Here is a 224,228-nt window from a genome sequence, read left to right as displayed (position 1 = left end):
CGGCCCACTCCACACGACGAACCGCAAGGTCAAGATCGTGTGGGACTGGCGCATCGCCGACGTCCGCGCCACCCTCGCCCGCCACCATTGCCCGCTGCCCCCGGAGTACGAGTGGTTCGGCCGCAGCTTCGACGGCCTCGACTACCGGTTCCTCAAACCGATCATGGACAACGCGCCACGCGACTACGCCCGAGTCCTGGAGTGGTTCCCGCTCGCCGACCTGGAGGTGTTCCGCCGTGACCTCACCCGCTGAGCCTGCCGACCCGAACGGCGACCTACTCGCCCAACTCCAGGCCAGCGCAGCCATCGGCGGACCCACCTCCCAAGAAGACCTTCTCGCCCAGCTCAACGCCGAACCCGAACCCGACCCACTCGCCGACGTCGACTACACCGGCGACCTGGAGACCGACTCCACGGCCGAACTGGACGCTTTGGCCAAAGGATTCCGCGAGCGCACCAAACGCGAGGACGACCGGTTCCGCCTGGCCACCGACTCCGAGTACTGGTTCGCCGTGTGCTTCAAGACCCGCGAGGACAAGGAAGCGTTCCTCCGCGCCGCGCGCCTGATGGCGGTCGGAGACAAATACCTCGACGGCTACGCCGTCGCCCGCACCCTCGCCATCGAGATGCCCACCGATGAACCCGACACCGACAGGAAGGAGTAACCGATCATGCGTCGAGCCTTCGCCCGCGCCGCAGCGGGCGTCCGCCGCGTCTTCTCCCGCCGCGCCGCCAGCCCCAGCGGCGGTCGCAGCTCCGGTACGTGACTCCCGACCGGGCGGGTCACCACGAGCTGATCCCGTGGTGACCCGCCCGCACTCATTGCGCGCTGCCGGACTTGATCACAATCGGTCCGATTGCCACCTGCACGTCAAACAGCCGCGCGCAGGCGGCCGTGACCACGATGAGCACGACGAGCACCGATGCGGCACGCGCAGTGGCTCGCCAACTGTGGCCGAGTAGGACTGTCATTGATCCAACCGAGAACCGACGTGACAAGCCAACCCTGGATCGGGCTGGCGCAAGTCGGGTTGTTCGTCGTATCTTTGTCAGCGCAATATCTCCTTTGTCAACTCTCGACCAGATGACGCGAATCTGCTTGGCAAGGCCGTCGCGACATCAGGACCCGGGCAGAGGAGCCCGAACGGCTCTCCCATTCTGGGGGAGCCGTTCCTATTTCACCGCGTGGAAACCCGTTCGTCGCGAGCAAGATCTTTCAGCGGCAAATCGGCCTACACCTCGACCGAACCCGCGCGGCTCGTCACCGCCCAGCGCTCCCCTTGGGCGCAAAGGGTTTGGGTCATCCCCCTGCCAGCGAACGCTACGGCAGCAAATTGGCACGAAAACGTGCTCATCGTGTCAACCTCTGTGTGGGCAACAAAAGCTGAGCCTTGCTAGGTATATCGTTCCGTTATAAACGCTGCCGCTTACCGCACGATACATACCGCTTATCGTGCAACTGATGCATTCTCACCTTTTGGAGTCACCCATGGGCAAAAGAGGCCCTCCGGCGAAGCCGACGCCACTGCGAGTGCTTCACGGCGACCGCAAGGACCGCATCAACGCTGCGGAACCGACTCCTCCTGAGCTGGAGATCATCTGCCCGGACTGGGCATCCGACGCCGCCCGCGCCATCTGGGAGCGGCTAGCCCCAGGTCTGACCGACCGCGGCGTCCTGACCGTGTGGGACACCGACGCGTTCCTGGTGCTGTGTGAGGCGCTGGCCCGCTACCGGTCGGCGACGCAGCTCGTGAATGGGTCGGCGTTGCTGGTGCAGGGTGGGGCGGGGTTGATGAAGAACCCGGCGCTGCAGGTCCAGGCAGACGCCGAGCGCGTGTTCCTCCAGTTCGCCGCCCGCTTCGGCCTCACCCCGTCTGATCGGCAGGCGATCAAGGTCGAGGTGGCCCATGACGCCACCGGCCAAGGCGCCAACCGCCTCCTCAGCTAACCCCCGCCGCCCCGCCCGGGGCGGCACCACCGCGAAGGCCCGGCCGCGCACTGGCACCGCTACGCCCCAACCACACACGACGACCAACCGTGGGGCGCGGTTGCCGGTGTGCGGCCGGACCTTCGACGGCCGCACCTGCCGCAAGCGCGGCGACCATTTCTGCAAGCCGCGGGCCGATCACGCGCAGGCGTTCGCCGAGGAGATCTGCGTCCACACCAAGGACCGGTGGGCGCGCACCCCGTTCATCCTCGCGGAGTGGCAGCGCGAGGACATCGTGCGCCCGCTGTTCGGCGAGGTCCGCTGGGACGAGGAAGCCTCCTGCTACGTGCGGCGGTTCCGCATCGCGTGGGTCGAGATCGCCCGCAAGAACGGCAAGTCCGAACTTCTCGCCTTCGTCGCCCTCTACATGCTGTGCGGGGACGGCGTCGAGTCCGCCGAGGTCTACGGCTGCGCACGCGACACCGACCAAGCGAAGCTCGTGTTCAACGTCGCCGCCCGCATGGTCGCCCTCTCCCCAGTCCTGTCCCGCCGCCTGCGGGTGATCGAGCACTCGGCGCGGATCGTGGACGAGAAGACCAACAGCGTCTACGTCGTCGTCCCCGCCGACGCACTTGGCAACCTCGGCTCCAACCCCTCGTGCGTGATCTTCGACGAGGTCCTGACCCAGCCCAACGGCGACTTCTGGACCGCGATGCGCACCGGCATGGGCACCCGCCTCGAACCACTGCTCATCGCCGCCACCACCGCGGGCAACGACCCGACATCCTTCGCGAAAGCCGAGCACGACGAGTGCGTCAAGATCGCCGACGCCCCAGCAAGGGCGCCGCACCGGTTCGTGTACCTACGGAACCTGCCCGAGGACGCCGACCCGTGGGACGAGACGAACTGGCACTACGCCAACCCCGCCCTCGGCGACTTCCTCTCCCTCGCCGCCCTCCGCGAAGAGGCCCTGGAGGCACGCAACGACCCGGCGCGGGAGAACGCGTTCCGGCAGTTCCGGCTCAATCAGTGGGTCGCCCAGGCGTCCCGCTGGATGCCGATGCACCTCTACACCGCGTGCGTCGGCACACCCGCGTCCGACCCGGAGCGGCTGCGCGACCAGTTGGCGAAGCGCCCGGCATGGGGCGGGCTCGACCTCGCGTCCAAGCTCGACCTGACCGCGTGGTGTCTGATCGTCCCAGACGGCATCGACGGGCACCCGTCCGCATTGTGGCGGTTCTGGCTGCCCGAAGCTGCGGTGACCTTCCTCGATGAGCGCACCGACCGGCGCGTGTCCCAGTGGGTCGACGCCGGGTGGATCACCACGACCGAGGGCGAAGTCATCGACTACGACGTCATCGAGGCCGACATCGTCGGCGACACCGGCCTGCTCCGCGTCGCGGACATCTCCTACGACGAGTGGTCAGGCGAACCCGTCCGCCAGCGGTTGGAACGGCGCACGGGTGTGCCGATGTACCCGGTGCCGCAGACCTACAAGGGCATGACCCACGGGATGACCGAACTGATGGCCCTGACCAAGTCGCGTGGCTGGTCGCACCACGGCAACCCGGTCGCGGCGTTCTGCTTCGACTCCGTCGAGGTCCGCCACCCGGCCGGGGAGCCAGACCTGATCCGGCCGGACAAGCCCGAGCGCGGCAAGACCGGCAAACGCATCGACGCCGTCCCCACGGCCGCGATGGCGGTGTCGGGGTGGCGGCTGCGCGGGCAGAAGGTCCGCAAGTCGTCGCGGATGGTGGTGATGGGATGACCGCCCCCACCGGGCCGTGGGCGAGCACCGCGGCCACCGGGCCACGACCGGGTGCGCCGCTCACCCCGTATACGGGGCTGCCGCAGATCCCGCCCGGCCGCTACGAACGCGTCCTGTTCCCCGCGGTGACGCTCCCGGTTTTCTACCAGTCCGGCGCCGACGACCTCGCCCTCGTGGACTGCGAGTTCGGGTCCGGGACCGTGCTCGGCGGCGACCGGCTGACGATGACCCACACCAGGGTCGCGGGCGGGCTGTCCCTGTCGGGTGTGGACAATGCCGTGCTCGATCACGTCGACCTGCACACCTCGGCGTCGGACCTGCTGCACATCACCTCCGACACCGGCCCATGCCGCCGCATCACCATCGTGGACTCGACACTGCGCAACCCCGTGCCGAGGGCCGACGCGCACGCCGACGGCATCCAGGTACGCGGGATCGACGGACTCACGCTGCGCCGCTGCACGGTCGATCTCGGCCCGTGGGCACAGGTCAACGGGACCGATGTCCTGCACGCCGCCCTGTTCCTGGAGAACACCCAGGGCGGCAACCGCGACATCGTCGTGCGGGACTGCCTGCTCAACGGCGGCGGCACCACGATCGTCGCCGGGGCCGTGACCGGCGGGTTCGTCCTCACCGGCAACCGATGGGGCTCCGACGACCACTACGCCCCCGTCAACCTCGCCACCACACCGACGCTGGCCCTGGACAACACCCGCCTCACCGGGGGCGCGGTGATCGCCGACACCCCCGGCGCCCGTGACCTGACGCTGCACTGGGGACCGATGGGCGTCGCGTGGACACTGATCGCCGCGGAGGTTCCCGTGCGACTGCACCAAAGCGCGGGCGAGCGCTTCTTCCTCGCCGTCACCATCACCAACACCCGGCCCGGCCCGCTGCCCGCGCTCGACGTGTGGTTCGCCACCACCCCCGCCGCCGCCCACACCCCCACCACCACCGACTGGCGGCCGGGCGTCTGGGAAGCCCCCGCCGCCTTGATCCTCGTCGGCTCCGGGGCACTGGAACTCCCGGCCGGGCCACGCGCGATCTGGTGCAAAGCCAGCAACGGCATCGAAACCCTCGTCCACCGCATCGGGTTCCTCGACGTGCACTGACCACGAGGGGGTGGGCCTGTGGCGACCGACCTCGACCTCCCCGCCGGCACGTGGATCACCCGGCTGGCCACCCAGCACAACGGGCAGATACCCGACCTGGAACGGCACGACGCCTACTACGAGGGCGAGCAGTCGCTGTCGTACATGCACCCGGAGTTGCTGCGCCGCCTCGACGGCCGCGTCCGCCAAGTGGTGGTGAACTGGCCCGAGTTGGTCGTGGACTCGTTGGATGAGCGGTTGGACGTGACCGGGTTCCGGCTCGGCGGCCGCGACGCCGCCGACCGGGATCTGTGGCGGATCTGGCAGGCCAACCGGCTGGACCTGCACGCCCAACAGGCGCACATCGACGCGTTGGTGACCGGGCGGGCGTTCGCGATCGTCGGCACCAACGAGGACGACGAGCAGACGCCATTGGTGACGGTGGAGTCGCCGTTGGAGGTGCACGCCGAACTCGACCCGCGCACCCGCCGCGTCCGCGCGGCGTTGAAACGCTGGTCCGACGACGAGGCCGCCCCGGGCACCTCCTCCCAGGTCGCCTCGCACGCCACCCTGTACCTGCCGGACACCACGATCTGGTTCACCTCCGCCGATGGCGGCAAGGCGTGGACCGAGACCGACCGCGACGACCACAACCTCGGCGTCGTCCCTGTGGTGCCGTTGGTGAACCGGCCGCGCACCAGCCGCCGCCGAGGCAAGCCGGTCACACTCGGCCGGTCGGAGCTGGCCAGCGTGATCCCGCTGTCGGACGCCGCGTGCAAGATCGCCACCGACATGATGGTGTCCGCGGAATTCCACGCGATGCCACGCCGGTACGCGCTCGGGTTCGATCAAGACGATTTCGTTGACGCACAAGGCAATCCGCTCACGCCGTGGCAGGCGGTGGCCGGGGTGCTGTGGGCCTCGCCCAAGAGCCCCAAGGAAGACGGGGTCGCGGTCGGCCAGTTCCCCGAGGCCGATTTATCCAACTTCCACAACACGTTGAACGCACTGGCGCGGCTCGTGGCGTCGCTATCGGGGTTGCCGCCGCACTTCCTCGGCTACGCCACCGAGAACCCCGCCTCCGCCGACGGCATCCGCTCCTCGGAAGGACGACACATCAAGCGCGCGGAGCGGCGGCAACGCTCGTTCGGCGACGGGTGGGAGCAGGTCATGCGCCTGGTCCTGCTCGTCCGCGACGGTGTGGTGCCGCCGGAGGCGTTGCGGATGGAGACCATGTGGGTCGACGCCGCCACCCCGACCTTCGCCGCCCAAGCCGACGCGGTCACCAAGCTCTACGCCGCCGACAAGCTGCTCCCGCGCCGCGCCTCCCGCCGCGCCCTGGGCTACTCGGACGCGCAGATCCTCGACATGGAAGCCGAGGACCGCGACGCCTACACCCGCGTCGTCGGCGGCGACCAGGCCGCCGAGTTCGGCCCCAAACCCACCCGCGACACCGACCCCGACGCGCCCGCCGACCCGGTCGACGTCTCGGCGCGGCCGAGCCCGCCGACGTTCCAGGCACCGCTTGGGAGGTGACAACCGTGACCGCCCCGACCATCCCCGACGATCAGCTCTACGAGGACCAGCAACGGGTGGTGCGCGACGCGGTCGACACCGTTCAGGACGCCTGGCAACGGCTGCGCCCCGACGATCTCATCGGTTCGTGGGAGACCGACGTCCGGCCGCGCGCGGTGATCGCAATCGAGGAAGCCCAAGTCCAGACCGCCGCCCCCGCCGCAGCCTACGTCGCCGCCGCCCTCCTGGCCGCCAACGCCGTCTCCGCCCCGGTCGGGAAGCTGGTCGCGGGGGCGTTCGCCGGGTGCGCAGCGAACGGACTCACCCTCACAAGGCTGCTTGACCACGTCATCGGCTACCTGCGTCGCGCACTCGGCATGGGCATGGCCCCCAGCCACGTCCGCGAGATCAGCCTGCAACGGCTGCTCACCTACACCGCCACAGAGATCACCGACACCAGCCGCGTCGCCGTCCACACCGCGATGCTCACCGAACCCGCGGTCGCGGGATACGAGCGGGTCGTGCGGCTCCCCGCGTGCGGGCGGTGCCTCATCCTCGCCGGACGCCTCTACCCACTCAGCGACGGATTCGCCCGGCACCCACGCTGCGACTGCCAGATGCGCCCCGTCACCCGCGACCAGTGGCAGACCAACGACCCCGGCAACACCCCGACCGCGCTGTTCGCCGCGATGACCCGCGCCGAGCAGGACAAGGCGTTCGGCGTCAAGGACGCCGAAGCGATCCGGGCCGGGGCCGACATCGCCGGGGTGGTCAATGCCCGCCGCGCCGGGGCCGTCTACGTCGCCGGACACCGCAAGTACTCCACCACGCGCGGCGCTGCCGACGGGCTCGGCAACACCAGCGGCAGCGGCGGGCAGTACCGCCGCCGCGACATAGCCCGCCCAACCGCCGCTCAAATATTCGCCGATGGTGGTGACCGTGAGCATCTGCTGATCAGGCTTCGCCGATACGGGTACATCACTAGTTGACCTTTCCGGCGAGAAGACCCCGATAGATCAAGATCAGCGCGTCGATCTCCTTCTGGGTTAGCAGGGTTTGACGTTGAAGTGCCTCCTCGACGTCGTCGTTTGCGATGAAGGCAGCCTTTAGCGCGTGGCCCAAGGCGTCAAGCTCCATCTCCAACGCATCAGCAAGTGCCCGCAGGTCGGACGGTTGCGCAACTCCGCGCTCCCACTCCGAGACCGTCACCTGCGCACGGCCAACCCGTGCAGCGAGTTGGGCCTGCGTAAGCCCCAACTTCTCACGCTGCCTGCGGATGAACTGTCCAAACGAAACCAGGTTCTTAGTCATATCGCCAGTATCAGCAGTACTGGCACGTCTTGTCAAGGAGACATGTGGACAACCAGCCCAACGACATCGGCACGACCGCGACTGACCTCGTGCCCACTCCGCCCGCCGACGGACCGGACTTCAAGTCCCTTTATGAGCAGGCGCAGGCCAAGCTGACCCGTGCCGAGCAGACCGCGCGCGACCACAGCGCGAAGGCAAACCGCCTGGATGAGCTAGAGGCCGCGCAGCAGACCGAGGCGGAGAAGGCGACCGCGCGCGCCGAGCAGGCCGAGGCCGCCGCCGTCGCGTTGCGGCGGCGGGCGGTGGACGCGGAGATCCGCGCCGCCGCCACCGGGTGGGCCGACCCGTCCGACGCGCCCCGCTACCTCGATGACCGCGACCGCTACGTCAGCGCCGACGGGGAGATCGACACCGCCGCGATCGGCACCGACCTGGCCGCGGTGCTCACCGCCCGCCCGCACCTGACCCGCGCCGAGGGGCCGCGCCGTCCCGCCCCGGACCTATCGCAGGGGCCTCGCCCCGGTGGCCCGGCCGGCGGGGTGGACGCGCAGATCACGGCCGCCGAGCAGGCCGGGGACTGGGCGACCGCGATCACCTTGAAGAACCAGCGTTTGGCCGAGATGGCCCGCAAGCAGCCCTGACCGGCCACGCCCGGTTCCGTTACCACGTAAGGAGAAACCATGCCTGGTGTGGCCGCTATCGCCAACACCTTCAACGCCCCCAACTTCGTGGGCGAACTGTTCGCCCTGACCCCCGCCGACACCCCATTCCTGTCCGCCATCGGCGGCCTGACCGGTGGCAAGCGCGCCAACGGGATCGTCCACACCTGGTCCGTGTACGACCTGCGCCCGCCGGACCCCAACCGGCAGCGGGTGGAAGGCGCCGACGCCCCGGCCGCCGAGACCAGGGTGCGCGGGCAGGACCGCAACGTCCTGGAGATCCACCAGGAAACCGTCGGCGTCACCTACACCCGGCAGGCCACGCAGAACATGTTCGCCGCCACCGGCTCCGCCCACCCCAACGCCGCCGCGATCGGCGGCACCAACGCCGTGTCGACCGAGATGGACTGGCAGACCCGCATCGCCCTGGTCCAGATCGCCCGCGACGTCGAAGCCAGCTTCGTCACCGGCACCTTCCAGGAACCCTCGACCAACAGCACCGCCCGCAAGACCCGCGGCATCCTCGCCGCCACCGTCACCAACGTCATCACCAACGCCGCCCCCACCGCGCTGACCGAGAAGATGGTCCTCGACCTCTTGCAGAAGGTGTGGGAGAACGGCGGCATCCAGGTCTCCGAGACCGCCGCGCTCATGTGCAACGCCTGGCAGAAACGCAAGCTCACCGACGAGTTCATCACCAAGAAGAACTACCGCGAGGAAACCCGCAACGTCGCAGGCGTCGCCGTCACCACCATCGAAACCGACTTCGGGCGGCTCGCGGTGATGCTCAACCGGCACATGCCCTCCGACACCGTCTCAGCCGTGTCCCTGGACCAGTGCGCCCCGATCTTCCTGGAAACGCCCGGCAAGGGCTTCCTGTTCTCCGAACCACTGGCAAAGACCGGCGCCAAGGACACCGCCCAGATCTACGGCGAGATCGGCCTGGAGTACGGACCCGAGATCGCCCACGGCAAGATCACCGGACTCGCCACCAGCTAAGGAGAAACTCCGTGAAGTTCACCAGCGACACCTACCCCGAACTCGTCGTCCACGACCTCGACGTCACCTTCCACAAGGGACTCGCCGACGTCACCGACAAGAACACCACCGAAGCCCTGCGCGGCCTGCCCACCGAACTCGGGGTGCGCGCGGTCGGCGGACGACCTGCCAAGGAGGCTGCGGGCATGTGAGTGCTGGTCTCAGCTCAATGCCATGTCGGTGAACATCTGCGAGGTCGGAAAGCCCTCCACAAGCGCCCGCAAGAGTCCCCGGCGGGCGAAGTCACGAGCGAGATCGTGGATCTTCACGATCTCGCCCTTGACAGGGTATTTGCCGCCGTGCACTAGTCGGCTTCGCGTCTCATAGATGCCCTTCAACTGCTTCCAGACGTCTCGCCGTTCGGCTGGGTCCTCTGCCAGATAGTGAGCACCGTGCACCCGAAACCGGTAGCCAAGGTCCCCATGCCGCGCGTTCTCATCGTAGGGAAGTAGGAGCGCCTCCAACGCGATCGTGAAGTCGACCACCCCGTCGGCGTGACTCTCACGTGCCAGCCCTGCCGCGAAACGATGCAGGGCCAAGTCTTGGGCCGACGCTGGCTCACTCACATGGTGGCGCTCAAGCAACTTGGCCGTCTTGACAATCGCCTCAAGATCATTCGCTGAGAACTCCGCATCGGCGTCTGCGGGCCACGACCGTCGTGGCAAGCCCGACGGGAAATGTCCCTGACCGTCGCGTACCCACGGCGGATCGGAGCGTTCGATCGCGAACCGACCTGAAATTTCGTAGCCGTGCAATTGGAATGCGGTCGTCAACGCCGGTATGCGATCGCACACGGTCAGGTGTTGCTCGGTGCGGGGTCCCGAGACGCGCAACTCCAGCGCGGAGTATGGCACTTCCCCAAAGTCAAGCATCAGTGACGTGAATCGGGCGCGTTGCTGGAAGATTGCGCCCTGCTCAACGGACGATAAGGAGCGGACAGTGACGTCCCCGACGGTGATCGGGTCCGATTCGCCCATGTAGATGCCACTGAACGGCAATGTGACAAGGTAACGGAGGTCGGTCGCGGTCACGACCGCGAGGACGTCCTCAGCGAATGCTCGCGCGGTTGCGTCATCGGCTTGATCGACACGGGGAAGTAGCGCCAGGTGGTGATAGAGGGCAGGCGCAACAATCATCCGTGCAACCCATCCGGATGCGTCCTCCGCGTACTGTGGAACGCCAACACCGGGACCGAGCAGCGGTCCAACCGGGGCGGGAAACGGTGCCCAGTACGGAAGGGACGCAGCAGCGTGTTCGGCGAGCTTCGCCGAACACGCTCGCACCGCGACCATCTCCTGATCGCCGAGCCAGGGTCCTTCCGGCATCAGCGATGGAGGTGCCGTGAGGACATTTTCGGAACTTGACTCGTATCTGGCGGCCGACTGGGTTGAACTCAACCGCTGGAAGACAGCACGTTCGGCATCAATCGTCTGCGGAACACCGGCGCGTTCGAGACGATGGAGAACTGCCCTCGCCGTATCCACGTACACCGTTGACAGGGTGGATTTAAGCTCGCCGATGATGGACGCCACACCCACCTCCTGAGGTCGAAGCAGTCCCTTGCGTGCATCCGGAGTCTAAGCGTTCGTTGTCCGGGAGTGATCGCATGCCGTCGCATCCTCCCTTGGCCACAGTGGTCGATGTCCAGGCTCGCACCGACGTCGCGTTTACCCCGGAGCAACAGTCTCGGGTCGCGGTTCTGATCGCCGACGCCACCGCCCTCGTCCACGCGCGAGTGCCGGGCCTGTCGTCCCCCGCCCCGCCCACGGCGGTCGGGGTGATCTCTACGGCCGTGCTGCGGGCGTTGGCGACTCCGCCGGACGGCAATGCCTCGGAGACGATCGGTGCCTACACGCGCACGGCCGCGCACGCCGGGGGCGGGCTCTATCTCACCGAGGACGAACTGGATCTGCTGCGCCCGCCCGCTTCCAGCGCGGGTGGGGCGTTCTCGATCTGGACCGCTTGACCACGGCCGGGGGTGTGTCGTGATGCAACTGCCGCACCGGCTCACCGTGGTCAACCCGGTCGAAGTCATGGACGCCTACGGCAACCCGGTCCCGGAGTTGCACTACGGGTCGGCGGCGTCGCTGCGCACCGTCTACGCCCACATGCAACCGCTGGCCTCCACCGAGCACGCCGAGCCCGGCCGGGCCGCGGTGGTGTCGCGGTGGCGGGTGTGGGCGATCGAGCCGATCGGCCCTCAGGAGCGGGTGGAGTGGCGCGGCATGGTCTTCGAGGTCGACGGGGAGCCGCTGGTGTTCACGCCGCGGTTCGGGCACACGCACTTCGAGATCGTCTTGCGCCGGGTTGAGGGGTGATGCCCTGATGGCCGCGTTCGACGGGTTTGAGATCGACCATGCCGGGGTCGCCGAGATCCTGCGCTCGACGGAGATGGCCGCCGCCGTGCGCGCCGTCGCTGAACAGGTCGGGGCCGCCGCCCGCGCCCAGGGGCATCGGGTCACCAGTGGTGAGCCGGTGCCGGTCGAGGTCTTCGACGATCCCGCCCGCGACCGCACCGCGGCCACGGTCGCGGTCCGGCATCCGGCCGGGGTCGGCATGGAGGCCCGCCACGGGCTGCTCAAACGAGCCGCCGCGTCGGTGGGCGTCGATGTGGAGGGCCTGCACGAATGACCGCTGCCATCCCGGTGCCGGTCGACGTGCTGGAACTGGTGGTGCGCGAGCTACGGCCCGCGCTGGCCGCCCGCCTCGAACCGGTCGCGGCCGGGGTGAAGGTGTCCACCGTCGTGTCCACCTCGGCCGCCCACGACGCGGGGCCGCCGTCGCTTCCCTGGGTGCTCGTCGCGGTCGACGGGCACACCTGGGGTTGGCCCGCCGTGCAGCGCGCCGTCATCCGCCTCACCACCTGGCACACCAGCGCCCACACCGCGGCCGCCCTGTGCGGGCTCGTCGTGGGGCTGTTGTGCGCGACCCGCTCACCCGGCGCGCTGCTCGCCGTCGAACCGGTCGCGGCGCCGGTCGCCGGGATCGACCCCTACACCGCCGCGCCGCTGGCCACCGCCGCTGTCGCGGTGCGTGCCCGAACCCCCCGCCCTTGAATGAAGGAGTCCTCGTGACGATCAACTCAGCGCTCGTGCGCGTCCCCGGAACCGGGGAACTGTCCCTCGCCCCGCCCGGCACCGCCGAACCCCCCGACGCCACCACCCCGCTCGCCACCGCGTGGCGCGGTCTCGGACTGTCCACACCGGACGGTGTGACGTTGGCGCGGAAGGTGGAGAAGGAAGGCACCGAGCACTGGCAGCAGCTCACCCCGGCGCGCTACATCTACAAGTCCCAGGAACTCTCGGTGAAGTCGGCGTTCCAGGAAACCAAAGCCGACGTCCTCTCCGCCTACTTCGGCGGGCTCACCTTCGTTGAGGTCGCCCCCGTCGGGTCGAAGAAGTACCGCGCCGAGATCTCCACCATCCCCAAGGGCGACGTCCGCGCGCTGTGCGTGGACTGGACCGACCGCATCAGCGACACCGAGGTCTACCACCACCGCCTGTTCATCCCCCGCGCCGAGGTGTCCGAGACCGATGACGCCCAGTGGTCGCGCACCCAGGAAGCCCGCTGGGGCATGACCTTCGCCGCGCTGGCCCCCGCCGGAGCCTCCACCGTTCTCGCGGTCTGGCTGACCAACGACCCCGCCGTCATCGCGGCAGGCGGCGCCGGACTTGCCGCACTCACCACCACCGACATCAAGGGAGACTGACCATGAGCGCCAAGCAGCGCGCCGAGGCCACCGGCAAGCCCACGACCACCGAGGCCGGGCCGGTGATCACGTGGCGCGCCACCCGGTTCCGACTCCCTCGCACCGAGGACTTCCCGCTGGAGGCGCTGGAGGCCGAGGAGGACGGCAAGCACCTGACAGCGCTGCGGCTGATCCTGGGCGAACTCCAGTACACGACCTGGCGGTCCCTGGCCACCACCGCGGCCGACGCCGAGGAGTTCTCCGTCGCGGTCATGAAGGAGCTGGGCGCGGGAAACCCCTGACCGTCGCCCGCCTCCTCGCGGACGACACCACCGCAACCGCACTCGAAACTGATCTCCTGCGCGGCGGGGTCGACTTGCTCGACCTCTACCGCGGCCGCCTCACCTACCGCCGCGTCTGCGCCCTTGTGCAGCACCTGCCCCCGGATGCCGCGCTGTGGCGGGCACTCGACCCGGACCACATGACCCGGCACGAGGTGCTGCTCGCGACGGTCGAGCGGCGCGTCACCGTCCTGTGGGCCACGGTCGCCGCGGCTCTCGGCCACCAGGTGCCCGACGACCAGCTCATCGGTCCGCTCGACACCGCCCGTGCTGCCAGGGCGGCCGATGGCGAGGCCGAACCGGAGACGCGGACGTTGCGCGACATTGCACAGTGGATGCGCACATAACGAACGGCCCCTCAAGGCGCTGGGGGTCCGCCGAGGAGCCGTTCGTTCACAGTATAGCTGTGAACAGCGCGAACGTTACACAGGTGCCTGTGGATAACTCCGCGCATTGTGGATGACCGTTCGATCACCCCGGGGGCGTGATGCCCCATGGCGACGGTCGGCCACGGCTATCTGAAGATCCTGCCCAGCCTCCAGGGGTTGGGGCAGCACGTGCGGGACCAGGTTCGCGCCGCTCAGGCCGGGGCGCCCGCGATCTCCCTGACCGCGCAAGTGCAGACCGCGCTGCTGCGCGAGCAGCTGCGCGTCGCTGCGCGCGAGGGTGATCAGACCGCGATCCGGCTGCTGGCCGAGTTGGACGCGCTCCCGGCCGAAACCCGGTTTCAGGCGTTGCTGCGCCGGTTGTCGGGTCGGGAGATCACGGTGCGGGCGGTGGCGGACCGGTCGTTGGGGTCGGCTGTGCGCGGCATGCTCGCGCTCGGCCGGGCCAGCGATCAGGCCACGGGGTCGATGGTGCGTGCGACTGCGGTCACCGGGGCGGCGACGCTGCGCTACGCCGCCATGGCCGCCGCCGTGGGCACCGCAATGGGCGTGGTCGGTGGGCTCGGTGGAGCTGCGGCGACGTCGGCGCAGTCCCTCCTGTTGATCCCGGCCGCCGCACTCGGCGCGGTCGCGGTGATCCAGACACTCAAGCTCGGCGTCGAGGGCTTCACCGACGCCCTGTCCGAATCGGACCCGGCGAAGTTCGCCGAAGCGATCAACAAGATGCCCCCGGCGATGCGTGCCACCGCGGAAGCGGTGCGCGGGCTGCGCCCGGAGTTCACCGCGCTCCAGCTCCACGTCCAGGAACGACTGTTCGGCGGGCTCGCCCGCGAGGTCACCACCCTGGGAGGCCGGTATCTCCCGGTCCTCGACGCCGGGATGACCGGGGTCGCCGGGGCCTTGAACCAGGGCGCGCGCGGCGTCGCGGCGTTCCTGGGGCAGGCGCGCACGGTTGCCGATGTCCGGTCGATCTTCGCCGACACCGCGCTCACCGTGGGTCGACTGGGGCAAGGACTGCCGTTCCTGCTGGCCGGTTTGCGCGACATCGCAACCGTGGGCGCGCAGTTCCTGCCAGCCCTGGCGGGCGGGTTCACCGAGGGCGCGCAGCGGTTCGCCGAATTCATCGGCCATGCCCGCGAGACCGGGCAGTTGAAGACCTGGATCTCGCAGGGCCTCTCCGCGCTGGGCGAGCTGTTCACCCTGGTGGGCAACGTCGGCGGGATCATCGCCGCGGTCTTCCGCGCGGCGAACACCTCCGGCGCCTCGTTCCTGACCACACTCACCCAGGTCACCGGGTCGGTGCTGGCGTTCCTGCGTTCCGCTGACGGGCAGACCGCGCTGGCGCAGGTGTTCGGCGGGATCGCCGCCGTCGCCAAGGGCCTGGACCCGATCCTGGTGGCTCTCGGCCACACGCTGGTGGACTCGATCGCCCCCGTGATCGCCGCGCTCGGCCCGCAGCTCGGCACTGCGCTGGCGTCCATCGCGCCTGCGATCGGCCCGCTCGGTCAAGTGTTCGCGGCGCTGGCCCCGGTGCTGGGGGCGGCGGCGCAGGCGTTCGCGGACATGCTCGTCCCCGCGGCCCAGGCCCTTGCGCCGATCGTGGCCGCGCTCGCCCCCGCCCTGGCCGAGGTCGCCACACTGATGGGTGGCGCGGTCGGCGAGTCGATCCGCTCAATCACCCCCGCCCTGCTGGAGCTCGCCCGCGTCCTGGCCCCGTTGATCACCCAATTCGGTGGGCTGCTCGCCGAGTCACTGCGCACCCTCGCCCCGATGCTCGCGGCCCTGCTGCGCCAGCTCACACCGATCATCTCGGCAGTCGGCGGCGCGTTCCTGCAAGCTCTGGCGGCGGTGCTGCCGCTGCTCGGCCAGGTCGCGATGGTCTTCGGCGAGGTGCTGCTCGCCGGGTTGCGCGCGGTGCAGCCGGTGCTGCCGGTCATCGTCGGGCTGATCGAACAGGTCGCCGCCATGGTGTCCGGGGCGCTCGCCGACGCGGCCCCGACGTTGGTCCAGATAGGACAGACCCTCGGCGAGGTCATGGTGACCGCGGTGTCGGCGTTGGCGCCGATCCTGCCGCCACTCGCGAAAGCATTCCTGACGGTGGTGCAGGCGGTACTGCCGCTGGTGCCGCCGCTGCTGGAACTGGTGCAGGCGCTCATCCCGCCGCTCACCGGGTTGGTCACCGCGCTGGTGCCGGTGATCGTGCAGGCCGCGGATACCTTCGCCACCCTCGTTCGCGCGGTCGCACCGCTGATCGACATCCTGGCCCGCGTCCTGATGCCGATCCTGGACACGCTGCTCGGCGTCGTGCGCAGCGTGTTCGACACGATCGGGTCGATCATCGGCGGCGCAATGCGCTACATCCAAGGCATCATCGACACCGTCATGGGCCTGATCACCGGCGACTGGTCCCGCGCCTGGAACGGCCTGAAGAACGCCTTCGGCGGCATCTGGGACATGATCCGCGGCGCCGTGGGCGGCGCGCTCGACGGGCTGGTGCGGTTCTTCATCGACCTGCCCGGCCGCATCCTCGGTGCGCTCGGCGACCTCGGCGGGCTGCTCGTGGAAGCCGGGAAGAACATCATCCGTGGCCTCATCCGTGGTCTGGAAGCCGCGTGGCAGTGGATCAAGGACAAGCTGAAGTCGCTGACCAACCTGCTGCCCGACTGGAAAGGACCGCCCGCCCGCGACCGCGTCCTCCTGGTCGATAACGGCCGCCTGATCATGCGCGGTCTGCTCACCGGCCTGCAAGCCGGGACACCGGCCGTGCGGTCCTACCTGGACTCGCTGACCACCACGCTGCCACTGAACATGGACGCCACCCTCACCGCGACCGGACGCACTGCCGCGCCGGGCGGGGCGTCGCCGATGGGCGCCGACACCTCCGCGATCACCGCGGCCGTCGCCGCCGGTGTCCTCGCCGCACTCGACGGGGCGCGGCTGCACGTGGACGGGGCCGGCGTCGCGCGGCTGGTCAACACCGCCAACGCACAAAACGCCCGCCGCTGAGCCATAACCGATTCGACCGAGCAAGGCCGGTCGCGGTGCCTCAGCGCGAGTGGTCGATGACGTTGCCGTTGCTCAAATTGTTGAGGTTGTTACCGACCCACTTGCCGAGGACCGGCACGACGGCCATCTCCTGAAGGCCCGTAGCGGCAGGGGTGAAGTTCCCGATGTTGGCCGCGTCGAGGACGCCACCGATGTTCGGGGCCGGGGTGTCGGCCAGGGCCGGTGCCGCGGTCACCAACGGCGCACCGACCGCGACAAGGAACGCACCGACCGCGCGGGACACCGACACCATGAGGACTCCTTCGTGGGGTTGAGACGAGCGGGGTCGACATTAGGGGCGGTGTCGGCATAGCGGCCGACGCAACGCAGGCATGATCACCCGATCGAGGTCGCACCCCTGTCGTGCCACGGGCGATTTGGGTGGTGATGCCTCGTGGCGTTCACACTCGGCCCGGTCGGCGGGCTCCGCGCACTGCCCTCCCCATCCCTGAGCGGCGCACCGGACGCGACGGCCGCCCGGATCGGCGCGGTTCACCGCTCCCTCACCGGGCGGGTCACCGTCGACCGGGTCGCGGTCAAACGGGTCTGGGTGCTGTCCTGGCCCTACCTCGACCCCGGCACGGCCGCGTTCCTCGACGCGATCCACCTCGGGATGGTGGCCGGACCACTGTGGCTGCTCGACGGTGAACGGCCCAACCGGCTCACGCCGCACGTCGCGGCAACCGGGTCCGCCGAGCGGACCACGACCGGATTCACCGCCAGCGCCGGTGCCCTCACATGGACCACCGGCGTCCCCGCCTCGACCCTGCCGCTCGCGGGTGGCCTCTCCTGGGCGGCAACGGCCGCAGGCGGACAGGTCTACCTCGACCCGATCCCGGTCGTGCCCGGGGAGCCGCTGACCATGTCGGCCTGGGCAGCGTCGGCCGCGGTGGCGCTGCGCTGGACCGCCGCCCTCTACGACAAGACCGACACCTACCTGTCGTTCACCGAGTCCATCCCGACCACCCCTGGCGCGGCCGGGCAGCGCCTGACCCACACGTTCACCCCGACCGGCAACGCCGCCCTCGTGCGGGTCGCGCTCACCGCCTCGCCCACCCCCTCTGGTGGCACGGCCACCACGACGGCATGGCAGCTCGAACCCGGTCCGGCCGCCACCGCGTGGGCGCCCGGTGGCGGTGCCGCGGTGGTCGCCGTTGACGCGCTCACCACCGCCTACGCCGTGCCGGGGTCGCGGGCGATGGCCCTCATGCTCCTGGAGGTCTGACCGATGCAAGCACCTGACGATCCCGCCCTGGCAGCCGCTGTCACCGCCGCCGACCGCGTACCGCTGGCACGGTTGCTCGTGGACTGGGCGCGCGACGCCCGCTTCGCCCACACACTCTCCGATCTGTCCACTGTGGTCGACACGGTGACAGTCGAGCGGGCAATCACCGGGGATCTCCCAGCCGAGTGCACGCTGGTGGAGGGGTTTAGCGCCGCCAGTCTGACCGCCACCCTCACCGGCACCCGTGCCCAGGATCCGCACGACATCGCCCGCATGTTCTCCCCCTACGGGACCGGCGCCACCCTGCTCGCCGATGACCAAGTGGACGCGCCGCTCACCCTCGACCTCGGGTTGACCACCAGGGCCGGGCCGCGGCTGCTCCGCCAGTTCACTGGCACCACCCGCACCGTGCGAGTCAACGCCCGCAACCGGACGGTCACCGTCGAGGCCCTGGACCCGGCCGAACGGCTACGCGGCGCCGTCACCCTGCCGGTCGGCGCGGCGGAGGAACGCACCTACCGAAACACCGCGTTCTGGATCTACCGCGACCGGGTCAACACCCAGTGGGTCGTGGACTTCGTGTTGCGCCGCAACGGCATCTACATGTCCCCACCGCCCCGGCCCGGCTGTATCTGGGCGATGACCTGTCACGGCGGGCTCTACCCCGACATCGGGTTCAATCGCAGCGTCATCTCCGGGGACAAGACCACCTCGGCGGTCCCGGAGTTCGTGGCAGGCCGCTACGGGCTCGCGGCCAACGGCGGCCCCGAGATCCGATCCCTGATCGGCTCCCGCACGGCGGGCGTGGGGTTCAACTTCGGCACCCGCGGGGTCGGGCACGTCTTCGACTTCCACATCAAGGCCGGGGCCTCGAACGCCTTCCACCCCTACAGCGACGGCACCATCGTGCAGGCGTCCACCTCGCGGGTCACCCGCGAAGGCGCCACCGTCGAGATCCTGATCTCCACCAACGGGCAACTATCCGCCCGCGTGCTCTACAACCCCACCACCAACAGCAACCCCGTCGTCGCCGCCACCATCCCCGGCCCGACGATCACCGGGGCCGCCGACTGGCACTCGGTGGGGTTCTGGATCACCTACGACATCGACAACCTGCGCGTGTTCACCCGCTGGCACCTCGACGGCGTGCAGACCGCCACCGTCACCACGCCGGCCAACGTGCAAAGCCTCGTCGGCCAGACGCGCGGGCACGTGTACCTCAACACGTGTCTGCCCGTGCAGTGCGTGCAGATCGCCGAGGCCGCCGCCCCACCGGCCGGGTGGGGCGTGCCGCATGTGTCGCAGGCCGACCTCGACACCGGGTTGAACTGGATGACCGGGCTTCCGGACATCGTGGGCGCGGACTCCTGGACCGTGATCAAGGCGGCCGTGGCCGCCGAGTACGGGCTGGTCGCCTTCACTGAGCATGGCCGGTTCCGGTTCACCGCCCGCGCCAAGGCCCCTCCGGCCCCGGTGAAGACCATCAGCGCCAACGTCGATCTCGCCGACCTGGACCTGTCCACGTCGCTGGACGGGGTCCGCAACGAGATCACATTCCGGCACGCGCCCCGGCTCGAACGCGTAAGCGCCGTCGTCTACACCGCGCGCACCATCGACGAACTCGACACCGGGGCGCTCAACACCAGGTTCCTCACCCTCCCGCTGGACAAACGCGCCCGGCTGAGCACCACGCTGCTCCGCTACACCAAAGCCGAGTGGCCCACCGCTGCCTCCGGCGGCTACGTCGTCGTCAACGCCAACACCGGCGCCGAAGTCACCAGCAGCGTCACCGTCACCCTCGGCCTGGTCGACGGCGACGCCGCTGCGGCCGTCGTCATCAGCAACGCCAACACCTTCCCCATCCGCTTCGCCAACGGCAGCGAACCCGCGTTCAAGATCCGTGGCTTCCCCGTCACCGACGACCCGCCCCTGCCCACCACCCTCACCGACACCGCATCAGCGGCCCGCTTTGGGCGCCGCGTGCTCGACCTGCCCGACAGCGGATTCCGGCACCACCCGGCCGCCGCCGCCGACGTCGCCGCATCCGTGCTGGCCGACCTCGCTCGACCCACCCCCGTCCTCGCCGACATCCCCGTCGTCGGCGACCCGCGCGTGCAACTCGGCGACGTCGTCACCCTCACCGACCCCACCGGACTCGGCGGCCCCATCACCGGCTCGGTGATCGCACTACGCCGCTCCCACTCCACCAGCGAGGGCCTGACCGACCGGCTCACCCTGCGCACCCGCCCACCCGCCTAGCCCCTTTCGTTCCACCCCAACCGGCCCACCCCTGGGCCTCGACCCAATCGAGCCCCAGGAGGTGGGCTCACCCATGTCCGACAACCCCAACACCACCGACCCGAACGAACCGGTCGTCACCGAAAGCGCCTACCCGCTCGGTGGCGCCGTGTTCGCCGAGGACTACGTCTCCGACCCATCCGAGATCTCCGGGTTCGCCGCGGCCGAGGACGACAACCCCGAGGCGCACATGAGCGCCGATGAAGCCATGTGGGTGGTCGCATGACCTACCGCCTCGCCCACGCCCTCGAAGTTCTCCGCGCCGAGATCAACGCCCGGTGGCCCGGCCGCGACAAGACCAGCGACGGCTGGATCGGCGACGCCGCCCACGCCACCCGCCAGTCCGACCACAACCCCTGGATCAAAGACAACCGCGGCATCGGGGTCGTGCGCGCCTTCGACGCCGACGCCGGAATCGGCGGCGACACCGGCATCGGCCTCACCATCGCCGAACACGTCCGCCACCTCGGCGCCACCGGCCACCCCGCCCTCGGCGCCGGGGCCTACGTCATCTCCGCCCGCCGCATCGCCTCACCGACCTCCGGCTGGGCCTGGCGCACCTACACCGGCACCAACCCCCACATCAGCCACACCCACATCTCGGTCTCCCTCGCACAGGGCGGCTACGACAGCGGACAGCCGTGGGGACTGGCGGGCAGCAAGCCGCCGCCCCCCACGCCGGGTGCGCGGCCGACCGTGCGCAAGGGCAGCACCGGGGCGGCCGTCGCCGAACTCCAGCGGGTGCTCAACGCCTGGTACCCGACCCTGCCCCGACTCACCGTCGACGCCCAGTTCGGGCCGAAGACCGAAGCCCGCGTCCGCTACCTCCAGCAACGCGCCGGACTCGCCGCCGACGGCATCTGCGGGCCACGCACCTGGGCCGTCCTCCTCGGACGATGACCGCCCTACTGCTCGCCGCGGCCGTGCTGCTCATCCGGCACGCCTGGCGGCGGCTCGCCGCGGCCGACCGCACTGTGCGCGACGCCCTCGAAGACCTCGAACACAAAGACTGAACGGAGACAACACCATGACCATGCCCGACACCACCGGCCGCCCCCGCCCCCTCCGCATCGCCGGAGCCGTCATCGGCGGCCTGCTCGCCCTCGTCAACGGACTCGTCGGCGCCGGACTCTTCACCACCGCACAAGGCGACGCCACCACCGCCACCATCAACGCCATCGTCACCCTGCTCGCGGTGTTCGGCTGCGTCGCCGTCGCAGAGCGCCACGTCACCCCGCTCGACGACCCGCGCGACTACGACGGCACCCCGCTGGTCACGGTCCAGCCGACCACCGAACACCCGGATGAGGTGGACCGCTGAGGACCGAGTCCCTGGAAAGTCGGAGCGTGCTCCGACCGGAAGACATCGAAGCGGCTCGCGCGATCGGCCGAGCGGTCCGCCTGAGCCCTGCTCAGAAGGATCGTCTTCGTGAGATCTTCCGACCGTCCCTGACCAAGCTGAACACGCCGTAGGCGACCTCAGGTCGTGGGGCGCCCGAACCGTAACCGGGTCCGGGCGCCTCCAACCACGATCGGGCTACGCGCCGCCCTCTGACAGGGTAAGGAAGTTCGGCTTCACGCCGATCGCGTTGCGCATGTGCCCACCTTTGCCAACCCTTGCGATGCGTGGGCGCATGACCGCTCGAATCACTGACCGCCGTTGAGTCAGCTCCAGGTCGGCCCAGACACTGCGCGCCTGTGCCCCCACGAGATCCGCGATCACCGGGGGCAGAGAGGCGCGCTGAGCCTTCCGCTCTGCGGCTGCGATCGACGGCAACAGCTCCGCTTCGATCTCAGCCAGACCCGCAGGCGAGAGACCTCCACGCGCCGCCTGCTTGTAGAAGTCGTTCAGCCGCAAGCGAAGAGTCCGAGCTTCGTCAATTGCCTTCGCCGTTACGTCGGACTGCTCGACCTTGAAAACGTCCACCGCATCGGGCGTCTCCAGGGATGCAAGCAGGGCTTCCACCACGAACGCGTCTACCCGCGCTTTGTGGCGCACGACGTGACGGCTCTGTCGGCAGGCATAGGACTCGAACCCGGCAGCCGTGATCCGGCCAACCGGCGAATCGCACACGTCGCACACCGCGATTCCCGACAGCAGGTGCTTGACGCGAGTGCCGTCCTTGTTGGACCGACGTGAGGGATCTCCAAGAAGCTGAGCCAGCGCCGCCTGCTCCCCAGCGGTAATCAATGCGGGCCACTGGCCATCGCCGATGACCAATCCATGGTGGGTCCGTTTGCCCGCCACGGCCGGATTCAACGCCAGGTGACGCACCTTGCTCGATCCCCACTGCCCACTCCGAGGACACGGAACGCCCCGGCCGTTCAACTCCTTCACAACCGAGTTGACGGAATGACCCGCCAGAAGGCGATCTACGATCTCGCGAACGATCGCGCCGGTCGCCGGGTCAACCACCTGACGAATCACTTCGCCGGTATCCTTGTCATATTCGCGCCGATACCCATACTGCAATGGGCCGTGCCAGAGTCCACTCTTCGCGCGTTTCCTTACACCTCGCGACACCCTGCCTGAGATGTTGTCGGATTCCGCCTCCGAGTTCACTGCGTCCTGGGCCGTCGCCTTCCTATCAGCCGGGTCACGCATGTCATAGACGCTGCCACCGTAAGCCCACAGCACGTCGAACTCTTCGCACATCTCGCGGAGGTTGACGTAGACCTTCAACTCGCGCTGCGCGCGACTGTTCTCCCAGGTAACCAAGATGTCGATGGAACCCGCGCGCATCAGCCGCAACACGCGTGCGAACTTCGGACGATCCTTGGTGGCGTATCGAGACGCACTCCGGTCGTTTTCACGGAGGATCTCTACGACCTCAAAACCTTCGTCTTCACAGAACTCGACACACTCGTCGGCTTGATCCTCGACCGACTTCGCCTTGTCTGCTGATGCTCGGGCGTAGATCACAGCCCGGAGCGGCTTCCCCTCAGTGATTGCCCGTGCCATTCGGGCCCTAGCCAATCGCCCCATACTGCACAACCTATCTTGTCGTAGGCCCCACCTCCACGCAAACTCACAAGGAAGGGGAATGTGCAGCTGAACCTAAGTCAGCAGAAGAGATTGCCGTCGTGCTCGGCGTAGTGCTGTTCGGCGGTCCCGCGGTCGACGTTCTTCAGCTCGAGCGCCGACAGGGTCAGGCCCTTGCGTTCGATTCGGGAGATGACCTCGCCGACCAGGCCACGGCTCACACCGTCGGGCTTGACCAGAACCAGGGTGCGCTCACTCACGGCTTTCCCTACTCCTTCATGGGGATTTTCGATCGCACGACACGTGCGTGTGAGGAGGGTAACCCGGTCCGGTGGCACCACTTGCCGTGCGCCCCGGTGTGGGGTCACGGTGGGCATCCCTACGGAACGGAGAGTGCAGTGTCCGTCACTAGACGTGTCTTCTCGGTGCTCGCCCTGCTGGCCGCCCTGGTCTCCACCACCGCCGCGCCCGCGTCGGCCGAGCCGAACGATCTGTCCTACCACTATCGCTACGACCTGTTCGTCGAGCGGGTCGGCAGCTCCGAGGAGCTGGCGGCGACCGTGGCGAACCGCCTGACCGTGTACTTCCCCTTCGACTCCGACTGCCGCTACCTGCCCCATGTCGGAGGCCGGTGCGAGCTGTACTCGGTGCCGGGACTGGGCTTGTTCGGCACGACGAACCCGGTCCTCGTGGTCGACCGGACGCCGACCAGCTGGACGTTCCGCTCGCTGCCAGGACATGTCGAGGGCGCGGGCCGCTACATCACCTTCACGTTCGTGCGGGCGCCGTACGGCTATGAGCTGGACGTTCGGGCGTGGGGTCCGTGGTCGCTGTCGGCGTCGCTGACGGTCTCCAGTGGCGCGGCGCGCGAGGTGTGGCAGCGGTTCGCCGACAACGTATCCATGTTCCTCTAGACGACAGGCGGCGGGCGCGGCCCGAGGGCCGCGCCCGCCTCAGCTCACCAGGTGCTGTTGGTGATCCCGGTGCCCAGGTAGACCTGGTCGAACAGGTTGCCGTCGTTGTCGTCGGTGTAGGCCATGACGATCTGGCCCCACGGGTCCACGGTCAGCGCGGGCTCGTCCTGCCGCCCGGTCACCGTGGCGTTGACCCGGGTGCGCGGGTGCCTGCCCGTGGTGGTGCCGTCGACGTTGAGACCTTGGACGAGGATGTCCTGGGCCTCAGCCCAGCCGACCGCCGCGGCGCGCTGGTCGTCGATGCCGACCTGCGGGTCGGCGCCAGGCACCAGCGTCTCCGGGCCCGCCACGCCGGTCGCTGAGAACGAGCGGATACCGATCTGGGCGACGCCGGTGTGGTCGGTCTCCCAGCCCACGACGAAGTCGCCGTTGAAGTTGGCCGCCACCGATGCCCGCCGCTGCTGGCCGCCCGCGTTGACGTTGGCCACCGCCTGGGCCAGCTTGACCGCGCCCGCCGAGGTGAAGCTCTTGCGGGCGACGTTGAACGAGCCGTTGGCGTCGCCGTCCTCGTCCCAGACGACGATCGCGTTCTGGGCCGCGCCTATGGCCACGTCCGGGCGCTGGTGGGTGCCGCCCGCGGCGTGGACCTGGACCTCGTAGGACTTGGACGTGATCGACGCGTAGCCCGACAGCCGGACCGTCGACGGGGTGGTGCTCTGCTTGTCCTCGAAGGCGATCGCGAAGCCGGTGCCGTCGGGGTCGGCGGCGACCGACGGCACGGTCTGCTGCCCGGCCGAGTTGGCGTTCGCCGTGGCCGACCCGGTGACGGTGCCCGCGGTGTTCACCTCGCGCACGGCGATCTGGAAGACACCGTTGCCGTCGGGGTCCTCGGCCCAGGTGACGACCGCGACGCCGCTCTCGTGCAGCGACACGTCCGGCTGGACGTGGCGCCAGTTGCCGGTGCCGCCCGCGGACAGCTTCTTCTCGTACAGCGAGACGCCGTCCTGGTAGAGGCGCAGCCAGATGTCGCTGCGCAGGTTGTCGGCCGGGTTGGTGGTGTCGCGGTCGTCCTCCCACACCACGGCCGTGTAGCCGGTGCGGACGGACGCGACGGCGGAGTTGTCCTGGTCGCCGGTGGCGGTGGTGTTGGCGGTCGTCCACGTCATCGTGCCGTCCGCGACCGCCGTGCCCACGAACGCCACGGATCCAGCGGCGACGAGAGCCGCTGTGGTCAGGAGTTTGCGCATGCTCAGTCCGTTCACGGGGTCTGCAGGCCGGGGTTGCCCGCCTGGATCACGTAGCTCTGGGCGGTCTTGATCGGGTAGTCGCGCACGGTCACCTTGTCCAGGACCCGGAAGTCCACGGTCATCTCGGTCGGGGTGGCGACGGTGCGGACGTAGCCGCGCTGGTTCTTGTAGAACTTCACATGCGGGTTGAGGCTCGACAGGCCGGTGTCGGCGGCGTTGCCGTCCCCGCCCGAGGTGATCGACGTGGTGACCAGCTCGGTGCCGATGATCCGGTTCTGCGTCGTGTAGTTCTGCATGAGGTTGCTTGCCCAAGACCGGTGCACGTCACCGGTGAGCACGACGGTGTTCTTGAGCCCCTGCGCGTCCCAGCCGTTCTGGACGCGGCCGCGGTTGGCGGTGTAGCCGTCCCAGCTGTCCATGCTCTTGGAGCCGTCGGCCGCGGCGAGCTTCTGGGCGAAGAACACCTGCTGGCCGATCAGGTCCCACGTGCCCAGCTTCTGCGCCATTCCGTTGAGCAGCCACGACTCCTGGGCGGCGCCGGTCAGCGTGCGGGCCGGGTCGTCGGCGGCCGGGCAGAGCTTGGTGCCGTCGCCGCAGGCCTGGTCGTCGCGGTACTGGCGGGTGTCGATCATGTGCAGCGTGGCGAGGCTGCCCCAGCGCAGGCGGCGGTAGAGCTGCAGGTTCTGCGCGACCGGGAGCTGCGGGGACCGCAGCGGCATGTGCTCGTAGTACGCCTTGTAGGCCGCCGCGCGGCGGGCGGTGAAGTCGCCCGCGGGCGTGGAGTTCTCGCGGATCATGGCGGCGTAGTTGTTCTCGACCTCGTGGTCGTCCCACACCACGGCCCACGGCGCGGCGGCGTGCGCGGCCTGCAGGTCGACGTCGCGCTTGTAGAGCGCGTGCCGGACGCGGTAGTTGGCCAGGCTGGTGATCTCGCCGGAGGGTTGGTGGGTGCGCACGCCCGAACCGCCCGCGCCGCCCTCGTAGATGTAGTCGCCCAGGTGCAGGATCAGGTCCGGGTTCTCCTCGGCCATCCTGCGGTAGGCGGTGAAGTAGCCCGCCTCGTAGTGCGAACAGGACGCGAACAGCATCTTCAGCGAACTCCCGGTACCGACGGCGGGCGCGGTCTTGCTGTGCCCGACCTGCGAGATGTGGCCGAGGGCGCGGAAGCGGTACCAGTAGTCGCGGCCCGGCTGCAGGCCGGTGACCTCGACGTGGACGCTGTGCGCCCATGCCTGCGTGGCGGTGAAGGTGCCGGACGCGGCCAGGCTGGTGAAGTACTGGTCGGTGGAGATCTGCCACTCGACGGCGACGTTGGCGCTGGACATGCCGCCGAGCCCGTCGGCGTTGAGCGGGTTCGGGGCGAGGCGGGTCCAGATCACGAAGCCGTCGGCCACGGGTTCGCCGGAGGCGACGCCGAGGGTGAAGGGGTAGGCGATGGCGGATGCGGTGCTCGCCGTGAGCATGGTGGCGCCGGCGCTCGCTAGACCGCCGATGAGGAAGGTCCGTCGTTGCAGTCGGGTCATGGTGTCGTTCATAACGAGCCTCTCGACCACCGATCCAGCCCCCTACGAAGTGTTCACCGAATGTCTGTCCCGGGCAGGCGAGCCCCTATCGGGCTTGACTCGAGCCGCGCTGGTGACGTCGTGTGAACCTGTCCCTACGGCCTGGGATGGGCGCCCTCTACCAGCTACTCTCTCCCGAACAAGGGCGAAAGGACCGGGCGTGGCGAGTGGGGGGCGGGTTCCGGCGCGCGGCAAGCGCACCGCGATCACCCTTGTCTGCGCCCTCGCCGCGGGCGCCGTCGGGCACGTCGTCGCGGGCGGCGCCTGGTCCGGCCCCGGGATCACCACCGCCGCGGCGTTGCTCTTGCTGCCCAGTTGGCTGATGACGGTCCGCGAGCGCCGGTTCCCCGCGATCGCCGCGCTGCTGGCGGCCGGGCAGCTGAGCACCCACGTGACGCTCACCCTGATGTCGGGCGCCGCGCACCCTGGTCACGGCTCGTCCAGCGCCGTGACCCCAGGCCCGGCCATGCTGCTGGCGCACGCCGCGGCCACCGTCGGGCTCGCGTGGTGGATCCGCCGCGGCGAACGCCAGGTGTTCGCCGGGCTGCGGCGACTGTGGCGGACGCTGTGTCTGGTCGGTGTCGAACCGGATGATCGTCCGGTCGCGCGTCCGGCCTTCGTGGACGCGTCCGCGCTGGCCCGCGTCGCCTTGCTGCGCCACGCCGTTGTGTTGCGCGGTCCGCCTTTCTCCACTGTCTGAACTCTCTCCCAGCCGCGTGCCCCGCACTCCGGTGCCGTTGCCGCGCGCCCTTTCCCATCAGACTTTGGAGTTGCCATGACCACGATCGATACCGACGTCGCCCCACCGAAATCGGACCCCCCGCGCCCGAAGAGTCCACTGTGGGCATTGGCCCGCCGCGTGCACTTCCTGGCCGGGCTCATGATCGCGCCGTTCCTCGCGGTGCTGGCCTTCACCGGCCTGCTCTACGCCTTCACGCCCGAGATCAACGACCTGCTCTACGGCGACAAGCTCTATGTCGAGTCCGCGAGCGGACCGGTGCGTCCGCTGGAGGAGCAGGTGAACGCCGCCCTGGCGAGCCAACCTGAGGGCAAGGTCAAGTCGGTGATCGTGCCCAGCGACCCGGAGCGGACCACGCAGGTCGTGCTCGACGCGCCCGGTTTAGCCCACGGCGCCGACCACTTCAGCACCGAGACGCTGACCGTCTACGTCGACCCGTACACCGCGAAGGTCAGCGGCGACCTGGTCACGGTGAACAACCGCCCGCCCGCACAGGTGTGGCTGCGTGAGCTGCACGGAAATCTGCACCTGGGCGACATCGGCAGGCTGTACGCGGAGTTCGTGGCGAGCTGGCTGCCGTTCGTGGTGCTCGGCGGCCTCGTGCTGTGGATCGGCAGGCGGCGCAAGCGGACCGCGAAGGCGCTGCTGCTGCCTGCCACGACCGGGTCACCTCAGGCGAAGACTCGGTCGCGGCACGGCGTGCTCGGGCTGTGGCTGGCGATCGGGCTGCTCGGGATCAGCGCCACCGGCCTGACCTGGTCGAACTACGCGGGCGCCCGGTTCGACTCGGCCATCGCGGCGCTGGACGCCAAGTCACCGAGCCTGAAGGCGCCGAGCGTGGAGGCAGCAGGCGAGGCGATCGGGCTGGACCGGGCGCTGACGGTGGCCAGGTCAGAGGGCCTGACCGGGCAGCTGACGATCACCACCGCCCCCGCGGCCACCAAGCCGCTCAAGATCGCGGAGACCGAGGAAGGACTGCCGATCCGCAAGACCACGATCGCGGTCGACCCGTACACCGCCGAGGTCACCGCCCGCCAGGGCTGGGACGACTTCCCGCTGCTGGCCAAGCTGACGACCCTGGGCGTGCAGGCCCACAGCGGCACCCTGTTCGGCCCCGTCAACCGGCTCGCCTTGGCCCTACTGGCGATCGGCGCGCTGGCGCTGCTGGTCCTGGGCTACCGGATGTGGTGGCGCAGGCGGCCGACCGGCGGCGGGCTCCCGGCCGCCCCGGAACCGATGTGGCGGCAGGTGCCGGTCCCGGTGCTGGTCGCGGCGGTCGTCGTGGTCGGCGCGATCGGCTGGGCGCTGCCGGTCCTCGGTGTCACGCTGGTCGCGTTCGTGCTGGTCGACGCCCTGCGAGCCAGGTTCCGGACCTCGGTGTAGCTCTGTGTCGCCGGGCGGGTTTCGGCCCGCCCGGCTACAGCGCCGAGGTGAAGAACTCGCTGGCGGAGGAAGTTGCGCGACATCGGCGCTACCGTCAGGCTTCGGGTCAGGGTTGGTTCGGGATGCAGTGGTCGGTGAGCACGAACCGGCGGTTGAGTGGATAGGGATCCCGTGCGTCGTCGGCTCCGTGGCGGATGAAGCGCGCCAGTTCAGGATTGGTGACGGTCACTGGTTCTGTCATGACCGCCCAGCTCACGCGTTCCCCGTAATCCGGAGTGGTCAGCGAGCCTTCGTATCGATAGAAGGACCGCTTGTCTGGTGTGGGCAGAAGTTCGGTCAGGTCGAACGAAACCGGCGGGTTGGGTTCTTCGGGTGCGTATCCATCGTTGTCGTCGATGTTCAGCAGAACACCGATGGCGCACCGGCGGATGCCGTCCTCGGCGCGGACGTGGACCGCGTGCAGTTCGGCCTGGAACTTGTGATCGTTCACCCAGTGCTCGCTCGGGCGATGGAAGTGCACCTCCGTGAGCCGATACTCGTTCGCGCCGAGCCAGACCGAATGGTGTTGTTCGTTGTCCTTGAGGTCCTGACTGGGCGCAAACCGGTAGCCGTAGGCCTTCTTCTTCACAACAAACCGCTGGTCTCTCGGCTGCCAGTTGATTGCGAGCTGTTCGCCCGGCCTGGCGATCGGGATCGAATGGCGGATGTTGATCGGAGACTGCTGTTGCCCCGTCATTCGGCGACCTTCCATGGTTGGCGTCGCTGTGATGGTCCAGTCAACGGAACGTGCGGGCAAGTCGGGCATCCCGATCAGGTGACCTGACATACGAGCGCTGTCCACTCATTGGTCAAGTGCCGTGTCTATGTGGTGATGGTCAACGGGGGTGGGCGGTGAGGTGGCTGGGGCATTTCACCAGGGAAATGGCTATAGCGATTTTCCCGCCGTGTAGCGGAGCATCACGACCCCGTTCCCGAAGGTCCGGCTCTCGACGAGCCGGAGGTCTGCCTTGTGCACCGACTCTGGGAACAGCGGTTTACCGCGTCCGATGAGCACTGGGTGCACGTAGATCCGGTACTCATCGATCAGCCCGAGCCGCGCGAACTCCGCCGCGAGATCCGCGCCGCTCACAACAAGGTCTGCCCCGGGTTCGGCCTTGAGGGATTCGACCTCGGCGACCACCACGTCCCGCTTCACGGTCGTGTTCCAGTCGGCTCGGTCGAGAGTTCGCGAGTAGACGATCTTCGGCATGTCCAGCCAGATCCCGGCGAACTCGACCATCTGCGGCGTGCTCTCCGGATCGGCGTCGGCGGTCGGCCAGAAGTCGGCCATCAGCTCGTGGGTGACGCGGCCGGAGAGGAAGGCACCCAGAGCCTGTCACGATTTCTGTGTAAGCCAGAGGTGAAATGCTTACATCTGTAGGTTATCAGAAAAGTATGCGACCTGGGAAGAGGTTGATCAAGGTGTTGAGCGCCACTTTCCAGCCGTGCGTCCCGGTTCCTGAATCGCCTCCTCGTTGGCTGGAGATGTTACGGAGTCCGAGGTAGAGCAGCTTCATCGCGGCTTCTTTGTCGGGGAAGTGGCCGCGATTCTTGGTGATTTTGCGGAGTTGGAAGTTGATGGACTCGATCGCATTCGTGGTGTACACGATCTTCCGGAGCTCGGGCGGGTAGTCGAGGAATGGAATGAACTCGGCCCAGGCGTTCCGCCACACGTCGACCGCGCCCGGGTACTGCGCGCCGAACTGTGTGTCGAATGCGGCCAGGCCGAGTTCGGCGGCCTCCAGGGTGGGCGCGGTGTAGATCTCCTTCATCGCCTTGACGATCTTCTTTCGGTCGCCGTAGGACACGAACCGCATCGCGTTGCGGATGACGTGGACCACGCACGTTTGCACCACGGTGTCGGGGAAGATCGCGTGAATCGCATCGGGCAGCCCGGTCAAACCATCGCAGCAGACGATGAGGATGTCCTTGACGCCGCGATTCCGCAGGTCCGCGAGGACCTTCTGCCAGAACTTCGCGCCCTCGGTGTCCTGGATCCAGCAGCCCAGGGCGTGCTTGCGGCCGTCCACGTCGACGCCGATCGCCAGGTAGGCGACCTTGGTCGTCACCACGCCGTTGTCCTTGACCCGGATCCGGATACCGTCGACATAGAGAATCGGATACACCTCGTCCAGCGGGCGCGATTGCCATGCCTTGATCTCGTCGACCACCACATCGGTGATGTTCGAGATCAATTCCCGGGACGCGTTCACCCCGTACACTTCCCGCAGGTGTGCCTCGATATCGCGGGTCGTCATGCCCCGCGAATACAACGACAGGATCATGTCGTCGATGTTGCCGATCCGCCGCGCCCGTTTCGGCACGATCGTCGGCTCGAACGAACCATTCCGGTCCCGCGGTACCTCGATATCGACCGGGCCGTTCCGGGTCGACACCGTCTTGGTCGACCGGCCATTGCGCGAATTACCGGTCCCACGACCGGCCGGATCGCCAGCGTCATACCCCAGATGGTCGGTCATCTCCGCCTGCAAGGCACGCTCCAGCACGGCCTTCGTCATCTGATTCAGCAAGCCATCCACACCATCGATCGGCGTTCCCGACGATTTCGCGTCTTTCAACAATGCGTCGATAGCATCGGACGAGAATGCCTCGGCAAGTCGCCGTGCCGCCGCCGTGTCATCCTGACGCGACGATGTGTCCTGAGTCACTCGGTGTCCCTTCCGACCGCCAAACTGGCGAGTCGATCTTGGTACACCTCCGGCTTACACGGTTGTCATGACACGCCCGGCACCCACGTCGCGGAGCCAGTCGTTGAAGTGCTGGTGCAGTTCCGCGTCGACCCGGTGCCAGGAGATGTCGCGGTCGGGTCCCTCGATGTAGCCGTCAAGGGACACCCCCATGGACAGAATGACTTTCCTCATCAGAGCACCGTAGTACCGACGCTCCTCAGCCGCTTCCGCGCGCGACACCGGCTTCCAGGAACTGTTGCGCCTTGCGCATTCTGCCCGCGCTGGACTCCGGCATCGCACTTCTGAGTGCGCACTTCAATGAGTCCCCTTCCGCAACCGTCCAGCCAGCCACGAGCGGTTGCCCGCCACCGTCACACCATCCTCCAAGGCCGCCAGCAGAACCGGTTCGTCCGGACCCCGGGAATCAATCTCATCGACCGTGAACTCCAATGGCCGCACGTCGTTGCCAAGCCATCGCGCCATTTCGACCACCAACGTGCTCACCTGCGCGTCCCACTCGCCTTCATCGGCATCGTCTGGCCGGACCAGGAGAAGATCCACGTCGCTGTCCGGGCTCATCGAACCGCGCGCCGCCGAGCCGAAGATCGCGGCGTACTGCGGTGGGATCTCCCATTCCGCCAACCGGTTTTCGAGTCGGGAGAACAGAGTCTCCGCGAGCCGGGCGAGTCCGACGATGTGCTCCGCGGCGAGATGATCCCGGTTCAGTCGGTAGGCGAAAGCGTTGCCCACCCGATCCGAGGTCACCACACCTTGCTTGACCAACCGACGCAGCGTCTTTCGGATGCCTTCTTCTGAGTGGCGGCCGAGGACACGGTGCAGTTGACCGGTGGTGAAAGTCGCGTCGTTCCGAGCCAGGACACAGAGGACGTCACCGTCCAGCGTCGGAGTGATCGTGGACAACGGCCTGCCGAACTCCATCGGCCAACTATAGTACGGATATCCCAACTATAGTACGTCTATTCGCCCGGTTGGGCGATCCGGCCTTCGGCCATGCGCTTGGCGACGTCGTTGCGGGCCCAGAGCATCCACGCCCAGGCCAGCCCGAACAGGATTCCGATGACACCCAGGGCGGGCAGGACGAAGAAGCAGAGGATCATGACGCCCTGCAGGCCCAAGGCCACCCAGATTCCCCACGGGCGGCCGACGACCCCGCAGGCCAGGATCATCAGCACCGCCAGCGTGCCGACCAGCCAGCCCTGCCAACTCGCCACGCCGCTGTCCGATTTGGCGACGACGAGCAAGGCCAGCATGACGACGATGGCCTCGAGGATCAGCACCGCGGACATCACGCCGCGGAAGCCCTTCATCGGGTCTGGGGCACTCACGCTGGGTCCTTCCCGAACAGCGCGCGGGTCTCGCCCGCGGTGACCACCGAGCCGGTGACGACCACGCCGCCGCCCGCGATGGGTTCGCGGGGGTCGTCGACTTCCTCGGCCAGGGTGACGGCGGTGTCGATCGCGTTGTCGAGGCGCTGTTCGACGTGGACGCGGTCGGGGCCGAAGATCTCGATCGCGACCTCGCCCAGCAGGTCCGGGGACATCGCGCGGGGGGACGAGTTCGCCGTGACGACCAGTTCGGCGAACACCGGTTCCAGCGCGGTCAGGATGCCCGCGACGTCCTTGTCGCCCATCACGCCGACGACGCCGACGAGTTTGCGGAAGCCGAACTCGTCGTCGAGGGCCGCGGCAAGGGCTGCGGCGCCGTGGGGGTTGTGGGCGGCGTCGACGAAGACGCTCGGGGACATGCGGACGCGTTCCAGTCTGCCCGGGACCTGGATGGTGGCGAACGCCGCGCGAACGGCGTCGACGTCGAGTTGCCGTTCGGTGCCCGCGCCGAAGAACGCCTCGACGGCGGCCAGCGCGAGAGCGGCGTTGGCGGCCTGGTGGGCGCCGTGCAGGGGCAGGAAGATGTCGTCGTAGGTCCCGCCTAGGCCCTGGAGTTCGAGCACCTGGCCGCCGATTGCGACGTGCCGGTTCAGAACGCCGAACTCCGAGCCCTGACGGGCGACGGTGGCGTCGACCTCGGTGCAGCGGCGCAGCAGTTCGGTCAAGACGTCGGGGTTCTGCTCGGCGAGGACGGCGATCGAGCCGGGCTTGATGATCCCGGCCTTCTCGCGGGCGATGCCGAGGATGTCCGGGCCCAGGTAGTCGACGTGATCGATGCCGATCGGACACACCACGGCGATCCGCGCGTCGACGACGTTGGTCGCGTCCCAGCTGCCGCCGAGGCCGACCTCCAGCACCGCCGCGTCGACCGGGGCGTCGGCGAAGGCGGCGAAGGCCATGGCGGTGAGGACCTCGAACTTGCTCATCCGCACGTCGGACTTGCCGTCGATCATGGCGATGTAGGGCTCGAGGTCGCGGAAGACCTCGACGTAGCGCTCGGGACTGATCGGCTCGTTGTCCAGGCTGATGCGCTCGGTCACCAACTGCAGGTGCGGGCTGGTGAACCGCCCGGTCCGCAGACCGAGCCGGGTGAGCAGCGCGTCGATCATCCGTGTCGTGGAACTCTTGCCGTTGGTCCCCGCGACCTGGACGACCGGATAGGCCCGGTGCGGCTCGGCGAGCACGTCGACCAGCGCGGCGATCCGCGACAGCGACGGCGCGATCTTGGTCTCCGGCCAGCGGGTGTCCAACTCGGACTCGACCTGGTGCAGTTCCTCCAGTGCCCCGGGGTCCACCTTCGGCACGCGCGCATCTCCTCGACCCGACAACCTGACCCGGCGAGTCTACTCGCGCGGAAATCGAGGCAACAAAGCCAGCGGCCCCGCTGAGCACGTGCCGGGGGTGACGGGTGTTCGTGGTGTCGCCGCCGCATCCTGGGACGCGGCGGCGACGTGGGGTGTCAGCTCGCGGGGAGGGCCGCGATCCGGGCGGTGATGCGGTCGATCTCCGCGGCCGCCACATCCCGGCGGGCCTGGATCTTGGCCACGACGTCCGCCGGGGCCTTGTCGGTGAACTTCGGGTTGCCGAGCTTGGCCTCGCATTGCGCGAGCTCCTTCTCCGCCACCGCGAGATCCTTGGTCAGCCGCTTGCGTTCGGCCGCGACATCGACCGTGCCCGACAGGTCCAGTTCCACCGTCACCGTGCCGTCCGCCAGGGGGACCTCCACCGACGCGCTCGGCATGAAGTCGGCGCCCGCGGCCTCCAGGCGGGCGAGCGCCGTCACCGCGTCCAGATGGGCGGACAGGCCCGCTGCGTCGACGCCGGAGAGGCGGGCGGCGACCTTCTGGCCTGGCCTCAGGCCCTGGTCGGCGCGGAACCTGCGGATCTCGGTGACCAGCTTCTGCAGGCCATCGACCCGTCGTGAAGCGCCCGCGTCGGCGGTGGTGCCCGTGGCGGTCGGCCAGTCGGTGACGACGATGGACTCCTTGCCCGTCAACGACTTCCACAGGACCTCGGTGACGAACGGGATCACCGGGTGCAGCAGCCGCAGGACCACGTCGAGCACGTGGCCGAGCACCGCCCTGGTCGAGTCCGCGCGTTCCCCCCCGGCGGCGATCTGGACCTTGGCGAGTTCCAGGTACCAGTCGCAGTAGAGGTCCCAGGTGAAGTGGTAGAGGGCGTCGCAGAGTTTGGCGAACTGGAAGGCGTCGAACATGCCGTCCACTTCGGACACCAGGGCGTCGGCCTGGTCGAGGATCCAGCGGTCGGCGTCGGTCAGGGAGTCCCGGTCGGGGACCGGGACCGCGGTGGTGGCGCCGTTCATCAGGGCGAAGCGGCTGGCGTTCCACAGCTTCGTGCAGAAGTTGCGGGAGCCCGCCGCCCACTCCTCGGCCAGGGCCATGTCGCTGCCGGGGTTGGCGCCGCGGGCCAGGGTGAAGCGGGTGGCGTCGGCGCCGAAGCGGTCGAGCCAGTCGAGGGGGTCGATGACGTTGCCGCGCGACTTCGACATCTTCTTGCCCTGGGCGTCGCGGATGAGGCCGTGCAGGTAGACGTGGTCGAAGGGCTGGACGCCGTCCATCGCGTAGAGCCCGAACATCATCATCCGGGCGACCCAGAAGAAGAGGATGTCGTAGCCGGTCGACAGGACGCTGGTCGGGTAGAACTTGGCCAGGTCGGAGGTCTGGGTCGGCCAGCCGAGGGTCGAGATCGGCCACAGTCCCGACGAGAACCACGTGTCGAGGACGTCCGGGTCCTGCGTCCACTCGTCACCGGTGGGCGGCTCCTCGTCGGGGCCGACGCACACGACCTTGTCGTTGGGTCCGTACCAGACCGGGATCCGGTGGCCCCACCACAGCTGGCGCGAGATCGTCCAGTCGTGCATGTTGTCGACCCAGTCGAAGTAGCGCTTGGCCAGTTCCGGCGGGTGGATCTTGGTCCGGCCGTCGCGCACGGCGTCGCCCGCGGCCAGGGCCAGCGGCTGGACGTTGACCCACCACTGCATCGACAGCCGCGGCTCGACCACGGTGTCGCAGCGCGAGCAATGGCCGACCGAGTGCTGGTAGGGCCGCTTCTCCGCGACGATCCGGCCTTCGGCGCGCAGGGCCGCGACCACGGCGGGGCGGGCCTCGAAGCGGTCGAGACCGAGGAACGGGCCGTGCGCGGTGATCACCGCCGACTCGTCCATGATCGTGATCGACGGCAGGCCGTGCCGCTGGCCGATCTCGAAGTCGTTGGGGTCGTGCGCCGGGGTCACCTTGACCGCGCCCGTGCCGAACTCCGGGTCGACGTGCTCGTCGCCGACGATCGGGATCTCACGGCCGGTGAGCGGGAGCACGACGTAGGTCCCGATCAGGTGCTTGTAGCGCTCGTCTTCCGGGTGAACGGCCACTGCGGTGTCACCGAGCATCGTCTCGGCGCGGGTCGTGGCCACCACGATCGCGTTGGCGCCATCGCCGTAGCGGATCGAGACGAGTTCGCCGTCGTCGTCGGAGTGGTCGACCTCGATGTCCGACAGCGCGGTGCGGCAACGCGGGCACCAGTTGATGATCCGCTCGGCCCGGTAGATCAGGCCGTCCTCGAACAGCTGCTTGAAGATCGTCTGGACGGCCCGCGACAGGCCCTCGTCCATGGTGAACCGCTCGCGCGTCCAGTCGATGCCGTCGCCGAGCCTGCGCATCTGGTCGAGGATCTTGCCGCCGTACTCGGCCTTCCACTCCCACACCCGCTCGATGAACTTCTCGCGGCCGAGGTCGTGTCGGGACAGTCCCTCGTTGGCGAGCCTGCGCTCCACGACGTTCTGCGTGGCGATACCCGCGTGGTCCATGCCGGGCAGCCACAGCACCTCGAAGCCCTGCATCCGCTTGCGGCGGGTCAGCGCGTCCATGACGGTGTGGTTGAGGGCGTGGCCCATGTGGAGGGAGCCGGTCACGTTCGGCGGCGGGAGCACGATGCTGAACGGCGGCTTGTCACTGGCGCTGTCCGCGGTGAAGTAACCGGCGTCTACCCAGCCCTGGTACAGCTCCGCCTCTACCGCGGCGGGCTCCCAGGCCTGCGGAAGGTCGATGGACGGCGATGCTGAGGTCTGAGTCACGGCTGAGGAGTCTACCGAGCCGTCGGAAATCGAATTCCTCCGCACAAGCCGGACGCGGCCAAGTGAACACCGCAACACCCGCACGTCATCCGGCCTGAACGTTCGGGTCACCACCCGGCCGGGGGATCTCCTTATCGTTTTGGAACATGCGAAGGGTTCCGATCGGCGCGGTGGTCCTCGTGGTGGCCATGATCGGTTTGTTCGTCGTGACCAACTGGGGCGCGTGGTTCGGCGGGAACACACCGACCAAGGTCATCGCCATCGACGCCGACGACCCCTTCGCCGCCACCCCCGCCGACGACTGGGCCGACGGCGAGGCCGGGGTCGTCATCCCGCCGGTCGAGCCCGTCGGCACACACCCGGCGACCGAGGTCACCGACGCCTACCAGCGGGCGCGTGCGGTCGTGCTCGCCGCGATGCTCGACCCGGCGGTGATCATGGGCGGGGACAACGAGCCCTACCTGCGCCTGTTCGCTCCCGGTGACCAGGCCGACCTGCGCGCCGCGCTCGCCGACCCGGCGCGCGTCGACCGATTCCTGGTCCGGTTCGGGCCGGGCACCACCCTGCTGCCGCGGCCGCCGAAGGTGCGCGGCCGGATGTGGGCGGAGTCGGCGGGCGCGGGAAAGCTGCTCGTGCGCACCCGGTTCGTGGTCGCATACCCTCTGCTCACCGACGACGGCCCGCGGGTCGAGGTGGCCCGGATCGACATCGACCTCACCATCGTCGGACCCGGCAGGCCCGCAGCAGACCGCGGCGTCTGGCTCAGTCGGACGGAGGGCTCACGATCCTCCACGGAGTGTGACGGCGACCACTCGCGCGCGGCTCTGAGAGGGTCAGGGGAAGGGGTTCTTCCGGACGCGCTGTTCGACCCCGATCGGCCTATCGAGTCGGCGTTCTCCTGCGAAGGCTGACCGCTGATCGGGTTTCGACCACCGTTCACCGCAGCGTCTGTGACCTGGCCGATGGGGTTGTTAACACGGTCCCGGGACATATCGATGAGCTGAACACCAGGCAGTCACCTCGAGCCAGGCCGGACACGGTGCTGGAGCGCCCATGGGGGGCCGGTGGATCAACGTGAGTTCGGCGATCAAGCGGCGTTGCGGGACGCCGAGTGGCGTAACCGCGTGCGGGCCGCGGCCCGCGCCGACGTGCGGGCGATGATGCGCTCCGCGCGGCGGCGCCGGGTCGAGCGGTGGCTCGTCACGTCCATGGTGCTCATCGCCGTCATCGCCGTGTTGATGCTGATGGTCCGGGTCGGCCTGTTCGACAAGGTCCTGACCGGCTCCGGCGACACCACTTCGGCGGGCGACCCCACGGTGTCGGCCTCCTACACCTTCGACGCGGGCAAGCCTTTCGCCCAGACCCCGGCCGCGGGGTGGGCCGACGGCGCCGCGGGCATCACCGTCCCGCCCGCGATGCAGATCGGTGAGTTCACCGCCGAGCAGGTCGCCGACATCACCGGCAAGGTCCGCGACGCGCTTGTGGCCAGCAGGCTCGACCGGACCCTGCTCGTCGGCCACGACCCGAGCCGGTACCTGGCGATGCTCGCCCCGGACATCCGCAAGGAACTCCAGCCCCTGTTCGGCACCGGCGGTGAGCCGCGAGCCCAGGCCCTGGTCAGCCTGATCGCCGACGGCAACCCGTTGCTGCCGGTCGAGCCCAAGGTCAGCGGCAAGATGACCGCGGAGGCCGGTGGGCCGGGCGAGCTGGTCGTGCGCACGAACTACGTCTTCGCCTACGCCTTCGAGGCGCCGACGGTCAACGACCCGATGGACGCGATCGTGGTGGTCCGCGCCGAGGTCGACTACGTCTGGCGGTCCAGCGGTTGGCGGTGGACCGAGTCCAGCCAGGGCCTCTGGTACGCGGGCGTGGGCGGATACGGCTACGCGATCTCGTGTGAGGCGTACAAGAAGGGCTTCCTGGCCCCGTCGTTCCGCGATGGGAAGGTCGTCCACCAGAAACCAGGCCGCGACCGCGACACGTATTTCGATCCGTCCGCGGACCTACCTGCCGAAAGCGGCTGCCCTAACTAGGCAAGATCACCGACTGCACGTGGTCGAAGCCCAGCGCGGTTTTGAGGTTGCCCGCGAGGAAGTCGCGCTCCGGGACGGCGACAGTCACCCCGGCGGTCGGCTCGAAGACCAGCAGCGTTCCCCGCTCGTGGCCCAGTGCGAGCACATAGTGCCGGGGCACGATCCCGCCGACCAGGATCGGCACGGGGACGCCCTGATCCACCGCCGCGACCACGTCCCGCAGGGTCGCGGAGATGGCCCTGGCGTCGGTGTCGTCCACCAGCCGCCACTCGTAGGGGACGCCGATGTGGCGGGTCAGGTAGGCGGCGACCCCTTTCGGCGAGGTGCCCGCGGCCTGCGGGTAGACCACGTTCGTCTCGTCGTGGACCGCGCCGCGTTCGGCGGTGAAGGCGGTCTGGAAGTCGCCGCTGGTCAGGGACAGGGCGTAGCGCGGGTCGTGTTCGGCGCGGGCGACGATCAGGGTGGTCGTGCCGCACGTGGTGGCCTCGTACTGGCGGACCGCGACGCCCATCCGGACCTGCGCGGCCTCGCCGCCGCGGTCGACCAGGGACAGGTGGGTGTTGAGCCACTGCTCGTCGCGCCCGCGGATCCGCCGGGCGAACTCGCCCAGTTCGGTCGGGCCGTGTCCCGCGGCGGCGGCGCGCAGGAGCCAGGCCCGTTCGAGGTCGGATCCGACCGCGGCCAGGAGGACGTCGAGAACCGCGCGGTCCAGGCCGGAGAGGGCGCCGAGGCGGGCCAGCTGGGTGAGCCCCAGACCGTCCTCGTAGTGCGCTGCCAGGGCACCGACCTTCTTCTCGGCGATGACCACCGCGTCTGCCGGGGGCAAACCCGCCGCGACCCCGGCGGCGGCGCGGGCTGACCCCCGCAGGTCGGTGAAGCGGCTGGCGGCGCGGTCGGCTGCGGCGAGGCTGTCGGTGTAGACCTCGACGCAGCCGGTGATCAGGTCGCCGACGACGCCGACGAGCCGGGCGATCCCGACCGGATCGGGCATCGGGACCGACCCGACGTGGGTCGCGTCGTGCGCGGCGGCGTCGAGGGCCCGGTGGAGTTCGGCGTGTCGGCGCTGGTGGTCGCGGACGGCGGCGGCCAGTTCCGCGAGGGTGTCGGCGGTGGCGGTGAAGGCGACCGGGATCCAGTCGACGCGGTGCGCGGTGGCCCGGACGACGGCCGAGTCGTCGAGCGCGGCGACCTCGCGGGCGATGGGGGTGAACGAGGCGGCCGCGACCCGGTAGGCCGCGGCGAGGGTGTCGAGGGCGTCCGGATCGCCCGGCGGCGGGGTCTTGATCTCGCGGACGACGTCGCCGACCACGGTGATCAGCCGGGCCGGGTTGACCAGCGAGGCCAGGTCGCCGAGCTTGCGCACCACGGAGGTGAGCTGGACGGGCTCGGTCATCGCTGCTCCAGCGTCCTGCGCCGGAAATCCGGCGTCTATATCGGTGGTCCAGGTTTCCGCTGGGCGTGCGGACGGAAGGTCTGCGTACTGGTTGTACGTGGGCCTTTCGGCCGTGCGGCCAGCGGGAAGCTGGGCCGCCGAGATAGATGTCGGATTTCCGGCGCAGGACGCTAGGGTGACGCACACGCCGATCTCGGCGGCCAGCGCCTCGCGCAACGCGACGTAGGCGGCGACCGCGGTCTGATCACCGCACGCCTGCTCGGCGCCCGCGGTCGCGTCCTCCCAGGCGGTGCGCGCGTCGGCCAGCGCCGTGGCGAGTTCCATGTCGCCTCCTTCACAGATGTCGCAGGGGCACCGTATGGCATCCGTACTCCCGAGGGCAGAGGATGGGCGCATGCGCAAGCCGCCCGACAAGGATGTCGCCGAGTCCGACCTGACCGTGACCACCCCGAAGGAATGGGCCGCGGGGATACCCGGTGTCGCGGTCGCGCTCAAGCGCGGCGTCGAGCAGATGGGCGTGGTGCGCACGGCGAAGACGCTGCGGCTGCTCAACCAGCGTGAGGGCTTCGACTGCCCGGGCTGCGCGTGGCCCGAACCTCGGGGCAACCGCCACGTCGCCGAGTTCTGTGAGAACGGCGCCAAGGCCGTCGCCGAGGAGGCGACCAAGCGCCGGGTCGGGCCGGAGTTCTTCGCCGCGCACGCGGTGGCCGACCTCGCCGAGCGCACCGACTATTGGCTGGGCGCGCAGGGCAGGCTCACCGACCCGATGGTGCTGCGCGCAGGCGCCACGCACTACGAGCCGATCAGCTGGGACGACGCGTTCACCCTGATCGCCGACCAGCTCCGCGCACTGTCCACTCCGGACGAAGCGGTGTTCTACACCTCGGGCCGCACCAGCAACGAGGCCGCCTTCCTCTATCAGCTGTTCGCGCGCTCCTTCGGCACCAACAACCTGCCGGACTGCTCGAACATGTGCCACGAGTCCTCCGGCGCGGCGCTGAACGAGACCATCGGCGTCGGCAAGGGCTCGGTGTCGCTGGCCGACTTCGAGCAGGCGGCGCTGATCCTGGTGGTCGGCCAGAACCCCGGCACCAACCACCCGCGGATGCTGTCGGCGCTGGAAGCGGCGAAGCGGGCGGGCGCCAAGATCATCGCGGTGAACCCGCTGCCGGAGGCGGGATTGCTGCGGTTCAAGAACCCGCAGAAGCCCGGTGGCCTGCTCGGCAAGGGCACCGAGCTGGCCGACGAGTTCTGCCAGATCCGCCTCGGCGGCGACCAGGCCCTGTTCCAGGCCATCGGGCACCTGCTGCTCCAGTGGGACGCGCTCGACCACGAGTTCATCGAGGCGAGCACGCACGGTTTCGCCGAGTACGCCGCTTCGCTGCGAGACCTCGACTGGGACAGCGTGCTGACGGCGACCGGGCTGCCCCAGGAACAGATCGAGAGGGTCGCGCGGATGGTCGCCGACTCGCCGCGGACGATCACCTGCTGGGCGATGGGACTCACCCAGCACAAGCACTCCGTGCCGTCGATCCGCGAGATCACCAACGTGTCCCTGCTGCGCGGGATGGTCGGCAAGCCGGGCGCCGGGCTGTGCCCGGTGCGTGGCCACTCCAACGTGCAGGGCGACCGCACGATGGGCATCTGGGAGAAGATGCCGGAGCGGTTCATGGCCGCGCTGGAGGCCGAGTTCGGCATCACCGTCCCGCGCGAGCACGGCCACGACACCGTCGCCGCGATCCGCGCGATGCGCGACGGCAAGGCGCGGGTGTTCATGGCCGTGGGCGGCAACTTCGCCGCGGCCACCCCGGACACGGCGGTGACCGAGGCGGCGCTGCGGTCGTGCGACCTGACGGTGCAGGTGTCGACCAAGCTCAACCGCTCGCACATCGCCCACGGGCGGGTCGCGCTGATCCTGCCCGCGCGTGGGCGGACCGAGCGGGACCCGCAGGCCGGGGGCGACCAGTTCGTCACCGTCGAGGACTCGATGTCGGTCGTGCACCGGTCGCAGGGGCGGCTGGAGCCCGCGAGCGCGGCGCTGCGGTCCGAAGTGGACATCATCTGCGGGCTGGCCCAGACGTTGTTCGGCACGCATCAGGTGCCGTGGGGAGAGTTCTCCGCCGACTACGACCTGGTGCGCGACCGAATCTCGCGCGTGGTGCCGGGCTGCGACTCCTACAACACGAAGGTGCGCGAGCCCGACGGGTTCGTCCTGCCCCACCCGCCGCGCGACTCGCGCGAGTTCCCTGGGACGAGCACGGGCAAGGCGAACTTCACCGCGAACCAGCTGACGGTGATCCACGTGCCCGAGGGCAGGCTGCTGCTGCAGACCCTGCGCAGCCACGACCAGTACAACACCACGATCTACGGCCTGGACGACCGCTACCGCGGCATCAAGGACGCCCGGCGGGTGGTGCTGGTGAACCCGGACGACCTGGCCACACTGGGCCTGAGCGACGGGTCGACGGTCGACCTGGTGAGCGAGTGGACCGACGGCGACCGACGCGCCCCGTCCTTCCGGATCGTGTCGTACCCGACCGCCCGCGGCTGCGCGGCGGCGTACTTCCCGGAGGCGAACTCGCTGGTCCCGCTGGACTCCACGGCCGAGACGTCCGGCACGCCGACGTCGAAGTCGATCGTGGTCCGCCTGGAGGCTCAGGGGTAGACGTCTTCGAGCGTGCGGATGTGACCATCAGCGCACTGGAATAAGGCATCTTCGGGCCCCCGGCGGTGTTGACTCTGACGACACCACCGCCGGAAAGGACGCCACGCGATGTCGGCACCCACCACCCTCACCATGTACTCGACCACCTGGTGCGGCTACTGCCGCAGGCTCAAGACCCTGCTGAAGGCCGACGGCATCGAGTTCGTCGAGGTCGACATCGAGGAGACCCCGAACGCGGCGGAGTTCGTGATGAGCGTCAACGGCGGCAACCAGACGGTGCCCACGCTGCACTTCCCCAGCGGTGCCGCGCTGACCAACCCGAGCCTGGCCGAGGTCAAGGAGTTGCTCGCCGCGTAGCGATGAAGTCGGTTGGTGGGCGATCCGTCGTTCGCCACCGACCCGAGTCAGCCTGGTGACAGCACGGCCATCGCCGCGTTGTGGCCGCCGATGCCGCTCACGCCGCCGCCCCGGCGCGCGCCTGCCCCGCAGATGAGCAGGTTCGCCACGTCGGTCTCCACGCCCCAGCCGCCCTCGTCGGCGTACGGCCATGACAGGTCGCCGTGGAAGATGTTGCCGGCGGGCATGTTCAGTTCGGCCTCCAGGTCCAGTGGCGTGCGCACCTCGACGCACGGGTGGCCGTCGGCGTCGCGGGCTACGCAGTCGGCGATGGGGTCGACCAGGTAGCGGTCGAGTCCGGCCAGGTAGCTGCCCGCCAGGTCCTCGGTGGTGGGGAACAGCGACGTCGGCAGGTGCAGGCCGAACAGGGTCAAGGTCTGGGCTCCCCGCCCGGCCAGCGCCGGGTCCAAAATGGACGGATCGGTCAGCGTGTGGCAGTACATCTCACCGGGCAGAAACTCCGGCAGCTTGCCCGAAACCGTTGCCTGGTAGGCGTTCTCCAGCTCCGAATAGGACTCGTCGAGGTGGAAGGTGCCCGCGAACGCCTGCCGCGGATCGACGCCCGACTTGAGTCGGGGCAGCCGGTCGAGCAGCACGTTGATCTTCAGCTGGGCGCCCACCGGCGACGCCGATTCCCGACCGCGCAGGCGGTCGAGGACAGCGGGTGCGACCCCGGACAACACGAAGTCGGCGCCGACTACCCGCTCCCCCACGGTGACCTCGGCCGACCGGCCGTCCGCCTCGATCTTGGTGACCTCAGCGCCGGTGACCACCTCCGCGCCCGCCGCGAGTGCCGCGCGCAGCAGTTCCGCCGTCACCGCGCCCATGCCGCCGACCGGGACGCGCCACTCGCCGGTGGCGTTGCCGATCAGGTGGTAGAGGAAACACCTGTTGGCCAACAGGCTCTCACTCGACAGCGACGTGTAGGTGCCGATCAGGCCGTCGGTGGCGACCACGCCGCGCACCAGGTCGTCGGCGAAGGTCTCCTCGATCGACGCCCCGAGCGGCTGGTCGAACACCTGTCGCCAGACCCGCTCCCCCGCCGCGCCGACCACCAGTGACCGGGCCGCGTCCCGGGTGGGCAACGGCTCCAGCAGCGTGGGCGCCAAGACCTCGGCGAGCCGCGCGAGGTCGCCGTAGAACTCCTGCCAGGCCGCGTATTCCTTGTCCCCGCCGGTCAGCGCGCGGAACGACTCCGCCGTCGCCTGGCCGGGCGCGCGCTCCACGAGCAGGCCGGTCGCGGCGCCGTCGCGGAAAGCTGGTGTGTAAGACGAGACCGACCGCGAGCGTAGGTCCAGGCGCAGTCCCAGGTCCGCGACGATCCGGTCCGGCAGCAGGCTGACCAGGTAGGAGTACCGCGAGAGCCGCACGCCAGGGAACGGGCTCGCGCTCACCGCGGCCCCTCCGGTATGACCCAGCCGCTCCAAGACCACCACCGAGCGACCCGCCTTGGCCAGGTAGGCGGCGGCGACCAGGGCGTTGTGCCCGCCGCCGACGATCACCACGTCATACCGGTCCGTCATCACGCCATGACCCTACGGTATGACCTGATTGGTATGTACCAATTAGGGCAGCGGCGGTCTTAGCTCGACATGTCCCACTCACCCTGCATAGGAGATGCGGATGAACCGCAAGATCACCGCCGCCGCCCTGGCGGCCTTGAGCGTCGCGGGCCTGGCCACCGCGCTCGCCATCACACCCTCGGCCGCCGCGAAACCGGTGTCGGACCTGGAAGCGGCCCTCGCCCGCGACCTGAACCTGACCCCGGAGCAAGCCCAGCAGCGACTAGGCAAGGAACGCGCCGCCGCGAGCGCCGAGGCCACCCTGCGCGGCGAGCTCGGTCCGGCGTTCGCGGGCGCCTGGCTCAACGCCGACAGCATCCTCACCGTCGCGGTCACCGACGCGACCAAGGCCGACAAGATCCGGGCCAGGGGTGCCGTCCCGCAGACGGTCGCACGCAGCCAGGGGCAACTCGACGCGCTCAAGGACAAGCTCGACGGCAACGCCAAGGCCGCGCCCAAGAGCGTCCCCGGCTGGTTCGTCGACGCCCAGAGCAACACCGTCGTCGTGCTGTCGCACGCGGGCGGCGAGTCCGCGGCGCGGGCGTGGGCCCAGGCCAGCGGTGTCGACGGGGTGCGGGTGACGGCCTCGACCGAGTCGCCCAAGCCGCTGATCGACATCATCGGGGGCAACGCGTACTCCTTCGGCAGCGGACGCTGCTCGATCGGTTTCGCCGTCGAGGGTGGCTTCGTCACCGCCGGGCACTGCGGCCGGGCGGGCACCGCCACCACCAACCCGACCGGCTCGGTCGTGGCGTCCAGCTTCCCCGGCAACGACTACGCCTGGGTCCGCGCGGCGGCGGGCAACACCCCGCGCGCGCTGGTCAACCGCTACCCCGGCACCGTGCCGGTCGCGGGCGCCACGGAGTCCCCGGTCGGCGCCTCGGTCTGCCGGTCGGGCTCCACCACCGGCTGGCGCTGCGGCACGATCCAGCAGAAGAACGCGTCCGTCACCTACCCCGAGGGCACCATCACGGGTCTGACCAGGACGAACGCGTGCGCCGAGCCGGGTGACTCCGGCGGCTCGTGGATCACCGGCGACCAGGCCCAGGGCGTGACCTCGGGCGGCTCTGGCAACTGCACCTCGGGCGGCACGATCTACTTCCAGCCGCTCGGCGAGATCCTGTCGGCCTACGGCCTGCGCCTGGTGACCACCGGGACCCCGCCGACCAGCACGACCCCGCCTACCAGCACCACGCAACCGACCAGCACCACCCAGCCCCCCGGCGGTACCTGGGCGCCGTACGTCGCCTACGCGGCGGGCGCCCAGGTCACCTACGGAGGGTCCCGATACGCGGCCTGGCAGGGACACACCTCCCAGCCGGGCTGGGAACCGCCGAACGTTCCGGCGTTGTGGCGACGCCTGTGAACTAGCGCGGTTCATGGACTACCCCCGGCGAACGCAGGCGCCGGGGGTAGTCCCTTCTCCGTCCTGCCTAGGCTGGACCCCATGGGACGAGTGACAGTGCGCAGACCGGTCGTGCGGCTGACCGAAGACGGCAGGCGCACCCGCCCGGACGCGCTGGCCGCCGAGGAGCCGCTGGAGATCCGGGTCGGCGGGAAGCCGCTCGCGGTCACCATGCGCACCCCCGGCAGCGACGTCGAGCTGGCCCACGGGTTCCTGCTGACCGAAGGCGTGATCGGCGACCGGTCCGACGTCTCGGTCGCCCGCTACTGCGACGGCGCCGACGAGGACGGCCGCAATACCTACAACGTCCTCGACGTGACCCTTGCCGACGGCGTGCCCGCGCCGGACCCGGGCGTCGAGCGCAACTTCTACACGACGTCCTCGTGCGGCGTGTGCGGCAAGGCAGCGCTGGACGCGGTACGGCTGCGGACCCGCCACTCCCCCGCCACCGACCCGGTGACGGTGTCCGCGTCGGCGCTGCGGTCCCTGCCGGACCAGCTGCGGGAACAGCAGAAGGTGTTCGCCACGACCGGCGGCCTGCACGCGGCCGGACTGTTCACCGCGGCCGGTGAGCCGCTGGTGGTCCGGGAGGACGTCGGCAGGCACAACGCGGTCGACAAGGTGGTCGGCTGGGCCGTGCTGGAGCGGCGAGTGCCGCTGGCGGGCACGGTGCTGCTGGTGTCCGGACGGGCCTCGTTCGAGCTGGTGCAGAAGGCGGCGATGGCCGGGATCCCGGTGCTCGCCGCGGTGTCGGCGCCGTCGTCGCTGGCCGTTGACCTGGCCGAGGAGCAGGGGATCACGCTGGTCGGGTTCCTGCGCGGGGACGGCATGAACGTGTACGCGGGCCTCGGGCGGATCGGGTGAAGCCGCTCGACGGGATGGTCGTGGTCAGCCTGGAACAGGCGGTCGCGGTGCCGTACGCGACCCGGCTGCTGGCCGACCTGGGCGCCCGCGTGATCAAGATCGAGCGGCCGGGCAAAGGCGACTTCGCCCGCGACTACGACACCTCGTGCGGGACGGTGTCGAGCTACTTCGCGTGGACCAACGTCGGCAAGGAGTCGGTGGTCGTCGACCTCAAGCACGCCTCGGGCGCCGCGATCGTGGCCAACCTGATCGCACGGGCCGACGTGGTGATGTGCAACCTGTCGCCGGGCGCGGCGCGGCGGCTGGGCCTGGACGCCGACTCGGTGCGGGCGGCGCATCCCCGGCTGGTCGTGGCGAAGCTGTCGTCCTACGGCGAAGGCGGCCCATACAGCGAGCGCAAGGCGTTCGACGCGCTGATCCAGTCCGAGACCGGACTCGTCGCGACCACCGGGTCGGGTCCGTGGATGGCGCGCGCGGGTATCTCGGTTGCCGACATCGCCGCCGGGGTCCAGCTGCACGCGGCGGTGCTGGCCGCGCTGGTCCGGCGGGGCCGCACCGGCGAGGGCGCGACGCTGCGGCTGACGCTGATGGAGGCGCTGGCCGAGTGGATGCACCAGCCCGCCCTCTATGCCAACGGGACCGGCACCGCACCCGCCAGGCACGGCGCCCACCACCCGACCATCGCGCCGTACGGACCGTTCCTGTGCGGGGATGATGAGTCGGTGCACCTGGCGGTCCAGAACGACGGCCAGTGGCGCAGGCTGTGCGGCCTGGCCGCGCTGCCTGGGCTGGCCGACGACCCGCGGTTCGCGACGGTCACCGCCCGAGTGGCCAACCGGGACGAACTCCACGCCGAACTCCAGCCGTTCTTCACCTCGACGACCGCCGACGCCCTGCTGTCCGCTTTGGACACCTCCGACGTCCCTGCCGCCCGGACCAGGGAGGTCGGGGAGCTGACGGCGCATCCCCAGCTGACGGCCCGTGAACGGTGGTCGAAGGTGTCGGTTCCGGGTGGAACGGTGCCGATGCTGCGTCCCCCGGTCGACACCGACGGGTGGGAGTGGTCGGCTGCCGCGGTGCCCGACCTGGGCGCGCACACCGACGAGGTCCTGTCCTGGCTGGACTACCCCGCCTCCCGGATCGCCGAACTGCGCGAGCAAGGCGCCATCGGCTAGTAGACCGTCGTCTCTCGTAGTGACGACGGTCTACTAGATCGACTCAACCGATTCCCGAGTTCGAACGTCTTAGGTGTGGGGCAACCTGAGTCACTTTCGACTGAATCGAGAAACACACCAGGGGGCAGGACCGATGGTGTGGTCGGACAGGCCGACTTCGGCGTGCCTTGGTACGTGTTGTGGACCGGGAGGGGGAACCGTGGCCGCACTGCTCACCAGACGATCTCTGCTGGTCGCGGGCGCCGCCGGGCTGGCGACCACCGGGGTGCTCACCGGTTCCTTCCCGTGGATGAACGCCATCACCAGCGCCGCCGCGCCCGACCCCGTCACCCGGGTCGACCGAGTGTTCTCGGCCGCGCGCGGCAAGGACGTCGATCTGGTCACGATCCTGCCCGCGGAGCTGCCGACCAAGAACCTGCCCATGTGCGTGCTCTTGCACGGCCTGCACGGCGACGCCCGCGGCGCGGCCCCGACCGGCCTGGCCCGAGTCCTGGCCGCGGGCGTGTCGGCGGGGACGCTGCCGCCGTTCGGGTTCGTCGCGGTCGACGGCGGCAACAACTACTGGCACGAGAACCACGTCGGCGACAACGTCATGGGGATGCTGCTCGAAGAGGTCCCCCACTGGTTGCGCGAACGCGGCCTGGGTGCGCCCTTCGCCGCCGCGGGCGTGTCCATGGGCGGCTTCGGCGCCCTGCTCTACGCCCGCCGCCGCAACGAACTTGGCCGCCCGCTGTCCGCGGTCGCCGCCATCTCCCCCGGCCTCCTGATGTCCTGGCGCGAGATGAGCACCCGACGAGCGTTCAAGAACACCCAGGAATGGGCGTCGCTGGACCCACTACGCAACGTCGACAAGCTGGGCTCGGTACCGGTCGGCATCTGGTGTGGGACTGAGGACCACTTCATCGAGGGCACCCGCAAGTTCATCCGCCTCGCGTCGCCGGAGATCGGCTTCACCGGCCCCGGCACCCACGGCGACTCGTTCTACCGGACCGTCGTCCCCGACGTGCTGGGCTTCCTCGGCCGCCACATCGCCTGACTCTGTCGACCGGGACCACTGGCAGCCTGGTGCCGATTGGTCCGCACCATCGGGTGAAGGTGGGCGATCACGCTTTGCCCGGGGCCCCTACGACGGCCCCTGTGGGGAAAAAGCGGTGGCGGATAAGGCACCCCACACGCCAAGCAGCTTAGGGGCCGCCGTCCCCCCAGACAAAGCATGATCGCCCACCTTCACCCGATGCTGCTTGGGCACGGACGGCTCGACCGTCGCACCTGCCTCGACGAGTTCGTGGGCAAGTCAGCCGCGCCCTGCCCCCGGTCAGCCGTGCAGGGGCAGGACGTACGGCCACTCCGTCGGGGCTACGCCGACTTCTCGCGCCGCTCGCGGCGGGAAGGTTGGCGGGAGACGATGGTCGGGTTCACGTTCTCGCGGACCGTCTGCTCGGTGATGACCACCTTGGCGACGTCCGTGCGGCTCGGGATGTCGTACATCACCGACTGCAGGACCTCTTCCATGATGGCGCGCAGGCCACGGGCGCCGGTGCCGCGCAGGATCGCCTGGTCGGCGACGGCCTCCAGGGCGGTGGCGGTGAACTCCAGCTCGACGCCGTCCATCTCGAACAGCTTCTGGTACTGCTTGACCAGCGCGTTGCGCGGCGCGGTCAAGATCTGGACCAGGGACTCCTTGTCCAGATTCGTCACGCTGGCCAGGACCGGCAAACGGCCGATGAACTCGGGGATCAAGCCGAACTTGATCAGGTCCTCCGGCATGGTGTCGGAGAAGAAGTCGGCGTTGTCGATGTCGGCCTTCGACCGGATCTCGGCGCCGAAACCGAGGCCGCGCTTGCCGACCCGGTCCTGGATGATCTTCTCCAGGCCCGCGAACGCGCCCGCCACGATGAACAGCACGTTCGTCGTGTCGATCTGGATGAACTCCTGGTGGGGGTGCTTGCGGCCGCCCTGCGGGGGCACGCTGGCGGTGGTGCCCTCCAGGATCTTGAGCAGCGCCTGCTGCACACCCTCGCCGGAGACGTCGCGGGTGATCGACGGGTTCTCGCTCTTGCGGGCGATCTTGTCGACCTCGTCGATGTAGATGATCCCGGTCTCGGCCCGCTTGACGTCGTAGTCCGCGGCCTGGATCAGCTTGAGCAGGATGTTCTCGACGTCCTCGCCGACGTAGCCCGCCTCCGTCAGCGCGGTGGCGTCGGCGATGGCGAACGGGACGTTGAGCAGCTTGGCCAGCGTCTGCGCGAGGTATGTCTTGCCGCAACCCGTGGGGCCGAGCATGAGGATGTTCGACTTCGACAGCTCGACGGTCTCTTCGCGATCCCGGCCCTCACGGCCCTCAGGACGGGCACGGTCGCCGGCCTGGATGCGCTTGTAGTGGTTGTAGACCGCCACGGCCAGCGAGCGCTTGGCGTCGTCCTGGCCGATCACGTAGCTGTCGAGGAACTCGTGGATCTCGACCGGCTTGGGCAACTCGTCGAGTTTGACGTCGCCCGCCTCGGCGAGCTCCTCCTCGATGATCTCGTTGCACAAGTCGATGCACTCGTCACAGATGTACACGCCGGGACCGGCGATGAGCTTTTTCACCTGCTTCTGACTCTTTCCGCAGAAAGAGCATTTGAGCAGGTCTCCGCCGTCACCGATTCGCGCCATGACGTCTGACCTCTGTCCCCTCCGGCGCTCTCCGGGAAGCGCGCCTGGCTGTGTTGCCTTCGACGGTACCTGCCAACACCCGTTGTGCGGGAGAACCCGCACCCGGCGCGGCCGATTTCAATCGAAAGCCCTAGCTGACTACGGTAAGCCCAGAGGGCCCCGCGTGTCGGTCACTTTCGTGCTGAATTCGTCCGCGCCGGGCGTTAAGGGCTAGCCCTTGGCCGAGAGCTTGCGGTACGGCAGCACCTCGTCGATGATGCCGTACTCCTTGGCCTCGGCCGCGGTGAGGATCTTGTCGCGCTCGATGTCCTTGCGCACGGTTTCCTCGTCCTTGCCGGTGTGCCTGGCCAGCGTCGACTCCAGCAGACGCCGCACGCGCTGGATCTCCGCGGCCTGGATCTCCAGGTCGGAGACCTGACCGTAGACACCCTCGGTCGACGGCTGGTGGATGAGCACTCGGGCGTTGGGCAGCGCGAACCGCTTGCCGGGCGAGCCCGCCGAGAGGATCACCGCCGCCGCCGAGGCGGCCTGGCCGAGGCAGAACGTCTGGATGTCGGGCCGGACGTACTGCATCGTGTCGTAGATGGCCATCAGCGAGGTGAACGAACCACCCGGGGAGTTGATGTACATCGTGATGTCGCGGTCGGGGTCGACCGACTCCAGGTAGATCAGCTGGGCCATCACGTCGTTGGCCGAGGCGTCGTCGATCTGCACGCCGAGGAAGATGACGCGCTCCTCGAACAGCTTGTTGTACGGGTTGGACTCCTTGACCCCGTAGCTCGTGCGCTCGACGAACGAGGGCAGCACGTAGCGGGACTGGGGAAGCTGCATTCCACTCATGGCGGTACTCCTCTCGTCGTCAGTTGTTGGTCTGGGTGGCGCGGGACACCACGTGGTCGACGAAGCCGTATTCCTTGGCTTCCTCGGCGGTGAACCATGCGTCGCGGTCGGCGTCGGCGGTGACCTTCTCGACCGTCTGCCCGGTCTGCTCGGCGGTGATGAGCGCCATCTCGTGCTTCCACTTCGCGTACACCTGCGCGCGAATGGCGATGTCGGAGGCCGTGCCGCCGACACCGGCCGATGGCTGGTGCATCATGATCCGCGCGTGCGGCAGGGCGTAGCGCTTGCCCGGGGTGCCCGAGGCCAGCAGGAACTGGCCCATGGACGCGGCTAGGCCCATGCCCCAGGTCGCCACGTCGGGCTCGATGAGCTGCATGGTGTCGTAGATGGCCATGCCCGCGGTGACCGAGCCGCCCGGGGAGTTGATGTAGAAGGTGATGTCCTTCTCCGGGTCCTCGGCGGCCAGCAGCAGCAGCTGCGCGGTGATCCGGTTGGCGATGTCGTCGTCGACCTCGGAGCCGAGGAAGACGATGCGCTCACGGAGCAGCCGCTCGTACACCGAGTCGTTCAGGTTGAGCCCCGCGGTGGCGGACCGCATGTGGGGCGAGAGGTGCTGCGTCACGTCTGCCTGCCTTCTCCAGTCTGACTAGATCAGTCCAACGAACCAGTGATCTCGTAACCGACCCTAACGAAAGCGGGCGGCGCCGACTTCCCGACACCGCCCTATTTCGCTCAGAGCGTCAATTGCGATCCTCGCGGCCCTGGGGGACCGCGCTAACAGTCGTCACTCAGCAGACACGGTCTCGGCAGCAGGCGCCTCTTCGACCTTGCCGAACAGCTCCTCCAGGTCGACCTTGTTGCCGGAGGAGTCGGTCACGGCGGCCTGGCGCACGACCGACGCGAGCGCCTTGCCGCGGCGCACGTCGGCGAAGATCGCGCCGAGCTGGCCGGACTGCTGGGCGCGCTGGACGTACTCGTCCGGGCTCACGCCGAAGCGCTGCGCCTGGTAGATGATCCGCTCGGTCAGCTCGCCGTCGTTGACCTGGACCTGCTCGTTCTCGGCGATCGAGTCGAGGATGAGCTGGGTCTTGACCGCCTTCTCGGCGTCGGCGCGGACCTCGGCGTCGAAGTCCTCGCGGGTCTGGTCCTGGGTGGCCAGGAACTCGTTGAGCTTGTCCTGGTCGTGGTCGAACGAGTGCACCGCGTCGTGCTGGCGGGACTCGACCTCGGCCTCGACGACCTTCTCCGGTAGCGGGACCTCGACGGTCTCCAGCAGCGCCTCAAGGACCTTGTCACGGGCCTGGACGCCCTGCTGCATCTTCTTGACCCTGGTCAGCCGCTCGCGCAGGTCGGCGCGCAGTTCCTCGATCGTGTCGAACTCGCTGGCCAGCTGGGCGAAGTCGTCGTCGGCCTCGGGCAGCTCGCGCACCTTCACCGACTGCACGGTGACCGCGACGTCGGCTTCCTTGCCCGCGTACTCGCCCGCGACCAGGGTGGTGGGGAAGTTCTTGGTCTCACCGGCGGAGGCACCGATCAGGGCCTCGTCGATGCCCTCGATCAGCTCGCCGGAGCCGACCTCGTAGGACAGGCCGCTGGTCTTGGCCTCCTCGACGTCCTCGCCGTCGACGGTCGCGGCGAGGTCGATGGAGACGAAGTCGCCGTTCTCGACCGGGCGCTCGGCGCCGGTCAGCGTGCCGAACCGGGCGCGCAGCTCGTCGAGCTGCTCGTCGACCTCGGCGTCGGCGAGCTCGAGGTCGTCGACGGTGACGGCGAACTCGCCGTAGGCCGGGATGGTGATGTCGGGGCGGACGTCGACCTCGGCGGTGAAGGCGAGGTGGTCGCCGTCCTCGAGCTTGGTGACCTCGATGTCGGGCTGGCCCAGCGCCTTGATCTCACTGGCGGTGAGGGCTTCCATGTACTTGGCCGGGATGGCCTCGTTGATGACCTCGTCGAGGATCGGCGCGCGACCCACGCGCGACTCGATGACCCTGGCGGGGGCCTTGCCGGGGCGGAACCCCGGGATGCGGACCTGGCTGGCGAGCTTGCGGTATGCGCGGTCGAAGTTCGGCTTGAGCTCGTCGAACGGCACCTCGACGTTGATCCGTACCCGCGTCGGGCTCAGGTGCTCGACGGTGCTCTTCAACGTGATCTCCTAGGACGACTGACAGACGGCTGTGTGCTGGACGCGCCCCGAGCACGAAAGTGGCCGGGGTCGATCCACGAGTCTAGGCGAGCTTGCCCAGGTCGGGACCGGGCGGGGTGCGCAGGGCGGGCAGCACGTGCGCGCCGAGCGCGTCGACGGTGCGCAGGGTGCGACCGGGGTCACCGGTCACGTCCACCATCGCGATGATCCGACTGACGCCGGACCGGCGCACGCTCTTCCGTAGGGCGCGCAGGCAGTAGTCCGCGTGGCCCACCGGATGCAGGTCGCAGAGCAGCCGGGCGTAGGCGTGCGGGTCGCGGGTCGGGCCGGGCCTGCCGTCGACTGGGCGGTGCGCGGCCAGGCCGTCGCGCAGCCAGCCGGGGAGCGCGGCCATGACTTCGGTCACGGCCTGCTCGCGGCTGTCCCCGACATGGGCGATGACGGCGGAGACGTGCTGGGCGTCCGGTGGACCGCCTTGTCGGCGGTAACGGGTGATGAGCGCGCGCTTGTCGTCGTCTCCGATGTGCATTCCGAGCAGCATCGGGAGCCCCCGCCGGGCGGCCAGGTCGACGGTGGCGTCGGAGGTGCACGCCACCACGACCGGCGGCGGATCCTGGGCAGGCGCGGGGACGACCGGGACCTCGCGGAACGGGAACCAGGCGTCGCCGCTGGTCACCGGGCCGCGGAGGGTCTTGAGGAGAAGGTCGAGCCCGTCGGCGAAGCCGTGTTCGTAGCGGGGCAGGCCGCCGCCGAAGACCTCCAGGTCGACCCACGGCCCGCCCCTGCCGACACCGAGGGTCAACCGGCCGCGGGCCAGGCCGTCGAGCAGCAGCGCCCGCTCCCCCAGCGCGACCGGGTGCACGGTGCTCAGCACGCTCACCGCCGTGCCGACAGCCATGCGCCTGGTCGCGCCGAGGGCGAACGCGGCGAAGGTCAACGCGTCCGGGCAGACGCCGTAGGGCATGAAGTGGTGCTCGGCGAACCAAACGTCGTCAAGCCCCGCGTCTTCCGCCGCTGCCACCGTCGAGAGCGCCCTTTCGAGCGCGTGATGGTCTCCCTGCCCAGGGAATCGACCCGCCAGAACGAAGACCCCGAGCCGAATCAGCAGTCCCGGAGCTCGGGCGACTGATTGAGGAGCTGGCCGCGCGGGGAGATGAAGGCGCGGTAGCGGTCGCCGTCGACGGCGCCTGGGGCGAACGCGCCGACGCGGTGGCAGTTCTGGAAGGCGAGCTTGACGCCGAAGTGGCGTTCCAAGCCGCCGCGGATGGCGTCGGAGGCGAGGGCTCGGAGGAGCTGGCCGCGTTCGGCCTCACTGGGCGGGGGGATCTCATGGTCAGCGAACCCACTGGCGTCGACGGAGGTCGCGACGCCGGAGATCACTTCCCAGGCGTAGGGCAGTGAGGTGCGCACGCAGTCGATGAACTCGGCGTCCGATACGGGTCCGCGCTCGGCGGCGGCCAGCAGGTCGGGGGAAACATCGAGAGACATGAAACCTCCAGGGGAGTCCGTGGTTTCTGCCTACCGGGGGTGTTGAACAGCGGACAAGGCCGGCTGATCGACTCCACCTCTTTGGCCCAACCGATTCGCTGTGTTGACAACCATGGAACACTTTGTATCAGGCAGCTGATACAAAATGGGGGCGGTATGGAGCGGCTCATCACACCGTTGACGTACGCGGCCGTCGGTCTGGCGATCTTGCTCGTGCTGTGGCCGACCGTGTCCACGGGACAGCGGTTCCTCTGCCGATGGGGCGTTCCTGACCCGGACGAGCAGCAGGCCGTGCACGCGGTGGCTTACCTGCGAAACCGGCGATTGCTCTATCCCCCGCTGTTTCTGCTCGCCCCGGTCTTGATCGCACCCGCCTCCGGCGACTCGAGCCCACTCACCTTCCTCGCCCCACTTATTGCGGGGCTGCTCGTGGCCGAGGCAATCGCGTCCTTACGCCCGCCGCGCGGGCCCCGGGTCGCCACGCTGGTCCGGCGCCACTGGCGTGACGTGGTGCCGAGATGGGCGATGGCCACGCTGCTGGCCCTCGCTTCGGCGGCAGTCGCGTTGGCCGTGGCGGGTCTGATCGCCCAAACCTGGGCAGACCGGGTCTCGGCACTGCTCCCCGCCGACGGCGTGTGGAGATCAGCGGACGGCAGTAGCACGTGGAGCTTCTCCGGCGGCTACGCCACCGACATCGGCAGGCCTACATCCTTGTTCGCGCTCGTGGGGATCGCCGTCGGCGTGGCGGCCGTCCTCGGCTTGGTGCGACTCGCGGTTCGGCGCGGACCCGTCGGCGACCCCCGGGTCGACGCGGCGCTACGGACCCGCACGGCCCGCGTCGCGGTCGGCATCGGCATCGCCTGGATGGCGGCGATGGTCATGGGCGCCAGCAACCGGCTCCAATTCCTGCGCCACTTCATGGTGCCGCCTGGGTTCCCGCAGGCACCCGGATGGCTCGCGCACACGTCCGCGACCGACTTGACCGGCGTTGTGGTGCTGTTCGTCGCGGCGGCGGGCTGGATCTGGGCTGCCAACCCGCCCCGCCGCCTGCCGTATGTCCGGGCCGCGGCGTGACCGCCCGGATTCTGGTCGACCCCGACGGCGGCGTCGCGCCGTGGCGGCAGGTCCGCGATCAGCTAGTCCAGCTGATCCGCGATGGCGAACTGCCGATCGGCAGCCGATTACCGAGCATCCGGCAACTCGCCCGGGATCTCGGCTTGTCGGCGGGCACGGTTGCCCGCGTGTACCGCGAACTCGAGACGGCGGGTGCCCTGCATACCGCGCGGCGCAACGGAACCGTCGTCGCTGCGATCCCCCGCACCCACACCAACGCTGGCACCGCGCTCGCGAAGGCCGCCGCGGACTACGTCGCGCGGGTCAAAGCGATCGGCCTCACCGAAGCGGAGGGTCTGGCCGCGGTGCTGCACGCCTTCGCGAACAGCGAAAGCCCCGTAGCCAGCGGCGACGGGGCTTTGTCGGGATGACAGGATTTGAACCTGCGACCCTCCGCTCCCAAAGCGGATGCGCTACCAAGCTGCGCCACATCCCGGGGTCGTGCGCGATCAGCGTAGCGTGACCCGCTAGGCTGGTTTACGTGCCCAGGGTTAACGCCCGGCGCACATGCGGGCGTAGCTCAATGGTAGAGCCCTAGTCTTCCAAACTAGCTACGCGGGTTCGATTCCCGTCGCCCGCTCGTTCATCCGGCGGCGGTAAGGTCCAGTGGATCTTGCCGCCGCTTCCTTATTCGATGGTTCCCTTCCAACGAACTGCTTGCGTTGTCGGCGAATCACCTTCCGACGTGGCGTGGGACACAGCCAGTCGGGTGGATTCGGCCGCACTTCCGTGTGATCGCACGGTTGGCCATGGTGTGCGGGTTTCGGACTCGCTAAGCAGTAGCCATGTCGCAGTCTGACTATCTCCTCAAGCCCCAAACCCGTCCCTACTACCGCAACGCGGTCGCGACGAGCACTGTCGTCGTCGATGACGCTGGGTTGCTGCTGATGGTGCGGCGGCCGGACTCGGACAGTTATCACCTGCCGGTCGGGCCGCCGTGTTCCGGTGAGACCGTGTCGGTGGCGGCCTGTCGCGTCGCCGCTGAGAGCACCGGGGTCGACGTCGAGATCACCGGGTTGGTGGGGATCTTCGACCAGCCCGACGACGCTTTCGCGGTGTGTTTCCGCGGGCGGCCGATCGGCGGAACGCTCGCGGGCTGCCCTGGCGGCGAGGCCGTGTGGGTCGAGCCGGAGCGGCTCGACGAGCTCAATGTGCCCATAGCCGTGCGCCAGTGCATCGAGCACGGCCTCGACGCGCGCGAGCCGTTCTTCGCCTGAAAACCAGTGGCACGATCGGGCGGTGTCGCGTAGACACCGAGGCGTGGCCACCGACGACTACACCTTGCGCACGCTCACCGCGGACGACCTCGACGAGTACGCGGGCGTTGTCGCCACGGCGTTCCTCTCCGAGGGCGATCTCGCGAACGTCATCGACGCGGAGCGCACCGTCTTCGAGCCGGATCGCACCGTGGCGGTCCTCGAGGGCGGGCGGTTCGCGGGCGTTGGCGGGATCCTCACCCGGTCGCTGACGCTGCCGGGCGGGCGGGCCCGCCCGGTGGCCGGGGTGACGTCGATCGCCGTGCGTCCCGACCAGCGCCGCCGCGGGGTGCTCTCCCGGATCATGCGGGCCCAACTGGACGGCCTGCACGAGTCCGGCGCGGAGCCGATCGCGGCGCTGTGGGCCAGTGAGGCGGCGATCTACGGGCGGTTCGGGTATGGCCTGGCCACCGACTACATCCACTACGAGATCACCGCGAAGACCCCGTTCCGGCCGGGCGTCGACCTCGGCGCCGACCGGGTGCGGGAAGTGGCGCGCGCGGACGCGATCGAGGCCATCAAGCCGATCTACGAGCGCCACGCGGCGACCACCGTGGGCGCGCTCAGCAGGCCGGGAGCGTACTGGGAGTACCACCTGCTCGACACCGAGCGCAGGCGCGCGGGCGCCTCGCCGCTGCGGTTCGCGGTGCATCCCGACGGGTACGCGGTGTACCGGGTCAAGGGCGAGTGGTCCGAGCGGGCGCCCGACGGCCGCCTGATGGTTCGCGAACTCGTGGCCACCACGCCGCGGGCCTACGCCGCCCTGGTGCGCTACCTGCTCGACGTCGACCTCATCGGCATGGTCGAGCTCGACGGCGCGGTCGACGAGCCGCTGACGCTGCTGCTGCAGACCCCGAGGGCGGCGCTGCGCAAGCGGTTCGACGGGCTGTTCATCCGGCTGGTCGACCTCGACCGCGCACTCGTGGCCAGGGACTACGCCGCCGACGTGGACGTCGTCATCGAGGTCGCCGACGAGTGGTGCCCCTGGAACGCGGGCCGCTGGCGGTTCACCGCCAAGGACGCCCAGGCCACCGTCGAGCGCACGACGGCCGACGCGGACCTGTCCACCAGCTCCACGGAACTGGGCGCCGCCTTCCTCGGCGGAACGCGGCTGACGATGCTGGCCGCGGCGGGCCGGGTACACGAGCACACGCCTGGCGCGGTGGCGCGGCTGTCGGCGGCCTTCCTCGGCGAACGGGAACCCGCCTGCGTCGAGGTCTTCTGACCGGGCGCCTCGGGAACCACGGCGGTACCTTCCGGCGTTGACCCCTTAGACGAGGTGTTCAGCGGGAGGTCGCTATGAGTGGTACGACCGTAGTCATCTTGATCGTCTTGGCGTTGGTCGCGCTCGCGGTGATCTCCGCCCGCGGTCGGGCCGCGAACCGACAGAAGGACCTCGACGACGCCAAGGCCGACGCGCGGCGGTGGGTCGAGCGGCTGGGCGGGCAGGTGATGAACCTGACCGGCACCGACCTCGCGTCCCAGCAGGCCATCGCCGACGCCGCCGAGCGCTACACCGCCGCCGGGTCGCAGATGGAGCAGGCCACGACGACCGAGCAGTGCAGGCTGGTCACCAAGACCGCGCTGGAAGGCCTCTACTACATCCGCGCCGCGCGCACGGCCATGGGCATCGACCCCGGCCCCGAACTGCCGGTCGACCACGAGGCGCAGCGCGCGGGCAAGGTCACCGAGGACCGCAGGGTCAGCGTCGAGGGCCACGACTACGAGGCGTCCCCCGTCCCCGGTCAGCGCACCCCGCACTACTACCCCGGCGGGCGGGTCGCGGGCAGGCCGGTGCCGCAGGGCTGGTACAGCGAGCCGTGGTGGAAGCCCGCGCTGGTCGCGGGCGCGTGGGGCGTCGGGTCGGTGCTGCTGTTCAGCATGATGTTCTCCGGCATGGCGGGCATCGCGGGCGCGGCGGCCTGGGAGTCCGGCTACGACGCGGGCCAGGAGGACGCCATTGGCGACCAGGGTGACGCGGGCGGGGACTACGGCGGCGACTCAGGCGGCGGCGATTACGGCGGCGGCGACTGGGGCGGCGGCGACATCGGCGGCGGGTTCGACTTCTAGGCCTGGCAGGTGGGGCACCAAAAGAGGTTGCGGGCCGCTAGGACCTGGCCCGCGACCTCGGTTCCACAAACATGGCAGGGCATTCCGGCGCGCCGGTAGACGTAGACCTCGCCGCCGTGGCGGTCCACCCGGGGTGCGCGGCCGGTGGCCTTGGGCAGATGCTCGTCGCGGACGGTGTCGATGCGGCCGCGGCGCACACCCAGTCGCATGAGGTCGATCAGGTCCGTCCACATGTCCGTCCACAGTGTCCGGTCGAGCACCGTGCCGGGGGTGAGCGGGTGGACGCCGTGGCGGAACAGCAGTTCGGCGCGGAACACGTTGCCCACGCCCGCGATCACGGCCTGGTCCATCAAGGACACCGCCAGCGGCGTGCGGGACCTGGAGATCCGCGTCCACGCGCGGTCCGGGTCGGCGTCGCGGCGCAGCGGGTCCGGGCCAAGCCGGTCGCGGACGGCCTTGGCCTCGGCGCGGGTCAGCACCTCACAGGCCGTCGGCCCGCGCAGGTCGGCCCAGTGGGTCGGGCCGACCAGGCGCATGCGGACCTGGCCGACGGGCGCGAGCGCGGGCAGGGGTGTCTCATCGAACGTGCCGTAGAGACCGAGGTGGACGTGCACGATGGTCTCGGGGCCGTAGACGTGGAACAGGTGCTTGCCGTGCGCCTCGGCCCGGCGGAGCACCTGTCCGTCCACAAGGGACGCTCCGGCGGCGAAGCGTCCCTGTGGGCTGGAGACCTCGACGGCGGTGCCGCCGAAGCGTTTCTGGTGCGACCGGGCGAGCCGGTGCAGGGTGTGGCCTTCTGGCATTTCGGGAAACTAAGGCAGGTACGGCGGCTCGCCGGTGCGCTCGTACTCGTCGAGCAGGCCGATCCGGCGCCCGTGCCGCTCGTCGGTGGAGAACGGGGTGGCGAGGAAGGCATCGACGATCGCGGTGGCCTCCTCGGCGCTGTGCATCCGCGCGCCGAGGCCGATGACCTGGGCGTTGTTGTGCTCGCGGCACAGCTTGGCGATCTCGACGCTCCAGGCCAGCGCGGCCCGGCAGCCCTTGACCTTGTTGGCCGCGATCTGCTCGCCGTTGCCGGACCCGCCCAGGACGATGCCCAGGCTGCCCTCGTCGGCCACCACGCGGCGCGCGGTCTCGATGCAGAACGGCGGGTAGTCGTCGAGGGCGTCGTACTCGTGCGGACCGACGTCGGTGACGTCGTGGCCCGCGGCGGTGAGGTGGTCGATGAGGTGGGTCTTCAGCTCGAAGCCCGCATGGTCGGATCCCAGGTAGACACGCACGGGGCGAAGTGTGCCATCCCGTAATCCGGTTGGCAGCCGATGGGAGGGTTGGCGGGTGATCGATCCCTCATTCGTGCAGTCCGGCTTCGACGTCCGGGTGGAATGGGGCCTCGACGGCGTCGCCGCGCTGGCCGGCTCCTGCGGCGCGCTGGTGATCGTCGACGTGCTGTCGTTCAGCACGTCGGTGGACATCGCGGTGTCGCGCGGCGGCCGGGTCCTGCCGCTCCGCTACCGCGACGCCCGCGGCGAGTCCGAAGCACGCGCGGCGGGCGCCGCGCTCCCCGGCGACGGCCCGTGGACCCTGCGGCCGTCGTCGCTGGTCGACCTGCCCGCGGGCACCTTTCTGGCCCTCCCCTCCCCCAACGGCGCCACCCTGAGCGCCGCCGCGGCCGAGACCGGGGTGCCGGTGTTCGCGGGCTGCCTGCGCAACGCCCCCGCCATCGCCGCGGCGGTGCGCCATTCGGGCCCGGTCGGCATCGTCGCGGCAAGCGAGCGCTGGGGCCACGTCGGCGCACTGCGCCCCTGCGTGGAGGACCAGTTGGGCGCGGGCGCCATCGCCCACGCCCTCGGCGGCGCGCTGTCCCCGGAGGCGCGGGTGGCCGAGGCCGCGTTCCTCGCCTTCGCCGACGACCTCCACGGCGTGCTCCGCGACTGTTCCTCGGGCCGCGAACTGGACGCGGGCGGCAACGCCGGTGACGTCGAGTTGGCGGCCCGCCACGCGGCGAGCACGACCGCGCCGAGGCTGGTGGACGGGGTCTACGAATAGCTCGACTCCGGTCGGGCCGTGATGGAGTCTGGGGGACGTGCGCTCGATGACCCGTCCCGTCCTGGCCGTGGCGCTGACGACGGTGGCCTTCGCGGTCACCACGGCCATCCCGCCCGCCGCGATCTGCCAGCCCAAGGCCGCGGCCCCGGTGGTGCGGTTTACGCCGCCGCCGACCGCGACGCCGGTTGCCGAGGTCGACCTCGCGGGCGCGGTGGCGGCCGGGGTGGGCGCGGCGGGCGGGCGGATCACGCTCGGGCTGTCGGTGCTCGACCTCACCACGGGCAGGCTGGCCGGGAACGGCGGCGACCGACCGTTCTTCTCCGCGTCGATCAGCAAGATGATCGTGGCGGTCGACGTGCTGTCGCGGGAGGTGTCGGCCGCCGACCGGGACCGGGTGTGGCGGGCGCTGTCGGCCAGCGACGACACGGCGATGAACGCGCTGTGGTCGCTGCACGACGGGAACGGCGCGATCGGGCGAGTGGCGAGGCTGGCGGGTCTGACCGGCACCTCGGCGCCGAAGGATCCGGCCGAGTGGGGCGAGACGACGGTGACGTCCGACGACGCCGTCCGCCTGCAGGCCTATATCCAGTCCTCGCCCGCCCGCGACTTCATCCACGCCGCGCTGGCCGCGGCGCCCGACACCGCCGCCGACGGGTTCGACCAGGACTTCGGGCTGAACGGGCCCGGGCTGGACGCGTTCGGGAAACAGGCCTGGATGTTCTACCGGCCCAACGCGGTCTACCTGCACTCGGCGGGCGTGCTGAGCGGCCGGTACGCGATCGCCCTGCTGTCGATCCAGCGCGGCCGGTCGGCGGCGGGCGCCAAGGAGCAGGTCAACGCGATCGCGGGCGCGGTGGCCGCCGCCCTTGGCTGATTGGGGCCGGATGACCCGTCGAATAGGCCGGGTTCGCGGCCCATGATGGACACACCGACGAGGAGGAGGCGGTCATGAAGGTTCTCCGGCGTGCTCTGCCGCTGGCGGCGACGCTCATCGTGGCGGCGGTGGTCCCGGTGTCCGCGGCACCCGCGAACGCGGTGATCGTGCTGCCGGGGGCGACGTCGGCCGAAGGGGTCGCGACCGGGCGCGGGGCCACGTTCTACGCCGGTGACCTGTTCGGCGGCGACATCTTCCGTGGCGATCTCCAGCGTGGGACCGCCGAGCTGCTCATCGACGCGCCCGCCGGGCGGATGGCGCTGGGCCTGAAGTACGACCAGCGCACCGACCTGCTGTTCGTCGCGGGCGGGTTCGGCGGTCAAGCCCACGTCTACGACGCCGCGACCGGCGCCGACGTGGCCACCTACCAACTCGGCGGCGTGATCAACGACGTCGTGGTCGTCAACGGCGGCGCGTGGTTCACCGACTCCGTACAGCCGCACCTGTACTTCGTGCCGGTGAGCCCGACGGGCACCCCAGGCCCAGCCCAGACCCTCACATTGACGGGCCCCGCGGGCCAGATCACCGGCGCCTTCAACCTCAACGGCATCGAGGCCACCGCCGACGGCAAGACCCTGCTCGTGGCCCACTCGGCCAACCAGGCCATCTACACCGTGGACCCGGCGACGGGTGCCAGCGCGGTCGTGGCGGGGGTCAACGTGGCCAACGCCGACGGGATCGTGCTCAACGGGCCAGACCTGTGGGTGGTGCAGAACTTCCTCAACAAGGTGACCCGGTGGCGCCTGAGCCCAGACCTGTCCTCGGGCACCCTGACCAAGACGATCACCCACCCGCTGTTCCAGGTCCCGACCACCGCGGCCCTGCATGGCGGCAGGCTCGCCGTGGTCAACGCGAAGTTCGACACCGGGCTGCCGCCGACCGCGACCCAGTTCGAGGTGATCCTGGTCGACCGCTGACGGTGTCGCGCACCCTGTGGACGGGAGTCGTGGTGATGCCGAAGTCCGCGGAACTGGTGGTGTAGACCTGATCCATGAGGTGGATCGAGCTGGCCGACGGCGTCTACGCGCGCCGGTACCCGGAGTTGGACCAGACGCTGGGCCTGGTGGTGGGCGCCGGGCGCTGCCTGGTGATCGACACTGGGACCGACGAGGCGCACGGCGCCGAGTGGGCGGCGGCGGTCCGCGCGGTGACGCCGCTGCCGTGGGACGTCGTGATCACCCACTCGCACTGGGACCATTTCCTTGGCACGCAGGCGTTCCTCCCCGCCCGCGTGTGGGCGCACGCCCGCTGCGCGAAGGCCATCGCCGCCGACGCGCGGGCGCAGGTGGAGTCGTGGGCGGCGAAGTACCGGGCGGTGGACAAGCCCGAACTGGCCGAACGGCTCGAACTCGCGCGGGTCGTGCTGCCCGATCACGAAACGGGCGACAGCACGACCCTCGAACTCGGCGGGCGCACGGTCGAGCTGATCCACTTCGGTTTGGGGCACACCGACAACGACGTGGTCGTCCACGTGCCGGACGCGGGCGTCGTCTTCGCGGGAGACACCGTCGAACAGGGCGCGCCGCTGTCGATCGGACCGGACAGCCACCAGGACCGATGGCCCGCTCTGCTCGACGGGATTCTCGCGCTGCGCCCAGCGATCGTCGTCCCCGGCCATGGTGAACCGGTGGACGCCGACTTCGTCCGAGCGCAGCGTGACGCCTTATCTCTGGATTGACTTGACCTCGGTGAACTCATCGATGCCGTAGCGGCCGAGTTCGCGGCCGTTGCCGGACTGCTTGTAGCCGCCGAAGGGCGCCACGGCGTTGAACGCGCCGCCGTTGACGTCGACCTGGCCGGTGCGCAGCCGCTTGGCCACCGCCATCGCGCGGTCCTGGTCGGCGGAGAACACCGCGCCCGCGAGTCCATAGATCGTCGCGTTGGCGATCGAGACGGCCTCGTCCTCGTCGGCGTACGGGAGGATCGACAGCACCGGGCCGAAGATCTCCTCCTGCGCGATACGCATGTCCGGCCGAACGTTCGCGAACACCGTCGGCGGCACATACGCGCCGCGCTCGGGCAGGTCGGTGGCGCGGAAGGCCAGGGACGCGCCCTCGGCGACGCCCACCTCGATGTAGTCCAGGACGCGGTCGCGTTGGGCGAGGGAGGACATCGGGCCGATCCGGGTGGACTCGTCGGTCGGGTCGCCCACGGCGTACTTCGCCGCGGCGGCCGCGGCGAGTTCGACGGCCTGGTCGTGCAGCGCGGCCGGGACGAGCATGCGCGTCCACGCGGTGCAGGTCTGGCCGCCGTTGATGTAGGTGTTGGCGACGCCGATCTTCACGGCCTTGGCCAGGTCGGCGTCGTCGAGGATCACGTTGGCGGACTTGCCGCCCAGCTCCAGCGCGACCTTCTTGACCGTCTCGGCCGCGGCGACCGACACCAGCTTGCCCGCGGCGGTCGACCCGGTGAACGACACCATGTCGACGCCGGGGTGCGCGGAGATCGCCGCACCCACCACGGCGCCCGTGCCGTGCACCAGGTTCACCACGCCGTCGGGGATCCCGGCCTCGGCGAGGATCTCCAGGAACAGGTTGGCGTTGAGCGGGGCGACCTCGCTCGGCTTGAGCACCACGGTGTTCCCGGCGGCCAGCGCGGGGGCGACCTTGGCGACGATCTGGTGCAGCGGGTAGTTCCACGGCGTGATCGCGCCGACCACGCCGACCGGCTCGCGCAGCACCAGCGAGTTCCCGACCTCTTCGGCGAAGGCGTAGCCGTTGTCGATCAGGTCGGCGATGGCCTTCGACGTCGCGGCGGGCAGCGAGGCCTGGACCTTGGTGGCGAAGGTGATCGGCGAGCCCATCTCCGCGGTGATCGTCGCGGCCAACTCGTCGCGGCGCGCGGCGATGCCGTCGGACACCCGGCGCACGGCGGCGGCGCGCTCGGCCGGGCTGGTCGCCGACCAGGCCGCCAGCGCGGCGGTAGCGGCGCCGACGGCCGCGTCGACATCGGCCGCGGTGCCCGCCGGGACCGAGGCGATGACCTCCTCGGTGGCCGGGTTGACCACGTCGATCCGCTCGCTCCCGGCGTCGATCAGCTGACCGCCGATCACGTGGCCGGTGCGGGTGGTGACGGGTGCGGCCATGGCTCCTCCATAACGCGGGTATGACACTCAGGGCACCGCCCAGCGTGTCATACCCGCCCGGAGGTGCATCAGGTGAAGTTCAGGTCGCCGGTTCGGGTGCGCTTGAGCTCGAAGAAGTCCGGGTAGCCCGCGAGCAGCCGCGCGCCGTCGAAGACCTTGACCGCGTCCTCGCCGCGCGGGATCGAGGTGAGGACGGGGCCGAAGAACGCGACCCCGTCGATGTGGATGGTCGGGGTACCCACGTCCGAGCCGACCGGGTCCATGCCGCGGTGGTGGCTGGCCTTGAGCGCCTCGTCGAACTCGGTGCTGGTGGCGGCGTCGGCGAGCTCGGCTGGCAGGCCGACCTCGGCCAGCGCCTCCTTGATCACCACGGCGTAGTCGGAGTTGCCCTCGTTGTGGATCCGGGTACCCAGCGCGGTGTAGAGGTCGCGCAGGACCTCGTCGCCATGGGCCTGCGCGGCGGCGATGGCGACGCGGACCGGACCCCACGCGCGGTCCAGGAGTTCGCGGTAGTCGTCAGGAAGATCACGTCCGGTGTTGAGCACCGACAGGCTCATCACGCGGAAGTCGAGGTCCAGCTCGCGGTGCTTCTCCACTTCGAGGATCCAGCGCGAGGTGATCCAGGCGAACGGGCAGGCCGGGTCGAAGTAGAAGTCGACCTTGGTCGCAGTCATGAATGTTTTCCCCACGTCGGGTGTCGTCACCTGTTCGGCGGAGGCCTATGCCCCTTTCCACCCCAACCGCGACCCACCCCGAAACCTTCCCGTGGACTCTTCGACACCTTCGGGGCCCCCGGCGTGATTGGATGCGATTGTCAGTTCCGAAGTCGGGCTGCAAGAGAGACGTCCAGAAGTTCCTACCAACGAGCCCACCGAGGTGTTCCGTGGCCGCGCCCAACCTGACCCGAGACCAAGCCCAACAGCGCGCCGCGCTGCTGGAGGTGGAGTCGTACGCCATCGAGCTCGACCTCACCGATGGCATCGGCCAGCCCGGCGAGTCGACATTCTCCTCCCGCTCCACGGTCCGGTTCACCGCCAGGGAGAGCGGTGCTCACACGTTCATCGACCTGGTCGGCCGGGTCGAGTCCGCCGAGCTCAACGGCAGGGCGCTGGACGTGTCCGGGTTCACCGAGGACGAAGGTCTGGCACTGACCGACCTGGCCGAGGCCAACGAGCTGACTGTCGTGGCCACGTGTGACTACACCAACACCGGCGAGGGCCTGCACCGCTTCGTCGACCCGGTGGACAAAGGCGTCTACCTCTACACCCAGTTCGAGACCGCCGACGCCAAGCGCATGTTCGCCTGCTTCGACCAGCCCGACCTCAAGGCCGCGTACCACGTCACAGTGACCGCGCCGAAGGGCTGGAAGGTGATCTCCAACGCGGCGGCCGCGTCAGTCACGGATATCGAGGGTGGCGCCAACGGCGCGGCGCGGCATGTGTTCACCACCACCGAGCGCATGTCGACCTACCTTGTCGCGCTCGTCGCGGGTCCGTACGCGGAGTGGCGCGACGAGTATCGCGACGACACCTCCACGATCCCGCTGGGCATCTACTGCCGCGCCTCGCTGGCCGAGCACATGGACGCCGAGCGCCTGTTCACCGAGACCAAGCAGGGCTTCGACTTCTTCCACCGCAACTTCGGTGTGCCGTACCCGTTCGGCAAGTACGACCAGGCCTTCGTGCCGGAGTTCAACGCGGGCGCGATGGAGAACGCGGGCTGCGTGACGTTCCTGGAGGATTACGTCTTCCGCAGCCGCGTCACCCGCTACGCCTACGAGCGCCGCTGCGAGACCGTGCTGCACGAGATGGCGCACATGTGGTTCGGCGACCTGGTCACCATGCGCTGGTGGGACGACCTGTGGCTCAACGAGTCCTTCGCCACCTGGGCGTCGGTGCTCGCGCAGGCCGAGGCGACCGAGTACGTGCACGCGTGGACCAGCTTCGCCAACATCGAGAAGTCGTGGGCCTACCGGCAGGACCAGCTCCCGTCGACCCACCCGGTCGCCGCGGACATCCCGGACGTGCAGGCCGTCGAGGTCAACTTCGACGGCATCACCTACGCCAAGGGCGCCAGCGTCCTCAAGCAGCTGGTGGCCTACGTGGGCTTGGACAACTTCCTGTCCGGGCTGCGGGTGTACTTCGACAAGCACGCGTGGGGCAACGCCACCCTGGCCGACCTGCTGGGCGCGCTGGAGGAGGCGTCGGGCCGCGACCTGTCGTGGTGGAGCGCGCAATGGCTGGAGACGACGGGTCTGAACTCGCTGCGCCCCCGCTTCGAGGTCGACGCGGACGGCAAGTTCACCGAGTTCGCCGTGGTGCAGGGCGGGGCGAAGCCCGGCAAGGGCGAGCTGCGCACGCACCGCATCGCCATCGGCGTCTATGACGACCAGGACGGCATGCTCCTGCGCACCCACCGCGTCGAGATCGACGTCGAGGGCGAGCGGACGGTCGTCGACGAGCTCGTCGGCGTGCCGCAGGGCAAGCTCGTGCTGGTCAACGACGACGACCTGACCTACTGCACGATGCGTCTGGACGCGGGCTCGCTGACCACCCTGATCGACCGGATCGGCGACATCACCGAGCCGCTGCCGCGCACCCTGTGCTGGTCGGCGGCCTGGGAGATGACCCGCGAGGCCGAGTTGAAGGCCCGCGACTTCGTCACCCTGGTCTGCCACGGCCTCGCCGCCGAGAGCGAGGTCGGCGTCGTGCAGCGGCTGCTGCTGCAGGCCCAGACCGCCATCGGCTCCTACGCCGACCCGACCTGGGTGCCGCGCGGCTGGCAGGAGTTCACCGACCGGATCATGGAACTGGCCACCGCGGCCGAGCCGGGCTCCGACCACCAGCTCGCGTTCGTCAACTCGCTCGCGGGATCGGTGCTGTCCAAGGAGAAGCTGGCCACTCTGCGCGGCTGGCTGGACGGCTCGGCGCCGCTGGCGGGTCTCGTGGTCGACACCGACCTGCGTTGGCGCCTCCTGCACGCCCTGGTCGCCCACGGCGCGGCGGGCGAGACGGAAATCGACGCGGAACTGAAGACCGACTCGACGGCCACCGGCCAGCGCCAGGCCGAGCGGGCGCGCGCCCTGACCCCCACCGACGAGGCCAAGTCCGAGGCCTGGCGGCGGGCGGTACACGACGACGAGCTGCCCAACGCGATCAACGAGGCCATCATCAGCGGCTTCTCCCACCCGGCCCAGCGCGCCCTGCTGGCCACCTACGCCGACCGCTACTTCGCCGACGTGGCCGACGTGTGGGCCCGCCGGTCGAGCGAACGCGCCCAGTCGGTCGCGCTGGGCCTGTACCCGGCGTGGTCGGTCGCGCAGTCGACGGTGGCGGCCTCGGACAAGTGGCTGGAGGGCGAAAACCCGCCCGCTTTGCGCCGGTTGGTCTCTGAGGGCCGCGCGGGCATCGTGCGCGCCTTGGCGGCCCGGGAGTTCGACGGGTCCTGATTTTGGTTTGATCGACGGGGAGCCACCGCGGTGGCTCCCCGTTTCTCTTGGGGGAAAGATGCGCAAGTCCACCATCATCGGGCTGACGCTGCTGCTGTCCGGCTGCACGAACGCCGTGCAATCCCGTCGAACAGGCTGGGCTCCTGTGCCCATCAACTCGACGCGGGCATGGTCGAGTTCGGGGACCTGATCATGATGTCGGAAAACCACTTCACCCAATTCAGCAGACCGGGATGCCATGGCGATCGACTCCGCTTCCGGCGCGCGGCTGGGCTGGTTCGACCGGGGGAGCCTGCTCGACGATCCGACGATCAACTGCGGGCAAGTATCGCAAGGAAAACGCCGAGGGCGGCCGGCGTCTGCCTCCGTTTCATCAGCGGTGAGACGTGCAGATCTCGGTCTCGGATCACTAGATCGCCTGCGTGGTCGCCGAAGTCACAGCCCGGATCCAACCCCCACGCCGTCATTGCGGCGGATCGACCGGTGCTGGACGGTTGCGGTGCTGTTCCGCGCTGGGAAACGCCTGTGTTTGCGCCGGTTGTCTATGAAAGCCGCGCTGGCATCGTGTGCGCCCTGGCGACCCGGGAGTTCAACGGGTACTGATGCGGATTGTCTACTGTGGAGTCATCGCGGTGGCTCCCGTTCTTCTTGGGGGAACGATGCGCAAGGCCGCGATCATCGGCCTGATCTTGCTGCTGTCCGGCTGCACGATCAATGGCTTCAGCTCGCCGACGGCGTGACGTTCCGCATCGCCGTGACACCGGGCGGACCCAGGGCGTGCGAGATCGCGGCGGGCACCGCGCGGGCGATAGCCGTCAGGATAGGGAAACCGGTCCCACGAGCGTTTCAGGGCGAACGGTCGCTGCGCGGAATCGATCCCTGCTCGATGTTCACCCCCGCCGTGATCGCCATGTCATCCGGCCCGGGGAAGACCCCGTGGCCCTCACCTTCCCGGCACAGTTGCGCGGTGGGAAACGACCTGCGAGTGCTGTTCGCCACCGGGCCCGCGCTCACGTCCGCGAGCGCCAAGCCGAATGAACTGACCGTCGCGGGCAGGCTGTCGGTGATCGACCGAACCGATTCCGGCTGCGCGATTGTGACCCAGCACGTGTCCATGGGCCGTGCGGTGATCGGCGGCTATGAGCAGGCGCGAGTGATCGTCGAGAGCAACGACCAGGCGTGCGCCAAGGCGAAGGCCGTCGCCGAGTTGGTGTGGCCTCGACTGCCACCGGCATGACGAAGGCCCGGACCGCCGTGGTCCGGGCCTTCCAAGTCAGCTCAGCGCTTGTGGGCGAAGCCCGCCTGGTCGCTCAGCATGCGCAGGGCGCTCACCAGGCCGCCGATCAGGTCGCCCTCCTTGAACGAGGCGACCATGCTCATGATGGCCAGGTTGCAGCCGCGGTCGGCCACGCGGCGGGCGGCCTCCTCGCCCGTGACGATCTCCACACGACGCTCGCCGGGGGACACCGCGATCAGGATGGACTCGCTGGAGCCCGCGTCGATCGAGGTGTGCAACTCCTCCGCGCGCTCGCGCGGGTCGGCGCCGAGGTCGCCGAGGTAGACGCTGAAGCCAAGGCCCGTGGCGCGGGCCGACAGGGTCAGCGCTTCGTCGAGGCGGGTCAGCTGGACCGGGGTGAAGGGCAGGCCGGGGCCTTCCTCCTCCTTGGCACGGGCGATCGAGATCCGGCCGCTGTTGGTCACCACGGCGCCGTAGCCGTGTTCGACGTCCTCCGCGAGTTCGCCCACCTCGTGGTGGACGGTGCTACCAGCTCCCACGGGCACCTCCCTTGGCCGTGCGCCGAGGCGCCGAGTCGTCGGCGTGGGCCGTGATCGCGGCGTGGCCCGCGTCCAGACCTGCCGGGTTTGCCGTCCACCAGACCGCCGGGTGCTCCCAGTCCTGACCGGGGCGGTACCGCGGCGTCTTGGCGAAGTTTTCGCGCAGCGTCAACAGGGCGATCAGGCCGTAAATGGCCAACGGGATCACCGCGAAGACGAGAATGGTCTCGACGAGCGTCACAAGCGATACGGTAACCGACGACGGCTCGGGGCCGCGTCGAGGCTCCCACCAGGATGGACGGTCATCCCACCGGCTCAAGATCGCTGCGCGTGAGCGGTTGGTGCTCTCCTGGTAACGCCCTTCACCCGAGTGACGTCCGCCCGCATACCTCGTTGGGCCTATCGGCGAGGAGCGAATGGCCTCAACTGGGGAAATGTGACCGCATACAGCGGGTTGACGTCTTGTCGGTTACGCAGCAGGGTCATAGCTTTCACCTGTACGGCTCTTGCGCAGTCGATCGACCATCGTTCTGTAGTGCGACCGCCCCAGGAGGACACTCCATGTACACGACTTCTTCCGACGCCACCGCCATTGTTGTCACCCGAATGGACGAGTCTGTACTGGTGCTGAGCCAAGGAACCCGCGTCACCAGGGGCACCCGGGTCACCGCGGGTACCCGCGTGACGAGGGGGACGCGGGTGACGAGGGGGACGCGCGTCACGGCGGTCGAGCCCGGCACCCGCGTGACGTGCGGCACAAGGGTCACTAGGGGTACCCGGGTCACCAGCGAGGACCGCGGCACCCGCGTCACGCGGGGTACCCGCGTCACGGCGGAGGACCGCGGCACCCGGGTCACCAGGGGCACGCGCGTCACGGCGCAGGAGCGGGGCACCCGCGTCACGCGGGGCACCAGGGTCACGGCGGGCACGCGCGTCACCCGGGGCACCCGCGTCACCGCTTAGGCGGCGGGCTCCCCGAGGTAGGGCAGCCAGAGCGGATCGGCGTCGGTCACCCCGGCCAGCAACCGCCAGTGCGGCCCACGCGGCGCGTTGGGCACCACCCGTAAGCGCCAGCCCAGCTCGGTGAGCAGCTTGTCGGCCTTGCGGTGGTTGCACCTGGCGCAGCACGCCACGCAGTTCTGCCACGTGTGCTGGCCGCCGCGGCTGCGCGGGATCACGTGATCGATCGTCTCGGCCCGGCCCCCGCAGTAGGCGCAGCGGTAGCGGTCGCGGTGCATCAGCCCGGCGCGGGTGAGCGGTACCCGGCCCCGGTAGGGCACGCGGACGTAGTTGCTCAAGCGGATGACCGACGGCACCAGCACGCTCGACGTCGCCGAATGCACCACCAGGCCCGCCGGGTCACCGTGCACGACCTCGGCCTTGCCGCACACCACCAGCACCACCGCGCGGCGCAGCGGAAGCGCCGTAAGCGGTTCGAAGGTCGTGTTGAGCAGCAGGACCCGACGCCTTCCCCACGACGGCAGCGGTCCCGGAAGCGGTGTGGGCGCGCGAGCTGAGCTCAGAACGGCGCCCGGATTCGAGCACAACGTCGTCCTCGGCGCGTGCCCGAAGGGCGCGCCGAGAGAGGTCGGTTGTCGGTCTGGCACTCGACCACCTCCACGGTGCTGACGTAAGTCGACCACAGATCCACCCCGAAACGCACGTGTGTTATGTGACGTGTCCCTCATGTCGACGCGAAAAGATGATGAACACCCCCTTCGACGGCCGCGCCGGACGTGGCTATCGTCGGCGCCGATGAACCAGATCCCGTTCGCACTCGAACCCCCGAAATGCACCGACGCCTGGTGCACCCAGGTCTACAACCTGACCGGGAACAACTGGCTGGCCGCGTCCGCGAACTGGCTGGTCGCCAAGCCGCTGAAGATCGTCATGATCTTGGTGATCGCGTTCCTGATCCGGCTGCTGGTGCACCGCCTGATCGACCGGCTGACCTCGGGCAAGGGCAAGATGCCCGCGCTGCTGCGGCCGTTGCGCGAACGCGCGCCGCAAGCCCTTGGCGCGCTGCTGTCCGACCGGCGGGCCCAACGCGCCAAGACGATCGGCTCGGTGCTCAAGTCCGTCGTCAGCTTCGTCGTCTACGGTTTGGCCTTCATCCTCGCCCTCGGCGAGCTGGGCGTGAACCTGGCGCCGATCATCGCCTCGGCGGGCATCGTCGGCGTGGCGCTCGGCTTCGGCGCGCAGAACCTCGTCAAGGACTTCCTGTCCGGCATCTTCATGATGCTGGAGGACCAGTACGGCGTCGGCGACGTCGTCGACCTCGGCGAGGCCAAGGGCACCATCGAGGCCGTCGGCCTGCGGATCACCACGCTGCGCGACATCAACGGCACCGTCTGGTACGTCCGCAACGGCGAGATCCTCCGCGTCGGCAACTCCAGCCAGGGCTTCGCGGTGGCCACGCTCGACCTGGCCGTCGGCTACGGCGCCGACGTCGACCAGGTCACCGAGATCCTCACCAGGGTCGCGGGCGAGGTCGTCGCCGACGAGCAGTTCAAGGACTCGGTGATCGAGCCGCCCGAGGTGCTCGGTGTCGAGAAGGTCACCCCGGAGAGCATCACGATCCGGATGACGGTGAAGGTGCGGCCGGGCAAGCAGTTCGCCGTCCAGCGCGCGCTTCGGGCCAAGGCGATGGCCGCGGTAGAGGAGGGGGGCGTGCCCGCGCCGCTCAACCGACTGTTGCCCCCTCCCCCCGTCTAGGTGGGCGTGCGGGAGGATGGGTGACGTGGGCACCCCCGAGAACTTCTACGACGCGATCGGCGGCGAGGAAACCTTCCGCCGGATCGTGCACCGGTTCTATGTCGAGGTCGCCAAGGACGAGGTCCTGCTCCCGCTCTACCCGGAGAAGGACCTTGGCCCGGCGGAGGACCGGCTGCGGCTGTTCCTGATGCAGTACTGGGGTGGCCCGCACACGTACTCCGAAGAGCGTGGGCATCCTCGGCTGCGGATGCGTCACCAGCCCTTCACCATCGGGCCGCTGGAGCGGGATGCTTGGCTGAAGTGCATGCGCATCGCGGTGGACGAGGCCGGGCTGGCCCCGCAGCACCGCGAACAGCTGTGGCAGTACCTGGAGATGGCCGCCAACAGCATGCTCAACAGCTGGGTCTGATCTTGTGAGGAATTGATCATTTCTCGGACTTCGGGGAGTCCGACACCGGCGAATGGCAGGATTGACGATCGTGCGACGAACCGGGGACTCGATGGACGAAGGCGCGCTGCCGTGGTGGCAGAACGCGGTGTTCTACCAGATCTACGTGCGTTCCTTCGCCGACAGCGACGGCGACGGCGTCGGTGACCTGGAGGGCATCCGCTCGCGGCTGGGCTATCTGGAGCTGCTCGGCGTCGACGCGCTGTGGCTCACGCCGTTCTTCCGCTCCCCCATGGCCGACCACGGCTACGACGTGGCCGACCCCCGAGACGTCGACCCGCTCTTCGGCGACCTCGCCGCCTTCGACGCGCTCGTCGCCGACGCGCACGGCCACGGGCTCAAGGTCACCATCGACCTGGTCCCCAACCACACCAGCGACCAGCACGTGTGGTTCCAGCAGGCGCTGCGGTCCGCCCCGGGCAGCCGCGAGCGCGGCCGGTACCTCTTCCGCGACGGCCAGGGCCATGGCGGCTCGCTGCCGCCGAACAACTGGACCAGTGTCTTCGGCGGGCCCGCGTGGACGCGGGTGCCCGACGGGCAGTGGTATCTGCACCTGTTCGCCCCGCAGCAGCCGGACCTGAACTGGGACGACTCCGAGGTCCGCGCGGACCTCGTGCAGACGCTGCGCTTCTGGCTCGACCGCGGCGTCGACGGCTTCCGCATCGACGTCGCGCACGGCATGGCCAAGCCCGCCGGGCTGCCCGACATGGACCCGAACGCGGTCGCGATCATGGCGGGCACGCAGTCGCACGACGTGGTCGACCCGCGGTTCGACAACGACGGCGTGCACGACATCCACCGGCTGATCCGCAAGGTCCTCGACGGGTACCCGGGCACGATGGCCGTCGGCGAGATCTGGGTGGAGCGCGACGACCGGTTCGCCTTCTACGTCCGACCCGACGAGCTGCACCTTGGCTTCAACTTCAAGCTCGTCGAGGCCGACTTCGACGCCGACTCCGTGCGCCGGGCCATCGACCGCTCGCTGACCGCGGTGCAGGCCACCGGCGCGGCACCGACCTGGACCCTGTCCAACCACGACGTCGTCCGCCACGTCACCCGCTACGGCGGCGGCGACCTCGGCACCCGGCGCGCGCGGGCCATGGCCCTGGTCGAGCTGGCACTGCCGGGCGTCACCTTCATCTACAACGGCGAGGAACTGGGCCTGCCCAACGTCGACCTGCCGGACTGGGCCCTGCAGGACCCGGTGTGGGAGCGCTCCGGCCACACCGAACGCGGCCGCGACGGCTGCCGGGTGCCGTTGCCATGGGAGGGCGAGATCCCGTCGTTCGGCTTCTCCCGCGCCGGGGCGGCATGGCTGCCCATGCCGACGCACTGGGCGGGCCTGACGGTCGAGGCGCAGCTGGAGGACCCGGAGTCGATGCTGTCGCTCTACCGGCACGCGCTGGAGATCCGCAAGACCTCGGGAGCCTTCGGCGGTGAGGAGCTGGAGTGGTACGGGGCGCCCCCCGGCTGCTTCGCCTTCCGCCGCAAGGGGGGCGGGTTGATCTGCGCGCTGAACACCTCGGCGGCGCCGGTTCCGCTGCCGCCCGGGGAGATCCTGCTGGCCAGCGGCCCGATGGAGGGCAACCAGCTGCCGCCGGAGACCTCGGTCTGGCTGGTCTGAGAAACGCGGTTGGATGGCGTTGCCGGTTCTCGGCTGGGCTTGCACCGAGCCCGCGGTCAATATCGCGATCGCGAGCAGGATGACCGCGATCATTCCCGTGCGCATTGTTGGTCCCCCTGTCGGAAGTTGTTTGGTAGTACCGATTCTTTCGATGTCGACCTGAGCGGAACACCCTCTGGAGGATGAGGTGGATCCCTCTGCGGAGTGAGATTTGGTCTCCCTCCGCAGAGGGAGGCGTCCCGCCGCTCGCCGCGCTGTTCCAGCAGATTCGGCACGGCCACTGCCCAGACAGGGCGACGATCAAGCAACCGGATTGTCCGGCGACACGATCCCGTGGTCGAAGGCGTAGACGATGGCCGCCGCGCGGTCGCGCAGCCCGAGTTTGGCGAAGATCCGGCCGATGTGGCTCTTCACCGTGACCTCGGAGATGAACAGGGCCTCGGCGATCTCGCCGTTGGTGAGCCCGCGCCCGATCGCCCGCAGGACGTCGCGCTCGCGCGGGGTCAGCTGGTCGGCGGGGCCGTGGTTGGTGGGCGCCACGGCCTTGCGGTACGTGGTGAGGACCCGGGAGGTGACGGTCGGATCGAGCCAGCTCTCCCCCGCCGCGACCGTGCGCACGGCGCGGATCAGGTCCTCGGCCGGGGAGTCCTTGAGGATGAACCCCGCGGCGCCCGCCCGCAGCACGCCCGACAGCAGGTCGTCGTCATCGAAGGTCGTCAGCGCCAGGACCGGCGGATCCGACTCGCCGAGGCGCCGGGTCGCCTCGATGCCGTCGATGTTCTTCATGCGCAGGTCCATCACTATCACGTCGATGTCGTGCGCGGCCACCGCGGCGGGCACGCCGTCGCCGTCGCCGCACTCGGCGACGATGGCGAAACCCGCGCGGCGGCGCAGGATTCGGCGCAGGCCGGAGCGGACCAGCTCCTGGTCGTCGACGAGCAGGACCCGTACGAGGTCGTCGGTCACGGGGCGACCTGCCGCAGCGGGCAGGACGGCGACGGAGCGGGATCGGACACGGTCACCTCGACGATCCAACACCCTTCCCGCGGCCCCGCGTGCAGCACCGCGCCGAGCTGCTCCGCTCGGGTCCGCATGCCGCTGAGTCCGGCACCGCGCGAAGTGCGCGGCACGGCGGTCGGGAGGGTGTTGCGAATAGTCAGTCGGGTCTGGTCCGGCCCAGTGGCGAGGTGCACCGAAGCCGACGCGGACGGGGCGTGCTTGGCGATGTTGGCAAGGGATTCCTGCGCGATCCGGTAGAGCCCGGCGCCGCGCGTGGCGTCCACTGTGGACAGATCGCCGGACTCGTGGTAGCGCACGTCCACCCCCGCCGCGCGGGTGCTGTCGACCAGGTCGGCGATCCGGTCGGCGCCCGGCAGCGGCGCGGTGCCGAACCGGTCGGCGCCGAGCAATCCGACCGACTGGCGGATGTCGCGCATGGCGGCCCGGCCGACCTGTTCGGCCTCGGTCAGCGCCTCCACCGCCTCGGCGATGTCGCAGTCGTGCTGCAGCGCGTGCCGGGCGCCGGTCACGTGCAGCAGGGTGATGCTCAGCGAGTGGCCGACGACGTCGTGCACCTCGCGGGCGATGCGCTGGCGCTCGGCGGCCACCGCCTGATCCTGCTCGGCGGCGTGGTTGAGCCGCTCGGCGTCCAGTGCCCGCATCTGCCAGCGCAGGCTGACCCCGACGTAGAGGCCGAGCGCGACGATCACGATGTAGAGCGGTACCGCGTCCAGGCTGCCGCGGATGCCTGCGACTACCAACAGCGCAACCCCTGGCCCGGACACCGCCACGGCGGTGGTCAGCCGGTACATGGCGGCCATCTCGGCGGCCAGGACCGGCATCAGCAGCGGCGCGAAGTCGGCCTCGACGGGCTGGAGCAGCAGGACGCCGACCGCCAGGGTGGTGAGGACCGACTCGGCCATCGGCGGGACCAGCCGTCCCCCGACCGACCACATCAGCAGCGGGCTGATCGCCAGCAGACCGGCCACTGCGAGCCAGGTCGGCGGCAGCAGCGCGTCACGCTGGACCAGGGCACCGAGGGTGATCAGGGCGACCGACACCGTCGAGAACAGCGGGATCCACCACGGGTACGGCACGCCCGCCCGCGCGCAGCCCTCCTCGATCCGGGCCTTGGTTCGCTCCAGCAGCACCAGCATGAAGCCAGGATAGGTACGCCCCGGGATGGCGCCATCCGTCGACGGGCGGGGGTCGGTCTCCGCCCACGGAAGGAGGCCGCGGCGGGTCCCACGGACCGACGCGCTCGACCCGGTCCGGCGCCTACCGTTTTGACAAGAACGGCAGGACCCAGCCAAGGCGGTGCCCCATGACCTGGAGCGAGACCAACAGCTACTACTCGACACTGCGGTCGGTGGCCGCCGACCTGGAGCGCACCCGCGACGGCGTGGTGCCGTGGCGGCCGGGGTTCGCCGAGATCTTCGGCGACCGGGAGGGTCTCCTGCTGGCCTTGCGCCGCCGGTGGGTGGTCATGGTGCAGGCCCAGGTCGAGTGGCCGGTCGACCGGAATGGCCGCCCGAGTGCCGAACTGCGCGCGCTCGCCGCCCAACACCCGGGCCTGCTGGCGACCTTGGGCGGCGTGGTCCACCTGCCGGTGGGCGCCTGAAACGACAACGGAGGGGCAGCGCATGAACTGGAACCCGTCGCGTCCGGCACGGTCGGCCCTGGTCTGGGGCATCCGCTACGGACTACCCGGCGCCGCCATCCGCTACGCCGCCCGGCGCGGGGACCCCGTGGCGAAGGTGATCGCGGACCCCGAGGTGCTGGCGGACCCGTTCGCCGCCTACGACCGGCTCCGCGCCCGAGGTCCGGTCGTGGCGAACCGGATGGTCAGCGCGACCGCCAGCCACGCCGTGGTGAACTCCGTGCTGCGCGACGAGCATTTCCTCGCGGGCCCGACCCCGGCGCCGACGAACTGGCTGAGCCGGGTGGCGGCGGCCGCGGTCGACCCGGCGGCTCTCGGCCCCGGCGAACCGCCGTCGCTACTGGCCATCCACCCGCCCCAGCACACCCGCCTGCGCGGCCTGGTCTCCCGCGCCTTCACCCCGCGCGCGGTGGCGGCGTACTCCGAGCGGATCCGCGAGATCGCCGACGAACTGCTCGACGACATAGCGCGCGGACCGGCGACATTCGACCTGATCGACACCTACGCGGCGCTGCTGCCGGTCACCGTGATCGCGGAGATCATCGGCGTCCCGGTCACCAACCGCGCTCAGTTCCTCGACTGGGGCGCCAAAGCCGCGATGTCCCTCGACCCAGGCATGACCTGGCGTGAGTACCGCGTCGCCGACCGCGCGATCCGCGACATCCACACGTGGCTAGGCACCCACATCGCCGACCTGCGCCGCGACCCTGGCCCGGACATGCTCAGCAGGCTGGTGCGGCTGGACGAGCTGACCGACGTCGAACTGAAGTCCACGGCCCAGTTGCTGCTGGGCGCGGGCTTCGAGACCACGGTCAAGCTGATCGGCAACGCGGTGGCGTTGCTGCTTCGCCACCCGGATCAACTCGGCGCGCTGCTGGCCGACGCGTCGGGCTGGGACAAAGCGGTGGAGGAGGTCCTGCGGTTCGACACCCCGGTCCAGATGACGCTGCGGACAGCTCACACGGACACAGAACACGTCCCGGCAGGCCAGTCCTTGATCGTCCTACTCGGCGGCGCCAACCGGGACCCGGCGGTATTCGACGACCCGCACCGATTCGACATCACCAGGGCCAACGCGCGCGAACACCTGGCGTTCTCAGCCGGAGTGCACTACTGCCTCGGCGCCCAACTCGCGCGCATGGAAACAGTGATCGCGCTGCGCGCCCTGTTCGAACGATTCCCGAACCTGGCCGCGGCGGGCACGCCGGTCCGTGGCGGCACCCGAGTCCTGCGCGGCTACCGACACCTGCCCCTACGGACGGGGAAGGTCGGGCTGCGGGCGGTGGAACAGGATCAGCTGGCTGGGTAGGGCGGGGAAGGTGAGGATGCCCCCGGCGGGATGCTTGGAGTCACGGACGGCGATCATGTCGGGGAACCGCGCGAGCTCGACGCAATCCTCACCCCCGCTGAAGGTGGACTTCCTCCATCGGGCTTGGCCAAGCTCCATCTTGTTTCACTCCTTGCCAAAAGTTGAAACGAAGCGGCGGAGGAACTTCACCGATTCGGCTGAACAAAGGGCCGCAGCCATCAGCTTATCCGTGGTCTCGCGGTATGGCCGGATCTCGTGTTCGGCATCCCGGAACATTGATGACTGCGTCAGCTCGAGGTAGACGATAGGCGGGTTCTTGGCGAACTCCATCCAGGTATAGCTCCCGTCGAGACCAGCATGTGTTCCGCACTCGAACGGGATGACTCGGATCTCCACGTGGGGAAGCTCGGCCATGTCGGCCATGTGCTGACACTGGGCAGCCATCAGCGCCCGACTGCCAGTCGGCCTGCGAAGTACGGCTTCATCGATGAACGTAAGGTATCGCGGCGGATTCGGCCCCAGAAGTACCTTCTGCCGCTCCAGTCGGGCAGCTACCACCTCCGCGCGCTTCTGTGCCGGGAAGCCGAGCGCGGTCAGGGTGGTACGGATGTAGTCCGCTGTTTGCAGCAGGCCAGGTATGCGCAGCATCGCCGCGTGCACGATGAGGGTGGCCTCAGCCTCGAAACCGGTCAGGGCGCCCAGATGTAGGGGCAGGCCCTCGCCATCGGTTTCGTGCCACCCTGAGAGGTTGACCTCCTTTGCCAGGACAAGGATTCTCGCGCGTACAGGGCCGATGACCTCATAGGTCGCGAGCAGGGCGGACGCGGTCACCGCCGTGATCGGGCGCAGCCCACTCTCCATGCGGCTGAGACTCGCGATGGAGATCCCCACTTTCCGCTCGACCTGCCGAAGGGTGAGGCCCGCGTCCTTGCGGAGGTTCTTCAGTTCCGCCGCTAGTCCGCGGTTGCGGGCGTTGCCGTATTTCGTCATGCGGTGATTGGACCAGCACCCACCGTCACCAGCGACCGGTCCTTTTCCCCGGGTGGGAACACACCCGCTAGACCAGCAGCGGCAACAGAGCGTGTCGGCGGCGGACGACGGCGCCGTAGCGGGCGTCCAGGCGCATCCAGGAGTCCGTCGCCGTGACGCGGATGTTCTCGTCGTCGCCGTCGGTCAGGAAACCCATACCGGACAAGGCGAACAGGCACCGCAGCGGCACCTTGATCTCCAGTCCGTCGCCGGTCACCGTCAAGACCGACTGGTCCAGCAGCGACGCGGGCGGATTCCCTTGCGGGCCGACGTTCTCCCGCGCGACCGCCAAACCCTTGTCCGTCAGCTCGGACACCGCGCGGGCCGGGATCGAGTCGACCATCTGCCAGTGCTGCGTCGGCGGCAGGGCCGAGCGCCACTGCATGTCGCGGGAGGGGCCGGGATCGAATCTTTCGCTGCGGACCACGGCCAGGCCCGCCAGCAGTTCGTTGCCGAAGACCGTGATGTCGTTGGGCTCGACCGATCCGCGCGCGGTGCGGGTCGCGAGCACGTCGAACGGGGTGGCGACCCACGCGTCGATCAGGCCGCCCTCTCGGCCGCGCAGGCGGACCACGGCCTGCTGGTCCAACCGGACCGCGCGGGCGACGAACGCGCCGAGGTCGTCGCGCTCGGAGGGGTCGGCGAAAGTCAGTTCAGGCACGGAGGACACCGCCGTTCCCGCCGTTGTGCCAGGCGGCCAGGAAGTCCCGTTCCGAGTCGGTGATCCGGCGGGGCTTGCTGTTGACCAAGTCGTACGGCGCCAGGGTGGTCGTCGCGGTGACGGCGACAGGGTCGGATTCCTTGGTGCCGTTGTGAACCGTGTAGTCCAGGATGAAGTAGGCGCCGCGGATCTCGCGGACCGACACCGCGATGCGGACCGCGCCGCCGGTGGCGAACAGGGGTAAGTGGTATTCCACCGAGAGCTTCGCGATGACCACGCCCTGGGCCAGGTCGATGACGCCGCGCAGCTTGGCCTCATTGAAGAGCAGGTCGACCCGGGCCTCTTCGAGCAGCGTCACCGTGTTCGCATGGTTGACGTGCCCGTACGCGTCCATGTCCGACCAGCGTGGCCGCACCTCGGAAACGAAAACACCCACAGACTCACCCTCCGCCCAGCGTTCCGTCCCCAAACCCTACCCGCCCCTCCCAGCACGCCGACCGTGCTGGGAGGGAGGCAGCGAACTATCGGACCATGCTGCGGATCTGGCGGGCCGCCACCGACAGCGTGGCCAGGTCGAACACTCCCGAGCCGTGGATCTCGGCGAGGGACGACCGGGCCCGGTTGAGCCGGGAGGCGTTGTGGCTCTCCCACGCGGCGATCTTCTCGTCGGCCGAGTCGCCCGGGTCGGTCTGGCGCAGGACGTCCACGGTGATCGCGCGCAGCGAGCCGTAGAAGTCGTCGCGCAGCGCCAGACGGGCCAGCGCGTGCCAGCGGTTGCCGCGCTCCAGGGCACTGACCGCCGTCAGCATCTGATCGACATTGAGGTGGTCGGCCAGGGCGAAGTACAGCTCGGCGGCCTCGACCGCGCTGCGGTCGTCGTAGCCCTCGTCGCGCTCGGCCAGCTCGGCGACCTCGATGATGTCGAGCAGGCAGTACCAGTCGAGCATCGCCGAGATCCGGTTGGCCAGGTCGGCGGGGGCTCCCCCGGCGATCATCTGTGCGGCCTCGGTCTCGGCCTCCTCGCGGGCGCTGCCCCGCAGCATCCCTCTGACCGTCGGCGCCAGCGTCCGCACGGCGTCGCGGAAACGGCTGATCTCCGCGCCCACCGCCAGCGGCTGCGGGCGGTTGGTGAGCAGCCAGCGCGACGCCCGGTCGAGCAGGCGGCGGGTGGCGAGCACCATCTGGTCGGCGATGTCGGTCGGGATCACGTTGTCCAGCGCGGCGATCTCGGCCCACACCGACGGCAGGTCGTAGACCCTGGTCGCCACGGCGAAGGCGCGCACGGCGTCGGTCGCCGTCGCGCTGATCTCCTCGGCCAGGCGGAAGGCGAACGAGATGCCCGCGCCGTCGACGACCTCGTTGACCAGCAGCGTCGTGGTGATCTGCCGGTGCAGCGGGTGCTCGGGGATGGCCTTGGCGAAGCGCTCGCGCAGCTGGCTCGGGAAGTACTCCGGGAGCCTGCGGGCGAACACGTCCTGGTCGGGCAGCTCGCTGGCGAGCACCGTCTCCTTGAGCGAGAGCTTCACGTGCGCGAGCAGCGTGGCCAGCTCCGGCGAGGACAGCGCGTCGCCCGCCTTGTCCATGGCCGCGAACTGCGACTTGGTCGGCAGCGCCTCCAGCTTGCGGTCCATACCGTTGCGCTCCAGCGCCTCGACCAGCCGCGCGTGCACCGACAGCATCGGCGCGGCGTGCGCCCGGCTGACCCCCAGGACGGCGTTCTGCCGGTAGTTGTCGGCCAGGACCAGCTCACCGACCTCGTCGGTCATCTCGGCCAGGACGGCGTTGCGGCCTTCCTCGTCGAGTTCACCCCGGCGGCACAGCTCGTCCAGCAGGATCTTGATGTTGACCTCGTGGTCGGAGCAGTCCACGCCCGCCGAGTTGTCCAGCGCGTCGGTGTTGATCTTGCCGCCGGTGCTGTCCGGGCCGCCGACGCGGGCGAACTCGATGCGACCGCGCTGGGTCAGGCCCAGGTTGCCGCCCTCACCGACGACCTTGACCCGCAGCGCGGCACCGTCGACCCGGACCGCGTCGTTGGCCTTGTCGCCGACGTCGACGTGGTTCTCGGTGGTGGCCTTGACGTAGGTGCCGATGCCGCCGTTCCAGAGCAGGTCGACCCGCGCGAGCAGGATCGCGTTCATCAGCTCCTGGGGGGACAGCTTGTCGACGCCCTCGGGCAGGCTCAGCGCGCGCGCCGCCTGCGGGCTGATCGGGATCGCCTTGAGGGTGCGCGGCCACACGCCGCCGCCCTCGCTGATCAGGTCGCGGTTGTAGTCGTCCCACGATGAGCGGGGCAGCTCGAAGAGCCGCTTGCGCTCGGCGAAGGTCGTGGCCGCGACCGGGTCCGGGTCGATGAAGATGTGCCGGTGGTCGAACGCGGCGACCAGGCGGATGTGCTCGGAGAGCAGCATGCCGTTGCCGAACACGTCGCCGGACATGTCGCCGACGCCGACCACGGTGAAGTCCTGGGTCTGGGTGTCGACGCCCAACTCGCGGAAGTGCCGCTTGACGCTCTCCCACGCGCCCTTGGCGGTGATGCCCATCGCCTTGTGGTCGTAGCCGACCGAGCCGCCGGAGGCGAACGCGTCGCCCAGCCAGAAGCCGTAGCTCTTGGCGACCGCGTTGGCGATGTCGGAGAACGTCGCGGTGCCCTTGTCGGCGGCGACGACCAGGTAGGTGTCGTCGGCGTCGTAGCGGACCACGTCCTTGGCCGGGATGACCTCGCCAGCCTGCAGGTTGTCGGTCAGGTCGAGCAGGCCGCTGATGAACATGCGATAGCACGCGATGCCCTCGGCCATGAACGCCTCGCGGTCCAGCGCCGGGTCGCCGGTCGGGGTGGCGGGCTTCTTGACGAAGAACCCGCCCTTCGCCCCGACCGGGACGATCACCGCGTTCTTCACCGCCTGCGCCTTGACCAGGCCCAGCACCTCGGTGCGGAAGTCCTCCCGCCGGTCGGACCAGCGCAGGCCGCCGCGCGCCACCGAACCGAACCGCAGGTGCACGCCCTCGACCCGCGGCGAGCACACGAAGATCTCGAACCGCGGCCGCGGCTCCGGCAGATCCGGCACCGCGCGTGGCTCCAGCTTGACCGCCAGGTAGGAGCGCGGGTTGCCCGCCTCGTCGCGGACGAAGTAGTTCGTGCGCAGCGTCGCCCGGATGAGGGTGAGCAGGCTGCGCAGGATGCGGTCCTCGTCGAGGCTGGTGACGCCGTCGATCATGGTGGTGATCTCGGCGATGCGGGCCTGGGCCTGGGCGCGGCGCTCGACCTCCGGGGAGGCCGGGTTGAAGCACGCCTCGAACAGCTCGACCAGCGCCGTGGCGATGGCGGTGTGGGCGAGGACGGCGTCCTCGATGTACTCCTGGCTGTACGGGGTGCCCGCCTGGCGCAGGTAGCGCGAGTAGGCCCGCAGCACCGACGCCTGGCGCCAGGTCAGGCCGCCGCGCAGGACCAGCGCGTTGAAGTTGTCGGACTCCGCGTCGCCCTTCCAGGCCGCGGCGAACGCCTCCTGGAAGCAGACCCTGACCGCGTCGATCCGCTCGGGGTCGATGTGGTCGAGCACGACCGGGTCGATGCGCAGGCCGAAGTCGTAGATCCACCAGGTGGTGCCGTCGTCGCGGAGCAGCTCGTACGGGCGCTCGTCGACGACCTCGACGCCCATCTGCTGCAGCACCGGCAGGATCTTCGACAGGGTGACGCCCTCGCCCGCCAGGTAGAGCTTGAAGCGGCGCTCGCCGGGCGCGGCGTCCTCGGGCATGTAGAACGACATGTCCAGGTCGTCGTCGGCTCGCAGGCCCTGGAGTTTGCGCAGGTCGGCCAGGGCGTCGGCGGCGGAGAAGTCTTCCTTGTACGCCTCGGGGAACACGCTGGCGAAGCGCTGGCCCTGTTCGGTGGGCGACTCGCCGGTCTCTTCGCGGCCCTCGCCGATGACCGCCTCGACCATGCGGTCGTCCCAGGAGCGGACGGCCTCGGTGAGGCGTTCCTGGATCCGGCTGACGTCGGGCTCGATGTCGCTGCCCGGGTCGGTGTGGACGATGAAATAGACCTGGGCCAGCGGGGTCTCCCCGACCCGGGTGCTGAACTCCAGGTTGGTGCCCGCCAGCTCGTCGAGCAGGACTTCCTGCATCGCGATGCGGGTCGTGGTGGTGTAGCGGTCGCGCGGGAGGAAGACCAGGCAGGAGAAGAACCGGCCGAACGGGTCCTGGCGCAGGAACAGCCGCAGACGGCGGCGGTCGGCGAGCGCGATGACACCGGTGGCGGTGGTGTAGAGCGAGTCGGACGTGGTGGAGAACAGCTCGGCGCGCGGCCAGTTCTGGATGACCTCAAGCATGCGCTGGCCCGAGTAGGACTCCATCGGGAAGCCCGCGCGGTGGATGACCTCGCGCACCCGGCGCTCCACAACAGGGATGTCGAGGACGTCCTCGTGCAGCGCGGTCGTGGTGAACACACCCAGGAAGCGGTGCTCGCCGGTGGCGTTGCCCTCGGCGTCGAAGGTCTTGACGCCCACGTAGTACGGGTAGGTCGAGCGGTGGACCGTCGATGGGGCGCTGGCCTCGGTGAGGACGAGCAGGTTCGACGACAGCGCGTGGGTGGCCGAGTCGGGGCCCGCGGTGAGGCTGCGCGAGGCGAGGCTGTCCTGGCGCAGGACGCCCAGACCGGTCGCCAGGACCGCGCGCAGGGCGGGCTCGTCACCGCGGACCAGCTCGTAGTGGCGGTAGCCGAGGAACGTGAAGTGGCCCCCGGCCAGCCAACGCAACAGGGCGGCGCCGTCGGTGACCTGCTCGGCGTCCAGCGGCGGCGGGGCGGTCGTCAGCTGGTCGGCCAGGGACTTGGCGGTGCTGACCATGCGCTTGGTGTCCTCGACGACCTCGCGGACGTCGGTGAGCACGGACAGCAGGCTGGTCTCGATCTCGCGGGCCCGCTCGCCGTCGCTGACGAGGTCGACCTCGATGTACATCCACGACTCGGCGAACGCGCCGGTCGGCGGGTCGTCCGGGTCGGCGGTCGGCAGGACCTCGCGCAGGTTGCCGGTGACGTCGCGGTGGACCACCACGATCGGGTGGACCACGCGCTGCACCTGAACGCCGCTGCGCACCAGCTCGGCGGAGACGGACTCGACCAGGTAGGGCATGTCGTCGGTGACGAGTTGGACGACCGAACCGGGGGCGCTCCAGCCGTCCTGGCCGGAACTCGGGTTCACCATCCGGACCGCCGGGCGGCCCTTCACCCTGCGTCGCGCCAGCTCGGCGTGCGACCGCACGGCGCCGACGAGATCCACGGGGTCGTCGTCGAGGATTTCCTCCGGGGGGATGTAGCGGTAGTAGAGGCGGATCAGATCCGCGATGTCGGACGCCTGCTCGGCGGCCGACTCGATGAGCTCGTCTCGGGTTTGCTCGGGACTGCGGCTGACCGGGCGTCCGTCGTCGGAACCGTCGACGTTGACGGCTCTAGCGGTGCGAATTCCAGTCGAGGTCATTTTCAGGCGACTCCACGCTAGGCGGCACGCCGGTGTGCCACATGCAGCTCACACACTAGTGCCGCGACGTGACGGTCTGGGGCGCACCGGGTCAGGTCGTATCCCGGTAACGGAATGTTGACGTGGCGTGCGTCCGGTTGGGACTCGGACCGTGCGGACTTCGGCTCGGAACGTCCAATTCTTCGGCTGGACTCGGCCGCGCGTTCCGACGGAGCCCCAGCCGAAGCCTCATCCGACGCCTCAGCCGGAGTCGATGTCCGCGGGCGCCCACTCCGACGAGCGGTGCCTGCCCTTGAGCGGATTGTCCGGCTCGGCGGCCCGCCGCCTGCCACTGGACTCGGGCTCAGCCACGGGATCCACGGCCCGCGCGTCGGCGGCCCAGGCACCCGCGGTCTCCAGGTCGCGCTGAGGCTGGGTCTCCTGGAAGGCCACCATCGCCTCGGCGAGTAGCTCGGCGAGCCCACTGGAGGACGTCCGCTCCCGCCGCCCCGCAAGCCTGGGCGTGTCGTTACCCGCCGTCCGCCGAGCCCACGCCGCAGCCGCCGCCGACCGCGCCGACGTCGGCGGGGCGGGCTCGGTCACTCCGGTATCCGCAACGGCCGGATCGGCGGCAGCGGCGGCCGCCTCATCGGCAGCGGGAGGCGGACCATCACCACCCGCCCCGGCGGTGGCGGGTGAAGGGACCTGGCCGGGGTCGACGGGGTCTTCGGCGGGACCGGCGTCTGGGGTGTCGGCGACAGCCGCTGACGCCTGGCCTGCCTGGACGCTCCCATGGTCGACGGCGGCGGGGTCACCCGCGATGTCGGAGTCCGCGGGCGGGGGGGCTTCGAGGACCGCGTCGTACGAACCGGGAAACGTGGCGATTCCGGACTCGTCCTCATCGAAGGAGAGCCTGCTGTCGATGGGCAGCGGTTGCGCTTGCCCGACATTCGGTGCCTGCGAGGCTTCCGCCTCGGCGCGTTGGTCCGGGTTGGCGTGCTGATCCAGGTTGGTGTGGTGATCCGGGTCGGGGTGGTCCGGATTGACGGCTATCTCGATGAGTGTTTCCAAGGTGGTGTCACTCGACGTCGGCGGCACCGCGAGCAAAGCACTCAACCGAGCCAACATCTCCGCCGCGGAGGGCGGCGGCTCGACGTCCATCTCAGGCTCAACCGGGGACACGCCGTCGGGAGACTGGCCCGGAGTCGGGTCCGTCATCGGGCTCGGGGTTGGCATGGGACTCGGGATCGAGCTTGGTGTCGGGCTCGGCGTGGGACTCAGGTTCGGGCTGGGTGACGGGCTCGGGCTGAATGTCGGGCTCGGCGTGGGACTCGGGATCGGGCTGGGTGACGGGCTCGGGCCTTGGGTTGGCTCACTCGGCATGGGCTTCGGGCGAGGAACGTCGCCCGGTGTCGGGCCTGGGCTTGGGTCCCAATCTGGTCTGGGGCCCAGGGGTGGGCTCGGCTCCGGCACCGGGTGCGGGATAGGCAACGGGCTCGGCGTCGGTAGAGGGCTTGGCGTCGGTAGAGGGCTCGGCCCAGGGCCAGGCATCGGCATCGGTCCAGGGCCCGGGCCCGGGCCCGGAACGGGATCTGGGCGCGGGTCGGGGCCGGGTCCCGGGCGCGGATTGGGGCCAGGTCCCGGAATCGGGCGCGGATCCGGGCCAGGACCCGGAATCGGATCGGGATTAGGTCCTGGGCGCGGGTCGGGGCCAGGGCCCGGGCGCGGATCCGGGTCCGGAATCGGATCGGGATTAGGTCCTGGGCGCGGGTCAGGGCCCGGGCGCGGATCCGGGTCAGGTCCCGGAATCGGGCGCGGATCCGGGCCAGGACCTGGGATCGGGCTGGGATCGGGGCCGGGCAACGGCCTGGGATCCGGGGGCGTAGGGAAGTCAGGGCGGGTCGGAGGCCGCGGGATCTCATCGGGTTCGCGCTCCACCGGCATGGACGCGACGGGCTCGAACGAGCCCGGCATCATCGGCGGAGCGGGCAACAGATCGAAGGGAAAGTCATCCTCCGGCGCCCGCCTGCGACCACCTCGACGCGGCTCGATGCCGAACCGGCTGAGCAGGGCCTGGGCGTCGGACGTGGCCTCGTCCTCGGGGGCCGCCGATCCCGACGAGCAAGAGGCGCCGCGCCGTCGGAAGACACTGTGTCGTCGCCTGTCGTCGCCGACCCGGCCGCGGCAGAGAAGGCGGCGTCCGCCTCCGAGGCGGACGTGGCCGCCGCCGACAAAGCCGCTGTCGACGGAGCCTCCGTCGACCGAACATCCATAGACCGGTCCCCTGTGGACCAAGCCCCAGTCGACCCGATCTCGGCTGACCGACCACCTGCCCGCGCCGCACCCTCAGCTTCAGTCTTCGCCGACCAACCCTCTGCCGACCCGACCTCCGCCGACCAAGCCTCTGTCGACCCGACCTCCGAGCGAGCCCCTTCCACAGACCGAGCCCCCTCGGACCCGGCCCCGTCAGCCCCTGCCGATGCCCTCGCCGACCCGACGTCCAACGGTTGCTCGTCTGCCTGCCCGGCATCCGCCGGTCGCTCCCCTGTCGGCTGGGCGTCCGCGGACACCGCCTCTGGCGACCATGCTCCGGTAGATCCTGCCCGTGCACCTGCTGACCAGGCTTCCGTCGTCGGGAGCTCCAGTGGCGGCGGCTCCGTCGAGATGGTCGTAGCAGGTGCGGGCGTCATGCCGCTTGCCGTGCTCGCAGCGTTCCCGAGCGCAGGCGTCAACTGGCTTGCGGCTTCGACGTCGGCGAGCGCTGACCGCGTGTCCGGGCGGCTTCCCATTCCGCCTGCGAGCGGCCGGTCCGATGTGACCGCCGGATCGAGTGGGGCCGCGTCGAGGTGGGTGATGTCGTTGCGTGGGGCGGCGGGTGGGGACAGCACCGCCCGCGCGGCGGACAGGAGGGGGTCGACGCCGTCTCGGGGAGAGTCTCCTGCGGCGGGGTGGGTGGCCACACCGGTGCGGATGGCCAGGTCGCGGCCCTGGTCGTCGACGAGCCAGGCGGATTCGGTGGCGCGGTCGCGGATGGTGGTGGCCAGGTGGAGTGCGTCGGCATGATCGGTGCCGGGGAGCAGGACCGCGAACTCCCCCAGGTCGGTCCGGACCAGTTCCGCGTCGGCGGGGGCCAGGTCCCGCACGTGGGAGGCCAGCGCGTTCAGCGCGACGTCGCCGCCGACGGGGACGGGCGGCTCGATCGGCTCGGTCGCCTGCACGGTGCCGACCGGCGCCACGTGCACCAAGACCAGGGAGAACACCGCGCCTGAGGGGAACACGGGTTTGGCGCGTCGCCCGGTGGACTCGCGGTTGGGGAGGGGCGGGTTGGGCAGGCTCGCGATCAGGGCTGCGAGGGCTGATTCAGCCAGAGCCGACCCCGCACCCGCGGAGGACTCCGAACCACCGCGCGTTCGCTCCTCGCCCAGGTGGTCAGGGGCGTGCGCGTCGGTGTCGGCTTTACCTGCCGGGACGCGGGAGTTGTCCTCGGTTTGATCGAGGTAGGCGCCGAGGGCCCGTCTGGTGGCGGCAAGGTCCTCGCCAGGCGTTTCGTGAGCACCCGCGTCGAGCATCCCGGTGGGACCGGCGGGGTCCGCGGCGGCCGGGCCAAGGTCGAAGTCGAGGTCGGGAACCGCGGAAGTCGCGGGATGCGCGGGCGTGCGGGTGCTCGCGCCGGGACTGTGAGTCGACGCGGTGTCGTGGGACGGGACCTCGCCCGAGTGCGAGCCGCTGATCTTGGTGATCTCGGAGCGGGCGGCTCGGGTGGCGCGGGCGGGAGTCGTGGGACGGCGGGACGACTGGTCCGGAAGCGGGATGGACGTCGGCGTCGGGTGCGTGCGCGGCGTGCCGGTTCGGGCGAGGGCGCGCAGTTGGGCGACGGCTCGGTCGGCGCGGGTTTCCAGGCCGAACTCGGTGCTCAGGCGGTGGCGGGCCAGGTCGACCGCCCGCACGTGGCGGTACTCGGCGGCGCGAGCGGAGCGCAGGGCGTGGAGGGCGTCGGCGGGGCGGTGGGATTCCTCGTCGGCGTGGGCGAGGAAGGTCCAGGCGTCGGCCAGCAGTGAGTCGAGCAGGTGGCGCTCGGCGGTTTGGACGACCTCGGCGATCAGGGCGCGGCCGAGGTCGGTGCGGCCCGCCGGGATGTGGACCCGGGTGGCGAGAGCCAGGCGCAGCCTGCCCAGCGCCGGTGCCGACGCGGCGCGGGTGGGGGTGGTCAGCGCGGGTTCGGCGGCTTCGACCGCCTCGTCTTGATGGCCGTCGTCGAGGAGGGCGCAGACCAGTTCGAGGGTGAGGCGGGCGCGGGCCCGACCGCCCTCGCTCGCCGGGTGGTGCAGGCGGTGGACCTGGGCCAAGCCCGCTCGGGCCATGTCGGCCGCGGCCTCGGTGTCGCCGTGGCGGCGGTGGTAGGAGGCTGCGCGGACGTTGAGCAGCGCGGTTTCGACGCGACGGGCGTCCTGGGTGAGGGTCTCGTCGGCGGCGAGCAGGCGCTCGGCTTCGGCGAGGGCGTCCTCCAGGTCGTCGCGGCCGCCGACATGGGCGGCGCAGGTGACGAACTGACCGAGCGCGATGGCGCGCACGGCGGGCTTGGCCGTCTTCGTCTGCAGAACCGGGCGCAGCACTTCACACCCGGTGAGAGGTTCGCCGAGCGCGCGGGCGCACGCGGCGAGGACGACCCGGATCCGCGCGGACCGGTCGACCTGGCCGCCCGCCGTGGTGGCGTGCAGGGCGGCCAGGCCGGGTTCGACGGCTTCGGCGTGTCGACCGAGGGTGACCAGCGCGGCGGCCAGCAGGGCCTGGGCCCTGGTCCTGGTCGCCTGGTCGGCGGCACCGAGTGCGCGCGTGGCGAACTGCGCGGACAGTTCGGGAGCGCTCCACCGCAGGCGGGCGGCGACGTCCACGAGTGCGTCGCACTCTGACGTGCCGCCTGCCGCGGGTAACTCGTTCCAGGCCGCCACTTTCGCCGGTCTCCCGTCTAGTCCCGGGTCAGTTTGCGGTAGGTGACCCGGTGCGGACGGGCGGCGTCCGCGCCCAGTCGGTCGATCTTGTTCTTCTCATAGCCCTCGAAGTTGCCCTCGAACCAGAACCACTCGGCCGGGTTCTCCTCGGTGCCCTCCCACGCCAGGATGTGGGTGCAGGTCCGGTCGAGGAACCACCGGTCGTGGGAGATGACCACAGCGCAGCCGGGGAACTGCTCCAACGCGTTCTCCAGCGAACCCAGGGTCTCGACGTCGAGGTCGTTGGTGGGCTCGTCGAGCAGGATCAGGTTTCCCCCCTGCTTGAGCGTCAACGCGAGGTTCAGCCGGTTGCGCTCACCGCCGGAGAGCACGCCCGCGGGCTTCTGCTGGTCGGGGCCCTTGAAGCCGAACGCGCTGACGTAGGCGCGCGACGGCATCTCGACCATGCCGACCTTGATGTAGTCGAGCCCGCCGGACACGGTCTCGAAGACCGTCTTCTTCGGGTCGATGTTCGCCCGGTTCTGGTCGACGTAGGACAGCAGGACCGTCTCGCCGACCTTGACCTCGCCCGCGTCCGGCTTCTCCAGGCCGACGATGGTCTTGAACAGCGTGGTCTTGCCGACGCCGTTGGGACCGATCACGCCGATGATGCCGTTGCGCGGCAAGTCGAACGACAACCCGTCGATGAGGACGCGCCCGTCGAAGCCCTTCTCCAGGTTCTTGACGTCGACCACGATGCTGCCCAGACGCGGACCCGGCGGGATCTGGATCTCCTCGAAGTCGAGCTTCCTCGTCTTCTCGGCCTCCGCCGCCATCTCCTCGTAGCGCTCCAAGCGGGAGCGCGACTTGGTCTGCCGCGCCTTGGCGTTGGACCGCACCCAGGCCAGCTCCTCCTTGAGGCGCTTCTGCAGCTTCTGGTCCTTCTTGCCCGACACCGCGAGACGCTCGGCCTTCTTCTCCAGGTAAGTGGAGTAGTTGCCCTCGTACGGGTAGGTGCGGCCGCGGTCGATCTCGAGGATCCACTCGGCGAGGTTGTCCAGGAAGTACCGGTCGTGGGTCACGGCCAGGACGGCACCGGCGTACTGCGCCAAGTGCTGTTCGAGCCAGAGCACACTCTCGGCGTCGAGATGGTTGGTGGGCTCGTCGAGCAGCAACAGGTCGGGCTTGGACAGCAGCAGCTTGCACAGCGCCACCCGGCGACGCTCACCTCCGGACAGCACCGTGACGTCGGCGTCCGGCGGCGGGCAGCGCAGCGCGTCCATCGCCTGCTCAAGCTGGGAGTCCAGGTCCCACGCGTCGGCGTGGTCGAGGTCTTCCTGAAGCTTGCCCATCTCCTCCATGAGTTCGTCGGAGTAGTCGGTGGCCATCAGTTCGGCGATCTCGTTGAACCGGTCGAGCTTGGCCTTGATGTCACCGACCGCTTCCTGGACGTTGCCCAGGACGGTCTTCTCCTCGTTCAGCGGCGGCTCCTGCTGGAGGATCCCGACGGAGTACCCGGGCGAGAGGTATGCCTCGCCGTTGTTCGCCTGATCGAGACCCGCCATGATCTTGAGCACGCTGGACTTGCCCGCGCCGTTCGGACCGACGACGCCGATCTTGGCGCCGGGCAGGAAGTTGAGGGTGACGTCATCAAGGATGACCTTGTCCCCGTGCGCCTTGCGCACCTTCTTCATGGTGTAGATGAACTCGGCCATGCTCGCGATCGTAGAGCGGTCCGCCACGGCCGCTGATCGCGGTCGCCCGGTTGCCCGGCCCACGGCCCGCCGGAACCGCCGTTCGGGGGACCTCGCGCGGCGGGTTTCCGCGCCCGACCAGCACTGATGTCGCAGCGAACAGGTGGCGAACGCAAGGAGTCAGCACGGTCGTGTCGTCTCAGGTTGGTCCGGTGGAGAGCGCGGGCATCCCGCAAACGGGCCGTGGGAGGAGCGATAACACGCCGAACCCGAGCATCAAGAACGAACGCATGTATCGCGAACCGCGCCAGGACGGCGAGTCCAAGGAGAAGACGGCACGCATCTCGAACGCGGTCGCGGCCAAGGGGCACTCGACGGTGTCGGCGCGGGGTGGAAAGTCTGGATCGTATGCGGACTGGACGATCGAGCGGCCGCGCAAGCGGGCGGCGGAGATCGGGATCGACAGGCGGTCGTCGATGAGCAAGAAGGAACCGATGGAAGCGCTTCGCGACCATTGACCGCTGGTGGATGTGGGGACTCGCGCGCATCACGCGGCGACCTGATCCCCGGCGTCGTTTTCATCGACCAGGTCAGGTGAGGGCTGCGAGCTCTCGCCGCCGGGCAGGGACGGTTCGGGGTCCGCGGACAACGCGGGAGTCGTCGGTGGCGATTCGAGGGCCAGCTGCGGTTGGGCTGGAGCGGATGCTGGGTGTTTCACCGCGTGGACGGTGTCGCGGTCGATCTTGACCTGGCAGCGGGACAAGTCGGGGCCTACCGATCTGGCGTCGAGGTCGACGCTCAGGCGGCGGTGGCTGTCGGTCAGGTACTCGCGGTGATAGAGCCTGCCGGTGACGATCACCTTGTCGCCGCGGCGCAAGGACGCGGCGACGTTGACTCCCAGGTCACGCCAGCAGTGCACGGAGACGAACATCCTGTCGCCGTCTTTCCAGTGTCCGGTGTCGCTGTTGTAGCGGCGTTCGGTGGTCAGCAGGCGGAAGCTCATCACCGGAACGTTGTCGCCGGTGCGCCTCTTGGTGATCTCGCCCGCCACCATGCCGACCATCGTCACCACGGTCTCGTACACAGTCCGTCCTCTCCTCGTGGGTTCTTGTGACCCCAACGTTCCCGGAGCGGGAGGACGGCGACCAGAGGGCGTCCGTGAGCTGTGGATGGTTCAGGGATTGTGGATAACCCCAGGCCACGAAGGCGCGACACAGCGCGGATTGTCGGGCCTATGCGGTAGTGGGCCTACTTCTCCTTGGCCATCTGCTTGAGCATCTCGTTGTAGGCGTCGAGGTCGTCGCTGTCGCCTGAGTCGACGCGGCGGTCGGTGCGGCGGGCCTCGCGGTCGTCGGCGCGAGCCCATTGCACGAGCAGTGCGATCAGGACGACCAGCAGCGGGATCTCCCCGGACGCCCAGGCGATGCCGCCGCCGAGGCGCTGGTCGGCGAGGAGATCGGTGTTCCACGGCAGGGCCAGGCCGCGGTAGAACTGCTCCCCCACGACCGTCTGCATGCTCATCAGGATCACGCCGAAGAACGCGTGGAATGGCATGGACGCGAAGACCAGGCCGAGCCGGGCCAGGTGGGGCAGCTTGCGCGGGGCCGGGTCGATGGAGATCACCGGCCAGTAGAACAGGTAGCCGACCAGCAGGAAGTGCGCGTTCATCAGCAGGTGCGCCCAGTGTTCTGGGAGCGCTGAGTCGAACAGCCCGGACAAGTACAGCCCGTAGAACGAGCCGACGAACAGCACCAGCGCGACGACCGGGTTCGTCAGGGCCCGCGACACCGGCGAGTGGACGAACGCCAGGATCCACTCGCGCGGTCCGGGTGGGGCATCCTTGCCCGCGGGCTTGATCGCGCGCAGGGCCAAGGTCATCGGCGCGCCCAGGACCAGCAGGATCGGGGCGAGCATGCTCAGCATCATGTGGGTCTGCATGTGGACGCTGAACATCGCCGGGGCGTAGCGGCCGAAGCCGGACGACGTGGCGAACAGGATCACGAAACAGCCCAGCAGCCAGGCGATCGTGCGCCCGACCGGCCACGCGACGCCCTCGCGCCGGAGTCGGAAGACGCCGCGCAGGTAGAACGCGGCCAGCACGAGGGCCAGGGTGCCGAAGATCAGGTCGAAACGGACGTCGAACAGCAGCCGCAGTGTCGTCGGGGCGTGGTCGAGCGGGTAGCCGAGCTGGAGTTCGACCCGGCCGGGCTCGACATACGCGGTACGTGGCGGCGGCGTCCTGGCCAGGCCCGCCGCGATACCGAAGGTGACGAGCATGATCAGCACCTCGGCGGCGGCCAGCCGCAGCAGCGTCGCGCCGGAGCCGCGTTCGACGATGCCCTTCACGCCGCGTTCGCGCTGCAGGTAGCCGAAGACGCCGAGAACGAGCAGCGCGGCGACCTTGGCCAGCACGAGCAGGCCGTACGACGTGGTGAACAGGTCGCTGAGCGGGAGCCGCACCAGCGCGTTGACCACGCCGGACCCGGCCATCACGATCCAGCAGACCAGCGCGATCCGGGAGAACCGGGACGCCGCGAGGCCCAGGTGTGCGCCCTGGCGGCGGCCGTGGGCGAGCAGCGCGATCAGCCCGCCGACCCACAGGGCCGCGGCGACCAGGTGCAGCAGCAGGCTGTTGGTCGCCATGTCGTGCTGTCCGCCGCTGGACGAGTGCCCGGTGACCGCGACCGGCATGAGCCCGAACAGGGCGACGCCGAAGAGAGCCGTGGTCCAGCCCCAGGTGAGGACGATGCGGGTGCCGACCAGCACAAGCAGTGCGATGGCCGCGGTGAACAGCCAGGACTTCGCCTGCGAGAGCGAGCCGACCAGGTTGACCAGGATGTCGGCGGGCAGGATGTCGGAGATCGGCCTGCCCACGGCGTCGGCCGCGGTGAACGGGGCCGACAGCAGGGCGCCGACGAACCAGGCCGCCGCGCCCCAGGCCGCGGTGCGCAGCGCGGCGTATCCGCCGACGTCGAGCACGCCGTCCGACCGCGGCGGCGCGAGGAACACCGCGAACAGCAGTGAGCCCACGGTGATGACCGCGCCGACCTCGGCGAGCACCCGCACGACCGTCAGGCCGTGCTCGGTGAACGCGTCCGGGGTCGGCAGCCCGAGAATGGCGTACCGGTCACCTCCGGACAGCATCACCAGGACCGCGGCGACCAGGGCGGCGAGCAGGGTGCCGACCACCAGCAGCGGCGCGAGACCCGCACCGCGCGTGGGGGCGGCCTTGTTTTCCGGCGGGCTGTCCACTGACACGGGATAAGCCTAGTCGGCCCTATTTCACGGTTGGCGAGACCGGGATTTCCCGATCGTCAACCGCCCTCTCTCTCGACGCCATGGCTAGGGGGTGTCCTGTGGATCTTGGTGGGTGGGATCCGTGATCCGCTTGGTTCCTGGGCGTGCCGCGGGGACGGTCGCGTACTGGTTGTCCGTGGCCGTTCCCGCGGTGCGGCCAGGGGCCGAGCGGGCGCGGATACCGCCCGCCATGATCCGCAGGACATGCCCTAGGGGGGCGATGAGGGCCGCGACTATCCCGGCGAAGGAGAGCGCGAGGGCGAGGTCGCTCAGGTGCGCGATGCCGCCGATCAGCGGCGGACCGGCGAGGAAGCCCGTATAGGCGATCGCCGTGACGAACCCGATCTCGCGTTCGCCGCCCGTGCCGTCCGCGCGGCGGCCCGCGGCGCCCGTGAGGGCCAGCGCCACCGGGAACGCGTAGGCCAGACCGACCCCGGCCAGGCCGAACCCGGCGAACGTGGCGACCGGGGACGGGACGGTCGTGGCCAGCAGCAGGCCCGAGCCCCCGACCACGGCGCCCGCGACGAGCAGGCGGTACGGGCCGAAGCGGCGTTCCGCGCGTTCGCCGAGGAGCCGGGTGACCGCCATGGCGACGGAGAAGGTGCCGTAGACGAACGCCGCGGACGACTCGCCGAGGCCGCGGTAGTCGGCGGCGAAGAGTGCCGACCAGTCGGCGCTCGCCCCTTCCGCGACCGCGGAGCACAGTGCCACCGCGGCCAGCAGCCAGAGCACGGGGCGACGCGTCGGTGCTGGTCCAGGGGTCGCGTCGGGCTGTGCGGCTCGCTCGTTGGGCACTTCCCGCACGACCGCGACGAGGACGAGAGCCACGACGACGGCGACCGCGGTCAGGTGCGGCAGCGGTGACCAGCCAACGGCGGCGGCGAGCGCGGCACCGGCCGCGCCGATGAGTCCGCCGAAGCTGAAGCCCGCGTGGAAGATCGGCATCAGCGCCCGCTCGGCCCGGCGGGTGACAGTCACGGCGGCGATGTTCATCGCGACGTCGAGCATGCCCACGCTCGCGCCGAGCGCGACCAGGGTCAGACCCAGCGTCAGCGGGTTCGACGCGAGGCCGAGGAACGGGATGACCAGGCACGATGCCAGGCCCGACGCGCCGACGAGTACGCGGGCGCCGTAGCGCGCGCAGAGCCGCCCGGTCAGCGAGGCGACCAGGATCATGCCGACGCTGGCGCCGAGCAAGGCCAGGCCGAGGGTCCCCTCAGCGGCGTCGACCTGGGCGGCGAGGGCGGGGATACGCGAGGCCCACGACCCGAAGACCACCCCGTTCATGGCGAAGACGACAAGCACGGACCGCACGGCACTCCCCTGAGGATTAGTGGTCACGACCGGAAGTTCGTCGGGGGTCTCGACGGCCCAGCTTCCCGCTGGCCGCACGGCCGAAAGGCCCACGGACAACCAGTACGAGGACCTTCCGCCCGCACGCCCAGCGGAAACCTTGGATCCGCCGATACCCCCGACGAACTTCCGGTCGTGCCCACTAGGCGACTCCCACCATACTTAAGCGCTTCAGTGATCGCTACGCGCACGCGAGGAAAGTGGTGCGGACTACGCTGTAGCCGTGAGTCAGCAGCCGGTCCGTCGACCGACCCTGGACACCGTCGCCACCGCGGTCGGAGTGTCCCGGGCGACGGTGTCGAACGCCTACAACCGGCCCGACCAGCTGTCCGCCGCACTGCGCGAGCGGATCATCTCGACGGCGTCGGAGCTGGGCTACGCGGGACCCGACCCGGTCGCCCGCTCGTTGGCGACCCGGCAGAGCGGCGCGGTGGTGGTCATGCTCGGCGGCGGCCTGTCCGCGGCGTTCACCGACCCGGCCCTGTCGATCGTGCTCGACAGCCTGACCTCCACGTTGGACCGCGAGCGCGCGCTACTGCTGCTGCCCGGCACCGGCGCGGGCCCCAACCCGGACAGCGTCGCGCGGGCCCAGGCCGACATCGCGATCGCGTACTCCCTTCCGGACGATTCCCCCGCGCTGGCCCAGGTGTCGGCGCGATCGCTGCCGCTGGTGGTGATCGACCAGCCCGCCCTGCCCGCGACGGCCAGAGTGGACATCGCCGACGAGGCGGGCGCGGCCATGGCCGCCCGACACGTACGCGACCTCGGCCACCGCCGCGTCGCGATCCTGAGTTTCGCGCTGGACACCGATGGCCACCGTGGCCCTGTGTCACCGGACCGATGGCGCGCGGCGCGATTCCGGGTGACCCGCGACCGGATCCGCGGCTACCGAGGCGAACTCGGCCAGGACGTCCCCATCTGGGAAGCCCCGTGCAGCGCGCGCGACCACGGCCGCGAAGGCGCCCGCTGGCTGCTGACCCGCGACCCCCGCCCGACCGCACTGCTGTGCCTTTCGGACGAACTGGCCATGGGCGCCATCCGCGCGGCGACCGACCTGGGCCTGCGCGTCCCGTCCGACGTGTCCATCGTCGGCTTCGACGACACCCCGGCCGCGCACTGGGCCGACCCACCCCTCACCACGGTTCGCCAAGACCTCACCGAGAAGGGCCGCACCGCCGCTGAGCTGGCCTTGAGCCTGCTCGACGGGTCGAGACCGGGACCAGCCCGGACCCTCCCCGTCACCCTGATCGAGAGGTCGTCGACGGCACCGGTGTGACCCGGTCGCGTTCTCTTCGTCACTCGACCGGTGCGATTGGGAAACAGTCGAGGCCGTCGGAACGATCAGATCAATCGGGACGGTTAACCTGCTCCGGCAGGCGCCGCCCCACGCCCCTGTAGCTCAGCGGATAGAGCAGGAGCCTTCTAAGCTCTTGGCCGCAGGTTCGAGTCCTGCCGGGGGCACCGAAAACATGGGCAACATCAACAACCGGCCGGTTGACACTCGAAGACACCTACACGGTGTGAGTGCCAACCGGCCAGTTCACGTTGTGCGGTTTGGTAGGTGGGGTTCCTGTCGGGGGTAGGTACGACCCGCTAGCCAGTGAGTTTGCGGTTCGACGCGGAGAAAGTGTCGGTGGTTAGCCAACCAACGCAGGGCCGCGACAGCGCGTTGTCAAGCCCCAGGTTTCGTGGAGACTGGATTAGTTGGTTTCCAGGGTTGCGGTGACCGGGTGGGTCATCGCGTGTAGTGCCTCGTACTCGGCGGGCGGGAGGTGCCCGAGTTCGCCGTGCAGGCGCCGGTTGTTGTACCATTCGATGTACTCGACGGTGGCGATCTCGGTGTCGTCCAGACCGCGCGATGGTCCGCCAACGGATGCGACCGCGCCAGCCTCGGCGAGACGTTGGGTGTAGCAGATGGCCCGATACTGCACTCTCACTGTCGCTGTGGTGGACCAGCCCGGTCAGGCCCGCGCTGGTGGCCTGGCGGCGCCAGATCGCCATCTGCAGGGCATCCAGTGCCAGATCCGTGTAGAGGCTGGTGGCGACCTGCCAGCCGACGATCAGGCGGGAGAACACGCAGGGGACCCCGCGAACTCGCCTCGCTTGCTGATCGTTCCGCAACTCCGCAACCGTGTGCTGAATTTGAGTTCGCTCACTCGCTGGCATTGAACGTGTTGGGCTCCCGCAGGCGGCCGAGGCCGGGCAGAAAGCGGCCGACGCGCGAGGCGTAGTCGGTGTAGGTGGCGCCGTGGACACTGCACAGGAAGGGCTCTTCGACGAGGCGCACCTGGATCTCGATTCCGAGGAGCACGACCGCAAGGCCCGCGATCGCCATGGGGTTGGGCACCATCAACGCCAATCCCAGGAACACGATGGCCGCGGCGGCGAAGACCGGATTGCGCACCAGCCGGAATGGTCCGCTGGTCACTAGCGCGGTGTGTTCGGTCTGGTCGACCCCGATCCGCCAGGAGGCGCCCAACGCCAGCTGGGCGCCGAAGGTCGCGAGGATGCCGAATACCGCGAGCACCACGCCCACACCGTGCCTAACCGGGTGGTCAACGACGGCAAGCGGCGGCATGCCGGCCAGGGCAGCGACTGGCGCACCGACACCGACAGTCAGGTAGCCAAGGTCGGCCACGGCAAGCCCCCACCACTCCAGCGAGCCGCGTGCCGCCCACCTCCGCCGGTTGCCGGTGTCGCCGGTGCGGCGACGCTGGATCAGCGTGCGCACGCCGCCGGCGAGCAGCATGAAAACGACGAACAGCGCCAAGGCGGCGAGCGCCATCACCCGTCGCTCCTGCCCGGCAGGGGTTTGGCGGCCACGCCGAGCAGGTAGTCGCCGGAGATCCGAGTGGTCGACCCGAGCACCACGAGCCCGTGGCGGGCCAGTTCGTCGAGGAACTGCTCGGCGCTGAACCGGTCCTCAGCCGGGTGCTCGAACAGCCGCTGGTAGATAGGCCGGGCCAGGGCGTGGGCCGTGACCTCCTCGAAGTAGAACCGGCCGCCCGGCGTGAGGACCCTGGCGACCTCGGCAATGGCCGCGCGCCAGTCCGGGATGTGGTGGACGATCCCGAAGTCGAACACCGCGTCATAGCCGCCGTCCTCGGCGTCCAGCGCCGCACGCAGATCGGTCGCGCTGCCTTGCGCCAGCCGCACCCGGTCTCCGTAGCGAGCGAGACGCCCGCCAGCGCGTTCGATCATGGCAGGGTCGAGGTCCACGGCGTCCACGCTGGCCGCGCCGAACCGCTCCAACACCAGCTGCGAGCCGCAGCCGATCTCCAGCGCCCGCGCCCCTGGGGGCAACCGGCCGCCGAACCGCAACAGCACCTGGATTTCATAGAAGCGCTGCAGCCAGCGCCGGGGCGGCGAGTTCACCAGCGCGGTCTCCGCCTTGTTCATCAACATCGCGTACCCCTATTCCATCGCACAGAGACGCTATCATCGTGATACTACGATTGATACCATCATTGTATGTGCGGTGGCGAGCGCTCAGGGGTGTCCGGAGGGCGCGGCGGCCCACGAGGTTAACCTTGTCGACGTGACTGGCCCCGTGACGACACGTAGTGCCGCACGAGCAGGTCTCGTGCGGCTTGTCGCTGCGCTCACGCTTATCGCGGGTCTGGCTCTTCTGCAGGGCTCACTCTGTGTAGCGGGGCCGACGGCGTTGTGCTTGCCATCCGATGATTCGGTTTCGCTGATGTCGGTAGACGTGCCGGTGGAACCGGGCGTTCCAAGTGTGCTGGTCGACGCGATGCCGGACATACCCGGTGGTTTCGATGGCGTGCTTGGTGTGTGCCTGCTGGTCGTGTTGGCCGTTCTCCTCGCCGCAGCCGCGCTGCGGCGGTCTGAGTCGCGTACGGGCCATCCGACTCGGGCGCAGCGGGTGAGGTGGGCCCGGCGCACATGCCGACGGACTCCTCGGCTCGAACAACTCTGCGTGTTGCGGGCGTAGCTGGATCCCCAGCCAGGCCGCGCGCGACTGGCACGCTTCGGGCGTGCCACTCCCGCCGCTGGTCCCGGCCCCGATCACTGCCGCGTTCGCCGACTCGATGGAGAAAGTTCTGTGCGACAAGGGTTCACTCGCGTTGCCTCGCGTGCTGCCGCCTTCCGCAGGCACCGCGCCGCAACGCTGCGCAGGCCGGGCCGTGGAGTGCTCGCCGCGGTCGTTTCGCTACTGATGCTGGCGGTGACCGCGTGCAGTTCCGGTAAGGACGCTGTGGTCACCGGCAGTAGCTTCGAGTTCGTCGCCCCCGGCGGACAGACCAAGATCTTCTACGACCCGCCCGAGCAGCGCGGGAAGATCGCGGAGATGGTCGGCGACAACCTCGCTGAGCCCGGCCGCGAGCTGAAGCTGTCCGACTACGCCGGCGAGGTGGTGGTCCTCAACGTCTGGGCCTCGTGGTGCGGCCCGTGCCGGGCGGAGGCCGACGACTTGGAACGGGTGTACGCCCAGACCAAGGAGTCCGGCGTGCAGTTCCTCGGTGTCAACGCGCGCGACGACCGCAGTGCGGCGCAGGATTTCGTGACCAACTTCCAGGTCGGCTACCCGTCGTTCTATGACCCGTCGGGTCGCACCATGCTGGCGCTCAAGGGCTTCCCTCGCAGCGTGGTGCCCTCCACGATCATTCTGGACCGGCAGCACCGGGTGGCGGCGGTGTTCCTGATCGCATTGCTGGACAGTGACCTGCTGCCGGTCGTCGAGCGGATCGCCGCCGAGCCCTCCCAGGCGGGGGGTGGGGCGTGAACCCGACCGATCTGGCGATCTCCGGGCCGCTGCTGCTGGCCGCGGTCGTGGCGCTCGCCGCCGGCACCATCTCCTTCGCCTCCCCGTGCTGCATCCCGCTGGTGCCCGGCTACCTGGCGTATCTGGCCGGGTTGGTCGGCGCGGACGCCCCGGCTGTCGACGGCGACGAGACATCGGCCGGGCGCCGCACGGACCGGTGGCGGGTGGCCGGGGCGGCGCTGCTGTTCGTGCTCGGGTTCACCGTGGTGTTCGGCGCGGCGGTGCTCAGCGTGCTGGGCGTGTCGGACGCGTTGCTGGCCAACGAGCAACTGCTGCAACGCATCGGTGGCGTCGTCACCATCGCGATGGGGCTGGCGTTCCTCGGGTTCATTCCCGCGCTGCAACGCGAGGTGCGGCTCAAGCATCGGCCGCGACGGGGGCTGTGGGGTGCACCGGTGCTCGGCGCGGTGTTCGGGCTGGGCTGGACACCGTGCCTGGGGCCGACGCTGGCCGGAGTGATCGCGCTGGCCAGCGGCACGCAGGCGGGGCCGACGGTGTGGCGCGGTGTGCTGCTGGTGCTGGCCTACTGCGTCGGGCTCGGGCTGCCGTTCGTGCTGCTCGCCGTCAGCGCCCGATGGGCGGTCACCACCGCCGGCTGGCTGCGTCGGCACACCCGGGCGGTACAGCTCACCGGCGGCGTGCTGCTGCTGGCCGTCGGGGCGCTGCTGGTGACCGGCTTGTGGGGTGAGCTCGTCGCCCTGCTGCGTGGGCCCATCGCCGGCTTCACCACGCCCCTGTGACCCGATCCGATGCGGAGGTTCAACCTGTGACGCGGAATGCGAAAGTCTCGGTGACCGTCGTCGCCGTCGTAGTGGCGGTGGTCGGAGCACTGCTTCTGCTCAATCGCCCGGAACGCGGGTACTCGCCCGAGGAGGCCGGTGCGGCGCCGCCGACCGCTCCGGCCTCGGTGCTGGTCCGTCCGGACAGTCACAAGCTGTCCGAGGCGACCGACGGCAAGGTCACCATTGTGGAGTTCCTGGATCTGGAGTGCGAGGCGTGCGGCGCGGCCTTTCCCGGTGTGGAGAGGCTGCGCGCCGAGTACGGCGACCGGGTCACGTTCGTGATGCGGTACTTCCCGATTCCCAGTCACCGCAACGCGGAGCTGGCCGCCCGCGCGGTGGAGGCCGCAGGGCAGCAGGGCAAGCTGGAACCGATGTACCGGCTGATGTACGAGAACCAGCCGCAGTGGGGTGACCAGCAGGTCTCTCATCGGGACACCTTCCTCGGGTTCGCCCGCGAACTGGGTCTGGACCTGCCGCGGTTCGAGGCCGCCCTGGACGACCCCGCCACGATCGCGCGGGTGCGCAAGGACCGCGACGACGGCACCACTCTCGGCGTGCGGGGCACGCCGACGTTTTTCGTCAACGGCGTCAAGTTCCCGGGCGCGCCCACCTACGAGGCGCTCAAGGCCGCGATCGAACGGCAACTGGCGAAGAAGTGAGCACCACCATCGAGCCACAGCCACAGGCGGCCGTGTTCACCACACGACTGCTGCCCTGGATCCTGACGATCGGCGGTGCCGTCGGCCTGGCTGCCGCGCTGGTGCTCACGGTCGAGAAGATCGCCCTGCTCACCACGCCCGACTACGTGCCCTCGTGCAGCATCGACCCGATCCTGAGCTGTGGCTCGATCATGCGCACCGGTCAGGCGGAGGTGTTCGGCTTTCCCAATCCGCTGTTGGGTATCGCCGGGTTCGCCGTGGTCGTCACGGTCGGGGTGGTGCTGTTCGCCGGGGCACGGCTACCGGGGTGGTTCTGGCTCGGTCTGCAGGCCGGCACGTTGTTCGGCGTGGTGTTCGTGCACTGGCTGGTCTACCAGAGCCTGTACGTCATCGGCGCGCTGTGCCCGTACTGCATGGCCGTGTGGGCGGTCGTGATCCCGATCTTCTGGTACACCACCGTGCACAACCTGCGCGACGGTCACCTGCCGGCCCCGCGTCGCGTGGTCGCCGTGCTGGCCGGATATCACACGGTGGTGCTCATCCTGTGGTATCTGCTGATCGGTCTGGCCGTGCTCCAGGCGTTCTGGGACTACTGGCTCACCGTGATCTAGGCAGGGGAAGGCAAACGAATGACAACCGCACGTCGGTGGGTGATCGGGCTGGTCGTGTTGGTCGTCGCCGTCGTGGTCGCCGTGTGGCCGCGCCAGGGCACCGAGCCTGCGCAGCACGTCCCGACAGCCGCGCGCGACGGTGTGGGTCGTGATCTGGCTGCCGCACGGGCCGCAGCGGGCCTGCGGCCGTGTCCCGCGTCCGCTACCGGTGGCGCGGTGTCGGGACCGTTGACCAATGTGCGCGCCACGTGCCTGGGCGACGGCACGGACATCGACCTCGGCTCGACGCTGGCGGGCCGTCCGGCGTTGGTCAACGTGTGGGCGACGTGGTGTCAGCCGTGCCGGGAGGAACTGCCGGTGCTGGAGGCGTACGCGGCCTCGGCCGGTGCCGTGAGCGTGCTGGGGGTGCAGGTGCGCAGTGATTCCGCCGACGGCCTGGACATGCTCGCCGGCCTCGGTGTGCGGGTGGCGTCGGTGCACGACACCACCGGCGCCGTGGCCGCGGCTCTGCGGCTGCCCGCCTACCTGCCCGTCAGCTACGTGGTACTGCCGGACGGCACGGTCCACCGGGTCGAGCCGCCCACACCGTTCCGCACCGTCGAGCAGGTTCGCGACACGGTGGACCGTTATCTGAGCACAGGAGCGTGACCGCGCCGATGTCCACCCACATGAGCCACGCCGAGGAGACGCCGGTCGACGTTCGTACCGCGGCGCGCCGACGGCGGCGTGGTGCGGTGCTTGCGCGTGTGGTGCTCGCCGTGGCGTCGGGAGTGCTGCTCTACCTGAGTTTCCAGCCCCGGCCGTTGTGGTGGCTCGCGCCGCTGGGGTTCGCCGGGCTGTTCTGGGTGCTGTCCGGGCGTGGTGCGCGGGCGGGTTTCGGCTACGGGTTGCTCGCCGGGCTGGGCTGGATGGTGCCGCTGCTGTGGTGGACGGGCGAGTTCGTCGGTCCGATCGCCGCGATCCCGCTCGCGGTGCTGCAGGCCGCGCTGGTCGGCGTGGCGACGGCGGGCATCGCGGTGGTGACACGGCTGCCGGCCGCGCCGGTGTGGGCGGCGCTGCTGTGGGTGGCGGGCGAGACGCTGCGGGCGCTGGTGCCGTTCGGAGGGTTTCCCTGGGCGAAGATCGCGTTCAGCCAGCCGGAGGGCGGATACCTGTCGTTGGCCGCGCTGGGCGGCACCCCGCTGGTCGCCTTCGCGGTGTCGGTGACCGGGTTCGGCGCCGCGCAACTGGCGCGCCGGTGCGTGGCAGGACGGGACCGGCGCCCGGCCCGGCTCGCCGTGCCGCTGCTGGCCGCGGTGGTCCCGCTCACGGCGGGCTGGGCGGTGGGCCCGCTGGTGGGTGTAGCGCCCGAGGCCGGTGAGGTGACGGTCGCGGTGGTGCAGGGCAATGTGCCCAGGGCCGGGCTGGACTTCAACGCCCAGCGCCGCGCGGTGCTGGACAACCACGTCCGGCGCACCGTCGAACTCGCCGAGGAGGTGCGGGCGGGCCAGGTGCGTCGGCCGGACCTGGTGATCTGGCCGGAGAACTCCTCCGACATCGACCCCTACCGCAACCCCGACGCCTTCGCCGCGATCGACCGCGCGGCCAAGGCCATCGGCGCGCCGATCGCCGTCGGCGCGGTGCTCGGCGGGGACACCGACCGGCCACGCAACACCGCGATCCTGTGGGATCCGCAGCGCGGACCGATCGAGGAGTACACCAAGCGCCGGTTGCAGCCCTTCGGCGAGACCATGCCGCTGCGGTCGTTCTTCCGGATCTTCAGCGACAAGGTCGACCGGGCCGGGCGGTTCGTCCCCGGCACGGATCCGCGCGTGTTCGCCATGTCCAAAGCGCGGGTGGGGATCGCGATGTGCTACGAGGTCGCCTTCGACGCGGCCGTCCGCGACTCGGTGACGGCCGGGGCCACGCTGCTCGCGGTGCCCAGCAACAACGCCACGTTCGGGTTCACCGAGATGACCTACCAGCAGCTCGCCATGGACCGCCTGCGCGCGGTCGAGCACGGCCGCGCGGTGGTCGTGGCAACCACGAGCGGCGTCAGCGCGATCATCCGGCCCGACGGCACCGTCGCGCAACGCACCTCGCTGTTCACCCCGGCCGCGCTGGTCGAGACGGTGCCGCTGCGCACCAGCGTCACGGTCGCCGACCGATTGGGGGCTCTTCCGGAATGGATCATGGTCGTCGCGGGGATGGCCGGGCTGGCCGGCGCCTGGTCGAGACGGCGGCGGCAGGCGCCCGTGTAGCCGCCGCCGGGCCCGTGACGGTGATCGATCGCCCGGTGCGGATCACGCGATGTGCTCGGCCTGATGGCCGGATCGCCGTCCGGGCGTTGCCCAGTCGTTGGTGATGGGCAGTCTGCGGTCACGCCCGAACGCCTTCCCGGTGATCTTGGTACCGGGCGGGTACTGACGGCGCTTGTACTCGGCGCGGTCCACCATGCGCATCACCTGGTCGACCACCGCGTGGTCGAAGCCCGCGGCGAGCAGGTCGGCGCGGTCGCGGTCGCGGTCGCGGTGGACGTAGTGCTCCAGGATGTCGTCCAGCACCTGGTAGTCGGGCAGCGAGTCGGTGTCCAGCTGGTCGGGGCGCAGTTCGGCCGACGGCGGCTTGGTGATGGAGTTCTCGGGGATGGGTGGGGTGTGGCCGTGCTTCTCGGCTTCGGCGTTGCGCCACCGGGCCAGCCGCCACACCTCGGTCTTGAACACGTCCTTGATCGGCGCGAAGCCGCCGACCGCGTCGCCGTAGAGGGTGGAGTAGCCGACGGCGAGTTCGGTCTTGTTGCCGGTGGCCAACACGAGGTGACCATCTTGATTGGACAAGGCCATGAGCAGCATGCCTCGCACACGGGCCTGCACGTTCTCCTCCGCGACTCCGGTCAGGCCGAGCTGGTCGACGTAGACGCGCACCGGGTCGGCGATCGGCTCGGTCCGGAAGTGGCAGCCGAGCCTGCGGGCCAGCTCCTCCGCGTCCGACCGGGAGTGGGTCGAGGAGTACGCCGACGGCATCGAGACCCCGAATACCGCGTCGGGGCCGAGCGCGTCCACCGCGATGGCCGCGGTCACCGCCGAGTCGATGCCTCCGGACAGGCCCAGCACCACCGAGGAGAATCCGTTCTTGACCACGTAGTCGCGCAGGCCCACGACCAGCGCGGCCCACATCTCGGCCTCGTCGGACAACGGTTCGCTGATGACCGGCCCGGTCGGCGGCTCGGACCGCGGTGGCGGCCCGCTGCTCAGGACCTGTCGCCGTAGCCGCAGTCCGTGGAACTCGCCCTGAGCGTCGTGCACTCCCACGGGCAGATCGAGATCGACCAGCAGCAGGTCCTCGACGAACTGTTGGGCGCGGGCACGCAGGACACCGTCCGGCGTGACGACGAAGGAGTCGCCGTCGAACACCAGGTCGTCCTGGCCGCCGACCTGGTTGACGTAGACCAGCGGAGCACCGGCCTCGGCAGCGCGCCGGGTCACGAGCGGCAGGCGGACGTCGTCTTTGGACCGTTCGTAGGGCGAGGCGTTCGGCGAGACAACCACGTCCACACCGGCCTGGCCGAGGGCCGCGACCGGGCCGCCGTCCTCCCACAGATCCTGGCACACGGCCAGGCCGATGTCCACGCCGTGCAGGCGCAGCACTTCCAGCGTGCGACCGGGCTGGAAGTGGCGGTGCTCGTCGAACACGCCGAAGTTGGGCAGGTGGTGCTTGAACTGCCGGGCCACCACCACGCCACCGAACAACGCCGCAACAGCGTTGCGCGGCCCCTCCTCATCACGGTCCAGGTAGCCGACGTACACGAGCACCCCGCCACAGCCGGCGTCGGCCAGCCGGCCCGCCAGCCCGTCGACGGCCTTCTGCGACGCTCGGGCGAACGAGCGGCGCAAGCACAGGTCCTCCACCGGATAGCCGGTCAGCATCATCTCCGGAAACACGACCACCTGCGCCCCGTCACGGGCGGCGCGCCGCGTCCAGTCGACGATCAGCCGGGCATTGCCGTCCAGGTCACCCACGGTCGAGTTGACCTGGGCGAGTCCGATCCGCAAGACAGGCATGACTCTCATCCTCGCCCAGTCGAGGGTTCACCGCACGGGGCGGCGCGTCGCCGGACCTCACCACTGCGACAGGTCGTCGGATCCGTGTTCACCGAGGTGTGTGCAGGGTGAGCTGCTGCCGGTGGAAGTGGAAATGCTGCGTGGGGAAGCGGTAGAGGTCGGCCCGGGTCATGAAGTCCTGGAAGAACGGATCCCAGCGGGTCGGGTAGTGCATGCCGCGAGCGAGGTCGGCCTCGGTTTCGGCATCCAGTCTGCGGTGCGTCTTGGCGATCACCCGGTCGAACATCCCTGCCATGCGTTCGCGCCCGAGCACTGTTCCGCCGAGCCTGGAGGCGGCGTAGTTGACCACGTCGAACGGTGCGGTCGCTGCGTTGAGCAGCCGGGCGAAGGCCCGGCCGGCACCGGCCGGCAGCCGGGCGAACGCCCTCATCAGGAGCAGCAGCGCCCGCATGATCAGGTATCCGAGGAGCATGTGGAACAGCAGCTGTTCGTTGGTCCAGCGGGTGCCGTTCGACGGTCGATGCAGGTCCTGTTCACTCGCGCTGTCGAGCAGCTGGTGGAAGCCTGCTCTGGCCTGCTCCAGCTCGGCGTGAACGGCCGACTTGTCCACGCCCGTCATTCTCCCCGCATCGTGCTGCTCCAGTCCAGCCCGGGTTCGACGGCGCGCGGCCCTGCGATGCGACGATCAACGCTCAGCTCCTTGCCTGGGTGTGCGGGATGACCGTGCGGTACTTGCCCCCGGCGGTCTGCTGCGGCGGCTCGGCGGCGCGGGTGACGCTGACGTGGTCGAGCCCGTGGTCGGTGAGCAGACGGGTGATCCCGGTGTGGACGGCGCGCCAGACCGTGTCGGGATCGGCGCCGGTGGTCAGTCGCAGCCGAATGCTCAGGCTGTCCTGCGCGGTGTGCACGATCTGGGCCAATTCGATGCCGGGAATGTGGTCGAGCAGGGCACTGAGGGTCAGCGGGGTGAGAGTGACCGGTTCGCCGTCTTGGGTGGGGAAGGTGAGCAGGTCGGCGGCGCGGCCCTGGACGCGGATGGCGGGCAGCGGGTCGCCGCACGGGCAGGGGCCGGGCCGGAGGAGGACGGCGTCGCCGAGGTCGTAGCGCAGGATGGGCTGGGCCCGGTTGGCGAGGTTGGTCAGCAGGGTGGTGTGGGACCGCCGGCCGGGCGGGACGGGCTGGTGGTCGGCGTCGACCGGTTCGAGGATGGCCCAGTCGCTGTTGACGTGCAGCCAGTTCTCGCGGCAGCTGTAGGTCAGGAACGGGCATTCGGTGGCGGCGTAGCCCTGCCGGACGATCGCGCCGAACGCGGTGGCGATGCGGTCGTACTCCGTGGTGGGAAGGCCTTCGGCCGACAGGGCGACCAGTACGGGGTCGATGTGCAGGCGTCCTGCCTGCTGTTCTCCGGCCAGCAGCGCGCCGGTGCCGGCGTAGGGCGCGAGGATGGCGGGCCGGAAGGCGTTGAGCCGGGCCACCAGCTCCGGCAGGGGCAGTTGGACCGGGAACACGCCGATACGACGGCGCCGCAACGGATTGCGGCGCAGCCCGGCCGCGGCCACGGCGGAGGCGAAGTGGCCGCCGGTGGCGTTGACCATGGCGATACGCCCACCACGGGCGGCGATCCGGACCACGTCCGCGGGGCTGAGCCAGGCGCCGAGCATCCGGGCGCCCAGCGCGGTGGTCACGGCCAGGGAGCGTTGGTCGAGCAGGAACAGACCGCGGGTGCCGGTGGTGCCCGAGGTCGTGAGCAGGGTGTAGCGGCCGAGGAACTTCTCCCCGATCCGGGCGGGGTCGTCGACGAACGCCTGGGCTTGCGTGAGCGTGACCGCGGGGTCGGTGACCCAGTCGTCGAACCGGGGCATCAGCTGTTTCTTGCTGGTGACCGGCAGCAAGGTCGGGTCGGTGACCCGATCGGGCAGTCCGTGGTAGAGCTCACGGTAGTAGGCCGACCGTCGGCGTGCGTGGGCGACGATCTCGGCCAGGCGCTCCTGTTGCCGTCGCAGCAGAGCCTCACCACCGTGCTTGTGTGCGCGGCGCGCGTCGAGCAGCAGACGCAGCGTTTTCATCACGGCTCCGTGAGGTGTTGATGTTCGTGGTCTCCGGCTTCCTCCCAGGCTTCGCGGCCGGACCAGGCGGCGAGGGCGGCGACCACGAGGGCGGCGGCCGGGTCGGCCCACCACCAGCCGAGGGCGGCGTTGAGTCCGAGGCCGGCCAGTACGGAGACGGACAGGGCGTTGGACATCCAGGTTTCGGTCGACTGGGCCACCAGCACGGGGTTGCGCAGTGCCCGGCCGGTGCGGCGCTGGGCGAGGCCGACCGGGATCATCACGATCAGCGCGACCACGTTGAGCACGATGCCGACCAGCGACTCGCCGGCCTTGTCCTGGGTGATCAGGTCGCGCACGGCCTCGAACGCGACGTAGGCCGCGAGCACGTAGAAGGTGATCGCGATCATGCGCAGCGCGGGTCGCTGCCGGGCGTGGGCGCCGCCGCGGAGTTGCCAGATGACCACCGAGGCGGCGAAGACCTCGATGGCCGAGTCGATGCCGAACCCGACCAGGGCGATGGAGCCGGCGACCAGTCCGGCGGTGACGGCGACGACGCCTTCGACGAGGTCCCAGACGACGATGAACCAGGCCAGCGCCAGCCCGCGCCGGACGAGTCGGTCTTCACCCTGCGCCGTCACTGCGCTCCTCCCTCGGTGCGGTCCTTGGCGCGGTGGTCGGCGTGCAGGGTGGCCAGGATCAGGGCGGCGGCACCGAGGGTGATGAACACGTCGGCTCCGTTGAAGGTGGGGAACCAGCCGGTGTGCAGGTAGTCGGTGACGACCCCGTCGACGGCGCGGTCGACGAAGTTGGCGACCGCGCCGGCCAGTACCACGGCCAGCGCCAGCCGCATGGGCAGCGTGCCGGTGCGGGCTGAGCGCCAGGTGTAGACGGCCAGCGCGGTGATGATCAGGCCGGTGACGGCGAGCAGGACCCCGGCGGGCAGCGTGTCGCCGAGGCTGAACGCCACGCCGGGGTTGAACGCCAGCCGCAGCTGGATCACGCCCAGGTCGACGGTGTCGCCGGCGGCGAGGCCGCGCTCGGCCCAGGCCTTCAGGCCCAGGTCGAGCGCGGCCAGCCCCAGCGCGACGGCCGCCATGACCAGCCGTGCGCGCGCCACCGTGGCGGTGTGGCCGGGTGCGGTCACGAGGACGCCCCCACCGTCGCGGGCTGCGTCCGCGGTGCCGGCCGGTCGCCAGGGGTGAGTGCGAGTGGCTTGGCGCGGCCGGCGCGGACGCCGTTGGCGATGACGACGATCTCGGCCACCTCGTGCACGAGCACCACGGCCGCCAGACCGAGCACCCCGAACAGCGCCAGCGGCATCAGGCCGACCACGATGGCCAGGGAGAGGCCGACGTTCTGGAGCATGATCGACCGGGCGCGGCGGGCGTGGGTGAACGCCTGCGGCAGGTGCCGCAGATCCTCACCCATGAGCGCGACGTCGGCGGTTTCAATGGCCACGTCGGTGCCCATCGCGCCCATCGCGATGCCGAGGTCGGCGGTGGCCAGGGCGGGTGCGTCGTTGACGCCGTCGCCGACCATCGCGGTGGACCGCTGTGCACTCAGTTGCTTGACGAGGGCGGCCTTGTCCTCCGGGCGCAGTTCGGCGTGGACCGCGTCGATGCCCACGTCCTTGGCCAGGGCGGTCGCGGTGGCGTGGTTGTCGCCGGTGAGCATCGCGACGTGGTAGCCGTCACGGCGCAACTGGGCGACGACCTCGGCGGCCTCGGGGCGCAGCTCGTCCCGCACGGCGATCGCGCCGATCACCTGCCCGTCCTGTTCGACCAGCACGGCGGTCGCCCCGGCGGACTGCATCCGGGCCACGTCCGCGGCCAGCGGACCGGCTTCGAGCCAGCCCGGCCGGCCGAGCCGGACGGGACGCCCCTCGTAGCGGCCGGTGAGTCCGGCGCCGGTCACCGCCTCCACGTCGGAAGCCGGGTCCACCTTGTCGACGGCGGCGAGGATGGCGCGGGCGAGGGGGTGTTCGCTGCGGGACTCCAGCGCGGCGGCCACGTCCAGCACCTGCTCCCGGCTGGCACCTCCGGTGGTGGCGACGTCGATCACGGCGGGCCGGTTCGCGGTCAGGGTGCCGGTCTTGTCCAACGCGACCCCGCGCACCCGGCCCAGGGCTTCCAGCGCGGCGCCGCCCTTGACCAGCACACCGAGCTTGGACGAGGCGCCGATCGCCGCCACGACCGTCACGGGCACGGAGATGGCCAGCGCGCACGGCGACGCCGCCACCAGCACGACCAGCGCACGCTCGATCCACACCAGCGGGTCGCCCAGCAGGCTGCCGACCGCGGCGATGAGCGCCGCGGCGACCATCACGCCGGGCACCAGCGGCTTGGCGATGCGGTCCGCCAGGCGCTGGGCGGCACCCTTGCGGGACTGCTCGGCCTCGACGATCTTCACGATCCGGGCCAGCGAGTTGTCCTCGGCGGTCGTGGTCACCTCGACGGTGAGCACCCCGGTGCCGTTGATCGACCCGGCGAACACGTCGCCGCCGGGACCGGCCTCGACCGGAACGGACTCGCCGGTGATCGCCGAGACGTCCAGCGCGGTGCGCCCCTCCCGGATGACGCCGTCGGTGGCCAGCCGCTCACCCGGCTTGACCAGCATCAGGTCCCCGACCCGCAGCTCACCGGGCTCCACGACCACCTCGGCGCCGTCGCGCAGCACGGTGGCCTGGTCGGGCACCAGCGACAGCAGCGCGCGCAGCCCACGGCGGGTACGCGCCAGGGAGTACTCCTCCAGACCCTCGCTGATGGAGAACAGGAAGGCCAGCATCGCGGCCTCGCCCACCTCGCCCAACAGCACGGCGCCGACCGCGGCGATCGTCATCAGCGTGCCGACACCGATCTTGCCCTTGACCAGCCGCTTCACCGTGGACGGGACGAAGGTGTACGCGCCCGCCAGCAGCGCCAGCCACTCCGCCACGGTCACGACGATGTCGGCACCGCCCGCCCACCCGGTGATCAGGGCCACGAGCAGGAACACGCCGGAGATCGCGGCGAACTGAAGTTCGCGCACCTCCCACAGCCGCTCCGGCTCGTGCTCCTCCTCGGCCTCCTCGCCGACGGCGCGGGGCTCGTCGTCGCCACACCCGCAGGCGTCGCTCATGACACGGTCTCCTTCATCTCGTCCATCAAGTCGTTCTCATCCGTGACACCGACGTCGGTGCCGTAGTTGGGGCACAGCGCCACCGCGTTGCCCGTCGCGGCCAGCAGCGTCTCCGCCGCAGCCAGCAAGTCCATCAACTCAGGCCGGGCCAGGCTGTAGAACACCTGACGCCCCTGCGGCCTGCCGACCACCAGGCCGCAGTCACGCAGGCAGGCCATGTGCGCCGACACCGTCGACTGGGCCAAGCCCAACTGCTCCACCAGGTCCGCCACCCGGGTCTCACCACGGGCCAGCCGCTGCACGATCGTCAACCGCGTTCCGTCGGACAGGCTGTGGAACAACGCCACAGCTGCATCCAACCCGGACACCTCGGCGTCCGGGGCGAGACACTGCTCCGCTCGGTTCATCGCCATGAAGCGATGATAGCGCCTTGGCTGGGTGTAATCGGCCGGCTATGCAATCGCTCACGGGATCGAGGGCTCCGGTTGCGCAACCCGGACGCCGCTTGGTACCCATCGTCAGATAACGATTTAATCGTCCAACGACGATCCTTGTCGAGGAGAGGAGCGGTGATGGCCGGCAGGCAGAGCCTCGGGGTCGGCTCGGGACAGCGCAACTCGGAGGCGCGGAGGTGACCGCGACCGCGGGCGTTCGACGGAATTGGCCGCTGGCGCTGCCGGTGGTGGCCGCGATCCCCGGACTGGTGCTGCGCTTCGGCGGGGCGCCGACGCCGGCGGTGCTCGCGGTGCTGGTGCTGGGCGCGGCCGTGGTGGGAGCGGCGTTCTTCCTCAGCTGGGGCACCGAGCTGGCGGAGCGGGACATCGGGCAGGGGCTCGCGCTGGCGCTGTTGGCGCTGATCGCGGTGCTGCCGGAGTACGCGGTGGACGTGGTGTTCGCCTGGAAGGCCGGCCAGGACCCCGAGACCTACGCCCCGCTGGCACTGGCCAACATGACCGGGGCCAACCGGTTGCTGATCGGCGTGGGCTGGTCGCTGGTCGTGCTCGCGGCACTGGCCGCGCGGCGTCGCCGCGCACCCGACACCCGCCCGGAGGACCGCTCGGCCGTGCGTCTGGAACCGGTGCAGACCGTGGAGATCGCCTACCTGGCGGTGGCCAGCCTGTACGCGCTCACCTTCGCGCTGCGCGACACCCTCAACCTGCTGGACGCGGTCGTCCTGTTCGGGATCTTCGCGCTGTACCTGGTGCGGGTCAGCCGGGTGGACGATGACGACGACGAAGAGGTCGGCGAGCTGATCGGGCCAGCCGCGCGAATCGCGACCGGACCGGCCCGGACCCGCCGCTGGGCCGCGGTCGGCATGCTGGTGTTCGCCGCCGCGGTGATCCTGGCCGTGGCGGAGCCGTTCGCCGACGGCCTGGTCGAGACCGGCACCGAGCTGGGGGTCAGCCAGTTCCTGCTGGTCCAATGGGTGGCGCCACTGGCGTCGGAGACCCCGGAATTCATCGCCGTGCTGCTGCTGGCCTGGAAGCTGCGCGGCGCCGCCGCGCTGGGCGCGCTGATCTCCTCGAAGATCAACCAGTGGACGCTGCTGGTCGGCATCCTGCCGCTGGTCTTCGCGACCTCGGCCGGGTCGCTGGCCGGTTTGCCGATCGACCCGTTGCAGCGCGAGGAGTTGTTCCTCACCGCGGCCCAGTCGATGTTCGCCGTGTCCCTTGTCGCCGCCGGCGCACTGTCCCGGCGCGGGGCGTGGGCTCTGCTCGGACTGTTCCTGGCCCAGTTCGCGCTGGCGTGGACACTGACGCCGGACCTAGCCCAGATCGAACGCGTCGGACTCGGCGCGCTCTACCTGCTGCTCGCCGCGATCCTGCTGATCCGCAACCGCAGAGCGATGTGGATGACACTGCGCGACGGGCTCACCGGCCGCGCCCTCCAAGCCGAGCGCTCCGAGACAGGGTGACCTGCGTGAATCGCCCTGCGTCGGCAGCCGCTGCTGGAGGCGGAATACTGTGCGAGTCAGCGAACAGCGCGGACATGGTCGACAAGGGGAAATCGGATAGTGCGGGGAACTTTCGCGCTCTTGCGCAACACGTGGCGCGGCCTCACGGCTATGCGGACCGCGTTGACTTTGCTGTTCCTTCTCGCCCTGGGCGCGATGCCGGGTGCCCTGCTGCCGCAGCGCTCCCTCAACGCCGGCAAGGTTGATGAGTTCATCGCCGAGAATGGCTGGTGGGGCAGGTTCCTCGACGACCTCCAGTTCTACGACGTCTACGCGAGCGTCTGGTTCTCTGCGGTTTACCTGCTGCTGTTCGTCTCCCTAGTGGGCTGCCTGCTGCCGCGTACCTGGGCGTACTTCCAGCAGACGCGGGCCCGGCCCGTGCTCACCCCGCGCAACCTTGCCCGGATGCCGCACCATGCCAGCGCTGAGGTCGACGCGACGCCCGAGGAGGTCATCGCGCATGTCGAGCGTCGCCTCAAGGGCTGGCGTCGCATCATCCGGGAGGAACCCGATGGCATCCGAACGGTCAGCGCCGAGCGTGGCTACCTGCGTGAGACAGGCAACCTGGTGTTCCACTTCTCGCTGCTCGGCCTGCTGATCGCCTTCGCACTGGGCAAGATGGTGAACTACGAGGGTCAGGTCATTGTCCAGGCCAACGGCGGCCAGTTCTGCAACGCAGGCGTCTACAACTACGACACGTTCCGACCCGGCCTGCGCGTGGACGGCTCGAACCTCACCCCGTTCTGCGTGAAGGTCGACGGCTTCACAGCCACCTACCTACCCAACGGCCAACCCGAGAGTTTCCGCGCCGACATCGGCTATCAGTCCGGAACGGATCTGGAGACCGGCACCTGGCGGCCCTACGCGCTGGAGGTCAACAATCCGCTGCGCACTGCCGGTGATCGCGTCTATCTGCTCGGCCACGGCTACACACCGCTGTTCACCGTCACGTTCCCCGACGGGACCCAGCGGGTCGGTGCGGTGCAGTGGCGTCCGGTCGACCAGGTGACGCTGGCATCCGAGGGCGCGACGAAATTCGATCCGCCCGACGCCACTGATCCCGAGCAGCGCCGCAGGAACCAGCTCGCCATCACCGGCCTGCTCGCGCCCACCGCCGCTTTCCGAGGGGAGTTGCTCGACTCGGCGTTTCCTGCGCCGTACGACCCGGCCGTCGCAATCGACGTCTACCGCGGCGACCTAGGCATCGACGCGGGCCGTGGGCAGTCCATTTTCTCCATCGACGAGAGAATGGTGCAGGCTGGCGGGCTCATGAAGGTGGCCCGACAGAACCTGCGGATCGGCCAGGAACTGCGGCTCGACGACGGCACCGTGATCCGCTTCGACGGCGTGCGGGACTGGGTGTCTCTACAAATCTCGCACGACCCCACCCAGGTCTGGGTGCTCGTGTTCTCGGTCCTGATCGTCATGGGACTGCTACTGTCATTGAGCATCAAGCGCCGCCGCGTGTGGGTCAGGGCCACCCCGCGAGAGGACGGACGCACGGCGGTCGAAGTCGGCGGTCTCGCGCGCACCGACCAGGCCGGGTACGGCGAGGAGTTCGGCGGCCTGTCTCACGACCTGTTGACCGGACGGAAGAAGAGCTGACACCGATCAACGCGAAGCGCCCATCAACCCGGCCGGCGTCCGGCCGAACATCTGGAGGTGCTTGATGGGCAGGGGGAGGAAGTTGTCGAACGCCTCGCACGGAGTGAGCACCAAGCGCGCCAGACGCTTCGGGTGCAAAGCGGCGACGGCCTGGCAGATCGCGCCACCGGTGTCGTTCCCGACCATCGTGACTTCATTCAGGACCAGTGCGGCGAGCATGCGGTCCACCAGGTCGGCCAGGCCGAACAGCGAGAAGTCGGTGCCTACCCGCATGGGGAGCACATGTTCGCCCAGGGGCCAGTCCGGCGTGATGCACCGGTACCGCTGCGCGAGTGCGGGGACGATGTGCCGCCAGACGTCGGCGTTGGCGATGATGCCGTGGACGAACACGATGGGCGGGCCTTCGCCGCGCTCGTGGTAGCGGATGCGCCCCTCGGGAAGTCCGACCTCGCGGATCGGACCGAGCAGTTCGACGCTGGTGGCCATCGGTGCTCCTTTGGTTTTCGCGATTTCGGCCGGGTCGCTGACCGGTTTGCCGATCGACCCGTTGCAGCGCGAGGAACTGTTCCTCACCGCGGCCCAGTCGATGTTCGCCGTGTCCCTGGTCGCCGCCGGAGCGCTGTCCCGGCGCGGCGCGTGGGCACTGCTCGGACTGTTCCTGGCCCAGTTCGCGTCCTGGCCCAGTTCGCGCTGGCCTGGACGCTACCGCCGGACCTGGCCCAGATCGAACGCGTCGGACTCGGCGCGCTCTACCTGCTGCTCGCCGCGATCCTGCTGATCCGCAACCGCAGAGCGATGTGGATGACACCGCGCGACGGGCTCACCGGCCGCGCCCTCCAAGCCGAGCGCTCGGAGACGGCCTGACCTTCATGGACGCGGCCCGCCTCGCGCGGGCCGCGTTCTTCGCCGACGGCGGTTGCCCGGATGAACGCTCGCGTAGACGGAGCCCGTCGTTCCGACCACTCACTGCGGTCAACCCGCGCAAGTTCGTCACCAGCGACATGGGCACGCGGCTGCGCGATGTCCGGCACCTCACCGTCACCCAGGTCAACGCTCTGTTGCGCAACGAGCACCCTGGGCGAACTCAGCCGACGACATGACCTACCTCGACATCGCCACCGAGCCAGTCCAGTAGGCAGACCAGGTCTGATCACGTCCTCACTAGTCGGCAGCCCTGGTTCCCAGGATCCTGACCTCGGCCACCATGCTTGGTCAGGACGCGGTGTTGACCGTGTGTTCAGGAACCAGCCGCGGCACGGCGCGGACGTAGGCGACCATGCCGAGCACCTCGACCAGGGTCTGGGCGACGACAATGGCCGCGGCCAGCGCCAGCCGGTCGGGCAGCGCGAGGGCAAGCGGGAGCACGACCAGGGAGTTGCGGGTGGCTCCGGTGAACACCACCGCTCGCGAGGCCGCGACGTCGAGGCGGAACACGCGGCTCACCGCCCGCCCGGCGTAGGCCATGACCACCAGAAACGCCACGTAGAAGGGGATGACGGCAGCCACGTCGGCGAGGTTGCCGCCCAGCTTGGGAATCTGGGAGGCGACGACGACGAGCAGCGTGGCGGCCATCAGCGGCACCATCGTGGTGTTGGCCGCCGCGGACACCACCCGGCCCGCTGCCGTGCGAGCAGCCCAGGCCTGAGTTGCCCAGGCCAGCGCCAGCGGGATCGCGATCAGCACGACGAACGCCTCAACGAACGGTCCTACCTCGACGATGTCGGCCAGCTCCGATCCCAGGAACAGGTACAGGAACACCGGCAGCAGCAGCATCTGGGCGACCAGCAGCAGCGGGGTGGCGGCCAGCAGGCGGCGATTGCTGCCACCGGCGAGGCCGCTGAAGACGATGACGTAATCCACGCACGGGGTGAGCAACACCAGCAGCACCCCGATCCGCACGGCCTGATCGGCGGGCAGCAACACGAAGATCCCGGCGACCACGGCCGGGACGACGAGGAAGTTCACCACCAGCGTCGCCGACAGGAACCGCCCGTCGCGCAGCGACCGCACCAGCTCGGCAGCGGGCACTTGCAGGAAAGTGACGTAGAGCAGGGCGCCCAGCACCGGGTAGATGACGTGCTCCAGACCCGGCCCGGCGGCGGGCAGTACCCAGCCGAGCAATCCGCCTGCCGCCATCGCCGCGAGGTAGATCGCGATCTGGTGGTGCTCCATCCGCTCGACCACACCCTGCGACTGCCGTGTCACCCTGCCCGCTCCTCTCCCTCGACACAGACCTGCTGGTCCATCCTCACATCCCTCGCACAGGCCAGTCACGGTCGCCGCCGGTGCGCTGACCCGGCGCGGCGCGTGGGCACTGCTCGGACTGTTCCTGGCCCAGTTCGCACTGGCCTGGACGCTACCGCCGGACCTGGCCGCCGGCCGAACGCATCGGACTCGGCGCGCTCTACCTGCTGCTCGCCGCAGTGCTGCTCGTCCGCAACCGCAGGGCGATGTGGGTGACGCTGCGAGACGGGCTCACCGGCCGCCCCTCCAAGGCGAGCGCTCCGACATCGCCTGACCTTCATGGACGCGGCCCGTCCCGCACGGGCCGCGTCCTCCGCCGGCGGCGGTTTGCCCGGCGAACGTTCGGGTAGCCCGAGCCCGTGACGACAGCCACTCCGATCGACACCCTCAAAGTGATCTCCGCGGTCATCGCGCCCACCGTCGCCGGCGGTGTCATCAAGCGGCGACCGCGCGTCACCGGCCTGTTGGAGAAGGTGCAGGCGGACCGCGGTGCCGTGCGGGTCCTGCAGGACCTGCGCGCCCGCTATGGCGACGGTCTGCTGCGGCTGGCGCTGCCGGGCCGGTCGTTCGCACTGGTGCTGTCCGCCACGGATGCCGGGCGTGTGCTGGCCGAGGCGCCGGAGCCGTTCAACCCGGCGAGCAGGGAGAAGAAGGCCGCGCTCCGTCAGTTCCAGCCGCACGGCGTGCTCATCTCCGAGGGCGCGGCGCGGCGACAGCGGCGGGAGTTCAACGAGACGGTCCTGGAGACCGCGCGGCCGGTGCACCACCTGCTGCCGGTGATGCTGGCGAAGATCCGCGAGGAGACCGCGGCGCTGCCCTCGTCGGGGACGCTGGACTGGGACGGGTTCGCGCCGGTGTGGTGGCGGATCGTGCGCCGCATCACGCTCGGCGACGCTGCTCGCGACGACCGAACCACCACCGACCTGTTCGGCCGGTTGCGGCAGGCGGCGAACTGGTCCTTCGCCGCCCCACGACGCCGGACGCTGCGCGCCAGGGCACTGGGACGGCTGCAGACGCACCTCGACCGCGCGGAACCGGACAGCCTGGCCGGTGTGATCGCACAGCACCCGGACCCGGACGCGGTCAGCCAGGTGGGGCACTGGCTGTTCGCCTTCGACGCGGCCGGCATGGTGACGTTTCGGGCGCTGGCGCTGCTCGCGACGCACCCGGCCCATCGACAACGAGCGTTGGCGGAGGCGCCGGACGCGCCAAACCTGCCGTTCCTGCGCGCCTGCGCGCTCGACACCGTCCGGTTGTGGCCGACCACGCCGGCCATCCTGCGGGACACCACGAAGGAGGTTGACGGCCTGCCCGCGGGCACCGGGCTGCTGATCTTCGCGCCGTTCTTCCACCGCGACGACCAGCATCTGCCGTACGCGCACAGCTTCTCGCCGGAGATCTGGCTGGACGGACGCGCGCACGAACAACCGGCGCTGGTGCCGTTCAGCGCGGGGCAGGCCGAATGCCCGGCCCGCAACCTGGTCCTGACGGTGACCAGCACGCTGCTCGCCTCCCTGCTGGCCGACCGCGAGTTCCGGCTCACCTCCGATCAACCCTTGAGCCCGGCCGCACCACTGCCGTTCACCCTCGGCAACTTCGGCCTGACCTTCTCGGTCGGCCCGCGCGAACGGCCGTGAGCGGGGTGGCCGTCAGCGACCGACGATCACCCCGCTGACGTGACTACACGTGGCGCACGAACACCGGGTTCGAGTAGAACCACAGGTCGGTCCAGGGGTTCTCCTTGCCGTCGGGCAGCGGCTCGGCTTCGTCGGTGTTCGTGCCGCGCACCCGCGCGCAGAGGTCGGTCTCGATGTTGCGCGGCGTGTGCCGGATGACGTACTCGGATCCCTGCCGGTGCCAGTCGCTCGGGCCGAACCGGGCGACGACCTTGGTGGTCGGGTTGGTGTCGGCGTCGAGGTTGGAGCCGGGGCCGGGTAGGCCAGCTCCAGGTTGACCTTCGAGTGCGTCGGTCCGCCGTGGTCGGTGCACATCGCCCAGGTCAGGCCGAAGTGCTTGGCCATGATCGCGTTGGTGACGACCGGGTACACCGCGTCCGCGCCCTTGCTGAACCTCGGCGGGGTGACCGACGTGTCGAACTCTCCGCGGTACTCGGAGTGGACATGGTGGTCGCCGGCCCGCCACGCCCGATGCCGGCCATCGCCACGCCCCTGCGTTTCGGGGGCACCCTGCGCCCAGGCACTGCCACCTGCCGCCAGCGGACCGGAAGCGACGAACGTCGCCCCGACACCGGCGTACTTGACCAGCTGACGACGTGAGACCGGCGGACCACGGTGACCCTCGTGTCGGTCAACGGGCGGCGCGGTCTCCGGTGGTGGACAGGAACTCCTGGATGAGAGCGGCCACCCGACGCGGCTGGTCCTCCGTGACGAACGGACCGGAGTCCTCGATGATCCGCAGCCGGGCATCCGGGAGCCGGCCGGCGAGCCGTTCCGCGTGGTCGAGAGGGAAGAAGTTCTGCCGCGCCCAGGCCAGCAGCACCGGACGCGGGAACCGGGACAGGGTCTCGGCCGCCTCCAGGGTGTAGCGCGTGGAGATCGCGCGCACGAGGTGGGCGAAGTTCCGGCGCACGTCGGCGCGTTCGCGCAGCGGGGCGGTGTAGCTGCGCATGATGTTGGCCGGGATCGGTCGGCGGGTCAGTAGTCCGAACGCGATGGGCAGGCGCTGCACGGGCCGGTACCGCAGCGACTCGGCGAGGACCTTGAGCCCCGCGGTGGTGCGGCCGAACAGCTGGAGGTGCTTGATCGGCAGCGGCAGGAAGTTGTCGAACGCGTCGCACGGGGTGAGCACCAGGCGCGACAACCGGTCCGGGTGGTTGGCCGCGACGGCCTGGCAGATGGCGCCGCCGGTGTCGTTGCCGATCAACGTCACCTCGTCCAGGTCGAGGGCGGCGAGGGTGCGGTCGACCAGGTCGGCGAGGCCGAACAGGGAGAAGTCGGCGCCCTCGCGCAGGGGCAGCTCGTGGCCGCCCAGCGGCCAGTCGGGGGTGATGCAGCGGTAGTGCTCGGCCAGCCGGGGAACGACGTGCCGCCACACGTCGGCGTTGGCGATGATGCCGTGGACGAAGACCAGCGGCGGCCCTTCGCCCCGCTCGTGGAACCGGATCGGGCCCTCCGGCAGTTCCACTTCTCGGGTGGGGCCCAGGGATTCGACGCTGACGGCCATGTGGGACTCCTCTGCGGTTCGGGACGGTTCAGCGTTTCGGCTCGGCCAGCAGGCCGGGCATGAGCAGGGCGATCAGGGACTCCGCCGTTCTCGCCGCGTCCCACTGGTGGGCGCCGCGCAGGTGCAGGTAGGTGCGGGGCACGATGTTGAACAGCAGCACCGCGGTCTCCTCCGGGTCGAGATCGCCGCGGAAGGAGCCTTCGCTGATGCCGTCGCGCAGCAGCCGTTCGAACGGCGCCACGTAGACGTGCCGGGTGTCCGTGCCGTCGGAGGACTCCCCGTCCAGGTGGAATATGGGGTCCGGCGCCGAGCTGAGACCCGTCAGCAGCGCCAGGTGCTCCTCGACGACGTCGCAGCAGGCGTGCAAGGCCGCGCGCAGCCGCTCGGGCGCGGTGCCCGGCCCGGTCAGGGCGGGCCACAGGCTCGCCTGCCACGCCTGTGCGGCGCCGACGACCAGGGCTTCGACCAACTGCTCACGGGTGGCACCGCGCCGGTAGAGGGTGACCCGGGAGATCCCGGCGGCCTGGGCGACCCGTTCCAGCGTGAACTCGTGCCAACCGTGCTCGGCGATCACCTGGGCCGCAGCCGCCAGAACGGCATCATCGAGCAACGGTCTCTTGTCGTTCATGCTTCCGTCGACCCTCCTGATGTGCAACACATATAGTGCACATATGAAACATGCGAGTACAACCAGGGGTGGTGGGACGGGCTGGCGGCGCGGAGTCGCGGCCGGTCTGGTCGGACTCGGGGTGGCGGAGGCGACGGCTGTGCTGTCGAGGTCGCGCTCCCCGCTCGACGCGGCGGGCCAGCTGGCCGCCGACATCGGACCGCGAGCCTTGGTGGAGGTCGTGGTCCGTTTGCTGAAGGAAGCGGACAAGCCGGTGATCCGGGCATCGGCCGCCGCGGCCGTGCTCGCCGCGGGAGGCATGCTCGGCCGGACTCGCCGCCGCCCGCTTCGCGACATGTTGGTGGCCGGTGGTGCGGCCGGCGCCGCGACGGCGTTGACGCGCCGCCGCGCGGTGGCCACCGACGGTCCGATGGCTGCGAACCTGGCCGCGGCGTTGGCAGGCGCGGCGGCGACCGTCGCGGCCTTGAACACCAGGCGTCCGTCGAACGCGGTGCTCACGGCACTCGGCGCGCTCGCTCTCGGCGCGGCCACCGCGGCCCAGGGGCGCCGCCGCACGCAGTTGCCGTCGGCCGCCAGGACGCCTCGCGCCCTCGACCCGCTGCCGCCCGCCGTCGACGGCGGCGAGCACTGGCCCGGGGTCTCGCCGCTGATCACTCCGGTGGGCGAGTTCTACGTCACCGACGTGAACATGCGCCCGCCGGTGGTGGACCTGGCGCGGTGGCGGTTGACCGTCACCGGCGAGGTCGGCACGGAACTGTCGCTCGGCTACGACGACCTGCTCGACCTCGGCCCGGTCGAGTTCGACGCCGTCCTGGTGTGCGTTCACAACCGGCTGGGCTGGGGCCGGTTGGGCAACGCCCGGTGGCTCGGCGTGCCCCTGAAGTCGCTGTTCGACCGGGCGGCACCGGTGTCACGTCGGGCGAACCTGGTGACCCGGGCGGTCGACGGCTGGGAGTGCACGCTGCCGCTGCGCGACCTGGACGAGTCGGGTGGGTACGTCGTGGTCGGCATGAACGGGCGGCCGTTGACCGCGGCGCACGGCTTCCCGGCGCGCGTGGTGGTGCCCGGGATCTACGGGCAGTACACCGGCGCGAAGTGGCTGACGGAACTGAGGGTCCAGTCCGGCCCGAACCCCGACTACTGGCTGAGCAGGGGATGGACGCGCGGACCCCTGCGCGTGCGCCCCCTGTCCCGGATCGACCACCCCACCCACGGCGCGCGGGTCCCGACCGGCGCAGTCGACGTGACCGGTGTGGCATGGGCCCCGCCCAGCGGCGTCCGCGAGGTCCACGTGGCGGTGGACGACGGCGAGTGGACACCGGCCGAACTCGCCGCCGAACTGGCCCCGTCCTCCTGGCGGCGCTGGCGCCACCGGGCCGACCTCCCACCCGGCCCCCACCGCATCCGGGTGCGATGCGTGACCACGGACGGGCGCATCCAGGACGCCCTGGCCCGGGAACCGTTCCCCACCGGCGCGACCGGACACCACACGATCACCGTCGACGCACGCTGACGACGCCCCGAGGACGCCGCGCGGTTCGCACCGGTCGCCGCCTAGCCCCCGAGTAGCGCCACGCGCCGTCATGCCGGCCTCGGACACGACCACCGGCGGGTCTCCCTGATCGGCTCAATCAGCAAAATTCAGCGATTACATCGCCAAGTAGCGATGTAATCGAATATGATCGATCTCGCTGCGAGGCGGTGAGCCCGCAGCGACAGGGGATTCAGGGTTGGAACCCCCGCCGCCCGATCATGGAGGACTGGCCGTGAGCCACAACAAAGCGCCGGAGACCCCGGTCACTCGGCACCCCGCACCCGATCCACCACCGCTCCCGGACCGCTCGGCGCTGTCGGGCCTCGGCCGCCTGCTCGCGCGGCGCAGGCTGTGGGTGCTGCTGGTGACCGCGGTCGTGATCGGACTGGCCATCCCGTTCGGCGCCGACGTGGAGAGCAGGTTGTCCGAGGGCGGCATCACCGCGCCGGACTCGGAGTCCGCCCGCGCCGAGAAGCTGCTCGACGAGGAGTTCAAGTCCGGCGCACCGCACCTGGTGTTCGTCGTGTCCGCCTCGGACGACGTCGACACGCCGGCCGTGACGGAGCGGGGCGAGCGGATGACGGAACGGCTGGCCGGCGAGCCGGGTGTGGTGCAGGCCGTGTCGTACTGGTCCTTGCAGCGCGCCGAGCCGCTGCGGTCCGCCGACGCCCGCTCCGCGCTGATCATGGTGCGGCTCGGCGGCGATGAGGACGCGGTGCGCAAGGCGGCCAAGCGGATTGTGCCGGCCTACGTCGGCGAGCGCGAAGGACTGACCGTGCGGGTGACCGGCTCCACCCAGGTCCGGGTGGAGATCGAAAGTCAGAGCGCGCAGGACCTGACCAAGGCCGAACTGCTTGCCGCGCCGCTGACGCTGATCATCCTGTTGCTGGTGTTTGGCAGCGTCGTGGCGGCCAGTTTGCCGCTGGTCGTCGGAGCGCTGGCGGTGATCGGTTCGTTCGTCGTCCTGCGCCTGCTGGACATGCTGGTGCCGGTATCGGTCTTCTCGGTCAACATCACCACGGCCCTCGGCCTCGGCCTGGCCATCGACTACAGCCTGTTCATCGTCACGCGCTACCGCGAGGAACTCGGCAAGGGACGCACGGTCGCCGAGGCCATCGGCGCGACCCTGCGCACCGCGGGCCGCACCGTGATCTTCTCCGCGCTCACCGTGGCGCTGTCGTTGTCGGCGATGCTGGTGTTCCCGATGTACCACCTGCGGTCGTTCGCCTACTCCGGCATCGCCGTGGTGGTCCTGGCCGCCGTGGGCTCGATCGTGGTGCTGCCCGCGTTGCTGGCGCTGCTGGGCCGTCGCGTCGACGCGCTCGATGTCAGGCGCCTGTTCCGCCGCAAGCCTCCCGCCACCTCTCCCGACACGGCGGGCCGGGCCGGGTTCTGGCACCGACTGGCCTCCGCGGTGATGCGCCGGCCGGTGCCGTTCACGCTGGCCGTCGCCGGTCTGCTGATCACGTTGGGCATCCCGTTCCTTCGGGTGGAGTTCGGCGACAGCGACGACCGGGTGCTACCGCCGGACTCCCCGTCCCACGTGGCGGCCCAGATGCTGCGCGACCAGTTCGACAGCCAGGAGGGCTCGCCGATCTCCGTCGTCCTGCCCGACGTCGATCCCGACACCAAAGCCGCCGAGATCGGCGACTACGCCACCCGCCTTTCCCGGCTGCCCTCCGTCACCAGGGTGGACGCCGCGACCGGCTCCTACGTCGACGGCGGGCTCGTGGCCCCACCCGGTCCGGCGGCGCAGCGGCTGACCGCCGACGCAGGCACCGTCCTGTCGGTCATCTCCGACACCGAGCCCTACTCCGAGCTCGGCATGGACCTGGTGGGCACCGTCCGAGAGGTGCCCGCGCCCGCGCCGACGCTGATCGGCGGCCAAGCGGCGGTGCTCGTCGACGCGAAGAACACCCTGGGCGACAAGCTGCCCTGGGCACTGGCCATCATCGCCGCCTCCACGATGGTGCTGCTCTTCCTGTTCACCGGCAGCCTGCTCATCCCGCTCAAGGCGATCCTGCTCAACCTGCTCAGCCTCACCGCCACCTTCGGCGCGATGGTCTGGGTGTTCCAGGAAGGGCACTTGCGGTGGCTGCTGGGCGACTTCACCGTCACCGGGCTGATCGACATCGACACCCCGGTGCTGATGTTCTGCGTCGCGTTCGGCCTGTCGATGGACTACGAGGTGTTCCTGCTCTCCCGCATCAAGGAGGAGTACCACCGCACCGGCGACAACACCGCCGCCGTCGCCTGGGGCCTGCAGCGCACCGGCCGCCTGGTCACCGCCGCCGCGGTCCTGGTCGCGGTCATCCTGCTCGCCTTCGCCACCTCCGGCCTCACCCCGCTGAAACTGCTCGGCGTCGGCCTCGCGCTCGCCGTGATCATGGACGCCACCCTGGTCCGCGGCATCCTCGTCCCCGGGGTCATGCGCCTGGCCGGCAGGGCGAACTGGTGGGCCCCCGCGCCGCTGCGGCGCCTGCACCAGAAGATCGGCCTATCCGACTGACCACACGCCGCAGAACACCGCTGCCACCTTGCGCGGCGCCCAATCCACCGCCGCCACACCCACGAAGTCGAGCGACCTGGGGGCGCGCACTCGACGACACGCCACAGTCGGCGTCGCGACCGCACGCGTCAGCCGCGCGGTCCGACAGGCCCGCTGCGGTGGTGTCGGCACATGCCGACACCACGGGCTCGCCGAGGACCGCGGAAAGACAGGCGTCTACTATTTCCAGTCGTAAACCCAGGGGTGCGTCAAGGGCGTGTGGTCAGCGCTCGGGACCGCACGGTGAAGGCGAGGAGATCCGGTGCCGGTGAACGTGGCCCTGGCGGCTTACAGCGACTGGACCTACGCGGCGTCGGTGGCCGTCTACTTCATCGCCACCGTGCTGTACCTCGGTGAAATGGCGTTCACACGGACCGTGAGGGCGGCGAAGCGGGAACTGGTGGTGACGGCAGGCACCCGCGCCGACGGCACGTGGACACCGGGCCTCGTGGCCTCCGGCCGCCGTCCCCTCGTGGAACGCGTCGGGCGGGCCGGGGTGGCGTTGACCGTCCTGGCGTCGCTGTTGCAGGCGGCTTCGCTGGTCCTGCGCGGTGTGGCGACCGGTCGCGCGCCGTGGGGCAACATGTACGAGTACGGGTCGCTGCTCACGCTGGCCGCGGTGGTGACGTGGCTGGTGTTGACCCGGAAGCACCCGGTGCGCAGGCTCGGCGGCTTCGTCCTGATCCCGGTCATCATCCTGCTCTTCGTGGGCGGCACTTCCCTCTATACCGACGCGGCGCCCGTGCAGCCGGCGCTGCAGTCGTACTGGCTCGTGGTGCACGTGTCGGTGATCTCGGTGTCCAGCGGCATCCTGCTCGTTCCCGGCGTGGCCAGCGTGCTGTACCTGCTGAAGTCCTCCGGCCGCGCGCGGTTCGCGAACCTGCCCGAGGCCGACGTGCTGGACCGAATCGCCTACCGCAGCACGGTGTTCGCGTTTCCGCTGTTCACCATCGGCGTCATCTGCGGCGCGATCTGGGCCGAGGCCGCGTGGGGTCGGTTCTGGGGCTGGGATCCGAAGGAGACTGTCGCGTTCGTATCGTGGGTGCTCTACGCGGCGTACCTGCACGCGCGCGCCACGGCCGGCTGGCGCGGCAGGTCCGCCGCATGGATCAACGTCGTCGGGTTCGTCGTGACAGTCTTCAATCTCTTCTTCATCAACCTGGTGATCGCCGGGCTGCACTCGTACGCGGGGATCGGTTGACCTGCTCGTCGCAACGGCGAACGTCGGCAATACCACGTGACTTCCCGGGTGGAGGCCGTGATCTGGAAGTCGACCCCCGCGTCCGGGGGAACTTCCCGCGCAGGTCGTCTCCCGCCGCGCTTGCCAGTGGCCGGAGGCACAGGACCGGCACGGCCATGACCGTCTCCGTTGCCCGACGGCGCAGGGTCAGCGGCGTGCGGTCGCGACGAACAACGGCAGTGCGAAGAACATCCGCCCGGCACGAGCGCGTTCGGTTTGCTCGGCGATCCACAGGTCGGCTTGGGACTCGGTGACGGCCTCGGCAGCGCGAGCGACGTGGGCCAGACCGCTGAGCGCGGGCAGCATCATCGTGTCCGTGAAGACACCGGTGTACACCTCGACGGTGACGTCGACGAAACCCGTCCCGAGCAACATATTCCGATAGCCGCGTGCGGCACGCGGAGCGGGGAGGGCGTCGGCGCGCGCCCGCACAATGGCGCGGGTGAGGTCCGCGTGGTCGGAGTCGATGACGAAGGTGTCCCAGTCCTGGCCGATCAGCACCACCCGTCCGCCAGGGACGAGGACCCGGCGGGCTTCACTCAACGCACGGGCCGGGTCGTCGAGTTCATGGAAGACCTTGTCCGCCCGGTACGCGCTGACCTCGCCATCGCTGAACGGCAAGCCCTCGGCGCCGGCGAGGTGGAACCGTAGGTGCGGCCAGCGGGCCCGTGCGACATCGATCATGTGCTCGCTCACGTCGACGCCGACCGCCGTGGCCCCTCGTTCGGCCATTTCCGCGACGGCTCGACCGGTGCCACAGCCCACGTCGACCACCAGGTCAGCGCGGTGGAGAGCGAGCAGTTCGTAGGACCGGGCGCGGAGTGCGACGGTGCCGGGGAGGCTGTCGGCTCGATCGAGCAGCGCGACACGCGCAGCGTTCTCGGCTTCCCCTGTTGTCGTGTCATTGGACATGACTGCGATCCTGCGACTTAATGTCGACATGAAGTCAAGCGAAGCTGGCCCAAGGTTGGGCATCGGCGATGTCGCACGGCGTTTCGGCCTGGCCACCCACGTCCTGCGGCACTGGGAGACGATGGGACTCCTCGCGCCGGTCCGCGCGGAGGGCGCTCGGCGCCATTACAGCTCGGCAGATCTCTACCGCGTCGCGGCAATCCTGCACGCCAAAGAGGCCGGTTTCGGGCTGGAGGACATCCGCGACATGATCACCACTCGCGACCCGACGTCGCGGCAGAAGCTCTTGCAACGACGCCGCGCCGAACTCACACGGCGGATCGCCAAGATGCAGGGCTCGCTCGAGCTCATCGACGCCGCGCTGGGCTGCGACCACGATGACATCGCGCGATGTCCGCGCTTGCAGACCGTGCTGGCGGAACGGATCGGCGCGGAAGCGCCGTCGGCCATCCGGCACGACGACGCGATTCCCACCGTCTACGACCACATCGGCACCTGCGCGGTGCGCACGGGCGGTGCGTCGAGGTGAGCCAGGTGATCGCGACCGTGCGCAACCGCGGCAACTCCACTGGGCCGCGCCCGCACTTCAACGAGTGAAACGCCACCGGCCAGCGCGTCCCACACACAAGGCGCACCCCTCCTGGACAGCGCGACTCGGAGCAATGCGGTCGCGGCCACGGACGGAACCACACGATCGGTACCCGCTCTATGCGCGTCGAGCTAGGCCATTTGGTCTAGTATTGACGCAGAGTGTGGGGACGAGTGCGGATCGTGTTGCCGATGTCGGGGGGTGGATCGTGCGGGCTGGAGCGCTTATCGTCCTGCTCGTCCTGCACGTCGTGGGCTGCCTGTCCGATTCGATGGTCGGTCCACTGGCGACGTCCCGGCCCGTCGCGGTGGTGGCCGCCGACGCTTCCCGGCTCGATGGCGGTGACCTCGGTCGGACGGTCGGCGAGGTCCGCGTGGGCGTACCGGCCCGAACCGATGCCCATGCGGGGTGTCAGCCCTCTGCGGCGGTGCTGCCGGAGAACTTCCCCGCGCCCGTCGCCCAAGATGGGGACGCGCCCGCTGTCCAAGCGCCGTGGCAGGCACACCCCGCCATGGTCCCGCTCGGCTCCGCTCCACGGTCGCCGACCGGTCGTGACGTGTTGACCCGCGCGTGCGCCTGGTTGATCTGACGGCACGGTTACGCCGGTAGGGCCCGACGCGTGCAAAGCACGTCGTTCGAAGTGGCCCCGGCGTCCGGCGCACGCTCTGGTCGCGTCGAGTGGTCGACGCCTGAAGCCACCGAGAAGGACCGTGAACACCAACGCGAGCACTCTCGCGGCGCTGCACCATGCCCAGCGCCGCGTCCCCGCGGTGGGGCAACTGCTGCCCGCGCCGTGGTCGACGAGCACCACACCGGCCGGTCTGGTCGGCAACACCCCTGTGCAGTGGATCGACGCGCCGTTCGCGCCCGAGGGTCGGGGTTTCTGGGCCAAGCTGGAGGGCTCCAACCCGGGAGGGATGAAGGACCGCCCCGCCCTGCACATGGTGCGTCGTGCCCGCGAGCGCGGTGACCTGCGCCCAGGGGGCGGGATCGTCGAGTCCACCAGCGGCACGCTCGGCCTGGGGCTGGCGCTGGCCGCGATGACCTACGGGCACCCGCTGACGCTGGTCACCGACCCCGGGCTCGAACCCGCGGTGGAGCGGCTGCTGGCCGCACGCGGGGCCCGGGTGCACCGGGTCGACCGGCCGCACCCGGTCGGCGGCTGGCAGCGGGCGCGGTGCGACCGCGTGGCCGAGCTGGTCGCCGAGCAACCCGGCTCGTGGTGCCCCGACCAGTACCGCAACCCCGACAACGTCGACGCGTACGCGGGCTTGGCGATGGAGCTGGTGGCACAGCTGGGGCGGATCGACGTCCTGGTGTGCAGCGTGGGGACCGGTGGTCATTCCGCCGGTATCCACGCGGTGCTCCGCACGTTCTTCCCCCACGTGCGGCTGGTGGGTGTCGACGCGGTGGGCTCCACCATCTTCGGTCAGCCCGCCCGACCCCGGTTGATGCGAGGGCTGGGCAGCAGCATCCACCCCGGCAACGTCGCCTACGACGCGTTCAGCGAGGTGCACTGGGTCGCTCCGGCCGAGGCCGTCCACGGCTGCCGGCAGTTGGCTGCGGGCCACTACACCACGGGCGGGTGGAGTGTGGGCGCCGTGGCGCGGGTCGCGGGGTGGATGGCGCGGACCTGCCCGGCGGAGACGCGTATCGCCGCCGTCTTCCCCGACGGGCCCCACCGCTATCTCGACAGCATCTACGACGACCGGTACTGCGCGGCGAACGGTCTGCTCGACGTGCCCCTGCCCACCACGCCCATCGAACTCCGCGACCCCGCGGCCGAGGAGGTAACTGGTTGGGCCCGCTGTACACGCGTGGTGGCGCCGACCGTGGCGGTCGTGGCGTGAGGGCCGTGACGAGGCAGTACCGGTCCTTCGGCAGGCCGGTTCGGCTGCTCTGCGTCAACCAGTTGGGCATCAACACCGGCTTCTACCTGCTCATGCCCTACCTGGCCGACCACCTGGCCGTCGACCTCGGGATGGCGGTGTGGCTCGTCGGCCTCGTGCTCGGCGTGCGCAACCTGGCCCAGCAGGGCATGTTCCTGGTCGGCGGCACCCTGGCCGACCGCTTCGGCGTCAAGCGGATGATCGTGGCGGGCTGCGCCCTGCGCACGGTGGGGTTCGCACTGCTCGCCGCGGTCCACTCCACCCCGGCGCTGATCGTCGCGTCGGCGGCGACGGGGTTCGCCGGGGCCTTGTTCAACCCGGCCGCCCGCGCCTACCTCGCCCTGGACGCGGGCGGGCGCCGGGTCGAGGCGTTCGCGTTGTTCAACGTCTTCTACCAGGCGGGTGTGCTGGTGGGGCCGCTGCTGGGCCTGGCGTTGGTAGCGGTGGACTTCCGCCTGGCCGCCGGGGTCGCCGCGGCGGTGTTCGCGTGCCTGACGGTGTTGCAGTGGCGCGCGCTGCCGGCGCGGCCACCCGAGGACCGCTCGGCCGGCTCCAGGTCCGTCCTGGCGGACTGGCGGCGCGTGGTCGGCAACCGCGCGTTCCGGCTGTTCTCCCTGACCATGATCGGCACCTCGGTGCTGTCCTTCCAGGTCTACCTGGCGCTCCCCCTGGAGATCAGGAGGGTCGCCGGCAGCGAGCAGGCAGGGGTCGTCGGCACCGCGGCGCTCTTCGTCGCCTCGGGCCTCGTGGCCGTCCTCGGCCAGGTCCGGCTGACCGCGTGGTGCAAACGGCGTCTGCGGCCCGCGCGGACAATGGTACTGGGCGCGGTGCTGATGGGATCCGCGTTCCTGCCCACCGCACTGACCGCCCTGCTCCAGCCGCCCGCGCCGGCGGACGGGTGGATCGGCCAGGTCGGGGCGTTCGCGCCGGCCGTGATCGGCGCGGCCCTGCTCACCGCCGGGACCACCGTGCTCTACCCGTTCGAGATGGACACCGTCGTCGGCCTGTCCGGTGGCACGCTCGTCGCCACCCACTACGGCTTCTACAACACGGTGGCGGGCATCGGCATCGCGGCCGGGAACCTCGGCGTGGGCGGCGTGCTCGACGTGGCCCGCGACACCGGGATCGCGGCCCTGCCGTGGCTGGTGCTGATCGCGGTGGCCGCGGCGAGCGCCGCAGGCCTGGTGGTGCTGGACCGTGGGCGCCACCTCGGCCCGGCACACGTCGCCGAGGCGGTGGAGCGGCCCGTCACCACCGAAGGCCGTGACGGCGCCGCGTCCACTCCGATCACCGGTCCGGCTCCTGCTGGTGCCGACCGGGGAAGGACGTCCTGATGGCGCTGAACCGACGCGCGGTCTTCACGGGTTTGGCGGTCGCGGGATCGGGCGGGCTGTCGCCGCGCGCGGGCGCGTCCGCCGGTGATGACGGCGAGCCGTCACCGAGCGCGCCGCCGGGTGCGGACCCGCGACGACTGGCCCGCGACGAGAGCTTCTGGGGACGGGTGGCGGCCCAGTTCCGGGTGAGCCCGGAGTTCACCAACCTGGAGAACGGCTACTACGGGATCATGCCGTTGCCGGTCCTGCGCGAGTACGAACGGCAGAGCCGTCGGCTCAACGAGGAGAACTCCCACCTGCTGCGCGGCGCGTACAAGACGGTCGAGTACCCACGTGCCCGCGCCAGGGTGGCCGAGGTGGCGGGCGTGGCCCCGGACGAGGTGGCGCTGACCCGCTGCGGCACCGAGGCGCTGCAAAACCTCATCGCCGGCTACAACCGCCTCCGACCGGGCGACGCCGTGATGTACTGCCGCCTCGACTACCACAGCGCCATCTACGCGATGAACTGGCTCAAAGGCAGACGCGGCGTCGACGTGGTGGCGATCGACCTGCCCGAGCCGCACACCGAGCAGGCGATCCTCGACCACTACGCCCGGCAGCTGCGCAACCACCCGACGGTCGAGTTGTTGCTGCTGACTCACATGAACAACCGGACGGGCCTGGTGAGCCCGGTGGCCGCGCTGGTCGATCTGGCGCGCAGGCGCTCGGTCGACGTCATCGTGGACGCCTGCCACTCCTTCGGCCAGCTGGACTTCCGCCTGCCCGACCTGGGTGCCGATTTCGTCGCGTGCTGCCTGCACAAGTGGACGCACGCGCCCCTGGACACGGGTTTCCTCTACATCCGGTCCGAACGCCTGGGTGACGTCGACCCCTGCTTCGGTGACGAGACGTATCCGGCTGACGACATCCGGTCGAGGGTTCACTCGGGCACGACGGTGGGCGAGGTTCTGGAGTAGCTCGTCATCGAGCGGCGGCCGGCCTCGTTGCGGTTGCTCTGCGAGCGTGTTGGCGGTCTCAAGTGCCTGGCGGGTGGCGTCGGGAAACTGGTCGACGTCGAGGAGTGGCCCTGGGAGGGAACGGATGCCCTCTGCCTCCCAGGATCGGTCGGCTAGTTCGCGCTGGGCGTGGGCGATGATCTCGCCTATGGGGACTCGCCGGAGAACGTCGCTGGTGATACCGATGCGACGTGAGCGCGAAGGGGCATCGTTGCCGTCCCTTTTGGCGTGCTGGAGCTTGTCCCATTCGTCCCAGTAGCCCCAACGTGGTTGCCACAGTTCGAGTTCGGCGATTTCGAGGCCGGAGCCGGAGTTAACGAGGATCCCGTAGACCGACACGGGGAGATCGTGGCTGTGGTAGGGGAAGTCGGCGACGTAGCCCGGACCACGTGACCGTTCTTTGACGAACAGCTCGAAGGATGGGCTGGGATCGCATCCTCGGGCACCTCGCCTGGGCCGGGGTACGCCTCCCAGGGGTCCATCGCACGCATAATGATGGACTGCTTCATGAGGTCAAGCTGCTGGCGCGTGCGGCTGATGTCGTAAGAGAGGTCACGCACTTCCCAGTGTCCGGCTTGAGGCGACGCTCACCTTTGGGCGCGTCAGGGTTGACGAAGTCGTCGTCGGCGAAGACAGGCTTGGGCATGGCTTGACCTTAAATTCATCCGGTGCGCGAACCGTATGGAAAAACCGTATGACTTGTGACGCGGCGCAAGTCATCCCTGTATGCGCCCGGTTACCGCGCCGCTGGTCAAGGGCGGTATGCCCCGAGCCGGGTCCGCTCGCCAACAGACTCGCCCAGACCCGCCGCGCCGCCGAGGCGTAGTTCGACGAGAACTGACCCGCCAGCTCGACTCTGCCGCGCTCGGCGCCACCCGTGCGAGTGATCATGGCCGAGGTAGAAGGGGTGCTCAGGCGGAGTGCCGCCCCACCAGCGCCTCATGAGCGCCCTGGTCTCGCTCTGGTTCGGATCTTCCTGCCGCCGGTCTAATCGCCGACACCAATCGACCCGGTCGAGTCTGGGCAAAGCGGACGAACCGCTACCGGTCAACCTGTCGGAGGTCGGCCAGGGTGCGCAGCGAGTCGGGCTCGTGATGACGAGCCGGGCGGGGAGAACGGCACAGTGATGACGACGCAGGAGGCTGCGCACGAGTGGGGCATGAGCCCGCACGGTCACCGCCGACACCATCGTCCTGCACGCTCCCGAGCACCGGGTGCCGGTGCCCCGGCAGCTTCCGCCGCCCGCGCGCACCTGGGTCGACCGCGCAGAGGAACTGGAGCGGCTGGACCGTCTGCTCATCACAGCGGGCCCGACCCGCGTGGTGGTGACCGGCCTGGGTGGGGTCGGCAAGACCGGCTTGGCGGTGCGCTGGCTCGACGCGCACCACGAGCGCCACCTCGACAGCGTGCTGCACGTCGACCTCAACGGCTGGAGCGGCCATCGGCCACCGGCCACACCGCAGGTCCTCGCCGGATGGCTCCGTGCGCTCGGTGTCGCCGCCGACGACCTGCCAGGCGAGGTGGCGGAGCTGATCGCGTTGTACAGGACGGTCACCTCGGACAAGGCAGTGGCCGTGCTGGTCGACAACGCCCGTTCCGCCGAGCAGGTGCAGCCCCTGGTACCCGCTACCGCGCGCGGCACGATCCTGGTCACCAGCCGCCACCGCCTCGCCGGACTGGCCCTCGCAGGATTCCGTCACCTCGACCTCGACTGCTTCCCCGCCGCCACCGGCGCCGCGCTCCTGGCCGGCCTGCTCGATGAGGCCCGGCAACCTCTCGGTGAGGACCTGCTGCACGCCCTGGCCACCCGCTGTCACGGGCACCCGCTCGCCCTGACCATCGCCGGGGCCCACCTCGCCGCGCATCCCCGGCGCGACCCGGCGGCCTGATCACCCGCCTGACTCGCCTCGCCGAGGCGTCCGCCGCCTTGGACCCGCATGAGCTGTCCGTTGAAGGAGTGCTGCAGATGAGCTACGAGGACCTTGACGCCACCACCGCCCGGCTCTACCGCGGCCTGGCCGAACATCCCGGCGTCGAGTTCACCGCCGGGCCGGTCGCTGCCGGGCTCGACGTGTTGATCAGTGCGGTCGACCGCGGACTCGGGCGGCTGGTGGAGGCGAACCTCGTCACGGAGACCGGCGACGAGCGCTACCGGCTGCACGACGTCCTGCGCGAGCACGTGCAAGCCCTCGCTGACCAGGGCGACCAGGGCGAGCGGCTGACGGTCCGTCGCCGGGTGATCGAGTGGTACCTGTGGCGAGCGGCGGCGGCCGACGAGGTCATCAACCTTCCCCCGCCGGTTCAGCTCCGTCTACGCCGACCTAGACACGGGTGTGTTCGACGACGCGAGGGCCGCCTTGGGCTGGGCCGACACCGAGCGGGCCAACCTTCTCGCCGCGCAGCAGGTCGCCGCCGACCAGGGCTGGACGGAGCTGGTGTACCAGTTCGGCGAGATCCTGTGGAACCCGCTGCGCCCCAACTACACCGCCGGTGAGCTGGTGCGCTCGCAGTTTCTCGGGGCCAACGCCGCCGCCGACGCCGGACATATCTTGGAGGTCGTCTGCCGCACCCGTCAGGGCTTCGGCGAGACCAACCTCGGCCACCCCGAGGCCGCCGTCGCCATCTGCACCATCGCCGTCGAGCGCGCCGACGAAGTCGGCGACCCGTGGCTGCAGTCCGGCGCGCTGTCCACCCGCGCCCGCGCCCACCTCAAGGCCGATGACCCGCACGCCGCCCTGCCGGACCTGCAACAGTCTTTGAACATCGCCGAGGAGATGAACGACGCCCGCAGCATCGCGCTGCGGCACCGCCGCCTCGGCGAAACCGCCCTGCACCCCAAGATCGCCGACGCCCAGCTCCCGGCCCACCACCTGCGGCTGCCGGCGAGCATGTTCGCCGGCATCGGCGATGACATCGGCCACACTCGCACCGTTTTGCACCTGGCGCGGGCCCTGACGCTAAGCGGGCACGCCGCCGAGGCGCTGTCCGAGCTGGCCGCGATCGAGCAGGCCGTGCGCGACTACGGCTCGGTCGGCTACTTGGCCGACCTGCGCACCGTGCTCGGCTGTCCGTTCCGCTTCAGCTTGGCGGCCGGACTTGCTGCTGACCTGCTGTCCGCTGTCCTGTCCGGTTGAAGTTTGCGGGGCGCAGGCCGTTGACCTGCTGCCCGCAAGGTTGCCCCGAACGGTTTGCCCGTCAAGTGTTCAGGGTTAGTTTGCGGATTGCTGGGGTGTGGCGTCGTCGCGGGGCCATGGGCCGGGGCGGGAGCGGGTGCTCTGCCGAGGGCGTGGTGGCCAGTCGATGGGCTCGGTTGCGGTGTCCCAGAAGGTTGAGTCGTCGTTTGTGTTGTGGGGTTGGTGTCCGTTGAGTTTGGCGGCCGTGGTCTCGCGGCGGTGGTCGCGGATGTCGAGCCGGACCGTGGCCAGGGTGCGGTGATAGATCAGTGAGGTAGGCCTGTTCCGGTCGCCGGCGAACTGCTGTGCGCGGAAGAGGTTCGAGGCGATCCCGCGCTTGTCGGGCTTGCGGTAGGAGTTGCCGCCGAAGGTCCGGTCCATGCGGAAGTGGATGCCGGGCTGGCTCGGAGGACGCCAGCAGGTTTGCTCGATCCACTGCGCGATCGGGTCATTCGACTGTTGTGGCTGGTAGTCCGGCTGTCCGAGGCGTCGGCCGATCTCTGTGGCGAAGCGGTGCCGGTCGGTCGGTTTGCCTGCGGCCAGGCGGCGCCAGTGCAGCGAGCCGATCAGCGCGGAGATGGCGATCGTCTCGGGATAGACCGCGGCGAACAGACGGGACGCGCTGAAGGTCGTCTCCTCGGTGCCGGGTGGGATCAGCAGGTCACTGCGGCGTGTCCAGTGGTGCCAGGCGTCGTCCGGGCCGGGTTTGTGGGAGTCGGCGACGGCCTCCCAGCGTCGTGCGCAGATCAGGAAACCGGTCAGCACCGCGTCGTAGGTGGCGGCCGGGCCGAGCCGGCGCAGCAGCCGTCGATGGGTGTGCTGGGCGGCGACGACCTCGGGCAGTTGCTCCAGCCGGGGTTGTGGATGGTCGGGAAGGTCCGGTGGGCCGATCCAGACCCGGTGCCGGGTGCAGGCGTAGTCGTGGTGGCCGAGCAGTTGGATCACGGTTCCGCCCAGGTGGCGGGCGTTGCAGCGATGGCAGCCCGGCTGGGGTTCGTGGCGCAGAGCGCGCCAGTCGGTCCGTCGCCCGCGCAACTCGACCAGCGCGCGGGAGAGCCGGTCACGGGTTTGGCCGGTGACCGCGACGAGCAGTTCTCCGTCCAGCGACGCGATGTTGCCGTAGAGGCGGTGCCGTGAACTGACCTGGGACCAGAGTTCGGAGAAGGGCAGGCCGTGCATCGAGGCCAGTCGGGTGAGGTAGGAGGCGGTCAGTTCGCTGTCCGCGGGGCGCAGGTGGATCGGGAGGCGGGAGCCCATCAGGCGCTGGCCCGCTTGCTCGCCGCGCGGGAACGGGGACGGCGTGCCGGAGCGGAACGCTCGGCGGCGAAGTCGACCGGGACCAGGTCCAGCAACCCGCGCGTGATCTGCTCGCTGCCGTCCTCGATCGCCAGGATCGCGCCGCCCCGGATGAGCTGGGAAAGGCTGCCGATCATGCCGCCGGTGCGTTGGAACAGGTATTCAGCCAGGGTTGCGAGCGAACCGGGGTTGTGGTGGTGCAGGCGCAGCATCGACTCCAGGGTCGCGATCAGCCCGTGCCAGGTCTCGCGCTGTTCGGCGGTGCCGTGGTCGAACGGTGCCGAGTTGATCAGGGTGAACCGTCCGGCGATCTGCCTTCCCCTGACGCCGGCGAACAGGCCCTGGCTCTCGACCTCGACCCCGGCGTAGGCGAAGGTGGCGGGCAGCCGTTCGGCGAAGTATTTGAGCTGGTCGGAGACCTCGGCCCCGGAACGGGTGGCCAGGTTGAGGTTGTGGATCTCGTCCACCAGCACGAGTTCGGCCCTGGTGGCCGCCGCGGTCGTGCAGACCGCGTTGACGATCTCGGGCAGGTTCGCCCGGCTGCTCAACTCCAGCCCGAGGAAGCGGGCGAACTCGACCGCGAGCATCTTGGGCGTGGCTGCGGGCGGGACGGTGACGTAGAGGACCGGCAACCGGTTTCGCCCCTCAGGGCCGGGATGCCGGCGGCGGACCGCCAACTCGTGCGTGCGGCCGAGTTGGGTCAGCGCGGTGGTCTTGCCCGTGCCCGAGGCCCCGGAGACGATCAGGCCCCGGCGGGCGGAGACCTGGTTGCGGTTGAGCTGGACCAGCAGCCGCCCGGTCGACATCACCTGCCGGATCACGGGGGTGTGCGCGAGCGGCAGCTGGGCGTGGTAATCCCGTCGTGCCTGATCCAGGCGGGCCTGCTCGACGTCGGGCAGTGCCGGTGGTTCCGTCGGGGCGAAAGGGTGCGGCGGGCTCGGCTGACGGTCGACGAACCGACGCCAGCCTTCCTTGGTGGTCAGCGCTTCCTCGATGACCGGCGGGTCGTCGGGGTGGTGCGTGGACGAGGTCGTCGGAGCTGGGTGCCGGGTCACAGCCACTTCTTCGCCTCGGTTTCGGCGTCGAAGACGCCGAAGGGGATCACCGTGGTCTGCTCGACCCGTGCGGCCGTGGCAGGAGAGGTCTCCTGTGCGGTGGTGGGCTCCGCCGTGGGCGGCCGGTGCGCCGCGGCGGCGGTCCGGGTGCGGGCGGCGACGCGCCGGCCGGTCTTGTCCGGGCCGTGCTCGGCCCGGGTGAGCAGCGCGTCCAGGGCGCGGGCCACCTCGGTCTCGGTGACGTCACGTCCGGTTTCGGCGGCCAGGCGGCGGGCGTGACGCCAGGTGAAGTCGGCGAACGGCGCGCTGACCATGGCGCGGTGCGTCCAGGGGACGGTGATCCAGCCGTCGGGTGTGCGGACGAAGACCCTGGCGAGGTCGTAGGGATCGTGGTGCACTTCCCAGAGGCCCCGCCTGCCCGTGAGCCCGGAGTGCTGGCGGCGGTGAGGCCCCAGATCCGGGCTGTCGTAGGTGCGGTGGTCGATCCGGATGCCGTAGTCGTTGATCGCCCGCCACTTCACCGGCAGCAGCTCCAGGTAGTCGGTGCCGGTCAGAGGCAGCGGGAGGTAACCGGAGACCGCGACCAGGGCGGTGTAGCGCTCGTTGGGCGTGAGCATCCGGCGTGGGGCGTGCGGGTCGCGCAGGGCGTCGTGCGGCCGATGCTGCCAGCCGACGATCAGCCATTCGTCCAGCAGGTCCTGCAACTCTTCCAACGTCCACTCGGCAGCGACCGCCCGGCCCCGCTGCTGGACATTGGCGCCCTTGAACCCGGCGCAGTGCTGGGCGAACAAGGTCTTGATCGCGTCGAAGGTCGCCTCGACCACGCCCTTGTCGGTCGGGGTGTCCTTGCGTGCCGGTTGGATGGAAATCCCCAGCCGCCCGCAGGCGCGGGTGAACGTGTCGGAGACGAACACCTTCCCGTGGTCGATGACGACCTGGTCGGGGACGATGACCGGTCGCGCCGCGGCCTCGCGCATCCGCGCGTCGATGTCGACCAAGCGTCGGTGCGGGAGCCGGGAAGCCGACATCCGCAGCGCCGACGACCAGCCGGGACGCATGGGTTCGGGGACCAGCATCCTGGCCAGCAGAAGCGCCGCGTCGACCGCCTTCGTGCCGACCGGGCGCAGCACCGCCGCGCAGATCGTGCGCGTGGCGACGTCCACCGCGATCGTCAGGTCCGCGCGGACCGGGACGCCGTCGGCGGCCAGGACCATGACGTCGATCGGAGTGGAGTCGATCTGGACCTGCTCACCGGGCCTGCTGGCCAGGGTCGGGGTGAACGCGGTGTCCGGCCGGTTGGCGAGCTGGCGGCGGGTCGCCGCCGAGCCGAAGGTGTGCCTTCCTGCGCTGAGCCGGTCGACCAGCGCGTAGAAGGTGGTCCTGCCCGGCATAGGCACCACCCCGACGCCGTGCAATTCCTCGACGCGTTTCACCGCGCGCCGGATCAATCGCGACCTCGTGCCAGTGGAGGCGTCGGTCTCGCCCGTGATCAGCTCGCGCAGCACCTCGACCACCCGCGCATCGGCCTGTCCGGTCACCTCGAAGGTGCGTGCCGCGCGCTGGTCGACCAGGCCCCACAACCCCTGCGCCGTGTAGCGGGCGCGCTTGAGTTCGATCGTGCGGAACCCGACGCCCAGTTCGCCGGCCTTGACCCGCTGACGTTCCGCCAGGGTCGTGGTCTGCGGGTCGTAACCCGGCCGCGGCAGGACACCGGGCCCGACGTCGGGCGGCAACCCGGTCTCGACCTCGACCAGGTGCGCCCGCCAGCGTTCCGCTGTCGCGACGACTTCCGGCGGCAGGGCCTCCAGTAGCCCGAACGGCTCGGTCGCGGGCGGCATCACGGAGTCGAGCACCGCGAAGTCGGAGGCGGCCGTCAAGTGCCCCACCAGCAAGACCTGCTCGACGCCGGAATCCGACCGCAGGCGCACCGCCGTCCCCGCCAACCCTGTGACCAGGTGCTCGTCACCGTCGAAGCCGATCCGGTCACCCGGCCTGAGCACCGACCGCATTCCGACCATCAGGACCTCACAGCCGCGGATGCGATGCGCACCGGAGTGTCGGGTGTCAACGGCCGCGAGAGGTCCACGGCCAAGTCCCGCCGCCAGAGCAGGTGGAACAACACCGGCAGCACCGCGATCGGGTCACCGACCGCCTCGGCACCGGCCACCAGTCCGACCGGTTCGGTGAACACTTCCCGCAATGCGGCCGACACGACCGGAAGGTCGTGGCGCGGGTGCCGGTAGCCGGCCAGCCAGCGAGTGTTGCCCATCAGCACCGGCTCCACCGCGCCGACCACCTCGTAGCGCCAGCCCAGCACCGCGCAGGCCGCCGCCGTCGCCTCGAACGCCACCCGGTCGCGCGGCCCGATCCGGTCCTCCGGTCGACAGTCCAGCACCAGCGCCGACCCATCAACCCGCCGCGCGAAGTAGTCCGGCGCGTGCGAACGCCGCTTGCCCTCCACCGTGGTGAAGAACAGCCAGAACGGCTGTGAAGCGACCCCCACCACCGCAGGGTCGAAGTCCAGCAGCACCAGCCGATCCCGTTCCAACCAGGACTCGTAGCCCACCAACGACGAGGTCGTGGCCGTCCACCAGAGGCCAACGAAGTGACGTTGCCCCTTGTATGAAGGGAACTCCCTGACCGGCAGACACACCTCGAACGGAACCGACCATGCCTCGGTCAACCCAAGGCGCTGCTCACCATCCTCATCAGCGAACGCGACCTCGAACCCTTCGTCCGGCCACGCAGGGGCACCTCCGGGCACAAGATCGAGTTTCGGCACCGGGGCATTCTCCAGGCCGCCCCGGAACCGCCCGCCCCGACCCGCAAACTAGACCCGGACTCCGCAACGACCCCCGCAAACTAGCTCTGAATCCCGCAAGGTTGAGCCGGACAGGACATCCGCCAGGTAGGTTCGAACGGATCAGGGTCGGTTTGTTCGGGCCTACCTGGCGGATTGCGTGGAGATCAGGTCGTTGTGGCGGTCTTCGCCCGCCTGTCGTTGCGCAGGGCAGCGAGGATCATCAGGGCGGCGCCGAGGGTGATGCCGGTGTCGGCGAGGTTAAAGGTGGCGAACCACCCGTTGTGCAGGTAGTCGGTCACCGCGCCGTCGCGGGCGCGGTCGAGCAGGTTCGCCACCGCTCCGCCCAGGACCGCCCCGAGTCCGAGACCGGTGAGCACGTCGAGGCTCGGGGCGCTGCGCCAGGCGTAGACCACGATGCCCGCCACGATTGCGCCGGTGACGGCGACGACCACGGCGGCGGGCAGGCTGTCACCGAGGCTGAACGCCACGCCTGAGTTGAACGTGAGCCGCAGGTCGAGCGGTCCGAGGTCGATCGGGTTACCCGGCAGCGTGATCTCGGCCCATGCCTTGACCGCCAGGTCGAGCGCTGCGACCAGCAAGGCCACGACCGCCACGAGTGCCCGAGTGCGTCCGGCGGACCGGGTAGGCGGTTCAGTCGTCGTCATCGTCGTCACAGACCAACTCGCCTTCCCACGCTTCGCGGCCTTCCTTGATCGCGAAGGCGGCGATGACGAACCCGGCGACGGGGTCGATCCAGGTCCAGCCCACCAGGGCGTAGGCGAGCAGTCCGACGAAGGTGGAGACCGACAGCCACGCGCACAGCTTGGTCTCGGCCGCGTCGGCGATGACCAGGCGCGAGTTCATCGCCTCGCCCGCCTTGCGCTTGACGCTGGCCAACCACGGCATGATCACGATGGACACGCCGGTGAGCACGATGCCCACGACCGAGGTGTTCGGCTCGGAACCCTCGATGAGGTCGCGAACCCCCTCGAACAGGACGTAGGCAGCGAGCACGAAGAACGTCACCGCGACGAACCGCAGCGCGCGCCGTTCCTTGGCCTCGTCGACCTCGCCGCCGCGGATCTCGGCGCGCAGGCGGACCAGCACGACCGTGGCGGCGGCGACCTCGATCCACGAGTCGAAGCCGAACCCGACCAGCGCCACCGAGCCTGCGATCAGACCGGCGGTGATGGCGATGATGCCCTCGGCGACGTTGTAGCCGATGGTGACCTTTTCCCACAGCACCGCTTTACGTGCTGCGACGCCGCGCACGTCGGGAACGGCCGGGGTGTCGGGGGTGCTCACGAGAACTCCTTGACGGTCTGGGGTGGAGAGGTGGTGTCGGTGCCGTAGTTGGGGCACAGGGCGACGGCCTGCCCGGTCGCGGCGAGCAGCGTCTCGGCGGCGGCGAGCAGGTCGAGCAGCTCGGGACGGGCCAGGGAGTAGAACACCTGGCGACCCTGCGGACGGCCGACCACGAGCGCGCAGTCACGCAGACACGCCACGTGCGCCGACACCGTGGACTGTGCGAGGCCCAGCTCTGCGACCAGGTCGGCCACGCGCGCCTCGCCGCCGGCCAGTCGCCGCACGATCGCGAGCCGGGTCGCGTCGGACAGGCTGTGGAACAGGGCGACCGCCGAATCCAGGCCCGATCCGCTCGGGCTCGACGCCGTGCACCCGTCCGTGCTATTCATCGTCACGAGGCGATGATAGCGCCTCTGGACGATGAAAGGTAGACGGCTCATGCTGATGAACCGGGCGGAAACGATGTTGGTCAACTCGCCGCCCCGACGCTGGTTGCAGCGCTACGAGGCGCACGTGCTCGCCACCCTCGGCGGACGCACCCCCGGCGCGACGGTCGCCGAAATCGGCTGCGGCCCCGGTGGAGGAACCCGCTTGATCCTCGACCGGTTCGGTGCCGCGACCGTGCACGCGGTCGACCTCGACCCGGCGATGCTCCCGCGCGCCCGGCGCCGCCTGGCCCGTTACGGCGACCGCGTGCACCTGACCCAGGGCAGCGCGACCGACCTGCGCACCGCGTTCGCCCCGTTCGACGGCGGCGGTGACGGCGCCTACGACGCGGTGTTCGACTTCGCGATCGTCCACCACATCCCCAACTGGCGCGACGCGCTCGCCGAGGTCGCCCGCGTACTCAAGCCGGGCGGGCGGTTCTACTTCGACGAGGTCACCGCGACCGCGCTCGCCCGCCGTTCCTACCGGGTGCTGTTCGATCACCCCGACGAAGACCGGTTCACCGCCGGTGAGTTCCTCGCCGAACTGCCCCGGCACGGGCTCGATGTCGGCGACCGGTGGCGCACCCGCATCGGCGGTGACTACCTGCTCGGCGTGGCCGCACGTCGCTGACCGCCGGCACGTGCTTCCGCCCGGCCCCGGCCGTGCCGTCGTCCGGGGCCGGGGTGACCTGGGGTCCGGCCTGCCTAGGTGGCGGATCGCAGGCGGTTGCGCGGGAAGAAGTGCTTCGGCCGTTCGTTCGGGAACGACGGCCGTGCGCCGACCGGTGGTCGCGGTTCGGTTCGAAGGGGCCAGTCGACCGGTTCGACGGCGGTGTCCAGGTAGGGCGATGGCGCCGGTTCGGGTCGCAGGTAGTCGGTGGTGTGCTCGGTGCGGGGGTCGGCGTCGAGGTTGCGCCGGGTCTCGAACGAGGTCTCCGAGCTGGTGATCAGCGCGCCGGAGAACAGCTCCTTCTTGTGTGACCAGTCGCGGATGACGACGGGGTTGAGGCTGCGGTGGTGCAGCATGGCGTCGCCGCCGCGGCGGTGCTTCTGGGCGAACCAGTAGGCGGCGAGTCGGCGTTTGTTGTCGCTGTCCTTGGCGGGCTTGACGAACGAGCTGCCGCCGAAGGTGCGCAGGCTGCGGTAGTCGGTGTTGGGCGTGCTGGGCGGCTGGTGGCAGTCCTGTTCGATCCAGTGCGCGATGGGGTCTTTGGTCAGTGCCGGGTGGTAGTCGTGCAGGCCGAGGCGGTGGCCAATCTCGGCGGCGAACGCGCGTTGGTCGTCGGGGCCGCCGGCGGCCCGGCGTCGCCAGTGCAGCGGGCCGATGACCTCGGCGAGGGCGACCGCGTCGGGGTAGGTGGCGGCGAAGAGCCGCGAGGTGCTGAAGGTGTCGGTCTCGGTGCCGGGTGGGATGAGCAGTTCGGCGCGGCGGACCCAGTCCAGCCAGGCGTCGCCGTCGAAGGCGATGTCGGTGAAGTTCCAGCGGTGTGCGCAGATCAGGAACCCGGTCAGCACCGCGTCGTAGGTGGCGGCCGGGCCGAGGCGGGCCAGCAGCCGTAGGTGCCGGTGCTGGGCGGCGACGACCTCGGGCAGGTCCTCCAGGCCCGGTTGGGGGTGGTCGTGCTGGTCGGGCGGGCCGATCCAGATCCGGTGCCGGGTACAGACGTAGGCGTGGTGCGGCAGCAGCCGCAGGACCGGCCCGCCGGGGTGGCGGGCGTCGCAGCGGCGGCAGCCGCGTTGGGGTTCGTGCCGCAGCGCGAGCCAGTCCGGTTCCGGGTCGCGCAGCTCGACCACGGCCCGGTCGAGCCGGGCGCGGGGCTGGGAGGCGACGCAGGCAAGCAGGTCTCCGTCCAGGCGGCGGGTGGCGTTGCCCTTGGCGCGGGCAGCGCCGACCTGCGACCAGAGGACGTCGAAGGGCATCTCGTGCAGGGTGGCGAGCCGGGTCAGGTAGGACACGGCGATCTCGCCGCCGGCGGGCGGGACGGTGATCGGCAGCCGGGAGACCATCAGGCTTTCCCCTGCGGGGCGGGCGCGGGGCGGGCGCGCTTGCGGCGCTGCGAGCGGGTGGCGAACGAGGCTTCGTCGACCGGGACCAGGTCCAGCAACTCGCGGGTGACGGCCTCGCCGTCGTCGATGGCCAGCACCGCCGCGCCCCGGACGAGCTGGGAGAGGCTGCCGATCATGCCGCCGGTGCGCTCGAACCGCCAATACGAGGGCCGATCTCCGGTCCTCGGCCGTGCTGCCGGACCTGTGCGCATTGGAAGTCCGGGCCAACGCGGTCTGCCGATCGATCGACGGACTCATCGGCTGCGGTCGGCTCGAACCCTGCTCGCGTCCGGCTACAGCGCACTGTAAGACCTGTCCGCGTTGCGGCGGATGCTCTGCGCGTGGGGCTCGGCATCGGAGCCACGCGGGCGCGACGGTTGTTCGACCTGCTGCGTCATATGCCAGGAACGGCGAGCACAGGACCGGTCAGCAGCCCCAGCAATACGGACACGGCGGCCGTCACGTAGGCGGTGCGCGTCGCCCAGCGGCTGATCTCGGGTGCGGCCGACTCCTCACCTCGGAACGCCGGGCCGATCCACCGCAGGTAGTAGAAGACACTGATGACCGCGTTGATGGCGGCCACGACGACCAACGGGACGCTCGTGAAGCGCCGGCGTTCAGGGCGTCGCATCGTCGAGGACCCGGTAGCCGGCACCCTCGATCCGTTCCACCAGCACGGCGCGGTCGGTGATGTTCGGGTCGATCCGGACCTCTACTCGACCGCAGGCATGGTCGGCCACCACCCCGAACACGCCTTCGACTTGGCTCAGCGCGGTGTCGAGCCGCCGCTCGCACCCGGTGCACGACATGCCGTCAACCCGCAGCACCCAGGACTGCATGACCGGTCTCCTTCAGAGCTCCGAGCCGCCATTTGTTTCGTTGCAGCCACTTTAGAGCCTTCCCCGACGGACAAGGGGACCCACCACTCCTCTTTGCCGTGTTGAACGGGACTTCACCGGGTCAAGTCCCTGCGTTGGGCGGGCGTACGGACCGGTGGTTCGTCCCGGCCCTCGGGTGGTCGCCCAGGAGCCTCGTGGTCTCCGGGCCGTCCGGTGTCGGGCTTGCGGGCCTCATCCGATTGTCGGTGTGCGGCCGTTGAGCGGGTGGATCCCGCTCAACGGCCTGCGTCGCGTGCCTCGATGTCGTCGGCGACGGTGCGCGGCACGGCGGGCGGTTCGTCCCTATCCTGCGACTCGACCGCTCACCGGACTGTCCGCCTGGACCGCAGCTCCGGCCATGGCCGACGGTGAGACGGTGGCCGGCGTGGGGGGTGTGAAGCGGCGCAGGCGGTTGGCGTTGCCCACGACCGAGAGGGAGGACAGTGCCATGGCGGCGGCGGCGATGATCGGGCTGAGCAGCCATCCGGTGAAGGGGTAGAGGATTCCGGCGGCCAGCGGGATGCCGGCGGTGTTGTAGACGAAGGCCAGGAACAGGTTCTGTCGGATGTTGCGCATGGTGGCGCGGCTGAGCGCCACCGCGGTCACCACCCCGCCCAGCGCGCCGGAGATGAGGGTGATGTCGGCGGCCTCGATGGCCACGTCGGTTCCGGTGCCGATGGCGAAGCCGACGTCGGCCTGGGCCAGGGCGGGTGCGTCGTTGATGCCGTCGCCGACCATGCCCACGCGCTTGCCCTGGTTTTGCAGGCGGCGGATCTCGGCGGCCTTGTGCTCGGGGAGGACTTCGGCCAGGACGCGGGCGATGCCGACCTGCCCGGCGATGGCCTCGGCGGTGCGCCGGTTGTCGCCGGTGATCATGACGACGTCCAGGCCGAGGCGCTGAAGTTCGGCGACCGCGGCGGCCGAGTCGTCCTTGACGGTGTCGGCCACCGCGACCACGCCGGCGAGTTCGTCGTCGACGGCGACGAAGATCGGGGTCTTGCCCTCACCGGAGAGGCGGTCGGCGTCCCCCTGCAGGGAGGTGGGGTCGATGCCGTCGTCGAGGAGCAGGGCGGCCTTGCCGACCAGCACGCGTCGTCCCTCGACGGTGGCGCGCACGCCGTGGCCGGTGACGGAGTCGAAGTCGCGGACCTCGGCCAGGGTGACACCGCGTTCGGCCGCGCCGCGGACAATGGCCTGGCCCAGCGGATGTTCGGAGGAGTGCTCGGTCGAGGCCACCAGGCGCAGCAGTTCGCCCTCGCCGATCGCGCCGACGGCGACGATGTCGGTGAGGGTGGGCTGTCCCTTGGTGATGGTGCCGGTCTTGTCGAGCACGATCGTGTCCAGCCGGTGGGCGGCTTCCAGCGACTCGGCGGAGCGGATGAGGATGCCGGCCTCGGCGCCCTTGCCGGTGCCGACCATGATCGACAGTGGGGTGGCCAGTCCCAACGCGCACGGGCAAGCGATGATCAGCACCGCGACGGCGGAGACCAGCCCGAGGGTGAGGGCGGGTGCGGGACCGGCGATGAACCACACCGCGAATGCGGTGACGGCGATGAAGATGACGGCGGGGACGAAGTAGCCGGCCACCAGGTCGGCGACCCGCTGGATGGGTGCCTTGGATGCCTGGGCGGCCTCGACCAGCCGGATGATCTGGGCGAGCATGGTGTCCCGGCCGACCTTGGTCGCCTCGAAGCGGAACGCCCCGGTCTGGTTGACCGTCGCGCCGACCACGGTGTCACCGGGTTCCTTGGTGGCCGGGATGGATTCGCCGGTCACCATGGACTCGTCGATGCTGGAGCGGCCGTGCACGATCACCCCGTCGACCGGGATCTTCTCGCCGGGGCGGACCACGACGACGTCGCCGGGCGTCACGTCCTGGGCCGGCACCTCGATCTCGGTTCCGTCCCGCAGGATCCGGGCGGTGGTGGCCCGCAGGCCCAGCAGTTTGCGGATCGCCTGTCCGGTGCCCGCCTTGGCCTTGGCCTCGAACAGCCGCCCCAGCAGGATCAGGGTCAGGATGACCCCCACCGCCTCGTAGTAGACGTCGCGCACCGCCGAGGGCAGCAGACCCGGCGCCAGGGTGGCCACCAGGCTGTAGCCGTAGGCCGCCGTGGTGCCCAGCGTGATCAGGGCGTTCATCTCGGCGGCGCGGTGGCGCAGCGACAGCCAGCCGGTGCGGTGGATGGGCCAGCCCGTGTAGAACATCACCGGGGTGATCAGCGCGAGCTGGAACCACGGGTTGAGCAGAAGTCCTGGCACGGCGAGGGCGAAGAAATCGTGCAGCATCACGGCCAGCGCGACCGGGGCGGACAGGACCGTGCCCACCAGCACCCTGCGGGACAGATCGGTGATCTCGGCGCGCCGAGAGGTCTCCTCGGCATCCCCTGTGGCATCGGGTTCGGTGGCCTCTGGCGTCGCCGGCCGGTCGGGCTCGACCGGCCGCTCGTCCCGAGCGGTTTGCCCGTCCCGCACGGCGGGTTGTGCCGGGGAGGCCGGTGGGGAGCCGGCGTCGTCGTCGGCCGTGGCCGGTTCGACCAGCACCGTGCCGTGCACCATGTTCATGCCGCAGGCGAACCCGAGGCGTCCGGTCCGCTCGGGCAGGAATTCCACGGTGGCCTTGCCGAACGCCGGCAGCGACTTGCTCAGTGCCAGGTCGGCGAAGACCACGCGCGAGGTGCAGTCCCCGCTCTCGCGTCGGTCGAAGACCATGCGGACGGGCGTGCCCTGGCGGACCCGGATCAGGTTCGGGGAGTACCCGCCCTTCACCGTGATTTCCACCTCCTGCACGCCGTCGCGCATGTCGGCCAGGCGGGTCTTCTTCGGCCCGAAGAAGAACCAGGCCAGCAGGGCGACGAGCCCGGCGGCTGCGACGATCACCACGATGTCGGCGACACTCACGTGTATCCCTTCCCTGTGTCGAAACCGGTACCGCCCGATGTGTGGCCGGCTGGGAATCCTGCCCCGTTACCTGTCCCATCGTCGGCCAGCCTGGGGGCCGGCGCAGCCCGACGAGGCTGCCGTGGGCGCTGTGGTGGATGGTGTGGTGGTGGAGGGTGTGGAATGAAGCGCGGGGTGCGCCGCGTGTAGGCGTCTCATGCCGGGCCGAGGCGCCGGCGGACCTCGCGTTCCTCGCTGCGGGCCAGTCGGTGGTAGCCGCGCGGAACGCCACCACCAGCAGCGTGTTGATCAGCACCACGGCCCACAGGCCGATGCCGGTCCGACTCGTCGGGGGCCCTTGTTCGGGTGCATGGCGTGCAGTTGGGCGGGGAGGGTGGCCCGTGCGAGGGCGAGCAGATGCACGACCGGGGTCAGGTCCTCGACCTCGCTGCGGCACTGCGGGCACTGGGCCAGATGGCCGGTGAAGGCGTTACGCTCGTCGCGTTCCAGGGCGTCGAGCAGGTAGACGCCGACCGTGGTCAGCTGTGCGCAATCCTCGGACATCGCGCGGGACCTTCTGGTGGTCGTGCTCATTCGACGGTGTGTTTCGCGGCCCGGTTGCCCCGATCTTCCACCGCGGCGTGATCGACGGCCCGCGTGTCGACCGATCGCGTCGTCATGGCCTTTCCGTTCGCTCCCGGACGTCCGCCGTTCATGCCCCTCATCATGAACGCCATGGTGACCGCGCACACGGACAAGAGCAGGAGTGGCAGAGCCGCGCCGATCCACGACGGCCGCAGGACCAACACGGCGACCGTAACGACACCGACGGCGATGAGAACCTTCTTGTTCAGGCACATTTGTCGACTTTCCCTTCCTCTGTTTCAGAAATGTTGCGGCTAGCGGGATGGATCGTCCGGAACGGGCCCGGAGGCGATTGGTGGCGAGTGGACGGCATGGCCGCCGATCGGCCGATCCGTGTTCTGGTCACCGGTCCGCCGCGCGGCGGTCGTGGCTGTATCGGTGGTGGCTGTGCCCGCGGCCACGTCCGCGACTACCCGGTCCGCTGGTGTCGTCGCGGTGGCCACGGGGGTCTGTGGTCCCAGCTGGCCGGTGCGTCGTGTGAGGAGGTAGGCGACGGCGGCGAGGAACAGCAGGGCGCTGGTCCACACGTTGAGCCGCAGACCGAGGATGTGGTTGGCCGGGTCGACGCGCAGCAGTTCGATCCAGCCGCGTCCGGCGGTGTAGCCGGCGACGTAGAGGGCGAACACGCGTCCGCGGTCGAGACCGAAGCGCCGCTGCGCCCACATCAGCATGCCGGCCATGCCGAGGTTCCACAGGGCTTCGTAGGCGAAGGTCGGGTGGTAGTAGGGCTGGTCGGGACTGTCGGGCGGGCGGTTGGCGGGGTCGATGGCCAGCCCCCAGGGCAGGCTGGTGGGCCGCCCGTAGAGCTCCTGGTTGAACCAGCACCCGATCCGGCCGATGGCCTGCCCGACCAGCAGGCCGGGGGCCATGGCGTCGGCGAAGGCGGCGAAGTCCACCCCGCGGCGTCGGGCCGCGATCCAGGCGCCGAGCGCGCCGCCGGCGACCGCGCCCCAGATCCCGAGCCCGCCTTGCCAGATGTAGAGCGCCTCCACCGGCCGGGCGCCGGGCCCGAAGTACAGCTGCCAGCTGGTGGCGACGTGGTAGAGCCGGCCGCCGAGGATGCCGAAGGGCACGGCGGTGATCGCCACGTCGGTCACCACGCTCTTCGCGCCGCCGACCGCCGCCCAGCGCCTCTGCCCGATGAGGACGGCGGCGAGGACCCCGAGGAGCACCATCAGCGCGTACCAGTGCACCATCAGCGGACCGACGGTCAGATACGGGCTGGGTGGACTGGGCAGGTAGGCCAGAACCATCGTGCTACCTCATCTCCGGAGAACGGGACGTGTGTGTCCGCCGGTCACCGACCGGAACCGCCGGAGTCGGCCGGGGCGTGGCCGCCCATCATCGAACCGCCGTCCATCATCGAGCCGCCCGTCATTGGGCCGTTCATCATTGGGCCGTTCATCATGGAGCCGCTGCCCGCCGCGGACATGGACTGCTTCATCTGCTCGTGCATGCGCCGGGCTTCATCGCGCGCATCGGCGGGAAGCTGCTCGACGCAGTGCCGCATCATCGCGTCCATGTCGGTCGCGCCCGTCCCCGTTTGTGCGCGCTCGTCGGACGCCACGACCGCAATGCCCGAGCCCTGCGTCGGAGCCGCCGTCGCCGTGCTCGCCCCGTAGACGCCCACACCGCCGAGCACGGCGGCGGCCAATCCCAAACCAACAGTGCGACGCTTCACAGAGTGCCTCTCTTTCACGCGATACCGGATTCGACAAAGCCGAAGGTAGATCCGCGTCATGAAGGTCCTGTGAAGGTGCCGTGTAGCGGATCTGTTTCCGCTCCCGCACGCCGGTGGCGGCGCTGCCGACCCCCGGCCTGCGGCGCCGTGCGGCGCTAGCCTCGGTCGAGACGGGGCATCACATGCGCGGTGGATGCGCGGAGGAAAGGCAGTCATGACCACAACCGTGCTCGTCGTCGACGACGAGCCCAAGCTGCGCCGATTGGTGCGCGACTACCTCGAACGGGAGGGTTTCACGGTCCTGGAGGCCGACGACGGCCGGCGTGCCCTCGCGTTGGCCACCGGCGCCCATCCCGACCTGGTGATCCTCGACCTGGGGTTGCCCGACATGCCGGGCGAGGAGGTCGCCAGACTGCTGCGCAAGACCAGCGACGTGCCACTGGTGATGCTGACCGCGCGCGCGGCCGAGAGCGACCGGGTGATGGGGCTGCGCCTGGGCGCGGACGACTACGTCGTCAAGCCGTTCAGCCCCCGTGAACTGGTCGCGCGGGTCGAGGCGATCCTGCGCCGAGCGCGCGGCGGGCACTCCGGCACGGCGGCCCCGGCGTCCTACGGTTACGGTCGGCTGCGCATCGACCCGGAGCGCCGGGAGGTGTGGGCCGCCGAGCAGCACGTCGAGCTGACCCGCACCGAGTTCGACCTGCTCGCCGCGCTGGCCTCGCGGCCGGGACGGGCGTGGACCCGACTGGAGTTGGTGACCCGGGTGCAGGGCTACGACTTCGAGGGCTACGAGCGCACCATCGACGTGCACGTGAAGAACCTGCGCCGCAAACTCGGCGACACCTCACCGTTCCGGCTGGTCACGACCGTGCCCGGGGTCGGCTACAAGCTCGGGGTGGACCGCGATGCCTAGACCGCGCCCCGGCCGCTTCACCCGCCGCCTCGCCGTGGCGTTCGCCGTCATCGGCGTGGGTGCGGCGACGCTGACCGCGGTCCTGGTCAACACCGCGTTCCAGGCCCGCTTCACCGACTACCTGGCCGACCAGCAACAGGCCCGTCAGGACCAGCTGGTCACCTTGTTCGCCGCCGACTACCGCCGCAACGACGGCTGGAACCCCCGGTCGCTCAACCAGCTCGCGGCGACCGTGACGATGACCGGCTCGGAGGCCGAGATCCGTGGTGCCGACGGCGGCCGGGTGTGGTCGTTGTCCGACGCCGACGTCGACCCCGCCATGCTGGCCATGCACCGGGCCATGATGGGCACCGGGGAACTCGGCCCGTCGCGGGAGCTGCCCATCGCCGTCGAGGGAACACGGGTGGGCACCCTGGTCGTGCGTGTTCCCCAGGGTGCGGTCCCGGCCGTCGACCAGGACTTCCGTGACTCGGTGAACCAGCTGCTGACCGTGGGCAGCCTCGTCGCCGGCCTGGTCGCCCTCACCTTCGGGCTGGTCCTGGCCCGCCGGGTCGCCACACCGATCGCCGAACTCACCACGGCCGCCGACGACCTGGCCAAAGGCCGCCGGGACCGCCGCGTCCCCGTCACCTCGACCGACGAGATCGGCCGACTGTCCGCCTCGTTCAACTCCATGGCCGACCAGGTCGAGAAGCAGGACCAACTGCGGCGGATGTTCACCGCCGACGTCGCCCACGAACTGCGCACCCCGCTGGCCATCCTGCGCAGCCAGCTCGAAGCCGTCCAGGACGGGATCAGCAAGCCGACACCGCAGGTCATCACCTCCCTGCACGACGAGACCGTGCGGCTGTCGCGACTGGTCGCGGACCTGGAAACCCTCGCCGCCGCCGACGCGGCCACCTTCACCCTCGACCGGCGGCCGACCTCGCTGACCGCGCTGCTGCGCGAACTCACCGGCGCGCTGGCCGACGAGTTCGCCGAAGCCGGGCTCGCCCTGGGCACCGACCTCGACGAGGTCACCGTCGACGGCGACCCTGTGCGGCTGCGCCAGATCGCGACCAACCTGCTCACCAACGCCCGCAAGTTCGTCCCGCCGGGAGGAACGGTCACCGTCACGGTCCGCGACCACGGCGACACGGCCTGCCTGGAGGTCTCCGACACCGGTCCCGGCATCGCGCCGGAGGAACTGCCGCGGGTGTTCGACCGCTTCTACCGCAGCCCCACCGCACGCGCCGGCGGCTCCGGCATCGGCTTGGCCGTGGTGGCCGAACTGGCCGCCGCCCACGGCGGCAGCGCCGACGTGGACAGCGAACCCGGCCGCGGCACCACCTTCCGGGTGCGGCTGCCCACCACGTCGCCGGCCGCGGACACACGCGGCGGCAGGACCGCCGTCGGTTGACGCCACACCTACGGACTGCGATAGTAGATGGGCGTAGGTGGATGCCGTTGACCCTGTTCCCCCCGCAGGGCAAGGCGTCCGACGCCGGCGCGGAGCCGCCGCCCCTCCCCCCGGTCGGCGGCTCCGCCCCCTCACACCGGACCTACCCGATCACGGCCCTGGGACACCGGTCGCCCGCTGCCGGCGACCACCACGGCGGCGACTGCTCCACACATCACACGATCGGGCGGCAGGCTGCCCGCCGTCACCGGCAGTCGGGCACACCGCGTGAGAATGACCCGTCGACGGTCAGGAGTGAGCGACGTGCACGGCGACGCACCGGGCAAGAACAGCCACCTCGCACGGCTGCGCCGTATCGAGGGCCGGGTACGCGACCTGCAGCGGATGATCCAGGGCGACCGGTACCCCATCGACGTGGTGACCGGGGTCGCCGCGACCACCCGCGCACTGCAGGCGGTGGCCCTGCGACTGCTCGACGAACACCTCGCCGCCTGCCTCACACAGGCCGCCGCCGCGGAGGACGACATCGCCGAAGCCAAGATCCGCGAGGCGGGCGACGCCGTCGCCCGCCTCATCCGCTCCTGATGCCGATCCGGCCGGCGGACCGGCACGGCGGCTCAACCGGCCAGGTGTCGCCGCGTGTCACCGGCCGGCGCGTCGTCCGGTCCGGTTTCGAGGATCCAGCAGACGCCGGCGTTGTCGTGATCGGTGGGCTGGCCCTGGGCGGCGTGGGCCAGCAGCGTCTCCAAATGGGTCTCCAGGGTGACGAGTTCGGCGATCTGGGCGCGCACCAGGTCCAACCGTTCGCCAAGTACGCGTCCGACATGGCCGCAGGGGCTCTCTCCGCGGTCGTGCACGGTCAGGATCTGCCGCACCTCGTTCAACGACATGCCCGCCGCCTGGCAGCGGCGGATGAACCGCAATCGGTCCGCGATCTCGGGGCCGTAGACGCGGTGACCGCTGACGGTCCGCGTGGGCGCCGGCACCAGCCCGGACTGCTCGTAGAAGCGGATCGTCTTGGTGCTCATTCGGGTGATCTCGGCCACTTCACCGATCTTCATGGCTCTCCGCTCTTGAAGTTCCAGTCGACTGGAAGTGTAACGCTCTCGGTGCACCAGGGGGCCACCCTTGGGACCGGGCGGCCGTCGGAAGTCGACGGCCGCGTCCACGGATCGAGGAGCGGCACATGAGCGAGTCCACCTACACGGTCACCGGTATGACCTGCGGCCACTGCGCCGACTCCGTCACCCGGGAGGTCACCGGCATCACCGGCGTGCGGAACGTCGAGGTCGACGTCGCGTCGGGCCGGGTCAGGGCGCTCAGCGACAGCCCGCTGTCGACCGAGGACGTGCGCGCGGCCGTCACCGAGGCCGGTTACGAACTGGTCGGTTCCTGACCGTCACCTGCGACACCGCACGCCCCGGTGCCGCCGCCGCTGCGGCAACGGCTCCACGACCCTCCCGACCGACGCCTTCGCACTGGTCGCAGACCCGCCACGGACACCACCGCGCACCCGACGCGTTGCCCCGCCACCGACCCGGCCGCCCACTCCGTGCCGAGAAGGACGAGCCCTGTATGACGACCACGACCATCCGGCCGCCGGCGGCCACCGCCTCCGCCGAGTCCGCGCACACCGTCGACCTCGCCATTACCGGTATGACCTGCGCGTCGTGCGCGGCGCGGATCGAGCGCAAGCTGAACAAGCTGCCGGGCGTGCGGGCGTCGGTGAACTTCGCCACCGCCGGTGCGCGGGTCGACTACCCCGACGGGACGACGCCGCAGGACCTGATCGCCGCGGTGAAGGCCACCGGCTACGGCGCGGCCCTGCCCACCCCTCCCGGCTCCGCCGACGCGCAGCACCCGTCCGGCGACGGCGACACGGCCGCTAACGGGCCCGCAGGCGAGGAGGAGCGCCACGTGCGGGCGCTGCGGGACCGACTGCTGATCTGCACGGCGCTGACCGTGCCCGTGGTGCTGCTGTCCATGGTGCCCGCGACGCAGTTCCGGTTCTGGCAGTGGCTGGTCTTCGCGTTGGCGACCCCGGTGGCATTGTGGGGGGCCTGGCCGTTTCACCGCGCCGCCGCCCTGAACCTGCGCCACCGGGCGGCCACCATGGACACCCTGGTCTCGGTCGGCGTGCTGGCGGCCTGGGCCTGGAGTGTCTACGCGCTGTTCTTCGCCGGCGCCGGCGAGCCGGGCATGCGCATGACCTTCTCCCTGCTGCCCCGCTCGGGCGAACACGCCGGGCAGGCCGAGATCTACCTGGAGGTGGCTGCGGCGCTGACGGCGTTCATCCTGGCCGGGCGCTACTTCGAAGCACGCGCCCGCAGACGCGCCGGCGAGGCGATCCGCGCCCTGATGGACCTCGGTGCCAAGGACGTCGCGGTGCTGCGCGAGGGGCGCGAGGTGCGCGTGCCGATCGAGCAGTTGGCGGTCGGCGACGAATTCGTGGTGCGCCCCGGAGAGAAGATCGCCAGCGACGGCATCGTCGTTGAGGGCACCTCGGCGGTGGACGAGTCGCTGCTGACCGGCGAGTCACTGCCGGTCGAGATCGGGCCCGACGACGCCGTCACCGGAGCGACCGTCAACGCCGGAGGGCGCCTGGTCGTCCGCGCGACCCGAGTCGGAACGGACACCAAACTGGCCCAGATCGCCCGCCTGGTCGAACAGGCGCAGACCGGCAAGGCGCAGGTACAGCGGCTGGCGGACGCCATTTCGGCACTGTTCGTCCCGATCGTCATCCTGCTGGCGGTCGAGACGATGCTCGCCTGGCTGCTGCTGGGCTACCCCGCGGCCCTTGCCCTGACCGCCGCGGTGGCAGTGCTCATCATCGCCTGCCCCTGCGCGCTCGGGCTGGCCACGCCGACCGCGTTGATGGTCGGCACCGGCCGCGGCGCCCAGCTCGGCCTGCTCATCCGCGGTCCGGAGGTGCTGGAGTCCACCCGCCGCATCGACACCATCGTGCTGGACAAGACCGGCACCGTCACCGAGGGCAGGATGCGCCTGGCCGAGGTCGTCGCCGCCGAGGAAGAGAACCGAGCGCGGATCCTGCGCTTGGCCGGCGCGGTCGAGCACGCCAGCGAGCACCCCATCGCCAAGGCCATCGCCGACGCCGCACGCGAGGAGACCGGTGACCTCCCGCCGGTCACCGGGTTCGCCAACCACGCCGGCCGCGGTGTCACCGGGACCGTCGACGGGCACGCCGTGCTGGCCGGCCGGGCGGGATGGCTGGCCGACGACCACGGCATCGCGATCCCCGCCGCGCTGCTGCGGGCCAAAGACGATGCCGAACGCAGCGGACGCACCGTGGTGTTCGCCGCCTGGGACGGCCAAGCGCGGGCCGCGCTGGTGGTCGCCGACACCGTCAAGGCCACCAGCGCCGAGGCGGTCGCCCGGTTCAAGGCGCTGGGGCTGACTCCGGTGCTGCTCACCGGGGACAACACCGCCGCCGCCCACCACGTCGCCGCACAGGTCGGCATCGACACCGTCATCGCCGAGGTCCACCCCGAGGACAAGGTCGCCGAAGTCCGGCGACTCCAGGAACGGGGCAATGTCGTGGCGATGGTCGGCGACGGCGTCAACGACGCCGCCGCGCTGGCCCAGGCCGACCTCGGGCTGGCCATGGGCACGGGCACCGACGCGGCGATCGCCGCCGCCGACCTGACCCTGGTCAAGGGCGACCTGCGCGGCGCCGCCGACGCGATCCTCCTGGCCCGCAAGACCCTTTCGACGATCAAGGGCAACCTGTTCTGGGCGTTTTTCTACAACGTCGCCGCGCTGCCCCTGGCCGCCCTGGGTCTGCTCAATCCCCTGATCGCCGGAGCGGCGATGGCCACCTCCTCGGTGTTCGTCGTCACCAACAGCCTGCGGCTGCGCCGCTTCCAACCCGGCCACCGCAACTGAAGCCCCGTCACCGTCGCGCGACCCACCGGCGTCACGCCGGATCACCACAACACGAACCAGGAGCCCGACCCGGCCATCACCCCCGACAACGGCCCGACCGGCCAACAACCGGCGAGAACACCGCACCGAGAAGTGAAGGATGAACCCATGGCCAGCGCCATCAAGCACCGCACCGCCCTCGCCATCGCCGCGGCGATCGTCACGGTGGGAGTCACCAGCGTCGTCGCCACCGCGGCCATCGCCGGAGGCGATGCGAACTCCCCCGACATGACCACCATGTCGGCCACCCCCAGCTCCACCGCCACCGCACCGCCATCCTCGGCCAGCCCGTCGACGTCCCAGGCTCCCTCGACGTCCCAGGCTCCCCCGACATCCCAGACCCCGCCGATGTCGCAGCCGGATGACGGCACCGGCAAGAACGGGACGGAGGGGCGCAACGGCTGGCCGATGAACGACGAGCAGATGCGGATGATGCTGGAAGCCATGCGCATGGGCATGGAAACCGGCATGGAGATGCGCGGCGGCATGGGCGGCATGCGCGGCGGCATGGGAGACATGCGCGGCGGCATGGGCAACATGGGCGGCATGAAAATGGACAACGGCGGCATGGGCGGCATGTGACGCCGCCTGCGGCAAGCCGTCCATGGGCAGCACGCCGCAAGGCGGCCCACCCCCGCCGTTCACCCTCCTAGGCGATCGGGCAGTGCACCGGCACGCCGAATCCACAGGTCGACGACGTCGACCAGCTTTGATCGACGCCACCACAGGTGCGGACCAAGCGCCGCGCTCGCCGATGCCGCCCCGATCACGGCCCGCAGACCGTGCCGCACGGGCCGGTCGCGACGTGTCGGGTCACGACGGAGAAGATCGGCGCGAGGCCGCCTCGGACGTTCGGGACGAGAGGGGAAGAGGGAATGGTCGACGAGCAGGACGCCGACGAACGGGACCGTCGTATGGCGCTGAGGGTGGGGGTTGCCGCCGCCAGTCTGGCAGGCGCCGCGCTGATCACCGCGGCGCTGGCGGCGGGCGCTCAACCGGGCGGGACGGACAGCGTCGCCAGCGCGACCGCGAGCACATCCCAGCCGTCGGCCGGCGGGCAGACCGGAGCATCCGACCCGAACGCCGCCACACCGGCACCGCCCCAAAACCAGCAGACGCCGACGGTCCCGGTGACGCGCAGCAGCGGCAGCGGCTGTCCAGAGGGCTCCTCGGTACCCGACGCCGCAAGCCCCGCACCGACGACGCCGCAGCCGCCGGCGCAGTCCTCACCGCAATCCCCACCGCAGTCCTCGGTCCAGTCCCCCTCACCGGGGCAGGGCATGCCGCCGTCTGCTCCGGTGACCCGCAGCCGTGGCAGCTGAGGCACGGCAGGCGCGGTTCGCGGTGATGGGCAGCGCCGGCCACCTCCTGGTGACCGGCGGCCCCGCGACGCTGCCGGCGTCGGCGCGGTCCCGGCTGGCCGAATTGGAATCGCTGTGGTCCCGCTTCCGGCCCGACAGCGAACTGTGCCGACTCAACGCCTCACCGGGCCGGTGGCTGGGACTGTCCGAGCCGACGGTGGCCCTGGTGTCCCGCGCGGTGCGGGCGTGGGAGCTGACCGGCGGCCTGTTCGACCCCACCATCCTGCCCGCGCTGGAAGCCGCCGGATACACCGGCACTTTCGAGCACCTGCCGGACGAACCGCCGCCGGGCGCGGCACCGGGTCCCGCGCCGGGGTGTGCGGGCATCGAGATCCGCGACGGGCTCGTCCGCCTGCCCCCCGGTGTGCGGCTCGACTTCGGCGGCATCGGCAAGGGCTACGCCGCCGACCTGGTGGCCGGGGAGATGAAGGCGGCGGGCGCGACCGGAGCGTGCGTCAACCTCGGCGGCGACCTGCGGGCGACGGGATCCGCCCCCGGCGGCGGCCCGTGGGTGGTCGCGGTGGAGGACGAGGCCAGACCGGGGACCGACCTGGCCTGGCTGGCCCTGGCCGAGGGCGCGGTCGCCACCTCCACCCGGCTGCGCCGCCGCTGGCGGCACGGGGAACGCGACCAGCACCACCTCATCGACCCGCTGACCGGCGTCCCGGCCACCAACCCGGTGGTCAGCGTCACCGTGGTGGCCGGTGAGGCGCACTGGGCCGAGGCACTGGCCAAAGCGGCACTGATCGGCGGCCTGTCGGCCGGACGACGTCTGCTGGACACCCACGGGGTCGGCGGCGTCCTGGTGACCGAGGACGGCGCGAGGCACTGCGCCGGAGACTGGGAAAGGTTTGTCACGTGGACCCCCGACTGTGGTGGTACCTCGCCCGCGTCGGCGGGCTGATGTCGTGGTGGCTGCTGTCGGCCACCGTCGTATGGGGCCTGCTGCTCTACACCCGCGTGCTGGGCCCGCGCACGACGACCGCACGATTGTTCGACCTGCACCGCTTCCTGTCCGTGCTGTCCCTGGTCTTCCTCGCGGTACACGTGCTGGCGCTCGTGGCCGACAGTTGGGTCGACGTCGGCCTGCCGCAACTGCTGTTCCCGTTCACCTCCGACTTCCGGCCGGTGGCCGTGGCCTGGGGCGTGATCGCCGTCTACCTGCTGCTTGCCGTCGAGGTGACCTCCCTGCTCAGGCGGCGCATCCCGCACCGCTGGTGGAGATACGTGCACACCTGCGCGTTCGCGGTGTTCGCGCTGGGCACCGTGCACGCCCTCACCGCCGGAACCGACACCACGGTGGTGCGCTGGACGGCAGTGGCGCTGATCGCGGCCGTGGTCTTCCTCGCCGTCTACCGACTGCTGGCCGGACGCCGCACCGACGACCCCGACACATCCGACGACGATCCGCGCCACCGTCCGGGCGAGGACGGCATGGCGGCCTCCCCGCGGCCACAGGCCGGGGCGGCGACCACGGCCGTCGCACACCGGCCGGGGCGCGAGGTCGTGGTGACGCAGCTGCGGCGGGCGGCCGACGACGTCGTGGCCGTGCACCTCGCCGCCGCCGACGGCGGCCCGCTGCCCGCGTGGGAACCGGGAGCGCACATCGACCTGGTGCTGCCTTCGGGACTGATCCGCCCGTACTCGCTGTGCGGCGACCCCGGCGACCGCCGCACCTACCGCATCGCCGTCCTGCACGCTCGCGGCGGCCGTGGCGGCTCGGCGGAAGTACACGCGCTGCGAGCCGGCCAACCGGTCGCCATCACAGGTCCGAGGAACAGATTCCCGCTGGTGCTGGCCGAGTACTACCTGTTCATCGCGGGCGGGATCGGCATCACCCCCATCATGCCCATGGTCAAGGCCGCGGCAGCGGCCGGATTGCCGTGGCGCCTGCTCTACGGAGGCCGATCCCGCGCGGCCATGGCCTTCGCCGACGAACTTTTGGCCCTCGGCGACGACCGGGTCCGCCTGGTGCGCCAGGACACCGACGGCCTGCCCGACCTCGCCGCCGCTCTCGCCGAAACCCCTTCCGCGACCGCGGTCTACAGCTGCGGCCCCGAGGCCCTGCTCACCGCCGTGCAGCAGCTGATCACCACGCGGTTTCCCGACCGGCACCTGCACACCGAACGCTTCGGGCCCCCGGCGACCACTCCGCACCAGGCAACGACTCCGTCGCCGGCGGGCGAGTTCCACGTCGAACTGCACCGCAGCGGACGGGTGCTGAAAGTCCCCGCCGACCGCAGCATGCTGGACGTGATCCGCCAGACCGTTCCCGACGTGCCCTCCTCCTGCGAGCAAGGATTCTGCGGCGACTGCGAACTGCGCGTCCTGGACGGCATCCCCGACCACCGCGACACCGTGCTCCCAGCAGGGCAACGCCACCGACGCGACGTCATCTACCCCTGCGTGTCCCGCGCCCACAGCCCGATCCTGTCCGTAGACCTATGACGGAGCCATGACCCGCACGTTCATCTCACAAGGACCTTCGTCCCGCCATCAGCGGGGAAGCAGGCCCAGTGCACGCCGGGACCAGGGCTGGGTTTCGGCGCACGGCCATACCTCCCCACCCGCCGACCGGGTATGCGGCACGGGACAGGTCCGATCCTGGTCGTGCCCTCGGCGCTGCCCGTGGTCCGCTGCCTGTGGTCAGTCCGCTGCTCGTGGTGTCGCCGACGGGTTGCGTGATGTCCGCCCGCCGGGTCGATGACCTCCCGTTCACCGCGGTACGCGGGCGCGGCCGAGGAGGTGGGCGTGCGTTGGACCGCGCGGCAGCGGCGCGAAGGAGAACCGGTCGGGTTCCTCGACGTCGAAGCCCGCGGTCCGGAAGGGGCGCAGCGGTGTGCCGGCTGAGGCGGCAGCCACCGCCGGCGGGACCAGAGCGGGGTGACGGCGTCCTGCCGTCGGCCGGAGCACGGCGTAGGAGACCGGACGTGCTCCCGAACCGCAGTTCGCCGCCCGGTCGCAAGACGCGGCGGATCTCGACGAGCGCACCGTCGGCATCGGGACAGCACGAGCGAGAGCGAGACGACCGCGGCGTCCACAATGTCGTCGTCGGCGGGCAGGTCGTCGGCATGGCGGCCACGACCCGCACCGCTACCGGTGCGTGCTGCGCGGCGTCACCGCCTGTCCGCGCAACCGGTTCTCCGGCTCCACCGCGATCACTTCGGCCACCGTGTCCGGGTAGTGGCCGAAGATCACCCCAATGCCCGCGCCGACCTCGATCACACGCCGGACGACTCCCAGCCCGCCGGCAACTCGGTGGACTCGGCGCGGCGCACGTCTTCGTTCCCGTCCCGGACGTACCGACGGCCCGGATCGGGATGCGCCGGATATCCGCGAGCGGTCTACCGGCTTCCCGATCAGGGCAACGGGTGAGCGCCGCGTTCGACGAGCATGGACGTGATGGTCTGCATCTCGGCGCTCTGTGAGGTGAGGATGCTGTCCGCGAGCGTACGTACGGCGTCCTGGCCGGCGCGTTCGGCCGCGTACGCCGCCATCGGCACCCCGCCCGTGTGATGGCGCAGCACCAACTGCAGGAAGTACACGTCCAACTCTCGGCCGGACAACGACCGCAGCTTGGCCAGTTCCTGCACGGTCGCCATGCCGGGCATGATGCCGCGGCCACCGGTCGGTGCGGCTGTGCCGGTCGTCCCGCCGTGGCCGTGCACCGCCGGGTCGCTCATCCACGCCATGGCCGGCCCCGTGGGCAGGGTGGGCCGGCCCCACAGGGCCAGCCAGCCGGCCATCATGCCGACCTGGCCCTGCTGGGTGGACTCGATGTCGAGGGCCAACGTCCTGATCGCCGGGTCGGTGCTGCGTTCCCGCGCGAGGCCTGCCATGGTCACCGCTTGCAGGTGGTGCACCGACATGTCCTGCGCGAACCCGACGTCGACCGACCCGCCTGCGGGCGTGGCGCCGTGCTCGGTGCTCGACAGTGTGATCAGCATTCCTCCCGCAGCGCCGACGAGCAGAAACACCAGTGCCGTCGCGGCTGCGATCAGGGTGCTGATGCCGTGTTTGCCGGCTGCGTCATGCAGCGGCTCGGACCCGTCGGGGGCCGACGCGGGAACGGTGAGGTCGTAGGTGTCAGTTGCCATGGTCGGGTTGTCCTTCCTCCAGGCGCCGCCGCGTGAGCGGACTGATCCGGTCGGGCGAGGCGAACGATGTGGGGCAGCGATCCGGTCGGACGCGCCGTCCGGGTCGCGCAGCTGACCGGCAGGAAGGGCGGCAGCCGCGGCGGCCCGCCGACCGTGCCGGCACCGTCGTGCACCGAGGGCAAGCGCACGCCGCAACCGGCCAGCCGACCCACAACGGCGACGGGGGCGTTCCGCACCGCACGCCGAGCTCCGGTAGCGCCTCCGGCAGGACCGGGTACGCCTCCGGAACGGAAAGCTCCTCACGACGGTCGGCACCAACCCGCCCGGACGTCGACCAGCGCGGGCCGTGCGGCCGGTGAGGCACCGAGGTCGACCATCGCCGCATCACCCAGGCAGGTGACCGCCACACCCGCCCGGCGCCCGTCGACCCCCGTGCCGGTGGTCGGACGTCCCGGGCGGGGGTGCGGCGCGGCGGTTCTCGGTCGGGTGGGCACGTCGGGCGCGGTGTTGCCCGCGTTGCCGGCTTCGTCGTGCCGCCCGCCGCGGCGCGACCGCTGCGGTGAGCGGCCGGCACGGGTGTCACCGCAGCCCGGCGCGCCCACCCGGTCACAGCAGCGCCGAGGCGCGGTAGCCCAGTTCTTCGATGACCCGGATGACGTCCTGCGGGCTACTGCGGTCCGCGTCCAGTTCGACGGTGCTGCGTGCCTGCTTGATCGTGGTCTGCGTGCTGCGCACACCCGGAAGGTCTTCCAGGGCGTCGTCGATGAGCAGTGCGCAGCTGCCGCAGTGCATACCCTCGACCCGGAAGACGTGTGTCGTGGCGGCCATGGTGGACTCCTCTCTCAGACGATGGTGATGACGCCGGTGTACATGCCCATGCCGCAGGCATAGTCGAGCCGGCCGGGCCGCAGCACACCCAGGTCGATGCGGGTCTCGCCGTCGATCGGCAGGATCTTCTGTTCGTCGCGGATGACGAAGGACCGCACGCAGCCCTGCGCGCCGTCCGACTTGACCACCAGCGTGGTGGGCACGCCGGATTGGACCTGGACGTTCTCGGGGCTGTAGGAACCGGTGCGTGCTGTGATCACCACGGTCTGCCGGCCGTCCGCGGTGGTGGCCGCCGCGGTGTCGGCGGGTGGTTGCGAGCCGGCGACGGCTTGGGCGATGCGGCCGGCGGACAGCGGTGATCCGGCCAGCTCCAGGCCGCCGTTGAGGGTGTAGAGGCCCATGGCCAGTACCACCAGTCCGGTGACCGCGGCGAGCCGGCCCCGCCAGGCGGTGGCGGCCTTGCGGGCGGCGTAGCCCAGTACGGCGAACAGCGGGCCGGTGCCGAGCACGAACACCGCCATGGTGGCCGCGCCCGTCAAGGGCGATCCGGAGGCCAACGCCAGCGCTTCCACCGACAACGTCACCCCGCACGGGATCAGGACCGTGGCCACGCCGAGCAGCGCCGGCGCCACCGCGGCTTGTGACCGGGCCCGGTTGCGCACGAGCTTCATCCAGGAGATCGGCGGTTCGACGACGATACGGCGGAAGCCCGGCACCCCGAGCTGCGCCAGTCCGAAGACGACGATCAGCAGGCCGGCGCCGATCTGCAGCCACGTGCGCAGCCCGACCGACAACTCCACCGCCCCGCCCACCGCGCCCAGCAGCGCGCCGAGCACGGTGTGGGAGACGAGCTTGCCGGCCAGGAACCCGCCGACGGGGACGAGATCGTCACCGAGGCGGGCGCGTCGGCTCCGCCGCTCGGCGGTCACGACGGACTGTCCGCCGGGCGGGGTGTCGGCGGTTGCGCCGCGGTGGGTGCGGCCTTTCGCGCGGCGGAGCGGTGCGGCGGGTTCGGCGGTCGCGGCACGCTGGCGGGTGATCAGGCCGGTGAGCAGACCGCCCTGCACGGCCGCGCAGGACACACCACCGGCGAACAGGCCGGTGACCAGGACAGCACCAAGGTTCACGAAAAGTCTCCTGCGGAAGAAGGGGGGAGAAGGGGTCGGCGAGCACCCGGCCGGACAGCCGGGGCGCGCGGCGATACCCGCGCCCGGCGATCGGCCGCGGGCGGGCAGACTCCGCTTCTATGTCCGCAGCAGGCAGAGTTCCGCGAGACTCGGGGCCCGTGGTCGCACAGCCCGGACCACCGCGACCCGGACGGGCGGAAGCACCCGAACGACGCCCCGCACGACGGCCGGTCGCAGCACGGCCACGGCAGTCACGGCGGCGATGAGGAACGCCAGGCAGGTGGCCAGCATGCCGCCCAGATCATGCGTGCCCGACGCGTCGTCGCGGGCGAAGGCGAAGGTTGCCGCCATATTCGGGGCCGGGCACGCGCCGGACGGCAGCCCGATGTCCGCCGGCACGACGTGCCCAAGGCCGTGATCTGTGGCCATGGTGGCCGGGAGTCCGCAGCCCGTCCCGGCGGCGGCCGAGGTGGCAGGGTGCGCCATGGGCATGGCCATGCCGTCGGTGCACTGCAGACCTACCGCGAGCGCCAGACCGGCGAGCACGGCCACCACGGCGACAAGCCGCGCGAGGTGCCCTCGCGCGGCCTGCGCTGGGCGGGCCGTACCCGTCATGGCGGCAATCGTACGAGGCGAGGTCGTGAACTCCCCGTGCGGCCCCGTCGAATCCGCCGCCGAGGCGCAGCGCAACCGCCGCGGACGCCGGCTGCCGGACACCACGAACGTGCCGGACATCTCGCTCCCGTGTGCTCCGGCATCGACAACAGCGATGGTGTGGCTATGAAGGTCACAACCGACCGCAGATGTCGGTCGGTTGTGACCGCACTTTCCGATCAAGCGCGTGATCAATGTCGATGAGTTTCAATCGCACATGTGGATCGCTGCAACAGCTCGCGCGAGTGTTCTGTCGAAGTAGATCTGTGGTGTCTGGGGTCGCCGCAGTATCGGCCGAAGATCGGGCGAGTATAACCCTGACCTGCGAGAACTCGTTTGTCAGAACGGCCTCGCCGCGCCGTAGCCGGCTTCGGTCGGTCAGAGCGTCGAGTACGCCGGTGACGTCCATGGCCTGGTGCACGATGCTGCGGGCGATGCCGGCGAGGCCGCCGGTGAGCAGCGTGTGCACCGCGTAGCACACGGCCATGCCGTCCGCGGCCCAGGCGATGCCACGGCCGCCGCGGCGCGGATGGTCAGGCACAGCAGGACGTCGGAAGGTCGGTGCCGAAGAGCCCAGCGGCGATCCGCAGGCTCTCGGCCATGGTCAGGTACGGCGCCCAGGTGTCGGCGATGTCGTCGACGGTCATGCCGGCTTTGATGGCATACGTCGCGGCCAGCATCATCTCCCCGGCGCCGTCGGCGAGCGCGTGCACGCCCAGGACCCGGCCGGTGGCCGCGTCGGCGACGACTTTGACCGCGCCGCGGGTGTCGCGGTTGACCAGCGCCCGCGGCACGTCCGCGAGGTCCAGGACCCGGCAGACGCAGTCGTGCCCCGCCGCTTGTGCGTCGGCTTCGGTGAGTCCGGCCGAGGCCAGCTGCGGGCGGGTGAACACCACCTGCGGCAGGCCGGTGTAGTCGACCCGCGCCGGCCGGGCGCCGTCGGCGGCCAGGGCGTTGAGCGCCGCGACACGGCCGGTAGCGGCGGCGACGTAGACGTACTGCGGGCCGCCGGTGACGTCCCCGGCGGCGTACACCCGCGGGTTGGTGCTGCGCTGCGTCTCGTCGACGGCCACGAACCCGCGCTCGTCGGTCCTCACTCCGGCGGCGGGCAGGTTCAGGGCGCCGGTACGCGGCCGGCGGCCGGTGGCCACCAGCAACCGCTGCCCGGACACCCGCCGTCCCGTCGCGGTGACGACCTCTACGCCGCCGGCGGTGGCGCTCACCGCGATGGCGTGCTCAGCGGCGACGGTGATGCCGTCGGCGGCGAACACCGCCCGCAGCGCCGCGGCGAGCTCGGGTTCGGCGCGCGGCGCGAGCCGCCCGATGAGGGTGACGCGGGCGCCGAGGTGGGCGAACAACTGCGCCTGCTCCATGCCCACGTAGCCGCCGCCGACCACGACCAGCGACTCCGGCAGGTCGGACTGCTCCATCGCGGTGGTGGAGGTCAGGTAGTCGACCTCGTCCAGACCGGGCAGGGCGGGGCGGGCCGGTTCGGCGCCGGTGGCGATCACGTAGGCGCGGGCGCGCAACGGCTGCCCGTCGACGGTGAGGCTGTCGGCGTCAGCGAAGCGGGCCTGGCCGGGCTGGACCGGGAAGCCGTAGGCGCCGGCGACGTCGGCGTACTTGGCCTTTCGCAGCCGGCCTACCAGCTCGTCCTTCTGCCCGACGAGCGCGGCGAGATCGACCCCGCCGGCGCAGGTCGGCGCGCCGGGGAACGGGTTGGCCAGCGCGGTGTGCCGGGCGCCGGCCGCCGCCAGCAGCGTCTTCGACGGCACACAGCCGATGTTCACGCAGGTACCGCCGAGCACCGCCCGCTCGACCAGCACCACGTGAGCGCCGGCTTGCCGGGCGGCGATCGCGGCGGCCATCGCCGCCCCGCCGGAACCGACCACCGCAAGGTCGGCGTCGTCACCGGATGTCATCGCCTCACCTTTCATCTTCGCCGAGCAGCTCAGTCACCGGGGCCGCCGGGCCGGATCCAGGACGGTGGCGATGAACCGCAGCGCACCGGCCGCGGCCTGCTCGACGCCGAACACGGCTATGTCGTCGCGCTGCCCGGTGTGCGCCCAGCGGCGGGCGGGCCGCGGCGGAGGCGAAGAACATCTGGTGGTGGCAGTTGCTGCTCAGGATCGCCGGTACCGCCTCACCGACCGTGGTACCAACCGGTCGCACGAACGACACCACGGCGCCGTCGACGGAGATGTCCCGCAGCCCGTCCGGCCCCACCACCAGCGAGATCGTCTCATCGGTGCCGTGCAGTGGTGAGGTGACCGCCACCGTGGCGTCCAGCACCCGCGGCAGCCACAGGGTGTCCGGCGCGCACCACGCGCCCAGCACCCGCCCGTGCACTGCCAGCTGGTGCGGTGAAGCCAACTGCGGCAACGCCAGACCCCAGAACGCCACGATGTCACCGCGCTCGTCACGCTGGCACGACCCGGCCAGCACCCCGTCGACAGCAGCAGTCACGTCGCCGGCCGCGTCGCCGAGCCGGTCGGCCAGCGCCCCCACCGGGACGGGTTCTCCTTCCGCCAGCAGCCGCCACAACGCCACCGCGATCCGCACCTCGGCAGCGCTCAGGGCGGGCATGATGCGCGCATATCCGTCCAACAACTCATCCAGCTGCTCTGTCACGCTCATCGCATCCCCCGCGGAATCGGCCGTGGCTCCTCGCCTGGCATCGCCGTCATGGTTGCCGCCGCACTATCCTGAACCTTCCAGTACAGGGGAAGGTCAAGGGGTGGAGGCGAGCGGCTTTGCGGATCGGGGAACTCGCGGCGGTCACCGGCACCACGCCCAAGACGCTGCGCTTCTACGAGGACAGCGGCCTGCTGTCCCCGGCCGCGCGTACTCCCTCCGGGTACCGCGAATACGGCCAGGACGCGGTCACCCGGCTTGACTTCATCCGCCGTGGCCGCGCCGCCGGGCTGACCCTGGCGCAGATCCGCGAGGTCCTCGACGTGCGCGACCGCGGCCGCGCCCCCTGCGCTCATGTCGAGGACCTGCTCGCTGTGCGGTTGCGAGACCTCGACGCGCAGATCGCCGACTTGCAGGCGCTGCGCGACACCGTCGCGCAGCTGCACCACGCGGCCAGCCGGCCCGATCCTGATAGGTGCCATCCCGAGCAGGTCTGCCGCTACCTGTGACGCCCTCCCCTTGGGACCGAACGTATGGTCAGCCAGCATCCGACAGCTCCGGTGCGCCGCACCAGCAAGTAACCCGACGAACGACGCGGAATCAGCCGGTGTGTCCGCGGTCGGCTCGGGCGCGGGTCTGGGCGAGGCGGTAGGAGTCGCTGCCGGTCTCGATGATGTTGCCGCCCAAGGTCAGCCGGTCGACGATGGCGGCGCAGAGACGCGGGTCGGTGAAGGTCTTGGTCCAGCCGGCGAAGGACTCGTTCGACGCTATCGCGACTGAGTTTTCTCCTCGCGCTCGGTGAGAACTTGGAACAGCAGTTCGGCGCCGCGCCGGTCCAGCTCCATGTAGCCCAGTTCGTCGATGCATAAAAGATCGACACGCCCGTAGCGGGCGATGGTCTTGGTGAGGGTCTTGTCGTCGGCGGCCTCGACCAGTTCGTTGACCAGCTTCGTGGCGAGTGTGTAGCGGACCCGGAACCCGGCCATCGCGGCCTCGGTTCCCAGGGCGATGAGCAGGTGGGACTTGCCGGTGCCGGAGTCGCCGATCAGGCAGAGCGGTAACCCTTTCCTGAGCCAGTCACTGGTGGCCAGGGTGTGGATGACGGCAGGGTCGACGGTAGGGTTGGCGTCGAAGTCGAAGGCCCGCAACGACTTCTCCCGGGGGAACGCGGCGGCCTTGATGCGGCGTTCGGAGCGGCGGCGGGCGCGGTCGTCGCACTCGGCCATCAGCAGCTCGGCCAGGAACCCGCGATAGGACATCTGGTCCCGGGCCGCGGCTTCGGCCATGTCGGGAACTGGGCGCGGATCGTCGGGAGGCGCAGCATCCGGCAGGCCTGGTCGACGGCAGCGTCGGCGGCCTGCTCGGTCACACCGCGGTGACGGTGAACAGTCACTGGCTCGCCCCCTCTCGTCCGTCGGGTCGGGTGACGCGGCGGCTGGGCAGCAGTTGGTCGTAGGCGTCGACCGAGGGCAGCGGCCGGGTGTCCAGCGGCAGCTGCGCCAGTCGGCGTTGGGTCAGAGAGGTGACCTTCACCGGCGGCGGAACGTCGGCCCGGGCGGTGTCGGGTTGATCGAGTTCGGCGGCCTTGCGGGCTTCCAGGGCGACCGCGTCCGCGGTCAGCGCGCCAACGCCTTGAGCACCGTCCGGCGCCCGACCCCGTACTTGCGCTCCAACGCACGCTGGGACAGGCCCTCACGGGCATCACGGCGGATCGCCGCGTACAAGTCGACCTTCGAGATCGGAGGCATTCCGACTCCCCCGTCCGGAGCACACCGATCCCCCCACCGCAAACAACCCCTGCGGTCAAATCTCACCGACACACACCTTCGCCGAGATCCGGTGCGGTCACCACTGACCGACAGACGCGGTCACTTCTGCCGTACAAAGCCAATGGTGAGTAGGTCCGAGCGCGGCGATGTCGTCCTCTGCACCGTTTCTCGCTGCTCCAGGGATCGGTCGCTCCGGCAACCTCGATGCGGGTCGGGCGAGGCCGTGAAGACCCGGTGAATGGTGAGAGTGCGTCCGATGTGCTCGACACGCGGACGATGTTCTCGAGGTACATCCCGATCGGAGGACTACCGACTCATGTGATCCATCATCGGGCCCATGGGATCGGAGTCGTTGAAGCCGTAGAGCGTGACGATGATCCCGGCCAGGAGCGTCAACGCCAGCAGTACGGCGACCGTGATCGGGGCCAAGGGGTACGCGGGCCGGCTCTTCGCGCCGGACCGGCCTTCGGCCGGATCGGGCAGGTCCCGGGTCAGCACGTCGAGTTGGCCGGTGGTGCTCGCCCGGTAGGCCGCGGCGGCGCGGTCGGAGAACTCGTCGAGCGTCAGCCGCCCCGTGCCGACCTCCTGTCGCAGGCGGGCGACGACGCGTTCGCGGTCCGCATCGGCGGCCCGCACCCTCGGCTCCATCGTCGAGCTCTCCCGCGTCACGCGCTGCATCGGGCACGCCTGGCCAGGGTGCGGCGCAGCTTGCGTTCGGAGAGCCGACCGTAGGAGAAGGGTTCACCGTCGACGAGCACACCGGGGGCGAACATCACGCCGGCTTGTCCGGCGAGGTGTTGCCCCTCCTCGCCGGCCAGGTCGATCTCGTTCACGCGCAGCGGGTAGTCCCGCCCGACGCGACCCAGGACGTCCTTGGCGTGGTCGCAGAAAGCGCAGGCGGACTGGGTCAACAGGGTGATCTCGACGGCCCTGGTCACGAGGCCCGCTCCTGGGCCAGGTCGGCGAGCACCTTGTCGGTGGGCACGAACATGGTGTAGTCGGGGGCGCCGCCGTAGTCGGCGCGCCACTGGATGGTCCCGTCCGGGCCGACCAGGACGAAGCTGTGCCCGGCCGTGGTCTCCCGCATCATCCCGTACTTGTGGGCGTCGTAGGCGTGGATGACCCTCTGATCTGGGTCGGACAGCCACGGGGTCGAGAGATTCGCGTCCGCCGCCTTCCGCGTGACCTGGTTGATCGGATCGTGCGAGATCGACACGACCTCGTCCACCCCGGCCTTCTCCAGTGCCGCCTCGTTGGCCTCCAGGTCGGTGATCTGGTCGATGCACGGCTGGCACATCAGGCCTTCCTGGAAGTAGAGCAGCACGCTGCGGCCCCGGTAGTCGGCGAGGCTGACCTCGCCCCCGCCGCTGGAGGGCAGGGTGAAGTCGGGGGCGGTGGCGCCGGTTCCGGGTTCGCCGGCGACGTGCTTGTAGCCGCTGCCGCCCCCGGACGCCTCGGTCGTGGGCTGCGAACCCTGGTACACCAGGTACAGCGCGACGACGGCGACGGTGATCAGCGACGCGGCGATGAGCGTGCCCCGGCGAGGCCCGCGCGAACCGCCCCGGCCGCTTTGGCCGGTCGCGGGACGCTTGAGCTGCGTCCTACCGCTGGTCTTGCCCACGGTGGTTCTCCTCCACGGTTGCGGGAATCGATGCGGACTCGGGCTGTTCGTCACACCCTGTGCACGAGGTGGTCTTCGCGGCGTGAGCGGCCCTGGCGCGCACGCCGCGGCGGATCAGCAGCGTTAAACCGAGGACGAGGACCAGGGCGAGCGCCCAGCCCGGCGCCCAGGACAGTGCGTGCACGGTGATGCTGGACAGGTGCTGCAGCCAGGCGCTCACCTCGCTCTGCCAGCCGCCGCGGGCCATGCCGGCCCCGGTGAACGCCAGCACGAAGGCGAGCACGCCCATGCCGATCATCAACAGGCCGCTGACCGCTGTGCCCAGGGCCAGGTGCCGCTGCCACCGGCCCATCCGCAGCCGCACGGTGCGGTCGCTGAGCACCCGGGAGGCGCGTTCGCGGCGCCGGTCCCAGGCCAGCGCGACCAGCGCGAGCGGCGCGACCATCCCGGCGACGTAGGACAGCCCGATGGCCAGTGCGACCGGGAACGAGGCCGAGGCGCCGGCGAGCACCGCGACCCCGACCAGCACCGGGGCGCAGCAGGCGCTGGCCAGGCCGGAGAACGCGCCCAGCGCGTAGGCGGACCCGAAGCTGCCCTCCTTCACCCTGCGCGCGCCCGGCATGGGCAGGTTCGGCTTCCAGCCGGCCAGCACCGCCGCCCCGCCGACGATCATCAGCGCGCCGCCCGCGGAGAACAGCCACACGTGCTGCTCGACCAGCAGCCTGCTCAGCGCCGTCGCGCCCAGGCCGATGGGCAGGATCACCGTCGCGACTCCGGCGCCGAACACCAGGGTCGCGGGCACCACGCCGCCGCGGTGCCGGAAGCCGGTGGACAGGTAGGCCGGCAGCATCACCGACACGCAGCACGGCGCCAGCAGGGCCACCACACCCCCGAGGAAGGAGGCCAGCAACGTCGTGCCGAACAACAGCTCACCCACGGCGAGACCCCCTCGCCGAGACCGGTTCGCGCATGAAGACCCCATTCCTGAGCCGAAGCCACTATCCTACTGCCTCCGTACGTAGATAGTACTTGCTGTCGGGTGTGCCCTGGTCCCGTCTCGTCGCCGGGACGTTGACCAGGGGAAATAGCGGGCCGGGCCGCCCACGTAGGCTGGACGGGTCGGAGGCGACACGGGAGGAACGCATGCGCGGATTCGGGGAACTCGAAGCGGTCGTGATGGATCGCGTGTGGAACTGCGCGGACACGATCACGGTCCGCGAGGTCTTCGAGTCCTTGAAGGCCACCCGGGAGATCGCCTACACCACCGTGATGTCGACCATGGACAACCTGCACCGCAAGGGCTGGTTGGACCGCAAGCGGCAGGGCAAGGCCTTCCTGTACTGGCCCACACTCACCCGGGAGGAGTACAGCGCCCGCTTGATGCGTGACGCGCTGGACACCAGCGGGAACCCCGACGTCGTGCTCGCTCGTTTCCTGGAGCAGATGACCGACGACGAGTCCTCCCGGCTGCGCGACGTGATGCAACGGTGGGCATCGGGCAAGGAGGCAGAATGAGCGTCGCCGCCTGCCTGCTGCTGTACAGCTTCGCGGTGGCCGTGGTCGCCCCGCGACTGCTGCCGCGGTGGACACGAACCGGTGCGGCTCCGCGGCTCGGTGTCACGGCGTGGCTGGTCGCGATCGGCAGCGTGCCGGCGTCCTGGTTCGCGGCGACGGCGTTCCTGGTGGTGGAACTGGTGCGCGACTGGAACCGGCCGGGCGGGATCGTCGGCACCTGCTTCGCCGCACTCCAGGTCGTGGCCGTCGGCGGCGCCGGTGTCGTCCTCCAGTTCGGGCTGTTCACGCTCACCGCGCTGGTGCTGGGTGGCGCGGCGGTCCTGGCCGTGCGCCTGGGCCGGTCCCTGGTCCGCGCACGGTCCCGCACCCATGACCACGCCCGGATGGCGCGTGTCGTCGGACGGCGCATCCCGGGTTCCGACGCCGTCGTCCTCGACGCCCCCGAACGGCTCGCCTACTGCGTCGCCGGCCGACCGGACACCATCGTCGTCACCAGCGGCGCCCTGGACGCGCTCGATGATCACCACCTGGACGCGGTCCTGGCCCACGAACGCGCCCACCTCGCCGGCCGCCACCATCTTCTCCTGGCCGCCACCCGCGGCCTGGCCGCGGTGCTGCCCAGGGTAGGGCTGTTCGCCACCGGCGCCACCGAGATCGCCCGCCTGGTGGAGATGTGCGCCGACGACGAGGCGGCGCGCGATCACGGCTCCCGCACCGTGCTCGGGGCGCTGCTCGCCCTCTCCGGCGCCGCCTCGCTGCCGACCGGCGCGCTGGGCGCCACGGGCGTGGGAGTCCTGGCCCGTGCCGAGCGGCTCGCCGAGCCCGCCGGTCTGCGCCGGCGGATGTACACGCGCCTGTCCCTCGCCACGGTGGTGACGCTGCTGGCCGTCGGGCCGGTGCTCGCCGCCGTCGGAGTCTCACTGTGCGACCCGAGCGCCCTTTACTGACAAAGCCACCACCGGCAAGGAACAACCGGGATGCCTACGCGCCCGCGCCGCGCGGTGCTGTGCTCGGCCGCATCGGGTAGAGCGCGCCTCGTCATTGCCCAGGGCCGGGCCGGACAGGCCCTCGATGTGGGACAGCGGTGCGCGTCGGTGAGGATCAGGTCGAGGGTTCCGGCCGGCAGCGTGCCCACTCGACGCGCATGCTCCTGCCGATGCAGAGGTTGACCCGCCGTGACGTCACGGTGTGGCGGGCTTGCGGGCGCTGACCCGTTCCACGATGCCGATCTTGAAGCGTTGCGCGTCGTCGACGGTGAACCCGGCCTCGCGGACAACGTGGAGTGGCCTGCGAAGGAAATGCTCGCCCGCCAGCGGAACCGTGACGACCTCCAGCAGCCGTTGCACCGCTCGTGCCACCGGTGACGAGCTCCTGACGTGGTCGACCAGCACCAGCCGACCACCGGGTCGCAGCACCCGGCGCATCTCCTTGACCGCGGCGTCGATGTCCGGGATCGCGCAGAGGCCGAACGTGCACACCACGGTGTCGAACGCGGCGTCGTCGAAGGGCAGTGCGTGGGCGTTGCCCTGGAGGAGGGTCACCGGGCGGCCGAGTCCGGCCGCCCTGCCACGGGCGATCGCCAGCATGTCCTCGCTCAGGTCGATGCCGGTCAGGGTGACGTCGTCGGGATAGACAGCGAGGTTGAGGCCGGTTCCGACCGCGACCTCCAGTACGTCGCCGACGGCTCGGGAACACGCCCACTGGCGGGAGTCGCCGAACAGCACCCGGTCCATGAACCCCATCTGCCTGTCATAGGTGCCGGAGTGCTTGTCCCAGTAGCGCCGCCAGCGAGCGCTACGGTCCCGTGCCGTGGACATGTGTTCCTCCCTGGGGCAGAAGTCGTGAAGTCGTGACGAGGTGGGCAACGCGATCCTTGCCGTCTGTTCGGAGAACCGCACGTCCAGGGACGGCGCAGCCATGTGAATGGCGTTGGGGGCAGTGGACGAGCCACTGCCTCGGATTGTCGGCAGTGAAAAATCACCGACAGGCGCTCGCCCGGCGCCACCATGACGGTGTCCCCGCGGGCAGGGCAGGGTCGCCGTTCTTCGAACGACAAACGTGAGCCCGTACAGGTGCGTCGGGTGGTTCTCCAGCCGGACATGTGGCCCTCACGCAGCGGGATGGGCGTGATGCCGTCGAACGCGTGGTGGTGGTAGGGCTCGGCGTCGATGCGCCACTCGGATGTCGACAGGTCGCCGGTCGAGGCAGGGCGTGGTCCAGGCCGGGCACCGGTGAGGACCTCGACCTGATCCCTGCGCCGCACCGGAGCACCGACCGCGGTACCCGCCCGTCGCACGCCCACGGCCCGTACGGTCAGGCCCCCGAGATCCACCTCGGCCGGCTCGGCGGACAGCGACGCCCGCACCGTGCGACCCGAGCCCAGGGTCCGGCCGCACCTGCTCGGCCCGCTGTACCTCGTCGGATGCCGCCCGCACCCACTCCGTTCCCGCCTCTTACTCAAGGCCGCAAGACCCACCACGCACCGACGGTGAGAGCCAAGCCATCCCATACCGACCGGACCCACGAGCAGACTCCGGCGTGACACGCCGGATTCGGCCACCCCTCTCCGTCTCCAGCCACAGCACCCGACCGCGTAGCTCGACAGCAGGACGGTCGCCGGGGCCGGGACGGGCCCCGACAGGGTCAGGAGTCAGCGGACGGATCCGGCCGGCTCGTCGGCACCCGACCCGAGTCCAGCGAGTCCTGCGCCCTCAACACCCGAAGCTCTTCGCGCAGGTCGGCGAGCTGTCGATCCAACTCCGCGTCCTGCGGCGATCCGCCCATCGTCCCGCAGTTTCCCCGCCTCATCGGCCGGAGGCAGAAGAAGTACACCGCCGTGATCACGCCGAGCGCGACGAGCCCGGTGACCAGCGTGGACATCTACCGCGCTCCTTCCGTGCGAGCGGCGCGCTCGGCCTTGAGCTGGTCGACCTCGGCGCGCAACTGCGTGACCTGCGTGTTCTTGTCCTCGGCAGAGCCCTTGCCGCGCCCCATCATCATCCACATCATCAGTCCCATCCCGACCGGGCAGGCCAGGACGGCCAACGTCAACAGTAGCGAGTCCACGGTTCCTCCACATCCCTTCTACGGTCTACTTACGTAGATAGTAGACGAGTTGTCGAGGGTGCACCGGCCGAGGAGGTTCCGGCTCTGCCGGCAGCGGCCGGGCCGGCTGCGTCGGTGGCGATCCGGCGTGTGGGGAGTCGCCTGTCGTGGCCACGAGCGCACAGCCGTCCGCTAACCTCCCGAGCGGTGCGGGACATGACGTTCAACCGGTGTCCATACCGGGGCTGGCATGGGTGCCGTCGAACCGAGCCTCGTTCTGCTGGCCGTGGTGGTCGGGGTGCTCTGATCACCGGGTAAGGAGAGCTGGCGGCCTGGCCGCACAGCCCGTCGCCGGATGCGCCAGCCGCATCACGCCGCGGAGGCCATACCGACTTGCAGCACACCCTGCACCGCATCGACCGGTTCGAAGACGACCACCGGGCCGAACTCGACGGCCGGGGCGGCGCGTGCCGAGCCGACGATCCCCACTGCGCCGTGAACGCTTGATCCTCACCCCTGGGTGAGGCCATACGGTCGCGACCGAACCGCCAACCAGCACCACAACCGTGGACGGTGACGATCGTGACCAGCACCGACGCCGTCCAGGCGGTCGCCGGGCTGACCAGGCCGGGCGGAGCCCTCGACCTCGGCCGCGACCGGGCCCGGCTGCTAGTGCGCATGTTCCACCTGCTCATGCGGGGACGCCCGGTCACCTGCGCGGAGTCCCTCGACGCGATAGCCGAGATCGGCCTCGCCCCGGCGACGGCCGGGACGGCTGCTCGCCCCCTGGACCGAACGCAACGACGTCGGTGACATCGTCGGATTGGCATCACCCACAACCCGACACCGCACCGGATGACCATCGGCGGGGTGCGGATGTGGGCGTGGTGCGGCATGGACACGTGATCTTCGCTCACGTGCTCGGCATACCGATCACCATCGAGTCGACCGCCCGTCGGGACACCTCGTGCGGGCCGCCGCACGCCGACCCGTCCGGGATCAGCGACGTCACCCCGACCACTTCGGTCGTCACCCAGCGCGTCCCCGGCTCAGCGCCTCGCGCACGTAGATTTCGGCCGCAGTGTCGTCGTCGGGGCCGTAAGGCAAGGGCTTGCGCATCATGCTTTCCGAGAACTGGGGCGGGCGGACGTTTCGAGGGTCGGGAGGTCGTGGACCGTCACGGTTGCGGTGGAGGCGGGGTGTCCCAGATGTGCACCCTGTCCGTCGTGACGAGGGGTTTGTCGGCAGGCCCTTTGATGTGGGCGGGCACGACTCGCTCCTCGTGTTCGCATCCGCCGTCGGTGTGGGCGCGGGGGTTGAGGCAGGTGTTTCGCCGGTAGGGGCGGACCGGCCAGCGGCGGGTCCATTGCGGTGTGCGGCGGCCGTGGGAGGCTGCCGTGTCCTCGGCGCTGGCCTGCGCCGAGGGGCGGTGGCGGGTGTGCACTCGAACCAGCTGCACGGTGCTGGGCCCGAGGATGTCGGCTCGCTTGTCGCGTTTGAGGCCCTGGCGTGGTCGGGGCACGGGTTCGGTCTCGGTGAGCTGGGCGTTACCGGTCTGTCCCATCAGTTGCCACGCGGTGTAGACCACGTGCGCCCACTGGCTTCCGTTGTCCGGATCGGGACGGGGCAGTGGCTGGTCGAATCGCAGGACGAGTTCGTCGTAGGTCTGCAGCCGGGCGAACCCCGCCTGAGCTTCTCGTGCGACCAGGTCCACGGCGGTGAGCATCCCGCCGCCGCGGTTGTCGATGGCCAGAGGTCGGTCCAAGGGAAGGATGTCCCAGCCTTTGTTTCCTGTGGTCCAGAAGGTCAACCAGACGCCGTCGAACTCGGGCGTCAAGGGCGCTGCGCCCTGCGGCGTGCGGGGTGTCCAGCGGATCCTGCCGGGGGCGCCGTCCAGGTCGAGGTCGGCCGGGCTCCACCGCGACCACGAGACGCCCACGACGGGAAAGGTCAGCCGCAGGTCCTCGTCCAGCTCGGGGGCAGCGGTGGTCCACGGGCTGGTCAACGCTGTCGCGAGGTCGACATCGAGGCTGCCGACGGGGTGGGCGAAGAGCATCAGCCCCGCTTCGGCTGGCATTCGACGGGCCCGGACCGGCTCGTGGGATGGGGTGGCCGCTGCCGCGAGCGCCAGCGAGGTCATGTCCTCGTCGACCCAGTACAGCTGCGCCTGGCGCAGCCGTCGCTGCTCGCAGCGCGCCATCAGTATCCCACCCATGATGTCGATGGCGGCCGTCTCTTCGGGCGGGCCGGAGATCGTCGGGATCAGCGGGCTGCTTCCGCCGACGACGCGCATCATGAATTCCCGGCTATGGGGTGGTTGGAGCACCTGCTTGCACATCTGAATGCGCAGGTCGGGCAGTTCGGAGGGATGCGGCGCGACCCATGCCCCGAGGTGGGTGGAGGTGGTCACCTCACGGCTCGGACGTGCGGTGCGGTCGGCAGTCATGTGGAGCCTGTTCTGGTCAGATGTGGCGCAGAGCCTGCAGGACGCGGTCCAGATGCGCGAGATGCTCGTCGTCGGTGCGGCGTCCTTGCAGGGCGGCCCGGAGTGCGGCGGCGCGTTCCTGCTCGATGTCCAGTGGGTGAGCCGGAAGCCCTGCTGCGGGGGGATTCCCGAAGCTGGGCAGGTATTGCGTCAGCGCGCTGTGGTCGACGCTGGTTGCGGGAGTGTCGGCGGCTTGGGCCGGTGCGGGCAGTGGCACTTCGGGTGAGCGGCGCTGAGTCGGCAGGATCACCACGGCGTTCTCCCCGTTCACGGCAGGGCTTCGGTTCCGAGAGGAGCTGCCAGGTGGTCGAAGCCGTCGGGTTCGTTGCGATCGGGCCAGAAGCGGCTACCGCGCAGCACCCGCAGGAAGGGCAACACCTCGTCCCGTAGCCCCGGTGTCATCGCGATCGCGCAGCGCGACTTGGTCGAGTGCGGGCTGCCGTCGGCGTCGAGCACGAGGGCACCGGCCTCGCGGGCGATGACGGCGCCGGCCGCGGTGTCCCAGGTGTGGTTGCCGAGCAGCACGCAGGCGTCCAGGGTGCCGTCGGCGACCCAGACCAGGTCCAGCGCGGTGGAGCCGTACCGGCGCAGCCCTTGAGCTCGGGCGGTGAGTTCGCGGTCCACGGCGGCGCACAGCACGTCGCGCAACCCTTCGTCGGCACCGCTGCCGTAGTCGCTGAACCCGACCAGGGCCTTGTTGAGGGCGTCGGTGGTGGAGGTGCTGATCGGGTCGCCGTCGCGGTAGGCACCGTGGCCCTGTATCGCCCAGTAACGGTGGCCGAGGAAAGGCAGCGCGGTGACGCCGAGGACCGGCTGGCCGTGGTGGACCAGGCCGAGGGTGATGGCGCACAGCGGGTTGGCGTGCTGGTGGTTGATCGTGCCGTCGATGGGGTCGAGCACCCAGTAGGTGTCCGGGTTGCCGACCGCTCCGGTCTCTTCCCCCACGAACCCGATCTCGGCGTGACCGCGCGCGCTCAGTCGTAGCCGGACAAGGTGTTCGACGGTCTCGTCCACTTCGGAGACCGGGTTGCGGTCTCCCTTGTACCGGATGTTGCGTGGAGGGTGGCTGAGCACGTGCTCGACCGCAAGGTCGGTCGCGGCGTGGGCCGCCGGCAGGGCGGCGGTGAGGTCAAGTGCCGACGACATGGTTCCTTCGGGGTTGCTTCTTGGCCGGGGCATGGCGCCGGATGAACATGCGGTGGACGTCCGGTCAGGACCGGGCGGGCCACCACGGCTGCTCGCGGGTCGGTCCACCGGTGCGCACCCGATCCGCGAGGGCCGTCGGCCGCAGGTCCAAGTGGCCGAGTTCGGTGTCGGTGAACCAGCGCGCTTCGCCGTGGTCGACCCCGACCGCGCTGGGGTCGGTGAGGGTCACGTCGAACAGCAGGGCCAGCTCGAAGACGGTGGGTTGCGTGCCCACGTGCTGGTCACGCAGTTCCACGACGGCGCAGAAGTCCAGGTGGGCCACGTGCGCGTCGACCTGTTCCCGCAGGATGCGCCGCAGGGCGTCTTCGACAGCTTCGCCGGCTCGTACGAGGCCGCCCGGCAGCCGGTACCTGGTGGCGTCGGAGTCGCGGACGACCAGAAGACGATCGTCGTGTCCGACGAGGCCATACACCGCGACGAGCGGGCCGAGGGCGGGCGAGGTGGTAGTCATGGTGCTTCTCACGATCGACGGAGGGGGCGATGTCGAAGGGATACGTCAGGTCGGGCCTGCCCGTGTCCGGCGACCGGTGCCTGCGGTACTCATCGCGGCACCGAGGGCTCGTAGACGGCGGTGTTGAGCCGGGTCTCGCGGACCAGGACCCGCTCGACCCTCGCGCCGTCAGCGCGAGAAAGCCCGGCCAAGACGCTCTCGGCGACCCGCCCCAGCAGGACCGCGACGGCCTCCACGGTGGGCCACGGCAGCCCGCGGGCGAACTGCTCGGCAACGTCCGCCGGGCGCTCGACCCCGAAACAGAACACCCGGCTGCCCTCCGCGATCAGCGGCTCGATCAGCCGGTCGCGCGCGCCGAGCATCGAGGCGTGGTCGAGGTGCTCGTCGATCCACCGCCGAAGCCCGACCTTGAGCGCGCCGAACTCCACCACGGTCACCTCGGGACTCAACTCCGGGGCGCTCACCGTCACTGCGGCCGACCAGGAGTGGCCGTGCAGGCTCACGCACTTGCCACCCAGGTGTGGCAGTCGGTGCCCGGACTCGAACGAATGCTCGACGGTGATCTTGTGCGCCATCAGCGGACCACCGTGCTCGACCAGTCGATCGGCAGGGGCGATTGCGTCAGCATCACCTCGTGCATCTGCACTGAACCAAGCTCACTTTCCGCTAAGTCAGGCGGCCGGGGGTCGAGTACGGCCTGCGGTGACCGGTCGGGGGGCGGCCACCGCAGGCCCGAGGCCAGTCAACGGCGTCGTCCGCCGCGATCACCAGAGCGACCGTGCGGCGGCTGCGAGGCGTCTACGGGGCGGCACCTCACCTGAGCAGGGTTTTCCTGCCGAGATCGGCTGTGTTACCTAAACGAGTGGGTGTTCGGCGTCCGGCCGTGTGTGGTTGGTGGTCGGCTGCGGGGCGCCGGTGAGGCACTCATGGGGCGATACCGGCCGTACGCTGCGGAAACGGGCGAGTACTGTGCGCTATGGAGGGACCGGGGGAAGGGGACGCGCGATGGCGGCACGGCCACTCACTCCGCTGGCCGCTGCTCGCGAAGCCGCCGGCTATACCCAGGAAAGCCTCGCCGTCACGCTGAAGGTTGAGCGCACCACCATCGGCCGATGGGAACGCGGCGTCCAATCGCCCCAGCCGTGGCAGCGACCCGGCCTCGCCCGCGCCCTGCAGGTCTCCCTGGACGAGTTGGACGGCCTGCTGCGCCGCACTGCCCGACGCTCCAGCAAGCCCACCTCCGCTGCGGTCCTGACCCCAGCACCGATCGGCGTTGAGCTGATCCCGCCGGCACCACCCACCAGCGACAGCCACGAGCGCGAACCCGTCGCCGAGGTCGACGTCATCCACGCCGCGATCCCGCGCCTGCGCCGCGCCCTCGACCGACTGGACCTGCCCGACGACGGGCCCACCAGGACCCCGGCCGGCCTGCACGGCGACATCGCCCGCGCCAGCGACGACCGGCTGCAATCCCGCTACGGCAACCTCGCCCGCCGCCTACCCGACCTCATCACCGAACTCGCCCGCGCCGGCCAGCTCGGCGACACCACCGACCGCCGCCACGCCGCAGCCCTGCTCACCCTGGCGCTGCGCGCCGCCGACGGCGTGGCCTTCAAGTTCGGCTACCTGGACCTGTCCGCGCGGCTGATCGACCTCATGCGCTCGGCCGCCCAGCTCGCCGAGGACCCACTACTGCTGGCCGCAGTGGCGTACGTGCGCACCGAGACCTTCTTCGCCAACGGCGACCTGGACACCGCCGCCCGCGCCCTCGAACTCGCCGCCGACCACGTGCCCGACCTCGACACCGCCTCGGCCTCGGCCGCCTTCGGCGCCCTGCACATGCGCGCCGCGGTCGTCGCAGGCCGGGCTGGCAAGCCCGATCGCGCCGCCGACCACCTGCGCGAAGCCCGCCGCGCCGCGACCGGCGTCCCCGAGGGCGTTTACCAGGGCACCGCGTTCGGCCCGGCCTCCTTACGCATCCACGAACTCGCCGTCGCCGTCGAACTACGCGATCCCCTGGGCATCGAACGGGCGGCGGCCTGGCACCCGCCCGACACCCTGCCCGCCGAACGTCGCTCCCACTACTTCATCGACCTCGCCCGCGCCCAGCTCACGCTCGGTCGTCACGAGGACGCCTACCTGTGCCTGCAAGCCGCCCGCCAGGCCGCGCCCGAGCACACCCGCGCCCATCCCCAGGTCCGCCATTCGCTGTCGACCTTGCTGCGTACTCACAGCGCCCCGAGCACGGGACTGCTCGACCTCGCCGCCTGGGCACGTGCCCGTTGATGCCCGGCCGGGCGCTTAGTGCGGAGCCAGCAGATCGGGCAGGTCATGCAGGGAGTCGATCACCCAATCGGCGTCGCGACGCACCAGCGGGTCGTCAGCCCAGAGGTGGCCCCACGGGCCACGCCTGATCAACGCCGTGCGGAACCCCGCCGCCTTCGCCGCCACCACGTCGTTGTCCCGGTGGTCACCCACGTACACCGTCTCGCCGGGTCCGTCGGGCACCATCTCCGCGACGCGCGCGAAGAACTCGAGCGAGGGTTTGGCGACACCCCACTCGCCCGAGGTCGCGACCTGGTCCACCGGCAGGCCCAGCGCACGAAGCAGCTCCGCCGCGCGGGCAGTCTGGTTCCCGGCCACCCCCACCCACAAGCCGAGCTCCCGCAGCCGCGCCAAGCCGGGCAGGACGTCGGGATAAAGGTCGCCGTCCTCGATACGCTCACCCAGTCCGGCCTCTTCCCGTAGCCGCCGCTCGCGGGCGAGGTCGAAGCCCGGCTTGAAGTACTGGAACGTCTCGGCGTTGTCCCGGCCGGCAGCGGTGACCGCACCCAGCACGGTCGAGAAGGTATGACGTGGCACGCCGATCCAGTCGGCCCACGCACCCCACTCGCGCGAGTCGTCCAGCAACGTCTCGCCCACGTCGAACACCACCGCGGTCACCATGCCCCTACTCCTACGTCACCCGCAAACGCCGCGCCACAGAGGGGCTCTGCGGCCCGCACAGCCCTCGCTGACCTCACCGCTGCGAAAGCCGGTCAGGCCGCCGCGTGGCCTGCCGCCACGCCGGACCCTTGACCTGCACCGACGTGCGCAGATCGGGGCTGCCATCCTGAACCGATGAGCACCTCCGGTCCGGGCCGCAGTCGCGACGACTTGGGACGCGCGCTGTTGGCCCAGCACCCTCGCGGCGAGCAATGGCGACAGCTCGACGTGACCATCGCCAACCTGACCTTCGAGCAGATCACCCGTATGGGCTCACTCGGCGAGGAACGCGCCTCCGACCGCCAGGCCGTCCGGGACAGGACCATCGCCCAGATCACCGACCCCGAATTGGCCGGACGGCTCGCCTCCCGATGGATCCGATGGAAAGACACCTTCGGCCTGCCGATGCCCGCCGAACTCGACGACCCGATCGCCGTGCTGCACCACCCCTACCTGCTCGCACGGCAGGCGCCACCGGACCATTCCGGCTGGCACAAGGTGGTCCTGCCCGTGTTCGACGCCGGACTGGCGATCGCAGCGGCAGGCCACGACGACGCGGGAACCGCCGACTACGAACTGCTCACCGCTCCGTGGCGGCAGACCTGCCTCCCATCGCGATACACCGCGACTGACGCCTACGGCCCGCACACCCAAGCCGCGCTGCGAATCCTGCGCCATGCCGAAGCCACGCCGGCAGCGGTTGTGCGCCGGATGGGCCGGGTGTGCGCGGAAATCGACGAGCAACGCTGGGAAGCGGCTTGTGACGCGGTCACCGGGGCGTCGATCGCGTGGGGGTTCCCGCTCCGGGCACGCTGCCTGTACTGGGAGACCGTTCCAGCCGCCGAGGACGCCGTCGACGAGTCACCCACAGACACAGCGGTCGTCAACGCACTGTGGGGCGCGGCGATCTCGCAGGCGTTCGCCGGACGACTCGACCCCGACACCAGCGCGCTGTTGGCCAGCCCCTGGCGGACGGCGGGACTTCCACTCCCTTGATGACCACCTCGCGACGCTCCACGGCAACGGTCAGGCCGCGCCTCTGCCTGACACCGAAGTCGCAGACCGGCGACGACATCATCCGGCCGGGTCGTAGGTGAGGACGAACCTGCTGTGGGTCTTGTAGATGGCGCGGCCCGCCAGTTCGCTGTCCGGGGTACCAGCAGGGTAGACGATGAGCGATGGCGTGCGCTGGTTCCGCTCGGGCGCCCAAGGTAGCGCGGAGAATAACGTCACTCTGCGCAATGTCACGAACAGGTGCGTCGGCATAGGCTTGGTCGGATGATTGATCAGTTGACCGTGGAAGCGGCTGTCACCGATGCTCGCCTTGCTGCGATGGAGTTCGATGACGCCCAGGCGTGGCTGCGCGCCCGCCCGACGCTGACGGAGCCCCTTGCGGCCGAGGTCTGGGTCGCCGACCCCACTTTCAGTCACGTGCTGCTCGTGCGGCACCGTGTGCGCGGGTGGGTTCCGCCTGGAGGGAAGGTCGAGCCGGGTGAGACACCGCGGGTCGCCGCGATTCGTGAACTCGCGGAAGAGGCTGGCGTGGCGGGCGAGCTCCTGCCTGCGCCTGCCGCAGTCGCGGTTCGATCGTTTCGTTCTGACTGGACGCCCACGTTGAGCTTGTCCTACGCCGCAATCGTCGGCCGTGACGAGCCGTTGGGCGGGGAGAGCGAACAGCCTTCGAAGTGGGTCGATTTGGATGAGACGTGGGAGAGCGTGTTTCCAGAGGACCGCGACCGTATCCGCGCTTACGTGCGCCGACTGGCTGCAGGCAACGAAGTCCGGGCGCGCTGAGTCGGGCTGCACGAGTTCGTGGGCAGAGCCTTTGGCGGTGAAGTTCAGGGAGTCGTCAAGCAACGTCGCGTGAGAATCGGACCTCTTGCAACTCCAAGCCCAAGCTTCGCCGTGACCTGTCCTCGTCCAGTTGCCTGACGGTGTAGGCCAGGCCGAGCATTCAGGCCGTCCCCAATTGGACCTGGCAAACTCATCGAGTGATCAAGCACTTCACATCGAGCGTATTCGTCTCCGGGCTGGTCGATGGAGTGTGGAGTCTGGAACTGATCGAGCATCCTCGCCTGCGGCGTTGGATGATCCCCGGTGGTCACGTCGAACTGGGCGAGTCGCAGGTTGATGCCGCACTCCGCGAGGTCGAAGAGGAAACTGGCCGACGGGTTCGATTGGTGCGGCCCCCTGGTCCGGCGGTCCCGCCCGCGTTTCCGCGCACGGCGCTGACGATGCCGTGGTGGATGACCGAGCAGCCGGTGCCGCCGGATGCGCACTACGGGGATCGTCACGTGCATGTCGATCACCAGTACGTCGGCCTTATAGCCGACCCTGATGAGGTGACCCAAAAGCCGGAGCACTTGTTCCGCCGGGTAGGACTGGAGGAACTCGACGGCCTCGCGATGTTTGCCGACACACGGCTGCTCGCGGCCGGTTTGTTCGCGGTCGTGCCGATGCTCGGCGCTGGCGACTTCGACGCGGCGTCCATTCTGACGTCGCTGGCGGGCGATGGGCAGTCGTGATTCAGCCTTGGAGGGCGCGCACCCGCTCGTGCAGAGCGGTGAACTCCTCGACCCGCTTGGTGCGCTGCTTCCACAGCACGGCGAGCCACCGCAGCGCGATCGTGCGCCGCGCGGCGTCGAATCGGGCACGGTTGCCCGGTGTGACGCCGAGATCGGCTTCGGCGCTGCCCCAGACGTCGTCAGGAATGACTCGGGCGCTGATGTGCTCAATATGGTCGGCGGCGTCGACGGCGACATCGGAGAAGCCGCTGAACTCGAAGTCCGCGACATAGGTGGTCTCGCCGTCGTGGAGCCAGTTGAGCAGGTTCGCGTCGCCGCGGGAGTAGACGCGCGTGGCGGGCCGCGCGAGCAGTTCGGCGTCGCCGCTGTTCTCCCAGCGGCGCAGGAGGGCCAGCATGTCCGGGGTCTGGGGATCGTCGGTGGAGTCGGCGAGCTGGCCGGGCCAGACATCGGTGAGCCGGGCGATGTAGTGGCCGATGGAGTCGACGCGCTCCAGGCTGGCCAGCGGCTCGCTCAGCGGAACGTTCTGCAGAGCGCGGGTGGCCTTGGCCAGCGACGTGATGGCCGATGCCGGGTCGAGAACATCGAGGATCGGGGAGCCGGGCAGTAACGTCATGCCGAGGGCCGGCTGTTCGGTGTCCTCGTCGAGCCACAGGGGTTTCGGTGCGTTGCCCAGGCTGCTGGCGTGGATGAGGCCGTGCCATTCGCGCTCGACGCGCTGCCGGTCGGTCTTCTTGAAGAGCTTGATGCAGATCGGTGTGGTGGCCGCGGTCCAGGCGAAGACGTCGTTGTTGCGGCCACCGTCGAGTGCGTGCAGCCCGTGTTCGTGGAGCGTGGCGGCCAGTGCGTCGGCTCCGACTGCACGCGCGGTGCGCAGGGCGTTGAGCAGGTCGGTGGGAGCGGTGTGCTCGCGGTGGCTGGCCAACGTGGTCATCGTTTCGGACTCTCGGTTTCGGCTCGACACGGATGGACGGGGTCTGGCGTGGCCAGCGTAGGAGACGGGTTCGGCGGTTTCGTGGTGCCCCTCGCACTGGCTCAGGTCGATGTCGCCCGTCTGGCTGATCTGACGCAAGGTGGCGTGAATGGCGAGGTGGGTGCCAACCGGGTCGAGGTCGGTGACATCGAGGACGGCGAGCTGGGGGTCGCGTTCGGCAAGCAGTGCGTAGGCGTGGTCGATCCAGGTGAGGTGGGCGCGTTGCTCGCTGGTGAATGCGGGGCGGCGGCCTCCGCCGCGTTCGTCGGCGCGACGGGCGGCAACGTTAGGGGGTACCCGCAGCCACAGCGCTCGGGTGGGGCGCGGCCCGGCCAGGGCTGTGAGGGCATTCAGCCAGTCGAGGGCGACGTCGGTCGGGGCGCGGTGCTGGCGGAGAAGGGCGGCGATCGCGTAGGAGGCCATCGTGTGGATGCCGCGGTCTTCGATCACGACGGCGGCGGGGTTCTCGGCCAGAGCCGGATCGAGGACGGTGGCGACGAGGTCAGCCCGGATAGCGACGGTGATCATGGTGTCGGTGATGGCGTCGCCACTGCGCAGGAAGGGGTCGCCGCTGGTGCGCAGCAGGTCGACGAGGGTGGCCGCGACGGGATCGGTGTCCAGGGTGGCTAGGTCAGGGACGACGGTGACGGGGTGGCCGCTGGCTTCCAGGCACCTCGCGAGCATCCGGCTCTGTGTGCTCTTGCCCGCTCCGGGCAGGCCCTCGAAGGTGATCAGCACGCCACGGCCTCCTCGCCGGTGAAGCCGTTGATCGCGCTCGCACGCTGGACGATGTCGAGGATGTCCTCGATCAGGGCCGGTGCGGCGGCGATGGTGCAGCGTGAGGCAGTGGTGTGGTCGGTGCCGTCGAGATCGGTCACGTGGACGCCCGCTTCGCGGGCGATGACGGCTCCGGCGGCCATGTCCCAGGTGCGGTTGCCGAGGGTGATCGACGCGCCGAGGGCGGAGTCGGCCACCAGGGCGAGGTCGGCAGCGGCAGACCCGAGCATCCGGATGCGTTGCGCTCGGGGCGCCAGGGCGGCGTGGATCGCCAGCATTGTCGCGTTGCGAGGGGCGGCGCCGAGTCCGGTGCCGTAGTCACCGATCGCGACGATCGCCTCGGCCAGGCGCGCCGGGCCGGTGACGCGAATCGGATGGCCGTCTCGGCAGGCTCCGAGGCCGTCCGCTGCCCAGTACGTGCGGCCGAGCTGGGGCAGGGCGATGACCCCGAGCACAGGGTCCTCGTCGACGACCAAGGCGAGGGAGATGCCGGTCAGCGGGATGTCGTGGGTGAGGTTGGCGGTGCCGTCGACCGGGTCGATGACCCAGCGGGTGCCACCGATCGGGCCGCCTTCTTCTTCGCCGTGGACACCGATTCCGGGGGTGGCTCGGGTCAACTCGTCACGCAGGATCCGTTCGATGGCGAGGTCGACGTCGGTGGCCATGTCCCGGTCACCTTTGCTGGTGCAGGTGCGGGGGCGGTGGGTGCGCAGGAACTCCGCGCCGTGCTCGACGGTCGCCTGCGCGATCAGCAGCAATCCTGGCAGTTCGGTGCTCACGAGGTCTCCACGGTTCTCGGGGCCGGTGGACGGATCACGGCGCCGGACGCAGCGAGGGCGTCGAGGTGGCGCAGGACGATGTCGAGGTTGGTGGCGACCGGCTTTCCGGTGTCAAGCAGCAGTTTCGGGCCGGTGATCGGCACGGCGGTGGCGGCAAGGTCCTGGTGTAGCTGCGGGGTGCGGTTGGCCGCTGGGTGATGACCGTGCAGCTGATCGACGGCCAGCCGGGCGTGGGCGACGTCGACCGGGCAGACGCATTCGAGCAGCAGCAAGGGTTGCTGGTGCGTGGCGGCGAAGGCGCGTAGGTCCTCGACCTGGCCGGGGGCCAGCCAGGTCCGCCCGTCGAGCACGACGGTCGTGTCGGGAATGCGCAGCCATTGCCAGACCGCGGTGGCGAACAGGACCTGGACGCAGTGGTCGTCCTGGTCGCGGGTGTAGGTGGTGTGTTCGGTGCCGAACAGCGCGTGCCGGACGGCATCTTTGCGAAGCAGCAGCGCGCCGGGCATGTGGCTGGCGAGCTGCTCGGCCAGCGTGGTCTTGCCGACGCCGGGCAGCCCGGCCAAGGCGATGATCACCGGTGCGGCTCCTCATCGACGGGGAGGCGGGCCGGGGCGTCGGGCAGCAGCGGCCAATGTGAGCGCAGCACCGACCAGCCGGCGAGGACGTCGGCGTGGTGCGGGGTGGGCGGCGCGGTCGCACGTACCTGGCGGATCGCATCGGCGGCGAGGGCCCAGCGCGGCCGAGCCGCGAGCCGGGCCAGCGTGTGGTTGAGCGCATCGGACGGCGCGAGGACTGGGAGCGGGTGGTCGTGCAGGGAAACGGTGACCCCGGTGCAGCGAGTCAGCAGCTCGGGGACGTCGTCCTCGGTACCTGCACGGGGCAGGGCCGTGGCCACGTCGAGGACGATGAGCGGGACGATCGGGTCGCCGGTCTGCCGCGTCCAGGTCCCGTCGTCCCGGCCGGGACGGTAGCCCTGGGTGCGGAGGACGGCGTGCGCGCGTTCGGTGTCGTGGGGCGCGATGAGGAGGTCGATGTCGCTGAACTGGCGGGCGCCGGTGCTGGCGTAGAGGACGTGTTCCACGCTGAGCCCGCCGAGCACGACGACGGAAACGCCGGCGGTGTGCAACGCCGCGGTGTCGGCGAGCGCGGCGATGCGGCAGGCGTAGGTCTTGTACCGGTTGGTTCGCAGCGTGTTGCCGAGGAACCGCGTCACCGTGCGATCCAGCTCGGGGATGGGGTTGTCGTGCAGGTACGCGGCCAGCAGGCAGAGCGTCTTCGACCGCACCGTCTGTTCGAGTACCGCGCCCAGTTCGGCGACCACGGCATGGGCGATCGGCTCGTGGCTGTCGGCGGCGGTGCCCCAGCACAGGGCCCGGATGGCGTCCTCAGCGAGGCGGCCTGTCCGTCGGTCGGTCATCCCCGACCACCCGGCTCGGCCGGTCGGGTGCATGGGTGGTCGAGTAGGGCAGTCACGCGGGTTGCCAGCGTCGTGGGCGAGTCGGTGACCGGGATCCGAACACACGGCACGGTCCGGGCGAGCTGGTCAGCGACGGCGGTGAGTGCGAGTGCGGTCCGGTCTTCGTCAGGGGGCAGGAGCCAGTGGTTGCGGTGCGAGGTGACTCGGGTGACCGGATCGTGCATGAAGAACTGGGTGCGTACCAGGACATCGCGGACCTCGGTCGGCGGCACTGGTTCGGGCGGGAGGTCGCTGGCGCTGCGGTAGGGCCAGAGCATCAGCGTGGGCCGGACCTCGCCGAGGATCCGCGTATCGGGCAGCGCGTCCCGTAGATCGCCCGGCTCGATTGCGATCTTGCCGCTGGGCGGGGACTGGCTGGCCGGGCTGTTCTGGTGCTGTTCGGCGGGCAGGAACCTGGTCATCCCTGGTACGGCGCGCAGCGTGCTGACGGTGGCGCGCAGGTGCATTGGCCAGGCGTAGCCAACCGTGCCGTCGCCGTCGGGGTCGCGGCGGAGCAGGAGCCGGTCGTTGGTGACGAAGTCCCCGCCCACAAGCCGCAGCGTGCTCAGCAGGGTGGTGGTCTTGCCCGCGCCCTTCGGCCCGGCAATCAGCAGGCCGTGCTCGGCGCGCACGAGCGCGGCGGTGTGCGCGTAGATCGCGTCGTGCTCCAGAAGCTGGGCGGTCATGGCCTGTCGCACGAGTCGGGCGGCGAAGAACCGCGCGGCGTCCAGGTCACCGGCGTGCACGGTGATCGCGCCGAGCAGGTGGTCGAGGTGCACGAGGGTGGCGTGGTCGCGAATCCAGAACGCCCGGCCGCCGGGCACGTTGATCGACTGGGCCTGCAGGTTAGGGCCGATGTCGTGGTCGGTGGCGTCGGCGAACAGGACGGCGGTGCCGACCTGGTCGACGGGTACGGCGGTGTGCAGGGTGATGGTCCATCGGCTGGCTGAGGTTCTGGTGCGTGCGTAGGAGTAGAGCGTGGTCTCCGTGCCTCTGATCAGCTCGTCGCGGTCGGCGCGCAGGGTGACGCTGGCCGTGCCCTGGGCGAAGCGGCGCGTCGCGCGTGCGGGTGCGGCGTAGCCGATCAGCGGCCGGATCGGACAGGAGGCGTCGGTGGGCGCGGGTTGGTGCTCGCGTGGGCTCGTCATGGCGCAGTGGCGGGGACGGGGCGGTGCCCGAAATGCGCAGCGTGCTCCTCCAGCCTGGCCAGTTCGGCGGCTGGCGCGTGGCGGTAGAGCGCGGCGAGCCCGGAGGGCATCAGCAGGGCCTCGGCCCAGCTCGGGGATTCACCGTGTCGCAGAGGTCGCTCGGTGAGCTCGCGTTCGGAGCCGACCACGGCGATCTTCGAGGCCGTGCGCGTGATGGTCAGCTCGGGCGCGGGCGCGACTCGGTACTTCAGGTCGCTGTCGACCGCCTCCCGGCTGGTGTGTCCGGTCAGCAGGTCGGCGACGTCGGTGTAGACGTTGAACACCGCCGCCGGGGCGTCGAGGACGACGGTCAGGTGCCAGGCACCGAACGGGATGACGACGTGGTCACCGGCCCGGCACACGTGGTAGTCCATTGTGGATCTTCCGTCGTCGTCGATGTTGGTGTGCAGCATGAGAACCCGTCCGGACAGGCACTGGAAGATTTCGACCTGTGCCGGGGTGTTCCAGTGGCCGAGCGACCGGCCGAGTTCCGGGCTGTCATTGAGGTTCGCAGCGGTGTAGACGACGAGGTCAGCGAACCAGGCGTGCGTGCCTGCTGCGCCGTTGAGCGGCTGCCCGGTCTTGGGCCGGGGCGCGATGATGTCGCGGTAGGCGAGGTATAGCTGCGGGTCGATGCCGTGATTGAGCATCGCGCGCACCTCTTTGGGGTTGACCAGGTAGACCGATCCGTCGGCGTCGGCGCCCGTCAGCAGGTCGCGGAGGTGGCGTGCCCGGCCTTCGCGGGTTGATGCCGCGACGAGCAGGTCCAGGCTGCTCGGCGGCAGCGGGCGGGGAGAGACACGGGCCGTGGGGATGGCCAGCGGCGTGATCATAAAGCGGCTTTCCTCGGATCGGTGGTGGGTCAGGCGCAGGTCGCCAGGACGGCGTCGGGCATCTGGTCGAGGGTGGTGATAGCCCGCACGCCGGCGGGGCAGGGTTTGCCGCGCGGGTTGAACAGCACCGCGCGGCATCCAGCGTTCAGCGCGCCCTGGATGTCGGTGGTCAGGCTGTTGCCGACGTGCACCACTCGGTCCAGGTCCGCGCCCGCGGCGGCGGCGACCGCGGCGAACATCTCGCGGCGAGGCTTGGCCAGCCCGACATCGGAGGAGAAGACGGTCTCGTCGAACACCGTGCCCAGGTCGTGGTCGTCGAGGATGAGACGGGACACGGACGCCGGGGTGGCGAGGGTGTTGGAGGTCAGCACGAGCCGGGCTCCGGCCTGCCTCAGTGCCCAGAGCGCGTTGTGCGCGCCGGGGATGAGGTCGGGGCACGCCCGCAGGACCGCGTGGGTGTGCGGCACGAGCAGGGTGTCGACCAGCCTCGTGTCCGGGGCCAGGTCCATGACGGTGAGCATCTGCTCGACTTGGCCGCGCACCGGAGGTTGTTCGCCGGTCGTGCGTTGGCGTTGCTGGGTGTCCGCGCGCACGGTGAGGATCGCCTCACGGATCTGGTCCGAGGGCAGGTCGTGGCCGAAGTCGGCGAGCACGGTCTCGAACTCGCGGATCCGCCAGGCGGCCTCGGCATCGCGGTCGCCGTAGGTGATCAGCGTTCCCCACAGGTCGACGCTGACCACCCAGCTCTCCAGCGGGCCTGCCGCGGCCGGTGTCGTCCGCTCCTCGGCACGCTGTCCGTCGAACGTCGGGTCGCGCCGCTGGTTGTGCAGCCATGTGGTGGTGGCCGCGAGGTCGTCGCTGCCCAGCAACAACGATCCGGCGACCACGGCGTCGGCGCCGGCGTCGGCGAGCGAGGGAACGGTGTCCTCGCGGATGCCGCCGTCGGCGATGACACGAAGCTGGTCTCGGCCGGTGCGGGCGGCCAGCGCCCGTAGGCGCCGGAGGCGATCCGGCGCCGTCGGGTCCATCGTGGTGCCCTTGGTGCCCAGCGGTGTGCCGATGAGGACCACGAAGTCAACGTCGTCGAGGTACGCGGCGATGGTGTCGACGGGTGTGTCCAGGCGCAGTGCGATGCCAGCGGTGCCGCCCAGCGCGCGGACTGCGTGCAGGGCGTCGCGGACGTCGTCGGCCTCCGCGTGTACGGACAGCAGGTCCACCCCGGCTTGGGCGAACGCTTCGACCAGGGGCAGGGCGCGCTCGGCCATGATGTGGACGTGGAACGGCACCTCCGTGTGCGGTCGCAGCGCCGCGATGAGGTCTGGGAAGAACAGCGGGCTGGGCACGAAGCGGGTGTCGGAGGCGTCGATGTGGAAGACGTCGGCGTAGGGGGCCAGCCGAGCGACGTCCGCGCCCAGGTCGGCCAGGTCGGCCGACCACAGCGACACCTCGACCGCGAGCCGGTCGCGCGGGTACAGCTCAGCCAGCGGCAGCATCGCGGACCACCTGGGCGTCGACGGGGAAGTGGGCGCGGCAGTGTTCGACGGAGCTGGCGATCAGCTTCAGCACCTCGGCGGTGTTGTCCTCGAACCGCGGGTAGACCTCCAGGATCACCGAGATGTCGGAGAGGTTGTTGTCGGCCAGGCAGGCGGCGAGGGCGCCGACGTCAAACGTGCCCTGCGGGTGCGGCCAGCCCCAGTGCGGGTCGCCGTGGCCGTCGGTGTTGTCCAGGTGGATCTGTCGGATGCGCGAGCCGAGGTTGTGGATCCAGCTCTCGATCCCGGCGTCGGCACCGTGCAGCCGTTGGAACATCGTGTGCCCGGTATCCAGCGTGAGCCCGACGTTGTCGACCCCGCGCCCGCGCAGGGTGTTCAGCAGGGTCTGGCAGTGGTCGATGTAGGCCGGGTACTCCCGCAGGATTGGGGTCGGCTCGACCAGCAGCTCGCGTACTCCGCTGTCGGCGGCGCGGCGGGCGAGTCGTTCGAGGTGGTCGACGAGCTCGTTCTGGCGGTCGTTGCGGCGGTTGGTGTCGGCGGCGTCGGCCTCGCTGATAGTGCCCATCGGACCTCCGACGGCCGGAGCGCCGAGTTCGGCGGTGAGGTCGATGGCGCGTTGCCACCAGGTCAGGGCGGCGGCGCGGGCGTCGGCGTCCGGGTCGAGCAGGCCGCTGGGCACGTAGTGCGCCAGTCCGACGAAGCACGAGTCGATGACCAGGTCGTACGCCGCGGCGGCGTCGCGTACCCGGCAGGCCAGCCGGGCGCGCTGCTCGTCGGGCCACCAGGGGTCGAGCAGGTCGAACGTGAACTGCACCCGGTCGAGGCCGAGCTCTTCGCGTACGAACGCGGCCCAGCGTTCCGGTTCCGGCATCCGCTTGACGGCGAAGCAAAGATTGACGCCTAGGGGCATGGCGAGACTCCTTGTCGAATCAGTGATTTGGCAAGCTGGAGGTTTCGGTCAGGCAACGGGCGTCAGCGCGTCGAGGTGGGCGCGCAGCATGTCGCTGAGCTCGTCGATCGAGCGGGCGATGCCGCCGTTGAGCGAGTAGTCGATCATCAGGTTGTTGGAGTCGGTGCCGCCGAAGCGGCGGGAATCGGTCTGCAGCCCGAAGCAGTCCGCGCCGCAGGCGCGAGCCATACCGAGTTCCACGCAGCCGCCCTCGTCGGGGACACGGCCGTCGAGGATGAACACGAAGATCGCGCACTCGGTGATCGCGGCGCAGTCCAGCTCGTAGAGCCGGCGCCGGACGGTGTCCTCGTCCAGGCCCTGGCGGACCAAGGGGGCGGCTTCGCCGCCGTCACGCTGGGGCAGAAAGGTGTCGAGGCCGAGGGCACGTACCGCGGCGTCGACCTGGAGGTTGAAACCTTTCTCCGCGTCGCAGAACAGCGGTGCGGCGATGTATGCCTTCATGGAGATGCTCCTCGATCGAGGGTCGGCAGGGTTGGTCAGCTGGCCATAGCCGCGCCGACGGTGGCCAGCGCGGCGAAGAACTCATGAGCCCGGTGGTCGGGGTATCGGCCATCGCGCATGGCCGGGATGTAGAACTCGCGGACCCGGTCCCAGGTCCAGGGCTGCTGCTCGAACTCGGCCTCGACGCCGTTGTTGACCAGGGACGTCCAGCGGCGCAGGCAACTGGGGCACCGGCCGCAATGCACGGTGCTGCCGTCGGTGCGGCTGCAGGAGAACGTCAGCAGCAAGTGGTCTAGCGGCAGGCCCTGCGCGAGGTACCAGGCGATGATCTCGGTCTTGGTCATGTCCCAGAACGGGCTGTCGACTCGGGTCGGCTGCTCCGAGAAACGGGCGATGAACCGGCCCATGTCGGCGAACGCCTCGCGGCTCTTGTCGAGGGTGTGATCGCCCTTGACACCGATGCACCACACCACTTCGGCGCGGTTGGCCGCGAGCATCGCCAGGTGCACGTTGCGCAGCGGGATGATCGCGTCCTCGGCTTCCCACGCCCCGAGCCGCAGTTCGTCGCTGATCTCGACCTCGATCCCGGCGGCGTCGGCGAGCGCGGCGATGGCCGCGCGTTCCTGACGGGCGTAGCGATGATCGAGGTCGAAGTACAGGCCCGGCGGGCGGCCGAGGTAGTGCCAGGCGGGGTAAGAGTCCAACCCGGCGGAGAACAGCAGGACCTCGGGGACCCGAGTGTCGGTCATCGCAACGCTCCTGTCTGGGTGTGCAGCACGGGCGAGAGCAGTTCGTCGATCTCGGCCAGCACGCTCGGCGTGGTTCGGGTGCCGACCCGGATCCGCCGGATGCGGTCGGGGAGGGCGTCGGCGATCATGCGGTAGGCGTGGCTGTAGCGAGGCAGGAACAACAGCCGCTCCACCGAGCCAGGGTTGCCGCCGCCGCGGCCTCGGGTGATGGCGCGTTCGCGAGCCAGAGGCCAGGGCATGTCCAGCCACAGCGCGACGTCGGGGTGCAGGAACCACGGGGCGGCGACCGCGCGGACTTGCTCCAGCAGCAGCGTCGGGTCCACGTCGGGGTGTTGTTCGGACAACACCGCCAGGGCGTAGGCGAGCTTGGAGTACACGCCGTGGTCGATGACGACGACGTCATGCTCGGCCAGCACCGGCCGGTAGAGGACGCGGTGGTTGTAGGACTCCCGACACAACCGCAGCAGGACGTCGACCGTGGCGTGGTGCGCCGCGTCGTAGCCGCCAAGTCCGTCGCGGCGACGCAGCGGCGCGGTGTCGAGCATGTCCGACAGGCGTTCGACGACGCCGTGGCGGGGCCTGTAGTGCATGACGCAGGTCGAGAACCCGGCGGCGGTCAGCCGCTCGCCCAGCGCGGTGGCGGTCGAGGTTTTCCCTGCGCCCCAGATCCCTTCGACGGTGATCAGCACACCGCGGGTGGCCTCATAAGGCGGCACGTCGGCACGGCCGGCGGCAAGGTCAGCGGCCACGCTGGTCTCCCCAGGCGAGCACGTGCAGCCGCGTGGTCAGGTGGAAGCCGCGCTCGATGGCCGGGTCGGCGATCTCGGCCAGCCGCCTCGTGACCTCCTCGGCGGTCCGACCTTCGGGCATCACGTAGACCGGTGCCAGATCGTGGTCGGCGACGAGCTCGGTGATCTCGTCAAGGTCGGCAGTGCTGGAGACGACGAACTTGAACACGGCCCGGCCACTGGCCGCGAAGTGGCCGAGCACCCGGCCCTTGATCCGCTTCGAGATCGGCATCCCAGCGCCGAAGCTCGATAGCTTCGGCGACACGTTGAACCGGGTGACAGACGCGAGCAGATCCGGTGCGGGCGCGATCGTGCCGTTGGTCTCGATCTCCACCTGTAGCCCAGCGTCCACGAGCCCTTGCACAAGTGCGATGAGGCGGCCCTGCTGCATCAGCGGCTCGCCGCCCGTGATCACCACGAGATCGACCGGCTGCTCCGTCGCCCAGGCCAGCAGGTCGCTGATCGAAGCGACAGTGCCTTCGGCGTCCAGGTCGAACCGGGTGTCGTCCCAGGTGTAGGGCGTGTCGCAGTCCTGGCAGGTCAGGTTGCAGTTCATCAGCCGGATGAACACTGCACGACGCCCCATCGACGGCCCCTCGCCCTGCACGGTCGGGCCAAACGTCTCCGCGACGAGCAGCTCGTCGTCGGCCAACGTGATCGTCACCGGCCGCTCCACTCATCCTGGCTGAACTCGGCCCATCGGCGCGGCGACTCCCAGACGCGAACCGCCTGGACCACGGCGGCCTCTCGTGCGTTGGCTTGGCTGAGGGTCCACGCATACAGGTGCTCGGCAAGCAGTTCCGATGTCGGCTGGAACGGGAGCACGGCGTTCAGGTCGTGGTGGTCCAGGTGGAGGTCGAGGTACTCGGCGAGCAGGGCGCGGAGCCTGGCGCGGCGGCGGGGATCCGTCTGCGAGTCCAGCCGGAGGGCCACCCGATAAGAGTGGCCGTGAGGCCAGCCGCACTTGTGTCCGCCCGGCAGGCCCTCCAGATGGTGGGCAGCCTCGAAGGTGAACGACTCGTCATCGACATGCCGGCACGCCGCCGTGGCTGTGCCGAGGCCGACGTGGATGGCGCGGAGCTGCTTTCCCCGCTCGGGTGGCATGTGGGCCAGGAACCACGCGGTGAGGTGCTGGGCGAGCGCGTCGGTGGTGGTGTCGAAGGTGAACAAGGCGTTCAGGTCGCGATGGTCCAGTTCGCGCTTGAGGTACTCACCGACGGGGGCGAGTTCGGCGTAGTCCGCCACGAAACCGGGCGCCAGCAGTTCGGTGTCGGTGAGCTCGACCTCGACGGTGAAGGTGTGCCCGTGGGGTCGCGCTGCCTTGTTCTCGGCGTCGGGCAGTTTGGTGAGGCGGTGCGCCGCAGCGAACGAGAAGCTGCCGTCGCCGATGCGGTAGCGCCCCCGAGCCAGGTCGCTCACCGCGCCTCGGGTTGAGCTCGCTGGGTGGGGTCTCACGGTCCGTCCTTTCGTCGTGTACTGCTTGTGACCAGCTCTCATGCAATCGCGATGTGGATCGCGGCGGGAGGGCTCACGAGGGGGCTCACGGATCACCCGGCGTGTGGCGGCTTGCGCTCCCAGCCGGTACGGCGGGCCACGAGGTGGATGGGCAGGCAGTGCGGCAGCCGTACGTGCAGTTCAGCGCCGACCTGCGCGCGGGCCTGCATGTTCGCCGACGCAGTCTGTGCGCCGAGCGCCATATCGGCGGCGACGCGTGCCATGAAGTCCCAGGTCGGCCGTACCTCGGCGAGAACCGCAGGGTGACGCCGGAGTTCGTCGGCAGGGTGCCGGAATACCCATGCGCGCGGACGGAACTGCTCGACCTCGAACCAGCGGTCCGGGTCAGGATCGTCAGGAAAGGCGTGCTCGAACCTGATTGACTCCGCTTGCTCATTGCCAAGACGAAACACTGCGAAATGGCCTTCGTCACCGATGTCGCGCAGCGTCTGGTCCAACAGATCGGCGTTCCGAGCGAGGACGTCATCACGGATGATGCTCGCCCGGTTGTCAATGCGCTCTCGACACCGCTCGACGCTGGCGGTGAAGACCAGGGCGATCACAGGTATCTCAAACTCGGCCGCTATGTCGAGGAGTTCCGCACGCTGATCGCTGCGGAGGTTCGTGGAGTCAACCACGGTGGTGACTCTGTTCCGGAGGCGTTGGCGGAGCATGTCAATTAGTTGCTTGCGCGCCGGGGAGCTGTTCGACTGACTGGCCGGGTCGTTGCACATCCGGGCACGGAACTCATCCATCGAGAGGATCTCAACGGGTGCAAAGTGCCGGTATGCGAAGGTGCTTTTGCCGCTCCCCTGCAAGCCGACGAGAATTATCAGGGCAGGGTTCGGAAGGTTGATTTTGAGTATGTCAGAGGTTGTCACGATCAAGGCTCTTTCCGTACTCAGGCCGCATATATTTCGCTCTTTACCCGACGTGTCAGTTCGGCTACGTGGGGGTCGGTGCGCCAGCGTGACATCCGGGAGATCAAAGCGTGGAGGTAGTCCACCGCGCGGGCCGAGCTGACAACAGCGAGAGCGGACACGGCGCGGTGGCCGTGGTCCAGAGCGTGTTCGAGATCGGGCTGGTATTCCTGCAGGTAGGTGCTGCCGAGGACGCTTTGACGGATGGCGTACGCCCTGGCGAAGGTGTCGGTAGGCATGGCGGCTAACTCGTTCCAGCGCTGCGCCTCGCGCGGCCGACCGAGATCGCGGTGGATCTCAACTGCGTCGGAGGCGAGCCGGTGCTCGTCGAAGAAGTCAATCCAGGCCGGGTCGTCGCCGGTGCGGGAGCTTGCGGCGTCAAGCAGGCGCTCGGCCGTGGCGAGGGCGCCGTCGGCCATGCGGGCGTTGCCGCTGCGCGCCCAGATGCGGGCCTCTATCAGCTTGAAGAAGCCCTTCACGCGCGGAGTGGCGTGCCCGCCGACGCGATGAAACGCGCTGTCGGCCATGTCGATCGCGTCGTCGTGGAAGCCGCCGAGGCTGCACTGCAGGGCCATGCAGGTCAACACGTAGCCGCCGAGCTGGACATCCCCCGCGGCGCGGGCCTGGCGCAGCGCCTGGATGTAGTGCCGCTGGGCGGTGGCGTGATCGCCATTGTCGAACGCGGTCCACCCGGCGAGCCGGGCGAGCTGCGCCGTGGCGGTGAACAGCCGGCGTCCGACGGCGTCGCTGTAGGAGCCGTGCAGTAGCGGGGCCGCTCGCTCTTTGAGGCAGACGGTGAGCTGAGACGATCGCCAGTTGCCGCCCCCGTAGCGAGAATCCCACTGCCGGGCCTGTTCGGCTGTTTCGAGCAGTTCGACGACATCGGCTTTCCCAACACGCCGGAAGGCTGCGGGTGACCGCGAGGCGGCGGTGTCGTCAACGGGAAGCGCAAGCCAACGACGCACCGGGGTGTTGTAGTTGACGACAGCGACGCCGGGGACTCGGTTGTCGCGATGGTCCACCTGGCTCCAGAACCTGGTCGCGACTTGCACCGCAGTACCGAGCTCGCGCGGGAACTCCAATCCGACACTCGAGTCGACCCCAGGATCGTGATCAAGGTCGATCTCCGCCAGGCTGACCGGTCGTCCGAGCCGTTCTTCGAGGACTTGAGCGATAAGCGGGCGTACCGCCTGCGCTGGCCGCATTCCCCTCTTCATCCAGTTCGTCCAACTGGTGTGGGTGTAGTGCGTCTTCAGCCCGGCGGTCTCCGCAAGCTGGTTGAGCCGGAAAGCCAACGATTTCTTCGCCGCACCAGATGCCTCGACCAGACGGGTCAAAGCGAGGTTGGGCTGATGCGTCGCACTCACGGACAGCGGTGGATCGAGCACTCCCACCAGCGCACCCGCGAGTGGGAACCCGCCAAAGCGGAGTGCGGTCTCACCACCACTCACCCCTCAGCGGCACGTCTCGGCAAAACGGTTCCGGACACTCGGGCTGCGGCGAAGCGGACACCGGCCCGGACAGCGGCCAGGCCAGGCCAGTCAACGCTCGGTGATCAACGACAGCCAGAGCGCCGATGAGGCGGCCACTGGGCGACAATGAGGCGGCACCACATGTGACCTGCATAAACGACTTTTCTGAGGTGGTAGTCCGAACGGGTGCAGCTCGCCGAGCGGGTGATCAGTCTTGACCGGTAGCTGGCTATCGTGGCAGGTGACCAAGGGGCGAGGTGGTGTTCATGGGCAACCGGCGAGATGCGTTCGCCGCGCGGCGTGAGCAGATGGGCTACACCCAGGAGAGCTTCGGGGCGGCAGTGGGAGTGGAATTCTCCACTGTCGGACGCTGGGAACGGGGCGACCTGACGCCGCAGCCGTACCGCCGCCACCGTATCGCCAAGGCGCTCGATGTGAGCCTCGACGAGTTGGGTGCGTTGCTCACGCCACCCCGGCAGACTTCTACCGTTGCCGTTGTACTACCCGACCCTGCGGAGGCCGACGACATGAACCGTCGAGACCTGCTGCGCTTGTTCAGCATGACGGGCGCGCTGCTCGCGCTGCCTGCTGAAGAGACAGCTCTCGGCGATGTCGACCGGCTCGCTGCGGCGGCTCGCACCGGCATGGTGGACACGGCCGGGGCAGCGGAGTTCGCCCAGCTCAACTCCCATCTGTGGCGCGTGTTCGCTCTGTCGCCGACCAAGGCGCAGGTACTGCCGCTGGCGCGGGCCCAACTCGACGTGCTCACCGCCTCTCTACGCCGACCGCAGACACCAGCCATTCGGCGGCAGCTGTGCGAACTGACCGCCGACCTGTACCAGCTGGCCGGTGAGATCTTCTTCGACGGCGACCGGTACACCGACGCCGCCCACTGCTACGCGCTGGCGGCGACAGCGGGCAAGGAGGCCGCCGCGTCCGACCTGTGGGCCTGCGCGTTGACCAGGCACGCCTTCATCGCCGTGTACGAGCGCCGGTTCGCCGAGGCCGTACCGCTGCTCGACCTGGCCGCCAACCTGGCCCGCCGAGGCGATCCCGCCCTCTCGACCCGGCAGTGGATCGCCGCCGTGCAGGCAGAAACCTTCGCCGGTCTCGGTGACCTGGACGCCTGCCAGCGCGCGCTCGACACGGCCGCCGAGGTCCAGCACCTGCGGGGATCCGTCCATAACGGCGGCTGGCTCCGGTTCGACGGCTCCCGCCTGGCCGAGGAACGCGGCACCTGCTATGTCAACCTGGGCCGCTACGACCTCGCCGAGGCCGCCCTGACCGATGCGCTGGCCGGCGACCTGACCGCTCGCCGGAAAGCCGGTGTGCTCACCGACCTGGCGATGATCGGAGTGCATCGTCGCGACCCTGACCAGGTTACGAACTATGTCGACGCCGCCCTGGCCACCGCCCGCCAGACCGGCTCCGGAGTCATCGCGCGCAAGTTGCGCGGCCTCCAGCCGAACCTGGCTCCTTTGCTCACCGACCAGCAGATCCAGCGACTCGACGCCGAGATCACCGAACTCGTCGGCAACCGCGCCGCATGATGGAGGACGACAGAATGCATAACGACCGTGGCCGCGTGTTCCGCGAGGCGTGGATCGCCGGAGTGACCAAGCACTACCCCGGCGAACCCAAGGCCGGCTACATCGCTCCGTGGGAGGAGACCCCGGAGTGGGAACGCGACGCCGCGACCGCCGTGTACGACCAGGTCCTCGCCTTCATCAGAGCCACCGACGGCGCCACCGCCAAGCTCACCTCCGACCAGAAAGGCCGCTTCGTCTCGCTGTGCTGGATCGGCCAGATCTACAAACACTTCCCGGACCCGAAGCCGTCCTACGTCGCGGACTGGAACGACCTGCCCGACTGGCAGAAGGCCACGGACATCGACATTTTCGAGCGCATCGAACAAGAAGCCTGACCGCTGGACGCATCGGCATACACGCGGCCTGGCTACTCGCCAACCAGGCTGGTGGCTGAATCAGGCAAGCGAGGTGAGCGACGTGGGCGACAAACGCGAGGCGTTCGCGGCTCGACGTGAGGCGATGGGCTTCACTCAGGAAGGGCTCGCTTCTGCTGTTGGTGTGGAGTTCTCCACCGTCGGGCGGTGGGAACGTGGGGCTCTGACGCCTCAACCGTGGCGGCGGCCTCGAATTGCGAAAGCGCTGGGCGTCTCCCTCGATGAGCTGAACGTGCTGCTCGGACAAGGCCCTGCTGAGGCAACGATCAGCCGCCGTGGAGTAATGCGGGATACAGCTCTACTAACGGGCTCGGTCCTGGCGCAGCGTTGGCTCCCCATGCCTGACAACTTTGCCGAAGTCAGCTCGGATGGGGTTGCTGTGCAAGGTTTGTCCTCGACCACGGCGGCCGTGACGCGATTGCACGAGACCTATCAAGCCGCTCGGTACGCCGAGGTTGGTGGCGCACTGTCCACCGTCGCAGACGCCATCACTGCGTTGATGTCCACCAGTCGGGGCCAAGAACGACGCCAGGCTCTGATTCTGCGATGCAATGCCGCGGTAGTGGAAGCGAAGCTGGCAACCAAAATAGGTGACGGCGCGGCGGCACGGGCTGCCGCCGAGCGCGCGAGATTGGCTGCCGACGACGCTGATGATCCATTCGGACAGGCTGCCGCGGCGTACCAGATGACTTGCGCGTTGCTCAAGCTTGACCAAGCCGCAGCTGCGGAGGAAATTGCGATCGGTGCGGCTGCAAGCGTGACTGGCGATGATCCTCGCCGCATCAGTTGGGCGGGTGCGCTGACGTTGATTGCGGCGATCATCGCGGCACGGCGAAACGACATCGCCACTGCCCGCGGGAGGTTGGATACGGCGCAGCGACTTGCAGACGAGCTCCGACGAGACGCCAACATCGGCTACACGGCGTTCGGCCCCACCAACGTCACCATTCACCGCATGTCGGCGGCTGTTGCCCTGGATGACCCGTACCAACTACTCGCCACCAGCGAACGACTCGATCCCACGCGGATGCCCACGGGATTGCGTGGACGGCGAGCCCAGTTCCACCTCGACAGCGCTTGGGCGCACACTCAGATCGACGAAGACGCCCTAGCAGTGCTGCACTTGCTGGAAACCGATCGAATCGCCCCCGAGATCGTTTACACCAGTCGTACGGCCCACAACCTCATCCGAGACCTGATGGCACGTGAACGGCGTCGTGAAGTACCCGGCCTGCGTGAACTAGCTCTCCGTACCGGAGTGACGGCGTGAGCCATGACCGTGGCTCTGCCTACCTCGTGGTAACGGCCGCGCCGCCGGTGCTAAAGATCGACGAGTTCGTTGCCCTGCTGTCCGGGCAGGGATGGCGGGTGTCGTTGATCGCCACTCCCTCTGCAGCCTCGTGGATCGACCTCGACGCGGTCGCCACCGAAACCGGCTGCCTGACGCGGGTGACTGCACGTCCACCAGGCCAACAAGACTCGCTGCCGACAGCGGACATCGTCATTGCAGCTCCGCTAACGTTCAACTCCCTCAACAAGTGGGCTGCGGGTATCAGCGACTGCGTAGCTCTCGGTGTGTTGAACGAGCTTCTCGGCGCCGAGATACCGATCATCGCCGCACCGTGTGTGAAAGCGTTGCTGCGTAAGCATCCTGCGTACGCCGACAGCGTCGAACGTCTCACACAGTGCGGGGTGATCATGCTTGACCCCGATGCGGTGACCACACGGGCGGAGGGCGGGCTTGCCGCCTTCGACTGGGAGCAGATCCTCTCAGCAGTGGCCGCGAGCACCAGCGATGAGTCTTTGGACGGTTAACCGTCCGTCACATGGTCGGACGGCCGCCAGTCGAAGGTCACAGGGCTGCCGCCGCTGGCAGGCGTCCGAGGACGGGAAGCGGGACGAAGTTCTCGGCGTGTTCGACGCCGATGCGTGCGCCCCACAGCCGGGCGAGGTTCTCGGCCATCGGCCCGAAGTGTTCGGCGATGGGCTGGGAGCCGTGCGCGACCAGGGCGCGTTGTTTAGTGGCCCAGGCGGTGGTGATGTCGATGGTGGTGTGGGCGGGAACGGGGCCGTCGAGGGTGAGGCTGTTGTAGGTGTCGGTGGTGTAGACCCGGCGCGGGTGTCCGGTGGCGATGACGACCTCGGGAAGTGCCTCCAGCACGGCTTCGGCGATGCGCCGGTGGTCGGGATGCACGTCGCGAAGTGGGTGGGTGAGCACGACTTCGGGGCGGGTATCCAGCAGGAGTTCGCGTACGGCCGCCGCGGTGGGCTCGTTGATCTGGTGGAGCCCGGCGCCGAGTACGGCGGCCCCTGCGGCGGCCTCGCTGGCGCGGGGCTCGGGGTGGCGTGGGACGGCGATGGTGACGTCGGCTCCGGCGGCGGTGCAGAGGGCGAGCGTGCCGCCTGCCCAGAGTTCGGCGTCGTCGGGGTGAGCCATCACGGTCAACACCGAGCGGGGCGGGATGAACGCGGTCGCGGTCACCGGAGTCACCACAGCCCGAGCTTGTCGATGACCTCGGCGGGCGTGGGCAGAGCCCGGCTGCTGCGGCCGGTGGGGAGCAGGGGCAGGTCGAGGTCGGTGCGCATCCTGATCAGGTCGCGCCAGCCGAGAACCTGGTTCCAGGCTTCGACGACGGCCTTGCCCTTGGTGCCGGTGAGCCGCCCGGCGTCGGCGAGCTGGTCGAGGGTGAGGCCGCCGGCCAGGAGCTTGGCGGCAGTGCCCGTCCCGACGCCGCGCACGCCGGGGATGTTGTCGGCCGGGTCGCCGGTGAGGGCCCGGAAGTCCGCCCACTGAGTCGGCTGGACCTGGTAGCGATCGAACACGGTGTCGGGCTCGATGTGGCGGCGGCCTCGCTTCATGGCGGTGTTGAGCACCCGGACGTGGTCGTCAATGAGCTGGTAGAAGTCGCGGTCACCGGAAATGATCCACACCCGGCGATCGGGGTCTTCGCGACGGACGTGGGTGACGAGGGTGGCGATGACGTCGTCGGCTTCGGCCGTGTCGATCTCGATCCAGGCCAGCTCGTAGGCGGTCAGCGCTTCCTGGACGTGCGGGATGGCGCGGATGGGTTTGAGCGCGGCTTCGTCGAGGACGCGGTTGGCCTTGTAGTCGCTGTCGGTGGCTTGGCGTTCGGCCGCGCCGTGCTGGCCGTCGAAGACGACGATCACCTCGGGCGGCGCGGTGAACTCTTCGCGGATGGCTACGCGCAGTAGCGCGAAGAAGGCGAACTGGGCGGTCAGGTCGCGGGTCTTGTCGCGAGAGTGGATCGCGGCGGGGAAGCCGAAGGCTCCGCGCCAGAGCAGATTATGGCCGTCGACCAGCAGAAGAGGGACATCGTTCATCACCGCACCGCCTTGAGGAAGTCATGGGCGACTGTGGTGGGCAGATAGTCCCGCGAGCGGTAGTACGCAGCCCGAGATAGCGCTTCGTAGCGTACCGGATCGTCGAGGAGGACTTCGGCGGCACCCCACAGCCCGAACTCGCCGTGGGCGCGGGGCACCAAGATCCCGCCCGCTCCCTCCCCGGTGCCGATGAGGGCGGGCAGGTTGTCCACGTCGAAGGCGACAACCGGGGTGCCCACGCTCATGGCCTCCAGGGCGACCAGTCCGAAGGTCTCCTTGGTCGAGGGGACGATGACCACGGCGGCGTCGGCGAGCCACGGCTGGACCTGGTCCCAGGGCAGACCGCCGTGGCGGATGCTGCCTATGGGCAGGTGGGCGGCGGAGTGGGCGCAGCGGCGGTATTCGGCGGCCTGTGCGCCGGCGGCGTGCTCGAACCCGGCCTCGGCGAGGACGACCTCGATGCCGCGGTCGACGAGGCGACCGGCGTCGAGCAGGGCGCGGACGTTCTTCTCCGGCCCGAGCCGGGCCAGCACTCGCACCGGGCCGCCCCGCCGCAGCGCCTCGCGCTGGTGGGCGTCGGGCGCGTTGTGCTCGTCGAGCAGGGCGTTGGGCACGATCCGCCAGCAGGTGCTGTCGTAGCTCCGGTCGTGGGCTTGACCGAGGACGGTGGTCGATGGCGCGACCACCACGTCGGCCCGTTCCAAGGCGGGCACGAGGTCCTGGTCATGGCCGACGACGTGCATCGCCAGCACCGTGCGCACCCCGTCGCAAGCTGGAGCGAGGCGCCCGAGTCCCCACAAGGCGTCGACGTAGACAGCGATGTCGACGTGGTGGTCGCGGTAGAGATCGCGGAGGTCGGCGGCGATGACCTCGTCCTGGCCGTGGGTGCTGATCGCGTCGCGCAGTTCATCGTCGTCGGCGGGGAAGGTCACCCCGACCGAGCCGAGCACCACCAGGTCCCGGTCCACCTCTTGGTCCTTGGTCTGATCGGGCTCGGTGGCGGTGATGATCAGGGCGCGGTGTCCGAGCTGGCGCAGGCCGCGGACGAGGGCGGCGGTGGCGCGTTCCATCCCGGCCGGGGCGTCGTGGGTGTAGGAGGCCAGGACGAACGCGACGGTCAGTGGCTTGATGGCGTCAGGCATGGCTGGTCACCCGCTCCGGGATGGGCATGTCGGTGGTCGGCTGGTCGGGGCGCTTCTCCCACGGGAAGCTGACCCAGTCCGACACGGTCCACACCGAGTAGTCCGGGCAGGTCTGGGCCCCGGTGTTCAGGCACAGCGTCGCGGTGATCACTCGGGTGTCCGGGGCGAGGATCGGGGTGAGGACGTTGCGGAGTTTGTGCAGGGTCGCGCCGCTGCCGCAGATGTCGTCGACCACGAGGATCATGCCGCCGAGCTTCTTGCGGCCGAGGGTGTGGCGGAAGGCGTCGAAGTCGACGGTGACCTTGCCGGTGGCCTGCCGGTAGAGGCCGTCGTCGGCGTTGTGCCGGGCGTGCACGGTCCGGGGTTTCACGCCGAGTCGGCCGGCGAGGATGCGGGCGGGGGCGACGCCGCCGTTGGCGATGCCGATGACGTGGTCGACCTTCCGGTGGTCGCGGCTGATGGCGGCGAACAGCAGCAGGCAGGCGTCGCTCAGGGCCTCGGGGGTGATCCGCCATATGCGCTGGTGCTCGAACACGCGCTGTGCGGTGCGGGTCATGCCGAACCGTCCCGTCCGGTCACGGCCAGGCTGACCGGCCCGGTCAGTGGGCGTAGGGCGGCGATGGCGGTGGTGTCCGGGGCGTTGCGCCAGACCTGTCCGTCTGCGCGCACGACGGTGAACCCGGCGGCGTCGGCGCGGGTGCGCAACCGCACCGGAACCGGGGCGGCGGGGCCGAGTGCGTCGACCAGATGGCGGGCGTGCTCGTCGGGTACCTGTTCGGTGTCGGCGAGCGGGGCGCCTTCGCCGAAGGGCAGGTACTGCAGGACGGTCACTCCGTGGACGCCGAGCCGGTCGGCCAGTTCGACCAGCTCGGGTAGGCCAGCGGCGGTGGAGCGCATGAGCACGGTCTGGATCTGGGTCGGGATGCCGTGGGCGATGGCGGCGCGGATGCCGGAGATGGCCTTGGCGAAGCTGCCCTCGCCGCGCCACCGGTCGTGACGCTCGGGGTCGGGGCCGTCGAGGCTGACCCGAATCGCGTCGACCCGGCGGGCGAGGGCTTCGGCGCGGCGGGGCAGGTGGGTGCCGTTGGTGGTGACGCTGACCGCGCAGCCGCCGTCGACCAGCACATCGAGCAGGGTGGGCAGGTCGCGGATGAGCAGTGGTTCGCCGCCGGAGACGTCCACGCCGAGCACCCCGGAAGAGGCGATCCTGGCGGCGACCTCGGCGCGCTCGTCGCGGGCGAGTTCCGGGATGGATTTGTCGTCCAGACACTGCGGGCAGGCCAGGTTGCAGCGCACGATGGGCGACCAGCACACGCTGACCGGCATCACGTCGCCCAGCTCACCGGGGTGGACTTCCGGTAGCGAGGTGATGCTCTCGTGGGCCAGGGCGGTGCGTCCGGTGAGGATCGGCTGGCCGGTTCGGTGGGTCAGGCCGGTGAGCGGGTCGTAGACGACACCGGTCCCGCTGCGCATGCCGCAGCCGACCATCCTGCGTGCCGAGGCGCGGCCGTTGGTCGTGGTTGTCGTGGTCATGGGCGTCCCTCGCAGTGGGTGAGCAGCTCGGACATGGATGCGGTGAAGGCGTGGGTGCGGCCTCGTGGCGCGGGCAGCATCAGCAGGTCGCGGTAGCGGGCCAGCGTGCGCGGCCAGCCGGCGAGCTTGTGCTGCCACTGCTCGGCGGCATCGGGTGGGTCGAGGTGGAACCCGACGGTCTGCCGCAGCGGGATGACCAGCAGCCCGGCGGCGATCAGGCACGCCCCGAGGTAGGTGTCCTCCATGCCCCACCCCAGGCGGCCAAACTCCGCGTCGAAGCCGCCGACATCGAGCACGGCGGCGCGCGGGACGGCGACCAGGGCGGTGACGACCATTCGGGGCAGGTCCCAGTCGTAGTAGCACTGCCCATACCCGAGGTCGATGAAATCGCGGGTGTCATCGAGCGGGCGGCCGTCGAGCGGCTCGGGCAGCGTGATCCCGCTGTACGGCAGCGTGATGTTCGGCGGTGGCCGCCACACGACCCGGTGGTCGGCGGCGAGGTTCGGGATGCGGCCCAGGATGGCCGGGTCCTGGGAGTGCACCTCGTAGCGAAGGTTGTGGCGGAAGCCGACCAGCACGCTGGTGTCGGTGGCACGGGTGGCGATGTCGGTGATCACGTGCGGCGGGATCACCATGTCGCCGTCGAGGTAGAGCACGGTCTGCCCTGTGGCGAGGGCGGTGCCGACGTTGCGGGCGGTGGCCGCGCCCATCCGCTGCGGCAGCCGCACCAGCCGGTTGACCACCCGGTGCCGGGCGGCGACGTGGGCGGTGTCGTCGGTGCTGGCGTCGTCGACGACGATGACCTCGAACTCGTACTGGTGGTGTTGGGCGTCCAGGGCGTCGAGAACGGTGGGCAGGCAGTAGCCGACCTGGTAGGCGGGGATGACCACCGAGACGGTGCGTGCGGATGCCAGCCAGCAGTCCGACGGGGTGGGCTGGTGCCAGCCGATCCCGTCGGCGACGGCCTCCCAGGCATGGGTGCTGGAGCTGTGGTTGTTGCCGTGCCGCAGCAACTCCTCCCGCAGCGGCAGTGGGCCGTAGGCGGACTCGGAAGTGGTCACAGCCAGCCCCACCCGGACAACACGGTGCTCGTCCCGGTCCAGTCGACGGGGTTGGGCAGCAACGTCAAGGTCAGCGGCGGCGCGTGGTCGAACAGACTCTCGACGGCGGCCAGGTACAGCGGCTCCAGCACCACCAGCACGTGCCGCAACCCCTCGTCCCGCAGGTCGATGGTCAGGCGTTCGGACACGCGAACCTGGAGCGCTTGTGCTTCGCCGAGGGTGCGCAGCTTGCGCTCGTAGGTACCCACGAGGTCGTCGGGGTGCAGCAGGCCGTGTGCGCCGGACAGAATGCGCAGCCGTGCCCGATGCTCGGGTGAGAGGTGGTCGCGCAGACGGGGCGTGAGCGCGCCCTGGTAGAGCTCCAGCGCCGGGACCGAGGCCGTGGTGACCAGCTTCTCCCGGCTGCAGGAGACGATGATCAGTCCCTGCTCGGGCTCGAGCCTGCTGATGGGAGTCATGGCTGGCGCACCACCCGCATCCCGATGCCCGGCGAGGCCAGCTCGACGGGCGCGGCGTTGAGGAAGGTGGTGCGCGCGTACAGCGTGGGCGAGGCGTAGGAGCCGCCGCGCAGCGTGACGCCGCCGCCCATCGTGGCGCGGGCGGTCCACTCCCAGACGTTGCCCGCCACCTCCAGCAGCCCCTCCGGGGTCGCCCCATCGGGGTTGGCGTCGACCGGGCAGGTGGTGCCGAGGCCGCAGTCGCGCAGATTCGCCAACTCGGGCGTCCAGTCCTGGTCACCCCACGGCCAGCGCCGCCGGGCGGGGCCGCCCGCCATCCACTCCCACTCCGCCGAGGTCGGCAGCCGCCCACCCAGGGCGCGGGCGATCTCGGTGGCCTCGGCATGGGTCATCCCGGTGACCGGGTGCAGCCCGCGTTCACCACCGCGCTCACCGCGCAGCTGGGCGCAGGTGATCGGGGTGCGCGTCCACAGCAGCGTGCCGACCTCGACCGGCCGGGCATCGTCGCCGAATCGGCAGGTCCCTCCGGATACCTCGACCCACTCGATCTTCATGGTGGTCAGCCCCCGATCAGGAACAGGTCTTCGACGTTGGCGTGCGTTCGTACGCGGCTCTTGGACTCGTTGGGCCGCATCCCGCATTGGGCGAGCGCCTCGGCGATGACGGTGAAGGCGACGTGAGCTTCGGTCTCGTCGGCGGCGAAGGCGGCGTAGTTGTCGGCGAACCGCACCACCCGCAGCCCGCCCAGCAGGGCGTCGGGACGGGATAGGCGCAGGTTGATCAGCAGCGGCGCGAGCCCGGAACCCGGCGCGATCGGGTACGGCATCGCGGCCAGCGCGGTGCGCACTCGGTCGAGGAAGGTGCCGTCGTGAACGTGCAGGGCACACCAGTCGACGACCTGCTCGACAGTGGCGCCCTCGGACACCGAGGCCACATCCACATCGGCGACCGCGCGCAAGCCGGCCTCCACGTGAGCCGCAGCGTGGCGCAGCGCGGTGATGCGGTTGCGTCGAGGCCGGTAACCGGACACCCAGTCGGCCAGCACCTGCGTTTCCATGATCGGCTCGATCGCGTTGCGCAGCGCGCGGTGCACCAGCCGGTCGATCATCATGGGCACGCACACCGTCATCGACTTGCCGGTGTAGGTCGGGAAAGCCACCTCCCGTACCGGGCCCGGCCGCCAGGTGCCTTCGGCCAACTGCTCGGCCAGCCGGGGCAGCAGTTCGGAAGCACGCCGCCGCAACTCCCCGAGCGTCATCCGGTCCGCACCAGGTGCCGAGGTTCGCCGTCCGCACTGCCGCAACGCGGTCCGCAGGTGCTTCTCGTCCAGCAACGGGATCAGCGAGTGCGTCTGCAGGACAGGGGTTGGTGGCACGGCAGGTGGGTGCGCTAGGGTCGGCTCCGCTTGAGCGGCAGGCACGCTCCCTTGATCACCGAGACCTGGCTCGCAACCCAACACGCGCGAGCCGTGATCGAGGGAAAGACGGCCCCGTTCAAGCCCAGGGCCTGCGGGCTTCGCGTCCACGATCCTCACACTCCTTCACGCGGCCCGGTACACGGTGGGGTCGACGATGCCGTTGTCGCGGAAGGCTTCTTGGCGTTCGGTGCACGTTCCGCAGGTGCCGCAGTGCACCTCTCGGCCCCGGTAGCAGGACCAGGTGCGGGCGAACGGCACCGCCAGCGCCTCGCCGACGCGCACGATGTCGGTCTTGGTCAGCGTCAAGAAAGGGGCAAGTACCTGGAACCCCGGCACCAGCAGGCCCTCGTTGGCCGCCTGCACGCTGCGGGCAAACCGCTCCACGAACTCCGGCCGGCAATCGGGGTAGATGGTGTGGTCCCCGGCGTGCGCGCCGAAGACGACCGCGTCCGCACGCACCGCGATGGCGACCGCCACAGCGATGTCGAGCATGATCGCGTTGCGGTTGGGCACCACCGTGGCTGCCATCGACTCGTCGGTGTAGTGCCCGTCGGGCACCGCCACCGAGGTGTCGGTCAACGCCGAACCGGTCAGCAGCGCGCCCAAGCTGGTCAGGTCGATGATCCGGTGCGGGCTCAGGAGCAGCCGTGCGATCTCGGCGGCGTGATCGAGTTCGACGCGGTGGCGCTGCCCGTAGTCGAACGAGACCAGCGTCAGGCGGCTGTGGCGGGCGGCCAGCCAGTAGGCCAGCACGGTGGAGTCCAGGCCACCGGACGCGATGACGACCGCGTGTTCGGGGTGGCGGTGCTCGGGGTGGTCGATCGTCATGGCCGGTCACCACGTCCGCGTGAAGGTACGCCGAACCGCGCCGACAACGGCTCCCCAACTCGGGAGTTCCCCGCCCGGTTGGGGGCGCTGCAACCAGAACAGGCCGCCCTCGGTCGTGCCGAACGCGGGCAGCGCGACCGTGTCGCCCGGCTTGTACCACCCGATCTGGGCGGCCATGAGGTCGTCAACGGTCGACTGGCGCATGGGCGTGCGCGGCTGGGTCAGGAAGACCCAGTCGGCCGCCTTCTTGCCGGGCACGACGATGATCGGCGCGCGCATCATCGCCCGGACGAGCTCGTGGTTCACCTCGCCGCCGAACCCTGCCCGCATCACCAGCGCGTCGATGGTCTCGCCCAAGCGCAGCCGGACTTCGCCGGTTTCCGAGTCGATCGTCGTCGGCCAGCTCAGCAGGTTGGTGTAGTACCGCCGGAGCACGCTCGGTGCGATGTCGTCAGGCTGGCGGGTGTCGGTCGCGGTTGCTGTGGTCATGGAAAGGCTCCCGTCGTGCAGGGGTTGGTGCGGCGGAGCCGAGGCGCCTCAAAGGGAAAACCCCGGCCCCGCCGTGATCGAGGACGCGGCACTTCATGGCCGCGCGGATCGCGCTGATCAACGATCGGCGCGAGTTCGTGAATCAGGGAACATCAGGCATCGCTCCGGCCCCGTACCGGCGGACCGCATGTGAAGCGCACGGTCGTTTCCCGGTTTTCGAGGCGGCTCACGCGGCTTCGCTTTCCCTGATGAAGCCCAAGCCGTGCGTGCCGACTGTCTTCAGCGCGTGCAGCAACATGGGCGACGGTGGCTGCTTCGGCTGACGCCAATGCCTGCCTACGTAGGGCGACACGGCCAGGCTGTGTCTGCCGGAGGTGGCCTCGGAGCGTCGTTGCCGGAATGCCCGCAACAGCAGGCAACCGACGAACACCACGGCGGCGATCGCGGTAATGACCGGAGCCAGGGGCATCACGCGGCGCCACCTCGCAGGGTGGGGATCGCGGCGGAACCAGGTATCGGGGTCGTGGTTCCGCCGCGACATGACGGTGAAGCAGGGCGCCCCGCGACGGTTGGGGGCCCACCGTCGCCGTACTGCTTCACCGTGCTCGCTATGCCGGTTTCCTCGGAGGGGCCAGACCCACCGGGGGCAGGAGTGGCGGCCACCTTAACGGCGGTGGCAATGACGGAGCGGAACTGCTCGGCCTCAGCGGCGTCGAGCCTGGCAACCTCACCTGGGGGTGCCATCACCACGACATCCGAGCCACGCACGAGCACCGTCAGGCTCCGAGGGCGGCCGGCGATGTCCCGGCACGTCACCGCCCAAGGTCCGCGGTCGTTCATCGTGCGTCACCGCCTCGTGCGGTGGTCCAACTCCGTACCCACACCGGCTGCACGAGGAACGGCACAGCGAGCTTTGTTTGTGGGCATCGCGAAACCGCAGGTTCCGCGAATCGCTGGGAGAGTGTCATCATCTACTCCGTAACTCAGCGAGTCCCGATTTACTTTGTCCTGAACTTCTGCTACTCCCATAGCGTCGAGCGTTTCAGTTGTTCACCGGCCGAACCGGAGAGCGGGTAACGGTGCTGGTAGAACCACCGCTAACCCGCCAACGCAGCTAAACGTCCACCGCGCGGCACAAACCAGAGCGGGGACGCAGCGGCGATGGGGCGTCCACGGGGCGACAGGGCACCTGACCTGCGCTTTTCCCAATCGGGCGCGCTTGTGCCAAACGGGTGAAACCGCGTAATACTCTGGGTACTGACCGCAAAAAAAGGGAGACACGACAGGGCGACTTGTGATAGCCGCACCCAATGTCGAACAGATCGACACGCACCCCCGGAAGCCCAACTCCCTCCGGCCGGGTCAAGATCCATTATGGTTCTGAGGTTGCCTGGCGCGAGTTGGACTTGACCTGCGCAAACGACAGCGGGACGATCCTGGGGCCACCAGCGACAAGGGAGCGGTATGACTGTGCGGCGACAGAGCCTCGCGGACCGTCGTGAAGCCCTCGGGTACACGCAAGAGGCGCTCGCCAGCAGGATGGGGGTCGACCGATCCACCGTCGCGCGCTGGGAGCGAGGCGTTCAGAAACCTCAGCCCTGGATGCGTCCGAACCTGGCGAAGGCACTCCAGCTGACGCCCGACCGCCTCGTCGCGCTACTGGGTGGAACTGCTTCACATCACGTGCTCAAATCCACGGCTGCGCTCGACGACATAGCGGCTTTGAGTGACCTTGACGGTCAGCAAGTAGTCGACAGCATCTTCGCGACAGCTCAACAATGGCAGGTCGCGGACCGTAGAGTCGGTGGCGGCGCCCTGTATTCGTCGGTCGCTCAATACCTGACCCGCGAAATAGCGCCACAGTTGGTTTCACCCGCTTTCGGCGTCTCCGTTCCCCGGTTGTTCTCAGCTGCCGCGTCGATCACCGAGATCGCCGGATGGATGGCACACGACAGCGGCAAAGACGGAAATGCACGAGGGTATTTCGATCGCGCCTTCCGGTTGGCGTTGGCCGGAAGCGATCGGGCACTGGCCGCGAACGCCTGTGCCTCGATGGCGCATCTAGCTATCGAGCTGCGACAGCCGCACGATGCCTTGCGCATCGCCGCCGAAGGGCTTGGACAAGCCACGGCGGCCGACGGCACTTCGCGCCTGATCGCCCGACTCCACGCCATGCGTGCCCGCGGGCTCGCCCTCATCGGCGACCGCGCAGGGTGCTGCACCGCGTTGGAAGACGCCGAGCGCATCCTGGACAACGTTCAAGGAGAACAACCCGCGCAATGGATCGCAGGGTTTGACGAGGCGTCGCTGGCGAGCGAGGCCGCGCTGTGCTTCCTGCAACTAACGGAACTCGGCGAGGCCGAACGATGTGCTCGGGAGGTCATCCGGCTGAGGTCGGGAGACCGCGTCCGAAGCCGCACCTTCGCCCAGCTCACCCTCGCCAACGTCCTGGTGCACGCGGGCCGGGTCGACGAAGCGGCAGCAATCGGCCACGAAGCCTGTGACACGACCGCCTCGTTGAGCTCGGCGAGGGTGGTCCATCAGCTTCGAGCCCTTGGCGGCCTGCTGAGTCTGGCACCGAAGTCGGGCCAGGTGTCGTCGTTCCTCGCCGCTCTGGCCGGCCTCTCGGTCGCCTCCGGGGAAGCCAACGGTGCGGTGTCGTTGTGGCCGGTATGACCGACGACGAGGCGCGCTTTGCCTACCTCGCGGAGGGCAACGCCAAGCAAGCGCGCAAGCGCGTAGCCGCTGATCTGCTGATCCGAGACGAAGCCGGGCGCGTTCTGCTGGTGAACCCCACCTACAAGGACAACTGGGATCTCCCCGGCGGCATGGCGGAGAGCAACGAACCGCCGCGAGTGGCAGGCACCCGCGAGCTGGCCGAGGAACTCGGCCTCACCGTCACCGCCGGCCGCATTCTGGTGCTGGACTGGGTCGGACCTCACGGACCGTGGGATGACCAGCTGGTGTTCATCTTCGACGGCGGGACGTTGTCGCCCGCGCAGGTGAAGACCATCCGGATCTCCGATCCGGAGATCGCAGAGTTCGCCTTCGTCGAACTCGCCGAGGCCAAGACCATGCTGCGGCCCGACATGGCACAGCGTCTGGCTCGCGCCCATGACGCCCTGACGACGGGCGTCACGTATTACTCGGAGCAGCTCGGATGACCAGCACGCTCTCGTGCGCTATGAGCCTGTCGCGTTCAACATGACGGTCGCTACGGCACCCAGTGCGAGGAAGGGGCCGAGCGGCATCGGGTCGTCCCGTTCGGCACGGCCGGTGGTCCTGAGCGCGACCCGAACAACTGCTGCGAGCAGCCATCCGAGAAACGTTCCAGTGAACAGCGCCGTCCAGCTCCACCAGCCGAGCGCGAGCCCCAGGAGGCCGGCGAGCTTGACGTCGCCAGCACCGAGCCCGCCGACCGCGAGTGCGAGGCCGAGGTAGACCGCAGCGAGGACAACCGTGCCAGCTACCGACCGCAGCAGGTTGTCGTAGTTCGCGTGAAGCACGGCGTCCACGCCGAAGGCGACGGCAAGCACCAGATAGCTCGGCAGCACCACCACGCCGGGAAGGCGCTGCACGGCCAGGTCCACCATCGCGAGCGGTACCAGCACGGCCGCCAGGTAGCTGTAGGCCAGCAAGGCGAGGCTCCAGTCCAACCGCCAGGCCAGCGCCGTGAACAGCAGTCCGGTGAGGGCTGCCGCCACTGTCCAGTTCCAGCGGCTGAGCGCCCTCGTCTGCAGCAGCTTTCGTGTCAGTAGTCCGAGTACGCCCCCAACCAGCACGCCGAGTGCGGTCCACGAAATGATCAATATTGGTGAGGTCAAGCGACCTCACCTCTTATCACCCTTCGTAGCAAGATCAGCACAGCTTTCGCCCCCAAGACGCCGCATCCTTCGCTCTAAGTGTTACCTCGCGACGACCCCCAGAGTGACCGAAATGGACCGATCGAGTGAATCTTTGTGAGTGGATGTCATACCGACTTCAAAGTCAGTGCTTTCCGACTTTGCAGTCGGTGGGGGTCCGTGGTGTAGACGTGGTGAGTGTCACGAGACACAAGACGATCGTTACGGAAGTGTGGGGGTGCGCCTGTGGTAGGGGGGACGTTTCGCTCCTGGGGTGGTCGCGTGGTCGTCGGTGCTGCGGCCTGCGCGGTTCTCGCAGCTTGTAGCTCCGGCGGCACGGAGGGCCCGCCTTCCGGGACGTCGAGTCCTGTGGAGGCACCTTCGGCGTCGTCGAGCCCGAGTGCTGCGGTCTCCGCAGCGGACAAGGCGAAGAACGATGCTTTGGCCGCCTACCGAGGAATGTGGCAAGACTTCGTCGAGGCCGGGCGTACATCCGACTGGCAGTCCTCGAAGCTGGGGCAGCACGCGACGGGCGTGGCGCTGACGAACATGTCGCGCGGCCTTTACGCCGATCACTACAACGGCCTGGTCACCAAGGGTGAGCCGGTGCTGAACCCGACCGTATCCTCCGCGGAACCGGCCGGTGAGCCGAAGAAGATCATTGTTTCCGACTGCGGAGACTCGACGAATTGGTTGAAGTATCGCGCGGACAACGGCCAAGTCGCTGACAAAGAGCCGGGAGGACGCCAGGAGATCAACGCCATCGTCGAGAAGCAGTCCGACGGCTCCTGGAAGGTGTCCGACTTCGGCGTACACGACGTGGGGACGTGTTGATCATGCGACGTTTTGCGACTGTCACGGGAATCGTCGCTGCAAGCCTGTTCGGTCTCGCAGCTCCCGCTCTGGCCGATGGCGGCTGGGGAAGCACGAATTGCAGTCAGGTTCCCACTCCAGCGTGCGAGCTGGGAGCTGGCAGCAACGGTAACAACGGACGGCCGGGCAACCCTGGACACGGCAACAACCCAGGCCGCCCTGGGACCGGCAACAACCCCGGCAACGGGAAGCCGACCAACCCCGGCGACACGATCGTTGGCGGGGACTCGAACCTGGCGAGTTGTTCCTACGTCAAAAGCGACTATCAGCCGCCCTCCGGTGGCGTGGTCACCGCCTCCTACAAGCCGCCGACGACCAACGGCGGTGTGGTCCACGCTGCGGTGTTCCGTCCGACGGCGTTCCGTGCCCAAGCGGCGCAGCCTGGTCAAGGGCCGGGCGCGTGGTACGTGTGGAAGTGCACCACCGAGGGCGTCATGGATGGGCTCTACCGGCCGCCGGTGTGGATCGCCGACGGTCAGCAGCCGGGCGCGGCCTTGCTGCCCTCGCCCGCTGAGCTCGCGCAGATGGCCCGCAAGCAGCTCCGGCTGCCCTCGCCGTCGATCGCGGCGAACCCGGCCGGCGACCAGTTGGTGAACCTGCCGACCTGGATGTGGCTGTCCGGCGGCTGGGGCCCGGTCTCTGCCACTGCCTCGGTTCCCGGCGTGTCGGTGACGGCGGTCGCGACGCCGACCTCCGTGTCTTGGGCAATGGGTGACGGCTCCACCGTCACCTGCACGGGCGCCGGAACGCCGTACAAGGCAGGCGCAGATCCCAAGGCGCCGTCGCCGGATTGTGGCCACGTCTACCGCCGTTCGTCGGCGAGTCAGCCGGGGCAAGCGTACCCGGTGACGGCGACCGTGCACTGGACGGTGACCTGGTCCGGTGCGGGTCAGGGCGGGACGTTCCCGGACATGACCACGACGGGCAACGCGACCTTCCGCGTGGCGGAGTCGCAGGCCCTCAACAACGGCGGCGGCTGACCGACGCCACGGCCTCCCCGCGAGGCACCACTTCCCAGCCCACAAAGCGATGACCACCTGTTCCGCTCGCTGACCACCCTCTGGCGACGCGGCGCACTACCCGCATGCCTTTTGGAGGTACCGGCGTGAGCACCGACACCACGATCCGGCCCGACACGGACCGAGCCACGAGCACGGCCAACGGCCCTTGGGTCAACGACGGCAAGAAGCCTTCCGCCTCGCGGTTGCGCACTACAGGGCGTCGCCGCAGCGTGCCGTACCTGCTGCTCGGCGTGCTGCTCGTCCTGGCCTGTGTGGGCGGCTTCGTGCTGATCTCGCTGAATTCCGGAGATCGGCAAGCCGTGCTCGCGCTAACTCGCGGCGTTCAGGTGGGGCACGTGCTGACCATCCAGGACCTGCGGCAGGTCAACGTCGCGGTCGACCCTGGTGTCGCCGTCGTGGGCGCGGACCAGGCGGCCACCGTGGTCGGCAGGCCGATGGCCACCAGCCTGTCGGCCGGGGCGCTGCTGACCCCGGATGCCGTCGGCGGCGCCGCGCTCCCGGCGAGCGGGCAGGCCATCGCCGCCCTCGCGCTCAAACCCGGCCAGTTCCCCGCGGAAGTTGGACCGGGAGCGCGGGTGTCGGTGGTGTTCGTGCCCGGCCAGGCCGGATCGGCGCCCAGTCCGCCCGCCGATGGCGGCACGGTCTGGCCCGCGGTGGTGACCAGCGTGACCACCCCGGCCAACGACCAGAACACCGTGGTCTCGGTGCAGCTGTCCGAGCCCGCCGCCCGCCAGGTCGCCGCGGTGCCGGCCGGGCAGTTGTCGATCGTGATGCTCTCCGCTGGAGGTCGCTGATGTTGATCTCGGTTTTGTCCCTGAAAGGCTCACCGGGCACCACCACGCTGGCCGTGGCCCTGGCCGCCCGCTGGCCCGCTCCGGCACGCGCACTGATGGTCGAGGCCGATCCTTCCGGTGGCGATCTCGGCCTGCGGTTCTCCCTGTCCTCGACACCGGGCCTGGTGAGCCTTGCCGCCGCCGCGCGCCGCGGCGCCGACGCCGACCTGGTGTGGCGGCACACCCAGCAGCTTCCCGGCGGCCTGCCGGTGATCTGCGCCCCACCCGATGCCGACCAAGCCCGCGCGGCACTGTCGGCCTTGGCACCGGACCCGACCAGCGGGCTCGGGGTGCTCCGCGCGGCGGCCAACCAGCCCGGCACGGTGGTCATCGTCGACTGCGGGCGTGTGGACCCCGGCTCGCCCGCTCTGCCGATCGTGCGCGCCTCCGACGCGGTCGTGCTGCTGTCGCGGGCTCACGCCGACGACCTCGCGCACCTGCCGCGCCGGCTGCCCGCGGTCGGCCGCTGGAGCCCGAACCCGGTGCTGCTTCTGGTGGGTGACGGCTACTCCACCGCCGAGGTCGCCCGCGAACTCGGCGTGTCACCGCTGGGGCGCGTGCCCGACGACCCGAGCGGCGCGGCCGTGCTGTGCGGCCGGCCGAACAAGCTGCGCTGGGGTCGCAGCGGCCCCGAGCACTCGGCACTCGGCCGGTTCGCCCACCGCGTCGCCACTGAACTCGCCACCCGCGAGCGCACACCGGCAAGCCGAACTGCGCCCCGGACCGCTGAGCCGGTGACGCAGGTCCCGGTCCTGCGCTCGGTTCCGGGTGTGCCGCCCGGCGCGGTCTCGTCCAACGGCGTGCGCGTCGCACCGAACCCCGCAACCGGCCACCGCGACCAGCAGGGAGGGCAGGCATCGTGACGTACCCGACCAACCAGTACCCGGCGCCGGTGCCGCTGCGCCCCCACCAACAGCCATCCGGACCGGCCCCCGCACCTGGCCCTGACGCTGGTGTGCCGCCGCTGGGCTGGGGCACCGATGAGGACACGGCTGACCTGTCGGCCGCTACCACGCGGCTGCGGCAGCACTTGCGGGAGCGGTTGAATGCCGAGCTGCCGCAGCGGGTGGCTGATCAGCAGGACCGCACCGGGACGACCGCGACCCGCGAGGCCCGGCGGGAGCTGGCGCGCGGCATCCTCGACGAGGCGCTGCGTGTGCACACCGAGAACGAGCTGGCCGCGGGCCGGCAGTTGCTGCCTCGCGAGGTCGAGCAGCGGGTCGTCGGGGAGGTCGTCAACGAGCTGTTCGGCATGGCCGGGCTGCAGCCGCTGCTGGACGACCCGATGGTGGAGACGATCAACGCCAACAGGTTCGATCGGGTGTTCGTCCAGTACAACGACGGCCGCCGCGCCCCGGTCGCCTCGATCGCGGGCTCGAACGAGGAACTCACTGACTTGGTCCGGCTGCTCGCCGCCCGCGCCAGCAGCCAGGAGCGGCGGTTCGACCAGGGTTCCCCGGCGGTCAACCTCCAGCTCCCCGGCGGCGAGCGGCTGTTCGCGGTGATGGGCCTGACCGCCGGGGGCGTGACCGCCCTGTCGATCCGCCGCCACGGCTACCTCACCGTCACCCTTCCGGAGCTGCGCCGCCGAGGCACCGTCGATCCCGGCCTGGAGCAGTTCCTGCGGGCGTTGGTCAAGGCCCGCAAGAATGTCTTGATCACCGGCGGCACCGGCGCGGGCAAGACCACCCTGCTGCGTGCGCTGGCATCCGAGATGGATCCGTTGGAGCGCATCGTCACCATCGAGGACGCCTTCGAACTCGGGTTGGACCACGACCCGGACATCCACGCCGACGTGACCGCCTTCCAGGCGCGCGAAGCCAACGTCGAAGGCGAAGGCGCGATCAGCCAGGCCGAACTCGTGCGGTGGGGCCTGCGCATGTCGCCGGACCGGGTGATCGTCGGCGAGATCCGCGGCCCCGAGGTCATTCCGATGTGCAACGCCATGTCCCAGGGCAACGACGGCTCGATGGCCACCCTGCACGCCTCCAGTTCCCGGATCGCGTTCACCCGCCTCGCCTCCTACGCCGCCCAAGGGGTCGAACGGCTCCCGCTGGAAGCCACCAACCTGCTGGTCGCGAGCGCTGTGCACTTCGTGGTGCACCTGGCCCGCGCCGAGGATCGACGCACCCGTGTCGTGTCCTCGATCCGCGAGGTCGTCGGCGCCGACGGCCCACAGGTGATCTCCAACGAGGTCTACCGCCCAGGCCCCGACCGCCGCGCCCGCCCCGTGGCCGGAGCGCTGCGCAGCGACACCCTCGACGACCTGGTCGACGTCGGCTTCGACCCCGGCGTGCTGGAGAACCCCGAGGGCTGGTGGACACCGTGAACATCACCCTCAGCCCCACCACGGCCGCCGCGGCGCTGCTCGGTGTCGGCACCGGGCTCGGTCTGCTGCTGGTGGTCCTCGGCTGGCGCGGCACCGACCCACGGCGTCAGCGCCGCACCCGGACACGTACAGCCGGGCCCGTCGATCAGCACCGGAGCCTGCGGATCGCGCTGGCCGTGACCGCAGGGGTGGTGACCGGTCTGCTCACCGGCTGGGTCGTCGGCGCCGTCCTGGCCGGCCTCGCCGCCTGGGCGCTCCCGCGGGTGCTGGGCCGCGACCCCGAGCACGCCCGCCGAGTCGCGCGGATCGAGGCCGTCGCCACCTGGACCGAGATGCTGCGCGACACCCTGTCGGCCGCAGCCGGGCTAGAGCAGGCGATCCTGGCCACAGCGCCGCTGGCGCCGACGGCCATTCGCGGCGAGGTCGGCGAGCTCGCCGCCGGCATCGAGAACGGCGACCGCCTGGC

Annotated in this window: 232 protein-coding genes, 3 tRNA genes and 2 pseudogenes (2 of these 237 cut by a window edge); 107 read left to right on the top strand and 130 right to left on the bottom strand. The window is 70.1% G+C overall.

The window, feature by feature from the left end:
- From BN1701_RS02200 to BN1701_RS02170, 7 genes are all read left to right on the top strand, one after another.
- Positions 1-253, top strand: the 3' end of a protein-coding gene (locus tag BN1701_RS02200; protein WP_197672034.1) for a hypothetical protein. It extends 452 nt beyond the left edge of the window; 253 of the gene's 705 nt are visible here — the last part of the coding sequence; its start codon lies off the left edge, out of view; the stop codon is at positions 251-253.
- Positions 237-665 (top strand): hypothetical protein, encoded by a 429-nt coding sequence (locus tag BN1701_RS02195; protein WP_054044961.1) that lies wholly within the window; start codon positions 237-239, stop codon positions 663-665. Before BN1701_RS02200 ends, BN1701_RS02195 begins: the two co-directional genes overlap by 17 nt.
- Positions 666-1,531: 866 nt before the next feature.
- Positions 1,532-1,948: a phage terminase small subunit P27 family gene (locus tag BN1701_RS02190; protein WP_231949450.1), complete on the top strand. Its 417-nt coding sequence runs from the start codon at positions 1,532-1,534 to the stop codon at positions 1,946-1,948.
- A 106-nt stretch (positions 1,949-2,054) separates the two neighbouring features.
- A complete protein-coding gene (locus BN1701_RS02185; protein ID WP_054044957.1) occupies positions 2,055-3,695 on the top strand; it encodes a terminase large subunit in 1,641 nt (546 codons plus the stop codon).
- On the top strand, positions 3,692-4,807 hold the full coding sequence (locus BN1701_RS02180) for a hypothetical protein (RefSeq protein ID WP_054044955.1): 1,116 nt from the start codon (positions 3,692-3,694) through the stop codon (positions 4,805-4,807). Before BN1701_RS02185 ends, BN1701_RS02180 begins: the two co-directional genes overlap by 4 nt.
- An 18-nt stretch (positions 4,808-4,825) precedes the next feature.
- The gene (locus BN1701_RS02175) at positions 4,826-6,322 is read left to right on the top strand and encodes a phage portal protein (protein WP_231949447.1); all 1,497 of its coding nucleotides are present in this window, start codon (positions 4,826-4,828) and stop codon (positions 6,320-6,322) included.
- Between the two features lie 5 nt (positions 6,323-6,327).
- Positions 6,328-7,290 (top strand): hypothetical protein, encoded by a 963-nt coding sequence (locus BN1701_RS02170; protein WP_054044954.1) that lies wholly within the window; start codon positions 6,328-6,330, stop codon positions 7,288-7,290.
- On the opposite strand, the gene BN1701_RS02165 is transcribed toward BN1701_RS02170, so the two are convergent.
- Entirely contained in the window at positions 7,283-7,612 is a 330-nt protein-coding gene (locus BN1701_RS02165) for a helix-turn-helix domain-containing protein (protein WP_054044952.1), read from the bottom strand. The genes BN1701_RS02170 and BN1701_RS02165 overlap by 8 nt on opposite strands.
- Positions 7,613-7,656: 44 nt before the next feature.
- Here BN1701_RS02165 and BN1701_RS02160 point away from each other — a divergent pair, with 44 nt between their 5' ends.
- The 3 genes from BN1701_RS02160 to BN1701_RS02150 are packed head-to-tail and all read left to right on the top strand — an operon-like array spanning position 7,657 to position 9,461.
- Entirely contained in the window at positions 7,657-8,253 is a 597-nt protein-coding gene (locus BN1701_RS02160; RefSeq protein ID WP_054044950.1) for a hypothetical protein, read from the top strand.
- Positions 8,254-8,292: 39 nt separating this feature from the next.
- Positions 8,293-9,270: a DUF5309 family protein gene (locus BN1701_RS02155; RefSeq protein WP_054044948.1), complete on the top strand. Its 978-nt coding sequence runs from the start codon at positions 8,293-8,295 to the stop codon at positions 9,268-9,270.
- A gap of 11 nt (positions 9,271-9,281) precedes the next feature.
- Positions 9,282-9,461: a hypothetical protein gene (locus tag BN1701_RS02150; protein ID WP_054044946.1), complete on the top strand. Its 180-nt coding sequence runs from the start codon at positions 9,282-9,284 to the stop codon at positions 9,459-9,461.
- A 9-nt stretch (positions 9,462-9,470) separates the two neighbouring features.
- Here the strand turns inward: BN1701_RS02150 and BN1701_RS02145 are convergent, their stop codons facing one another.
- Positions 9,471-10,841: a HEPN domain-containing protein gene (locus BN1701_RS02145; RefSeq protein WP_157367730.1), complete on the bottom strand. Its 1,371-nt coding sequence runs from the start codon at positions 10,839-10,841 to the stop codon at positions 9,471-9,473.
- Positions 10,842-10,915: 74 nt separating this feature from the next.
- Between BN1701_RS02145 and BN1701_RS02140 the strand changes: the two genes are divergently transcribed.
- The 8 genes from BN1701_RS02140 (at position 10,916) to BN1701_RS02105 (ending at position 16,730) form a co-directional block, all read left to right on the top strand.
- Positions 10,916-11,275, top strand: a complete 360-nt coding sequence (locus BN1701_RS02140; RefSeq protein WP_157367729.1) for a Gp19/Gp15/Gp42 family protein — start codon at positions 10,916-10,918, stop codon at positions 11,273-11,275.
- Between the two features lie 22 nt (positions 11,276-11,297).
- Positions 11,298-11,627 carry a head-tail adaptor protein gene (locus tag BN1701_RS02135; protein ID WP_054044939.1) on the top strand — a complete coding sequence of 110 codons (330 nt, stop codon included), beginning with the start codon at positions 11,298-11,300 and terminating at the stop codon, positions 11,625-11,627.
- 7 nt (positions 11,628-11,634) lie between these two features.
- Positions 11,635-11,940 carry a hypothetical protein gene (locus BN1701_RS02130; RefSeq protein WP_054044937.1) on the top strand — a complete coding sequence of 102 codons (306 nt, stop codon included), beginning with the start codon at positions 11,635-11,637 and terminating at the stop codon, positions 11,938-11,940.
- Positions 11,937-12,365 (top strand): hypothetical protein, encoded by a 429-nt coding sequence (locus BN1701_RS02125; protein ID WP_054044936.1) that lies wholly within the window; start codon positions 11,937-11,939, stop codon positions 12,363-12,365. Before BN1701_RS02130 ends, BN1701_RS02125 begins: the two co-directional genes overlap by 4 nt.
- Positions 12,366-12,379: 14 nt before the next feature.
- Positions 12,380-13,018 (top strand): hypothetical protein, encoded by a 639-nt coding sequence (locus BN1701_RS02120; RefSeq protein WP_054044934.1) that lies wholly within the window; start codon positions 12,380-12,382, stop codon positions 13,016-13,018.
- Between the two features lie 2 nt (positions 13,019-13,020).
- A complete protein-coding gene (locus tag BN1701_RS02115) occupies positions 13,021-13,299 on the top strand; it encodes a hypothetical protein (protein ID WP_054044932.1) in 279 nt (92 codons plus the stop codon).
- Positions 13,300-13,373: 74 nt separating this feature from the next.
- Positions 13,374-13,685, top strand: a complete 312-nt coding sequence (locus tag BN1701_RS02110) for a hypothetical protein (RefSeq protein WP_054044930.1) — start codon at positions 13,374-13,376, stop codon at positions 13,683-13,685.
- A gap of 147 nt (positions 13,686-13,832) precedes the next feature.
- On the top strand, positions 13,833-16,730 hold the full coding sequence (locus tag BN1701_RS02105) for a hypothetical protein (RefSeq protein ID WP_054044928.1): 2,898 nt from the start codon (positions 13,833-13,835) through the stop codon (positions 16,728-16,730).
- 40 nt (positions 16,731-16,770) lie between these two features.
- Here the strand turns inward: BN1701_RS02105 and BN1701_RS02100 are convergent, their stop codons facing one another.
- Complete coding sequence (locus BN1701_RS02100; protein WP_054044926.1) at positions 16,771-17,022, bottom strand: hypothetical protein; 252 nt, start codon at positions 17,020-17,022, stop codon at positions 16,771-16,773.
- Between the two features lie 141 nt (positions 17,023-17,163).
- Between BN1701_RS02100 and BN1701_RS02095 the strand changes: the two genes are divergently transcribed.
- The 5 genes from BN1701_RS02095 to BN1701_RS02075 all read left to right on the top strand — a co-directional run bounded on the left by BN1701_RS02095 (position 17,164) and on the right by BN1701_RS02075 (position 21,613).
- Positions 17,164-17,994: a hypothetical protein gene (locus tag BN1701_RS02095; RefSeq protein WP_054044924.1), complete on the top strand. Its 831-nt coding sequence runs from the start codon at positions 17,164-17,166 to the stop codon at positions 17,992-17,994.
- Positions 17,995-17,997: 3 nt separating this feature from the next.
- A complete protein-coding gene (locus BN1701_RS02090) occupies positions 17,998-20,253 on the top strand; it encodes a hypothetical protein (RefSeq protein WP_054044920.1) in 2,256 nt (751 codons plus the stop codon).
- 73 nt (positions 20,254-20,326) lie between these two features.
- The gene (locus BN1701_RS02085; RefSeq protein WP_054044918.1) at positions 20,327-20,518 is read left to right on the top strand and encodes a hypothetical protein; all 192 of its coding nucleotides are present in this window, start codon (positions 20,327-20,329) and stop codon (positions 20,516-20,518) included.
- Positions 20,515-21,192: a peptidoglycan-binding protein gene (locus tag BN1701_RS36720; RefSeq protein WP_054044916.1), complete on the top strand. Its 678-nt coding sequence runs from the start codon at positions 20,515-20,517 to the stop codon at positions 21,190-21,192. Before BN1701_RS02085 ends, BN1701_RS36720 begins: the two co-directional genes overlap by 4 nt.
- A gap of 127 nt (positions 21,193-21,319) precedes the next feature.
- A complete protein-coding gene (locus tag BN1701_RS02075) occupies positions 21,320-21,613 on the top strand; it encodes a hypothetical protein (RefSeq protein WP_054044914.1) in 294 nt (97 codons plus the stop codon).
- A gap of 216 nt (positions 21,614-21,829) precedes the next feature.
- Here the strand turns inward: BN1701_RS02075 and BN1701_RS02070 are convergent, their stop codons facing one another.
- Together BN1701_RS02070 and BN1701_RS02065 are read right to left on the bottom strand one after the other, a co-directional pair.
- Positions 21,830-23,215, bottom strand: a complete 1,386-nt coding sequence (locus tag BN1701_RS02070) for a recombinase family protein (protein ID WP_172803174.1) — start codon at positions 23,213-23,215, stop codon at positions 21,830-21,832.
- Between the two features lie 146 nt (positions 23,216-23,361).
- Positions 23,362-23,535 (bottom strand): annotated as a pseudogene (locus tag BN1701_RS02065) (nucleoside-diphosphate kinase); the annotation flags it as partial.
- A gap of 138 nt (positions 23,536-23,673) precedes the next feature.
- On the opposite strand from BN1701_RS02065, the gene BN1701_RS02060 reads away from it, so the two are divergent.
- Positions 23,674-24,189, top strand: coding sequence for a hypothetical protein (locus BN1701_RS02060; protein WP_157367728.1), 516 nt, complete (start codon positions 23,674-23,676; stop codon positions 24,187-24,189).
- A gap of 44 nt (positions 24,190-24,233) precedes the next feature.
- On the opposite strand, the gene BN1701_RS02055 is transcribed toward BN1701_RS02060, so the two are convergent.
- On the bottom strand, positions 24,234-25,436 hold the full coding sequence (locus tag BN1701_RS02055) for a hypothetical protein (RefSeq protein WP_054055555.1): 1,203 nt from the start codon (positions 25,434-25,436) through the stop codon (positions 24,234-24,236).
- 11 nt (positions 25,437-25,447) lie between these two features.
- A complete protein-coding gene (locus BN1701_RS02050) occupies positions 25,448-26,959 on the bottom strand; it encodes an alkaline phosphatase (protein WP_054055554.1) in 1,512 nt (503 codons plus the stop codon).
- A 199-nt stretch (positions 26,960-27,158) separates the two neighbouring features.
- Between BN1701_RS02050 and BN1701_RS02045 the strand changes: the two genes are divergently transcribed.
- Entirely contained in the window at positions 27,159-27,698 is a 540-nt protein-coding gene (locus tag BN1701_RS02045; protein ID WP_054044907.1) for a hypothetical protein, read from the top strand.
- Between the two features lie 75 nt (positions 27,699-27,773).
- On the top strand, positions 27,774-29,120 hold the full coding sequence (locus BN1701_RS02040; RefSeq protein WP_067520488.1) for a PepSY domain-containing protein: 1,347 nt from the start codon (positions 27,774-27,776) through the stop codon (positions 29,118-29,120).
- A gap of 106 nt (positions 29,121-29,226) precedes the next feature.
- Here BN1701_RS02040 and BN1701_RS02035 read toward each other — a convergent pair whose 3' ends face one another.
- From BN1701_RS02035 to BN1701_RS02005, 8 genes are all read right to left on the bottom strand, one after another.
- A complete protein-coding gene (locus BN1701_RS02035; protein ID WP_231949445.1) occupies positions 29,227-29,925 on the bottom strand; it encodes a carbonic anhydrase family protein in 699 nt (232 codons plus the stop codon).
- Positions 29,926-30,045: 120 nt separating this feature from the next.
- Positions 30,046-30,489, bottom strand: coding sequence for a dihydrofolate reductase family protein (locus BN1701_RS02030; protein ID WP_255364675.1), 444 nt, complete (start codon positions 30,487-30,489; stop codon positions 30,046-30,048).
- A gap of 55 nt (positions 30,490-30,544) precedes the next feature.
- A complete protein-coding gene (locus tag BN1701_RS02025) occupies positions 30,545-31,828 on the bottom strand; it encodes an IS256 family transposase (protein ID WP_054044899.1) in 1,284 nt (427 codons plus the stop codon).
- Between the two features lie 54 nt (positions 31,829-31,882).
- Positions 31,883-32,041, bottom strand: coding sequence for a hypothetical protein (locus BN1701_RS33880; RefSeq protein WP_197672033.1), 159 nt, complete (start codon positions 32,039-32,041; stop codon positions 31,883-31,885).
- A gap of 123 nt (positions 32,042-32,164) precedes the next feature.
- Positions 32,165-32,815 (bottom strand): nucleotidyltransferase domain-containing protein, encoded by a 651-nt coding sequence (locus BN1701_RS02020; RefSeq protein WP_231949443.1) that lies wholly within the window; start codon positions 32,813-32,815, stop codon positions 32,165-32,167.
- 11 nt (positions 32,816-32,826) lie between these two features.
- Positions 32,827-33,195, bottom strand: coding sequence for a DUF4233 domain-containing protein (locus BN1701_RS02015; RefSeq protein ID WP_157367727.1), 369 nt, complete (start codon positions 33,193-33,195; stop codon positions 32,827-32,829).
- On the bottom strand, positions 33,192-34,559 hold the full coding sequence (locus BN1701_RS02010) for a folylpolyglutamate synthase/dihydrofolate synthase family protein (protein WP_054044892.1): 1,368 nt from the start codon (positions 34,557-34,559) through the stop codon (positions 33,192-33,194). Before BN1701_RS02010 ends, BN1701_RS02015 begins: the two co-directional genes overlap by 4 nt.
- 155 nt (positions 34,560-34,714) lie before the next feature.
- Positions 34,715-37,345, bottom strand: coding sequence for a valine--tRNA ligase (locus BN1701_RS02005; RefSeq protein WP_054044890.1), 2,631 nt, complete (start codon positions 37,343-37,345; stop codon positions 34,715-34,717).
- Positions 37,346-37,491: 146 nt separating this feature from the next.
- On the opposite strand from BN1701_RS02005, the gene BN1701_RS02000 reads away from it, so the two are divergent.
- Together BN1701_RS02000 and BN1701_RS01995 are read left to right on the top strand one after the other, a co-directional pair.
- A complete protein-coding gene (locus BN1701_RS02000; protein WP_054044889.1) occupies positions 37,492-38,256 on the top strand; it encodes a hypothetical protein in 765 nt (254 codons plus the stop codon).
- Positions 38,257-38,409: 153 nt separating this feature from the next.
- Complete coding sequence (locus BN1701_RS01995) at positions 38,410-39,378, top strand: hypothetical protein (RefSeq protein ID WP_054044887.1); 969 nt, start codon at positions 38,410-38,412, stop codon at positions 39,376-39,378.
- On the opposite strand, the gene BN1701_RS01990 is transcribed toward BN1701_RS01995, so the two are convergent.
- Positions 39,371-41,095, bottom strand: a complete 1,725-nt coding sequence (locus BN1701_RS01990; RefSeq protein ID WP_054044885.1) for a hypothetical protein — start codon at positions 41,093-41,095, stop codon at positions 39,371-39,373. The two genes, BN1701_RS01995 and BN1701_RS01990, sit on opposite strands and share 8 nt — an antisense overlap.
- Positions 41,096-41,165: 70 nt before the next feature.
- Between BN1701_RS01990 and BN1701_RS01985 the strand changes: the two genes are divergently transcribed.
- Together BN1701_RS01985 and BN1701_RS01980 are read left to right on the top strand one after the other, a co-directional pair.
- Positions 41,166-43,436: an FdhF/YdeP family oxidoreductase gene (locus BN1701_RS01985; RefSeq protein WP_054044883.1), complete on the top strand. Its 2,271-nt coding sequence runs from the start codon at positions 41,166-41,168 to the stop codon at positions 43,434-43,436.
- A gap of 108 nt (positions 43,437-43,544) precedes the next feature.
- On the top strand, positions 43,545-43,793 hold the full coding sequence (locus BN1701_RS01980; RefSeq protein WP_054044881.1) for a mycoredoxin: 249 nt from the start codon (positions 43,545-43,547) through the stop codon (positions 43,791-43,793).
- A 47-nt stretch (positions 43,794-43,840) separates the two neighbouring features.
- Here the strand turns inward: BN1701_RS01980 and BN1701_RS01975 are convergent, their stop codons facing one another.
- Positions 43,841-45,355 (bottom strand): NAD(P)/FAD-dependent oxidoreductase, encoded by a 1,515-nt coding sequence (locus BN1701_RS01975; protein ID WP_054044878.1) that lies wholly within the window; start codon positions 45,353-45,355, stop codon positions 43,841-43,843.
- 100 nt (positions 45,356-45,455) lie between these two features.
- Here BN1701_RS01975 and BN1701_RS01970 point away from each other — a divergent pair, with 100 nt between their 5' ends.
- The 4 genes from BN1701_RS01970 to BN1701_RS01955 all read left to right on the top strand — a co-directional run bounded on the left by BN1701_RS01970 (position 45,456) and on the right by BN1701_RS01955 (position 49,874).
- Positions 45,456-46,760: an alpha-lytic protease prodomain-containing protein gene (locus BN1701_RS01970; RefSeq protein ID WP_054044875.1), complete on the top strand. Its 1,305-nt coding sequence runs from the start codon at positions 45,456-45,458 to the stop codon at positions 46,758-46,760.
- Between the two features lie 81 nt (positions 46,761-46,841).
- Positions 46,842-47,663, top strand: coding sequence for a formate dehydrogenase accessory sulfurtransferase FdhD (gene fdhD, locus BN1701_RS01965; RefSeq protein ID WP_054044873.1), 822 nt, complete (start codon positions 46,842-46,844; stop codon positions 47,661-47,663).
- Entirely contained in the window at positions 47,660-48,838 is a 1,179-nt protein-coding gene (locus BN1701_RS01960; protein WP_054044871.1) for a CaiB/BaiF CoA-transferase family protein, read from the top strand. The genes fdhD and BN1701_RS01960 overlap by 4 nt, the downstream gene beginning before the upstream one ends.
- A 133-nt stretch (positions 48,839-48,971) precedes the next feature.
- Positions 48,972-49,874 carry an alpha/beta hydrolase-fold protein gene (locus tag BN1701_RS01955; RefSeq protein WP_082859610.1) on the top strand — a complete coding sequence of 301 codons (903 nt, stop codon included), beginning with the start codon at positions 48,972-48,974 and terminating at the stop codon, positions 49,872-49,874.
- Positions 49,875-50,194: 320 nt separating this feature from the next.
- Here BN1701_RS01955 and clpX read toward each other — a convergent pair whose 3' ends face one another.
- The 6 genes from clpX to BN1701_RS01925 form a co-directional block, all read right to left on the bottom strand.
- Positions 50,195-51,493: an ATP-dependent Clp protease ATP-binding subunit ClpX gene (clpX, locus tag BN1701_RS01950; protein WP_054044868.1), complete on the bottom strand. Its 1,299-nt coding sequence runs from the start codon at positions 51,491-51,493 to the stop codon at positions 50,195-50,197.
- Positions 51,494-51,703: 210 nt separating this feature from the next.
- The gene (locus BN1701_RS01945; protein ID WP_054044866.1) at positions 51,704-52,333 is read right to left on the bottom strand and encodes an ATP-dependent Clp protease proteolytic subunit; all 630 of its coding nucleotides are present in this window, start codon (positions 52,331-52,333) and stop codon (positions 51,704-51,706) included.
- 19 nt (positions 52,334-52,352) lie between these two features.
- Entirely contained in the window at positions 52,353-52,955 is a 603-nt protein-coding gene (locus BN1701_RS01940; RefSeq protein ID WP_082859609.1) for an ATP-dependent Clp protease proteolytic subunit, read from the bottom strand.
- 162 nt (positions 52,956-53,117) lie between these two features.
- Entirely contained in the window at positions 53,118-54,476 is a 1,359-nt protein-coding gene (tig, locus tag BN1701_RS01935; protein ID WP_054044865.1) for a trigger factor, read from the bottom strand.
- Between the two features lie 82 nt (positions 54,477-54,558).
- Complete coding sequence (locus tag BN1701_RS01930) at positions 54,559-55,578, bottom strand: LLM class flavin-dependent oxidoreductase (RefSeq protein WP_054044863.1); 1,020 nt, start codon at positions 55,576-55,578, stop codon at positions 54,559-54,561.
- Complete coding sequence (locus BN1701_RS01925) at positions 55,578-55,964, bottom strand: SCO5389 family protein (RefSeq protein WP_054044861.1); 387 nt, start codon at positions 55,962-55,964, stop codon at positions 55,578-55,580. The genes BN1701_RS01930 and BN1701_RS01925 overlap by 1 nt, the downstream gene beginning before the upstream one ends.
- Positions 55,965-56,120: 156 nt before the next feature.
- On the opposite strand from BN1701_RS01925, the gene BN1701_RS01920 reads away from it, so the two are divergent.
- Both BN1701_RS01920 and BN1701_RS01915 read left to right on the top strand, forming a co-directional pair.
- Positions 56,121-57,038: a hypothetical protein gene (locus BN1701_RS01920; protein WP_054044860.1), complete on the top strand. Its 918-nt coding sequence runs from the start codon at positions 56,121-56,123 to the stop codon at positions 57,036-57,038.
- Positions 57,035-57,448, top strand: a complete 414-nt coding sequence (locus tag BN1701_RS01915) for a GntR family transcriptional regulator (RefSeq protein ID WP_054055551.1) — start codon at positions 57,035-57,037, stop codon at positions 57,446-57,448. Before BN1701_RS01920 ends, BN1701_RS01915 begins: the two co-directional genes overlap by 4 nt.
- Here BN1701_RS01915 and BN1701_RS01910 read toward each other — a convergent pair.
- A tRNA-Pro gene (locus BN1701_RS01910) sits at positions 57,440-57,513 on the bottom strand. The genes BN1701_RS01915 and BN1701_RS01910 overlap by 9 nt on opposite strands.
- Before the next feature lie 73 nt (positions 57,514-57,586).
- Here BN1701_RS01910 and BN1701_RS01905 point away from each other — a divergent pair.
- From BN1701_RS01905 to BN1701_RS01890, 4 genes are all read left to right on the top strand, one after another.
- Positions 57,587-57,657: transfer RNA gene (locus BN1701_RS01905), tRNA-Gly, on the top strand.
- Positions 57,658-57,862: 205 nt separating this feature from the next.
- A complete protein-coding gene (locus BN1701_RS01900) occupies positions 57,863-58,294 on the top strand; it encodes an NUDIX hydrolase (RefSeq protein ID WP_054044858.1) in 432 nt (143 codons plus the stop codon).
- A gap of 43 nt (positions 58,295-58,337) precedes the next feature.
- A complete protein-coding gene (locus tag BN1701_RS01895) occupies positions 58,338-59,558 on the top strand; it encodes a GNAT family N-acetyltransferase (RefSeq protein ID WP_054044856.1) in 1,221 nt (406 codons plus the stop codon).
- A 74-nt stretch (positions 59,559-59,632) separates the two neighbouring features.
- Positions 59,633-60,403: a hypothetical protein gene (locus tag BN1701_RS01890; RefSeq protein WP_054044855.1), complete on the top strand. Its 771-nt coding sequence runs from the start codon at positions 59,633-59,635 to the stop codon at positions 60,401-60,403.
- Here the strand turns inward: BN1701_RS01890 and BN1701_RS01885 are convergent.
- Both BN1701_RS01885 and BN1701_RS01880 read right to left on the bottom strand, forming a co-directional pair.
- Positions 60,400-61,206 (bottom strand): Fpg/Nei family DNA glycosylase, encoded by an 807-nt coding sequence (locus BN1701_RS01885; RefSeq protein ID WP_054044852.1) that lies wholly within the window; start codon positions 61,204-61,206, stop codon positions 60,400-60,402. The two genes, BN1701_RS01890 and BN1701_RS01885, sit on opposite strands and share 4 nt — an antisense overlap.
- Before the next feature lie 9 nt (positions 61,207-61,215).
- Positions 61,216-61,683, bottom strand: coding sequence for a ribose-5-phosphate isomerase (locus BN1701_RS01880; RefSeq protein ID WP_054044850.1), 468 nt, complete (start codon positions 61,681-61,683; stop codon positions 61,216-61,218).
- A 55-nt stretch (positions 61,684-61,738) separates the two neighbouring features.
- On the opposite strand from BN1701_RS01880, the gene BN1701_RS01875 reads away from it, so the two are divergent.
- The 4 genes from BN1701_RS01875 to BN1701_RS01860 all read left to right on the top strand — a co-directional run bounded on the left by BN1701_RS01875 (position 61,739) and on the right by BN1701_RS01860 (position 65,061).
- The gene (locus BN1701_RS01875; protein WP_369800468.1) at positions 61,739-62,449 is read left to right on the top strand and encodes a 2-phosphosulfolactate phosphatase; all 711 of its coding nucleotides are present in this window, start codon (positions 61,739-61,741) and stop codon (positions 62,447-62,449) included.
- Positions 62,450-62,495: 46 nt separating this feature from the next.
- The gene (locus tag BN1701_RS01870; protein ID WP_054044848.1) at positions 62,496-63,323 is read left to right on the top strand and encodes a hypothetical protein; all 828 of its coding nucleotides are present in this window, start codon (positions 62,496-62,498) and stop codon (positions 63,321-63,323) included.
- 74 nt (positions 63,324-63,397) lie between these two features.
- Positions 63,398-64,300: an SMP-30/gluconolactonase/LRE family protein gene (locus tag BN1701_RS01865; RefSeq protein ID WP_054044846.1), complete on the top strand. Its 903-nt coding sequence runs from the start codon at positions 63,398-63,400 to the stop codon at positions 64,298-64,300.
- A 74-nt stretch (positions 64,301-64,374) separates the two neighbouring features.
- On the top strand, positions 64,375-65,061 hold the full coding sequence (locus BN1701_RS01860) for an MBL fold metallo-hydrolase (RefSeq protein ID WP_054044844.1): 687 nt from the start codon (positions 64,375-64,377) through the stop codon (positions 65,059-65,061).
- Here the strand turns inward: BN1701_RS01860 and BN1701_RS01855 are convergent.
- Both BN1701_RS01855 and BN1701_RS01850 read right to left on the bottom strand, forming a co-directional pair.
- Complete coding sequence (locus BN1701_RS01855; protein ID WP_054044842.1) at positions 65,047-66,468, bottom strand: aldehyde dehydrogenase family protein; 1,422 nt, start codon at positions 66,466-66,468, stop codon at positions 65,047-65,049. The genes BN1701_RS01860 and BN1701_RS01855 overlap by 15 nt on opposite strands.
- A gap of 68 nt (positions 66,469-66,536) precedes the next feature.
- The gene (locus BN1701_RS01850) at positions 66,537-67,142 is read right to left on the bottom strand and encodes a disulfide bond formation protein DsbA (protein ID WP_054044840.1); all 606 of its coding nucleotides are present in this window, start codon (positions 67,140-67,142) and stop codon (positions 66,537-66,539) included.
- Between the two features lie 209 nt (positions 67,143-67,351).
- On the opposite strand from BN1701_RS01850, the gene pepN reads away from it, so the two are divergent.
- The 3 genes from pepN to BN1701_RS35160 all read left to right on the top strand — a co-directional run bounded on the left by pepN (position 67,352) and on the right by BN1701_RS35160 (position 71,153).
- The gene (gene pepN / locus BN1701_RS01845; protein ID WP_054044839.1) at positions 67,352-69,916 is read left to right on the top strand and encodes an aminopeptidase N; all 2,565 of its coding nucleotides are present in this window, start codon (positions 67,352-67,354) and stop codon (positions 69,914-69,916) included.
- 602 nt (positions 69,917-70,518) lie between these two features.
- Entirely contained in the window at positions 70,519-70,656 is a 138-nt protein-coding gene (locus BN1701_RS35165; RefSeq protein ID WP_157367726.1) for a hypothetical protein, read from the top strand.
- A 227-nt stretch (positions 70,657-70,883) separates the two neighbouring features.
- The gene (locus BN1701_RS35160) at positions 70,884-71,153 is read left to right on the top strand and encodes a hypothetical protein (RefSeq protein WP_157367725.1); all 270 of its coding nucleotides are present in this window, start codon (positions 70,884-70,886) and stop codon (positions 71,151-71,153) included.
- 41 nt (positions 71,154-71,194) lie between these two features.
- Here the strand turns inward: BN1701_RS35160 and BN1701_RS01835 are convergent, their stop codons facing one another.
- Both BN1701_RS01835 and BN1701_RS01830 read right to left on the bottom strand, forming a co-directional pair.
- Entirely contained in the window at positions 71,195-71,692 is a 498-nt protein-coding gene (locus tag BN1701_RS01835; protein WP_082859607.1) for a DUF5130 family protein, read from the bottom strand.
- Complete coding sequence (locus BN1701_RS01830) at positions 71,679-71,933, bottom strand: hypothetical protein (protein ID WP_054044833.1); 255 nt, start codon at positions 71,931-71,933, stop codon at positions 71,679-71,681. Before BN1701_RS01830 ends, BN1701_RS01835 begins: the two co-directional genes overlap by 14 nt.
- Before the next feature lie 365 nt (positions 71,934-72,298).
- On the opposite strand from BN1701_RS01830, the gene BN1701_RS01825 reads away from it, so the two are divergent.
- Entirely contained in the window at positions 72,299-72,655 is a 357-nt protein-coding gene (locus BN1701_RS01825) for a hypothetical protein (protein ID WP_231949806.1), read from the top strand.
- Here BN1701_RS01825 and BN1701_RS01820 read toward each other — a convergent pair.
- Positions 72,652-73,299 carry an HNH endonuclease gene (locus tag BN1701_RS01820; protein ID WP_369800467.1) on the bottom strand — a complete coding sequence of 216 codons (648 nt, stop codon included), beginning with the start codon at positions 73,297-73,299 and terminating at the stop codon, positions 72,652-72,654. The two genes, BN1701_RS01825 and BN1701_RS01820, sit on opposite strands and share 4 nt — an antisense overlap.
- A gap of 148 nt (positions 73,300-73,447) precedes the next feature.
- Between BN1701_RS01820 and BN1701_RS01815 the strand changes: the two genes are divergently transcribed.
- From BN1701_RS01815 to BN1701_RS01805, 3 genes are all read left to right on the top strand, one after another.
- Positions 73,448-74,407, top strand: coding sequence for a mechanosensitive ion channel family protein (locus tag BN1701_RS01815; protein WP_054044828.1), 960 nt, complete (start codon positions 73,448-73,450; stop codon positions 74,405-74,407).
- 16 nt (positions 74,408-74,423) lie between these two features.
- Positions 74,424-74,816 carry a globin gene (locus tag BN1701_RS01810; RefSeq protein WP_054044825.1) on the top strand — a complete coding sequence of 131 codons (393 nt, stop codon included), beginning with the start codon at positions 74,424-74,426 and terminating at the stop codon, positions 74,814-74,816.
- A 91-nt stretch (positions 74,817-74,907) separates the two neighbouring features.
- Positions 74,908-76,479 carry a glycoside hydrolase family 13 protein gene (locus BN1701_RS01805; protein ID WP_054044823.1) on the top strand — a complete coding sequence of 524 codons (1,572 nt, stop codon included), beginning with the start codon at positions 74,908-74,910 and terminating at the stop codon, positions 76,477-76,479.
- A gap of 300 nt (positions 76,480-76,779) precedes the next feature.
- Here the strand turns inward: BN1701_RS01805 and BN1701_RS01800 are convergent, their stop codons facing one another.
- Together BN1701_RS01800 and BN1701_RS01795 are read right to left on the bottom strand one after the other, a co-directional pair.
- Positions 76,780-77,445, bottom strand: coding sequence for a response regulator transcription factor (locus BN1701_RS01800; protein ID WP_054044821.1), 666 nt, complete (start codon positions 77,443-77,445; stop codon positions 76,780-76,782).
- On the bottom strand, positions 77,442-78,635 hold the full coding sequence (locus BN1701_RS01795) for a histidine kinase (protein ID WP_054044819.1): 1,194 nt from the start codon (positions 78,633-78,635) through the stop codon (positions 77,442-77,444). The genes BN1701_RS01800 and BN1701_RS01795 overlap by 4 nt, the downstream gene beginning before the upstream one ends.
- Before the next feature lie 167 nt (positions 78,636-78,802).
- On the opposite strand from BN1701_RS01795, the gene BN1701_RS01790 reads away from it, so the two are divergent.
- Both BN1701_RS01790 and BN1701_RS01785 read left to right on the top strand, forming a co-directional pair.
- Positions 78,803-79,099, top strand: coding sequence for a hypothetical protein (locus tag BN1701_RS01790; RefSeq protein WP_054044817.1), 297 nt, complete (start codon positions 78,803-78,805; stop codon positions 79,097-79,099).
- Positions 79,100-79,121: 22 nt separating this feature from the next.
- Positions 79,122-80,447 carry a cytochrome P450 gene (locus tag BN1701_RS01785; RefSeq protein WP_054044814.1) on the top strand — a complete coding sequence of 442 codons (1,326 nt, stop codon included), beginning with the start codon at positions 79,122-79,124 and terminating at the stop codon, positions 80,445-80,447.
- On the opposite strand, the gene BN1701_RS33875 is transcribed toward BN1701_RS01785, so the two are convergent.
- The 8 genes from BN1701_RS33875 to ettA all read right to left on the bottom strand — a co-directional run bounded on the left by BN1701_RS33875 (position 80,391) and on the right by ettA (position 94,230).
- Complete coding sequence (locus BN1701_RS33875; protein ID WP_082859606.1) at positions 80,391-80,585, bottom strand: DUF397 domain-containing protein; 195 nt, start codon at positions 80,583-80,585, stop codon at positions 80,391-80,393. The genes BN1701_RS01785 and BN1701_RS33875 overlap by 57 nt on opposite strands.
- A gap of 6 nt (positions 80,586-80,591) precedes the next feature.
- Positions 80,592-81,437: a helix-turn-helix transcriptional regulator gene (locus BN1701_RS01780; protein ID WP_054044812.1), complete on the bottom strand. Its 846-nt coding sequence runs from the start codon at positions 81,435-81,437 to the stop codon at positions 80,592-80,594.
- A gap of 67 nt (positions 81,438-81,504) precedes the next feature.
- Positions 81,505-82,137, bottom strand: a complete 633-nt coding sequence (locus tag BN1701_RS01775) for a hypothetical protein (protein WP_054044810.1) — start codon at positions 82,135-82,137, stop codon at positions 81,505-81,507.
- The gene (locus tag BN1701_RS01770) at positions 82,130-82,573 is read right to left on the bottom strand and encodes a thioesterase family protein (RefSeq protein WP_054044808.1); all 444 of its coding nucleotides are present in this window, start codon (positions 82,571-82,573) and stop codon (positions 82,130-82,132) included. The genes BN1701_RS01775 and BN1701_RS01770 overlap by 8 nt, the downstream gene beginning before the upstream one ends.
- An 85-nt stretch (positions 82,574-82,658) precedes the next feature.
- Positions 82,659-87,608 carry an NAD-glutamate dehydrogenase gene (locus BN1701_RS01765; RefSeq protein ID WP_054044806.1) on the bottom strand — a complete coding sequence of 1,650 codons (4,950 nt, stop codon included), beginning with the start codon at positions 87,606-87,608 and terminating at the stop codon, positions 82,659-82,661.
- A 240-nt stretch (positions 87,609-87,848) separates the two neighbouring features.
- Positions 87,849-88,805: a hypothetical protein gene (locus tag BN1701_RS01760; RefSeq protein WP_157367724.1), complete on the bottom strand. Its 957-nt coding sequence runs from the start codon at positions 88,803-88,805 to the stop codon at positions 87,849-87,851.
- Between the two features lie 755 nt (positions 88,806-89,560).
- On the bottom strand, positions 89,561-92,536 hold the full coding sequence (locus BN1701_RS01755; protein ID WP_157367723.1) for a hypothetical protein: 2,976 nt from the start codon (positions 92,534-92,536) through the stop codon (positions 89,561-89,563).
- A 17-nt stretch (positions 92,537-92,553) separates the two neighbouring features.
- Positions 92,554-94,230: an energy-dependent translational throttle protein EttA gene (ettA, locus tag BN1701_RS01750; RefSeq protein WP_054044800.1), complete on the bottom strand. Its 1,677-nt coding sequence runs from the start codon at positions 94,228-94,230 to the stop codon at positions 92,554-92,556.
- A gap of 191 nt (positions 94,231-94,421) precedes the next feature.
- Between ettA and BN1701_RS01745 the strand changes: the two genes are divergently transcribed.
- On the top strand, positions 94,422-94,727 hold the full coding sequence (locus tag BN1701_RS01745; protein ID WP_231949436.1) for a Rho termination factor: 306 nt from the start codon (positions 94,422-94,424) through the stop codon (positions 94,725-94,727).
- A gap of 29 nt (positions 94,728-94,756) precedes the next feature.
- Here the strand turns inward: BN1701_RS01745 and BN1701_RS01740 are convergent, their stop codons facing one another.
- The 3 genes from BN1701_RS01740 to BN1701_RS01730 form a co-directional block, all read right to left on the bottom strand.
- Entirely contained in the window at positions 94,757-95,293 is a 537-nt protein-coding gene (locus BN1701_RS01740) for a single-stranded DNA-binding protein (protein WP_054044796.1), read from the bottom strand.
- A gap of 164 nt (positions 95,294-95,457) precedes the next feature.
- Positions 95,458-97,461 (bottom strand): cytochrome c oxidase assembly protein, encoded by a 2,004-nt coding sequence (locus tag BN1701_RS01735; RefSeq protein WP_054044793.1) that lies wholly within the window; start codon positions 97,459-97,461, stop codon positions 95,458-95,460.
- A 90-nt stretch (positions 97,462-97,551) separates the two neighbouring features.
- Complete coding sequence (locus BN1701_RS01730; RefSeq protein WP_067520485.1) at positions 97,552-98,820, bottom strand: MFS transporter; 1,269 nt, start codon at positions 98,818-98,820, stop codon at positions 97,552-97,554.
- A 262-nt stretch (positions 98,821-99,082) separates the two neighbouring features.
- Here BN1701_RS01730 and BN1701_RS01725 point away from each other — a divergent pair, with 262 nt between their 5' ends.
- Both BN1701_RS01725 and BN1701_RS01720 read left to right on the top strand, forming a co-directional pair.
- Entirely contained in the window at positions 99,083-100,135 is a 1,053-nt protein-coding gene (locus tag BN1701_RS01725) for a LacI family DNA-binding transcriptional regulator (protein ID WP_231949434.1), read from the top strand.
- 112 nt (positions 100,136-100,247) lie between these two features.
- A tRNA-Arg gene (locus BN1701_RS01720) sits at positions 100,248-100,320 on the top strand.
- Positions 100,321-100,559: 239 nt separating this feature from the next.
- Here the strand turns inward: BN1701_RS01720 and BN1701_RS01715 are convergent.
- From BN1701_RS01715 to BN1701_RS01705, 3 genes are all read right to left on the bottom strand, one after another.
- Positions 100,560-100,796, bottom strand: a complete 237-nt coding sequence (locus BN1701_RS01715) for an IS3 family transposase (RefSeq protein ID WP_067520483.1) — start codon at positions 100,794-100,796, stop codon at positions 100,560-100,562.
- A 215-nt stretch (positions 100,797-101,011) separates the two neighbouring features.
- Positions 101,012-101,644, bottom strand: a complete 633-nt coding sequence (locus BN1701_RS01710; RefSeq protein WP_054044789.1) for an isoprenylcysteine carboxylmethyltransferase family protein — start codon at positions 101,642-101,644, stop codon at positions 101,012-101,014.
- The gene (locus tag BN1701_RS01705; RefSeq protein ID WP_231949432.1) at positions 101,644-102,264 is read right to left on the bottom strand and encodes a class I SAM-dependent methyltransferase; all 621 of its coding nucleotides are present in this window, start codon (positions 102,262-102,264) and stop codon (positions 101,644-101,646) included. Before BN1701_RS01705 ends, BN1701_RS01710 begins: the two co-directional genes overlap by 1 nt.
- A 772-nt stretch (positions 102,265-103,036) precedes the next feature.
- Here BN1701_RS01705 and BN1701_RS01700 point away from each other — a divergent pair.
- The 6 genes from BN1701_RS01700 to lnt are packed head-to-tail and all read left to right on the top strand — an operon-like array spanning position 103,037 to position 107,934.
- A complete protein-coding gene (locus BN1701_RS01700) occupies positions 103,037-103,603 on the top strand; it encodes a TlpA disulfide reductase family protein (RefSeq protein ID WP_082860243.1) in 567 nt (188 codons plus the stop codon).
- On the top strand, positions 103,600-104,382 hold the full coding sequence (locus BN1701_RS01695; RefSeq protein ID WP_054044787.1) for a cytochrome c biogenesis CcdA family protein: 783 nt from the start codon (positions 103,600-103,602) through the stop codon (positions 104,380-104,382). The genes BN1701_RS01700 and BN1701_RS01695 overlap by 4 nt, the downstream gene beginning before the upstream one ends.
- A gap of 26 nt (positions 104,383-104,408) precedes the next feature.
- Positions 104,409-105,083 (top strand): thioredoxin domain-containing protein, encoded by a 675-nt coding sequence (locus BN1701_RS01690; RefSeq protein ID WP_054044784.1) that lies wholly within the window; start codon positions 104,409-104,411, stop codon positions 105,081-105,083.
- Positions 105,080-105,694, top strand: a complete 615-nt coding sequence (locus BN1701_RS01685; RefSeq protein WP_054044783.1) for a vitamin K epoxide reductase family protein — start codon at positions 105,080-105,082, stop codon at positions 105,692-105,694. The genes BN1701_RS01690 and BN1701_RS01685 overlap by 4 nt, the downstream gene beginning before the upstream one ends.
- Before the next feature lie 18 nt (positions 105,695-105,712).
- Complete coding sequence (locus tag BN1701_RS01680; protein WP_054044780.1) at positions 105,713-106,342, top strand: TlpA disulfide reductase family protein; 630 nt, start codon at positions 105,713-105,715, stop codon at positions 106,340-106,342.
- Positions 106,339-107,934: an apolipoprotein N-acyltransferase gene (lnt, locus tag BN1701_RS01675; RefSeq protein WP_231949427.1), complete on the top strand. Its 1,596-nt coding sequence runs from the start codon at positions 106,339-106,341 to the stop codon at positions 107,932-107,934. Before BN1701_RS01680 ends, lnt begins: the two co-directional genes overlap by 4 nt.
- A 42-nt stretch (positions 107,935-107,976) precedes the next feature.
- Here the strand turns inward: lnt and BN1701_RS01670 are convergent, their stop codons facing one another.
- From BN1701_RS01670 to BN1701_RS01640, 7 genes are all read right to left on the bottom strand, one after another.
- A complete protein-coding gene (locus BN1701_RS01670) occupies positions 107,977-109,734 on the bottom strand; it encodes an NAD+ synthase (RefSeq protein ID WP_054044778.1) in 1,758 nt (585 codons plus the stop codon).
- Between the two features lie 88 nt (positions 109,735-109,822).
- Positions 109,823-110,344, bottom strand: coding sequence for a DinB family protein (locus BN1701_RS01665; protein WP_197672032.1), 522 nt, complete (start codon positions 110,342-110,344; stop codon positions 109,823-109,825).
- Between the two features lie 82 nt (positions 110,345-110,426).
- Complete coding sequence (locus BN1701_RS01660) at positions 110,427-111,800, bottom strand: CoF synthetase (RefSeq protein WP_054044775.1); 1,374 nt, start codon at positions 111,798-111,800, stop codon at positions 110,427-110,429.
- A complete protein-coding gene (locus tag BN1701_RS01655; protein WP_054044773.1) occupies positions 111,800-112,420 on the bottom strand; it encodes a cation transporter in 621 nt (206 codons plus the stop codon). Before BN1701_RS01655 ends, BN1701_RS01660 begins: the two co-directional genes overlap by 1 nt.
- Positions 112,417-112,926 carry a signal peptidase II gene (gene lspA / locus BN1701_RS01650; RefSeq protein ID WP_231949419.1) on the bottom strand — a complete coding sequence of 170 codons (510 nt, stop codon included), beginning with the start codon at positions 112,924-112,926 and terminating at the stop codon, positions 112,417-112,419. Before lspA (BN1701_RS01650) ends, BN1701_RS01655 begins: the two co-directional genes overlap by 4 nt.
- A complete protein-coding gene (locus tag BN1701_RS01645) occupies positions 112,923-114,899 on the bottom strand; it encodes a cation-translocating P-type ATPase (protein WP_054044771.1) in 1,977 nt (658 codons plus the stop codon). The genes lspA (BN1701_RS01650) and BN1701_RS01645 overlap by 4 nt, the downstream gene beginning before the upstream one ends.
- Positions 114,896-115,312: a metalloregulator ArsR/SmtB family transcription factor gene (locus BN1701_RS01640; protein ID WP_054044769.1), complete on the bottom strand. Its 417-nt coding sequence runs from the start codon at positions 115,310-115,312 to the stop codon at positions 114,896-114,898. The genes BN1701_RS01645 and BN1701_RS01640 overlap by 4 nt, the downstream gene beginning before the upstream one ends.
- A 218-nt stretch (positions 115,313-115,530) precedes the next feature.
- Here BN1701_RS01640 and BN1701_RS01635 point away from each other — a divergent pair, with 218 nt between their 5' ends.
- Both BN1701_RS01635 and BN1701_RS01630 read left to right on the top strand, forming a co-directional pair.
- Positions 115,531-116,814 (top strand): hypothetical protein, encoded by a 1,284-nt coding sequence (locus BN1701_RS01635; RefSeq protein WP_054044767.1) that lies wholly within the window; start codon positions 115,531-115,533, stop codon positions 116,812-116,814.
- A 150-nt stretch (positions 116,815-116,964) separates the two neighbouring features.
- Positions 116,965-118,458 carry a cytochrome c biogenesis protein ResB gene (locus BN1701_RS01630; protein WP_082859605.1) on the top strand — a complete coding sequence of 498 codons (1,494 nt, stop codon included), beginning with the start codon at positions 116,965-116,967 and terminating at the stop codon, positions 118,456-118,458.
- Positions 118,459-118,464: 6 nt separating this feature from the next.
- Here the strand turns inward: BN1701_RS01630 and BN1701_RS01625 are convergent, their stop codons facing one another.
- Positions 118,465-118,944: an alpha/beta fold hydrolase gene (locus BN1701_RS01625; protein ID WP_157367722.1), complete on the bottom strand. Its 480-nt coding sequence runs from the start codon at positions 118,942-118,944 to the stop codon at positions 118,465-118,467.
- 150 nt (positions 118,945-119,094) lie between these two features.
- Here BN1701_RS01625 and BN1701_RS01620 point away from each other — a divergent pair, with 150 nt between their 5' ends.
- Both BN1701_RS01620 and BN1701_RS01615 read left to right on the top strand, forming a co-directional pair.
- Entirely contained in the window at positions 119,095-119,322 is a 228-nt protein-coding gene (locus BN1701_RS01620; protein ID WP_054044762.1) for a hypothetical protein, read from the top strand.
- Positions 119,323-119,327: 5 nt separating this feature from the next.
- Positions 119,328-119,558 carry a hypothetical protein gene (locus tag BN1701_RS01615; protein ID WP_054044760.1) on the top strand — a complete coding sequence of 77 codons (231 nt, stop codon included), beginning with the start codon at positions 119,328-119,330 and terminating at the stop codon, positions 119,556-119,558.
- Between the two features lie 112 nt (positions 119,559-119,670).
- Here BN1701_RS01615 and BN1701_RS01610 read toward each other — a convergent pair whose 3' ends face one another.
- On the bottom strand, positions 119,671-120,630 hold the full coding sequence (locus tag BN1701_RS01610) for an arsenic resistance protein (protein ID WP_082859604.1): 960 nt from the start codon (positions 120,628-120,630) through the stop codon (positions 119,671-119,673).
- A gap of 431 nt (positions 120,631-121,061) precedes the next feature.
- Between BN1701_RS01610 and BN1701_RS01605 the strand changes: the two genes are divergently transcribed.
- Positions 121,062-122,339, top strand: coding sequence for a cytochrome P450 (locus tag BN1701_RS01605; RefSeq protein ID WP_054044756.1), 1,278 nt, complete (start codon positions 121,062-121,064; stop codon positions 122,337-122,339).
- A gap of 43 nt (positions 122,340-122,382) precedes the next feature.
- On the opposite strand, the gene BN1701_RS36715 is transcribed toward BN1701_RS01605, so the two are convergent.
- The 3 genes from BN1701_RS36715 to BN1701_RS36290 all read right to left on the bottom strand — a co-directional run bounded on the left by BN1701_RS36715 (position 122,383) and on the right by BN1701_RS36290 (position 124,513).
- Positions 122,383-122,691: a hypothetical protein gene (locus BN1701_RS36715; protein WP_054044754.1), complete on the bottom strand. Its 309-nt coding sequence runs from the start codon at positions 122,689-122,691 to the stop codon at positions 122,383-122,385.
- A 318-nt stretch (positions 122,692-123,009) separates the two neighbouring features.
- Complete coding sequence (locus tag BN1701_RS01595; protein WP_054044753.1) at positions 123,010-123,885, bottom strand: alpha/beta fold hydrolase; 876 nt, start codon at positions 123,883-123,885, stop codon at positions 123,010-123,012.
- Between the two features lie 28 nt (positions 123,886-123,913).
- Positions 123,914-124,513, bottom strand: a complete 600-nt coding sequence (locus BN1701_RS36290; protein ID WP_054044751.1) for a TetR/AcrR family transcriptional regulator — start codon at positions 124,511-124,513, stop codon at positions 123,914-123,916.
- Between the two features lie 43 nt (positions 124,514-124,556).
- On the opposite strand from BN1701_RS36290, the gene BN1701_RS01585 reads away from it, so the two are divergent.
- From BN1701_RS01585 to ccsB, 3 genes are all read left to right on the top strand, one after another.
- Complete coding sequence (locus tag BN1701_RS01585; RefSeq protein ID WP_082859602.1) at positions 124,557-126,026, top strand: molybdopterin-dependent oxidoreductase; 1,470 nt, start codon at positions 124,557-124,559, stop codon at positions 126,024-126,026.
- Between the two features lie 253 nt (positions 126,027-126,279).
- On the top strand, positions 126,280-128,556 hold the full coding sequence (locus tag BN1701_RS01580) for an MMPL family transporter (RefSeq protein ID WP_082859601.1): 2,277 nt from the start codon (positions 126,280-126,282) through the stop codon (positions 128,554-128,556).
- A gap of 301 nt (positions 128,557-128,857) precedes the next feature.
- Positions 128,858-129,796, top strand: a complete 939-nt coding sequence (gene ccsB / locus BN1701_RS01575; protein WP_054044747.1) for a c-type cytochrome biogenesis protein CcsB — start codon at positions 128,858-128,860, stop codon at positions 129,794-129,796.
- Positions 129,797-129,982: 186 nt separating this feature from the next.
- On the opposite strand, the gene BN1701_RS01570 is transcribed toward ccsB, so the two are convergent.
- Entirely contained in the window at positions 129,983-130,747 is a 765-nt protein-coding gene (locus tag BN1701_RS01570) for a methyltransferase domain-containing protein (RefSeq protein WP_054044745.1), read from the bottom strand.
- On the opposite strand from BN1701_RS01570, the gene BN1701_RS01565 reads away from it, so the two are divergent.
- From BN1701_RS01565 to BN1701_RS01530, 7 genes are all read left to right on the top strand, one after another.
- A complete protein-coding gene (locus BN1701_RS01565) occupies positions 130,746-131,276 on the top strand; it encodes a MerR family transcriptional regulator (protein WP_231949411.1) in 531 nt (176 codons plus the stop codon). The two genes, BN1701_RS01570 and BN1701_RS01565, sit on opposite strands and share 2 nt — an antisense overlap.
- A gap of 268 nt (positions 131,277-131,544) precedes the next feature.
- On the top strand, positions 131,545-131,925 hold the full coding sequence (locus BN1701_RS35155; protein ID WP_157367720.1) for a hypothetical protein: 381 nt from the start codon (positions 131,545-131,547) through the stop codon (positions 131,923-131,925).
- Positions 131,926-132,106: 181 nt separating this feature from the next.
- A complete protein-coding gene (locus BN1701_RS01555; protein ID WP_054055542.1) occupies positions 132,107-133,186 on the top strand; it encodes a PLP-dependent cysteine synthase family protein in 1,080 nt (359 codons plus the stop codon).
- 5 nt (positions 133,187-133,191) lie between these two features.
- Positions 133,192-134,559: an MDR family MFS transporter gene (locus tag BN1701_RS01550; protein WP_369800466.1), complete on the top strand. Its 1,368-nt coding sequence runs from the start codon at positions 133,192-133,194 to the stop codon at positions 134,557-134,559.
- Complete coding sequence (locus tag BN1701_RS01545) at positions 134,559-135,515, top strand: aminotransferase class V-fold PLP-dependent enzyme (RefSeq protein ID WP_054044741.1); 957 nt, start codon at positions 134,559-134,561, stop codon at positions 135,513-135,515. The genes BN1701_RS01550 and BN1701_RS01545 overlap by 1 nt, the downstream gene beginning before the upstream one ends.
- Before the next feature lie 1,253 nt (positions 135,516-136,768).
- Complete coding sequence (locus BN1701_RS01540; RefSeq protein ID WP_054044739.1) at positions 136,769-137,443, top strand: NB-ARC domain-containing protein; 675 nt, start codon at positions 136,769-136,771, stop codon at positions 137,441-137,443.
- A gap of 468 nt (positions 137,444-137,911) precedes the next feature.
- Positions 137,912-138,688 carry a hypothetical protein gene (locus tag BN1701_RS01530; protein ID WP_172803173.1) on the top strand — a complete coding sequence of 259 codons (777 nt, stop codon included), beginning with the start codon at positions 137,912-137,914 and terminating at the stop codon, positions 138,686-138,688.
- 75 nt (positions 138,689-138,763) lie between these two features.
- On the opposite strand, the gene BN1701_RS01525 is transcribed toward BN1701_RS01530, so the two are convergent.
- The 7 genes from BN1701_RS01525 to BN1701_RS01495 form a co-directional block, all read right to left on the bottom strand.
- Complete coding sequence (locus BN1701_RS01525) at positions 138,764-139,984, bottom strand: TniQ family protein (RefSeq protein ID WP_054044733.1); 1,221 nt, start codon at positions 139,982-139,984, stop codon at positions 138,764-138,766.
- Positions 139,984-141,078, bottom strand: a complete 1,095-nt coding sequence (locus tag BN1701_RS01520; protein WP_197672031.1) for an ATP-binding protein — start codon at positions 141,076-141,078, stop codon at positions 139,984-139,986. The genes BN1701_RS01525 and BN1701_RS01520 overlap by 1 nt, the downstream gene beginning before the upstream one ends.
- Positions 141,075-143,096, bottom strand: coding sequence for a Mu transposase C-terminal domain-containing protein (locus BN1701_RS01515; RefSeq protein ID WP_054044732.1), 2,022 nt, complete (start codon positions 143,094-143,096; stop codon positions 141,075-141,077). Before BN1701_RS01515 ends, BN1701_RS01520 begins: the two co-directional genes overlap by 4 nt.
- Positions 143,096-143,860, bottom strand: coding sequence for a TnsA-like heteromeric transposase endonuclease subunit (locus tag BN1701_RS01510; RefSeq protein ID WP_054044730.1), 765 nt, complete (start codon positions 143,858-143,860; stop codon positions 143,096-143,098). Before BN1701_RS01510 ends, BN1701_RS01515 begins: the two co-directional genes overlap by 1 nt.
- A gap of 185 nt (positions 143,861-144,045) precedes the next feature.
- Positions 144,046-144,546: a signal peptidase II gene (gene lspA / locus BN1701_RS01505; RefSeq protein WP_054044728.1), complete on the bottom strand. Its 501-nt coding sequence runs from the start codon at positions 144,544-144,546 to the stop codon at positions 144,046-144,048.
- A complete protein-coding gene (locus BN1701_RS01500) occupies positions 144,533-145,186 on the bottom strand; it encodes a cation diffusion facilitator family transporter (RefSeq protein WP_054044727.1) in 654 nt (217 codons plus the stop codon). The genes lspA (BN1701_RS01505) and BN1701_RS01500 overlap by 14 nt, the downstream gene beginning before the upstream one ends.
- Positions 145,183-145,575, bottom strand: a complete 393-nt coding sequence (locus tag BN1701_RS01495; protein WP_369800663.1) for an ArsR/SmtB family transcription factor — start codon at positions 145,573-145,575, stop codon at positions 145,183-145,185. Before BN1701_RS01495 ends, BN1701_RS01500 begins: the two co-directional genes overlap by 4 nt.
- Positions 145,576-145,624: 49 nt before the next feature.
- On the opposite strand from BN1701_RS01495, the gene BN1701_RS01490 reads away from it, so the two are divergent.
- Positions 145,625-146,245, top strand: coding sequence for a class I SAM-dependent methyltransferase (locus tag BN1701_RS01490; RefSeq protein ID WP_054044724.1), 621 nt, complete (start codon positions 145,625-145,627; stop codon positions 146,243-146,245).
- A gap of 74 nt (positions 146,246-146,319) precedes the next feature.
- On the opposite strand, the gene BN1701_RS01485 is transcribed toward BN1701_RS01490, so the two are convergent.
- The 9 genes from BN1701_RS01485 to BN1701_RS01450 form a co-directional block, all read right to left on the bottom strand.
- Positions 146,320-147,621 carry a TniQ family protein gene (locus tag BN1701_RS01485; RefSeq protein WP_054044723.1) on the bottom strand — a complete coding sequence of 434 codons (1,302 nt, stop codon included), beginning with the start codon at positions 147,619-147,621 and terminating at the stop codon, positions 146,320-146,322.
- Positions 147,621-147,872, bottom strand: a complete 252-nt coding sequence (locus tag BN1701_RS36710) for a hypothetical protein (protein WP_197672030.1) — start codon at positions 147,870-147,872, stop codon at positions 147,621-147,623. The genes BN1701_RS01485 and BN1701_RS36710 overlap by 1 nt, the downstream gene beginning before the upstream one ends.
- Positions 147,873-148,054: 182 nt before the next feature.
- Positions 148,055-148,243 (bottom strand): hypothetical protein, encoded by a 189-nt coding sequence (locus BN1701_RS01480; RefSeq protein ID WP_157367718.1) that lies wholly within the window; start codon positions 148,241-148,243, stop codon positions 148,055-148,057.
- A 34-nt stretch (positions 148,244-148,277) separates the two neighbouring features.
- A complete protein-coding gene (locus tag BN1701_RS01475) occupies positions 148,278-148,499 on the bottom strand; it encodes a heavy-metal-associated domain-containing protein (RefSeq protein ID WP_054044719.1) in 222 nt (73 codons plus the stop codon).
- Positions 148,500-148,841: 342 nt separating this feature from the next.
- Positions 148,842-151,436, bottom strand: coding sequence for a heavy metal translocating P-type ATPase (locus BN1701_RS01470; protein ID WP_054044716.1), 2,595 nt, complete (start codon positions 151,434-151,436; stop codon positions 148,842-148,844).
- Positions 151,437-151,724: 288 nt separating this feature from the next.
- Positions 151,725-151,979 carry an anti-sigma factor gene (locus tag BN1701_RS01465; RefSeq protein ID WP_054044714.1) on the bottom strand — a complete coding sequence of 85 codons (255 nt, stop codon included), beginning with the start codon at positions 151,977-151,979 and terminating at the stop codon, positions 151,725-151,727.
- Positions 151,980-152,005: 26 nt separating this feature from the next.
- The gene (locus BN1701_RS01460; RefSeq protein ID WP_054044713.1) at positions 152,006-152,275 is read right to left on the bottom strand and encodes a DUF2933 domain-containing protein; all 270 of its coding nucleotides are present in this window, start codon (positions 152,273-152,275) and stop codon (positions 152,006-152,008) included.
- Between the two features lie 39 nt (positions 152,276-152,314).
- Entirely contained in the window at positions 152,315-153,313 is a 999-nt protein-coding gene (lgt, locus tag BN1701_RS01455) for a prolipoprotein diacylglyceryl transferase (protein WP_082859598.1), read from the bottom strand.
- Between the two features lie 44 nt (positions 153,314-153,357).
- A complete protein-coding gene (locus tag BN1701_RS01450) occupies positions 153,358-153,801 on the bottom strand; it encodes a hypothetical protein (RefSeq protein WP_157367717.1) in 444 nt (147 codons plus the stop codon).
- A gap of 154 nt (positions 153,802-153,955) precedes the next feature.
- On the opposite strand from BN1701_RS01450, the gene BN1701_RS01445 reads away from it, so the two are divergent.
- The 3 genes from BN1701_RS01445 (at position 153,956) to BN1701_RS01435 (ending at position 156,638) form a co-directional block, all read left to right on the top strand.
- Positions 153,956-154,654 (top strand): response regulator transcription factor, encoded by a 699-nt coding sequence (locus tag BN1701_RS01445; RefSeq protein WP_054044708.1) that lies wholly within the window; start codon positions 153,956-153,958, stop codon positions 154,652-154,654.
- Positions 154,647-156,053 carry a cell wall metabolism sensor histidine kinase WalK gene (locus BN1701_RS01440; protein ID WP_054044706.1) on the top strand — a complete coding sequence of 469 codons (1,407 nt, stop codon included), beginning with the start codon at positions 154,647-154,649 and terminating at the stop codon, positions 156,051-156,053. The genes BN1701_RS01445 and BN1701_RS01440 overlap by 8 nt, the downstream gene beginning before the upstream one ends.
- 273 nt (positions 156,054-156,326) lie before the next feature.
- Complete coding sequence (locus BN1701_RS01435) at positions 156,327-156,638, top strand: metal-sensitive transcriptional regulator (protein ID WP_054044705.1); 312 nt, start codon at positions 156,327-156,329, stop codon at positions 156,636-156,638.
- Positions 156,639-156,670: 32 nt separating this feature from the next.
- Here BN1701_RS01435 and BN1701_RS01430 read toward each other — a convergent pair whose 3' ends face one another.
- A complete protein-coding gene (locus BN1701_RS01430) occupies positions 156,671-157,114 on the bottom strand; it encodes a heavy metal-responsive transcriptional regulator (RefSeq protein WP_054044703.1) in 444 nt (147 codons plus the stop codon).
- Positions 157,115-157,239: 125 nt separating this feature from the next.
- Between BN1701_RS01430 and BN1701_RS01425 the strand changes: the two genes are divergently transcribed.
- The 3 genes from BN1701_RS01425 to BN1701_RS01415 all read left to right on the top strand — a co-directional run bounded on the left by BN1701_RS01425 (position 157,240) and on the right by BN1701_RS01415 (position 160,577).
- The gene (locus BN1701_RS01425) at positions 157,240-157,449 is read left to right on the top strand and encodes a heavy-metal-associated domain-containing protein (protein ID WP_054044701.1); all 210 of its coding nucleotides are present in this window, start codon (positions 157,240-157,242) and stop codon (positions 157,447-157,449) included.
- A gap of 179 nt (positions 157,450-157,628) precedes the next feature.
- Positions 157,629-159,956, top strand: a complete 2,328-nt coding sequence (locus BN1701_RS01420; protein WP_054044699.1) for a cation-translocating P-type ATPase — start codon at positions 157,629-157,631, stop codon at positions 159,954-159,956.
- A 147-nt stretch (positions 159,957-160,103) separates the two neighbouring features.
- Positions 160,104-160,577, top strand: coding sequence for a hypothetical protein (locus BN1701_RS01415; protein WP_054044698.1), 474 nt, complete (start codon positions 160,104-160,106; stop codon positions 160,575-160,577).
- A gap of 409 nt (positions 160,578-160,986) precedes the next feature.
- Here the strand turns inward: BN1701_RS01415 and BN1701_RS01410 are convergent, their stop codons facing one another.
- Complete coding sequence (locus BN1701_RS01410) at positions 160,987-161,322, bottom strand: hypothetical protein (RefSeq protein WP_157367716.1); 336 nt, start codon at positions 161,320-161,322, stop codon at positions 160,987-160,989.
- Here BN1701_RS01410 and BN1701_RS01405 point away from each other — a divergent pair.
- Positions 161,307-162,260: an FAD:protein FMN transferase gene (locus tag BN1701_RS01405; RefSeq protein ID WP_054044694.1), complete on the top strand. Its 954-nt coding sequence runs from the start codon at positions 161,307-161,309 to the stop codon at positions 162,258-162,260. The two genes, BN1701_RS01410 and BN1701_RS01405, sit on opposite strands and share 16 nt — an antisense overlap.
- Positions 162,215-163,804: a 2Fe-2S iron-sulfur cluster-binding protein gene (locus tag BN1701_RS33860; RefSeq protein ID WP_082859596.1), complete on the top strand. Its 1,590-nt coding sequence runs from the start codon at positions 162,215-162,217 to the stop codon at positions 163,802-163,804. The genes BN1701_RS01405 and BN1701_RS33860 overlap by 46 nt, the downstream gene beginning before the upstream one ends.
- A gap of 645 nt (positions 163,805-164,449) precedes the next feature.
- On the opposite strand, the gene BN1701_RS37755 is transcribed toward BN1701_RS33860, so the two are convergent.
- The 8 genes from BN1701_RS37755 to merB form a co-directional block, all read right to left on the bottom strand.
- Positions 164,450-164,581: a hypothetical protein gene (locus BN1701_RS37755; RefSeq protein ID WP_255364546.1), complete on the bottom strand. Its 132-nt coding sequence runs from the start codon at positions 164,579-164,581 to the stop codon at positions 164,450-164,452.
- A gap of 134 nt (positions 164,582-164,715) precedes the next feature.
- A complete protein-coding gene (locus BN1701_RS01395) occupies positions 164,716-165,453 on the bottom strand; it encodes a DUF305 domain-containing protein (RefSeq protein ID WP_054044693.1) in 738 nt (245 codons plus the stop codon).
- Positions 165,454-166,059: 606 nt separating this feature from the next.
- Complete coding sequence (locus BN1701_RS01385; RefSeq protein ID WP_054044688.1) at positions 166,060-166,281, bottom strand: heavy-metal-associated domain-containing protein; 222 nt, start codon at positions 166,279-166,281, stop codon at positions 166,060-166,062.
- A gap of 14 nt (positions 166,282-166,295) precedes the next feature.
- Positions 166,296-167,408, bottom strand: coding sequence for a sulfite exporter TauE/SafE family protein (locus BN1701_RS01380; RefSeq protein WP_054044686.1), 1,113 nt, complete (start codon positions 167,406-167,408; stop codon positions 166,296-166,298).
- Positions 167,409-167,525: 117 nt separating this feature from the next.
- Positions 167,526-168,023 carry a hypothetical protein gene (locus BN1701_RS01375; protein WP_157367715.1) on the bottom strand — a complete coding sequence of 166 codons (498 nt, stop codon included), beginning with the start codon at positions 168,021-168,023 and terminating at the stop codon, positions 167,526-167,528.
- Between the two features lie 172 nt (positions 168,024-168,195).
- Positions 168,196-168,603 (bottom strand): hypothetical protein, encoded by a 408-nt coding sequence (locus tag BN1701_RS01370; RefSeq protein ID WP_054044682.1) that lies wholly within the window; start codon positions 168,601-168,603, stop codon positions 168,196-168,198.
- Positions 168,596-169,984 (bottom strand): mercury(II) reductase, encoded by a 1,389-nt coding sequence (gene merA / locus BN1701_RS01365; protein WP_054044681.1) that lies wholly within the window; start codon positions 169,982-169,984, stop codon positions 168,596-168,598. Before merA ends, BN1701_RS01370 begins: the two co-directional genes overlap by 8 nt.
- A 4-nt stretch (positions 169,985-169,988) precedes the next feature.
- Positions 169,989-170,693 carry an organomercurial lyase gene (merB, locus tag BN1701_RS01360; protein ID WP_172803172.1) on the bottom strand — a complete coding sequence of 235 codons (705 nt, stop codon included), beginning with the start codon at positions 170,691-170,693 and terminating at the stop codon, positions 169,989-169,991.
- A gap of 122 nt (positions 170,694-170,815) precedes the next feature.
- Between merB and BN1701_RS01355 the strand changes: the two genes are divergently transcribed.
- Positions 170,816-171,205, top strand: a complete 390-nt coding sequence (locus BN1701_RS01355) for a heavy metal-responsive transcriptional regulator (RefSeq protein WP_054044677.1) — start codon at positions 170,816-170,818, stop codon at positions 171,203-171,205.
- A gap of 91 nt (positions 171,206-171,296) precedes the next feature.
- Here BN1701_RS01355 and istB read toward each other — a convergent pair.
- The 7 genes and pseudogenes from istB to BN1701_RS01325 form a co-directional block, all read right to left on the bottom strand.
- Positions 171,297-171,955 (bottom strand): annotated as a pseudogene (istB, locus tag BN1701_RS01350) (IS21-like element helper ATPase IstB).
- Positions 171,956-172,085: 130 nt separating this feature from the next.
- Positions 172,086-172,229 (bottom strand): hypothetical protein, encoded by a 144-nt coding sequence (locus tag BN1701_RS36705; RefSeq protein WP_197672029.1) that lies wholly within the window; start codon positions 172,227-172,229, stop codon positions 172,086-172,088.
- A gap of 83 nt (positions 172,230-172,312) precedes the next feature.
- A complete protein-coding gene (locus BN1701_RS37750) occupies positions 172,313-172,444 on the bottom strand; it encodes a hypothetical protein (RefSeq protein WP_255364545.1) in 132 nt (43 codons plus the stop codon).
- A gap of 327 nt (positions 172,445-172,771) precedes the next feature.
- Positions 172,772-173,143 (bottom strand): DUF1707 domain-containing protein, encoded by a 372-nt coding sequence (locus BN1701_RS01340; protein WP_054044675.1) that lies wholly within the window; start codon positions 173,141-173,143, stop codon positions 172,772-172,774.
- Positions 173,131-173,403, bottom strand: a complete 273-nt coding sequence (locus BN1701_RS01335) for a glutaredoxin family protein (protein ID WP_054044673.1) — start codon at positions 173,401-173,403, stop codon at positions 173,131-173,133. Before BN1701_RS01335 ends, BN1701_RS01340 begins: the two co-directional genes overlap by 13 nt.
- Positions 173,400-174,086 (bottom strand): peroxiredoxin, encoded by a 687-nt coding sequence (locus BN1701_RS01330; RefSeq protein ID WP_054044672.1) that lies wholly within the window; start codon positions 174,084-174,086, stop codon positions 173,400-173,402. Before BN1701_RS01330 ends, BN1701_RS01335 begins: the two co-directional genes overlap by 4 nt.
- The gene (locus tag BN1701_RS01325) at positions 174,067-175,023 is read right to left on the bottom strand and encodes a cytochrome c biogenesis CcdA family protein (protein ID WP_054044670.1); all 957 of its coding nucleotides are present in this window, start codon (positions 175,021-175,023) and stop codon (positions 174,067-174,069) included. Before BN1701_RS01325 ends, BN1701_RS01330 begins: the two co-directional genes overlap by 20 nt.
- 206 nt (positions 175,024-175,229) lie before the next feature.
- Between BN1701_RS01325 and BN1701_RS01320 the strand changes: the two genes are divergently transcribed.
- Positions 175,230-175,601 carry a BlaI/MecI/CopY family transcriptional regulator gene (locus BN1701_RS01320; protein ID WP_054044668.1) on the top strand — a complete coding sequence of 124 codons (372 nt, stop codon included), beginning with the start codon at positions 175,230-175,232 and terminating at the stop codon, positions 175,599-175,601.
- A complete protein-coding gene (locus tag BN1701_RS01315) occupies positions 175,598-176,548 on the top strand; it encodes a M56 family metallopeptidase (protein WP_054044667.1) in 951 nt (316 codons plus the stop codon). The genes BN1701_RS01320 and BN1701_RS01315 overlap by 4 nt, the downstream gene beginning before the upstream one ends.
- A 234-nt stretch (positions 176,549-176,782) precedes the next feature.
- On the opposite strand, the gene BN1701_RS01310 is transcribed toward BN1701_RS01315, so the two are convergent.
- From BN1701_RS01310 to BN1701_RS01300, 3 genes are all read right to left on the bottom strand, one after another.
- Positions 176,783-177,418 carry a class I SAM-dependent methyltransferase gene (locus BN1701_RS01310; RefSeq protein ID WP_054044665.1) on the bottom strand — a complete coding sequence of 212 codons (636 nt, stop codon included), beginning with the start codon at positions 177,416-177,418 and terminating at the stop codon, positions 176,783-176,785.
- 826 nt (positions 177,419-178,244) lie between these two features.
- Positions 178,245-178,481 carry a hypothetical protein gene (locus BN1701_RS01305; RefSeq protein ID WP_054044663.1) on the bottom strand — a complete coding sequence of 79 codons (237 nt, stop codon included), beginning with the start codon at positions 178,479-178,481 and terminating at the stop codon, positions 178,245-178,247.
- Positions 178,482-178,667, bottom strand: coding sequence for a hypothetical protein (locus BN1701_RS01300; RefSeq protein ID WP_054044661.1), 186 nt, complete (start codon positions 178,665-178,667; stop codon positions 178,482-178,484).
- A gap of 561 nt (positions 178,668-179,228) precedes the next feature.
- Between BN1701_RS01300 and BN1701_RS01295 the strand changes: the two genes are divergently transcribed.
- Positions 179,229-179,459, top strand: coding sequence for a hypothetical protein (locus tag BN1701_RS01295; protein WP_157367713.1), 231 nt, complete (start codon positions 179,229-179,231; stop codon positions 179,457-179,459).
- Positions 179,460-179,823: 364 nt separating this feature from the next.
- Here BN1701_RS01295 and BN1701_RS01290 read toward each other — a convergent pair whose 3' ends face one another.
- The 5 genes from BN1701_RS01290 to BN1701_RS01270 form a co-directional block, all read right to left on the bottom strand.
- Positions 179,824-181,092 (bottom strand): hypothetical protein, encoded by a 1,269-nt coding sequence (locus BN1701_RS01290; RefSeq protein WP_054044656.1) that lies wholly within the window; start codon positions 181,090-181,092, stop codon positions 179,824-179,826.
- A 16-nt stretch (positions 181,093-181,108) separates the two neighbouring features.
- On the bottom strand, positions 181,109-181,402 hold the full coding sequence (locus tag BN1701_RS35140) for a hypothetical protein (RefSeq protein ID WP_157367712.1): 294 nt from the start codon (positions 181,400-181,402) through the stop codon (positions 181,109-181,111).
- The gene (locus BN1701_RS01280; RefSeq protein WP_054044653.1) at positions 181,399-182,277 is read right to left on the bottom strand and encodes an inositol monophosphatase family protein; all 879 of its coding nucleotides are present in this window, start codon (positions 182,275-182,277) and stop codon (positions 181,399-181,401) included. The genes BN1701_RS35140 and BN1701_RS01280 overlap by 4 nt, the downstream gene beginning before the upstream one ends.
- A gap of 64 nt (positions 182,278-182,341) precedes the next feature.
- Positions 182,342-182,788 (bottom strand): NUDIX domain-containing protein, encoded by a 447-nt coding sequence (locus tag BN1701_RS01275; protein ID WP_054044651.1) that lies wholly within the window; start codon positions 182,786-182,788, stop codon positions 182,342-182,344.
- A gap of 89 nt (positions 182,789-182,877) precedes the next feature.
- Positions 182,878-183,363 (bottom strand): 6-carboxytetrahydropterin synthase, encoded by a 486-nt coding sequence (locus BN1701_RS01270; RefSeq protein ID WP_054044649.1) that lies wholly within the window; start codon positions 183,361-183,363, stop codon positions 182,878-182,880.
- A 430-nt stretch (positions 183,364-183,793) separates the two neighbouring features.
- Between BN1701_RS01270 and BN1701_RS01265 the strand changes: the two genes are divergently transcribed.
- Positions 183,794-185,074, top strand: coding sequence for a helix-turn-helix transcriptional regulator (locus BN1701_RS01265; protein ID WP_054044647.1), 1,281 nt, complete (start codon positions 183,794-183,796; stop codon positions 185,072-185,074).
- Between the two features lie 15 nt (positions 185,075-185,089).
- On the opposite strand, the gene BN1701_RS01260 is transcribed toward BN1701_RS01265, so the two are convergent.
- Positions 185,090-185,734 (bottom strand): HAD family hydrolase, encoded by a 645-nt coding sequence (locus BN1701_RS01260; RefSeq protein ID WP_054044645.1) that lies wholly within the window; start codon positions 185,732-185,734, stop codon positions 185,090-185,092.
- 174 nt (positions 185,735-185,908) lie between these two features.
- Here BN1701_RS01260 and BN1701_RS01255 point away from each other — a divergent pair, with 174 nt between their 5' ends.
- Positions 185,909-186,769: a hypothetical protein gene (locus tag BN1701_RS01255; protein ID WP_054044643.1), complete on the top strand. Its 861-nt coding sequence runs from the start codon at positions 185,909-185,911 to the stop codon at positions 186,767-186,769.
- Positions 186,770-186,847: 78 nt separating this feature from the next.
- On the opposite strand, the gene BN1701_RS01250 is transcribed toward BN1701_RS01255, so the two are convergent.
- Positions 186,848-187,006: a hypothetical protein gene (locus BN1701_RS01250; protein WP_157367711.1), complete on the bottom strand. Its 159-nt coding sequence runs from the start codon at positions 187,004-187,006 to the stop codon at positions 186,848-186,850.
- 45 nt (positions 187,007-187,051) lie between these two features.
- Here BN1701_RS01250 and BN1701_RS01245 point away from each other — a divergent pair, with 45 nt between their 5' ends.
- Both BN1701_RS01245 and BN1701_RS01240 read left to right on the top strand, forming a co-directional pair.
- A complete protein-coding gene (locus BN1701_RS01245; protein WP_172803171.1) occupies positions 187,052-187,567 on the top strand; it encodes an NUDIX domain-containing protein in 516 nt (171 codons plus the stop codon).
- A gap of 197 nt (positions 187,568-187,764) precedes the next feature.
- Complete coding sequence (locus tag BN1701_RS01240; protein ID WP_054044638.1) at positions 187,765-188,298, top strand: NUDIX domain-containing protein; 534 nt, start codon at positions 187,765-187,767, stop codon at positions 188,296-188,298.
- Between the two features lies 1 nt (position 188,299).
- Here the strand turns inward: BN1701_RS01240 and BN1701_RS33850 are convergent, their stop codons facing one another.
- From BN1701_RS33850 to BN1701_RS01160, 15 genes are all read right to left on the bottom strand, one after another.
- Complete coding sequence (locus BN1701_RS33850) at positions 188,300-190,009, bottom strand: phosphotransferase (protein ID WP_082859595.1); 1,710 nt, start codon at positions 190,007-190,009, stop codon at positions 188,300-188,302.
- Positions 190,003-190,827: an inositol monophosphatase family protein gene (locus BN1701_RS01230; protein WP_054044636.1), complete on the bottom strand. Its 825-nt coding sequence runs from the start codon at positions 190,825-190,827 to the stop codon at positions 190,003-190,005. Before BN1701_RS01230 ends, BN1701_RS33850 begins: the two co-directional genes overlap by 7 nt.
- Positions 190,824-191,402, bottom strand: coding sequence for an AAA family ATPase (locus BN1701_RS01225; RefSeq protein WP_054044633.1), 579 nt, complete (start codon positions 191,400-191,402; stop codon positions 190,824-190,826). The genes BN1701_RS01230 and BN1701_RS01225 overlap by 4 nt, the downstream gene beginning before the upstream one ends.
- Positions 191,399-192,244: a nucleotidyltransferase family protein gene (locus BN1701_RS01220; RefSeq protein WP_054044631.1), complete on the bottom strand. Its 846-nt coding sequence runs from the start codon at positions 192,242-192,244 to the stop codon at positions 191,399-191,401. Before BN1701_RS01220 ends, BN1701_RS01225 begins: the two co-directional genes overlap by 4 nt.
- Entirely contained in the window at positions 192,241-193,431 is a 1,191-nt protein-coding gene (locus tag BN1701_RS01215; RefSeq protein ID WP_054044629.1) for a hypothetical protein, read from the bottom strand. The genes BN1701_RS01220 and BN1701_RS01215 overlap by 4 nt, the downstream gene beginning before the upstream one ends.
- On the bottom strand, positions 193,428-194,303 hold the full coding sequence (locus BN1701_RS01210; protein ID WP_054044626.1) for a hypothetical protein: 876 nt from the start codon (positions 194,301-194,303) through the stop codon (positions 193,428-193,430). Before BN1701_RS01210 ends, BN1701_RS01215 begins: the two co-directional genes overlap by 4 nt.
- Before the next feature lie 29 nt (positions 194,304-194,332).
- Positions 194,333-195,796: an HAD-IA family hydrolase gene (locus BN1701_RS37065; protein WP_231949407.1), complete on the bottom strand. Its 1,464-nt coding sequence runs from the start codon at positions 195,794-195,796 to the stop codon at positions 194,333-194,335.
- The gene (locus tag BN1701_RS01195; RefSeq protein ID WP_054044625.1) at positions 195,780-196,706 is read right to left on the bottom strand and encodes a sugar phosphate isomerase/epimerase; all 927 of its coding nucleotides are present in this window, start codon (positions 196,704-196,706) and stop codon (positions 195,780-195,782) included. Before BN1701_RS01195 ends, BN1701_RS37065 begins: the two co-directional genes overlap by 17 nt.
- A gap of 48 nt (positions 196,707-196,754) precedes the next feature.
- Entirely contained in the window at positions 196,755-197,207 is a 453-nt protein-coding gene (locus tag BN1701_RS01190; protein ID WP_054044623.1) for a nucleoside 2-deoxyribosyltransferase, read from the bottom strand.
- 35 nt (positions 197,208-197,242) lie between these two features.
- Entirely contained in the window at positions 197,243-197,956 is a 714-nt protein-coding gene (locus tag BN1701_RS01185; RefSeq protein WP_054044621.1) for a 7-cyano-7-deazaguanine synthase, read from the bottom strand.
- Entirely contained in the window at positions 197,953-198,705 is a 753-nt protein-coding gene (locus BN1701_RS01180; protein WP_054044619.1) for a hypothetical protein, read from the bottom strand. The genes BN1701_RS01185 and BN1701_RS01180 overlap by 4 nt, the downstream gene beginning before the upstream one ends.
- Entirely contained in the window at positions 198,695-199,408 is a 714-nt protein-coding gene (locus tag BN1701_RS01175; protein WP_054055536.1) for a 7-carboxy-7-deazaguanine synthase QueE, read from the bottom strand. The genes BN1701_RS01180 and BN1701_RS01175 overlap by 11 nt, the downstream gene beginning before the upstream one ends.
- A complete protein-coding gene (locus BN1701_RS35135; protein WP_172803170.1) occupies positions 199,405-200,163 on the bottom strand; it encodes a 6-carboxytetrahydropterin synthase in 759 nt (252 codons plus the stop codon). The genes BN1701_RS01175 and BN1701_RS35135 overlap by 4 nt, the downstream gene beginning before the upstream one ends.
- A 128-nt stretch (positions 200,164-200,291) precedes the next feature.
- Positions 200,292-201,119, bottom strand: coding sequence for an ATP-binding protein (locus tag BN1701_RS01165; RefSeq protein ID WP_172803169.1), 828 nt, complete (start codon positions 201,117-201,119; stop codon positions 200,292-200,294).
- 20 nt (positions 201,120-201,139) lie between these two features.
- Positions 201,140-202,552 (bottom strand): sporulation protein, encoded by a 1,413-nt coding sequence (locus BN1701_RS01160; RefSeq protein WP_231949404.1) that lies wholly within the window; start codon positions 202,550-202,552, stop codon positions 201,140-201,142.
- A gap of 344 nt (positions 202,553-202,896) precedes the next feature.
- On the opposite strand from BN1701_RS01160, the gene BN1701_RS01155 reads away from it, so the two are divergent.
- The 4 genes from BN1701_RS01155 (at position 202,897) to BN1701_RS01140 (ending at position 206,408) form a co-directional block, all read left to right on the top strand.
- Positions 202,897-204,180, top strand: a complete 1,284-nt coding sequence (locus BN1701_RS01155; RefSeq protein ID WP_054055534.1) for a helix-turn-helix domain-containing protein — start codon at positions 202,897-202,899, stop codon at positions 204,178-204,180.
- A gap of 14 nt (positions 204,181-204,194) precedes the next feature.
- Positions 204,195-204,554 carry a hypothetical protein gene (locus BN1701_RS01150; RefSeq protein ID WP_054055533.1) on the top strand — a complete coding sequence of 120 codons (360 nt, stop codon included), beginning with the start codon at positions 204,195-204,197 and terminating at the stop codon, positions 204,552-204,554.
- Positions 204,555-204,636: 82 nt separating this feature from the next.
- Complete coding sequence (locus BN1701_RS01145) at positions 204,637-205,863, top strand: helix-turn-helix domain-containing protein (RefSeq protein ID WP_082860237.1); 1,227 nt, start codon at positions 204,637-204,639, stop codon at positions 205,861-205,863.
- On the top strand, positions 205,860-206,408 hold the full coding sequence (locus BN1701_RS01140; RefSeq protein ID WP_054044614.1) for a flavoprotein: 549 nt from the start codon (positions 205,860-205,862) through the stop codon (positions 206,406-206,408). The genes BN1701_RS01145 and BN1701_RS01140 overlap by 4 nt, the downstream gene beginning before the upstream one ends.
- A gap of 37 nt (positions 206,409-206,445) precedes the next feature.
- Here the strand turns inward: BN1701_RS01140 and BN1701_RS01135 are convergent, their stop codons facing one another.
- From BN1701_RS01135 to BN1701_RS01085, 11 genes are all read right to left on the bottom strand, one after another.
- The gene (locus tag BN1701_RS01135) at positions 206,446-207,075 is read right to left on the bottom strand and encodes a PIG-L deacetylase family protein (protein ID WP_054055531.1); all 630 of its coding nucleotides are present in this window, start codon (positions 207,073-207,075) and stop codon (positions 206,446-206,448) included.
- Between the two features lie 5 nt (positions 207,076-207,080).
- A complete protein-coding gene (locus BN1701_RS01130; RefSeq protein ID WP_054044612.1) occupies positions 207,081-207,935 on the bottom strand; it encodes a 5'-3' exonuclease H3TH domain-containing protein in 855 nt (284 codons plus the stop codon).
- On the bottom strand, positions 207,935-209,077 hold the full coding sequence (locus tag BN1701_RS01125) for a glycosyltransferase family 4 protein (protein WP_054044611.1): 1,143 nt from the start codon (positions 209,075-209,077) through the stop codon (positions 207,935-207,937). Before BN1701_RS01125 ends, BN1701_RS01130 begins: the two co-directional genes overlap by 1 nt.
- Positions 209,070-209,633: a phosphoribosyltransferase gene (locus tag BN1701_RS01120; RefSeq protein ID WP_054044609.1), complete on the bottom strand. Its 564-nt coding sequence runs from the start codon at positions 209,631-209,633 to the stop codon at positions 209,070-209,072. Before BN1701_RS01120 ends, BN1701_RS01125 begins: the two co-directional genes overlap by 8 nt.
- Positions 209,630-210,610, bottom strand: a complete 981-nt coding sequence (locus BN1701_RS01115) for a radical SAM protein (protein ID WP_082859593.1) — start codon at positions 210,608-210,610, stop codon at positions 209,630-209,632. The genes BN1701_RS01120 and BN1701_RS01115 overlap by 4 nt, the downstream gene beginning before the upstream one ends.
- Positions 210,607-211,671, bottom strand: coding sequence for a glycosyltransferase family 2 protein (locus BN1701_RS01110; protein ID WP_054055529.1), 1,065 nt, complete (start codon positions 211,669-211,671; stop codon positions 210,607-210,609). Before BN1701_RS01110 ends, BN1701_RS01115 begins: the two co-directional genes overlap by 4 nt.
- Complete coding sequence (locus BN1701_RS01105; protein ID WP_054044606.1) at positions 211,668-212,129, bottom strand: DUF6884 domain-containing protein; 462 nt, start codon at positions 212,127-212,129, stop codon at positions 211,668-211,670. The genes BN1701_RS01110 and BN1701_RS01105 overlap by 4 nt, the downstream gene beginning before the upstream one ends.
- Positions 212,126-212,683 (bottom strand): SUMF1/EgtB/PvdO family nonheme iron enzyme, encoded by a 558-nt coding sequence (locus BN1701_RS01100; RefSeq protein WP_054044605.1) that lies wholly within the window; start codon positions 212,681-212,683, stop codon positions 212,126-212,128. The genes BN1701_RS01105 and BN1701_RS01100 overlap by 4 nt, the downstream gene beginning before the upstream one ends.
- Before the next feature lie 5 nt (positions 212,684-212,688).
- Entirely contained in the window at positions 212,689-213,504 is an 816-nt protein-coding gene (locus tag BN1701_RS01095; RefSeq protein WP_231949402.1) for a Retron-type reverse transcriptase, read from the bottom strand.
- 165 nt (positions 213,505-213,669) lie between these two features.
- The gene (queC, locus tag BN1701_RS01090; RefSeq protein WP_054044603.1) at positions 213,670-214,374 is read right to left on the bottom strand and encodes a 7-cyano-7-deazaguanine synthase QueC; all 705 of its coding nucleotides are present in this window, start codon (positions 214,372-214,374) and stop codon (positions 213,670-213,672) included.
- A gap of 6 nt (positions 214,375-214,380) precedes the next feature.
- Positions 214,381-214,863, bottom strand: coding sequence for a hypothetical protein (locus BN1701_RS01085; RefSeq protein ID WP_231949400.1), 483 nt, complete (start codon positions 214,861-214,863; stop codon positions 214,381-214,383).
- Between the two features lie 95 nt (positions 214,864-214,958).
- On the opposite strand from BN1701_RS01085, the gene BN1701_RS35130 reads away from it, so the two are divergent.
- The 3 genes from BN1701_RS35130 (at position 214,959) to BN1701_RS01070 (ending at position 218,027) form a co-directional block, all read left to right on the top strand.
- Positions 214,959-215,186 (top strand): hypothetical protein, encoded by a 228-nt coding sequence (locus tag BN1701_RS35130; protein WP_054044601.1) that lies wholly within the window; start codon positions 214,959-214,961, stop codon positions 215,184-215,186.
- 1,141 nt (positions 215,187-216,327) lie between these two features.
- Positions 216,328-217,539, top strand: coding sequence for a helix-turn-helix transcriptional regulator (locus BN1701_RS33835; RefSeq protein WP_082859591.1), 1,212 nt, complete (start codon positions 216,328-216,330; stop codon positions 217,537-217,539).
- Complete coding sequence (locus BN1701_RS01070) at positions 217,536-218,027, top strand: NUDIX hydrolase (RefSeq protein WP_054044597.1); 492 nt, start codon at positions 217,536-217,538, stop codon at positions 218,025-218,027. The genes BN1701_RS33835 and BN1701_RS01070 overlap by 4 nt, the downstream gene beginning before the upstream one ends.
- A gap of 18 nt (positions 218,028-218,045) precedes the next feature.
- Here the strand turns inward: BN1701_RS01070 and BN1701_RS01065 are convergent, their stop codons facing one another.
- On the bottom strand, positions 218,046-218,687 hold the full coding sequence (locus BN1701_RS01065; protein WP_067520474.1) for an A24 family peptidase: 642 nt from the start codon (positions 218,685-218,687) through the stop codon (positions 218,046-218,048).
- A 387-nt stretch (positions 218,688-219,074) separates the two neighbouring features.
- On the opposite strand from BN1701_RS01065, the gene BN1701_RS01060 reads away from it, so the two are divergent.
- The 6 genes from BN1701_RS01060 to BN1701_RS01035 all read left to right on the top strand — a co-directional run.
- Positions 219,075-219,539 (top strand): hypothetical protein, encoded by a 465-nt coding sequence (locus tag BN1701_RS01060; RefSeq protein WP_231949398.1) that lies wholly within the window; start codon positions 219,075-219,077, stop codon positions 219,537-219,539.
- A gap of 323 nt (positions 219,540-219,862) precedes the next feature.
- A complete protein-coding gene (locus tag BN1701_RS01055; RefSeq protein ID WP_231949397.1) occupies positions 219,863-220,558 on the top strand; it encodes a hypothetical protein in 696 nt (231 codons plus the stop codon).
- Between the two features lie 125 nt (positions 220,559-220,683).
- Positions 220,684-221,394, top strand: coding sequence for a hypothetical protein (locus tag BN1701_RS01050; RefSeq protein WP_054044588.1), 711 nt, complete (start codon positions 220,684-220,686; stop codon positions 221,392-221,394).
- The gene (locus BN1701_RS01045; RefSeq protein ID WP_054044586.1) at positions 221,394-222,296 is read left to right on the top strand and encodes a chromosome partitioning protein; all 903 of its coding nucleotides are present in this window, start codon (positions 221,394-221,396) and stop codon (positions 222,294-222,296) included. The genes BN1701_RS01050 and BN1701_RS01045 overlap by 1 nt, the downstream gene beginning before the upstream one ends.
- A gap of 92 nt (positions 222,297-222,388) precedes the next feature.
- Positions 222,389-223,762: a CpaF family protein gene (locus BN1701_RS01040; RefSeq protein ID WP_231949804.1), complete on the top strand. Its 1,374-nt coding sequence runs from the start codon at positions 222,389-222,391 to the stop codon at positions 223,760-223,762.
- On the top strand, positions 223,750-224,228 hold the 5' portion of the coding sequence (locus BN1701_RS01035; RefSeq protein ID WP_054044582.1) for a type II secretion system F family protein. It continues 445 nt past the right edge of the window; 479 of the gene's 924 nt are visible here — the first part of the coding sequence; it begins with the start codon at positions 223,750-223,752; its stop codon lies off the right edge, out of view. The genes BN1701_RS01040 and BN1701_RS01035 overlap by 13 nt, the downstream gene beginning before the upstream one ends.

Origin of the sequence: Alloactinosynnema sp. L-07 (assembly GCF_900070365.1) — a bacterium.
Lineage (GTDB): Bacteria > Actinomycetota > Actinomycetes > Mycobacteriales > Pseudonocardiaceae > Actinokineospora.
This window is presented reverse-complemented; position numbering and strand designations above follow the sequence as displayed.

Coding starts and splice junctions, on each gene's coding strand:
- BN1701_RS02105 (WP_054044928.1), top strand. CDS start 13,833: ATGGCGACGGTCGGCCACGGCTATCTGAAGATCCTGCCCAGCCTCCAG.
- BN1701_RS01445 (WP_054044708.1), top strand. CDS start 153,956: ATGACCACAACCGTGCTCGTCGTCGACGACGAGCCCAAGCTGCGCCGA.
- BN1701_RS01860 (WP_054044844.1), top strand. CDS start 64,375: ATGAGGTGGATCGAGCTGGCCGACGGCGTCTACGCGCGCCGGTACCCG.
- BN1701_RS01525 (WP_054044733.1), bottom strand. CDS start 139,984: ATGGGCTCCCGCCTCCCGATCCACCTGCGCCCCGCGGACAGCGAACTG.
- BN1701_RS01945 (WP_054044866.1), bottom strand. CDS start 52,333: ATGAGTGGAATGCAGCTTCCCCAGTCCCGCTACGTGCTGCCCTCGTTC.
- BN1701_RS01570 (WP_054044745.1), bottom strand. CDS start 130,747: ATGTCCAATGACACGACAACAGGGGAAGCCGAGAACGCTGCGCGTGTC.
- BN1701_RS01705 (WP_231949432.1), bottom strand. CDS start 102,264: ATGTTGATGAACAAGGCGGAGACCGCGCTGGTGAACTCGCCGCCCCGG.
- BN1701_RS01810 (WP_054044825.1), top strand. CDS start 74,424: ATGGGTGACGTGGGCACCCCCGAGAACTTCTACGACGCGATCGGCGGC.
- BN1701_RS02115 (WP_054044932.1), top strand. CDS start 13,021: ATGAGCGCCAAGCAGCGCGCCGAGGCCACCGGCAAGCCCACGACCACC.
- BN1701_RS01260 (WP_054044645.1), bottom strand. CDS start 185,734: ATGGTGACCGCGGTGGTGTTCGACGTGGGCGAGACGTTGCTGGACGAC.
- BN1701_RS01990 (WP_054044885.1), bottom strand. CDS start 41,095: ATGGAACTCGCCACGGCGCTGGCCGACGCGCGCACCGCCTGGGAGGAC.
- BN1701_RS01475 (WP_054044719.1), bottom strand. CDS start 148,499: ATGCAGTCCTGGGTGCTGCGGGTTGACGGCATGTCGTGCACCGGGTGC.
- BN1701_RS01450 (WP_157367717.1), bottom strand. CDS start 153,801: ATGACGCGGATCTACCTTCGGCTTTGTCGAATCCGGTATCGCGTGAAA.
- BN1701_RS01460 (WP_054044713.1), bottom strand. CDS start 152,275: ATGTGCCTGAACAAGAAGGTTCTCATCGCCGTCGGTGTCGTTACGGTC.
- BN1701_RS01760 (WP_157367724.1), bottom strand. CDS start 88,805: ATGACGGACCCGACTCCGGGCCAGTCTCCCGACGGCGTGTCCCCGGTT.
- BN1701_RS01795 (WP_054044819.1), bottom strand. CDS start 78,635: ATGCTGGTGCTGCTGGAGCGAACCAAGGCCCGGATCGAGGAGGGCTGC.
- BN1701_RS01975 (WP_054044878.1), bottom strand. CDS start 45,355: ATGACGGACCGGTATGACGTGGTGATCGTCGGCGGCGGGCACAACGCC.
- ettA (WP_054044800.1), bottom strand. CDS start 94,230: ATGGCCGAGTTCATCTACACCATGAAGAAGGTGCGCAAGGCGCACGGG.
- BN1701_RS01385 (WP_054044688.1), bottom strand. CDS start 166,281: ATGGCCGCCACGACACACGTCTTCCGGGTCGAGGGTATGCACTGCGGC.
- BN1701_RS01125 (WP_054044611.1), bottom strand. CDS start 209,077: ATGCCTGACGCCATCAAGCCACTGACCGTCGCGTTCGTCCTGGCCTCC.
- BN1701_RS01420 (WP_054044699.1), top strand. CDS start 157,629: ATGACGACCACGACCATCCGGCCGCCGGCGGCCACCGCCTCCGCCGAG.
- BN1701_RS01155 (WP_054055534.1), top strand. CDS start 202,897: ATGGGCAACCGGCGAGATGCGTTCGCCGCGCGGCGTGAGCAGATGGGC.
- BN1701_RS01490 (WP_054044724.1), top strand. CDS start 145,625: ATGCTGATGAACCGGGCGGAAACGATGTTGGTCAACTCGCCGCCCCGA.
- BN1701_RS01700 (WP_082860243.1), top strand. CDS start 103,037: ATGCTGGCGGTGACCGCGTGCAGTTCCGGTAAGGACGCTGTGGTCACC.
- BN1701_RS01215 (WP_054044629.1), bottom strand. CDS start 193,431: ATGACGAGCCCACGCGAGCACCAACCCGCGCCCACCGACGCCTCCTGT.
- BN1701_RS02040 (WP_067520488.1), top strand. CDS start 27,774: ATGACCACGATCGATACCGACGTCGCCCCACCGAAATCGGACCCCCCG.
- BN1701_RS01120 (WP_054044609.1), bottom strand. CDS start 209,633: ATGACCCGCACCGCACAGCGCGTGTTCGAGCACCAGCGCATATGGCGG.
- BN1701_RS33880 (WP_197672033.1), bottom strand. CDS start 32,041: ATGAGGAAAGTCATTCTGTCCATGGGGGTGTCCCTTGACGGCTACATC.
- BN1701_RS01265 (WP_054044647.1), top strand. CDS start 183,794: ATGGCGGCACGGCCACTCACTCCGCTGGCCGCTGCTCGCGAAGCCGCC.
- BN1701_RS01780 (WP_054044812.1), bottom strand. CDS start 81,437: ATGACGAAATACGGCAACGCCCGCAACCGCGGACTAGCGGCGGAACTG.
- BN1701_RS01630 (WP_082859605.1), top strand. CDS start 116,965: ATGCGGACCGCGTTGACTTTGCTGTTCCTTCTCGCCCTGGGCGCGATG.
- BN1701_RS01495 (WP_369800663.1), bottom strand. CDS start 145,575: ATGAATAGCACGGACGGGTGCACGGCGTCGAGCCCGAGCGGATCGGGC.
- BN1701_RS01190 (WP_054044623.1), bottom strand. CDS start 197,207: ATGAAGGCATACATCGCCGCACCGCTGTTCTGCGACGCGGAGAAAGGT.
- BN1701_RS01255 (WP_054044643.1), top strand. CDS start 185,909: ATGAGCACCTCCGGTCCGGGCCGCAGTCGCGACGACTTGGGACGCGCG.
- BN1701_RS01595 (WP_054044753.1), bottom strand. CDS start 123,885: ATGGCCGTCAGCGTCGAATCCCTGGGCCCCACCCGAGAAGTGGAACTG.
- BN1701_RS01925 (WP_054044861.1), bottom strand. CDS start 55,964: ATGTCTCTCGATGTTTCCCCCGACCTGCTGGCCGCCGCCGAGCGCGGA.
- BN1701_RS01185 (WP_054044621.1), bottom strand. CDS start 197,956: ATGACCGACACTCGGGTCCCCGAGGTCCTGCTGTTCTCCGCCGGGTTG.
- BN1701_RS01955 (WP_082859610.1), top strand. CDS start 48,972: ATGGTGTGGTCGGACAGGCCGACTTCGGCGTGCCTTGGTACGTGTTGT.
- BN1701_RS37750 (WP_255364545.1), bottom strand. CDS start 172,444: ATGCCTCCGATCTCGAAGGTCGACTTGTACGCGGCGATCCGCCGTGAT.
- BN1701_RS01115 (WP_082859593.1), bottom strand. CDS start 210,610: ATGACCACGACAACCACGACCAACGGCCGCGCCTCGGCACGCAGGATG.
- BN1701_RS01970 (WP_054044875.1), top strand. CDS start 45,456: ATGAACCGCAAGATCACCGCCGCCGCCCTGGCGGCCTTGAGCGTCGCG.
- BN1701_RS01565 (WP_231949411.1), top strand. CDS start 130,746: ATGACTGCGATCCTGCGACTTAATGTCGACATGAAGTCAAGCGAAGCT.
- BN1701_RS36290 (WP_054044751.1), bottom strand. CDS start 124,513: ATGAACGACAAGAGACCGTTGCTCGATGATGCCGTTCTGGCGGCTGCG.
- BN1701_RS01220 (WP_054044631.1), bottom strand. CDS start 192,244: ATGACCGACCGACGGACAGGCCGCCTCGCTGAGGACGCCATCCGGGCC.
- BN1701_RS02130 (WP_054044937.1), top strand. CDS start 11,635: ATGGCCGCGTTCGACGGGTTTGAGATCGACCATGCCGGGGTCGCCGAG.
- BN1701_RS02125 (WP_054044936.1), top strand. CDS start 11,937: ATGACCGCTGCCATCCCGGTGCCGGTCGACGTGCTGGAACTGGTGGTG.
- BN1701_RS01825 (WP_231949806.1), top strand. CDS start 72,299: ATGGACGAGTCTGTACTGGTGCTGAGCCAAGGAACCCGCGTCACCAGG.
- BN1701_RS02035 (WP_231949445.1), bottom strand. CDS start 29,925: ATGCCCGACTTGCCCGCACGTTCCGTTGACTGGACCATCACAGCGACG.
- BN1701_RS01320 (WP_054044668.1), top strand. CDS start 175,230: ATGCGCGGATTCGGGGAACTCGAAGCGGTCGTGATGGATCGCGTGTGG.
- BN1701_RS01280 (WP_054044653.1), bottom strand. CDS start 182,277: ATGTCGTCGGCACTTGACCTCACCGCCGCCCTGCCGGCGGCCCACGCC.
- BN1701_RS01985 (WP_054044883.1), top strand. CDS start 41,166: ATGCGCAAGCCGCCCGACAAGGATGTCGCCGAGTCCGACCTGACCGTG.
- BN1701_RS01070 (WP_054044597.1), top strand. CDS start 217,536: ATGACCGACGACGAGGCGCGCTTTGCCTACCTCGCGGAGGGCAACGCC.
- BN1701_RS01545 (WP_054044741.1), top strand. CDS start 134,559: ATGGCGCTGAACCGACGCGCGGTCTTCACGGGTTTGGCGGTCGCGGGA.
- fdhD (WP_054044873.1), top strand. CDS start 46,842: ATGGGACGAGTGACAGTGCGCAGACCGGTCGTGCGGCTGACCGAAGAC.
- BN1701_RS01710 (WP_054044789.1), bottom strand. CDS start 101,644: ATGGCGCTCGCCGCCTTGGCGCTGTTCGTCGTTTTCATGCTGCTCGCC.
- BN1701_RS36710 (WP_197672030.1), bottom strand. CDS start 147,872: ATGCGCACAGGTCCGGCAGCACGGCCGAGGACCGGAGATCGGCCCTCG.
- BN1701_RS01980 (WP_054044881.1), top strand. CDS start 43,545: ATGTCGGCACCCACCACCCTCACCATGTACTCGACCACCTGGTGCGGC.
- BN1701_RS02140 (WP_157367729.1), top strand. CDS start 10,916: ATGCCGTCGCATCCTCCCTTGGCCACAGTGGTCGATGTCCAGGCTCGC.
- BN1701_RS33875 (WP_082859606.1), bottom strand. CDS start 80,585: ATGGAGCTTGGCCAAGCCCGATGGAGGAAGTCCACCTTCAGCGGGGGT.
- BN1701_RS01130 (WP_054044612.1), bottom strand. CDS start 207,935: ATGAACGATGTCCCTCTTCTGCTGGTCGACGGCCATAATCTGCTCTGG.
- BN1701_RS01815 (WP_054044828.1), top strand. CDS start 73,448: ATGAACCAGATCCCGTTCGCACTCGAACCCCCGAAATGCACCGACGCC.
- BN1701_RS02055 (WP_054055555.1), bottom strand. CDS start 25,436: ATGCGCAAACTCCTGACCACAGCGGCTCTCGTCGCCGCTGGATCCGTG.
- BN1701_RS01790 (WP_054044817.1), top strand. CDS start 78,803: ATGACCTGGAGCGAGACCAACAGCTACTACTCGACACTGCGGTCGGTG.
- BN1701_RS02155 (WP_054044948.1), top strand. CDS start 8,293: ATGCCTGGTGTGGCCGCTATCGCCAACACCTTCAACGCCCCCAACTTC.
- BN1701_RS01415 (WP_054044698.1), top strand. CDS start 160,104: ATGGCCAGCGCCATCAAGCACCGCACCGCCCTCGCCATCGCCGCGGCG.
- BN1701_RS01340 (WP_054044675.1), bottom strand. CDS start 173,143: ATGCAGCGCGTGACGCGGGAGAGCTCGACGATGGAGCCGAGGGTGCGG.
- BN1701_RS01515 (WP_054044732.1), bottom strand. CDS start 143,096: ATGGTCGGAATGCGGTCGGTGCTCAGGCCGGGTGACCGGATCGGCTTC.
- BN1701_RS37065 (WP_231949407.1), bottom strand. CDS start 195,796: ATGCTGCCGCTGGCTGAGCTGTACCCGCGCGACCGGCTCGCGGTCGAG.
- BN1701_RS01645 (WP_054044771.1), bottom strand. CDS start 114,899: ATGAGCGACGCCTGCGGGTGTGGCGACGACGAGCCCCGCGCCGTCGGC.
- BN1701_RS02000 (WP_054044889.1), top strand. CDS start 37,492: ATGCGAAGGGTTCCGATCGGCGCGGTGGTCCTCGTGGTGGCCATGATC.
- BN1701_RS36720 (WP_054044916.1), top strand. CDS start 20,515: ATGACCTACCGCCTCGCCCACGCCCTCGAAGTTCTCCGCGCCGAGATC.
- BN1701_RS02050 (WP_054055554.1), bottom strand. CDS start 26,959: ATGACCCGACTGCAACGACGGACCTTCCTCATCGGCGGTCTAGCGAGC.
- clpX (WP_054044868.1), bottom strand. CDS start 51,493: ATGGCGCGAATCGGTGACGGCGGAGACCTGCTCAAATGCTCTTTCTGC.
- BN1701_RS01105 (WP_054044606.1), bottom strand. CDS start 212,129: ATGACTCCCATCAGCAGGCTCGAGCCCGAGCAGGGACTGATCATCGTC.
- BN1701_RS01625 (WP_157367722.1), bottom strand. CDS start 118,944: ATGGCCACCAGCGTCGAACTGCTCGGTCCGATCCGCGAGGTCGGACTT.
- BN1701_RS01920 (WP_054044860.1), top strand. CDS start 56,121: ATGGAGCGGCTCATCACACCGTTGACGTACGCGGCCGTCGGTCTGGCG.
- BN1701_RS01640 (WP_054044769.1), bottom strand. CDS start 115,312: ATGGCGATGAACCGAGCGGAGCAGTGTCTCGCCCCGGACGCCGAGGTG.
- BN1701_RS01290 (WP_054044656.1), bottom strand. CDS start 181,092: ATGACTGCCGACCGCACCGCACGTCCGAGCCGTGAGGTGACCACCTCC.
- BN1701_RS01465 (WP_054044714.1), bottom strand. CDS start 151,979: ATGTCCGAGGATTGCGCACAGCTGACCACGGTCGGCGTCTACCTGCTC.
- BN1701_RS01440 (WP_054044706.1), top strand. CDS start 154,647: ATGCCTAGACCGCGCCCCGGCCGCTTCACCCGCCGCCTCGCCGTGGCG.
- BN1701_RS01395 (WP_054044693.1), bottom strand. CDS start 165,453: ATGGCAACTGACACCTACGACCTCACCGTTCCCGCGTCGGCCCCCGAC.
- BN1701_RS35165 (WP_157367726.1), top strand. CDS start 70,519: ATGCGGATTGTCTACTGTGGAGTCATCGCGGTGGCTCCCGTTCTTCTT.
- BN1701_RS01885 (WP_054044852.1), bottom strand. CDS start 61,206: ATGCCAGAAGGCCACACCCTGCACCGGCTCGCCCGGTCGCACCAGAAA.
- BN1701_RS01270 (WP_054044649.1), bottom strand. CDS start 183,363: ATGGCGCACAAGATCACCGTCGAGCATTCGTTCGAGTCCGGGCACCGA.
- BN1701_RS01045 (WP_054044586.1), top strand. CDS start 221,394: ATGTTGATCTCGGTTTTGTCCCTGAAAGGCTCACCGGGCACCACCACG.
- BN1701_RS01660 (WP_054044775.1), bottom strand. CDS start 111,800: ATGAAAACGCTGCGTCTGCTGCTCGACGCGCGCCGCGCACACAAGCAC.
- BN1701_RS01245 (WP_172803171.1), top strand. CDS start 187,052: ATGATTGATCAGTTGACCGTGGAAGCGGCTGTCACCGATGCTCGCCTT.
- BN1701_RS01315 (WP_054044667.1), top strand. CDS start 175,598: ATGAGCGTCGCCGCCTGCCTGCTGCTGTACAGCTTCGCGGTGGCCGTG.
- lspA (WP_054044728.1), bottom strand. CDS start 144,546: ATGACGACGACTGAACCGCCTACCCGGTCCGCCGGACGCACTCGGGCA.
- BN1701_RS01680 (WP_054044780.1), top strand. CDS start 105,713: ATGACAACCGCACGTCGGTGGGTGATCGGGCTGGTCGTGTTGGTCGTC.
- lgt (WP_082859598.1), bottom strand. CDS start 153,313: ATGGTTCTGGCCTACCTGCCCAGTCCACCCAGCCCGTATCTGACCGTC.
- BN1701_RS01085 (WP_231949400.1), bottom strand. CDS start 214,863: ATGACCACAGCAACCGCGACCGACACCCGCCAGCCTGACGACATCGCA.
- BN1701_RS01275 (WP_054044651.1), bottom strand. CDS start 182,788: ATGACTACCACCTCGCCCGCCCTCGGCCCGCTCGTCGCGGTGTATGGC.
- BN1701_RS02135 (WP_054044939.1), top strand. CDS start 11,298: ATGCAACTGCCGCACCGGCTCACCGTGGTCAACCCGGTCGAAGTCATG.
- BN1701_RS01195 (WP_054044625.1), bottom strand. CDS start 196,706: ATGCCCCTAGGCGTCAATCTTTGCTTCGCCGTCAAGCGGATGCCGGAA.
- BN1701_RS01435 (WP_054044705.1), top strand. CDS start 156,327: ATGACCCGTCGACGGTCAGGAGTGAGCGACGTGCACGGCGACGCACCG.
- BN1701_RS02085 (WP_054044918.1), top strand. CDS start 20,327: ATGTCCGACAACCCCAACACCACCGACCCGAACGAACCGGTCGTCACC.
- BN1701_RS01900 (WP_054044858.1), top strand. CDS start 57,863: ATGTCGCAGTCTGACTATCTCCTCAAGCCCCAAACCCGTCCCTACTAC.
- BN1701_RS35130 (WP_054044601.1), top strand. CDS start 214,959: ATGGCCGCGCGGATCGCGCTGATCAACGATCGGCGCGAGTTCGTGAAT.
- BN1701_RS01890 (WP_054044855.1), top strand. CDS start 59,633: ATGAGTGGTACGACCGTAGTCATCTTGATCGTCTTGGCGTTGGTCGCG.
- BN1701_RS01585 (WP_082859602.1), top strand. CDS start 124,557: ATGAAACATGCGAGTACAACCAGGGGTGGTGGGACGGGCTGGCGGCGC.
- BN1701_RS01805 (WP_054044823.1), top strand. CDS start 74,908: ATGGACGAAGGCGCGCTGCCGTGGTGGCAGAACGCGGTGTTCTACCAG.
- BN1701_RS01425 (WP_054044701.1), top strand. CDS start 157,240: ATGAGCGAGTCCACCTACACGGTCACCGGTATGACCTGCGGCCACTGC.
- BN1701_RS02100 (WP_054044926.1), bottom strand. CDS start 17,022: ATGGTGTCGGTGTCCCGCGCGGTCGGTGCGTTCCTTGTCGCGGTCGGT.
- BN1701_RS01610 (WP_082859604.1), bottom strand. CDS start 120,630: ATGGAGCACCACCAGATCGCGATCTACCTCGCGGCGATGGCGGCAGGC.
- BN1701_RS01375 (WP_157367715.1), bottom strand. CDS start 168,023: ATGACGGGTACGGCCCGCCCAGCGCAGGCCGCGCGAGGGCACCTCGCG.
- BN1701_RS01305 (WP_054044663.1), bottom strand. CDS start 178,481: ATGTCCACGCTGGTCACCGGGCTCGTCGCGCTCGGCGTGATCACGGCG.
- BN1701_RS01785 (WP_054044814.1), top strand. CDS start 79,122: ATGAACTGGAACCCGTCGCGTCCGGCACGGTCGGCCCTGGTCTGGGGC.
- BN1701_RS01150 (WP_054055533.1), top strand. CDS start 204,195: ATGCATAACGACCGTGGCCGCGTGTTCCGCGAGGCGTGGATCGCCGGA.
- BN1701_RS01850 (WP_054044840.1), bottom strand. CDS start 67,142: ATGACTGCGACCAAGGTCGACTTCTACTTCGACCCGGCCTGCCCGTTC.
- queC (WP_054044603.1), bottom strand. CDS start 214,374: ATGACGATCGACCACCCCGAGCACCGCCACCCCGAACACGCGGTCGTC.
- BN1701_RS02090 (WP_054044920.1), top strand. CDS start 17,998: ATGCAAGCACCTGACGATCCCGCCCTGGCAGCCGCTGTCACCGCCGCC.
- BN1701_RS01670 (WP_054044778.1), bottom strand. CDS start 109,734: ATGCCTGTCTTGCGGATCGGACTCGCCCAGGTCAACTCGACCGTGGGT.
- BN1701_RS01855 (WP_054044842.1), bottom strand. CDS start 66,468: ATGGCCGCACCCGTCACCACCCGCACCGGCCACGTGATCGGCGGTCAG.
- BN1701_RS02075 (WP_054044914.1), top strand. CDS start 21,320: ATGACCATGCCCGACACCACCGGCCGCCCCCGCCCCCTCCGCATCGCC.
- BN1701_RS01210 (WP_054044626.1), bottom strand. CDS start 194,303: ATGATCACGCCGCTGGCCATCCCCACGGCCCGTGTCTCTCCCCGCCCG.
- BN1701_RS01430 (WP_054044703.1), bottom strand. CDS start 157,114: ATGAAGATCGGTGAAGTGGCCGAGATCACCCGAATGAGCACCAAGACG.
- BN1701_RS33835 (WP_082859591.1), top strand. CDS start 216,328: ATGACTGTGCGGCGACAGAGCCTCGCGGACCGTCGTGAAGCCCTCGGG.
- BN1701_RS01765 (WP_054044806.1), bottom strand. CDS start 87,608: ATGACCTCGACTGGAATTCGCACCGCTAGAGCCGTCAACGTCGACGGT.
- BN1701_RS01615 (WP_054044760.1), top strand. CDS start 119,328: ATGGACGCGGCCCGCCTCGCGCGGGCCGCGTTCTTCGCCGACGGCGGT.
- merA (WP_054044681.1), bottom strand. CDS start 169,984: ATGACATCCGGTGACGACGCCGACCTTGCGGTGGTCGGTTCCGGCGGG.
- BN1701_RS01485 (WP_054044723.1), bottom strand. CDS start 147,621: ATGGTCTCCCGGCTGCCGATCACCGTCCCGCCCGCCGGCGGCGAGATC.
- BN1701_RS01865 (WP_054044846.1), top strand. CDS start 63,398: ATGAAGGTTCTCCGGCGTGCTCTGCCGCTGGCGGCGACGCTCATCGTG.
- BN1701_RS01100 (WP_054044605.1), bottom strand. CDS start 212,683: ATGAAGATCGAGTGGGTCGAGGTATCCGGAGGGACCTGCCGATTCGGC.
- BN1701_RS02165 (WP_054044952.1), bottom strand. CDS start 7,612: ATGACTAAGAACCTGGTTTCGTTTGGACAGTTCATCCGCAGGCAGCGT.
- BN1701_RS01310 (WP_054044665.1), bottom strand. CDS start 177,418: ATGTCCACGGCACGGGACCGTAGCGCTCGCTGGCGGCGCTACTGGGAC.
- BN1701_RS02180 (WP_054044955.1), top strand. CDS start 3,692: ATGACCGCCCCCACCGGGCCGTGGGCGAGCACCGCGGCCACCGGGCCA.
- BN1701_RS01870 (WP_054044848.1), top strand. CDS start 62,496: ATGACCCGTCCCGTCCTGGCCGTGGCGCTGACGACGGTGGCCTTCGCG.